We start from the raw sequence: 230,686 nt of genomic DNA on the forward strand, positions 1-230,686 counted from the left end.
TCGGCTACGCATCGTCGCCTTGGTGAGCCGTTACCTCACCAACTAGCTAATGCGCCGCAGGCCCATCTTCAAGCCACAGATTGCTCCGTGTTTTATGATTCTCTCATGCGAGAGTACCAGTTATCCGGTCTTAGCTATCGTTTCCGATAGTTATCCCAGTCTTAAAGGCAGGTTGCCTACGTGTTACTCACCCGTCCGCCGCTAGCTTATCCCGAAGGATAAACCCGCTCGACTTGCATGTATTAGGCACGCCGCCAGCGTTCGTCCTGAGCCAGGATCAAACTCTCCATAATAGAAAAGCTGACTTGCTCATTTTGATGCTAGCGAGATTAATAATCTCATTTATGGTTGATTGCTCAACCGATTTGCTTACTCACTCGTTGTTCAGTTTTCAAAGATCAATGTTTTCCCTACTAATCCTTCGCCCCTCAAAGGCGACTTGATCAATATACCACATCGGCCTATTCAAGTGCAAGAACTTTTTTTAATTTCTTTTGTTCTTTTGTTCGACCGCCGAAGCGACAAGGAGTAATATAACAAATACCCGGTAGGATTGCAAGCTTTATTTGCAATTAATTTTGGATTTACTAACTTGCATTTTCTTATGTAGTAAAAAGCCTCACTCTCAAGGAGAGTAAGGCTAACTATCTCATTTTAGATATGGCCGATTACATCTTGTATGAACAGATTCCTCTCAACAGTTAAGTTAACAATTGTACCATTGATATTAACCCACGGTCTTGTAGGATGTGAACGGTCAGAGAACACGATTTCGCCTACACGGTTATCGCTTAGTTTGACTAGCGTCCCGTTACTAATTTGTGTGGACTTGTTCATAAAGACTTGGACAAGTGTTGGATCAACTTTACCAAATGATTCGTTCAATAACTGCTCTAATACTACGTAAGGTGATAGCGCAGATTTGTAATAGCGTTCATTCGTCATCGCATTATAGATGTCAGCGATGGCAACAATTTTGGCGTAGATATGAATCTTGTCAGACTTTACGCCGAGTGGATAGCCTGAACCATCTTCTCTTTCATGATGCTGAAGGGCTGTTAGTTTCACGCCTTCATTGATGCCTGACATATTCTTAAGAATTTGATAACCAATCAATGTATGATGTCTTATCTCTTCCATTTCTGCAGCAGTTAAAGGACTCTTCTTCTCCAAAAGTGTGCGATCTACTTTGCTGGTACCAATATCGTGAAGTAGACCTGCCATAGCGATTTGAAGTAAATCCTTCTGCGGAAGACCTGCCCATCTTGCTAACGAATACGAGGCTAAGCTCACTAGAATACTTTTATGATAAATATACTCATGTAGATTCCGATTCTTAGGTGTGAATGTGAGAACTTTGTAAGCATCAATGTGCCGAATTAGCGTTTCGAGGCCTGTACGAATTTCTAAGATAGGAAGCTGCTGTCCGCCATTAGCAAGAAGGAATACTCGCTTAAGCAGTTTAACCATATTTTGATATTCAGAATAAAAAGGATGAACAGCCTCAACGTCATTCACTTTGGGTTCTTCACTCTCTTGTTCTAGTTCATTGCTATTCTTAGACTCAATGTTAACGGAAGGAATGAGAAATGCTTTCAGAATTTCAAGTTCTCTTTCCTGAATAACTCTTCCTTTATGAAAAAGTGTATTTCCCATCTTAGTTGTAACGTTATCGCCTAATCTTTCACCATATTTTATTTGTGAAACGGCTACTGTCGGCACGATCATTCACTCACCTTACTATTTCATATACTTCATATTGTAAAGTAAAAAGGATGGGTTTGTAAGCCCCCATCCCTACATTTTACTATAATCAATTTACACCGATAGCAGTTATTTATTCCTCTGACTCTGTCGCTTCTGCTGACTCTTCCCAGTCGCCGTCTTCCTCAGACTCGTTCTGTTCTTCACTCTTCTGAACGCGAGCCAACGTTCCTACTTCATCATCTTCACGTATGTTAATCAGACGGACACCTTGCGTATTGCGTCCCATGACAGAAATGCCGTCCATGCTTGTACGAATAACTGTACCGGATGCTGAAATAATCATCAGATCTTCATCTTCTTGCACCACTTTGAGACCAACAATCGGACCGTTCTTCTCCGTGACATTCAAAGTTTTGATACCTTTACCGCCACGTGTTTGAATGCGATACTCAGAAACAGGCGTCCGCTTACCGAAACCTTTGGACGTTACAATAAGTACACTATTATCTTCATGAACAACGTCCATATCGATGACAGCATCCTCATCATCCAGATGAATACCTTTTACTCCCGTAGCGGATCTGCCCATTGAACGCACATCGCTCTCTGGGAAGTGAATGGACATCCCTAGCTTGGTCCCCATGATAATCCCTTGGTTACCGTCCGTCAGCTTAACCCCAATGAGATCATCATCTTCCCGTAAGTTAATGGCGATTAGACCGCCCTTACGAATATTCGAATAATCATCAATTGGCGTTTTCTTCACAACCCCTTGTTTCGTTGCAAAGAAAAGATATTGTTCTGTTTCAAAGCTCTCCACAGGAATTACCGCATTAACGGTTTCTCCTTGTTCGATTTGAATCAGGTTAATAATTGGTGTCCCACGAGCTGTACGACTCAAATCTGGAATCTCGTAAGCTTTTAAGCGATAAACTTTCCCTTTATTCGTGAAGAACATCAGATAATGATGGGTATTCGTTACGAACAAATGTTCGACAAAGTCATTATCTTTCGTATCCATACCTACAACACCGCGACCGCCGCGCTTCTGGTTCCGATAGGTCGTAACCGGTAGGCGCTTAATGTAGCCCGTGTGTGTAATGGTAATAACGACATCTTCACGTGGAATTAAGTCTTCATCTTCAATGCTTTCTTCACCGACTGTAATCTCCGAACGTCGCTCGTCGCCGAACTTCTCTTTGATTTCATTCAGCTCTTCACTGATAATCGCCAAAATAAGCTTCTCATCGGCAAGTATGGCTTTCAGTTCAGCAATTCGCTTCATAAGTTCAGCATACTCAGCTTCTATTTTCTCACGTTCCAAACCAGTCAGACGCTGTAAGCGCATATCCAAAATCGCTTGCGCTTGATCTAGACTCAGACTGAATGTCGACATGAGTCCTTCTCTAGCTTCGTCGGTTGTTCTAGAAGCACGAATGAGAGCGATGACTTGATCCAGATGATCTAGTGCAATGCGCAAACCTTCTAAGATATGTGCTCTAGCTTCCGCTTTGCGTAAGTCATACTCAGTTCTACGGCGAATGACTTCTTGTTGATGCTTGAGGTAGTAATGCAGCATCTCACGCAGATTCAGAACTCTTGGTTCTCCGTTCACGAGTGCGAGCATAATAATACCGAAATTCGATTGCATCGCTGTTTGTTTGAACAAGTTGTTCAACACAACGTTCGGGTTCACATCGCGTCGAAGTTCAATTACTACGCGCATACCGTTACGGTCGGATTCATCTCGCAGATCGGTAATTCCATCAATTTTTTTCTCACGTACAAGCTCAGCAATCTTCTCTACTAATCTTGCTTTATTTACTTGATACGGGAGCTCATTCACGATAATTCTAGCTTTATTGTTGTTTTCTTCAATAACCGTTCTTGCACGCATCGTAACGGAGCCTCTACCTGTGGAGTAGGCTTGTCTGATTCCTTCACGTCCAAGAATAAATCCAGCGGTTGGGAAATCCGGCCCTTTAATGGCTGTCATTAACTCCATTGGTGTAACGTCCGGATTCTCGATCATCATCTGAATTCCCTCGATAACCTCTCTCAGGTTATGTGGTGGAATATTTGTTGCCATACCAACGGCAATCCCTGAACTTCCGTTAACGAGCAAGTTAGGAAAACGAGACGGAAGAACAACAGGCTCTTGTTCTTCTCCGTCGTAGTTTGGCGCATAATCAATGGTCTCTTTATTGATATCACGAAGAAGTTCCATCGCGATCTTGGACAAACGTGCTTCCGTATAACGCATAGCTGCTGCCATGTCACCATCGATGGATCCGAAGTTACCATGACCATCAACAAGCATATAACGAAGCGAGAAATCCTGTGCCATCCGAACCATCGTTTCGTACACGGCCGTATCACCATGCGGATGATACTTACCGATAACTTCACCAACGATTCTCGCTGATTTCTTATATGGCTTATCTGGGGACATACCCAGCTCAGACATCGCAAACAAGATACGACGATGAACCGGCTTTAGACCGTCTCTAACATCTGGCAGTGCGCGACTGACAATGATACTCATCGCATAGTCTAAGAAGGATGTACGCATTTCGGTCGAAATGTCAATTTCTTTGACTTGCGAATGTAATTCTTCGCTCATGAATGTTCCTCCTGAAAGCTTACATCGTTGGCAACGTCAAGAACTGACGTTAGATATCTAAATTTTTCACGTATTTTGCATGTTCTTCGATAAAATCACGTCTAGGCTCTACATTATCGCCCATCAATGAATCAAAAAGTGTATCTGCTTCAATCGCATCTTCGATTGTCACCTGCAAGAATGTCCGGCTTTCTGGATCCATGGTTGTTTCCCATAATTGCTCCGGGTTCATCTCCCCTAGTCCTTTATACCTTTGGACGTTGACTTTGACGCCTTCGCCAAACTCTTGCATAATGGCTTCCCGTTGCTTCTCGTTATAGGCATAACGAACGGTTTTATTGCGTTCTAGCTTAAAGAGCGGTGGCTGTGCGATATAAACATAGCCAGACTCGATGAGCTTTTTCATGTATCGGTAGAAGAAGGTGAGCAGCAATGTCCGAATATGCGCACCATCCACGTCGGCATCGGTCATAATAATGATTTTGTGATAACGCGCTTTAGCAATATCGAAATCATCGCTGATTCCTGTACCGAAAGCCGTAATCATCGCACGAATTTCCGTATTGGATAAAATGCGGTCTAAGCGCGCTTTTTCAACATTTAGAATTTTACCACGCAGAGGCAGAATCGCTTGGAAGTGTCGGTCACGACCTTGCTTAGCTGAACCACCTGCAGAGTCACCTTCTACAATGTAAATCTCACTGATCGAAGCGTCTTTGGAAGAGCAATCTGCTAGTTTACCTGGCAGGGCACTGACTTCAAGGGCACTCTTACGGCGAGTCAATTCTCTAGCTTTACGCGCAGCTTCTCTTGCTCTAGCTGCTTGGATACCTTTTTCAAGGATCTTACGAGCAACAGCTGGGTTCTCCTCTAGGAATTCTTGCAATTTCTCTGCGAAAAGTGATTCCACAATACCGCGAACTTCACTGTTACCTAGTTTCGTCTTCGTTTGACCCTCGAACTGCGGCTCTGGAATTTTCACAGAAATAATCGCAGCGAGACCCTCGCGCACATCATCCCCAGAAAGATTCGAATCGCTTTCTTTGATCGAATTATTTTTACGAGCATAGTCATTCAGGATCCGCGTCAGCGCGCTTTTGAAGCCTGATTCGTGCGTTCCACCCTCGTGTGTATTGATATTATTAGCAAAGGAGTAAATGTTCTCGGTATAGCTATCGTTATACTGGAGAGCAATTTCGATCGAAATGTTATCCTTAGCGCCTTCTACATAGATCGGAACTTCATTGACAACTTCACGATTGCGATTTAAATGCTGCACAAAGGACATAATACCGCCTTCGTACCTATGGGTTGCTACCGTATCTGTACGCTCATCAATTAGATTAATCTCGATGCCTTTATTCAAGAAAGCAAGCTCTCGTATTCTAGATTGAAGTGTATCAAAATCGTATTCAACCGTTTCTTTAAAAATCTCAGGATCCGGTTGGAACGTAACCGTGGTGCCCGTTTCTTCGGTTTCACCTACGACCTTAACATCATATTGCGGCGTTCCGCGGCGGTATTCTTGTTGATGAATTTGGCCTTTATTCTTTACTTGCACCGTTAAGTGCTCAGACAGTGCATTAACTACGGAAATACCTACACCGTGCAAACCACCTGATACTTTGTAACCGGAATCCTCGCCACCGAATTTACCACCTGCGTGGAGCACGGTAAGTACAACTTCAAGTGTCGGTCTTTTCAGCTTGGCATTTTCTCCAACTGGAATACCACGCCCATTATCAATAACAGTAACACTATTATTTTTATGGACAATAACGTCAATTTTTGTACAAAATCCGGCCAAAGCTTCGTCGATACTATTATCTACAACTTCCCAAACGAGATGGTGCAGTCCTCGGGCACTAGTAGAACCAATATACATACCCGGTCTTTTGCGAACGGCTTCTAAACCTTCCAGAACCTGAATCTGACTGTCATCGTACGCATTTTGATTCACAGACATGCTACTCTTCACCTGCTTTTTTATATTAAAAGAAGTTAATTCGTCAATAACTGGTTGGCTCTTTTCTTGAGCGTGGTTGAGGAAATGGGGGAATAGTAGACTTTACTTTTGGTAACGACTAGCGATTTGCAATCTTCCTCACCAATTTGCTCTGTTCTTTTATCCTTTACTGCTTGCCCAATGAACTGCTTTGATATTTTGGATGATTTCTCAATCGAAATATCAAATATAGCAATTAATTCAGACGCTCTAATAATTTTCTCTCCACCCAAATGAATAAACATGCTCCTCAGCTCCTGCCGCTTACATTTCCTTTCAAAACATGAAACACGGAAGCATGATCCAGTTGATCCAAATGAACACTCTCTAGACCTGTTGTCGTAATAAACGTTTGGACTTTCTGCTGAAACGTGCGTATTAACTGTGTCTGTCTATATTCATCCAGCTCCGATAGGACATCATCTAGCAATAGCAGCGGATATTCGCCTACTTCCTCATGAATGAGCTCAATTTCTGCTAGCTTGAGTGATAGCGCGGTTGTACGCTGCTGCCCTTGGGAACCGTACGTTTGGACTTCTTTATCGTTTATGTAAAAGAGAAGATCGTCACGATGAGGGCCTACTAAAGTTACGCCTCTTCGGAATTCCTGATCTTTCACCAAAGATAACTTTATCATAAATTGGTTTAATAAAACAGATTCATCTTCAAATGGCTCCATGTCAAAAGAAGGGGAGTAACGGATGACTAACGATTCACTATCGTTGGTTATTCCTCTGTGGATGTTCTCCGCCCATTTTTGAAGCTTCTTTATGAAGTTTTGACGCTTTTTCATAATTTTAACACCATACTGTGCTAATTGTTCATTCCAAATGTCCAACATGGCGTCAGGCGTGCTTTTTCCAGGGTAATTCTGCTTTAAATAATTGTTCCGTTGCACCAATATTTTCTGATACTGGGATAAGTCATGAATATAGGATGGCTGAACTTGACCGATTTCCATATCAAGAAAACGTCGTCTTATACCAGGCGTCCCTTTGACGATCTCTAAATCCTCAGGCGCAAACATAACAACGTTCAGTGCTCCAATAAAATTACTAAGTTTTTTTTGCTCAAGACCATTAATCTTCGCTTTTTTCCCCTTGGAAGAGATGGAGAGATCCAGTTTACAACTTCCGTACAATTTCTGAATCTCAGCATGCAGCAGCGTTTGTTCACCATTCCAACCAATCAGCTCTTTATCCTGGTGTGTTCGATGCGATTTGGTCATGGCCATCACATAGATAGATTCCAATAAATTCGTTTTACCTTGCGCATTGGGCCCGACGAAAATATTCACGTTATTCGATGTTGTCAATTCAACATGATCGTAATTTCTATAGTGACTGAGTATGAGTTTATTCAGAAACATGGCCGATCATCCCCCTGTGTTCCGATCAGGAGCCTATGACCTCGAATTGTCCAAAACCTTCTACCTTAACGATATCCTGCGGCACAAGTTTCCGACCTCTGCGATTTTCAGCTTGCCCGTTCACTTCAATTTTGGTTTCCACAACGAAAAATTTTGCTTGTCCACCTGTGGATATGCAGTCTGACAATTTCAGAAACTGCCCCAGCGTGATATATGCAGTGTTGATAACTATTTGTTTCATCGGAGCGCTCCCTTAATTCGTTGTTCGGTATGGCAATATTAACTGTAAAATACTCGTAGAATCTTGCGGTTTCATAATGATCGGCTGCATAGCTCCCGTGAATCCAATTTGGATAAACTCGGAGTCGAGTACTTTAAGTGCATCCAACATATATTTGGAGTTAAACGAAATCTTAAGTAAATCACCTACGATATGCTGCAGGGCTATTTGTTCGGTTACTTTGCCAAGTTCGGAGGAGCTGGATGAGATTTCGATGGTTTTATCTTCTAGCATCATCATCTTAACAATATTGGTTTTGTCCTCTTTGGAAAGAAGGTACGCACGATCGATCGCTTCGGCCAATTCCTTCGTTGGAACAACCATTTCGGTTTGGAACGATTGTGGAATGAGCTTAGACGTATCGGGGTAAGTGCCATCTAAAATACGCGAATAAAATAAAATCGATTGAATTTTGAATAAAACTTGGTTGTCCGCAATAACTATATCTATAAGGGTGTTTTGATCAGGTAAAATTTTGCTTAATTCATTCAGCGTACGTCCTGAAATCACGATATTAGGCAGGTTTTGTGCTTGCTCATTATCAACAGTGACTTCTCTACTTGCCAGGCGATGTCGATCGCATGCGATAAATTTCAATTTATCACCCGAAATGTTCCAAAGAACCCCTGTAAGAATAGGTGTTGATTCATTCGTTGAAACCGCATACGACGTTTGTTTAATCATGGTTTTAAGCAAGTCGCTTGGAAGGCGAAGCATTTTGCTTTCTTCGATTTCAGGAAGCAGCGGATACTCGTCTGGATCTAATCCCATGATTTGAATCTCGGAAGAACCTGAACGAATGATCGTTTGGAAGTTTGCTTTTACCTCGATCTCAATAAGTTGTGCTGGCAGCTTACGGATAATTTCAACGAAAAATTTAGCGGGAAGTACAACACTCCCAGCTTGAATAAGTTCAATAATTTTAATTGTGCTGTTTTCACTTGCTGTAAAGCTTTGAATCGAAATGTCGGTATCACTAGCCGTCAGTGTAACACCGCTTAAGGTTGCATCTATTTTGATCCCTGTAAGAATGGGTATCGTCGTTCGAGAGGATATGGCTTTGGAAACGTGACCAATGGATTCAATTAAATGGTCTTTAAGGATAGTTAATTTCATGACTTCACTCCTGCAGTTCTTTTTTTACGATGCGTTAGCATAATCATTATATAATAACATTCTTTATTAGTAATAGCAGTAGGGGCACTGGATATGTGGATATGTGGATGAACCTTAGATAGAGCAAGCCTATCCACATGTGAATAGTTTGTGCATAGGCTTATGAAAAAAGCGATGTTATTAAGAGGGGTTTTTGATACGTTCCGTTAAGTTATGGACAATCTTATATAATTCTTGATCGACCTTGAGCTGTTGTACGATTTTCTCATGCGCATGTATGACGGTCGTATGATCGCGACCCCCAAAATTATCTCCGATTTTCGGCAATGAGAAGTCTGTGAGCTCCCTTGCAAGGTACATCGCTACCTGCCTCGGGAAAGCCACGGCTTTGGTGCGTTTACGCGCTTTGAAATCCTCGAGCTTTAAACCATAGAATTCTCCAACTCGCTGCTGAATATCCTGTATCGTAATGACTCTTGGTCGATTCGAAGGGATAATGTCTTTCAGCGCTTCAGCTGTTAAATGGACGCTAATATCTTGATTAATAAGGGAGGAGTAGGCGACTACACGTATTAATGCACCTTCTAACTCTCGAATGTTCGTATCAATCTGGTTTGCGATATAGATCATAGCTTCATTCGGAATCTCGAGATTCTCGGCTTTAGCCTTTTTGCGTAGAATCGCGATACGTGTTTCTAAATCTGGCGGTTGAATATCCGTAATAAGTCCCCATTCGAATCGTGACCGTAAGCGATCTTCCAGGGTTGGAATTTCTTTTGGCGGACGATCACTTGAGATAATAATTTGTTTTCCTTCTTCATGAAGCGCGTTAAATGTGTGGAAAAACTCTTCCTGCGTTCCTTCTTTCCCCGCAAGAAATTGAATATCATCGATGAGCAATACATCAATGGTTCGGTATTTGTTACGAAATCCTTCCCCGCGATTATCACGGACGGCATTGATAAATTCATTCGTAAACTTTTCGGAAGATATATATAGAACCCGAGAACCTGGGTTATGTTCGAGTACATAGTGTCCGATCGCGTGCATGAGATGAGTTTTACCTAGTCCAACGCCCCCATATAAGAAAAGGGGATTATACGCTTTTGCCGGCGCTTCAGCTACTGCAAGGGATGCAGCGTGAGCAAATCGGTTACCAGATCCGATGACGAAAGTATCAAATGTGTACCTGGCGTTCATCATACTTGTAAAGTTTTCTTCACCAGCAACAATCGCTGGACCTTTGGGGGGAATGACAACCGGTTGAACAGCTTGCAACGATTGCGATTTCTGTTCTTCGGTCTCGATGACGAATTTAACGGATACATGCTTTCCCGTAAAATCATAGATCGTTCCTTCGATTAGCTTCGTGTATCTACTCTCTAGCCACTCCTGCGCAAAATTATTAGGTGCACAAATAATGACTGTCGAATCGTTGAATACAGTGGCCTTCGTCGATTTGAGCCAAGTGTCGAAACTTGGTTTACTGAGTTTGGTTTGAATAATCGTTAAGATTTGTTGCCAAAGGTCCGTAGAATGGCCTTCCACAGTACTTCACTCCTTTTGAATCAAACATGTGGCATAGGCCAAGGAATACATGGTTATGATTTATGGATAAAACGTGAAAGAAACAATTCACGTAGGGATCTCGAAGAATTGGTAGTTAGCATATAGTGTACCCAAATATCGTCTAAAAGAATCTAGCGTCGGAGGGGTCAGAAAAGGATGACTTTTGTCGGTTTTATCCACATTACTAAGGATCCGATGAAATGACTTATTCTTGTAGAGGGAAGTTTGTGCACATTGTTATCCACAGGTTGTTGATAACTTAGAGGATTAGTGCTGTATATCCACAGCAGAAACATTACTATCTTAACAAAAGATACCTTGTTAATCAACGGATTGTTTCGCATTATCCACAATAACAACAAGTTGTGGGTAGAAATTGTTCACAACACAAGATATTGTTGATATTATGTTGATTTTCGACAAAGTTAGTTCTTTCTCGTCAAAACTTTATACACAGCTTATTCTTTTGACCGTTGCTGAGGTGATCCGCACTCCAAATACTGCACACTTGGGTAGGTTGACTTTCTTCTGTGAAAATGATTTAATGAGTAGTAGAAATTTTGTAGGATGGATATCCTCAGCCAGGTAGGGAGGTGCTATAGATGGGTCCAACATTTAACCCGAATACGAGAAAGCGTAAGAAGAACCATGGTTTCCGTAAAAGAATGAGCACGAAGAACGGTCGTAAAGTTCTACAAGCTCGTCGTCTTAAAGGAAGAAAAGTTCTTAGCGCGTAAGAAGAGGCTCCGAAAGGGGCTTTTTTTTTTGCATATTGCTGTACGGTTTACATTGAACTGGTTTTGTTAAAACTAGATTAGATATGTAGTGTTCTTTCAACTAATGAATGTGATCTGTCTGGAGTGTACATGGCTGTGGAGAAACAATATCGGTTAGCAAAAAGAGAAGACTTTAGTAAGGTGTATCGCTATGGGAAATCGATGGCCAATCAGCAGTTTGTTCTATATTATTTGGCGCAGCCTAAAGCAGAAGATTTTCGGTTCGGGGTTTCCGTTTCCAAAAAGATTGGGAATGCGGTTGTACGTAATCGTTTGAGGCGAATGATGAAGGAAATTATTCGTTTGAAAAAAGAACATATGACACCTCAGTACGACTATATTTTGCTGGCTAGAAAACCGGTTGTTGATATGGCTTATGCGGACATGGAGAAGAGTATCTGGCATGTCATTCGTAAAGCTTCTTTATATAAAAAAAATGACGCTATGAAAAAGTAATGCAATATTTCCTTGCGGACTGAAGATGTGTTATAGTTTATCTTGGAAAAGACATTTAGGAGGATCTCATTTTGACTCGTCGAATTTATATGCTAGTAGCACTTTCTTCGGTGATTTTACTTTTGTCCGGATGTAGCCCGTCAAACGCAGCATCTGCGCCAATCGATCTAAACACGGCTAATTTTTTTACGAAGTACTTTACGTACCCGCTTTCACAAACGCTTGACTGGTTCGCCGATCATCTATGGGGTCAATATGGATTATCCATTTTGGTTGTTACATTGATTATTCGATTGATTATTTTGCCGCTTACGCTTAAGCAATACAAAAGCTCCAAACGGATGCAGGATCTGCAGCCTGAAATGAAGAAGCTTAAAGAGAAATATAAAGATGATGCAAAAAAACAACAAGAAGAGACGATGAAGCTATTTCAACAGAATGGTGTTAATCCGTTAGCTGGTTGTTTTCCAATCATCGTGCAAATGCCAATTCTAATTGCTCTTTACCAAGCGATTATGCGTAACCAAGAGATCCATGAGCACACGTTCCTATGGTTGAATCTCGGTAAACCGGATCACTTATATATCCTACCTTTGATTGCCGCGGCTACGACGTTCATTCAACAAATGTTTATGTCTTCCCAAATGAATCAACAAATGAAGAGCTTAATGTACATTTTCCCGGTCATGATTTTCGTTATGTCCATGAATTTTGCATCGGCACTTCCGTTATACTGGATTTACGGTAACATTTTCACAATCGTTCAGTCTTATTTCATCTATGGTGCTCCTGGTTCACAAAAAAAGCCTGGATCTCAAAATAATAAGGGTGGCCTGTCGAAATGAAGAAAATCGTGGTGACTGGAAAGACAATTGAGCTAGCAGTTAAGTCTGGTCTAGATCAATGGCAAGTTTCGGAGGATCGTGTACATATTCATATTTTGGAACAGCCCTCACGAGGGTTGTTCGGGTTTATTGGATCCAGAGTTGCGAAGGTTGAGCTCGAATTGATACCCGATCCACTTGAGGAAGCGATAGCTTTCTTACAAGATATGTTCGAAGCGATGCAAATTTCCATCACCATAGATACACATAAAGATCGTGAAGGCTATATCTTGAACATGAGTGGCTCGGAATTAGGTATTTTGATCGGAAAAAGAGGACAAACACTCGATGCGCTTCAGTATTTAGTTAATATTGTTGGTAATCGTTATGCGAATTCTCATTTCCGCATCATCTTAGATGCGGAGAATTTCCGTGATCGACGGAAGAAGACGTTGGAAGAGCTGGCGTTAAGGCTGGCTAATCGCGTGATCAAGTCGAAAAAAGAAGTTATTTTGGAGCCGATGAATTCGCAGGAACGTAAGATTATTCATGCTGAATTACAAGGGCATCCCGTTATCAAAACATACAGTAAAGGCGAGGAACCGAATCGTCGGGTTGTCATCGCTGTTAAATAACACAGATCGCAATGACTTGGTTCATATGTCATTGCTTTTTCTTTAGAATGAGGTAAATTCGAGGTGCAAATACTATGTTAAATGATACGATTGCTGCTATTTCTACACCGCTGGGTGAGGGTGGGATAGCGGTTATTCGTGTGAGCGGCGAGGAATCAGTCACATACGTTGAACGTATTTTCCGCTCCAAAACGAAATTATCTGTTGCTGACACGCATACGGTACATTATGGATTCATTATAGAACCTGCTTCCGCCGAAAAGGTAGAGGAGGTTCTAGTTACGTTAATGAAAGCCCCACGATCCTTCACCATGGAGGATGTTGTTGAAATTAGTTGTCACGGAGGCATTGTCTCCGTTAAGAAAGTACTTGATTTACTGCTAGTACAAGGGGTTCGCTTAGCAGAACCCGGTGAGTTTACTAAGCGCGCTTTCTTGAATGGTCGTATTGACTTAACACAAGCAGAAGCGGTTATTGACTTAATTCGAGCAAAATCGGATCGAGCTTTTAAGGTAGCTTTGAAGCAGGTGGAAGGCAATTTATCCAAACAGATAAAGCATTTGCGTTATATTTTGGTGGAGTTGATGGCTCATGTTGAGGTCAATATTGACTACCCTGAACATGATGTAGAGGAAATGACGAATGCTTTCATTAAGACGAAGTGTGATACGGTCATGTTGGAGATTGATCGTTTATTGGTGACCGCAGAACAAGGTAAGATATTGCGTGAAGGCATTGAGACGGCAATTGTCGGCAAACCTAATGTTGGGAAGTCTTCCTTGTTAAATGAATTAGCTCAAGAGAATCGAGCCATTGTTACGGATATCCCAGGTACAACACGAGATGTTATCGAGGAGTTTGTTAATATTGGTGGCATTCCGTTGAAGCTGCTGGATACAGCGGGAATTCGTGAAACTTCGGATATTGTCGAACAAATTGGTGTGGAACGTTCAAAGACTGCGTTAGCAGAAGCCGATCTCATTCTACTGGTGTTGAATAGTAACGATGAGCTGCAGCTCGACGAGATTGCATTAATGAAGCAGTTGGCTGATAAGCAAACCATCGTTATTCTGAATAAGATTGATTTGGAACGCAAACTAGATGTAGAACAGGTGCTTAGCTATTTCGCGCAAGAACGTATTGTGGAACTTTCCCTGGTTGAGAATAAAGGAATTGAGGATTTGGAAAAAGCGATCGCAGCGATTTTCTTTGAAGGAAAGCTCGAATCCAGTGATTTAACCTATGTGAGTAATGTTCGCCATATTTCTTTGTTGAAGCAAGCCAAGCGTTCTTTGCAGGATGCCTTGGATGCGAATGAGCAATATGTGCCGATTGATATGATTCAAATTGATATCCGAGCTGCTTGGGAGCAGTTGGGGGAGATTATCGGTGATTCTGTAGGTGAATCCCTAATCGATCAAATTTTTACACAATTCTGCTTAGGAAAATGAAAATCGACAGCATTTTCATTTTCATAAAAGAGGGAGGGACGTTTCTATGGGATATCACGCAGGAGATTATGACGTTATCGTTATCGGTGCAGGCCATGCAGGTTGTGAGGCCGCGTTAGCTTCGGCTCGCATGGGTTGTAATACGTTGCTACTAACGATCAATTTAGATATGGTTGCTTTCATGCCTTGTAACCCATCCATCGGTGGTCCAGCGAAAGGACACGTTGTTCGGGAGATTGATGCGCTTGGTGGTGAGATGGGCCGCAACATTGATAAAACATACATTCAACTTCGTATGTTGAATACAGGCAAGGGTGCTGCTGTTCATGCACTGCGCGCGCAGGCCGATAAATTTTCGTATCAGCACAAAATGAAAGAAACAATCGAAGCAACACCTAATTTGACTTTACGTCAAGGGATGGCTGAAGAGTTGATCGTTGAGAATGGTGTTTGTAAAGGGCTTATCACCAAGACAGGTGCTGAGTATTATGCAAAGTCAGTTGTACTGACAACGGGTACGTATTTGCGGGGGAAAGTCATCATGGGCGAACTGATGTACGAGAGTGGGCCTAATAATCAACAACCATCCGTTAAATTATCCGAGTGTTTACGGAAGTTAGGGTTCGAACTTGTTCGGTTCAAAACAGGTACGCCTCCTCGTGTTCATAAAGATACGATTGATTTTAGTAAAACGGAAATTCAACCTGGTGACGAGCAACCGAAGTTCTTCTCTTTCGAAACGAAGTACGGTTCCAATCATAATGAGCAGCTTCCATGCTGGTTGACTTATACATCTGCCGAAACTCATCAGATTATTAATGACAATTTGCATCGTGCTCCGATGTTCTCTGGTGCGATTGAAGGGACGGGTCCTAGATATTGTCCTTCGATTGAAGATAAAATTGTACGTTTCAGCGATAAGCCGAAGCATCAAATTTTCTTAGAACCAGAAGGTCACAGTACGTCAGAGTATTATGTCCAAGGTCTATCTACGAGTATGCCGGAAGATGTACAGCTGGGCATTCTTCGTTCTATTCCTGGGTTGGAGAAAGTAGAAATGATGCGGACGGGCTATGCGATCGAGTATGACGCGGTAGTACCAACGCAATTGAAACCATCATTGGAAACGAAGCTTGTTAGTGGATTATTTACAGCTGGGCAAATTAATGGAACTTCTGGATATGAAGAGGCAGCCGGTCAAGGTGTAATGGCTGGTATTAATGCAGCGCGTAAAGTCCAAGAGAAGGAAGCCATTGTATTAGATCGTTCGGAAGGCTACATTGGCGTTCTTATCGATGATCTTGTAACGAAAGGTACGAGTGAGCCCTATCGCTTGCTTACTTCTCGCGCAGAGTATCGCTTGTTGCTTCGTCATGATAATGCTGATCTTCGTTTGACGCCTATTGGCCATGAAATTGGATTGATTTCTGAAGAGCGCTACGCAAGGTTTTTAAATAAAAAATCTTTAATCGAGCAAGAAATCGAACGTCTATCTGAAGTGAAGGTGAGGCCAGAGCCTCATGTTCAAGAATTACTACAAAGCTTGGAAAGTGTGGAGTTAACAAACTCAGTACCCGCGATTTCCTTATTGCGCCGTCCTGAGATTGAGTACAAACATATTGAACAGATGACTGTGTCTCCTTTTGACTTGGATGAAGATATGAAGGAACAAGTTGGCATTCAAGTTAAATATGCCGGATATATTGAAAAGCAAAGCAATCAGGTTGAGCGTCTACGCAAAATGGAAAAGAAAAAAATCCCGGATGATATTGAGTACAGTGAGATTCATGGGATTGCAACCGAAGCGAAACAAAAACTAGCCAAAATTCGCCCGATCTCAATTGGTCAAGCGTCACGAATCAGCGGGGTTACACCATCGGATATTTCGATCTTGCTTGTTTATCTCGAACATTACAATAGAGTCATAGCGGCTAGAGGTTAAAGATATGGATGCTATTCAGCAACAATTCATAGCGTTATTATCTCAAGAGAACATTACACTTTCTACGAGACAGCTAGAGCAGTTTGAACAGTACTACAAGACGCTCGTAGAGTGGAACGAAAAAATGAATTTAACTGGTATCACAGAGAGAGATCAAGTTTATCTGAAACATTTCTATGATTCTCTTTCTGTGGCGTTCAATTTCGATATGGGGAAGGTTAATACACTTGCTGATATCGGATCCGGAGCAGGATTTCCTAGCATACCTCTTAAAATTGCCTTTCCTCATCTTCAGGTTACTATTGTTGATTCATTGAATAAACGTATTTTATTCTTAAAAGAAATTGTTTCTCAACTCGGCTTAAGTGAGATGGATTGTGTTCACGGTAGAGCAGAGGATATTGCTAGATTACCTCGGTATCGTGACAGGTTTGATCTTGTAACAGCTAGAGCTGTTGCGAAACTGCAAGTACTTAATGAGTTCTGTCTTCCATTTGCTAAAAGTGGAGGTACTTTCATCGCGATGAAAGGTTCTGAAGTGGATGATGAGATTAAAGACTCATCTTTCAGTCTAGTAGAGCTACGGGGTAAAGTAACGAAGGTTTATCGGATGATTTTGCCTATTGAAGAATCGGTAAGACACTTTGTAGAAATTCAGAAAACAGCTGCTACGCCAGCGAAATATCCTAGAAAAGCGGGACTACCTTTAAAGGAACCTCTCTTCAAATAACACAAATGTTTCACGTGAAACATCTGGCAGCTTTCCTGTTATTAGAAGGAATTTGGCCTTCGATGGAGAATACTTATATAAGGTGAAAGCCATTCATTTACTGGCTTCGCCTTACCTTTTATTTGTGATGTTGTTGGATATGCGCAATTGATAGATTAAATTTACTAGAATCAGACAGCATGAATGACATCGTCTCGGAATGGCGAAAAGATCTTTTTACCTTGTACAGACGTTGTGTCCGTTTATTGTAACTGTACTGATCGCTTAAACTACGGGAAGAGTTGGTGGTAAGTTTTCCTATGAAAGAACAAATATCGAAGCTATTTGGCCTTGCAGATCGTTCGACGACGGATGAGGTCAAAAACATACCCGTAAATAGTATTATTCCAAGTCCCTATCAGCCAAGAACTTTATTCGATGATGATCGAATTGATGAACTATGTCAAACCATTCGAACGCATGGTATCATTCAACCCATTGTTGTTCGAGTCAAAAATAATACATTTGAATTGATCGCAGGCGAAAGACGTTTACGTGCTGTGAAAAAGCTAGGGCTTGATACAATACCAGCTATTGTTCGGGACTTTAATGATTCACAAGCGGCATCGATTGCCCTTATTGAAAATCTGCAGCGTGAAGGACTTACTGCGATTGAAGAGGCTGCAGCTTACCATCAATTGATAGAGATGCACGACCTTACCCAAGAGAGTCTTGCACAGCGTTTGGGAAAAAGTCAGTCTACCATTGCGAATAAGATCCGTTTATTGCAATTGTCCGAACCTGTTAAACTAGCTCTTATGGAACGCAAAATTACGGAACGTCATGCACGCGCTTTACTAGCTCTTGATCAAGAAGAGCAACAAGTAAAGTTACTAGAAGAGATCATTACGAAAGAATTAAACGTAAAGCAAACGGAAATTAAAATTAGCTTCTTGAAAGAAGCTGCTAAGCTGAAGAAGACGCGTCGTGTATCTTTTACCAAAGATGTAAGGCTTGCTTTGAATACGATCAGACAATCAGTAGAAATGGTCACGAGTTCGGGATTAAATATTGATAAGTCCGAACAAGATCATGAAGATCATTATGAAATTATAATTAAGATACCTAAGCGATAATTTAGGCATTCCTCTTACCTAAAAACGGCGCAAGCCGTTTTTTTTGCATGTAATGGCACGAATCTATCAAATATTCATAAGGTAACTGGTTGATAGATATGGTAAGATAGTACTACTGCTTGTTAAATAGCATTATGGAACATAAGCGATAGAGGTGAAATGGTTTTGTCTAAAATTATTGCAATAACGAATCAGAAGGGTGGCGTCGGCAAGACGACGACTTCTGTGAATCTAGGCGCTTCATTAGCTTCGCTTGGAAAACGCGTTCTTTTGGTTGATATTGACCCCCAAGGGAACACAACAAGTGGTATTGGTGTTAATAAAGCTGATGTTACAAATTGCATCTACGATGTCTTGATTAATGATGTGCATCCCAAAGATGCGACGTTTGATACGAATGTACCGAATCTCAAAATTGTTCCAGCGACGATTCAATTGGCTGGTGCAGAAATTGAATTGGTTCCAACCATTTCAAGAGAAGTTCGATTAAAGAAATCACTTCAACTTGTCAAACACTTATATGATTATATTTTGATAGATTGCCCTCCATCACTTGGCCTTTTAACGATCAACTCTTTAACTGCCGCGGATTCCGTCATCATTCCCATTCAATGTGAATACTACGCATTAGAAGGTTTAAGCCAACTTCTGAACACGGTGCGTTTGGTGCAAAAGCATTTAAATACAGGGCTTCAAATTGAAGGCGTACTATTGACGATGTTTGATGCAAGGACGAATCTTGGTATTCAGGTTATTGAAGAAGTTAAAAAGTATTTCCAAACAAAGGTCTATCAAACGATCATTCCTCGGAATGTACGTTTGAGTGAAGCGCCGAGTCATGGGCAATCCATTATCACGTATGATCCTAGATCAAAAGGCGCAGAAGTTTATTTAGAACTCGCTAAGGAAGTGATCTCGGTATGACCAAAGGCCTCTCTAAAGGTTTAGGTAAAGGATTAGACGCATTAATCACATCCTTGCATATTGATGAGAGCGATAAAGTCATTCAGATTCCACTGGCACAATTGAGAGCCAATCCCTATCAGCCTAGAAAGCATTTTAATGAAGATAGTATCAAGGAACTTTCAGAGTCGATCAAGGAGCATGGCGTTATTCAACCCATCATTGTTCGGAAAGTTCTTAAAGGCTACGAGATCATTGCAGGTGAGCGTCGTTTCCGTGCTTCGCAAGTTGCAGGAACGCCAACCATCCCTGCGGTTGAACGCATTCTTTCTGATCAGCAAGTGATGGAAATTGCATTGATTGAAAATGTGCAACGTGAGGATCTTAATGCACTTGAGATCGCTTTTGCATACCAAGGTATCATTGATCAGTTCTCTCTGACACAAGAAGAGCTTTCAGCGAAAGTTGGTAAGAGTAGATCGCATATCGCCAATTTCCTAAGATTGCTTACTCTTCCTGAATCGATTAAACAATATGTTTCACGTGGAACATTATCCATGGGACATGCGAGAGCAATTGTTGGTGTGAAGGACGATAAGGTTAAGAAAGAACTTGCAGAATCAACGATCTCTAAACAGTGGAGTGTAAGAGAGCTTGAAGAAGCAATTAAGATGCTTGAGGAGCCACCTGGTCCTGAGAAGGAAAAGGCAAAACAAAAAGAAAAGAATAGAGATCCGTATATTAATCAAGCAGAAGAGCAATTGCGAGACATTTATCGGACATCCGTGAAAATTAAGAGTCAGCAGGATAAAGGCAAGATCGAGTTGCTCTATTATTCAAAAGACGATCTCAACCGCCTGCTGGAATTGTTGCAAGGTAAAATCTCTTAGAAATTGCTAGCGTACCTATGGAGGCTGTCTGTTCATTAATTGTGAACGGACTGTCTCCTATGTTTTTATTTTGAACAGAAGGAACAAACTAAGATATGCTATCTTTTGACCAATATAATTGATAGAAAGTTTTCAAAGTGATAGCGAGTAGGGATCTCTCGAAAGGGGCTGGAGATTTGAAAGACGTTATGTATTTCGACCAAGCAGCATCCTCGTGGCCCAAGCCACCAGCGGTGATGGATGCAATGATGCAATGTATGCAGGAATATGCAGCTAATCCGGGCAGAGGCAGCCATCAGATGGCTGTGAAGGCAAGCCGTACGTTGTTCGAGGCAAGGAAGAATCTAGCTAAGTTATTCGGTGTGAAAAACCCAAATGATATTTCATTTGCACTCAATACAACACATGCACTAAACCAAGCGATCAAAGGGTTTGTTAAGCCTGGTGATCATGTGATTTGTACCCATGTTGAACACAACTCAGTGAGAAGACCGCTAGAATATTTAAAAGCCTCTGCAGGTGTTGAGCTAACATATTTGACACACGATGAGCAGGGGAATGTGCAATTAAATGAGTTGAAAGAAGCGTTCCGTTCCAATACGACACTCGTTGTAGTGACTCACAGCTCTAACCTACTTGGCACGATTATGCCAATTGGCGAGATTGGGGAGCTCTGCAGAAGCCATGGTGCGAAGCTGCTTGTAGACGCGGCTCAGAGCGCCGGTGTGCTGCCAATTCATGTCGCAGATATGAACATCGACATGCTTGCCTTCCCAGGCCACAAGGGGCTCCTGGGGCCTCAAGGAACGGGTGGACTATACATCCATCCGGATATTGATTTGGAACCATTGCTGCATGGTGGTACAGGCAGTCAATCAGAAGCCATTCACCAGCCGACGGTTCGGCCTGATCGCTATGAAGCAGGGACGCAGAACACGCCAGGCATCGCTGGGTTGAATGAAGGTGTGAAGTTCGTCCTGACGGAAACCGTGGACAAGATTCATGCGAAAGAATGGGCGCATACGCAGCAATTAATGGAAGGGCTACTGGGAATTGAAGGAGTTACGATTCTAGGGCCAAAGCTTGGACAAAATAAAACAGGAATCGTTTCCTTTAATATTCGAGATGTGGATTCATCGGAAGTTGCTTTTATCCTTGATCAGTCATTCCAAATTGCCGTACGTTCGGGTTATCATTGTACACCACTTGCACATGAAGTTGCCGGCAGTTTGGCCAAGGGAGCTGTGCGGTCGAGTATCGGATATTTTACGACGGACGAAGAGATAGCAGCACTCATTGAAGCTGTCAAAGAGATTCAAGCGCAATATGCGAAGTAGAAAGAGGGTTAAGGCATGGGGGAACTGTTTGGCTTGAATGCAGAATACGTAATGTTAGTTTGTTTTGCATTCATTCTAGTGTTGTTGATTCTGGTTATCATTATTTCAATTCGATTATCATCCTTGCGGAAACGATACACACGGATGATAAATGGCTCAAGTGTGGAGAACATGGAGCAGTTGCTCATGGACATGCAGAATGCGCTAAACGAGCAAAAGGCCGAATCCGTAAAGGCTTCGACCGAAATAACGACTATTCATCAGTCCATGAAGAAGATGACATCGAATATAAAAGTTCGTCGCTACAACGCCTTCAATGAAGGCGGTAGTGATCTCAGTTTCTCGTTGGCGATGCTAAACGAAGAGCAAGATGGTGTGATCATTACAGGCATACATAGTCGAGAGCAAATGTATGTATATGCAAAGCCAATCGCAAAGGGGCAATCTAGCTATACGCTAAGTCCAGAAGAGAAGGAAACACTTACTCAAACTTTAAAGCAGTCGTAGCACTTGGGGCAAAGGATTGAGTTCGTCTTATCGAAGCGTAGAGGGCATCGCCAATGACAGTCGCCATATTCATGACGAGGCTAAGCCGCGTATTTTGCAAGACGAAATATTCCATGAAGCCGCCAACGTTAACAATCCCAGTAACATGAATATCACCAACAGGAGGCAAATCTTTATTGACACCGGCGCCTGGTTTGAGTGGCCCATGAGCGACTTGAATGCAGCCGACACTGGCAACTTGCCCTAAGCAGGCATCGACAGCAACGATAAAGGGGTTCTGAAATTGCTTATGAATGTTATCAACGGTTTCGGCTAAATTCATAGCATGAACAGGCTCATCCAAGGTGCCGAACAAATGAAGATTGCGAAGTGTGGTCGTACGATTTAAATGAGAGCCAACGAGAGGTCCGAGCGCATCACCTGTTGAACGATCTGTTCCTACGCAAATGACGACGATAGGTTGATAGGTTGGTAGTTTACTGAAAATGGATTGCAAATGCTTGGCGAGAAGATGAGGCGTGTTGGAATCGGTATGTTGAATTTTCAAAGGTTCTTGTACTGGGGTTTTATCGCCGTCAAATCCAAAGTTGAATTTCATGATATCCCTCCAAAGTAGTCCATCTTTTTTTACTAGTATATGGAGAGAGAGGCACATTTATACGTAGAGAGGAGAGGTTTCTCTGGAATTTTCTATCATGTTGCTAGCTTTCGATTCTACTCAACAAGCACTACGAGCTGAGATGTTGTTAGAATACGCAGATATTGAGATCGATATCAGGCCTACGCCGAAAGAAATTACAGCAGGATGCGCGCTTTCTATTGAATTCCCAGGAGCAGATATTATGCGAGTTCAAGAGATTATAGAGAGCGAGAACGTTGAGATCAGAGGCATTTATTTTAAAAAAGAAGATGGATATGGTACCATAGTAGAAAAGTAAGGAGGCTTACTAGTGGCTTTTGAAACACATTATTTCGAAGATTTGATGCATTGGATTCAGGAGCATGTGAGTAAACCTGAGATTATTGCCTCGATATTTTGGATCGCTATTAAAATTGTACTTATCTATGTCATTGCTAGAGTTGTCATCAAGGTTGCTGACAAAACCATCGATCATATGGTCATTGCGAGAGAGAAGTCACCGCTCAAAATTGATAGACGAAGATCGAATACGATTTCTATCCTAATACATAATCTTATCGCTTATACAGTAAATCTAGTTGCTATCATGTTGATTTTGGGTCAAGTAGGATTGAATCTAGGCCCATTACTCGCGGGAGCAGGTGTTCTTGGGCTAGCTATAGGTTTCGGAGCACAGAGTTTGGTGAAGGATGTAATTACAGGATTCTTTATTATCTTTGAAGATCAATTCGGTGTTGGCGATGTGATTCAGATAGATCAATTCAAAGGAACTGTTGAGGAAATAGGCATTCGTGTGACTCGGATCAAGAGCTGGACCGGTGAGGTTCACATCATCCCTAACGGAAACATTAAACAAGTGACCAACTTCTCCACGTATAATTCGATTGCGATCGTTGATGTATCTATCGCTTATGACGCTGATATTGATCGTGCGATAGTCTTATTAAATGAAGTTGTCGCTGAAGTGTATGAGCGCACAGAGAATATCGTTAAAGTCCCACAAGTGCTTGGTGTGCAGATGGTTGGTACTACCGATTTGAAGATACGGGTGATTGCGGAATGTACGCCGAACAAACAAGGTGAAGTCGGGCGAATTCTAAATGCAGAAATTAAGAAGTATCTAGATACCCATGGCATCAAACAAGAAAAGGTGGAGGGGAACTAAGATGGATAAGAAGGAATACCAACTTGGCGATGTTGTACAAATGAAAAAGCCCCATCCATGCGGTACAAATGAAATGGAAATTATTCGAATGGGGATGGATATTCGGATTAAATGTGTAGGCTGTAAGCACAGTGTCTTAGTGCCAAGAACGAAGTTCGAGAGCAAGCTCAAAAAAATATTGCGCAGCAATGCGGTGACAGAAGAAGAGTCGAGCTAACTTTTCATAAAAAATAGGAAAGTACTTGCGAGAGACAGACTTTTTTGATACAATAAGTCCTGTTCTCATTTCTTGGAAAGGTACCCAAGTGGTCCAAGGGGGCTGACTCGAAATCAGTTAGGCGTCGCGAGGCGTGCGTGGGTTCGACTCCCACTCTTTCCGTACATTTTTAAAAGCCCGTTGCATTGACGTTTTCAGTGCGATAGTGTGACGTAAGCAGCACGTTTAACGTTAGCTGATTCGCTCACACCTAACTAATCAAAAACCTCCTCCGTTAAATTAAACGTAGGAGGTTTTTTGTTTATGTGGATAGGTGATCGTAATGACGAAAGCGAGGGATTAAAGCAGGTGTTCGATTGCCAGCCGTTAACTGACGTTTATCTGGCAAGTTACACGCTGCGGGAAGTAGTGGATTACATAATGAGGATTAAACGCCCACATAACTATAAGGAACGTACTCTTCGTGGATATATAGAGATTATGGACCATTTCATCGAATAGGTTACCGCGGAGTACGGAGAAATATCAGTACAAGACGATACCGCGATAATATTGCGCTATTATGTTCCTTGTGCGCAAAAGAAAAAGGTTATTAATAGGGGCAACTGTTTAAATCCGAATTCAGTAAAGATGAGGTAGGGTTAGCTGCGTTCTCCGTAAACGTCCGCATTTGCGTTCTAAGGACATTCTCTACTCAGTGGTGGTTATGGAGCATAATCGGGCCGTAAATCTATCTCCAATGCGCCAGGACATTGATACGGTGTTTAACTACTAAGAGCAGACGAGCTAAAACGGCTGTTAAGAGCTCCGGACTAGAAGAAGGCTGAGGGAATGCCTGCTGAGTAAATTTAAGAAAATAGTACAAGATTCAGATTTCTATATAGCGATTTTATATCCTAGTTATTTCCAAAATAGTACTATTTAACTATTTTTTATAATGTAAAATAATGGTATATTATTTTAGGGTTAACTGGCCAGTTCCCAGGACGTATACACTGGAGGGAATTATAAATGCTTAAAATTAAAAAGTTAATCTCTGCAAGCATAATAGCTGTTAGTATTTTTACGACATCCCAAGCTGCTTTTGCAACAGATTATCAAGCCGACACAATGGACACTGCTATGCCTCTAATCCCATACGCATACTCTTACCATACTATATATGATAGCTCAGACGTTGATTGGTTTGTATGGACAAATACCACAGGCCAAACATTTAGTCGTGTTGACATCGAGTTAGAATCTCCATCGGGATTAAACTATGATTTATATACTAGATTTCAATTTAGTTCTGGCTTTTCTTATGGGACGAATGTAGGTGATCAAGGAGCCGGACAAATTGATACAAATGGCTATGCTCCGGTTAATCCAGGTGATAAGGTGTATTTAATGGTCTTCCCACATAGTTCCGCTGATTACTCACCGTCAACTCAGTTTAAGGTTAGAGTCATTCCATCTTAATATTTTTATAAATGAATAAAATTCATAAAAAGTAGCGTCACCGACGTAAACGTAACAGCCAGCTATCGTAATAAAAATTGTGAGTACTTATTGCGCGATTGAAAAGAGCGTCATCTTATTGCTTAATCGCAGTGGGGTGACGCTATTTTTGTGTTTATATGAACTATGACCGGCCCATTCAATAGTATAATATTGGAAATTTGCGATAAAGTGAGATTGTAGTAAGTGCGTATTATTGCAGAGTCTCTGCGCTATTCCCTGGCGCTAAACGAAGAACCACATAACGACGGAATTTTCACGTTAATACATGCTACCGCATGAATATTCACACGTATCCTTTTAAGTTGTACCACGTAGGGAGATCTCGGCTACATTTCCATATGAAAACACATTGATATGATTAAGTTAGGTACGTAAGTCAAATATGTGATCGTAAGCAAATTGTTGAATAATAGGGAGTTAGTTCCACGTGAAACAAACGGAAAAATGTGACTCGAAATCAGTTAGGCGTCGCGAGGCGTGCGTGGGTTCGACTCCCACTCTTTCCGTACCAGAACATACAAGATGAAAGCCGTTTATATCCTTCGGGGATATGGGCGGCTTTTTTATTTAACTGTTTCGACATCGCATTTATGGTTTATATAAAAGGGGAGGGATAGAAAGTAAAGAATCGAAGCAACCTAACAGTTAGATTATGGCTAATAGCTATGTAGGAGGACGAGATAAATGAAAAAATGGATGTTAGCCCTGGCAGTGATTGCTGTGATGGCCTCAGGCTGCGCTAAGAAGGACGATACGTCGACAGTTAGCCCAACAGTTAGTCCAACAGTAAGCGAGACGGCACAGCCCTCAGCAGGGGCTTCAGCGACGCCTAGTGGGACGAGTGGGGGAGGAGCTGTGACAGCAGCACCTACATCTACGCCAAAGGGAACTACAGGTGGCGGCGTGGCAGAGTCACCTTCGCCAATAACGAAGGAACAAATTGAGAAGATCACCTTGACGTCCACTTATGATGAAGTGGTAAAACAGACAGGAACGAAAGGTGTGTTAGTTAAGGACGAGAACGGGAAGAAGACGTACCAGTATGTTATTACGAATCAGCCGGGGTATTACGCGGAGATTGTATTCTTTAGCGATGGAAAAATCTCGGAGAAGCGTGTATTTCAGAAATAAGCGACTGGTCGATGGCGGTAAAAGTAGAAAAGCAGTGGGCTATAAAATAGCCTGCTGCTTTTTTTATGGGAATGTTTTGGAACGAAAAATATGTAAAAGTAGTTCGAAAGAAACGTCAACTTCACCTTGTAAGAAATTGCTATAATTGTGGCAATTACAGGTGGAGGAGCGTTCTAATTGACGTTAAGTAGTGGACACCCACCCTACCTGGCAACAGACCATATCCAGATGAACCGGTTATCTAATACGGCTATTCTGGTTGAAGGAAGGGAGTCTAGCTAATGAAATTCGCAGCGTTTAGCGGTGTGTTAATGGACCATAGTATGCAAGAGGCAATGAGGTTAACGAAGCAATTGGGCTTAGACGGGATTGAGATTGCGGCCCGCGATCATCATCTGTCACCGACGACGAGCAGAAGCCGACTGAAGGAACTGCGCGCATTATCCGAAGAATTGCAGCTTGCTATTCCCGCTATAGCCAGCTATACAGGCAGATTCTCGACGATTAGCGATCAGGAAGCTTCCGCGACTTTCGATGACTTCCGGCGCTTGCTAGAGGCAGCTGACCAATTGGGAGCTTCCATGATGCGCGTATTGACGGGAGGACCGAATGCATTCCTAGCACAAGAGTACCATTACGCAAAGGCCGCCTATTGGCTGGAGCGTTGCGCCGAAGAAGCGAAGGCATATAATATGGACGTGCTGGTGGAATTGCATAACGAATCCCTCGTCGAGACGGCAGACGATGCGCTGAAGCTTCTTCAGCTCGTGAAGACGGATAGAATCGGCTTTATCCATGATGCAGGGAACATGTACATTACAGATACCGATTATGGGTATGAATCGGTGAAGAAGCTGGGCAAGCATTTGAAGCACGTGCATGTCAAAGACGAACGCAGAACCTCGGATGGCAGCGAGCCGGGCGCTTTCACGAACAGAACTCACAGAGGCATCGAAAGTTTCGTGCCTTGTCTATTGGGTAAGGGCGAAGCGGATCATAGCGCATTGTTTGAATCGCTGCGTGAAATCGGTTATAAGAACTGGGTGACGTTGGAGTGCCATACGCAGGGATCTGGATTCGAACGTCTACAGCATGATTTTCAAATTGCTCAGAAGCTCGCTAGTGGCCAATTGTAAGATGAAGTAATGATCAATAGTGCCATACCTTTGTAGGAGATAATAAATTCGAAGAGGCCGACCCTCCGTCAGTTACGACTGTTGGGACGGCCTTTCAAACGTTTAAATAGAAGAAGCTACATCCGCTTGCCGCCTTTTTTATGCCATTTGCGATTATGATTGCTTGTTGCCGGAAAAGTGTCACCTTTTCTCAATGTAACTGTCTTGGGATTGTTAATCCCCATATGGAAGGCATTCTCGCCAATTTCCATATATTCACCATCGTTAGGAACATGATCGCCTTCATTAAAATGTGTCCATTCACCCATGACTGAATCACCTCTTGATTAGAATAACAATCATAGTTAGATTGCCCTTAATTCGTCCGAGCATGTCATTCATTTCTTACCAGCTTCCTCTTTCAAAAAACGTAATATCGAAACTTGTAATTTATCGCGCGATTTGCTATAGTATTCAGGTGCGAGTTTTGAAAAAGAATCCTCGCTCCTTGCTCCTTCACTTGCCTAGCAAGTTTGAATAGGAGCCGCTTAGTCCAAAAGGAGGTGAAATACATGCGCAAATATGAATTGATGTACATCATTCGTACTGACGTTGAGCAAGAAGTTGTTCAATCTACGGTTGAAAAGTTTCAAGGCATCATCTCGAACGGTGGGGGAGAAATCTCCAAACATGACCTGATGGGTAAACGCCGTCTTGCGTATGAGATCAATAAGTTCCGTGACGGGCACTACGTGCTTGTACACTTCAACGCAGAACCTGCTGTTGTAACTGAACTTGATCGCGTACTTAAGATTTCGGACGAAGTTATTCGTCACTTAATCGTAAACGACGTAGCTTAATCAATGCCAGTATTTTCGTCAGGAGGGTTATTCCATGTTGAACCGTGTCATTCTTATCGGTCGATTGACCAGAGATCCAGAGCTTCGTTATACACCAGCTGGGGTAGCAGTTACCCAATTCACACTTGCTGTAGACCGTCCTTTCACGAGCGGTGGCTCGAAAGAACGTGAAGCGGACTTTATCAATATCGTCACGTGGAGGCAGCTTGCCGAAACATGCGCGAATTACTTGCGTAAAGGTCGTTTGACAGCAGTTGAAGGGCGCATTCAAGTGCGTAACTACGACAACAATGAAGGAAAGCGTGTTTACGTGACCGAAGTTATTGCCGATAATGTTCGTTTCCTTGAATCAAGCGGCGGCGGGAATCGCGAAGAAGGCGGATCCTCTAATGCAAATGCAGGCGGCTATAGCGGCGGCGGAAGCAGCAATCGTGGCGGTGGATCGCGCGAGCAGCAGGATCCTTTCATAGATGACGGAAAACCGATCGATATTTCCGATGATGATTTGCCATTTTAAACGTAGAAAGGACTGAAGAGACACAATGGCTTTCCAAAAAAGAGACAACAATGGTGATGATCGTGCTGATCGCAAATTTGCTCCTCGTGGCAAAGGCGGTAAAGGCAAGCGCCGTAAAGTTTGTTACTTCACAGTAAACAAAATCAAGCACATTGATTATAAAGATATCGAGACTCTTAAAAAGTTCATCAGTGAGCGCGGGAAGATTCTTCCTAGACGTGTAACTGGAACTTCCGCTAAGTACCAACGTGCTTTGACGATCGCTATCAAGCGTTCCCGTACAATCGCGTTGCTTCCTTACACAACGGAATAGGTTTCGGATTAAAGAGCAATCGGGCGACCGGTTGCTCTTTTTATTAGGAACGAGAAGCGAGCCCCTATGGGCTCGCTTTTTTGCGTTCGCTTTCTTTTGCCACCACCATACCCAAGACACCTAGATTAATAATAACTACAAATCACGCTAATATTCTGCTTACATACAACCTGCATACTGAGGATAAGAACAAGCTTTCACCAATAGAAGGGAGATAGGAACCATGCCAACTGTACAGCTCGATGAAAAGAAGAACGTAACCATCTTTGAGGATCAGCTAGTAGCCACAGAGAAACGCCCTTGGTTTGGGAGCATGCCTAGTCAACTGGGAGAAGACTTCTCGTTCGTTGTGATGGGGGACCGCTGTGGAATGGCGACAGAGGGAGTATTTGAGAAGGCGCTGGACATGGTGAAGGATTTGAAGCCTGACTTTGTCTTGGCGGTCGGTGATTTGATCGAAGGCTATTGGAACAACGCCGCGGACACGCATCAAGAATGGGATGAGATTGACGGTAAAATAGCCGCGATGGGACTACCTTTCTTCCCCGTCATCGGCAATCACGACTATGGCAATGCGATGATGGCAGAGGTATGGCGCGAGCGTAAAGGCTTGGACTACTACGCGTTTCGTGTAGGGGATGCGCTGTTCCTTTCCTTAAATACAGAGAAAACACCTGATGAGTTCTCAGATGCTTTCATCGACATCATCAAGCGCGTAACAGCGGATGTAAAGCGCGAGCCTGAACGCGCTAATGAATATATGAGTGCTTTTGTTAATGAATTAAAGGAGGGACTTTCGCCTGAGGAGTTACAGAGCTTCGGCAAGATCAAGCTGAGTCTTGGTGAGGAGCAACTGGGTTACTTTAGACGCGTATTGGCAAACAATGCAGATGTTAAATGGACCTTCGTTAACATGCATAAACCAGGTTGGAAATCAGAAAGCGATGAATATCAAGAGCTCATTCAGATGCTAGGGAATCGCGCTTACACTATTTTTGCTGGGCACCTGCATGCGATGGAGTATTCTCGAGTAGGCCATACCGAGTTCATACAGCTGGGTAGAACAGGTGGTCTTGCACATGGGGACGGGTCAAATCCGGGGGATGAGAATGTCGTACTATGGGTAACCATGCGTGGAGGCGTTCCTACATACCGAGTTATTCATCTTGATGGTGTCAATGAACTAACATCTTATCAGCCACATCAACACGTACACGGGGAGAGTGTCTAACAATGACAATAGTGACTACAATGGAACCGATTTTCTTCATTCATTTAACGGATATTCACATTAGCGTACCTGGAAAGAAACCATTATTCGGCATCGAAATGTCGGATAAATTGCGCGCTGCTTGTGCCGAAATTCGCACATTGGAGACGAAACCATCCTTCGTGGTCATTAGCGGAGATCTGACGCATGACGGAGATTTGGAAGATTATCGTTTCCTTAAAAAACTAATAGATGAAGAAGCGGCGCTTCTCGGTATTCCCATTCATGTCGCATTGGGTAACCATGATTTCCGTGAGCCCTTCCGTGAGGGTTACTTAGAGGAGGAGCCTTCGAACGAGTCCTATTATTATAGCTTCATGTCCAACGGTCTTCGCATCGTGATGTTAAATACGCAAGTGCCAGGTACCCATGGGGGGAGGCTTGATGAAGTGCAACTTGCTTGGCTTAAGGGCTTGCTGGCAGAACCTGCACCATCGGGCACGATTATTGTCCACCACCATCCAGTCGTGAAGACACCTACGGATATCATGGATGATCACTTGCTAGAAAATCCGCAGGATTTGGCAAACGTCATCGAAGGCAGCGATGTAATTGGTTTACTGTCCGGGCACATTCATTATCATAATGTCGGGACGTTACGTGGTATTTTGTGTGCGGCTGCAGATGGTTTGGCTTTCGGTCTCGATCCGTCAGCTTCGAGCAACATGCGCTTCATCAATAGATCAGGCTACAACTTGATTACAGTGAAGAATGCGCAAATGAGCGTACAACCCATGACCCTTCCTGGTGAGCAGCGCTTGCTCTATGAACTGAATGTAACCAAGATTCATGCTGAGGCCTAATCCTACCTATAGAACACTAATAAGAAGGAGCTGTGACATGTCACGAGCCAAAACAAAGATCATGATGTTGCTTTCATTAACTGTACTGGTAACTGCAGCATGTGGAAATGGCAAGGAGAGTGCCTCAACCGGTCCGGTTACGATTTCTTTCTATAGCTACAACTTAGCGATTGCTAGCCAAAAGGAAGGCACGCAGCAACTGATTACGGAATTCGAAGCTGCCCATCCGAACATTAAGATTGATGCGATTCCGGTATCTTCTACGGAAATTAATACGAAGGTACAGGCGGATATCGCGGCTGGTTCACGACCTGACGTAGCACAGCTCGTATTCGATGGCTTGGATTATGCCGTTCAGAACTACAATGCGAAGGCATTGGAGGATATCGTGCCTGCTGAAGAGCTGAAGAAAAACTTCGAAGGCTTCTCGCCGAATGGACTGAAATTAGGCCAATTGAAGGGCAAAACCTACGGACTTCCTTTTACATTCAGTACACCGGTCTTATTCTATAACGCGAAGCTATTCAAGGATGCGGGTCTTGACCCGGAACACCCTCCCAAAACATGGGAGGAAGTGAAGACTTATGCGCTGCAGATCGCGGCCAAAACGAAAGCATCGGGTGTGCATGTAGGCGGTGCTGCCGGAGCGGACTGGATCGTTCAGGCTTTGATCGGCAGCAACGGCGGCAAGGTCCTATCGGATGATCGCAAGACGATCCAGTTCGGTGAACCCGCAGCGATCGGTGCGATCAAGATGTGGCAGGATCTCGTCCAAAGCGGCGCAAGCGACAAGATGAACGACACCGAAGTGATTCAAGCGTTCAGCGAATCGAAAGTCGGCATGTTGCTGTATACGAGCGCGTTACAGAGCGCATTGCTCAGCGCTTCCAAAGCGGGAGGCTGGGACCTGAAAGCTGTACAGATGCCTTCTTTCGGAAGTAAACCTACAACACCTGTAAACTCAGGAAGCGCATTGTTCGTGTTGTCGGATGATAAAGTGAAACAGCAAGCAGCGTGGGAGTTCCTTAAGTTTGTTACGAGTGAGCGAGGGTACACGATCATTACGTCCAAAATCGGTTACCTGCCACTTCGTCCAGCTATTGTTGAAGATCCGAAGTATTTGAAAGATTGGGTCGCAGCCAATCCGTTAGTGAAGCCAAACCTAGACCAGCTTACTCGCTTACAGCCGTGGGTATCCTATCCAGGTTCGAAATGGAGTCAAATTGAGACGATCTTACTCGAAGGCGTGCAGAAATCAATTCAAAGTTCGGGAGATGCCACGTCCATCATGCAGGATGCTCAGAAACGTGCGCAATCTCTAATGCCATAATTGGTGTGAAGACAGGAGGTGGTCATATCCTTCTGTCTTCTCCCACATTCAGGAGGGATACCATGAATAGCAATGCAATCACGAGGACGGTTTCCAAGGCACGTCCGAAGTCGGTGCAGCGGGTAAAAAGACCGTTTCCCTATAAAAAGTTGATCCCCTATTTATATTTGTTGCCGGTCATGGTTTCGATTGGATTCTGGATCTATCGTCCTTTAATCGAGACCTTTCAACTCAGCTTCTACGAGTGGAACATGCTGCCTACATCACCGAAGGAATTTATGGGGCTGGATAACTTCGAGAAGCTAGTTACACTGCCCGAGATGAGTAGAGCCTTATTGAACACGTTATTTTACACGGTGGGCGTTATGCCATTTTCACTTATTTTACCGCTGCTGATTGCGATCTCGACAGACAACATTGGGCAGCGTACCCGTAATATGTACCGCGCATTAATTTTCGTACCGATGATCATGGCACCTGTTGCGGTATCGGCTGTGTGGAACTGGATTATGAACCCGATGGGCGGTATTCTGAATAAAACGTTGCAGGCTGTCCTGCACATTCAAGAACCGATACGATTCTTCACCGACGAGCGGTGGGCAATCTGGTCAATCACGTTCATCACGGGTTGGAAGCTGCTCAGCTTCAGTACATTGATCTTCTCAGCGGCGATGACCGGGATCAATAAGGATTACATAGAAGCCGCTAGAATCGATCGGGCGAATCGTTGGCAAATTATTTGGCATGTGCTGTTACCGCTATTGTCACCTACGATTATGTTTATGGCGATGCTTAGCACGTTGTTTGCTGCAGAATGGAGTTTCTCTTATGTCAATGTCTTGACGCAGGGAGGACCTTTAAATTCAACAACAAACATTTATTACTTGCTATGGACGTACGGGTTCAAAACGTTCTCCGTAGGTTGGAGCTCGGCAGCTGCTGTATGCGTGTTTATTGGTTCGGGGCTTATTTCATTAGGGTTCATGAAACTATCGAAAAAGCTCTCGTTTTACGACAATTAAAGGAGGAGCTCCATGAAGAATTCGCGATTGAATGGATCCCGCAGCGCAACTGTTGGCAAACATACCGTCCTGATATTGCTTAGCTTTCTTGCCATTTTCCCATTCTATTGGATGTTGAACACATCCTTTAAACCTGCGGGTGAAGTGTACTCCACGTCACTGCTTCCTACACACTGGACGTTCGATAACTACATACAGGCATGGCACGCTATTCCGATGGCTCATATGATGACGAACTCCATTATCGTGGCTATTAGTCAAACAGCAGCTCAATTACTGACGAGTATACTGGCAGCATATGCGTTCACGCGCTGGGATTTCCGCGGCAAGGGCTTCTTCTACGGCTTAATTTCATTGACATGGCTGGTTCCGTTTCAGGTCATCATGATTCCTAATTATGTGGTTATTAGCGGCTGGGGGCTGCGTAACTCCTTAATGGGGTTAATCATCCCTAACGTCGTGTCCGCATTCGCGGTACTCCAGCTGTACAACACGTTCAAATCGTTCCCGCGAACATTGATTGAAGCTGCTCATCTGGACGGAGCTTCCGACTGGAGCGTGCTGTGGCGTACGATCTTCCCGAATTTACGTGCATCGATTGCTTCTATAGGCGTGCTATTGTTCATTTCCTCATGGAATGACTATTTCTGGCCGTTGTTGGTCACGAACAAACCGGAGCACGCCACGCTCCAAATCGGGTTACAGTCGTTCATGTCCACAGACGCTAATCTGTGGGGACCGATGATGGCAGCGACAACGATGGCAAGCTTGCCCATTCTTCTGCTTTATTTTATTCTGCAGCGTCAAATTATTGATTCGTTCGTCAAAGGCGGTTTGCGTTAATGAGTTCATTATTTACACATCCAGGGCATCTTCTTCCTACGAAAAGCGTGGCTAAACCATCACTAGAAAAGAAAGCTTACCAAGAAATTCGGAATCAGATTATCCATGCGAATTATTTGCCTGGTACCCTTTTGTCAGAGAATGAATTGGCAGATCAGTTGAACATGAGTCGGACACCGATTCGGGCGGCTATTTCCTTATTGGAGCAAGAAGGATTCGTGGAGTCGGTCCGGGGCCGAGGCGTTTTTGTTAAAAATATTTCGTTCAAAGAGTTTTGCGACATGTTTGAAGTGTTGGTTTCGATGCAGATTTATGTATGCGATGTTGCCGAAAAGCGAGGGCTTACCTTTGACTTGGCATCATTGCGAGGCCATCTGGATCGTCAAATTCAAGCGGCAGACAACGGTGACCACTGGCTCTATTACGAAAGTTCCTTGTTATTTATAGAGACGATTCTAACTACCGTTAACAATCAGAACATGATGCAGATCCTAGAGCAGATTAAAGGCAAATATATGTGCAAAGTCGTTTCTTATCGGACGATGAATCCGCAGTCTCTATCTAACCCGAGACAGGGGAGAAGGATCAACACCCGCATTTATGAAGCGCTGCTGCAAGGGAACATTCAGGATGCGAGAGAAGCGATCTATGAAGTGAATGAGATTTTGCATGGGCAATTGAGACAATTCGATATTTGATCGACATAAAATAGGCATGAAGGCGGAGGAATAAGGATGACGACACATATGGCTAATGAGCAGCGCGTTCTACAGGTTGAAGGCGCATATAACCTGCGTGATTTAGGCGGGTACAAGACTAAGGACGGGCGAATGACGCGTTGGGGCGTATTCTTTCGAGCGGATGGGTTGCACAAACTGAGCACAGTCAGCCAACAAGAACTAGTGGACAGAGGGGTAAGGACGATTATTGATTTGCGAAATGCGCATGAGCTTGAGGAAAAAAGGAACGTGTTCGCAGATTCCCAGCAAGTGAGCTATCACAATGTAAGCTTGATCAACCCAGCCACATCGGGTCTTACACAGATTCGCAATCTAGGTGATTTATACATTAGCTTGCTTGAAACTTCACAAGCCCAGTTGTTGCGAGTTTTCACATTGCTTGCAGAGGGGAGTATAGACGGAAGCCTCTTTCATTGCGCAGCAGGTAAAGACCGGACAGGTGTTGTTTCGGCCTTATTATTGGACCTCGGAAATGTTCCACATGAAACAATTTTAGAAGATTATGTGCTTACGAATGCTTGTATATCGCCGATTATGGAGGAATTGCGTAAGGGGAAACCAGCCAATGTGCCTGATGATATGTACGAGAGCTTCTTAGGTTGTGACCCTGCTTACATGGTGAGTTTGTTGTCTCATTTGGAGCTTCAGTACGGCAACGCAGAGAACTACTTACGAACGATAGGGTTATCTGAAGAGCAAATTCTAGCGTTGAAAGAACAATTACTTATCAATTGAGGGAGGGCGTAATTCCAATCTCCACCTCTAATTTCGTTCCATTTTTTCTAAAAACATACAATTCACCAACCAGGCAGCTGTCAAGATCAGCTGTCTTTTTCTATGGCTACAGGGTGCTGGATTAGAGGCTTTCTTTTCTAGTACCTTTTTGTGGTATAATTGATCAATATCGTTTCTGCTGAGATGAGGAGTGATGACGGTTGCTGAATAGGGATAAAGAAGTTGACCTAGCCAGACGGGCCAAAGTCATTGAGTGGCTCAAAACAGAAGTCGTAGATCATGTTGCTCACTTGCTCAAAGGCATGTGGGAAGGTAGTCATGTTAAGATGGTCGATGGGTTAGCCAGTTTGATTTCGAGCGGATATATTTTAGGCCGGAGACTGGGGATTTCTTATCGCAGTTTGGACGAAGCTATTGTTGAGAAAATGAAGAAACACCGCCAAGAGGGCCATCAACTTGAGGACTGGTATGGCGACATTTCATCGCTCGAAGAACATTTACGTAAGAGGTGAGCCCGGTTGGGGAATCGAAGTTGGCAGAGTGTCATTTGGAGCGTTGTTATGATTATTTCATTGCTATCGCTGATGACACCATTTATTATTTTTACATGTAGTTTTCTGTTGGTACCCGTTCTTATGTTATATGTCAAAACAAGTACGAAACGTTTCATCCTAAGTTATGTACTCAGTCTGCTCGTTGTCTACGTACTTACCCAGTGGATAGGTCTCTATTTAATAACGATTGCGTTATTCATACTACCTCCTGTGTTAGTGATGGGGAACCTATACAAACGTAAAGCGCCAGCCAGATCCGTATTAACTGCGGGTATTGTTACCGTCTTGGCGGAGTCGTTGTTAAGCTTGCTGCTAGGATTTGCTTTAGGTCTTGACCCGGTTGCGAAGTTCAAGCAATTCATGATAGATAGTATTGCAACGATGCCGAGTAGCATTCAGGATATTTTACCTAAGGATCAGGACTGGTACGTTGGATTCATCGTGCAAGTTATTCCGTTGTATTTGATTTTCGTAGCGCTGTTCATTACGTTTGTGACGCATGGCGTAACGCGGTGGTTCTTGAACAAAACGGGAGAAGGTATCCCTGGTTTGCGCCCAATGAGAGAATGGAAGCTGCAAAGATCACTTGTTTGGATTTATTTAGTGGCCTTTGTCCTAGATTTATTCTCAAAGCCCGATGCAAGCTCGCTCATTTCAACACTGCTGATGAATGCGATGCCGCTATTAATGCTCGTGTTCGCGGTTCAAGCGATAGGCTTTTTGTTCTTTGTGGCTCATGCGAATAAATGGAAACCGATCTTGCCTATTGTGGCTATTATCATTCTAATCTTTATGCCTCCACTATTTCTCGTTTACAGCTTATTAGGGGTATTTGATGTTGCGTTTCCAATCCGTGAACGGTTTAAGAAAAATTTATAGGATTAGGGGCTAGTTCGAATGCCGAAGTTCCTTTTGAAGCGGTGGCACGGTCAGCATATTGTGTGGATGTTTGTTCTACTCATTGTCTTGACAGCCATTATCTATATGTTCAAATGGTGGTTGGGCCTAACGGCTTTCTTACTCTGTGGAGCAATGGCGTATTTTACGCTGCAAGCGGAGACCGCTTTCCGCAAAGATTTGAATACGTACGTCGGGACGATAAGCCATCGGGTGAAAAAAGCTGGCAATGAAGTCATGAGCGGGCTGCCGATCGGCATTATTTTATACAATGAAGAGAAACGCATAGAGTGGCACAATCCTTTTGTAGCGAAAATGTTAGGGCAAGACTCGGTGATTGGTGAGTCACTCTTGGATTATTTCCCCGATCTCAAGAATAAGAAAGACAAAGCCGAAACATTAGAGCTTAAAGTTGGCCAATTTATTTATCAAGTGTTATCCAAACCCGAAGAGAGACTCCTCTATCTGCGTGAAATTACTGAGCAAGCCCTGTTGGCGAAGAAATACGAAGATAGCAAAACGGCGATTGGTATCGTGATGATGGATAATTTGGAGGAAGCGACACAAGGGCTGGATGATCAGACACGCAGCCTTCTGTTGGCCAAGGTCACGGGTGAAATTACCGAATGGGCTCAGAAGAATCAACTGTATTTACGCCGGACTTCATCGGATCGCTTCCTGATCCTGATGGATCAGAAGGCGTTGCGACAGTTAGAACAAACCCGGTTTGAACTACTCGACGATGTCCGCGATCTGACGATCGAGAATAAGCTGCCGCTCACGCTTAGTATTGGGATTGCATCAGGGGCTGAACAGCTCACTGAACTTGGTCAGATGGCACAAATGGGGCTGGACATGTCGCTCGGCCGCGGTGGTGACCAGGTGACGGTGAAGGTCGGGCAGCGATTGTCCTTTTACGGTGGGAGAACGAACGCGGTCGAGAAACGTACGCGAGTTAGAGCGCGGGTGATCTCACATGCACTGCGCGATCTAATGAAAGATAGTGACAAAGTCATCATCATGGGTCATCGATTTGCAGATATGGATTCCATCGGCGCGGCGATTGGTGTACTCAAGGCGGTTCAAGTCGTCGGCAAAGAAGGCTATATCGTGCTAGAGGGTGTGAACCCGGCCATTCAGAAGGTAATGGAGACGATTTCGGCCGATGAACGGCTGCATCGTTGGTTCATTACACCGGAACAGGGCATGGCGATTACGACACAGCGTTCTCTTGCGGTTGTCGTGGATACGCACAAGGCTTCCATGGTCGCAGAGCCTAAGCTGCTACAGCTGACACACAGGGTCGTGGTGGTCGATCATCATCGTAGGAGTGAAGAGTTCATCCATGACGCTACACTCGTCTATATGGAGCCGTACGCGTCCTCTACGTGCGAACTAGTGACCGAGCTGCTGCAATATATTAACGAGAAGCTATCGATGGAGGTTCTAGAGGCCACGATGCTGCTCGCGGGGATTGTTGTAGATACGAAGAGCTTCAGTCTCCGGACAGGTGCTAGAACATTCGAAGCCGCGTCATATCTGCGACGCAATGGGGCAGATTCGGCTCTTATTCAGAAGTTATTGAAGGAAGATTTGGATTCTTATATTGAGCGTTCCGAGATTATTAAGCATACCGAGACCATCTATGAACACGTAGCTTTGGCAGTTGCTGAGCCATCACGCAAATATTCTCAGTTGATGATCGCGCAAGTTGCTGATACATTGTTAAATATGACGAATATTATGGCTTCCTTCGTAATTGCCGAACGGCCGGATGGTTTAATTGGAATCAGCGCAAGATCGCTAGGCCAAATGAACGTTCAAGTTGTGATGGAGCGACTAGGTGGCGGCGGGCATTTAACCAATGCAGCGACGCAAACAGATTGCTCATTAGAAGAAGCAACGAAACGATTAAAACAAGTACTAGCCGATATACAGGAAGAGGAGGGACTTTTCGAATGAAAGTAATTTTACTCAAAGACGTTAAAGGCCAAGGTAAGAAGGGCGAAGTGAAGGAAGTATCCGAAGGGTACGCGCAGAATTTCCTAATCGCACAAGGACTTGCAGCTCCAGCTACTCAGGGGACAGTCAAAGTGTTAGATAATCAGAAGAAAGCCGAGCAGCGCCGCAAGGATCAAGAGAAGGCAGACGCTCAGGCATTAGGCGAGAAGCTTAGTGAGATGACTGTTCAAATTAAAGCGAAGTCTGGCGAAGGCGGACGTTTGTTCGGTGCCATTCCTAGTAAACAGATTGCAGAAGTACTTGAGAAGCAGTATAAAATCGTGATCGATAAGCGTAAAATTGTTCTAGAAGAACCGATTCGTACGTTAGGCGTAACGAAAGTTCCAATTAAGCTGCATGCGGAAGTAACATCTAGTGTGAATGTTCAAGTAACGGAAGAGAAGTAAGAAACGAATAGGAAAAGTAGAGAACAAGAGTCCCAGTCTGGGGCTCTTCTCTCTTGTAGACATAAACTAGCTCCACTATGAAATGTGAAAATGAAAGGCGGGCACAGTAGCATGAGCAACGGAGATAATATGTTTATGGATCGTGTTCCGCCTCAAAATATAGAAGCTGAGCAAGCCGTCTTAGGTGCGATCTTAATTAACGCAGATGCATTGATTACCGCGATGGAGCGGATATCTAGCGATGATTTCTATCGCGGCGCTCATCAGCGTATATTCGAGGCGATTGTTGAGCTCGCGGAAGATCAAGAACCAGTCGATCTTATTACACTTACGGCGCTGCTTCAAAACAAGCAGCAGCTTGAAGAGATCGGCGGCGTAACGTACTTGTCGGAGCTGGCGAACGCGGTACCAACCGCTGCCAATATCGACTATTACGCGGCAATCGTCGAAGAGAAGTCGATGCTTCGCCGCTTGATTCGGACCGCGACCCAGATCGTCACCAATGGCTATGCCAATGAGGACGATGTCGGGGCGATGCTCAGCGAGGCGGAATCGAAGATCCTTGAGATTTCGCAGCGGCGCAGTTCCAGTGGTTTCGTCGTCATTCGCGACGTACTCATGGAAGTATTCGAGAAGGTCGAGCAGCTCTACTCGAATAAGGGCGGGTCAACGGGAATCCCGTCAGGATTCATTGACCTCGACAAGATGACGTCTGGCTTCCAGCGCTCAGACTTAATTATTCTTGCGGCGCGTCCTTCCGTAGGGAAGACCGCGTTCGCACTGAACGTGGCGCAGAATGTCGGCGTCCGGGCCAAAGAGACCGTCGCCATCTTCTCGCTCGAGATGGGCGCCGCGCAGCTCGTACAGCGTATGGTCTGCGCCGAGGCGAACGTCGATGCGAACCGGATGCGTACGGGTAATCTAGAGGGAGACGATTGGGAGAAGCTGACGATGGCGATCGGCGCCTTATCCGAGGCGAATGTTTTCATCGACGATACCCCGACGATTACGGTAGCGGATATCCGGGCGAAGTGCCGCCGGCTGCAGCAGGAGAAGGGTCTCGGTATGATCCTTATCGACTACTTGCAGCTGATTGCCGGCCGTGGCGGCAAAGGCGGCGACAACCGTCAGCAGGAGGTCTCTGAGATCTCCCGTACACTGAAGCAAATTGCCCGTGAGCTGAATGTACCGGTCATCGCGCTCTCGCAGCTGAGCCGTGGCGTTGAGCAGCGGCAGGACAAGCGTCCGATGATGTCTGACCTTCGGGAATCGGGATCGATTGAGCAAGATGCCGACATCGTAGCGTTCCTGTACCGGGACGATTACTACGATAAGGAATCCGAGAAGAAGAACATCATCGAGATTATTATTGCCAAACAGCGGAATGGTCCGGTAGGTACCGTCGAGCTGGCCTTCCTGAAACAATTCAACAAATTCGTGAATATGGATCGCAGTCATCAAGAAGCAGCAGCCGCGCAGTATTGACGGCTGCTTTTTTGTTGTCTCGCTGGGGAGTCCCGGTGGAATGTAGGCATAGAGCAAACGTGGGGCATCGATGACAGGGAAAAAGTAGCTAGTTGAGTGTAGATGTTGGAGTGAGGATGATGTGGATTGTGTGTCGAGCGGTGACATGGAAGCAGCAGCTTGTTGTGTGCAGATGGTGGGTATGTTGGAGTAATTATACGCACTCTCCAGTCTCTCAAAAATGCAATAATACAACCTTTTTTGCTGTTTCGTGGGTGAAATTGGGAAATACGTGCAAATAGGCAACCTTTTTAAGGAATTTCTTGATAATTTCCTGAAATCAGTCCAAATTGATGCCTTTATGCATCAATTTCTGATAACGAAGGGAGAAACCCATTCGAAAAGTGCTCTTTTGCACTTTTGAAGGGATGGGAAGAGTCGAGTGGGGGCGTTGTAAGCGCGTGTACACCGAAAGCATCTGCCTTTTTCAATAAATAGACATAAAAATTCCCCGTAAGAGGAATCTTATGGGGAACAGAATCCATATGGAATGGGCAAAGACAGAGGTTTTCCTGCATTTAGTGGCAGCATCGAATTAGTTTGCCTAATATCCGAACAATTATACAGACACCCCTATAATCGTTCGTTTTTCATTGACTTTGGCATGGGGGACTGCTACACTAAAGACGGTGAAAAAACCTTGATCGACAAGCCGGCCTCAGGCAGGTAACTCGAAATAAGGTCGTTTTTTCATGCCGAAGGGTAGGTTTCCTTCCTGCAGATCACTGCCGAAGAGACCAGATCTTCCTTTGCGGTGAGTAAGTGAGAGTTAGCTCTCTTGTCTGTTGCCGCGTGTAGCAGTGAATAGAGGTAGTTGCATCACCAGAATCGCCAGAGGGAAAGTGTATTGGACGCTGAACGCTTTAGCGCTTTAATGAAGTCCAACTTTCCGCTGTGGTCTTATAGCCATAACGGCTCATTATGGGTGACTTGTCACCGTACGGAGGTAAGTGCATATGTCAACGGTTGTTGTTGTCGGTACGCAATGGGGAGATGAAGGTAAAGGTAAAATCACGGATTTCCTAGCGGAATCTGCTGAGGTTGTAGCGCGTTATCAAGGTGGTAACAATGCGGGCCACACCATCATTATTAGCGGGAAAAAGTACAAGCTGACGATGATTCCTTCCGGTATTTTTTACAAAGATAAAGCTTGTGTAATCGGGAATGGGATGGTTATTAATCCGGCTGCACTCATTGAAGAAATTAATTACATTCATGATAATGGTTTTACAACAACGAACTTGAACATCAGTGACCGCGCGCATGTCATTATGCCGTATCACTTAGTGCTTGACGGTCTGGAAGAGGATCGTAAAGGCGATAGCAAAATTGGTACGACACGTAAAGGGATCGGCCCTGCATATATGGATAAAGCTGCTCGTAACGGTATTCGTATCGCAGATTTGATGGATGCGGAAGAGTTCGAATTGAAGCTTCGTCGTATCGTTGCCGAGAAGAACGTATTGATCGAGCAAGTCTACGGTTCAACAGGTCTTGATGTGGAACCAATCCTTAGAGAGTACCTGGCGTACGCTGAAATCATTCGTCCATATGTGAAGGATACGTCTGTGATCCTGAACGAATATATCGACCAAGGTCGCCGCGTATTGTTTGAAGGCGCGCAAGGCGTAATGTTGGATATCGACCAAGGAACATACCCGTATGTAACTTCCTCCAACCCAACAGCTGGCGGCGTGTGTATCGGATCTGGCGTAGGCCCAACGAAGATTCACAATATCATCGGTGTGGCAAAAGCTTATACGACACGTGTCGGCGACGGTCCGTTCCCAACGGAATTGGACAATGAAATTGGCGCTTGGATTCGTGAAAAAGGTTTCGAGTACGGTACGGTAACGGGTCGTCCTCGTCGTGTTGGCTGGTTCGACAGTGTTGTCGTGCGTCACGCAAGACGCGTGAGCGGCATCACGGGCTTGTCCTTGAACTCCATCGACGTTCTAACAGGTCTAGAAACGGTTAAAATTTGCACAGGCTACATGTACCGCGGTGAGTTGATTGAGCACTACCCAGCGAGCTTGAAAGCTATCTCCGAGTGCGAAGCGGTGTATGAAGAGCTTCCAGGTTGGACAGAAGACGTTTCCGAAGCGCGTACGCTTAGCGATCTTCCTGAGAATGCAAGACACTACGTAGAGCGTGTATCTCAGCTGACAGGTATCCCAATCGCAATCTTCTCCGTAGGTCGTAACCGTGAGCAAACGAATCTGGTTCGTCCTATCTACGCTTAATTCATAGATAACATAAATAATCCTCTAGGCTGCTTATGCGGCTTAGGGGATTTTTCTTTTGCCTATAGGGATATAATGGCAGGTTTTTCGTCCATACTGGGAAGAGAAGCTTATCTAGTGTGTGAGCAATGTTAGGAGTGATACAAGCATATGAAACTATTAACTTGGTTAAGTAAAATCGTCATAAGTACCGTCCTTATTACATCTATTACGATGTTTACAACATGGTATGTCGTAAACATGTACGTGGAGGATATATTTCGACAGTATCAGCTACCCACGATGGGTAAAAAGATTCAATTTGGTGAATTTGCGTCAAGATTGGCGGAAGATCTGAATATAGTTAAGGGGAAGGACGGGGGGAAGAAGGCAGCAGTAGGGGAAACCCCTACAACGAAGCCATCGCCAACTCCTAATCCCAACCCGTCAGGGGCGTTTCCAAGCCCGAGTTCAAGTCCAAATCCGAATGATCAACAACCAGTAGACGGTATTAGTTCGTCAAGCAGTGTAGGTGCATCTACAACGAATCAGGACGAGGCGATAGCCGTGATGGGAAGCGCTCGAACGGAGGAGAGCGAGAAGAAGGAGCTTGTGATATCCACAGAGGATTTTGCGAAGAAGAAAGAAGCCCTCTCCAGCGATGATAAAATGAAAATATTTTCACTTGTAGTCGCTAAGCTGCCACAGACAGAGGTGCAAACACTCTCCGGAATTCTGGAAAATGGGATTACGACGGAAGAGCTTGATGAAGTAAATGCGACACTTAAGAAATATTTGAACGACAAGGAGCTAGCGCAATTAACAGATATTTTAAACAAGTACTAGGTTAAAGGGGAGTTGCTGACCCATGGATTGCTTCCGTAGCTTCCCTACTAAGTTTCATGCCTATTCGTCATTTCTCATAACTAGCAGGTAAATTAGTTGGGATTTCGAACAAAAATATAGACTTTTAGCGACTTCTTTTGGTGGTGGACACGAATCTATCACATGGTTATCGAGTATTTTGTTGAAATAGGCACGGAAAGTGTGTTAAATTTAACAAAAGAAAGACAACATAATGGATATTATGTCTAATCAAGGTTTATTTATGTATCTACGAGTTTGTACTCTAGGGATGCAGGACCGTTCAAAGGGAGAAGATCATGACAGGTTTCAGGGGAATGCGTTTTGTCATGGATCTCGTTAAGAGATTCACGCCTAAGCGAGAAAGCTTGACCGGAAATGAATCATTATCAGACAAGCAGCTAGAGGAAGTTCAGCCAGTCGATGCAACGACATCCACGACACTATCGGTAATCAAGCGACATAAATGGTCTCTCGGACTTGGCGTAGGAGTTATAGCACTTACGGGTGCGATTACGCTCACCGGACATCAGTATGTAGAAGCGGGCATGGAAGATGTGTATCATGTGATGCTGAACAATCAAGAAGTGGGTATCGTAAGCGATATTAAGATAATTGATGAATATAAGAAGAACAGACCATTAGATATTCAGAAGGATTTTCCAGATGTTCATGTCGTGCTCAAAACAGACGGTATCACCTACACGTCTGAAAGGGCTTACAATATGAAAACGGACGATTCTGCTGTTATTTCCTCCTTGAATCAATTGCTCCTACCGCAACCTGTGGGTGTGGCACTGAAAGTGGATGGCAAGACAGTTGCAATCGTGAAGGATCAGGCGACAGCCGATCAGATTCTGAATCAGGTTAGCGAGCCATTTACACCCAAAGGGAAAAATAGTGAAAAAGTAGCTGCCTTATCTACCGGTCTAGGTGAGGATATCTCAACAGCACCATCCGAGCTTGAAAAAGTGGAATTCGTTCAAAAGATTGATAAAGAGGAAGTTCCTATCGATCCAACGGAGTTAGCGAAGCCAGAAGATGTCGTGAAAACTTTGCAAACTGGCGATGTTGCACCAGCGAAGTACACGGTTGTTGAAGGTGACTGTGTTTCTTGTATCGCGAAGAAATTAGGTATCACCAAGCAATTTATTTATGATAATAATCCAGGCATTCAAGATGATAAGCTTAAAATTGGGAATCAATTGGACGTTACTGTGTTGAAACCGACCCTTTCTGTGAAAACAACGGAGAAAATCGTTAAGAACCAAGAGATTCAATACGATACCGAGTATGTGAAAGACGATTCGATGCGCTTAGGCGTGGTCCAACCGATTTCACCAGGAAAGAATGGCCTTAAGAAAGTAACCATTCAAGTGACGAAGGTCGATGGTCTTATGACCGAAGAGCAAGTCGTGAATGAAGAAATTATTGATCAACCCGTCACGGCCAAAGTGAAAAAAGGGACGAAAGTCATCAAAGGTGAAGGTACAGGGAAGTTCGCATGGCCTGTTATTTCGCCTAGTATCTCAAGCACATTCGGTTATCGTTGGGGCAAGTTACATAAGGGCATCGACATCACAGGTAACAAGAATATTATGGCAGCCGATAATGGTAAAGTCATTGAAACGGGATACAAATCAGATTATGGCAATTATATTATTATTAACCATCTCAACGGATATGAAACACTTTATGGACATTTAAGTCAAATTACTACGAAATCAGGCGCCATCGTTGAGAAGGGCGAGAAAATTGGCATTATGGGGAGCACAGGCGACTCGACTGGTGTGCATTTGCATTTTGAAGTTCACAGCAGCGGCAACTTGGAAAATCCTTTGAAATATTTGAATCGCTAGTTAGAAAAATAGAGGCAAGGTCGAACCGGACAACTCGGGGGCCTTGTCTCTTTTTAGTTAAATATATGTTAAAATGAGGGAGAGTTATGTAGGAAATAACGGGCTGATCCCTGGATCTAACTCTGGCAGTTGCACGTAAGTAGGCGTGACAGTGTCAGTTACTTTTATAGTAGGCGGTGGACGTATGTTTGGGAAAATTCTCGTGGTGGATGATGAACAACCAATTGCAGATATTTTGAAGTTCAACCTGGAGAAAGAGGGCTATCAGGTCATCTGTGCCTACGATGGTGGAAGCGCTGTAGAGCTTGCGTTCTCCGAACAGCCGGATCTGATCCTGCTTGATCTCATGCTGCCTGTCAAGGATGGCATGGATGTATGCCGTGAGGTGCGCTCTAAGCTCAATACGCCGATTATTATGCTGACAGCGAAGGATACGGAGCTGGACAAGGTATTGGGCTTAGAGATGGGCGCAGACGACTATGTGACGAAGCCATTCGGCACCAGGGAGCTGCTCGCCCGTGTGAAGGCGCATCTGCGCAGACAGACGAAGGTGCAAACGGCACCGAACGAGCCGGAGGCGCAGCGCAATGGGATGCGTATTCATGCGCTTTTTATCGATAACGACATGTACATGGTGTACAAGGATGGAACCCCCCTTGATCTGACACATCGGGAGTTCGAGCTCATTCAATATTTGGCCAAAAACTCAGGCAAAGTGATGACCCGCGAGCACCTGCTGCAAGCGGTGTGGGGCTTTGAATATTTCGGCGACGTGCGAACCGTCGATGTGACGATTCGCCGCCTGCGCGAGAAGCTGGAGACAGATCCAAGTCGTCCAGAGTATATCATGACACGCAGGGGCCTCGGCTACTTAATGCGCAGTCCTAAAGCCGGAGGCTTCTAAGCATGAAGGGCATCCGCTTCTTTCAATCGATTCAAGCGAAGCTAATTATTATTTATGTCCTGCTGATTCTGATCGCGATGCAGCTCATTGGGGTGTATTTCTATAAGACGGTAGAAACATATTTCAAGAATGACTTCCTAGCATCCCGCAATAGTCAGGTTACGCTGCTTGCTGGCTTCGTTGAATCGTATTTGACGGGGGATCAGGACAGCAAGAATGCGGCCGAGGGTAAGAAAACCTACGCGGATTTGAATGAATTCGTGAGCAATCTTTTTTCCATTAATAATGCGGAAATTCAAATCATTGATGCGAATGGTAATGTGATCTCCACATCGGTTGCGAGCCATTTGAAGCAAAAAAATACACAGCCCGAAGTTATCCGAGCCTTGCAAGGGATTAAGGATAATCAGCGGATTTTTACAGATGAGGATGGGTATCGGAAGGTTATTATCGCGAAGCCAGTCGGCAGCGGGGCTCGTGTCTTAGGAGCCGTATATATCATCGCCTCCATGGAGGATGTGTACAAGACCATTCGTTCGATTAACCGAATTCTCATTTCGGCGACGTTGATCGCTCTAGGGTTGACTGCCTTATTAGGCGTTCTCTTAACGAGCACGATTACGAATCCGATCAAAGAGATTACGAAACAAGCGACAGCTGTAGCTGAGGGTAATTTCGATCAACAAGTGGTGATTCAGGGGACCGATGAGATCGGTCAGCTGGGGCAAACCTTTAATTTTATGATGAACCGACTGAAAGAGGCACTCTCCCTCAATGAAGAAGAGAAGGAGAAGCTGGCTTCTATTCTGACCAATATGAATGACGGCGTTATCGCTACAGATGATAGAGGGCAAGTGATTGTTTTGAATCGCCGGGCGAAGCAGATTCTGCAAGTGGAAGAGGAGACGACGCTGGGCTTGGATATCTCGGAAGTCATCGGGATCCCCATAGACACGATTCGCGGCTTGGTCACGGGACAAGTGAATACGACGCTGCTTGATATTCAGCTGCCCGACGATGAAGATGAACAACTGTCGGTTCGTATTACGTTCACGCCGATCCATAAGCGGGGAGAGGGTCAGCACGGGATCATTGCAGTGCTGCAGGACGTAACGGATCAAGAGAAGCTGGAGCAAGCCAGACGAGAGTTCGTGGCGAACGTCTCTCATGAGCTGCGCACGCCGCTGACGACGATCAAGAGCTACCTCGAGGCGCTCGATGACGGAGCGATCGAGGAGCCACAGCTCGCGTCTCGCTTCATCAGCGTGACGCGCAGCGAGACCGAGCGGATGATCCGCTTGGTAACGGATCTGTTGCATCTGTCGCGACTGGATTCGAAGCAGTCGATGATGAGCAAGTCCTCGACGCTCGTCAGCGAGATGCTGGAGGAGGTCGCGGACCGGTTTTCTTTTCAGCTGCAACAACGGAAAATTCAAATCATGTTACACGTGGAACATGGCGTAACAAGTCTCTTGCTGGATCGCGACAAAATTGATCAGGTGCTCGATAATTTGGTATCCAATGCGATTAAATATACCGGCGATGAAGGTACGATTCGCTTGGAGGCTCGCAAGATTGACAAAGAAATACTGGAAATATCGGTGCAAGATAACGGGATGGGGATTCCGAAGAAGGACCTTTCCCGGATTTTCGACCGTTTCTATCGGGTTGATAAAGCACGCTCTCGTAATATGGGGGGAACAGGCTTGGGTCTGTCCATTGCCCGGGAAATAGTGAAGGCGCATGGTGGCACGATTGCCCTAGAGTCGGAGTTGGGTCAAGGAACGCGCGTCGTATTTACGTTGCCGATCAGGCAGGAAGAGGAGGGTGAAGTATGATAGAGAGCCTGAAATCGGTCCTGCTCGTTCTATTGATTGGAACAAGCTTGTATCAGAGCTTCATCCTAGCCTCGTACAGCCCTCCGAAGATTGAGCCGATTAGGCAAAGCAACTACGTACAGACGGAGACGCTTGGCAAGCAATCGGAGCTATCTGACATGTTATTTCCCGATCAACTGATCATTCACTTGGGCAATCAGCAGCATTCCGTCTTGTATCCAAGCAATTACTACTACACCCGATTGCTCGATAATATTAAGCAGCGTAGTTTCAAAGGATTTCGCAAAACGTCGATGTACCTCGTTAATGTGAACTGGGAAGAAGTTCGGACGAAGCAGCTCGGTGTGGAGATTCGATTCAGAGAAGGCATTCCGTTCTCTATTCTGCAACAGTTGTTCCGAATTGAAGGGGAAGTCCCCATTGAGAACGATAAAATTACGAAAATTTGGATTTACTCCAAAGGGACGAATGATGAGGTTCGCGCGTTCTTTTTCACAGATTCGCCAGGAGTGGGGTATGAAGTCATCGGGGCGGATTTCACGAGCAAAGACGTTGAGAATTTCGTCGCTTATGGGGAGCCAACGAATTTATTCAAAGCCATGAATGGCGGCGATTATTATCTACCGTTAAAGGCGTTGCATGTACCTAGTTATACGTTCCCGTATACGCAGCTTACGGCAGATCAATTGAAGCAAAGCTTGTTTGTAGATCCGGGTATTACTCGCTATTTGAAAGAACGGGATGGCTCAGAGATCTACACAGATAGTAAGCGTGGTTTCCAATTGAATCGAGATCAGCGGTGGGTAACCTATTTCGATCCTGTAGCACCAGCAGCTAGCAAAACCGAGGTGTTGGAAGATTTGATGGCTGGGATCAAATTTATTAATCAGCATATTGGTTGGGATGGCAAATACATGGTAGCTCGCACACCAGAGAAACTGTTGGACAACCAGACGTTCATATTCCGTCAATACTATGAATCTCTTCCGATTGTAACTCAACTGCCAGAAGGCTTTGGAACATTGAATATGCAAGTACAGAAAGGTGTTATCTCAGGATTCGAACGCTCGATGGTGATTCCTGATCTGAAATCAGGTCAGCGCAAAGAAAATGAATTGATGTCAGTCGAGGCGATAGAGCAACGCTTGCAGTATTATCAACGCCGATCTAGCATCGTTTCGATTTTTCCAGCATATCGTCCGGCTGTTCTGGAGAAAACCTTAACCTTAACGAGTATATGGGCAATCGAATTGCGCGATGGAACGTATGATTTTATTGAATAGACAAGATGACTGGGAAGGGTTGGTGAGATTGTGAATTGGAGTAGGGCCAAGACGATTTTGATCGCGTCATTTCTACTGTTGAATATGATTCTCGGCTTCCAGCTGTGGTCCACCAATCGTTCCAACCAGACGGGCGTATCTTCGGATCCATCTAGTACGGTGGAGGATTTGAACCGTGCGCTTCGCAACAAAAATATTCGACTTACGGACGAGCTTCCTACGGATCCGCCTAAGTTGAAAGTCATCACGGTGAAATATGACGATAGTATCAAGCCGGGTGAGGAGAAAACGCTCAAAACCCCCATTTACATGAGTACGCTGCTAGGGAAAGGCGCTAGTAAAGAAGTTCAGTCACTGTCGGAGATTCCTAACTTCACCATGTATCAGCTAGATTCAGCGATTAGTCGAGAAGGTATCTACGTATTCTCGCAATTGTATGCGAAGAATCCAATTTTTGATGTGATGGTTGAGTTGAATGAGAAAAATGGAGAAATTACCAGTTACCGTCAAGCTTTCGTTGAAGTAGAATCAGAGGTAGAACAGACGGAGCAGAAGATGATTTCGGCTCAATTAGCGGTCCGCAGCTTGGTGGACAATTATTTAAGCGATGGTTCCATTATTACCGAGGTGCGATTAGGGTATCATGGACAACCTTATAACTCGCAAACACAGCCTATGTATCCGCATTGGCGGGTAACGATTGATAACGGGGATATTTATTATTTGCAAGCGTTCAATGGCGCGGTGGAAAAGGGAGCCGGGCTTACTCCATTCGGTCTGAAAGGCGATGGAGATACATCAGCTGCTTCATCAGCCTCAGGTGCAAAGAACACGCCGAAGAAGTAATTGTAGTACGGAATAATGAACTGGTACACAGGTAGGTATAGTGGTAAAGAGGAGTAGGGAAGATGGGAATTCGATTTACAGTGTTATCAAGTGGTTCAACAGGAAATGCAACCGTAGTCGATAACGGTGAGGTTAAGCTGTTAGTTGACGTAGGCTTCAGTGCGAAGAAGATGGAGCTGTTAATGAAGGAGCGGGAGCTCGCTGCGAGTAGTATTGACGGTATTCTTGTTACGCACGAGCATTCGGATCATATCAAGGGTCTCGGTGCGTTCGCTCGGAAATATGATGTGCCGATATACGCTAACGAGAAGACTTGGGTGGAGCTAGACCGCCAAATTGGCGTGATCGCCGAAGGCAATAAGCGTGTGATGGACACAGGCTGCCTAGAGGAGTTCGGCTCCATGAAGGTGGAATCCTTCGGGATTTCGCATGATGCCGCGGAGCCGGTGGGTTATGTTTTTTATGAAGGTGAACAGAAGTTAAGTGTTGTGACGGATCTGGGGTATATGAGCGAAAAGGTGAAGGAAAAGATCTCGGATTCAGATGCCTTGGTTCTGGAAACCAATCATGATGTGGACATGCTGCGCGTGGGGCATTACCCATGGAGCATTAAGCGACGCATTCTCGGAGACAAGGGACATTTATCCAACGAAGCCGCAGGGGAAGCACTCTGTGATATCATGACGAATAAGACGAAATCTGTCTATATGGCGCACCTTAGCCGTGATCATAACTTAATGGATTTGGCCAGGCTAACCGTGAATAATATACTACAAGAGCGGGCGCCAGAATCGAAACAGCTGCGGCTGATGGATACGTATTTTGACCGTTCTACGAAATGGGATGTATTGGATTCGGAGTAAGTGCAGCGTCGAGTTCTTGAGACTTGAGCTGAATTTCTTGTGCGGTAATAAGCCCCTTATCAATCAAAACCTGAATGAGAGATGAGAGGACAAGCGACTGGTGATAGTGGCTTTCCTTCAGGTCAGCAAGCTTACCGATCATATTAATTTCGTCAAAATGGGATGGAATCCGGTTCATGGCAGCATTCTCCTTTTAATAAGGTTATGTGGAAAAGTTTCATAACACTCTAGTAATTCGGTGAGAGATTTGGTTTACTATTATTGTAGGCAAGAAGTGAGCGAAACATTCCTATTATTTGCAAAAAACAAGCGCATGATGATCTGTATGATGTGTTGTAACCCATCCATGGGTTGAAATAAAGCAAGGCGAATGAGCTTCAAACCCCGTCAGCGAGGAGGGACCTGTTATGAGTTTGTTTGATGATGATTTTTATTCGACCAAAAGGTCCAGAAGGCGCGATCCGGTCTGGCGTCCCAAAGGGACAGGAAATTTCACGAGTTTCACAAGCTTCGCTGGTCGTAGACGGTATGTAGCCCTCATCGCAGGAGTCATTGGAGCAGTAGGTATGCTCATCGTAGTAGGGATTGTTCAGGCTATCGGTGGTGGGGATGCGTCGAGAAGCGCAGTTGCGATTCCCGTCGTGGCCAAAGCGGATGTGCATCCGATGAATAGCAATGACTCGGTTGTTGCAGCAACGGACAAAATAAAACCTGCAGTGGTCAGTGTCATCTCTTCGAAGAAGGACGATGCCGGGCAAGAAACGGGCATTGGTATCGGATCTGGTGTCATGTTCGCACGAAGTGGGGATAAAATTCGTATTGTGACGAACAGTCATGTCGTGGAGAACGGGAACCAGTTCGAAATCGTGAACTTCGAAGGTGAACATCGTAAAGCAACGTTGGTTGGGCGGGATCGGATAACCGATTTGGCGGTACTCGAGGCGGATGGTAAAGATGTGAAAGTACTTGCTGAGTTTGGCGACTCCGACAAGCTGCGAGCAGGCGAAATGGCCATTGCCGTGGGCAATCCGTTAGGCCTGGGCTTCTCACCAACGGTGACGCAAGGCATCGTTTCTTCACCGAAGCGGACGATACCTGTTTCACTTTCACGTGAAGGCACCGACTACGATTGGGAAATGGACGTCATCCAAACGGATGCCGCGATTAACCAAGGAAACAGCGGCGGGCCGCTGGTCAATATCGAGGGCAAAGTGATCGGCATCAATTCGATGAAGATTTCGGATACAGGTGTTGAAGGGTTAGGTTTTGCCATTCCAATTAATAGTGTGACACCGATTATTGATAGTCTTATCAAGGACCACAAGGTGAAACGGCCATTGATTGGTGTGTCGACGCAGGAGCTGCAAGCTTTCAAGGGGACGGATGTATTAAAGTTGCCTGCAGATGTCAAAACTGGAGTTATCGTCTTCGACGTCTCTGGGCCTGCAAAGGAAGCGGGACTGAAAGCGCAGGATGTCATCGTGCAGCTCGATGATCGCAAGATTGAAAGCACGATTGGGCTGAGGAAATACCTTTACAATGAGAAGAAAATCGGCGATAAGATTAACGTTGTCTACTATCGCGGCGGGAAGAAGCTGACGACGGTATTGACGTTGGTTGAGGCGACGGATAAGTAGTGGTTTGTAGAGTACAGGGATTAGGATGAAATAGACAGAATCGCTCGCGGATGAGAGGTATTAAACCATGCATGTCGTTTGTAAAGATCATGTGGAAATAGCCATAGATGAATTTGTTGATGAGTATGAGGAAGCGCCAGACGTGGTGGATTTGCAGAAAACCCACTTCGCCCACTGGGCGCCACCTGAGCATTGCGAGCATTGCCAGTCATTATCACGTTTTCTAATTGTATGAGGGAGGGGCCTAAGGGCCTCTTTTTTCTATGTATAAACATGTAGTTGTTTGGGATTTGGACTTTCCCACTCGAATAAATGGAAAACATACAGTTAATTCTCGCAAATTTCTTCAAATTTCATGATTTGATGGAATTTATGTAGTTAAATCATCAGATTTCATGGGAGAGGGGAAAATGTTATTGGGTTTCTTGCATAAGCGCGATAAAATGCTGGGCAGCTTTGGATACATGGCGATCCTTCAACCATATTAATCCAGTTGCTAGTTTGAGCTGACTGTCTGCGATTTCATTAGCTTGGAATGCGTATTCGCGATGCCATTTCACAATGGACTCTGGCACAATCGTTGTTGCATCCCCAGACGATACCCATTCAAGTAGCGTGACCATATCGGAGCATTCGCCGATTACGTTAGGCTGCAAGCCGCGTTCCGTGAATTGATCGATGATACTATGATACAACCCAAGACCCTCTGTACTTGGCAAAATGAGTGGATAACGTTGAATATCAGCGAAAGTGAATGCCTGAGAATCCGACGCGAAGGACTTCGCTGTAACGAAATAAAAAGGTTCAGGTTGCAGCTGGATGACTTCGAAATCGCTTAATTCCATCGGGAGCCGGATGATGGCAAGCTCGATGGCATGTTCCCGAATAAGCCGGAGCAGTTGCGCGGATTCATTCTGTTGTATTTTATACGTAACCTCTGGGTAGCGGGTTTTGAAAATACGCAGCAGTTGCGGCAGTTGAGCCGAGGACAGGGTATTAACGCCTATTCGTAACTTGCCGCGCGTTCCCTTGCCGATCTCTTTGACATCATTCTCCGCTTCCTCCATAAGCTTCGTCAAATGTAGGGCATGCTTATATAAGGCCTGCCCGGCCTCGGTCAGTTCGATGACTTTACCTGTTCGTAGAATAAGCTCGACCCCGAGCTCTTGCTCCATGAGCTTCAACTGTTGTCCTAGCGGAGGCTGCGTCATGTGCAATCTTTGGGCGGCTGCCGTAATTTGCTTCTCTTCAGCAATTGCGATGAAATAGCGAAGTTGGCGAATATCCATGGTAGAGACGTTCCTTTCCAAACGATAAAAGTATGAAAACCAAAGGATATAGATATTATTCGTATGCTTATCGATATGATACCATAGAAGCCGACAGAAGGGGGGAGCCTTTATGCTTCGACAGTATCATTCCAATTCTTATTTACATGTACTACAATGGTTTATTTTTATGATCGCTAGTTCCGTGGCACTTCCTATCGTAATTGGTGGTCTGTTTCATTTGTCTCAGGACGAAATTGCCTCATTGATGCAGCGTACATTTTTCGTAGTCGGACTCAGTTCCATGCTGCAAGCAGTACTTGGGCATCGGTTTCCGATCGTGGATGGTCCAGCGGGTTCATGGGTAAGCGTGTTTGTCATGATGGCCGGTATCTCCGCGAACCAAGGTCACACGGCCAAAGAAGCGCTGCAGGTTCTAGAAGGCGGGCTGTTAATGGCTGGTGTGCTGTTGTTTTTACTGGGCATAACAGGTCTCTTCTATAAACTCCTCAATCTATTTACACCACTTGTGACGAATTTATTCTTGTTCATCTTGTCTTTGCAGCTTAGCGGTGTGTTTCTGAAAGGCATGTTCGGCTTGAAAGCAGGGCAAGGGGCCGTAGATTATGGAACGATTCTGATCTCGTTAGCGGTATTTGGTGGCGTAGTGTTTCTGAATGTAAAAGGGAAAGGATGGACGCGTAACTATGCCGTACTACTAGGGATTATCGGCGGTTGGGTGCTACAAGCATTGGCCGTCGGAGGGATTTCTAGTGGGGGTTCGGCCTCCGGTGCATGGATCAAACTTCCCGATATATGGGCATGGGGATCCCCACAGTTGAATCCAGGCATGGCTTTGACGGCCGCGCTGTTTACGTTGATCCTTGTTTCAAATCTTGTTGCTGCCATTACAGCGGCCCAGCAGGCCGTCCCGAGGAAGGAACTCCCTGGTAAGAATGTCTACAACCGAGGCAGCCTAATTGCAGGCGTATCTCATGGACTTTCGGCTTTATTTTCCGCTGTCGGTGTCGTTTCGCTTCCGGTTACGGCGAGTTTTATCAGAATGACGGGACAAACGAGAAGAATGCCATTCATCATCGCTTGCTTGGCGCTCTCGGCAATTGCTCTTGTCCCTTCGATCGTTCATTTCCTTGCTCAGCTGCCTACGTCCGTAGCTAGTGCGGTCTCGTTAGCGACTTTCGTGCAAATGACCAGTAACTCATTCTCTTCCTTATCGCGCGTCGTTCAAACACAGCGCCAGTTGACGATTCTGGGAATCGGAATTCTTGTCGGTGCCGGATTCACCCTCATAGCAGCTTCACCTTTGCCTGAGCTTCCTGTAGTCATGCAGTATGCGTTTGGTAACGGGCTGTTAGTTGCCACTGTAGTGGTTATGGCCCTTGAGCGTTTCTGGCAGACGGAACCGAAATTAATCGTTTCGAACTAAAAGAAAGAGCCAAGTTCCTCTATGGAGGAAACTGGCTCTTTTGTTCTGTTTATCGAGCTTTCAGATAATCAATCAGAATGTTCTTGAGAATAGTCAACTGCTGCTCGTTGTCCAGATCGGACTCCAGTAGGAGAATGTTTTTCTGCAGTGACAGTTTTTTGGAAAAGAGACCGAAGGTGTTAATGATAGTAGTCAAGGTCTCCTTAACCGGAAGGTCGGATCGAATTGAGCCGTCCTCGATGCCATTTTGAATAATCCTGCCATACTCACGTGAAATCTTACGGTTCAAGGCATTGAAGTCGAGAATACCTTCCAATGGCTCCAGCGAGTGGGATGCGTAGCTTTCAAAATCCACCATGAATTTGATGCTCGAATCGTTCTGATCTTCGATAAAGGAATCGAATAAACGTTCAAGCTTTTCAAGACAAGACAGGGGCTGGTCAGCGACATATTGAAAACGATGAAGCATCGGTTCAAGCAATTTGGTAGCTACGGCAACGATCAGTTTTTCTTTTTTGGGAAAATACCGAAATAAGGTTGCGATGCCGATATTCGCGTCACTGGCGATATCCTGCATGGTGGTTTTTTCGATTCCCTTCAGCGTAAATACACGCTCAGCTGCGTCGAGAATGAGATATAGTCTTTGCTGCTTGCCGTCAAACCGTTCTTTCTCGTATCTTGCTTTCGGATCCATGAGGGTTATTAACCTTTCAACTTAGGTATTTCAATACAAGTATTATATCGACTGGGTATTCTTTCAGCAAGTGGAAGTTGAGTTCATAATACCATGGTGATATAATAAATATTGTAGTGATAGTAATACTATCATTTACGTAATAATTTAAAAATTCTATCATAAAAGGAGAGATCGCAATGACTCGTCTTACTAATAAAGTTACCATCATTACCGGAGCAGGCAGTGGTATGGGGCGTGAAGAAGCACTTTTATTTGCCAAAGAAGGGGCAATGGTAGTAGCAACGGACATTAACGAAGCCGCAGTACAGGCTGTTGTGAAGGAAATTGAAGCTACCGGAGGTCAAGCCACAGCTTATGCTCATAATGTTGTTTCTGAAGAAGAATGGATCAAAGTAGTCGAGGGAGCTGTAGCAACTTACGGCAAAGTGGACGTCTTGGTCAATAATGCGGGTATTTCCCTTGCAGTTGGATTGCTGGATACGACGATTGAACAATGGAATAAAGTCATGAGCATTAACCTGACGAGCACTTTCCTTGGCATGAAGCACGTTATCCCACATATGCAAGCGAATAAAGGGGGATCCATCGTTAATATTTCCTCTATCGCGGGACTAACTGGCAGCAGCGGAGCAGGTGCATACACGGCTTCCAAAGGTGGTGTCCGCATGTTAAGCAAGGCGGCTGCTGTGGATTTCGGCAAGGATCACATCCGTGTCAATTCGGTTCATCCTGGCTTTATCGAAACGCCGATGAGCTCTGAATTTGTCAATAATAAGCAGATGCTGCAATGGTTCTTGTCTCAGACTGCACTGCCAAGAGTCGGGCGCGCGTCTGAGGTAGCCGAAGCCGTATTATTCCTGGCTTCTGATGAGTCAGCATATATTACAGGTGTTGAACTGCCTGTCGATGGCGGCGTCACAGCCAAATAAAGATTCGTATGCAATCATAATCAATTAAATGAGCATGAGTAGGGAGCCTGGAGTTGGTATAACTCTGGGCTTTTTGGCTTGAACAGGTGCTATTGGTGCGTATATAGAACGAATGGTATGATGGGAGGAATGGATGGTTATATGAGAGAAGAATGAAAGATGATATGAGAAAAGAATGAACGATAAATGAGATAAAATGAATGGATAAAAGATTGAGATAAGAGAAGGGGTACATTATGCATATACAGATACTGACCGTTGGGAAATTAAAAGAGCGCTATCTCGTGGACGGGATCGCGGAGTACGTGAAGCGTCTTGGCCCGTATGCCAAGATGCAAATGATTGAGGTGCCGGATGAGAAGGCACCTGAGAACATGAGCCCTGCTGAGGAACAGCAGGTACGTGATCGTGAGGGCGCGCGGCTGCTAGCTGCACTGCGCCCAGATGTGTACGTCGTGGCGCTGGCCATCGACGGCGAGATGTGGACGAGCGAGCAGCTGGCGAGCTCGCTCGATAAGTTGGCCACCTATGGGCGGAGCCAGGTGGCTTTTGTTATTGGGGGCTCGCTCGGGCTGTCGAGCGAGCTGCTGCGCCGTGCGGATACGCGGCTGAGTTTTGGCCGCATGACGCTGCCGCACCAACTCATGCGGCTGGTGCTGGTGGAGCAGATTTATCGCGCGATGCGGATAAATCGGGCGGAACCGTACCACAAGTGACGGCGAATTTTCAGAGAAAACCTAATTTGGAAACAGCCAGAAATATTCCGACAATAAAGGGGTATGATTAGTGATGCATCGGAAAGTTAAGGTAGCCCTCAATTCTTTACTGATCGTTCTCAATATGCTATATTGATGACGGGGGGAATGAAATGGCCAGAAGCAAGGAGTTTGAAGAGAGTGCGGTATTGGATAAAGCGATGAGACTCTTCTGGCAGCAGGGCTACGAGAAGACGTCCATGACTGATCTGGTCGAGCACATGGGAATCCATCGAAGAAGTTTGTATGACACATTTGGCGATAAACATCAGCTGTTTCTAAAAGCGATGGATCGCTTCGACAATAAAATTAGCGCCTCTCTTGAAGGAGGAGTTAAGCGCTCCAAGACTGCAGTGGAAGCTCTTCAGTTTATTTTCGAACTCATGATTGAGGGAGAAGAGGACTCGCCTCCCGGATGCTTAATGGTGAATTCGGCCGTGGAGCTGGCAGCACGAGATGCCGATGTGGATACAAAGTCCACTGAAGCGTTCGCTACAGCAGAGCAGCTTCTCAAAGACATTATTGCTTGGGGGCAACGGGACGGTCAGTTCACCACTGATTATGAGGCCGGTGAATTGGCGGAATATCTGCATAATGCATGGGTGGGGTTAAGGGTAATGGCAAGAACATCGGTTACTAAAGAGAAACTTCACCGTATTGCTCAAGTATCGATAAAATTTCTAGAAAAATAACAGATTCATTTCTTCCCCATATAGAAAACAATTTTTTTTTGCCATTATTAGAACGATCGTTCCCAAATTTGAACCGAAAATGGAGGTGACATGATGCAAGCCATGGTAATTGAAAAATACGGCAAATACCCGCTTAAGTTGGCTGACATTCCAATGCCTGCAGTAGGAGATCATGATGTGTTGGCGGAAATCCATGCGGCAAGTATTAACCCTCTCGATCTCTTAGTGCGGGATGGCAAATTACGCGTACTGTTGAAATACGATATGCCGCATGTTCTAGGATATGATTTCTCAGGCATTGTCATTCAAGTGGGGAGGAAGGTTACAAAATTCAACATAGGCGATGAAATATACGGACGGCCAAGTAAGGGCGGAGCCTTTGCTGAATATATTTCCGTACATGAAAACGATATCGCCCTAAAACCCAAAAACCTATCCTTTGCGGAAGCAGCGTCAATCCCATTGGTCGGGCTTACGTCTTATCAAGTATTGCATGAACGATTGAAGCTATCGGCCGGACAGAAGGTATTGATTCAAGCTGGATCGGGCGGCGTCGGTACGTTTGCGATCCAACTTGCCAAAGCGATGGGACTTTATGTCGCAACAACGACAAGCGAAGCTGGAGCCAAATTGGTCGAATCGCTTGGAGCCGATCGAATCATCAATTACAAAACAGAACAATTCGATACGCTGTTACAAGGTTATGATGCCGTTCTCGATACCAAAGGCGGAGAGACTCTAGAGAAGGCCTTTAAAATTGTCAGAAAGCAAGGTCAAATCGTATCCGTCGTAGGGCCGCCGAATGCACGGTTCGGAGAAGCGGAGAGGCTTGGCTTCATTAAAACGAATATTTTTCGATTGATTGCCCGTAAGATCACAAAATTAGAGAAAAAACACAATGTCAAATACAGCTTCTTGTTCATGAAGCCGAACGGCAGGCAACTGGAGATCCTTTCCGAATGGATTGAATCCGAAAAAATAAAGCCTGTCATCGATAGAATTTATCCTTTTGAAGAAGCTCAAAAGGCGATGGAGTACTCAGAATCGGGCAGAGCAAAAGGGAAGTTAATATTAAAGATAAAGTGAGGAGCATCTTATAATGAAAATTTCTGAACAAATTGCATTTGTCACTGGCGCGAACCGCGGCCTTGGTCGTCATCTTGCCCTCGAACTTCTATCCAGAGGGGCTAAAGTGTATGCTGGGGCAAGAAATCCGGAATCCATTGATATTCCAGGTGTAATACCTGTAAAGCTTGATATTACCAACCCGCAAGAGGTAGCTGCAGCTGCTATGACCGCGAAGGACGTTACGCTTCTGATCAACAATGCAGGCTCGTCTACAGGCGCTTCTTTACTTGACGGAGATCTCGATAAAATTCACTTGGAATTCAATACGCACTTCTTTGGCACACTGTCCATGGTTCGTGCTTTTGCACCTGTTATTTCAAATAATGGTGGGGGGTCCATTCTGAATATTCTTTCCGCATTATCTTGGTTCAGTATGGGAAGCGCAGGCGCCTATACGGCTGCAAAGGCGGCAGAGTGGGCTCTGACGAACGAGTTGCGCTTAAATCTGTATCCACAAAAGGTGAGAGTAGCCGGTTTGCATGTGGGCTTTATGGAAACCGATATGACGGCAGGTATTGAAGCTCCTAAGGTCGACCCTGCGGGAGTTGCAAAAAAGGCTATCGATGGAATAGAGTCCGACAGCTTTGAGATTCTTGCCGATGAAGCAAGCCGTAATCTCCAACGAGGTCTAGCCGGCGGTGTTGCTGCGTTGTACCCACAGCTGGCGTGATGAGCAAAACGGTACTCATCACCGGCGCGTCGGGCGGGATAGGTAAAGAGCTGGCGGATCGATTCGCCAAAGATGGATAGGACCTGGTGCTGGTAGCACGTAGTGAGGCCAAACTCCTTGATCTCGCGAAGGAATATCGGGAAAGATACCGCGTCCAAGCGACCGTCGTCGCCAAAGATGTCGCGTTGGCTTTCCTTCCGCGGTTACTGCCACGCAAGCTGATGACCCATTGGGTCGGATCCGCAACAGTGCAAAGTAGAACAGTAACCCAATATATACAAAAGAGGAGTGCATGAAAATGGAAAAACTATGGAGCAAAACGAAAATTGGAAATCTGGAATTATCTAATCGGTTGGCGATGGCACCAATGACACGAAGCAGAGCGCAAGAGGATGGTACACCTGGAGAACTAACTCCCCTTTATTATGCTCAAAGAGCATCTATGGGTTTAATTATAACGGAAGGTACACAACCTTCTGACGATGGTCAAGGCTACTTAAGATCACCTGGCATCTATACGGAAAAGCATATTGAAGGTTGGAAAAAGGTTACGGATGCGGTGCATGAAGCAGGCGGATATCTGTTTATCCAATTAATGCATGTCGGTCGGATATCGCATCCCGACAATACTCCGCATCATCGTCAAGCAGTTGCGCCATCTGCGATCGCACCTGGCGAACCAATATTTACGGCTAAAGGGATGCTGGAAGTACCTGTTCCAAGAGAGTTAAGTGAAGAAGATATTCAAACGACAATTGCGGACTTTCGAAAAGCGGCAGCGGCAGCTATTGCAGCAGGAGCTGACGGCGTTGAAATTCATGGAGCCAACGGATATCTGATTAATCAGTTTATCAGCGAAAATGCGAATAAACGAGTGGATAAATACGGTGGATCGATAGAGAATCGTGCTCGATTTGCACTTGAAGTAACGAGAGCAATCGTTGAAGAAATCGGAGCAGAGAAAACAGGCTTCCGTATTTCCCCGGGAACACCTCTTAACGGGATTGAAGAAGGCGAACAAGGACCTGAGGTTTATCTCTACCTTGTAAAAGAATTAACTAAATACAATTTAGCATACCTCCATGTTATGCATTTAGGGAACGAAACACTGCTCCATGAGATTCGCAACATCTGGTCAAATCCATTATTAGTAAATCGAGCTGGACGGGCTCTAGAAGATCTTAGTGTAGATGTTGATAATGGCCTTGCCGATGTGGCGCCAGTCGGGGTATGGTCGTTAGCTAATCCGGATTTGGTGGAGCGTCTTAAAGAAGGTTTCCCTTTGAATGAAGCAGACCGTACAACATTGTACTCTGGTAACGGGAGCGAGGGCTATACGGATTATCCAACGATGAAAGAATTAAAGTCTCAGAAGGGGTAAGTATAGCTTGAATGGTAAAAAATAAGTTTCCTAAAAAGTTCGGAGCAAGGTGATGACGGTACTCAACCGGCGTCACCTTGTTCCATTTTCCATTATGCTTCTTCAAGACTGTCATGCAACTGTTGGGTGCCTCAAAAATTCGCCGTTAGAGTGATACGGAGAACCGTACCACAAATAGTGGTAAAGCAAAAATCGAGCCTAATAATAAATAAGGAATTTATGAGCAAACTATAAGAAGGGTCACATTGTTACATTTACCTTACTGGAATTGATTTTTTGTAACGTATGAGTTACAATTGAGGCATAAAAAAGAAGGTGAGAGGTGTAAAACATGGCTCTTACGTATGAGAAGATTGGCGAGAGATTAAAGGAAGCCAGGAAGTCAGCGGGATTTACTCAAGATCAGGTAGCGGAATATTTAAATATTAAACGTGAGATTATCTCATATTTTGAGACAGGGAAAAGACAGATTGATACCCTAACACTTAACGGTATGGCAGAACTATATGGCTTCTCGCTTAATTACTTTCTAAGTCACGATGAAGAAGTGACACATACTGACACAGATGGAGTATTAACTGCATTCCGAGCATCGGGAATAAATCAAGAAGACTTAGAAGTGGTAATGTGGGCTAGAAAGTTTGCTCAAAACTTAAACAGCCTAAATAAACTGTTAGGTGATAATTAATGACAGACAATTTGTATGAGAAATCTAGACAACTGGCCACTGAAATTAGATTTAAGTTTGGCTTTAATAGTATTGAACCGGTCAAGATTGAAAACATCTATAAGATGAATAAGATATCCCTGATTAGAAAGCCCCTGCAAAGTGATATTTCAGGTATTTTTTTACGTCAGGGGAAAACCGAAGTGGTACTTGTAAATACGAGTAAAACCATAGGCCATCAAAATTTTACTACGGCTCATGAATTGTATCATGCTCTGTTTGATTTACATTTAGAAAGCAGAGTTTGTAAAGTTGGTGTCTATGATTCAAAAAATGAATCAGAACTAACGGCAGACTTTTTTGCAACTAATTTACTTATGCCTGAAGAAGGTATTCATTTTTACCTAAATAAACGAAAAGGAACCCAGAGAGACATAGAATTATCAGATATACTTTATTTGGAGGAAATTTTTCAGGTTAGCCATCTTGCAATGTTGATTAGGCTGAGTAATTTGAAAATCATTACTGATGCACAAAAAAATGCTTTTTGGCCAAATGTAAGAAAAAATGCAATTAGACTTGGGTTTGATGATGCTTTATATACTCCAACCGAAGATAATGCTATTCAGTCTGAGTTTTTGGAGCGTTTAAATGAAGCGTTTGAAAGAGAGTTGATTACGTATTCTCGGTATGAAGAACTTTTATTGGACGCAGATTTATTAAACGTAGATGTAGAGGAGGGTTACGAAGACTATGTCGACTAGTCCTCCTAAACTTTTTGATACAGATGTTCTATCTTGTTTTGCATGGGTTGATCGTATGGATATATTAGAAACGCTTTATCCTGAGAATCTTTTAGTTCTGCCTGAGGTTATTTATGAGATAAGCAGGGTCCAGCATCTTAAAAATAAAATTGAGGACTGTGTGAATAAAAAGGCTCTATCCATTGTTAATTTAGATCCATTGGGGAACGATGGGCAGGAGTTCGCAAAACTTCGTGGCGAAAATAAGTATGGTTATGGAGAAGCGGCTTCTATGGCTTACGCAAGATATAAGAATGTAATAGTAAGCAGTAATAACTTAAAGGACGTACTTTCATATTGCACAACGCATTCAATAGCACTAATAAGTACAAGAAGAATTATGTATGAGTTTTATAAAAATGGTGGCGTAAGCATGGATGATTGTGAGAATCTATGGGCTGAAATGATCAAAAGGAAAAGAAAACTTCCATGTTCCACCTTTAAAGAGGCATTTGAGTTTTATGAAAATGGTAATGGCAAGGATTTAAAGTTACATAAGTACTAGGAATTTATTATTTCATATATTTTAAACTATTCAATGTAGAAACTCCGACAGAAGTATATTCGGAGTTTTTATTTTCTCTGAAATATGGATAATCAAATACATGCTGTGTCAAAGTGGAAGGGAACATTTGGTTAATTAAAGATAAGAAGAACGAAATTGGGGTATTTAGCATTGAATACTATGACATGTTGCACATATACTACCCACGCTCTCACTATTTTAATAATTCGAAACAATCAAGGCTACCGATTAATTCGATAATATTGAGGTGGTTTGTTCTCCCCAATAAGTCGATTCACATGATAGTCAATCATAAAGCAATTCCCTGTTGGATAATGCATTTCACCTTTACTGTTGCCGCTGAATCATAATGCCCTAAAGCTGACGGATTTGCCTGTCCAGGGATTGACGAATGACCGTATCACAATAAAGGAAAAGGATGCCCCCATAAACGTGTACCTGTTCGAGCAGGTTCACTGGAGACATCCTCACACAAAAAATCAACATGGTCATTGTATCAAATTATGAGCTGGTTGAGAAGATCACCGGCGTTTTTTGTTAGGTGTGCGGAAGTGGTTCCCTGCCCCTGTTGTGGGGAAGAACTCAAAGTTATGGGTAGTCGGAAACGTATCTGTAGGAATGCTTCGGGAGAAGTCAGAGTGCTATCACTTCGAAGATTACGCTGTACGGGTTGTTGTAGGATCCATCACGAACTACCAGACTGTTTGGTTCCTTACAAGCGTTACGAATCTACTTGTGTGGAAGACGCAGTTTCAGAGGATGCTACCAAAGTTATTGTTGCAGCAGATGACTCTACGTTGTACCGCTGGCGAAGTTGGTACAACGTACTAGCAATCTACTGGTGCGGTGCTCTTTCCTCGATCGCAGTTCGCTTTCATCAACAACCCTTGGAGGTTTCGTCCACCCCTTCAGGGTCTACACACCAGAAAATAGGACTCATCGTTGGTGATGCTCCCAGATGGCTGGCTAGAGTTGTCCGTCCCATTGCCAATGTGAATTTATGGCTACATACCCGTTCTGCATTCTTGTCCACGGATGCTTTTGGTAGACTCAGTTCATAGTCTAGCAAAAGGAGATGAGCATGGATGAAAGATAAGCAGAAAGCGGAAGAGATTGCCGCACAGCGAGTGCAACTGTTATCACCACTGCTGGCAGAAGGACTGGATCCCGCCAAGGCAAAAGAACTAAAAGCACGAATTTGTGAGCAAACCGGTCTATCCGAGAGGACATTGCGCCGCTATTTAGAACGCTATCGGCAAGAGGGCTTCAGTGGGCTAAAACCCCTGAGTAAGGGAAGGCAGCCATCTGAAGCCGTTATTGCAGCGCCGCTTATGGAGCAAGCTATCCTACTGCGTCGTGAAGTGCCCAGCCGAAGTGTTGCTCAAATCATTCAGATTTTGGAATGGGAAGGCCGCATTACACCTGGTGAAATTAAGCGCAGTACACTGCAGGAAAAACTCACGCAGCGTGCCACCTGCATACTTACCTGATTTTGCTGTGACTAGGCGGCCAGAGCGAGTTCTTTCATTGATCAAGTTCCGCTCAAATTCTGCAAAACTGCCAAGCATCTGTAACGTCAACATTCCATTGGGCGTTGAGGTGTCGAAGTTTTCAGACACGCTAATAAATGCAATGCCATGTGGCTGTAAATCTTCTTCAATCATAATCAATAGATTCTTCAAGTGGCGATGAATCTATCTGACTTGAAAACGACGATTGCATCAATTTGATTACTTTTATCTTGAGCAAAATCAAGCATTTCAGCATATGCAATTCTTTCGTCAATTTTAGAGCCAGACTTTGTTTTATCGACAAAAATTTCTTTTAATTTCCAATCCTGACTGGTACAATATGCCTGTATTCTCTTTTTCTGTTCTGCTACTGAAGTATTATCTTTTTGTGAATTAGAGCTTATTCGGACATAGCCAACAACGGACTTAATTGCTTGTTTTATATCCCAGCCTCCTGTAAGTAATCATCAAATAAATCATATGGAGATTGTACTTAGCAGGAGTTTTCTTGTACACATAAATTGCTATTTGGTCATATATAGAACTCCAATTGTTAAAAATCAAAACGAAATTGCCAAGCAAAATTAGCTTGCAGTTTGTCAGCAGATAAAGAGCTTACTACATAGTACTTACGGTGTAGAGCTTGAATTAATTATCAACGAGGAGTTCCAGCAATGCTTGAATGAATTAAAGGAATACGCAAAAAGTAAAACGAAGTTAAGTTGGGGGATAATTAAAAATGAACAAAATGGTTAGTTTTCTTTTGGCATGTATAATGGTTATGACATTAGTGGGATGTGGCGGCAATTCGAACAAACATGAAGGTGAAGCAAAAACTCCATCAGGTTCAAGTGCTCAAAAAGGTAGAGATTATAATAAGGTAGTTGATGACCTTAAATCAAAAGGATTCAAGAACATCAAAACAGAAAAGATTGAAGATTTAATTACAGGTTGGATAACAAAAGATGGAGAGGTTAAAGAAGTATCTATTGGAGGCGATGTGAATTATTCTCCAGATAAATGGATATCTGCTGATACAGAAGTCATTATTAAGTATCATACATTCAAAAAAGAAGATACTGCGAGTGCAGCAAAATCTGGGGCAAAGGATAATTCAAGTGCAGAACAACCGAAAGTAGAAATCCTAACAATAGAAAACAACAAAGAATTGGCAACAATACTTAGCACAAAAGATGAGACTAGTCCTCTTTTTAAAGAATTTGCTAAGAAGTATGATGGTAGAACTATTGAGTTTGATGGGAATACCGCTTATGTGAGTCCATACAAAGATTATAAAACAAGATTTGATTATTTAATTTTTGCTGGTGACTACAGTACAACTACTTTCTCGGGACCTGAATTCCAAATTAAAAATGTTAATTACTCTGATTTACATCTTACAGGTAATAATATTCCTGACTCTTTTGGTAAAGGTCATAATATTCGTATCACTGCTACAATTGTGGGATTCAATGAAGACCCTAGACTTATTCTACTTAAGCCAGTTTCTATCAAAATGAGATAAATATCTTTAACACATTCCTTAATAGGTTAATATGCTACCCTATGTTAAAAGAAATGTAGCATATGAGAAGTTAGGATTAGGCGGTTGTGGTCGTTGGGATTTCATTATCAAACAAGGAGATAATTAGAAATGATGAGATTCTTAGGGCTTATGTTGATTTGTGGGTTTTTATTTTTTTTCTTGGGACCGTTGCCGTTTATTGTAGTTATATTGGCCTACCTGGTCAAATGGGTAGTTCGTCGTTAACACTCACGATCGCAAGAAAACACAGCCTATTAAAAGGATTACAAATAATTAGAATATCGATGACAAGAGCAAGCAGTTACAGGGTTTTATAGATCATTGTTGTATGAAAATTGAGTCTACGCATCCTCAAGTATTCGTGAATCATATTAGAAAGGGAAGAACAGACGCAACTAAGAAAGTCGAGCTACTACAAAAAAGTGTTCACTATTATGATGTAACTATCTCGAATGATGATATACAAGTAATGTTTTCAAATCTGCAAATATACTTAAAGTACGTGTTTGAAGATTTAATTAGAGAACAGTATCAAAAGGCGGCAAAGTAACCACACAACAAAGAGCCATAAAGAGTCATGCTGTAAGTCATGACTTTTTATGGCTCTATTTTTAGATGACAAATCGCACTTCAATCTTCTCTAAAATGTTATACCGAGACGCAATACGGTGAACCGTACCATAAGTAAAGGCGAAATTTATGCAGTTATGGTATTGAAGTAAACTGTATCATCGTCGCATTTACCTGCACTATCCAAAAGATTCGAGCAGACCATGCTTGAACTTTTCTTAATGATTTTTAAATTCACACTTGATGGAAAACACTTGAACTAGTGTAACGATCAGCGTCTTTTCTAACCGGTTTGTAAATATTGCTTATACAATGGGTTAACATAAGGGCTTTTTCGATTGTTAGGGAGTGTAATATTGGGCTAGTTGAAATATTAGGTCCAGTAGTGACAGCGAAAAATCTGGTTATGGTGGAGGAGCTTAGTAGATTGACTGATTAGTGAAAAAAATGATTAACTCCCAATAATTAAGAGGGTTTACGTGATAAATTCACAATATTTCACATTTTTTGTTGCGTCCATTGGGTGGGGGAGAAGGGCTACATTTAAGGATAATTAGAGTACTTCGTAAATAAGGTGTTAATCGAAATTAACCGGAGGTAAACAGGTTGAAAATATTAAAATATACAAAAGAGATTATTTTTCTGATATTTGCCCTATCAGTTGCAATCAAATTTATTTTTATGGATTTTACAGACTGGTCTCTCCCCGATAATTTAACCAATTTATTAGCGTTAACATTGGCTCTCTTATCTATGGGGTTGTCTGCTCTTTTTTATTTCAAAGCAAATGACACAAGTAATAAATTCTATAACAACACATACCAGTTTACAAAAGAGATATCTGAGAAAATAGGTAGAATAGAAGAAAGATTTGGTAAAGACTTAAGCAGTATTGAAAAGAGTTATTCAAGAATTCTTGATCGTATGGACAAACCTCACTTTTTTGAGTCAATAGAACAAGAAATTCAAACAAAGACCCTGAATCAAACAGTACTATCAAAAGAGAAAGAAGAAATACTAAATCTTCTTATTGAGAAAGCAAACATTAGTGAGGAAGAAAAGATTCAAATTAGTGAGAAACTTCAGTCAAAGGAACTTGAGCTCGCAGACGTTAAAAATAGATTATTTGAATTACAGAATGAACTAGATGCATTTCGTAGTAAATTTGAATTACCCCCTCACACTAAAAACCTCATTGAATATGTAGTAAAAGGGATTATTAATCGAGGTGAGATGCCCGGGGGATTTAGAGAATTCCTAAAACTGGCTGAAAAGAACATGTTGCTAATGGATGAAAAACAACTAAATATATTAATGATTGAGGGAATATTAACCCCAGAATATAACCTATCTAGAATAGGGAGAAAATTAATTATTCAGACTTTCAAAGATGTCAGTTAACGTCGGCTACACCATATTCATGCATAGCTGCCGATTCTTGGTATAAGGATGCCGTATACGCGGCTAGTGCCGCGAATATCATAAGAGGTACAAGCGACAGCGCCTTCGATCCAGAAGCAAACGTTACACATGATCAACTGGCGGTGACGATCGTCAATGCTTACTTTTATGCTATCTGTAAAAAATTGAGCGATCTGCAATACAATCTACGGTTAATTATGAAGATGAAAGCAGCATTAGCGATTGGGCCAAGCCATATGTAGCGGCGAGCACAGGTAGCTTTGGTTGTCGTGCGGATGCTGAATAAAATAAAATAAATTTTTCCAAATAATGAAGCTATCCCAATAGTGGCCAAAGCTACTTGAGGCGACGGCTTCTTTTTTAATCCAAAAACTATATAATTGCTATATATATCCTATAGCAGCACTAACCGGAGGACGGCATGCAATTTCAACCAATGTATGAGAATGGGGAATTATTTCTACCGAAAATCGAATTCAGTATGACAACGAACCGATGTATCGGCATCATAACGGATTTGAAGCGAAAGCAGCTCTTAATGAATCAAGTAGGGAATCGTTCTAGCTATTATGTATTTCAAGTTCAACAAAGCGAGTATATGCGTTTAACGGTGGAGGAGCTCATCACTTTTCTCATCCAAGTAACGGAGAGGAATGAGCGTGTAGCTTTGTTGCTGGACTATTTTGCTCTAAGGGAAGTACGGAAGGTAAAAATTAAGGATTTGAGCTCATCGAAAAGGATGTATGTGACATTGTTGCGCGTCTTTTTCGCACATCAGCCTATACTTGTACTGGAGGAACCTTATTTTTACTTAGAAGAGCAAGACCGTCGTCAATTTAAACGGATTCTTGATGACCTTTTGAAAGAAAAGCAAGTATTAATTTTAACTTCAAATTTAGAGGATGCCATTATTTCCTGTGATGCTATCTATCGATTGAATGAGTTGGGATTTCATCAATTGGATATTCGGGACTCAGAAGAAGATAAGCATGAAGTGCAGAAACAAGATGAGACGAATATAACGTTGCAGAAGATATCTACCAAACGAAATGATAAAGTGATCTTATTTGACCCGCCTGAAGTCGATTACATAGAAAGTATTGAGGGTTCGATCCTCGTTCATGTGGGGGGAGAAAATTATGTCTGCGCACTGACGCTAACCGAGCTCGAGATGAGATTGTTGAACTTCGGATTTTTCAGGTGTCATCGATCCTACATCGTTAATCTGCAAAAAGTAAGAGAGATTATTACTTGGACGAAGAATAGCTATAGCTTGCGATTACATACAGGTAAAGATGCCGTGGTTCCGTTATCTCGTACAAAATTGCATGAATTAAAAGCGCTTCTGAATATTTAATTTCCGGGGAAATGTCGAACCAATCACGTGTTTCATGGTACCATTCAGGCGATAACAGCTACATTTCGGCGGTTTTTGATGGCTGCATGCGGACAATTTTCATATGCTTAGGTCATCAAAGCTAAGGAAGTGGTGCTTGTGGATGTTATCCAAGTTGAACGTATTCGAAAGAGATTTGGAAATAAAGATGCGTTATCCGACGTATCCTTTTCCATTCCGAAAGGGGAAATCTTTGGTTTCCTCGGTCCGAGCGGTGCGGGAAAAACGACATTGATTAAGATTTTAACGGGGCAATTAAATTCAACAGGTGGACAGGCAAATGTATTTAACCAGCCATCAAAGATGATGCATCTCTCTGCACAGAAGATGAGGTTTGGCATTCTGACGGATAACAGCGGTCTATATGAGAGGTTAACGATCGAGGACAATCTGAATCTGTATCGTCAATTATATGATCTTCCTAAATCTTCGATCGATAGGGTGCTGCAGTTTGTTAATTTAAACGGAGAGCGCAACAAGAAAGTCAATCGCTTATCAAAAGGGATGCGTCAGCGTGTCATGTTGGCATGCGCGATTATCCATGAGCCGGAACTGTTATTTTTAGATGAACCTACCTCGGCTTTAGATCCTGTAAACTCCGCCCATATTTATAAAGGCTTGCGCTACCTAAATGAGAAAGGGACAACGATTTTTTTAACTACGCATGATATGGCTGAGGCAGAATTGCTGTGTAACCGCGTAGCGATTTTGTATAAGGGACAAATCCAAGCCATCGGTTCTCCCAAGGAACTGAAAAGGCAGCATCGAGAAAACGTAGTCTGCGTTGATTTAATCAATGGGGAAGCCTGCGAGCTGCCGATTAATGAGAGGACAGCCGATCAAATTGCGGATTGGATGAAACGAGGTTTAATTGATCGATTGGAAACGAAAGAGCCAAGCTTAGGTGATATCTTCATTAAAATGACAGGAAGTGAGTTACTATGAGTATCTCATTGAAACGTGTTCAAGCGATATTTGTGAAAGATTATAAAGAGTTTTCACGCAATTATGCGATATCTATTGTTTTGACGTTTCCCATTCTCTTTGCCTTTCTTTTTCGCAGTGCAGTCCCCTCTTTGTCTGAAGCCATTGGTTTTCTTCTAAATACTTCGTTTGTGATACTCACGTGTTTAGCACAAGCATGCTTGATTGCAGAAGAAAAGGAGCGTAACACGTTACGTTCATTAATGATGACCCCGGCTACGATCATGGATGTTTTAATCGGAAAAAGCGCTTTAGTCTTTGTTATGTCGGCTATCGTTCTGGCTATAGCTACGTATATATTGGGCTATGAGCCAAATCGTATGTGGGCCTTTGTGGCAGCCATCGTTTTATCAATTATTCTATATACTGCAGTAGGGACGATATGCGGTTTATTCTCTAAGACGGTACTCGAAGCATCATTATCTATCATGCCTGTGGCGTTTGTATTCACTGGGGCGCCGTGGGGGGTGCAATTAGCGGATGATTTTCCCATCTTTCAAGTGCTGACGTATACCCCAAGCGTTCAACTTGTGCATTTCCTAAATGCAACGACGGGAAATTTATTAAAACCTCTCCTTATTATTTTGGCATGGACAGTTGTCCTAACTATCATTTCGGTTGTGTTGTATCAACGACGGTTAAAGGATGAGTAGGGGAAATCAGCCGAGACGAGACCTTAATCAGAATAGTTCTCCATCATTTTAGATAAATAATTTCGAAAGTCTTCAACGTAGGTTTTAGGTTCTACAACTTTTAGATGGATGCCGAAGCTTGCTAGAAGTTGAAATCCCATATAATTTTGAGGGACATACATGGTTGCTAACAAAAGTCCAGAACCATGGTCTTCAATACTTTTTCTACCATACCTTTCGATGATTTGATCTTTTATGCTGGGCGATATCCATGCCTTAATCGTGACGAATTGCGGAAGATAACTTGCTTTGTGTCCTTGCTCAGACCAATCTTCTCTAGGATGAAATGCGCGTTCATTCATAGTAATATGATCGATCCGGGATAACTTGAATGTTCGAGATCCCTGTCGATGTAAACAGAATCCTTTCAAGTACCAACTCGATTCGCTAAAATGCAGCTCATAGGGCTCAACGATTCTATCCGTTACAGCCCCGTCTTTATCTGTATAACTAAACGAAACCAGCCTTTTCTTGGATATGGATTCTTGACATGTTTTTACGGTTTCAAGAATCTCGGACCGACCTTCCCAATTATAAAATGACAGTTGAATGGAACGATTTAGAGACAATGGACTAACCATTGCCTCTATTTTTTTTATCGTTCTTTCCACATCTTCAGTAAAGAGGAGTTGTTCCAATCCGCCGAGCGCAGCTAATATATTCTGTAAATCGGAGCTGCTTAGAAGGCGTTTATCAACCTTATATTCGTCCATTATGCCGTAGCCGCCGTTGACTCCATTGACAGAGTAGATCGGGATGTTCGCTAAGTTCAATGTTTCCATATCGCGTAGGATCGTTCTTTTGGAGACATTGAATAGTTGTGAGAATTTCGTTGTAGAAACAATTTCTTTCCTCAGCAATACCATGATAATCGAAATGAGTCTCTCTACTTTGTTCATAATTGCCCTCTTATTGTACCTAATTTCAGAAAGGTGACAGCTAGATGTCACCTTTTATTCAGTATACTACATGTATCACAAGAAGGAGGTTTTAATTTAATGTTTAATCCAACCGGTTTTCCCAAGCCCACCCTTATTTCAGTTAACGGCATAGAACTTGAAGTGTTTGAAGCAGGCCGAGAAAACGTAGGCAAACCTATTGTACTCTGCCACGGCTGGCCAGAGCATGCCTTTTCTTGGCGCCATCAGATGAATGCACTTGCTGCAGCGGGCTACCATGTCATCGTTCCCAACCAGCGGGGTTACGGTAACTCATCCCGTCCGACCGAAGTAACAGACTATGACATTGAACACTTGTCGGGTGATCTCATTGCGCTTCTCGATCACTATGGATACGAGGACGCTACCTTTGTGGGTCATGACTGGGGTGCATTCGTCGTTTGGGGACTGACCTTGTTGCATCCCAACCGCGTCAATAAAGTGATAAATCTGTGCTTGCCTTACCAAGAGCGCGGGGAAAAACCCTGGATTGAGTTCATGGAAGAAATACTTGGCGGCGATTTCTATTTCGTCCATTTTAATCGACAGCCAGGCGTCGCGGACGCCGTATTCGAAGACAATACATACAGGTTTCTTCGTAACCTATACCGGAAGAATGAACCTCTCAGAGCACCTGAGCCAGGTATGGCGTTGATCAACCTTGCCAGAGCAGAAACACCTCTCGGTGAGCCCGTAATGAGCGAAAGCGAGCTGGCCGTTTACGTCTCCGCTTTTGAAACATCAGGGTTCACAGGTAGCATAAATTGGTACAGGAATCTTGACCGCAACTGGCGCTTACTGGCGAAAGCGGACCCAATCATCCGACAGCCGACCCTCATGATCTACGGCGACCGAGATGTGATTGCGAAGTCCGAAAACCTTACAAAGTTCGTGCCCAATGTGGAAGTGGTCAATCTGGATTGCGGTCATTGGATCCAGGAAGAAAAGCCGCAGGAAACAAATCAAACGATTTTGAGATGGCTGGAACAGAAGGATGCCACCTAGTCGGTTATGTTATGGGGGTCCTAGTTGAAGTTTTGTTAATAGAATCGGGAAAGTGAAAAGGCACTCGAGCGAGAGTGTCTTTTCGCCGTAGGATAGCTTAAGCTGAACTGTACCATAAGCAACGGCGAATATCTGGTTTTTGGGGGTTGGGTTACATTATAACGGAACAGCGTAGGCAACAACGGGTTGGTCAATACCCTTCAAGTTATAAGTTTGGGGTTCCAAATGTGGGTAATCGGCTTTGATACAGTGATAGGCATCGTCTGATATCAAGATTTCCCCGTTTTGGGCTGCGCCTTGAATTCGGGAAGCTTTATTGACAACAGACCCAATAATCGTGAAATCCTTATAAGCTGTGCCAAATTCGCCTATAGAGGCCGTACCTGTATGGATGCCAATTCCGATCTTGACCGGGGCGTCCACGCCTGATACAGCTGAAAATTCGGACTGCATGTCTCTACATTTCCTTTGGATCTCTATGCCGGCCATGACAGCCTGATGGACGTGATCGTGCTGCTCCAAGGGGAAATTAAATATAGAAAGCACCGCGTCACCGATCATTTTATTAATAATGCCATCTCTCTTCCAAATCGCCGGCGCACATTCATCATAAAATTTCTCTAACAACCGTGCAATGTCAGCTGGATCGGCATGTTCCGATAGACGGGTATACCCCCTCAAGTCGGCAAACATGACGGTGGCTGGGATTTCGATCTGTTTGTTTTTCTTAACCCTTGTAAACATAGATTCACAAATTGTGCATAGGTTTGGATGCATTCGGCTGGGCTTTATTCCTACTAGGCGAAAAGGAAAAGATATCGGGCTGCGAATAAAGATCGGCACTTTCATTTGTTGCCAGCATCCTTTGCAGTACACGCTTTTGAAATCACCCATATGTGCAACCTCTTCCAAAGAAGCATTCAAGCTTCTTAAATTGTTTACTTTAAATATACAATATTTTCTAGATATACGCGATGGGTATGAAGCATCACCCGCTCTACATGCTGATCACATGGAATCACCAAACAAGGTGCCTTCCGTATTTACACTAGCCCAACGATCATATAGACTTTAAGTACTTTTTAACTATTTTGAGAGAAAAGAAAACATACGATTGAACCAACGGGGATCAAACCTGCAGCATCTATAATATATAGAAGGAAATGAGGGGCGTTTTGTGCATAACAAGATGAGGACCTGGATCATTATCATCGTTTTCTTAAGTGCCATTACGTCTATAAGGCTGTTTGTTTACCATGTTCAAAAGCCAATCGAGCAACCTCATGGGGTAGCAGGGATCCGAACAGACCCCGACCATGGGACAACCGTTTCTTTTCAAATACCGAAATAAAATAGTACTATTATTTATAATAGAATTGTTTTTACAAGGAGAGTGGTTTAAATGAATGAGTCACTTCAGATGGGAGCAAATACAACGTTAAGTGCCACAAAAGGCAGCGTAACGGTTAGCCATGAAATGTCTACTTCGTTAGATATTTCTTTAACAGCATTCCTTCTAACTGATGCGAACAAGGTGCAAGGAGATAGTGGAATCATATTTTATAATCAACCAGAAAGCTCCTCCGGTGTAGCTACCCTAGTTCCATCTGAAATAGTAGGGAATACTAAGGTACATAGAATTAATTTTGACATGAGTAAAGTTCCCGAAGGTATTACTCAAATCGCTATAACTCTTACAGAGGATAATAGCACGGGATTTTCAAATGTGAAGAATTTAAAGGCAGAAATCTCTACCGATCATACGAGTATCCAGTTGACCCCATCCAGTTTCACTAACGAAAATGGAATCGTAGTATTAGAATTATATCTAAGGAATGGTCAGACAAAGGCAAGATCAATCTGGCGTGGATTCGATTCCGGACTTGAAGGGTTATGTAAAAATTACGGTGTTGAGGTTGAATCTGATGACCAAGACAAGCTTACAGAACCTAAGACTATTCAAGAAAATATATCAAAAGGACCTGATACGACTGCAATTATTACTGAAAGTAAAAGTAGTCAAAATCCGTTGTCACTGATAAACCTTGAAAAGGTAAAGGGGAAGATAAGTCTCGATAAAGGGCAGAAGCCTGTTCTCATTGATAAAACACCAGAGATTACGGCTACTGTATCTTGGGAGACGGGGACTGATTATGATATCTATGCACTAGTCTATACAAGGGATGGCAAGCAGATTGATGTAGCTATGTTTGGGGCGGAAGGAACACCCCCTCTTAGGAGTTATGGCAAAGGATCAGTCGAACATTTGGGGGATGTTGGAAGAAATAGTAAATCCACTAAAACAGAAGTTATAAAATTAAGGTTAAACGATAATATTCTCGCAGTTGTTCCTGTGGTATATTCGGCCCAGTCCAATGGAACGGGTTCATTCTACAGATACAAGGTGTCCATGAGTATAGATAATCATAATGGAACATCTGTAACGATATCGTCCAAGAATGCAAATAATAATGATGCAGTTTATACCTGTGTGCCCGGAATACTTCATAATAGGCCAGATGGAGTGAGTATAAGTCCATTGGAGCTTTACAGTACACCGAACTCCGAGTATAGACCTAAACTTAGGATGGGGTCCTCAAATACGGTAGAAGTTTTAATGGATGAAGGACCCTTAAATGATTATAAGTAACTTAAGAGCATACAGAGCTCAAGCGCCACAAGGTGCTTGGGCTTTTTTTTATTGCAACGAAGTGACGAGTTTGTATAAAGCGGGTCGTAGAGAATGTGCATTGAGCATGCAATCCAATATGGGGTACAATCTACTCAAGCGAAATGATAATGATTATCATTATAAATGAACGAGTTGTTTTGCTAACAAAACGTATAGGGGAGAGAATGTCATGATGACAAGATCAAAATTTACGAAAATAGGATGGATATCGCTTATAACCGCAGCAATGGTGACGGTGAGTGGTTGCGGCTCGTCAGGCGAACCAGCTGTGGCCACGGTGACTACCGAACAGCCTGTCAAAGCAGCGCCAAGCGAAGCTCCGCCTCAGGCGAAAACGCGGGTCGTAACCGATAGCTTCGGAGAGGTAAAAATTCCGACAAATCCGAAGCGAATCTCGGCTTTATATCGTGAAGATTATTTGGTTGCGCTTGGGGTAAAGCCTATTGTGCAATATTATAACCCAATGTGGGGCAAGCAAGATTATTTGAAGCTGGAAGTTCCGTTATTCGACGTGACTGGCAGTATCGAGGCTTTGCTTGTGTCTGAACCAGACTTGATCATTGGCGCCGGAGAGGTCGATAAAGCAAAATATGAGATCTATTCCAAGGTTGCGCCGACGTTCCGCTTGCCGGATGACGTACTTGCGGATTCGCGCAAAACATTGACCTTAATCGCAGAATTACTTGGTCTTAGCGACAAAGGAAAGCAGGTTCTTGCCGATTACGAAGCGCGTATTGTCGATGTGAAGGCGAAGCTGAAAGCGGCGATCGGGGATGAGAAGATTGTTGTTCTGCGGATGAACATTGTAGACAAATCAATTAATATTTTTGGCACGCATAACACGTTTGTCGGACAAATCTTGTATGAGGATCTTGGGCTAAAGGCGCCAAGGTACGCCGAGACGATGACGGAGGGCAATATCGTCTTGTCGAAGGAGGTCATTCCGGATCTTGATGCGGACCATATTATTTTGCTTCCGTCCAACGGGACGTGGGAGGACGAGGGCAACAAAAAAGCGCTCGAGGAAATGAAAGCAGATCCGTTATGGAAAACTGCTCCTGCATTTAAGAGCGGCCATGTATATCCTGTAGAGAGATCTTATTGGCAGACGGGAGCCATTACGGCGAACGGGTTGAAGATGGATGATTTACTTCGATTGCTGGCCCCTAGCAAGAAATAAGAGTGATTGAGATCCTTGGTGAGATCACTTGCCATAAATTGGAAAATGGCCGTTTTTCAACGAAGGTTGAAGGGCGGCTTATTTTGATTTACACTATATTCATTGAGAATGAATATCAATTGGGAAGGCGGTTGATAGTAACGATGGGTATTGAACGGCTCAAACAAGCTGGAACTGCTCCTTTAGTCCAATATGTGCTGCAATCGATCCGCTTAATCGTTGCGGGCGAGCCAGCAGAAATGAGTGAATTGGACGGAAGCGACAGAAACGATAAGGAAAGCTTTGAATTGCTCATTATACGGAGCGGGACGGGACAAGGAAAATGTTATTTGCAGGGGCCCGGAAGATCTTTATCTGTTGAACAAGAGGTTATGAGTTGCAGTCATTACCGAGTGTGCTTCGTAGCGAGCGGCTCCGATGCAGCTTCGAGCCTGCTGCCGGATAAGCATGAACTTGCCTGCGCACCCTTCGCGAAGACGATAGAGCTTCTTGATGAGTTATATGGGCTCCGAGGTGCGAGCGAGGATCTCGAGCTGTTTCAACGATTTGTGAGATTTCAAGAGCTGCTGCTCTTTCTATTCCGCCAAAATACACCTCAAGCCGAGGATAAGGGAACGGATATCGAGCGGAATGGGGTAGAGCTTAGCATACGGCATATTCACCAGTACTACCGCGATCTTCTGACCGTGGAGGAGCTGGCCTCCCTCGCAGGCATTGAGCGCTGGAAGTATACCCGTCTGTTCAAAGAGGCGACGGGGCAAGTACCGCTCCAGTACTTGAATGAAGTACGGATTAATCAAGCTAAGAAGTGGCTGGCAAGCGTCGATGACAGGCTGCTCGATATTGCGCTGAATGCAGGCTTTAACAATGAACATTATTTCAATCGTCGTTTCAAGCAAACGGTAGGCATATCACCCGGACAATACCGTAACAGCCGCAAGGGACAGCTTAAAGTAGTAGCACCATATTTAGAGGATTTCATAGTTGCGTTGGATATGCAGCCTATCGCCCAGTATTCGCATACGAAATGGGGAAAACAAGACTATCTAGGTTTAAACCATATTCCAACGTTCGATGAGAACATCGGCAACTTTGAAGCACTTTCCGGTTATAAGCCAGATTTGATATTGCTTATGGATCGTTACGAGCAGCAGCAGTATTCTCAGTGCCGACGCATATCCAACACATGTATTCTGCTTGAGCAGACGAATAATTGGCGTATGCTTCTGCGTACTTTTGCCGATTATTTCGGTCGGACGGAGTTGGCCGACGATGCTATCGCAAAGTATGATTTCAAAGCACGGAGCGCGAGTCATACGCTGAGTCAGGTTATGAAAGGTGAAACGGTCGCATTTTTGCGTATCTCGGCGGACCACATCATCCAATATACGGAAGAGGGGCAAGGCTTCGTTTCGACTGTTCTCTATGGCGATGTTGGCTTGCGCTCCCACTCCGCAGTAGGTGTAGCTTCAAAAGCAAATAGGCCCGGTATGTTCAATCTCTCTGTAGAGGATTTGCGTTTGTTAACCGCGGATCATCTGTTCATTACTTTCGATAAGTGGCACAGTCAGGCAGAAGGAAAGGAGAGGGAACTGCTGGAGCAACCAGAGTGGCGCGAGCTGCCCGCTGTACGAAACAACCGCGTTTACGAGGTTGATTTTCTAACTTGGATGAATAATGGAATTATTTCCAATGGCAAGAAAATCGATGATATCCTGCGATCATTAGCTTGATTTGGCTTTGCTTGCACGGAAAGGTCCGCTTCTTCCATTTTGTATAAAAGCAACCGTCGACTTTGTGCATTGTTATTCTCACGTTACCGAAGCTACAATTATGTTGATAATGATTATCATAACATGAATGTTGCATGAGCCAACTGGAGGAGGACATCGATTGACTGAGCAGCTTGAATTATACGATGTGACGATTATCGGCGGTGGTCCTGCGGGAATGTATGCTGCTTTTTATAGTGGAATGCGCGATTTAAAGACGAAGCTAATAGAAGCGAAAGATGAACTGGGCGGGCGGATGCTTATTTATCCCGAGAAAATGATTTGGGATGTTGGAGGGGCTACGCCGATCCTATGTGAGAAGTTAATCGCCCAAATGTCGGAGCAGGCGAAGACATTCGACCCGACAATTGTATTCGGCCAGCACATTATCGGATTGGAGAAACAAGCCGATTCGACGTACATGCTGGAGGCGGCAACAGGGGAGAAGCACTGGACACGCACGATCATTCTGGCTATCGGCCGCGGCATTCTACGAATGGCAAAGCTGGAGCTGGAAGGGGCTGAGCGCTATGAGGTGTCCAATCTGCACTATACGGTGCAGGAGCTGGAGCCTTTTAGAGGGAAGCGGGTACTTATTTCGGGTGGCGGAAACTCCGCTGTCGATTGGGCAAACGAGCTGCTTCCCATCGCTGCTCAGGTCACAGTCGTGCATAGGCGCGACCGCTTCGGCGGACATGAGAAGAACATTGCTCGAATGAAAGAATCTTCTGCCGATGTGCTTACGCCATATGAAGTCACGAAGTTATACAGCGGCAATGGAAAAACGATTGAACGGGTGACGATTACCCATATCGAATCAGGGGACTCGCGCGAGCTGGAAATAGACGAAGTTATCGTTAACCACGGGCTGAAGTCCGATTTTACAGGTATCAAGGATTGGGGCCTAGATATGGACGAGTGGAATATATTCGTCAGCCCGAAACTTGAGACGAACTTGCCGGGTATCTTCGGGGCTGGCGACTTCGCCAATTACGAAAGCAAGCTCAACCTCATTGCGGGAGCGTTCACGGATGCAGCCTTAGCGCTTAACAGCGCCAAACGGTACATGGATCCCGAGGCGCCGAGAATGGCTTATGTATCATCGCATAACGAGAGATTTAAAGAACGGAACAAAGCGCTTGGCGTATCCGATGAATAGCAGACGTTTGGCGGCCATTGGGCCGCCATTTGTTTTTTCGCCGATAGCCCCGTTAAGCTGACTACTTACGCGTCCATTTCCTTCAACACTTCCTCAAGCCTGTCGTAGGTTTGCTGCATCCCTTCCTCCATGCCGCTATGGAGCATACCGTCTCGGTCCGCAACACTAAAAAAAGTTGAGGTTACCAGAAGCTTCGTCGTTCCATTGCCCGCATCCGTAAGTTCCAGTTTCTCCATGGCTACGTGTCCGCGTTCGCCAAGGCCATCGAATTCAAAGGTTTGTATTGTCATTTCTGGAGAAACCATATGATACGATCCGTGAAAGCTGAACTCGTGGCCGTTTTCATTCGTTTGGACGAAGTGCCAGGACCCACCATCGCGCACGTCAAGGTGCACGATGCGATTGGTGTAGCCGGGGCCAGTCCACCAGCGCTCTAACTTGTCCTTTTGCGTCATAGCAGCGAATACTTTATCGCGGCTTGCGTTAAACATACGTTCGATCTGGATGATCGATGTACCGGTTTCGGCAGTAACTTTGGCTCTATTCATGGTTATCTTCCTCCTGTAAAATGGTGTCCAATGCATGAAAACGGTAGTCCCATAACGATTCGAAGCGGGTCAAAAACTGAGAGGCATCTCTTAACGCCTCGGATGAAACACTTACGAGCTGCTCCTTTCCGTGGCGTCGTTTGACTATTAGTTTTGCTTTTTCCAATACGGTGAGATGCTTGGCGACGGCGGCAAACGAGACTTCGTAATTTTGAGCCAATTGAGTGATGGTATGCTGCCCCTGAATAAGACGCAGCAAAATGTCCCTTCGAATCGGATCAGCTAACGAACTAAACAATCCATCTAGATATTTATTATATTCAACCATATGGTTGAATATAATCGAAGCAGATCGAGATGTCAAATCAAATTGTTAGTTTAAAAGGGAAAACTATGGCTGGGGCAGCTGAAATGAACGATACTAGACAGCACAAATAGAAGACGGGTAAAATAGGATGGTAGATTGTGTAAGCAATCGATGTATGTGGAGTATGGAGCTGTGCAATTGGGGACGATAGAGAGAGTACTCTATTTTTGTTCATTATGACGGTATGATGCCGCCAGTTCAGCTTAATTAGCTTACGTTTCTACCGCTACATAAGTCGAATGTCGTGAAGACAGACACAATAAGGAGGAAATTATTCACAATGGAAAGTTCTAATCAAGCTACAATGAGTGCAGAAGGGCCGGATTTGAGCAAAATCAAACGCACCCCGATTGTCGTCGCGCTTATCATCGGCGCATTCGTTGCAATTTTGAACGAAACGTTGCTCGGGAATGCTTTTCCAGATTTGATCACGGCGTTAAATGTAACCCCTTCTACAATTCAATGGCTATCTACTGCCTATATGTTGGTTGTTGGTGTGCTCGTACCGGTTACAGCCATTCTGCAAGAATGGTTTACGACCCGACAAATGTTCATCGGTGCAATGACATTATTTTTAATAGGTACGCTTATTGCGGCGTTTGCTCCAGGTTTTGAAGTGCTGTTGGTAGGGCGAGTTGTACAGGCGCTAGGTACTGGCTTGATGCTGCCGGTAATGATGAATACGATTCTTGCGATATACCCACCTGAGAAGCGAGGCGGAGCGATGGGACTGATCGGTCTAGTCATCATGGTCGCACCGGCCATTGGACCGACGGTTTCAGGTCTCATTCTTGATCAGCTTGAATGGCGTTGGTTGTTTTACTTGGTCACGCCACTTGCGGTATTCTCGATTGTTTTTGCGTTTATCTATATGAAAAACGTATCTAGGATTACGAAGCCGAAGGTTGATATACTGTCGATTATTCTCTCGACGATTGGTTTTGGTGGTGTCGTGTATGGATTTAGTAAATCGGGCGACCTTGGTTGGGGCGATCCTTTGGTCTATTGGATGGTTGCGGTAGGTGTCCTCGGTATTGTAATTTTTGCATGGCGTCAATTGATGCTTAAGAGTCCAGTTATGGACATGCGCGCGTTTAAGTTTCCCATGTTCTCGCTTGTTACGGTACTTATGCTCGTGATGATGATGACGTTGTTCTCCACGCTGACATTGCTGCCTTTATACTTGCAAGGTCCGCTTATGTTGACGGCGTTCTCTTCAGGTCTTATTATGCTGCCAGGTGGTATTGTCAACGGAATGATGGCACCTGTAGCAGGCGTTTTGTTTGACAAACTCGGTCCACGTGTACTCGTTATCCCAGGGCTTGCTATTGTTCTTGTCGCGATCTACATGTTTACTAGTGTTGATATGGAGACGACGAAGGGCTATCTCATCACAGTACACATTATTATGATGATCGGTATTTCACTTGTGATGATGCCTGCCCAGACGACGGCGTTGAACCAGTTGCCGCGTGCGTTGTATCCTCATGGTACGGCGATAATGAACACGCTACAGCAAGTTGCTGGTGCAATTGGCGTGGCGCTGTTCATCAGCATCATGTCTAACGGTACGAAAGATTATCTCACAAAGTCGAGCAATCCAGCAGATCCGATTGAAGCGCTAAAAGGCATGGTTGAGGGCTTGCATAGTGCTTTCTGGGTAGGTTTTTACTTAGGGGTTCTTGCGCTCGTAATCGGTCTGTTCATTCGTCGTACGAGCCCTCCTGAAGGTGAAGAACCTCGCCAAGGCATGGGACATTAAGTTGTTGCCGATTAAGATAAATTAATTACATTATAATTTTCGTAACAGATCTCGTCACGCAGACCTCAGAAGGTTTTGCCATGACGAGATTTTTTTATGGAAAAAAGCGATCGCCGCTCTCAGAACCATTATGGTCTGTTTCAAGCCCCCTAAGGCACCAGTTTTAGGGGGCTTTCTGTTGAGAAAAATCGGCATCATGACGGCCATTTATAAACCAACCCAGTACCAATACAAGGATGGAGAGAATAAATGCGATCCCAAAAACGGTTTGCAAACCGGCAACGATGCTTTGTGTTGTATCTTCAAACGCAACGGGATCGAGCGAATGGTGAAGATAACGGTTGGCTCTGGACGACATGATGCCAACGAACAAAGCGATGCCAATTCCCCCAGCAATCTGCTGGAGCGTATTGTATATGGCTGTACCATGGGGGACCAGGTGAGGCGGGAGTTGATTCATGCCTGCCGTTTGAGCAGGCATGACGACAAACGAAATGCCTATGAACAAGAGGATATGATTGAACAGAATCGAGCCTCGGGTTGTATCGCTGTCTATACCGGCAAATAGCCACAGTGATAAAGCGATCATGAGGAGTCCAGGCATTATGACGAATCTCGGGCCGAATTTATCGAATAATTTTCCCGTTACGGGCATCATCATCGCGTTTAGCATACAGCCTGGCATCAGAAGTAAACCTGTCGCGAATGCTGTCAATTGCATCACATCCTGCATATAAATGGGCAGCAATGTCGTGGTGGCGAATAAAACCATCATCAGCACGACGATCAATACCGCAACCAAAGCAAAAGTGGAATACCGGAATACGGAAAGATCAATCAAAGGTTCTTTAATCTTGAGCTGCCGCCAAGCAAGCAAGAGTAAGAAGAAACCGCCTATGGCAATCAGGCTGTAACTCCCAAGCGTCCAGACACCAGTCTGACTGAAACCGTAGGTGACACAACCAAACCCGAGGGTTGACATAACAATGGATAAAAGATCGATCCTTGGCTTGGTTATTTCGGTAACATTCTTTACGTACTTGAAGGCATAAATAATCGAAAACAATGCGGCAGGAATCACCATGTAGAACAGCCATCGCCAGTGCAAGGTATCGATAACCAATCCCGACAAAGCTGGCCCGATGACAGGTGCGATCATGATGACAAGCCCCATCAGACCCATGGCAGCCCCTCTGCGTTCCGGCGGATAGAGAGCTAGAATCGTATTCATCATCAATGGAATTAATAATCCTGTCCCGCAAGCTTGAACAATCCTGCCTATCAGCAAGACTTCGAATCCAGGGGATACGGCACACAAGCAGGTACCTGCTAGAAATAACGCCATCGCGGACATAAACATCCGGCGAGTCGTGAACCATTGCTGTAGCAATGCGGTTACTGGCACCAGTATGCCGATCATCAGCATATAACCGGTCGATAACCATTGTATGGTCGAAGCAGCAACGTTGAACTCACGCATTAATCCAGGAAATGAATTCGTAAGTAAATTTTCATTAAGAAATGCAATAAATGTCCCGAGGAGCAGGGCAGTTAACATCGCCCCTCTCTTTATTCCACTTGCCTCTTGAACCTGTCCGTTCATCCTACACCATCACTTTCTAACAAGGAGTAAAAGTTATCGCGGTCTTCATCATCGAATCGGCCAAGCGCCCGTACCCTGACAAATTCATGTCCACCGAACATGTCGATTTCCTCGCCGAAATGATTGTAGAGCGCGATCATATGGCCATCTTGATTCAGCTCTAGATATCCGTAATAAGTTGTCTCTAAGGCTTTGCCGTAAAGGACCAAAAATTTGATTTTATCCACGCTGTTCATGCAGATCTCCTTCCTTGTTCTTCATCAATCTGAAGAATATTTTACGTGACACCGGATGAATTGGAAAAAGCGATATGGCCCTGCATACTCGGAAATTGATTCCTATGTTGAAAACATAAGGGGTGATCCCCCGCTATATCGCTCTTTTGCACATTATCTCTTGACGGGATGCGATTTGGGGATTATGATAACGTGCCGGTTAACCCAACAAGTGAAATCAACGAAAAAGCTCACTCCACAGCTCTATTTATTTAGCAACCCTGAATAGAAATCAGATATAATGAAGAATAGAATGTAACAGCTAAATTCGAGGTGCCGACCCATGATTCTGAGTACCAAACTTCATATCCCACAAACGCGGCGCGATGACCTTGTTGAGCGATCAGCGATCACAGAGCTATTAAATAAAGGATTAAAGAGCAAACTTACATCTGTAACGGCTCCTGGGGGATACGGCAAAACCACTGCTTTGAGTCAATGGCTGCAACAGTCCGCCATACCTGCCGTATGGATTTCTTTGGGCCCTCAAGATAATGATTTGATTGCGTTTTGGAGTTATACGATCGCTGCAGTCACTAGTAAGAACCCGCAATTTGCGGAAGCGGTCTCCCCGTATGTGCCATCCTTAAAGTCGGGAGCGTTTGAGTCATTCATCTCAGCCATGATTCGCGAGCTTGACACCTATTCCGATGAATTGGTCATCATTTGGGACGATTATCACGCGATTGATCTTGCCCCTATTCAAGCATCGGTCGCCTATTTTCTAGCGTATTTACCCCCTCACATTCACCTTTATATAACAAGTCGGGCTGAAATGCCCTTTCCTACGGCAAGGCTGCAGACGACTGGACAAATGGTAAAAATTACGATTTCGGATCTGCGATTTCAACTTAAGGAGGGAATTCGTTACTTTCAGGATTGTATGGGACTTTCACTATCGGGAGAAAAGATAGCTGTGTTGGTCGACCGCACGGAAGGTTGGATTAGCGGCCTGTATCTTGCTGCCATTTCACTGCAAAGAAGCGGCAATTATTCGGATTTTATCCGCGCCTTTAGCGGGGAACACCGCAACATATCCGATTATTTGTTTCAGGAGGTTTTTAGTCTCCAGCCGAGGGAGATTCAGTCCTTTCTATTGGTAACTTCAATCGTGGACAGGATAAACGGCCCGTTGTGCGAGGCAGTTACTGGACAAGCGAATTGTCAGGAACTGCTGGAACTGCTGGAACAGCATAACTTGTTCATTGTTTCATTGGATAACCAGCGCGAATGGTATCGCTATCATCACTTGTTTTCCGATTTTTTACGGAGGCTTTTCCGGCAGAGGTATGCGGGACAATCGAAGGAGCTGCATGTTAAGGCAGCCCATTGGCTGGAGGAGCACGGATTCTTGGAAGAAGCGGTAGAGCAGCTGTTTATGGACGGGCATCATCTCGAAGCAAGCGCTTTGATTGAAAAGCATCAGCAAAACCTTCAGGCGAAGAGGGGAGTACTCCATCGCTGGTTGCGGGGGCTACCGGAGTATTGCTTCACTGGAAAGCTAAGAACTCAGTTTCTTTATGTCAAAATCATGGTGGAAACCAATGAAATGGAGTTGGCACAAGCTAGACTTCGTCTAATGGAGGAGAAGCTATCCGATCCGGAATGGAAACCTTACGCAGGCAATGTTCATTTTTTGTCCGCGGCTGTTTCTTTTTACCGAAGAGACTTTGTTCGGGCTAATGAATATTTTGAGGTTTTTGATCGGCATACACCAGAGGGCAGCTATATCCAAATGATTGAAGCGAACTCGTTTTCGATGTATTTCGATACGTTATTGAGCTTTTTCAACGATTTGCATGATGCGGAGAGATTCTTCAATAAGTGGATCAAAGTATGGGAAGATAGAGACAATTATCCCTATGTCGGATTCTTTTACAATACATACAGTTTGTTGTTATATGAATGGAACCGCTTGGAAGAGGCAGAAATGTATGCGGAGAGGGTACTGAGATCAACGTGCATGCAGCCTTATGCGCTTATCCTATTAAGCGCTACTGTCAATGCTGTGCGGATCTGTCAGGCTAGGGGAGATTCGGCTAAAGCGTTTGATTTGCTTGAGGGAATCAAATCTAAGATACATTCCGTGGACAAAAATATGTTTATGCGGAGGATTGAGGCGGAGAAGGCCTATTTGTCGCTTGCGAACGGTTCATTCGATGAGAGGTGGCTGGAAACTTGCGGCATCCAATATACGGATACGATCCCGCTCGGTCCGATCAAAGAATATCTTATTTTGGCAAGTGCGCTTATGGAATGCGGGGAAGTTGATGAAGCCCTGCAATTGCTAGAACAATTGTATGCGCTTGTCGATAAGGAGAATCGGACCTGGGATAAGGTTAAGGTGACGATCTTGCAAAGCATGGCTTTTTATCGAAAAGATGATAGGACGAACGCTGTAATGAAACTGGAGGCAGCGCTTCAATTAGCGGAACCAGGGAAATACATCCGCAGTTTCATGGATGAAGGGGCCAAGATGGCTGAGCTGTTACATGAATACATCCGACAAAGGCAGATCAGCGCTAACCGTAAGTCCGCGAGCATGCGCTATGCCAGGGAATTGCTGTTGCTGATGTCAGATCATAGGAAAGAGACTGCCAGTTCAGGAGCACTTATCACGAAACAAGAGTTAAAAATATTACGAATGGTTGATATGGGGCTGTCGAATAAACAGATCGCCGAACAACTTCAGATCACAGCGGAGACAGTCAAGAGCCATCTGAAAAGTATATACAGAAAGCTTGATGTGAACAGCAGAGAACAGGCATTAAAGCAAGGGAAGGAATTCCAATGGCTGTAGCGAACTAGTTAGCGCAATCTAACAAAATTATCATCATACAATACATATTAGCATCATGCATATCCCCCATATTCATAACGTCCATCCCCCATTAATGGGGGATTTTTTTATTAGGACGAAAGTCATAGAATGAGGACAAAAGTGTCAATAATCGACAAAAATGGCGTGGAGGTGCCGGAGAAGATGAATAGCGTAATTACCAAAAAGAGAGTAGCAGCCATGCTGATGAGTTTCGTCATGCTGGTTCTTCCAGTAATGCAAATTATTCTGGGAGGTGGTGATGCTTATGCCGCAACAGAATCCAAGGTGTGGACTGACATCACGAAATCAGGGGGATTTTGGAGTCCGTATGGTGTGACCATAGGTAGTGACGGCACATTGTATGTAACAGATAGGGATAGTAATAAAATTAGGAAATTGCCGAGCGGAGGCAGCGCTTGGGTGGATATCACCAATTCAGGAGGATTCAACTATCCGAATGGCATAGCGGTAGCCAGTGATAGCACGTTGTATGTAGCGGATGGCAGGAATAATAAAATCAAAAAACTGCTGAGCGGAAACAGCTCTTGGCAGGACATTCCCAATGAAGAACAATACGAATTCAACAATCCAACGGGTATAGCAGTGGACAGTAACGGCACGTTGTATGTGGCGGATCCTGGCTATAACCAAATTAAAAAACGGACGAGCGGAGGCAGTGCCTGGGAGTATGTCGACTATTCAGGGAGTCCGGTAGGCATAGCCATAGGCAGTGACGGCTCCATGTATGTGACAGATCGCTATTATCAACAAGTTAAAAAACTGCCGAGTGGAAGCAGCACTTGGGAGGATGTCACCCATTCGGGAGGATTCAACAATCCTGATGGTATAGCAGTTGGCAGCGACGGCACGCTGTATGTAACGGATGGTACGTCTATGCAAATTAAAAAACTGCCAAGTGGGGGAAGCGTCTGGGAGAACATTACAGGTTCGGGGACATTTAACACGCCAGGTGGTATAGCAGCAAGCAGTGACGGCACCGTGTATGTGGCGGATATGTATAATAGCAAAATTAAAAAATGGTCCACCGGCTACCAAGTGAGCTTTGATAGCAGGGGAGGGACAAACATTAATACCCAGTCCATAGCCAAAGACGGCTATGCAACTGAGCCGGCTACGAGCAAGGCATACAGCACATTGGAAGGGTGGTATAGTGACAGCGCGCTGACGCAACCCTTTAACTTTGCAACAACAGCAATTACAGCGAACCTAACGCTATACGCGAAGTGGGATACAAGAGTGTGGTCAGATATTACCAAATCGGAGTCATTTATTTATCCAAGTGGTGTGGCGGTAAGCAGGGATGACACGGTATATGTGACGGACAGAAATAATCACAAAATCAAAAAATTATTGAGCAATAGCAATACTTGGGTGGATATCACGGGTGTACAAATTTTTTACTCGCCAAGCGCTATAGCTATCGGCAATGACGGTACGGTATATGTAGCGGATGCTGGAATTGGTCAAATTAAAAAACTGCCCCGCGATGAGAGCGCCTGGGAAGACATCACCCTTTCAGAGAATTTCAGTTTCCCAGGGGGGATAACAGTCGATAGGTATAACACAGTGTATGTGGCGGATACGGGCCATAATCAAATTAAAAGACTGTTAAGTGGCGGGAGTACTTGGGAGAATATCACGTATTCAGGAGGATTCAACAATCCTAATAGTATTGCAGTAGGCAGTGATGGCACCTTGTATGTGACGGATACACGCAATGACTTAATTAAAAAACAACTGGTTGGAGGGAACACCTGGGAAAGTATTACGCAATCTGGGGGAATTTCCTATCCGATGGGCATAGCCGTAGACAGTAATGGCTCGTTGTACATTTTGAATTCTGAAGATACTCACCAAATTAAAAGGCTTTCGGCTGGAGGAAGCGCCTGGAAGGACATAGCCGATTCAGGAGGATTCAACAATCCTAATGGGATAACCGTAGGCAGTGACGGCATGTTGTATGTGGCGGATACGTATAATCATCTGGTTAAAAAGCAATCGCATGCGTACATGGTAAACTTCGTTACCAATGATGAGTTATGGACAACGGCGAATCAAATTGTAATCCACAATAATCTGGCAACAGAGCCAATTGTACCAACGAGAACGGGTTATTCGTTCGAGGGGTGGTACACCTCAAGTCAATTTAGTGGAACCCCATTTGACATTGCGACAACTGCCATTACTTCGGATTATTTGTTATATGCGAAGTGGGTAGTAACATCAGCAGCTGTAACCATTGATGCGCCAGTGGTGGATGCAACTCCGCAGGATACAGCAGCAATTGAAGAAGCAACAGCCAATGCTAATTACACAGTTACACATGTAGCCTGGAATGAACCTTTGACAGCAGGCGGCAAATTTAAGGGAGGCCAAAGCTATACAGCAACGGTTGAACTAACATCCAAGAATTCAAAGGAATTCCAGGCAGGAGCATTCACCCCGACAGTAGAGGATGCATCCGAGGTTGGAACTACAACGACAACGGGTTCAGGTGTAGGCAACACCGTGACGTTTACGGTAACTTTCCCAGCAACGGAAGTACCAATAGGTACAGCTGCAATAGCTGGAGTAACGCCGCCAGTCAGAGGAGCAACGCCGGTATCTGCCATAACAGCGGCAAGTGAATACACAGCAACGGTAGCATGGTCGCCGTCTGACGCTATATTTGCTCCGAGTACAATTTACACAGCTATAATTACAATTACACCTAATGAGGGGTATACCTTAACAGGTATTGGTGAAAACTTCTTTACCGTAGCGGGAGCCACCTCTGTAACTACGGATGCTGAAACGGGCGTCGTAACCGCCGTTTTCCCGGCAACTGAACCATTAAACAATAACGCGTTGCTCTCTAACATAACCGTTGATCAAGGCACACTGACATTTTTATCATCGCAAGGTACGTATTCAGTGAATGTTCCGAACGCGATAACAAGTCTCAATGTGGCAGTAACCAAAGCAGAAGCGAGTCAAACGCTTGGAGTTACGGGTGCTGTGTACACTACGGCAACGGGTAATGTTTATAATTACAATGCATCGAACCTTGCGGTAGGGGCAAATACGATTAATATCGTAGTGACTGCCGAGGATCAAACACAAAATGCGTATAACGTAACGGTTAACCGTTTAAATAACAACGCGGACTTAAGCGGATTGACCCTGTCGGGCGTTACGCTAACCCCGTCATTCGTCTCCGGGACCACAGCATATTCAGCTAATGTGGCGAATGTTGTTTCCAGTACGACCGTTACGCCAACCGTATCCGAGAGCCATGCAAGCGTAACTATAAACGGAACTGCCGTTGCAAGTGGTCGGGCAAGTGATGTAATTCCTTTGAATGTTGGAAACAATGCTATCACCACGGTTGTGACAGCGCAGGATGGTACACTAAATACCTACACAGTTACGATAACTCGTGCACTTGCACCATCCAATGACGGAGGCAGTGTGCCAACGGCACCAACAGGACCAACAGGACCAACAGGACCAACGTCCCCAGCTACTTCTACGGACGGTAACCTCACGCTCCCAACGGGCAGTATCGGCGAGGTTAGTTTGAATAAAGAGGTGACCGTCTCCATTCCAGCAGGGGCTACGGATCGAGAATTAAAAATAACGATTAATAAAGTATTAGAAACGCAGGCACTACTAACCAACCAGAAGTCTCTAGCCAGCCCAGTGTTTGAGATTTTGAAGAACTTCTTAGAGAACTTTAGTAAACCAGTCACACTGACCTTTGCTTTTGATAAGTCCAAATTGAGCGGCGACCAAACCGTATCCGTATTTTACTTTGACGAAGCAAAAAAGGAATGGGTGAAGGTCCCCGGGGGTAAAATTAACGAAAGTAAGATTACCGTAGAGGTCGATCATTTTACGAAATATGCCGTATTTGTTGAAGGTAAAGTTGCAACGCCGCCAACAACTAACTTTAGCGATATCGCGGGGCACTGGTCCGAAGCGTATATCAAGAAAGCGATTGGCCTGGGTATCGTTGGCGGCTTCCCAGACGGTACGTTCAAACCTAACAAAACCGTAACGCGCGCGGAATTTGCAGTGATGCTGATGAATGCACTCAAAGCGCAAGGACAAGGAGCCGCGCTGGCGTTCACGGATAAGGCGGAGATTGGCGAGTGGGCGCAGAAAGCTGTCGCGCAAGCGGTACAAGCAGGCATTATTCATGGATATGAGGACGGCAGTTTCCGTCCTGATTATGTTATTACACGCGCTGAGATGGCAGCAATGATCGCATCAGCTCTAGGTAAGTCTAGCCAAGTGGATGCCGCAACTACCTTCTCAGACGACAAGGAAATACCAGCGTGGGCGAAAGCGAACGTGGCGTTCGTCAAACAAGCGGGCATTATGCAAGGCAAAGGCGATAACCAATTTGCACCTAAAGACAATGCAATCAGAGCAGAAGCTGTAACGGTGTTGCTCAATATGCTGGAGCAGAAGTGAATTTGTATAGAAAAACGCAGCCCAAGCGAGTATAGGGCTGCGTTTTTATTTTTCCGAACATTTTCTGTGTTTTTCTAAGAATTTTCAATAGCTTTGTGTTGTACATTATTTTCAAATGCCGCAGTAAGACGTGGTAAAGGTATACCTAACTTTTTGGCTTCTCTCACAACTTCAAGTACCGCAAAACCTGCTTTACTATTGTTGTATTCGATGAAAAGTCGTGGTAAGCTGCCCTTTGCAAAAATAATTTTGTTAAAAAGCATACCGAGAATTGCTGGTGGAATCTTAGTTAACAGTAGAGAAATCGTATCAATCTTTGCACCTCTTTCTTTAAGTACAGGGACAATTTCCCTCATATTCTTACCAACATTTGCGAATGAGTCACTATGATTCATGAGTGCTGGGAAACTTCCCATTTTTAACACCTCGGTCTCCATAGCCGCATTCATGGCAAAGTGATTCCATAGCCAGTTTTGCATATCCTTTATCCAACTAATTCTAAAATGGGCACTTTCAAATAGTTCTTTGACCTTGTTGTTAATATATTCAGTGCCTACCCGTGGTTTTTCCAGAAATAGCATTTTTAAAAAGCCGCCTCTAAGCCTATTATCTGCGATGCCGCCGCCTCCTCCTGGGAACCCAAAGACAACATTGTTCATAGACAATGGTGAAATCGATGATTTCAAATCTTGCCAAACGTTATTGAATATTAGAATAGGGGTGTCTCCAGCGGAAGTCGATAGTAATTGTGCTGCTTCTGGAAGTTGTTCCGTGTTGACACTCACAATAATGAGATCATAATTTGGGCTCAACTCCTCATGCAGGTTGACGTTCCAGCTTTCTTTTATTAGCTGTTTCCCTCTTCGTGCGTCCCACATTTCAAGCGCTATGTTGCTTCCGAAGGTTTTTTTTCTCCCTTTTCTAACGAAAAACTCAACTGTATGTCCTGCCTTTTCAAAAGCCCAAGCATATTGGGTCGATATTACACCTCTACCGAAGAGTAAAATTCTCATATTGCCTCCTAAATATATATATTAATCCTTGTCGATTATCAAACAACGTGTTGTATAATGTTATTGTATAGATACACTATGCGGTCATCAACCATCAGATTTTTAATATCTGTCGTATAATCGATTGAACAGAAAATGGAGGCAAATAATGAATAAGCAGCCTGAAATTACGGATAAAACAAGGCAAACATTTATAAATGTATTCTGTGATTTATATAGCCAAAAACCAATTGAAAAAATATCCATTCAAGAGATTGCTAACCAATCAGGATATAATCGCAGTACATTTTATCAATACTTTACGGATATCTATGAGTTGTTGGACTGTGTTGAAAAGCGCGTCTTGAAATCCATTAACGAGGAAATGGCAGGCAGAGAGTTTTCTACACATACTTTCCAAGATGCACTGCAATGCTTGGAAGATGCAGAGGAAATTTCAGTTCTTAAAGCCCTCTTGGGCGATTATGGTTCTGTTCATTTTATTGAACGCCTGAAAAGAGAGATTCCCTTCGAGAGATTAATTGTGGACTTTCCAACAAATGATGCCTTAGCACCATACATAATTGAGTTTTACATATCAACATTAATGTCTATGTTTCGCCTTTGGATACGCAACGGCAAAGATCTATCGTCGGAAGAATTGGTTAAGTTGGTAGATAGCCTATTTGCAAATGGGATAACACCGTATCATATCTTTGGTACGGTCAATCCACGGCGACTTGATTCGAATTGGTAGAAGTTAGCCTACCGTTTTTCGATTCTAGGAAACCATGGTAGGAATCGATTCGTTTCTCTTTTATATTGCTGGTAAGCCAGGTTATGCGCGTAACGCCGATCAAGGAACGGTACGCCGGAAACCTTGATTAGTAGAAGGTTAATCAACAGGGAACTGATTAACGCACCCCAACCACCGGGCATAGGGAGGACGATGAGTGCGATTCCCCACCACATAACAGCTTCGCCAAAGTAATTGGGATGGCGAGTATAGCGCCATAATCCGCTTGCCAGTACTTCTTCTTGGTTTCGGCGGTTCTTCTTAAATTGCCGAAGTTGCCAGTCGCCGACGGTTTGGAACATGAACCCGACAATCCATACAGCCAAACCGAGGTAGCAAGCTAAATCAAAGACGCCGAGCTGTTCCGAATGAACGCGAATGATGGGATAAGCGAGCAGCAGCATAATGAATCCTTGCATCATGAAGACCCGGAAAAAGGCGATGAGCACTGCTCGGCTGCCCCATTGTTTACGGAAGTTGGCATAGCGGTAATCTTCCCCACGACCAATAGAACGAATGAATAGATAGACCGCTAACCGAATTCCCCATATGCACACCAAGATCGTGATCAGTAATTGTCTACCGTCAAAACCTTGTTGATAGCCGAACGTCGTCAGTGCGATGATGACGAATCCTAAGCCCCAGCCGATATCTACGATCGAGTTGTCTTTCTTGACTTGCGCTACTAAGAATAATAAGGCCATAAAAATAAAGACAGCAAATCCACTGATTCCATACAATACCCACATTTACGTATTCCTCCTTGTATTTTCACCGCTAAGCATCATGGCCACGCTCACCGCTCCCTTGCCTGCATGCAGCCCGATGACAGGTGCTACTCCAGTGATGTACAGCGGGTTTTGTCCAGTCATCTGGACCATTTCTTCTACGTAACGTGCGCTGTCCGCCTCAGCTCCAGCATGAAGGATAACATAACGTTGGATTGGATTGCGGCGATGGATGAAGGAAATCATTTTCAGCATTTCGCCTAGATTGGATTGTTTATAAAAGGTTTTCCCGTAGAGGATCGATTGGCCTTCTTGATTGACAGATACAATGGGCTTCATATCGAGCCATCTTGCGATTTTCCCTTGAAGCGGGCTTACTCGTCCGCCTCTAATCATGTGCTTCAACGTCGGCACGCTCACGAGAATTTCCGTACGAGGAATGGACGATGCTAGCAAATCAAGCACATCCTCAATCGGTTTCCCTGCTTTAACTGCTTCAGCGGTTTCATGAACGATAAGACCGTAAGCGCCGGACAAAGTTCTCGAGTCTACCACATGTATTCTGTCCGAATCCATGCGTTCGGCTGCTTGTCGACATGCATCGTAGGTGCCGCTTAACGCCTTAGATAGGTGAATAGAAATAATATGGTCATAATGAGTCAATAACTGTTCATAAAGCAATGTAATGGTTTCTTGAGCAGGCTGGGAGGTAGTTGGTTGCTCGGTCATCCTCTCAAGCTTGTCATAGAAAGTATCTAATTCAAGGGTTACTTTATCTAGATAGGTGGAACGACCGAGCTGGAGATGTAGAGGAATCCTATGAATCTGGTAGTCATCCAGCCACGGTTCTGGCATATCGCAGGCGGAGTCGATCACAAGGGCAATAGATGCTTGGCGGTTGTAAATCATATCTTTCTGCCGCTTCATATCTTCAACCTTCTGATAGACGATCCAGCCGTTATTTTGAATCACTTCGGCGACCCGTGCAGGATCGTTAGTATGAATATGGATTTTGCCCTGAATACCGTCACCAACGGCTACCATCGAGTTACCCAAAGTCGCGACTTGCCCTTTGACTTCTTCTAAATTCGTCCTGATGTCGAACATAAATTCGGCACAATAACGAAACGCAAGGGAATCGGAGAGATTATGGGATGGGTTGTAAATAATGTCGTCAGAGGAAGCGAACGGTACCGGTTTCTCAAAGATCTGCTCGGCAACCGGGGATGTATCATCCAATGATGCGATAAATCCCTGCAAGAAATGGATAAAGCCTCTCGCTCCCGCATCGACGACATTATGCTTTCGAAGCACCTCCAGCTGGTGCTTGGTATTCTCCAACGAAATGCACGCCTCAGCGTAAGAGCGATGCAGCATGTCTGCAAGCCCCTCCGAAGGAGCGAGCGCTGTTTGAAGAACGTTGACCCAGTCATCCATGACTGACAACACGGTTCCTTCCTGCGGCTCTTGCACGGAACGTCGGGACATTGCGACGGATTGCTCGCACATTTCAATAAACTGTGCTATCTTCAGCTCTGGGCGTGCGGTCATATAGCTGCACATAGCAAGGATAAACTGCGAGAATATCATGCCTGAGTTGCCGCGCGAGCCTCTCAAGCAAGCTCGTTTCATACTTTCGAGCATCTCGGAGGAGGTATCGCTCCATTTCGTCTCCCGCACGAGCATTCGCATTAAGTGCGCAAGGTTGCTTCCCGTATCCCCATCAGGAACGGGGAAAACGTTGATAGCATTCAACTCTTTTTCCCTTGATATAATTTCGTTAGCTCCGGCCAAGATCATGCGGAATAACGTAGGATGATTTAGAACTTGCAAGTCTGGACCTCCTGTTGAGGGTTCGGGGGAAGGCTAGGTTTTCCGAATAAGTAGCCTTGAAATAGCCCATACCCTCGTTGTTTTAACCATTCGAAATCTTCTCTGGATTCGATCCCTTCCGCTAGCGGTACTGACCCGATGCGTAAAGCTGTTTCGAGGAAAAGTTCCGCAGTCCGCTGCATCGCCGAATTTCGTGAGACGCCATGTACATAGGAGCGATCCAATTTCATATAATGAGGCTTAAGCTCCGACAGCATTTCTATCGTACTGAAACCTTCCCCGACATCATCAAGGGCGTATTTAAACCCTTTTTCCTTGTAAAACGCCAATATACGCTTCAGATGCGCCAAGTCTTCGGTCTTCTCAGTTTCAACAACTTCGAAAACAAATAGCGAAGGGTCAATGTTCAATTTTGTGGCTAAATCGATGGTGGACTTTAAACAAAATTCGGGAGAATAAATGGACGTTGGTATAAAATTAATAAACATCTTGGCGCGAAGAGGCGCAGCTTCTTCAACTGCTTTCATCCTGCATAGTCGGTCTAAAGCGTATAGCCGACCACGTTTCTTGGCAGCCGGGAAAACAATGTTCGGATATAGCAAGGAACCGTCTTCGTCCATGAATCTCGCCAATGCTTCATAGGCATAAATCCGTTCTTCGCTGTCAACAATAGGTTGGAAATACATGAAAACTCGACGCTCAGATATTAACTTGTCGATCCACTTCGTTTCAGCAATCACCGGAAGCTCCGACATGGGCCTCCAGTCCTCTCCCGGCAGCCGAATTCTCATTTTCTCTTGATCCAGGTGATCGTTGCAAAAGTCCGCAAGCTCACGAGCTCCGAACTCTTTAATTGTTAAAGTATCTTCATTCTCAAGGTGCAGGGCGTTTCTAATATGCATAAGATTAGACACATCATGCAACAAATTCCGGTTATGGGCCCCCTCGACTTTAATTTCGATGAGCAACTCATTCAGTCCGCAACCTTGGCAGCTCATTAGCATTTCCTCCCGTGAAATCGGATTTGTCGTTAATTCAGGATCAATTTGATTTCGTTCGCTTTCCCATCTAGCTTAGTGGTGGCTTTCCCGATGTCCTGGAACTCTCCTATAGCTTGCTGGATTCGTCTCTGGCTCTCGGAAGCGTAGATCCGCGAGCGTTTCGTGCTTTCCCCGACTTCCCGGACATGGGCCTCGATTTCTTCAACGTATTTGCTTGCTTCCTTAGTCGCTTGTTCGACTTGAGCTGCGAGCTTGCGCACCTCGCTAGCGACTACAGCGAAACCTCGCCCGTGCTCCTTTGCGTGAGCAGCTTCGATCGCCGCGTTAAGGGCAAGAAGATTTGTTTGTGAGGCAACGTCTTTGATGGATCGTACGATTTTGCGAATGGAATGGGACTGGTGTTCCAATTGAAGTAGAACAGCCATATTCTCCTCGGAGCCCGAAACGACGCTGCTAACCGCTTCTTCGATTTCCTTGCTGCGAGCTATGCCTTCCTTGGCCCGATGCAGCAGATCCTCCGACATCTGTAAAAGATCCCCGGTCAATCGGGCAGCCGCTTGTTCCCGCTCATCGATGTTAGTCGCGATCTTCAACACGCCGAACGGTAGTCCATCTTCACCGAGAATCGGCATATAAGTAGCTTCAAGCCAAATAAGACGCCCGTCTTTTCGCACTCTATGGATTTTGTTCTGAAACGCCTTTCCTTGCCTTAATCCTTCCCAGAGCTTAGGATAGTGAGCACTGTTTCGAAATTCAGGCGTACAGAAAGTCGTATGTCGCATACCGCGCATTTCCGATGATTGATAGCCCATGGAGTTCGCGAAGTTATCGTTGGCATAAAGCACATTGCCTTCCATGTCGAATTCAATCATGGCAAGGGAGCTTTCAATGGCCGTCATCAATGCAAGAAGTTTCGTATCGCCATGTGTCTCTATTAAAGCCGTTGCTTGATTTCTGTTCATGGGAATGAGCTCCTCGGTTATGTATAGATTTTATAATCATAATTGTACAAAATCTATACAAAATTATCAATAAATTTTGAGAATTAATGAAAAGTTCATAAAATTGATGAAATTTTTGACAAAGCTCTCCTCATTTTGTATTGATTATGTATAATTAAGTGGGAGGAGGGGACGAAATCATGTATAGCATGAAAAAGGCGTCCGAGCTGCTTGGTATCCCAGTCGTAACGATTCGTGCCTGGGAGAACCGATACGGGGTTATAACTCCGAGCCGAAGCGGTGGCGGACATCGCCTGCTAAGCGAAGAAGATTTATCAAAGCTTCGCTTCCTTAAAAACCAAATCGAACAAAACGGCTTGAAGATTAGCGAAGCAGTGGCGAAATTGCTACAGCAGAACAAGCCTATCCCTCCAGTACAAGAAGCAGAACAAGCGGCGAGCATTCGAACCTACGACATTTTAGTCGAAAAGCTATACATGGATTTGATTCATTTCAGATCCGTCCAAGCGGACGAGACGATAGATCTGGCGTTTGCCTTGTATGACTTCGAAGAGGCGTTCCGACGCATCATTGTTCCTGTTCTATATAGGGCTGGATCGGATTGGGAGGCAGGAAAAATCGTCGTCGCACAGGAGCATTTCGCTTCAGAAACGATTATGCGAAGAATATCCGCCTTGTTCAGAATTTTTCCGGTGAATCCCAGCATGCCTGTTGTATTGGCTTTTTGCCCCGAGGGAGAACGGCATCACCTCGGGCTCATGTCGTTTAGCCTATTCTTGCGTAAACGCGGAGCCGAGGTATTATATTTAGGACCCGATACGCCTTTGAAGGATCTGGATAGCATCATTGCAAGTCAAAATGTATCTTTTATCGCCGCTTCCGTGACGGACCGACGCCATGTGGACAAGCTCTTGGAGTGGATTGAATTAGCCATACGGAACCATCCTCGATTGAGGTTTCTTCTCGGGGGGGCCGCATTCGAATTAGAGGAATGCCGCCCTGTGAAAGCTAATGTTCGTTATATGTCTGTCGAAGAATGGGAAGATTGGCACAACGCTTAAGAATGATGGGGTCAGCAGGATCGACATTTATAAGCGTGGGGGAGTAGTGACGTTCTAAAATCTGAAAGGCACCCGAATAGGGTGCCTTTCGATTATGTTGAATAGAGGTTGCGAAGCGCCAAAGTTGCTTGAAAAATGGGAAATCCAACTCAGGTTAAACGGATTCCTTCAAATGCATTTTTAACTAAATGATCAACATAGAGTTCATCCAAGGTTTCGCCTGTCACAAGTAAACGATAGAATATCGGTCCATAAATGAGATCAATGCAAATGCCAATGTCGAGATTATTTTTCAATTCCCCGCGTTGAATGCCCTTTTCCAAAAGACCTCTTGCCTCGAGTCGGCGGGGTTGGAAAAAACGGGATCGATAAGCCTCTGCCAATCCTGAATCAAACTGCCCTTCACCCAATAACTGCGTAATGATGGTCCCCTCGGGGCTTGTTAAAAATCTGGTTAAATTCGTAGCGTGAATTAGAACGTCTTTATAGGTTGTACCCGTATCCGGGACAGGTAATCTGTCCGTGGCAGCATGCATGAAACCATCCATCACCACAGCAGCTTTGTTAGGCCACCATTTATATATCGTGGCTTTGCTAACTTGGGCACGATCGGCAATTTTATCGACGGTGACGGCTTGAAAGCCATTTTCCAGCAACAATTCGTAAGAAGCGGAAAGGATCGACTTGTGAGATTCTATATTCCGCGGTCTGCCTCTTTTTCCATTCATCGTTAGTATCCTCTTTCATCCATACAAATTTGAATCCATAAAATAAACTATACGTTCAGTATACCAATTATAAGGGAAAAATAAAGTTGCCTATTTACAAAACTATACGTTCAGTATATGATTCAGTTAACCATTTAATGAACTATACGTTCAGTATTTAAAATATGGGGAGAAAGCAGGACGGAATCGTATCTGTCGTAAAGCCCATGAATGTATTGGATTTATAGAACACATTATATCTCTATATAAGGAGTTGCCTAAAATGACTGCTAACAAAAAACAAGCTATCGAGAAAAATATCCCAACGTGGTTAACTGTCCTTCTGGCTGCCGCATGCGGTGTCATTGTAGCTAATCTTTACTATGCACAGCCTTTGATTGGGGTCATTAGCTCTTCCATCGGGCTATCCGCAAGCAGTTCTGGCTTGATCGTGACGTTAACACAGATAGGCTATGTAGTCGGATTATTATTCATTGTACCGTTGGGAGATATCGTTGAAAATCGAAGGTTGGTTGTCGCATCTTTAGTTCTTACAGGTGTTGCTCTTGCCGTTACGGCAGTGTCGAAGCAAGCTGCGCCATTCTTGTTGGCTTCGTTTGTCATCGGTATAGGTTCAGTCGCCGCGCAGGTACTCGTGCCGTTTGCGTCATACCTTGCATCCGATTCTTCACGCGGCCGCGTTGTCGGCAATGTCATGAGCGGTCTGTTACTCGGCATTATGCTCTCGCGTCCGTTGTCTAGCGTCGTGGCCGACTTTCTGAGCTGGCATGCCGTATTTGCTTTGTCTGCCGCAGCGATTATTATTTTGGCGATCGTATTGTCGAAGGTGCTGCCAGAAAGAAAACCGACAAATGACACACGATATACCGCTCTGCTCGGTTCGATGTGGGGCTTGCTGCGCACGACCCCGATTTTGCGCCGCCGAGCTGCGTATCATGCATTTGTGTTTGCGACCTTCAGCTTATTCTGGACAACGGTTCCGTTACTGTTATCTGGCCCTGTGTTTCATTTTTCACAGATACACATTGCGTTGTTCGCGCTTGTCGGAGTCGCGGGTGCAGTAGCCGCGCCTGTAGCTGGAAGGCTAGCTGACCGCGGTTGGACGAAATCAGCAACAGGGATTGCACTCGTTACTGTCGTCATTTCAATGTTGCTGCCGCTTATCTTCCATACGGGTTCAATCACCGGAATTATTATTCTCGTCGTTGCAGCTATTCTATTGGATGCCGGCGTATCCGCAAATCTTGTGCTTGGCCAACGGGCACTGTTCTCGCTTAGTCCAGAAATTCGCAGTCGGCTAAATGGGCTTTTTATGGCCATCTTCTTTTTTGGCGGTGCTATCGGATCTGCAATTGGTGGATGGACATATGCGACAGGAGGGTGGAGTTCCGTATTATGGATTGGAATGGCTTTTCCCATCGCGGCTATTCTTTATTTTGCGACAGAGAAGAAGTAATGCCAGTGAGGAAAATTCCAATAGTGCGTGCTGTGGCGATCTTCAATCCAAAAGTAAGTATGGATTGCAACATCATGATAACAAAGAGCCATCCGGTTACGGATGGCTCTAAAACTTATGCCAACAAGAGATACTAACTCATAGGGTCTTGCTCCTTGGTTAAGAGGCGTTCGCTCATTTGGGTTAGAAAGGTTGACCACCTAGCTTGAAAGTCGGGATTGGTCGAATCGTATCCAGTAAGGAACTTGGTGATATTGTTGAATATAATCGGATAAATAGTTAAAGAGGTTAATGCCAATGTCAAAAGTTCAGGATCGATCTCTGGCGGAACTTGCCCATTTTCCTTTTGGACCTTCCAGTAGTCGGCATAGGATTGAAGGGCAAGTTCTCCTCCTTTATTCCAAGAGGTGGGCTCTGCCCATGATTCAAGAGCTTCCCAAGCAGCGAACCGAATAAAGTCTGCTCTTGCCTGGCTATTGACCTTGTATCGATGCTCGGCAATATGAACTGGGTTATCTGGAATTTGCGAGACCCACTCTGGTTCGCTAGTGGCAGAGTTGGCCAGAACAGCTTCAAGCAATTCTGCTTTTCCTTTGAAGTAGTGATAGATCAACTGCTTCTTTACCCCAGCGTTTTCTGCGATTGACTCGATCCTCGCCCCTTTAAAGCCCTTGTCGAAAAACTCTCTTTGTGCAGCTTCGAGAATATTCTTTTGCGTGCGTTCCGCATTGCGCACTTCTCCCATATATTGAACCTCCACACCTGTTCTAATAAGGTCATTTTAGTCCGTTACTGAAAAGGTGTCAAGTTATAACTTTACAAATATAAAGTTATAACTTGACATAAGGTAAATTATAACTTACCATTTGTTCAGTAGATATTAAAGGGAGGTAATTCGAATGACCATATTTTCAATCGTGTTTCAGAGCTTGTTGATTTTGTACTATATTTTTTCGGGTTCTGCTAAGATTGCTGGGGCCAAATACTGGGTTGATATATTCAACAATCTGAGGATTCCCCAATGGTTCCGCGTTGTAACGGGAATTGTTCAGTTGGTCGGAGCTGCGGCACTTGTTTGGGGTTATTGGACTTCGGATGTAATCGCTTGGGGTGCTATTTGGCTTGGAATTACGATGGTGGGGGCACTTCTCGCGCACTTAAGGGTTAGGGATTCAGTTGGCAAAACGATGCCTCCGCTTGTGTTTCTTCTGTTGATCATCGTTTTAACCATGATTAATGCGGGTGGGCTATCGGTGTAAATGTTTATATTCAGTTTATAAGCCTATTCTATTCTGTAATCACACCATTAAACATGGAATGGATTACAGGGGGGTACGAATATGAAAAAGAATGTCTTAGTGAGTGGAGCGAGTTTCGCTGGGATCTCAACTGCGTATTGGATGAAACAGTTGGGATTCAATGTGACCGTTGTTGAGATTGCCCAAGGTCTCAAAAAAGGCGGAACACCTGTAAATATTCGTGAAAATACGGTCGACATTGTGAAACGTATGGGGCTGCTCGATCAAATTAAGTCAAATAAAATAAATATGGAATTAACCGAGTTCAAAAACTCAGATGATATCACCGAAAAAGTGGAATTACGCGTAGACCTCGCCGAAGACGAATATGAAATTGAGCGAGATGTTTTGCTCAATCTCATGTTCGATGCTGTCAAAGATGATGTGGAATTTATTTTCGGCGAGAGCATCGTTTCATTGAAGGAAGCAAGTAACGGCGTCAACGTAGCCTTCAAAGGGGGACAGAAGCGCTCGTATGACCTGGTATTCGGCTGTGATGGTATTCATTCGACTGTCAGGAAATTATGCTTCGGCGAGGAAGTTGAATACTCGCATTTTCTTAACACGTATTTCTCTATCACGATTGTGAATAAGTTGTTGATTCGGGAGAATACCACACAGATGTACAATGAGCCGGGCAAAGCGGTCATGCTCAATACCTACAACAATAAAACTGATATCGTCCTCTGCTTCTCTTCGGAGAAGGAAATCCCTTATGACTACCGAGACGAAGAAGGGCAGCGGACTATCATTATGAATCAGTTTTCGGGACTCGGTTGGCGAACGCCGGAATTGCTGGAAGAAGTGAAGAACTCGCAAACTTTTTACTTTGATAAGCTATGCCAAATGAAAATGCCATCGTGGACAAAAGGCAGGGTAGCACTTGTCGGTGATGCGGGGTACTGCGCCTCTCCGGCTGCGGGCATGGGTGGATCACTTGCCATAGATGGTGCAGCCGCGTTGGCGGCTGCTTTTCAGAAATGCGATGGTGATTATGAACGTGCGTTCCAAGCTTACAACAAGAGTTTCCGTCCTTTCATTGAGGAAGTGCAAGCAAACGCGGCACAATTCGTAGATTTCCTTGTTCCACGAACGGAGGAAGCCATTCGCCAAAGAAATTCGCAAGAAGGGTACGATTTGTAAAAAGATTTGGTATTGTTCATGAAATGAGGAAAGTCGGGCCGGTTACCGGTCCGACTTTCTCTGTTCAATAGGCAATGTAGATTGATATTACCGCCAAAAGGTAATTCGCTCACTAGGCAAACGCACAGATTCATGACCCTCTTCTTTGGCCTTCCCGATGGAGAGGATCATGACCGGTACATACCGTTCATCATCCAGATCAAATGTACGAATAACTTTATCGCGTTCAAAGCCTGCCATTGGATTGGTGTCATACCCATGTGCACGGGCTACTAGCATCAGTTGCATGGCAAATAAACTTGCATCGATTTTGGCAATTTCGATCTTTAAATCCTTAGGTATATGAGGAAACATGCTCATAATTTGTGTCACCTGCTTGTCGCGTACATCTTTAGGCATTTTTCCTTGTTCAACAGCCGTATTATAAATTTCTTCTACATATTGTTCACTCTGCGTATCGCCCATAACAATGAGCATCGCGGCTGATGTATCATTTTGTTGCGTATTGAATTGCACAAGAGGCCGAAGTTTGCCTTTCCCTTCAGGAGAGTGAACGACGATGACACGCCAAGGCTGTATATTTGCAGATGAAGGCGCTAAACTCGCTTCTTGAATGATCGCTTGCAATTCTTCTTTTGGAATGGGAATGTTCTCATCATAAAGTCGAACGGAACGACGGCCTGTAATAATGTTGATGAAATCGTTATTTTGAATGTGTTCCAGCATGTAATCTCTCCTTTGGATGTCACCAATTGTTTTGACAGTTGTGATGTCATTGGTTATCATGTTGTTAGTATGAACTATGAACCTTGGTTCATAGCAAGCATGAATTATTTGTAAGAATAAGAAGGGGAATAGTGATGAAAGCGAATGAAGTTTCTAAGCTGACAGGGCTGCCCATATCCACCTTGCGATTCTATGAACGCAAACAATTGATTCCGGAACAGTTTCTTTCCAGGGATGAAAATAATTATCGCGTATACGATGAAGAGGTGGTTGAATATTTGCAGGATGTAAGAATGCTGCTCACGTTAGGTTTTACCATTCAGGAATTAATTGTACTCATCCATGAGAGTTCAGATACCGAGAAGAAAGCGTTGGTTACGGAGAAAATTACATATATCCAGGAGCTAGAGGCAAAATTGGAAGCATCCAAAACATTCTTAACGAATGTGTTAGAAGGTAAGGCAAAGTTTCAGACCCGATGCAACTATGAGCATTAACCGTGGCATGAAATGTTTTTGTTACTTATTTTCACAATAAGAGAGGATCTGATTCCTAGCCATGAACCAATTAATCGATCAATATAGCGATGAGATTGTCCAGATCTTCGGGGAGGCCTCGGCTCAATTGCAGACGCTGCCGGGGGATTTAAAGGAGCAAGCTTTGGCGCTTCTGGGCAAGTGCCATCCTTTGAATAGAAAGGACAACGAGGGGCCTAATATGATCAGCTACCTGCTCCCGTATTGGGTTGGAGAGACTTTGGGGAGTCCGATCGAGCTGTGTCGCGAATTAGCGGTAGGGAATTTATACGGGATGGTGTCCTTCTTTCTCTTGGACGATGTCATGGATGAGCAGAGGGAGGTTCGGCGTTCCCTGGCCCTCAGCACGCTACTAAATCAACGGTTCTTGGAGGCTTATCAGCGGTGTTTCTCAGGAGACTCTCACCTGTGGTCTTGTTATAATCGCTATTTGGCGGAATGGGCAGATGCTATGTATCGTGAGGCGGACGAGCCTATGGACCCTCGGGATCCTGGCCGATTAGCCCGCAAGGCTGCTCCGGTGAAGCTGTGCGCTGCAGCACTGTTGCTCCAAGCCGGACGGGGCCAAGAGATTGGGGCTATGGAGACGGCTATCGATTTGGCTCTTGCAGTACTCCAGCTCGCCGATGACTGGACAGATTGGCTGGAGGATTTACCGACGGCCTCTTGTAATGCTTTCCTAGTGTTGTTGCAAGAGAATCTTCAGCTAGAGGCAGGCGAAGTTTTGGATGAGAGTATGGTGAAGCGCAGCATTTATCGTGAGATGGCCTTAGGAGAGTTTGGGACCCTTGCAAGCGGTTATGCGGATCAGTTGAGCGGCATGAAGGATGCTCCCGCATCTCTCCAGATCTTCGCATCTACCATCGCACAAAGCTTGCAGTTTAAAGCAAATGAGATCAAAGATCGCTATGATAGGTTGTTAAATGATGGCGGGTTTTCAATTTATTTAGCAGCAAATGGTTAAAAATGGTACAAGCTATCTAGTTCTATGGTAATATGAAGATGCAATTACATCCTAATATTTGGAAGGTAGTGTTGTCATGTCCATCGATACGTTGAAAGTGAATATCATCAAGAAAGCTTGGGAAGATGAGGATTTCAAGGCGCGATTGCTTGCGGATCCTCGTAGCGCGCTGCAGCAGGAATTCGGACATGAAATTCCTGAAGGTATTGAGCTGCAAGTGATGGCGGTAACACCTACTAAGTATGCGCTGATTATTCCTCCGAAACCGGAGGATTTGGATGGATTGACAGTTACTGAGGGACAACCGCAGATGGTTACTTGGAGCTAATGTTGGAAACGAGGGGGAACCGGACGATGGCTTCGGTTCTTTTTTTACTATGGAATTCCAGAGTGCTCTCTCTCTAAATTTCCCTTTCGGCATCGCTCTGAGCTTGCAGCACAAGGGTTTAGGATCAAAAAGCAATTTATTTAATTAAATGGATAATGTTGGTACAAGGGATCTAGTTCTATGGTAATATAAAGATGCAATAACATTCTAATATTTGGAAGGTAGTGTCACCATGTCCATCGATACGTTGAAAGTGAATATCATCAAAAAAGCTTGGGAGGATGAGGATTTCAAGGCACGATTGCTGGCAGATCCTCGTAGTGCATTACAGCAGGAATTCGGACATAAAATTCCTGAAGGTATTGAGCTGCAAGTGATGGCGGTAACACCAAATAAGTATGCGCTAATTATTCCACCGAAACCAGAAGAATTGGATGGTTTGACACCTACTGAAGTACAACCGCAAATGGCTTCTTGGAATTAGGGTTGGAAAACAAGAGGGAATCGAAGGATGGCTTCGGTTCCTTTTCTTTTTCCACTAATTCCAGAGTACATACCCGCCATCCCTCTTAGCATTGAACTGTTGAATGATGGCGGATTTAAAATTTATTTGTCGACTTATGGTTAATAATGGTACAAAAGATCTAGTTCCGTGGTATTATGAGGATGCAGATATCCTAATATTTTGAAGGGTTGTGTTGTCATGTCCATGGATACATTGAAAGTGAAGATCATTAAGAAAGCTTGGGAAGACGCAGATTTCAAAGCACGCTTGTTGTCAGATCCCCGTAGTGCGTTGAAACAGGACTTCGGAATTGAAGTTCCTGAAGATATTGAGTTGAGTGTGCTGGCAGAAACACCAGCTCATTATGCCTTGGTCATTCCACCGCAACCGGAGGAAGTGGATCAATCGAAATCTAATAATGTGCAGTTTTCTTGGTCCTAGGATTGGAAATGAGAGGGAACCGAACGATGGCTTCGGTTCCTTTTCCTTTTTCACTATGGAATTCCAAACTACCCTCCATCACTTCAATGATACGGAAAGTAACCATCAGGCCGAGGCCAGTTCCTTTGGTTTTCGTTGAGTAGTACGGCTCTCCTAGTTTCGCTACCTGCTCTGGATTCATGCCTTCGCCGTTATCTGCAATGCGGATCACTACGTTTCCTCCCTCAGCCAAGGCGGTGACAGTAATGTGGCCTTCTTCATGAAGGGACTCAATGCTATTCTTGATGATGTTAATGAATGCCTGCTTGAACTTAGATGAGTTGCCTAGAATGATTTGAGGTTCAGGCACGTGGACCTCCAGCTCCCCATTGTTCATCAAGACCAGCGGCGTCATCATGGTTTCGATCTGTGCGAGTTCATGCTGTAAATTCAGCTCTACCAGGGTGTCTAGCTCTGGTTTCGCAAAGGTCAGAAAGTCGGATATAATGCCTGACGCCCGATCCAGCTCCTGAATGGCTAAGGTAAAATAGGACTTGTTATGCTCTACTGATTTCCCCGAGAGCAACTGCAAAAAGCCTCTTGTGACCTGAAGGGGGTTGCGTACCTCATGGGCAATGGATGCGGCCAGCTCGCTGATAATTTGCATTTTCTCTGTCCGCTGTAGTTGGTGATTGTAAAGCTCCAATTCCTTGGAATAGGACAGGAGCCGGGCATAGTCTGATGCAATGCGGCGGTTCAGGATCATCACCAGGGAAGCGATCAGAATAATGATGCCAAGCTTCCATAAATTGAATACATAAGATGTATCAATCGCGTACAAAAGTAAGATATCCGTCAAACCGGAAAGGGCAAGGATTAGAATTCCCAAGGAGAGGATAAGGGAATTGGGGTTCTGCATGGCGTTCCGAAAGGCGAGGATACTAATAAGAATTAGTTGTCCGATAATGAGCGGTGCACCCAGCCAGAAAGTTAAAAGCCCGTAAAAAAAATACAAGGGAGCTCCAATAATCTTATAACATACCATAACGGAGAAGCTAATTAAATAATAGACGACAAGCCAGTGGAACACCCGCTTGATCCATGGATACCGGCCTTCGAATATGTGGGTGACGAAGTACAACAGGGCAGGAAATAAAATATAAATAGACATATCAAATGTAAATACGAAAAAGTGCCCAAGTTCAGGGAAATAGTAGTAAGGCATAGCTGAATAGGTCATAATCAGTATGCCGCTGCACATGACGAATAGGGTAAGCGCCAGAGCGGTGCTGCGTAGGGCCCGGTTCAGGTACCAAGAGCAGAGGAGCATCAGAAGCGACAGGAAAATGAAGCCTCCTCCTAGCAACAGGTTAGGCAGTTCCTTACGGACGGCATGCCGGGAATTTTGGGGAAGCTCGCCAAGTTGGATATCACTGGTGATACCTGCCCGTTCCTTCGCCGTGAGCCGTAGATAGAGATCGCTGGCTATCTCAGTATGGTCGAGCGGCAGTTGGAGAAAGGTGCGCTCGAAGTCAAAGCTGCGATTAACCTGATAGACAGGCTTACCGTTCTCATATATCATTACGTTCATGGCGTAAAGGCGTTCAATATACAGACCAGGTTTGGACAAGTTGGACGTCGGTGGGACAGTTAGGTGAATCCACGCTCCGACCTTCTCTTTGGGAATGGTAACAAATGGTTCTCCAACCGTAGCAGACAGCCACTCCCCATCTACGTCTGGAGAGGTGCTTTCTGGAGATCCAACAGGAATCCATTGCACTTTCCAAGTGGTTATTGGAGTACTGGCGGAATCCTCTGATGAACTTAAATGGGGATACAAGAGCAATGCCAAAAAGGCAGCGCCGCCCAATGTGAGTAGTAACAAAATCAAGTGAAAACGCTTCATTTGCGCACCTCGTGGGGAACAACCCAGAATTTTCATGTCTGCCTATGAATTCGACAAAATTGTATAGTAACCCTTTCGTTGCCGACAAAATTTTACAAATCCATCGATACGCCAAAAGACCCACTTCACAACCGTATACGAACGGATAGAAGAGGGTCTCTATTTGGGTTACAGCATTACATTTTATCGGCCAGCCAGAATGGCATCAGCCAAGATATCGATTTGATTCTCGACGGCAATCGGATCATCGTTATACAAGTAATTATAGTTAACTAAGTGGACGTTTCCGTTCTTGACCGCTTTTAGGTTTTTCCAGAGAGGGCTGCTCTCCAGCTCTTTAAGAACAGTCGAAGTGCCATCAGGGTCATAGGTCGTCAAGATAATGTGATCGCCTGCAAATTCCGGCAGCACTTCGTAAGAGATCTCACGATACCACTCTTTGGCATTGCGGAATTCTTTCTCTACATTGGGAGCAGGAGTTACTTGAAGACCATCATACAACGCGTAGCCGCCCATATTCACAAACCCATATACGCGAAGTTTATTTTTCCAAATGTTGAAGATGGTGAATGTTTCATCCTTGCTAATTTTACTGGAAACTTTCTTACGAGCTGTTTCTACTTTTGCATCAAATTGCGTAATCCATTGCTCCGCTTCTGCTTTCCGCCCTAGAATATCTCCAAAGATGCGTACAGAATCCTTAGGTCCACCACTTAGTTCCAACGGAACGGTTGGAGCGATCTTGGAGTAATTATCGTATTTCGAAGCTCCCCAGGAAATAATGAGATCGGGCTGCAACTCAACGATCTTCTCCAGCGATTGCCCAATGCTCTCCGTGCCGTCCTTCTTAATGAACGGATGATTCTTGAGTACGAAATCATCTGTACCCACAGGCTTAAGCCCAATGGCAACGAGTTGGCCATAATACCAGTCCGTGACTACACGTTCTGGTTTGACAGGAATTTCGGAGGTACCTGACATATGTTTATAGGATCGAGTTTTCGCCTCTGTACTTGGCTTACTCGTTTCCTTCGTAGCGTCTGCTGCTTGATTAGTGGCCGTTGGTGTTCCCGCGGCACTGCCGGATTCTTTCGCATTACTGCAAGCGACAGTTCCCCCAACCATCATGATGACGATGAAACAAATGAACATGATTCTCTTTCTACCCATTACCTAGCGCCCTCCCATATATAATGATTCTCATTCTCATTTACAATGATAACAAGATCATTCCTCCATGTACATGTCAGATTATTCTCTGTTTCTTTGGATAATTGGGCAGAAGGTAATGGATGACATCATTTAGTTGGGCATCTAGGGCGGCGGGCCCATATCCGTACCATTTGGTCATCTCCACGGGATAGACACATTGTTGCTTCCCAGCGGTTAAGGCAAGCCACTCGGGGCTTCTCATCATGGTCACTGCACGTTGCTTAGCTGCTTGATTATTCTCAATGGATACAAAGTAATGATCGGCATCGAAACGAGTTAATTCCGGGATAGAAAACTCAGGATGCTCTAACCCTTGCGCGTACATAGAAGCAACAACGCGAGGGCGGGTCAGCTGCAAAATGTCATAGAGTAAGTCAGCTCCCATGTACCCGTACGCATAGATTAGTGAGCGATTGCTGCGCACATTGATGATGGCAACTGTCGCGTGCGGACCTAGTAGTCGACACAAAGCTTCCCGTACTTCTCCTGCTCGATGATCGAAGGAGTCCAACCAGTCGCGTGCGTGCTGCTCCGTACCCGTGATCTGGGCAACATTCATAAAATGCTGTTTCCAAGTCACACCGCGCCACGGTATCTGTATAACCAGCCCAGATTGGTGATAGTGTTCCATTTGTTCGTATTCATCGCCTTCTATTAGAGGCAGCAAAATGATATCAGGCTTGACGTTCTGAAGTACCTGCAGCCGTCTCGCATGCTCGGTTTCCCAATAGAGCGGTTGAAACGAACGTGAGCCTTGCAATTGCTGAAACTGATCATTCACCCAAGTATCTGTAATGGCTGCTGTAGGCTTAACGCCAAGTGAGAGCAAGTCCAAGGTAAAGGCATGGTCTAGGGATGCAATCGTATGCGGTTTACGTAAATAGATGGTAGGGGACACCCCTGTGACTTGCTTGAATTTACGGCTTAAATAGAACTCATCGGCATAACCCACTTCACGGGCAACTTCGTTTAACGATTGTGGGGTTTGCAATAAAATAGTCTTAACCCTATCGATGCGTATACGATTCAGATATTCGGTAAAGGTAGTGCCGGTGCGCTGCTTAAAGCTTAACGTGAATTGCCGCAGGCTTAAACCGGATAGGCGTACCACATCTTCTCGTTTGATTTTCCGCTCATAGTGCGTATGCAAATAAGAAATGACCTGACTAATACCGTCCAGCGGTTGCGTAAAAGAAAGGGAATCGGGCTGTTCAAGTGCCCAGCATGCATCAGCGAATAGGGAAAGGAATTGAGCCTGTAGAGGGAGACGCTGTGATAGGCTGTTATACAGTCGATTTTCGTAGGAATCGTATAGAGAGGACACTTGATCTAGCAGAACGGAATGGCTCAGTTTCGCCAGCATCGGCATGAACGAAGCGTCTGTGGATGAATCCTCGCAGATCCATTCGTAGTTGCAGGCATAGAAACGAAGCTGCTCGGTGGATGATGGAAGGTCCTCTATCAGATCTTCACTTTGTATATGAATAGACGTACGAGGTGGTAGGTTTACACAACCGATCCCCTCAAGCCTATGTGTTTGGTTGTTAATCGTAAGTATAACGGAACGTGCATGTATAAATAATAAACTATAAGCATCCCGATGATAGTGAAAGCCCTCGGTATGCCCAGCTTCTGTGTACAGTGACATGTTTTTGAGAACAGGAAGCCCTGAATGCTCCATAACGAGTGCCAGCTCCTTCTATGATGCGTCTTCTTCATTATTAGTATAAATGATGGATGGGTTGACGCAAAGAGCATCCAAAGAGATCATTTTATTTATTCTCTATAAAGGACAACCGCCCCTGTAAACCTTCAACAACCTCTTTCGGCATTTCTCTGATCTTCATATCTCCACCTAAGAAAAGCAGCCAATTTATGATTTCACTCAATTCATCGGAATGATGTGTATGGATGAACGTTTTTAAAATAGCGGTACTCTGATAAGGATTCGTATATGAAATTGACATATCTAACGGATGATACTTTTTGTACTGAGCTATCGCCTTTGGACCTAGTTCAAGGACAAGATTAATGGCTTTTTCCTGCTTGCTTAATAGTTCTATAATCTTCTTCTTGCTGATTCTTTTCTTCTCAGAGTACGGTGTAACATCAGTGAGATTGTCGACAGGGATAATCCGCCGCTTCTCTTCCTCCAGGTCAAAGCCTTCAATTTGCCAAGAGCTTTTCTCCCGATATAAGTGCAATACATAAATGGAATAAGTCCTTATTACGCTGCCTTCTTCGACGGAAACGACTAAGTAGCTCTCCGATAGAATGAGTTGGATGAGCTGTTCTAACATAGGAAGAGGGATATCTGACAGATCGAGCAAGTCGGGATTATGAGGGTTGGTTCCTTCAAATAGCAGGATTTGATTTAACAACACAAGATCATCTTGTTGATTGGTCGAGATCAGTCCGAGTAGTTTCTCAGCTAACGATTGACGACTCTTGAGATAGGGGAGCTGTAGATTTCTTGTGGCCATGAAGGCGATAAAAAGAGCTTTAATCTCATTATCGGTAAAGCGGACAGTCGGAAGAACGGAATTTTTCATAACAAAATAGCCCCCGTCCCTCCCAACTTCAGCGACAAGCGGCATTCCCATGGTCTCAATTTCTCTGATATCGCGGATAGCCGTAGAACGAGAGATATGAAATTCCTGCATGATTTCAGAAATGGTAAAATGGGCGCGGTTGTTGATGTACCGCATGATGATATTAATGCGTTCGACTTTTCGCATCGGGCCCCCTAAACAGTATCATATTTTGACATGATTAATAGTTATTATAAACGTATGAAGTGAAAACACCAACAAACAATCAATAGAAAAGGAGCTTAGACGATGACAACGTATACGCTTGAGGAAAAAGAAAGCTTTATCGTTCTTGGAATTGGAACAGAGTTGAAGAGTGATTACACGGACTATGTGGGCATGAATAAGGAGAAAGAAAATTTCTGGCTGGAAGTCGAGCAGGACGGAAGGCTAGACGCTTTAAAGGCAGTTGCGACGAACCCTTATATCTTTGCTGTGAACGAGGCGGTAAATCAAAAGCGGATGTATTATGCGGGCGTTATGACAGGAGCATCGACATCGGAAGAGCACAGGATGATTCAATTCCCTAAGGGACAATACCTTGTAATTTCAGGTGAAGGGAAGACGGCGAATGAATTGAGCAGTATGCTTACGGGCATTGCTTTTGGTCAAGTGTTGCCAGCAGCGGACGATTTTGCCTATGTTGGCGGTCCTAATGCAACGGTGGAGATGGGGCATCATAACGGCTTTGTATCTGGGGAAATGTGGATTCCTGTTATTAAGAAGTAAGAAGAATAGAGGAGGAATGAATATGAGTACGATCCTAGGTAATGAGAAAATGGCGAAAGTAGCATCCCGCTCTATTGGAAGGATAACCGCTTATTGGACCGTCACCATCATCCTTGCATTCTCGATTGCATTAAGTGGTGTCGGGCAACTAATGCGCTATGGGGGAAATGTTGATTTAGTGACCGATATTGGATTCCCGTTGTATATCACGAATATTCTCGGAGCTTGGAAATTACTTGGCGTCATTGCGATCGTAATGCCAGGTTTCCCGCGGTTGAAGGAATGGGCGTATAGCGGTATCTTTTTTCTAATGACGGGTGCAGCTTTATCTCATGCGTTCGCTAACGATTACGGGGATTACGGATTTCATATGATTCTTCCGCTTTTCTATGCTGCTCTTGGCATCGCTTCTTGGGCACTTCGCCCGAATAGCCGCAAACTTTAATGCGTGTAGGATCTAGTGTAAAATAAAGGTAAAATTCATGTATATAAAGGAGAATTAATCATGGCAACGTATACCCTTGAGGAAAAAGACAGCTTTATCGTTCTAGGTATTGGCACGGAGTTGAAGAGCAATTACACGGATTATGCTGGTATAAATAAGGAGAAGGAAAGTTTTTGGCGGGAAGTAGAGCAGGATGGAAGACTTGATGCATTGAAGGCTATTGCCACGAATGATTACATTTTTGCCGTGAACGAAGCGGTCAACTATAAGATGATGTATTACGCTGGGGTTATGACAGGAGCAACGGTTCCGGAAGAACACAGAGTTATTCAATTCCCTAAGGGGGAGTACCTCATCGTTAAAGGCGAAGGAAAGACTGCGGATGAGTTAGGGAATAAGCTAACTGGCATTGCATTTGGTCAAGTCTTGCCGACAGCGGACGATTTTGCCTATGTTGGCGGGCCTAATGCAACAGTTGAGATGGGACAGCGAGACGGCCTCGTCTATGGCGAAGTATGGATTCCTGTTGTTCGGAAATAAGCGAGATTCTAGGAGGGATTAGCGTGTCTCAGATCGTTGATTTTAAAAATGTGTCTACAGCTGGTTTAGAATCTTCCCCAGTTGCGGAGTCGCTTGCAGGTCTACGAGCTAATGAAGCCCGTTACTTTATGAATAAATATAAGCATGAATTTACGGTTGTACCCGCTGGCGAAAGCCAGGAGGCCCTTGCGTATGCGAACCGAGTTCTGAAAGAAGAACGCGGTATTGAGTTTGCAGCCAAACCGTTAGAAACGGCGCGTTTTCAAGTAGAAAATATCCAATTCACCTACGTCTTCTACGAGGATGGCCTTGGGATCAATGTTATGTATACGGTTGATGATCCTAAGAAGCGGGCCGTTGGTTTTAAGCTTTCGGAGGGGATGGAAGTGCCTAAAGAGTTGGAAGAGAAGAAGTTTAAATTTGCTAGACAGAAGTCCAAACTTGCTGGGACGATTCGAGGTTCGTTCTTCGTGATTAAAGGGCAGTATTAAGACGTCTTATTGGGCGCGGGCTGGGCATTTGTACAAGGGGCTACATCGCAAGGAAGAAGCTCAGTCAGCGTATAGCCGTGCGATTGGCTTAAGCGCAGATGAATCAGTTCGGCGGTTCTTGAGTCGTCAGGCCGAGGAGATGTAGAACGGATCAGGTTTTATGTAGGGGCACCCACGTAGGGTGCTCTTTATTTTACTCTGCAGCCGAGCTAGGAGGGCTTGTCATCCTATGTTCTTTTAAATACGTCATGGGCAAATTATGGTAATATGTTTAAGAGAGTATCATTCCTATTATAATCGATGGAGGCGCTTACTTATGAATCAACAGTTGCAGCAAGAGGGATACTTTGGAGAGTTTGGCGGGAGCTTCGTTCCACCAGAATTGCAGGAAGTGTTGAATTATTTGAGTGAGCAGTTCAATAAGTTTAAAGACGACCCAGAGTTTAAGGAAGAGCTTCGCTATTACTTGAGCGAGTATGTCGGTCGCGAGAATCCGCTGACCTATGCAGAGCGCTTGACCAAAGCTTGGGGAGGACCGAAAATTTACTTAAAGCGCGAGGATTTGAATCATACCGGAGCGCATAAGATCAACAATGCCATTGGCCAAATTCTGCTTGCTAAGCGAATGGGTGCTAAGCGGATCATTGCCGAGACGGGTGCGGGTCAGCATGGTGTGGCTACAGCAACAGCGTGCGCAATGTTTGAAATGGACTGTGTCATCTACATGGGAGCTGAAGATACGCGCCGGCAACCGCTAAATGTGTTCCGCATGGAGTTGCTTGGGGCAACGGTCGTACCGGTTCATAATGGCCAAGGCAGATTGAAGGATGCCGTAGATGCGGCGCTGGACGATCTAGTTCGCAATTATGCAAATACATTTTATTTGCTCGGTTCGGCAGTGGGTCCACATCCGTTTCCGACGATGGTCAAGCACTTCCAGGCTATTATTAGTGAAGAATCGAAGCGTCAGATTGTGGAAAAAGAAGGCCGTTTACCAGATGCGGTTGTCGCTTGCGCAGGTGGCGGTAGCAATGCAATTGGCGCATTCGCTCACTACATAGATGAACCGACTGTTCGCCTGATCGGTGTTGAGCCGGATCAAGCACCATCCTTAACGCAAGGTGTCCCGAGTATCATTCACGGCTTTAAATGTCTAGTGTTGCTAGACGAAGAAGGTCAACCGAAGAAAACGTATTCGATCGCTGCGGGACTTGATTACCCAGGTATTGGGCCGGAGCATAGCCATCTGAAGGTGACGGGCCGCGGAGAATACGCAACGGTCACCAACGAGGAAGTGTTGGAAGCCTTCCAAGAGCTGTCCCGCACGGAGGGAATTATCCCAGCACTAGAAAGTGCACATGCGGTTGCATACGCGAAGAAGCTGGCACCGACAATGAGTCAAGATCAGATTATTATCGTTAATCTGTCTGGTCGTGGGGATAAGGATGTTGAGCAAGTGTATCAAATGCTGAAATAATGTAACGGATGCATCAGTTAGTACAATACACGTACGCAGACTTGCATGAAGGAAAGGACGTCCAACGGGACGTCCTTTTCTCGTTTCTCGGGTGCTTCGCATTTTTATCGATTATGACGAATTGTTTGGCTGGATTAAGATTTCATCATCATCGCAAAACGAAGCCATTTTGAAATAAGCCCCTTCCCGATAAGATGAAAATAACGACGGAGAAGGGAGGGGAATGCAGCGGCTGACGACCGAGTTGAGCGAAACGAGTATAACTAGCGCAGGTGCAACCAAGTAAGTGATTTGCCAATAGGAGAGGAGACGATTGACAATGAGAAACCCTTTTTCAATCCGAATGTCCAAGCTTACGGCAACAATAATGACAGCCATTCTGCTTTCCGCCTGCTTCAATTTTTCTTCAGCCGTACAGGCAACTTCCACCTACGACACGGCAGTACTGGCTGATAACCCCGTTGGTTATTGGCCATTATCCTCTGCGGTAACAGCGGATCAATCCGGTAACGGTATGAATGGTACGTTCACCGGAAGCCCGACTGACACGACGCTGCCCAATGGGGATGCAGCTCCGGTATTCAACGGAACGAATCAATATTTTACAATTCCGGATAACGATTATCTGGAGGTTACGCGGACAGGAATCTTGACCATCGAAGCCTGGATGCGGCCGGATACGTTGCAATTTACTAACTATGAGAGCAGCGGGTATGTGCATTGGATGGGGAAAGGGACGTCTGGCCAGCATTCTTGGGTGGCGAGGATGTACAATCAGACTAACACGGAAAACCGTCCAAACCGCATCAGCGGGTATTCGTTTAATTTGAGCGGCGGCTTAGGCGCAGGATCCTATTTCCAGGATACCGTGACCGCCGGTCAATGGATTCACTACACGTTGGTGATTAATACCGTAAATACGAACGCCACATACACAACAGGTTACACCAAGCTGTTCAAGAACGGTGTCCTACGTGATCAAGACAAGCTGTCTGACTACAGTATCATACCTGGCAACGGCACGGCTCCAATGCGGATCGCCACGCGGGATCTCGCATCGTACTTTCAAGGGGCAATCGGCAAAGTTGCCGTGTACGATTATGAGCTGACGCCTACCCAGCTGGCAGCACATTACAGCGCGATGACCAATTAGCGATAGCTGCGCACAAGACAGCTTAACAGTCCAAAGGACGATCCTCCGAAGCGATTCGGTTGGGATCGTCCTTTTTTAGTGGAACCGAGCTCGCCTGAACTCGCTCGGCGTAAGGCCAGTATGCTTTTTGAACATGCGGTTGAAGGAGGCAATCGTGTAATAGCCGACAAGCGTAGAGACGTCCTGAATTTTGAGATCCGTCTTCTCCAGCAACTCCATGGCTTTATTCATGCGCACCGTATTGACGTAATCGCTGAAGTTGATTTCTGTCTTTTCTTTAAAATATGTCGACAAATAAGCGCCTGTAATGTTGAGTTTATCTGCTAATAAGTCCAGCGATAGATCGCTGCCGAAATGCTCATTGACGTAGTTCGTTACGAAACTGGTAATGTGGTCGGTCGCTTCTTTCTTCTGACGAATATCGGAGGCTGACTGTATCAGGATTTCCTTAAAAAACTGCTGGAATTGTTCAAGTGTGCGGCAATTCTTGAGAATATCCGCCGGGCTCCTCTTATCTAGCAAGGAGATCGGATTATGGCTGGAATAGAGCGTTTTAATAATCAAGTTGACGATTTCTTTCGCAAGATCAAGAATTTGCGCGTAGGAAGCGCCCCGTTTGACTGCGAGATCTAACGTTTTTGAAACGATAGGAATAGTGATTGTAGGGTTACCGGAAGTCAAATTTGCCGTAAATTCTTTCATATTAGCTGATGAGAACCAGAGATCTGGGGGGAGAATCTCTTTTTCCCGAATGATTTGGACACCTTCCCCCAGCTTCCTTTGTTTGGCTAACAGCAGTGTGTTTTCAAAAGCTTCGTTGAAAATAAACGCATTGTCATGGACAGGACTCACGGCAATGGTGACGGAACAATAGGAAGCATCCAGCTCAAATATTTTTTTAATATCAAGCAGTAGATTGTCTAATATGGAAAGCTCGGAATCATTCGTAAAAATAATCGTCAGAATTTGATCCTTCTCAATTTGGAAGGTCAAGGCATCCTTATAGGCCTGAATAAACTGCGATTGAACGAATTCCTTGATGTAATACGAGGCGCGATTAGGATCCATGTCCATGGCGGCTAACTGGTTGTCAATGTACATGAGCTGGTATAGGACGATGACATAGGGTTTATCGGAATCAATGGATATTTTGGCGTCCTCAATATCGGTGTGAATCATTTTTACCTTATTTAAGTAAGCGTAATGCTTGAGCAGGGAATTTTTACTTAGTAAGTCCCGGTTAATCGTTTCATTGGTCAGAAATAAATCATGCAGCTTCTGGCTAATGACATTGAACTCGCGAATTGGACTTACAAAAGGAGCACTTTGGTGACGATCCATCTGTTGAATGGAACTGATGATGGTGGTGAGCGGGTTGTTAAACCGTTTGGCAAAGAGAATTGAAATAGCAACACCGATGATAATGGAGAGCAATATCAGCCCAACCATAAACACATTCAACTTGAAGAATTGTTCGGAAATCGTAGCGAAAGGGACGATCAGCACGTAGGTGTTCCCGGTCACTGTCCCTTGCTTGTAGAAGTAATAGTTAGTACCTTCCAAATAATAACCGGAACTGCCCGTATGCGGCTTTAATTGCAGTGGATCCTTCCGACTGGATACGGCGTACGTTGTGCTCCCGGCGTCATCCAGAATGTAGAAGCCGGAATCTGCTTGAATGTGGCTGAAGTCCTCAAACATTTGATCACTGTCGAGCAAGGCTATGATAGCGAAGCCGTCTGTTGCGGCGCTTTTAAACAGAACGGGATTAAATTTCCCAAAACTTCTAGTAGAGAAGCTTGTACGTTCTTGAAATTCCGCAGAAGGGTACATCCGGAAGGAGAGCGAAGATTTTCCCGTTTCCGTTGACCAGAATTGTCCTGGATACGCGGTGGACGTATAAAATTTGCTGAACATCATTTGTGCATCTCGGGATCCATCTTTATCGATAACAAAGTCACGGTTCGGAAAGTAATAGATGATGTTATATAAAGAAAGTTGATTATTCGCTAACACATTTTGCAACTCGCGCTGAACCTGGCTTGAAATAATAAAGTCGAGCTTCTCCGGATTATTTTTGAGCGCTTCGGTATGGGTGTTGAAGTATAAGCTGACCATCAGGCTTTTAATTAACGAAATGTTCTTTTCATAGCTGGCCACGGTCGTCTCGAGATTCATGGAGCTGTTCTTAATAATCTCATCGCGAATGCTGCTTCGAAAGAAGGTAAAGGAGGCCACATTAAAGGATACGAGCAGCAAGATGATGATAATGAAACTGATCAATAGTCGGTAGAACAAGGAACTGCTGTATCTTTTTCTAGGGACATAGGTGGTTTGCATGGTCATCTCCTTTCGCTGGCCTGTAGTATGTGGAAATTATAGCATGGTGAAATTCAGGGTGTGAGAAAAAAATTTACAATTCCTTATATGAATTTTTATGATTCTTATTATTATTCTCGATTTTGAGAAATTTGCGAATGAGTCGATGAGGAAGTGGATAGTCGGCATGGGGTTTTTCCGATACGATGGGCATGTCGATACAGAGCCTTGATAACTGAGGGGCAACCCACATTGAGAAAAAGGAGAGATGACTATTGCGTACGAACCCATCGGCCGCCACGACACAGACGTCTGTTTCGCAAGCGAATCTCCGGTCGAAAAGAAGTACCTATCTGAAGCAGTGGAAACGAGGGAAATACTTATTTCTTCTCTTCCTGCCTACCTTGCTGTTTTATTTACTCTTTAAGTACGTTCCTATGTTCGGCCTAGTCATTTCTTTAAAAAATTACAATTTATTCAAGGGTGTCTGGGCAAGTGAATGGGTCGGATTCAAGTATTATAAGCTGTTCTGGGAAAATCCCGACTTCTTTAAGCTCATCTACAACACGTTTATGCTCGGGATCTACAGGCTAATCTTTGGCTTTCTTGCACCGATTCTACTGGCGCTGCTCCTGAATGAAGCGAGGCACGCGTTCTTCAAACGATTTGTACAGACGGTCAGTTATTTGCCACATTTTATCTCTAATGTTGTGGCGGCGAGCATGGTGCTCATGTTTCTTTCGCCTTCCAGTGGGATCGTCAACCACCTGATTCAAGTTTTCGGCTTTGAGCCGATTAACTTCATGGTGATGCCCGGGATGTTCCGTTCGGTGTATGTGATTTCGGAAATCTGGCAGCATGTCGGCTGGGAGACCATCATCTATCTAGCAGCCTTGACATCGATTGATCCACAGCTGTATGAGGCGGCGGAAATGGATGGCGCGAGTAGGTGGAGGAAAATAGCGAATGTCACACTCCCGGGCATTGCGCCGGCTATCGTCATCGTCTTTATTCTGAATGTTGGGCACGTCCTCGACATCGGTTTCGAAAAAGTGTTTCTTCTTTATAATCCCGCCATCTATGAGACCGCTGATATTATCAGCACGTATGTGTACCGGACAGGGATCGGTCAGGGCAATTACAGCTATGCGACAGCCATTGATTTCTTTACAGGGATTGTCAGTTTAGTGTTTATATACTCGGCCAACTGGATTAGCCGTAGAGTCGGCGAGACCAGCTTGTGGTAGAAAGGAGGTAGGCTTGATGAAAACGAAATTTGGCGTGGCTGACCTACTGATCATCCTTATACTGTTTGGGGTCGTTGCTGCAACGCTGTACCCCTTTGTTTATATGATGGCCGTCTCGTTCAGCGATAGTACGCACATTTTGAAAGGCGAGATTACGCTGTGGCCAAAAGGATTCAACGTGGAAATGTATAAAATTGTATTGAACGATCCGCGTATTTCCTCCGCCTATATCAATACCATTCGATATGTACTTGTCGGGACCTTAGTCTCGCTAATTATGACAGCCATGGGTGCGTTCGCGATCTCCAAGAAGGAGCTGCCGCATCACAAGCTGTTTACACTGCTAATCGTATTTACGATGTTTTTCAGCGGTGGTATGATTCCGACCTTCTTGGTCGTCAAAAGCTACGGTTTGGTAGACAGCCTATGGTCCATGGTATTGCCAACGGCCGTCAGTACGTGGAACCTCATCGTGATGCGAACTTTTTTCTCCGCAATGCCCAAAGAGTTGGAGGAATCGGGTAAAATGGACGGATTGACCGATATCGGCATTTTCTTTCGGCTCGTGCTGCCGCTTTCCAAAGCGGTGCTTGCCACCATCGGACTTTTCTATGCTGTTGGTATTTGGAATAACTTTTACTCGGCATTACTCTACCTGCGCAATCAGGATATGTTCCCCCTGCAAGTTGTTCTACGCAATATCGTCTTGCAGGGGCAGATCAACTCAGCTAATGTATCCAGCGTAGGCGGCGATAATTTGGTCGTTGATGATGCCTTGAAATTTACAACGATCCTTGTTTCCACCGTACCGATCCTCCTTGTGTATCCGTTTCTGCAAAAATACTTCGTCAAGGGGGTGATGATCGGTTCGGTGAAAGGTTAGTTCATATTCAGTAATAACAAGGCTGTGGGTCTAAACAAATGAAAAGGGAGATGGGTTCTATGAATAAAACAGTAAAAGGGTTGTCAATATGTTTAGCTTTGGGACTATCTATGACGGCAATCGCCGGGTGTTCGACGAGCACGAACGAGACATCGACGGCAGCGCCTTCTGCCAGTACAGGGACAACAGCTTCAGCTCCTGCGCAAGTGGTCAAACAAACCTTTAACGTGCTCAATTATTCGAATCCAAGCTGGCCGTACAATAAAGATAATATTTCCTGGAAATTAATCGAAGAGAAAACAGGCGTCTCCCTGAATGTGCAGCTGCCGTCTGGGAAGCTGGATGACGCGCTAAGTGTGACGATTGCCTCCGGCAATTTGCCGGATATGATGATGACGCAGGATAAAAAGCTAGCGGACAAGTATGGACAGCAAGGTGCCCTGGTCAATATTTTGGACTATGTGAACGAGATGCCGAACTTGAAGAAGTGGATGGAGAAGTACCCCGTTGATACACAAAATACGATTTCGTCAGATGGCAAAATGTATATGTTCCCGAATGCGGGAATCGGTGAAACGAATCGCATGATCTGGATGTATCGGGAAGATGTTTTTAAAAAGCTGGGGATTTCTGAGCCAAAAACATGGGATGAATTGTACGAGGCTCTCAAGAAAGTAAAAGAGGCTTATCCGAAGAGCTATCCGCTTTCTTTCCGAAACGGCTTGCAGCGTCTCTTGAATTTTGCTCCAGCCTTCGGTACCGGGTCGGATGTTTATTATGATTTTGATAAGAAAGAATGGCGCTACGGTCCACTGGAAGACAACTACAAGAAAATGATTACATATTTGAATAAATTTTATAAAGAAGGCCTGATACCGCCTGATTTCTTGTCGGCAGATACGAAGCTGTGGCAGGACCTCATGTCTACGGAGCGAGGGTTCGTCACCATTGATTACATCGGGCGAATTGACTTCTTCAATTCGGCATTGCGCAAGGATAAACCAGAATTCAATCTGGCTTTCATGGGAGCGCCGACTGGATTTGCAGGTGCGCCTGCCAAAAATGCGTTTACGCAATATTTGGATGAAGGCTTTATGATCGCAACATCTTCGAAAAAAATCAAAGAGATTATGAAGTTCATGGATTTCTTCTATAGCGAGGAAGGTAAAACGCTGGCCAGCTGGGGGAAAGAAGGCGTCACTTACAAAACGGAAAATGGCAAGAAGCAGTTTATTGAGAAATATGCGGATGTAGCGGACATGAGAAAGAAGACCGGTATTTCTACGGACGGTACCTATGCGTGGTTCGATTATGATGCTCATCTTTCTCTGTCTTCGCCTGAGCTCCAGAAGGCTTATCAAGAAGCGCCGAAATATGATAGTCTGCAGCAGCCGCGTCCGGCGTTTACAAGCACGGAGATGGAAACCCTCTCCCTCTCTGGGGATACAATTATGAAGAAACGCGATGAGAATATTTCTAAATTCATCGTTGGTGAACGCAGTCTGGATGAATGGCCGAAATATGTGAGTGACATGAAAGCACTAGGCGTTGATAAAATGGTGGACATTTACAAGAAGGCGTATGATCGTGCTTTGAAAAAATAAAAGGTAGAGGATCAACATTTACCCATAAATGAGAAACGCCGTTCCCCCTCAGAACGGCGTTTCTTGCTGTATTCAGATTGTTTATCTAAAATACTTCACCAACGCCTCAAGCTGCGGGAGCGGTACGCCGAGCTTACGAGTCTTAGCCAGAACATCGTTAGGGAAGTGTGCGAACGAAAGTGGACAAATCCTCCCAAACATTATTGAATAGGAGGATGGTTGCCTTACCTACGTGAGGGCTAATCACTTTCGCAACCTCTTCAAACTGATTATGATTGACACTGAGCACGATGAGATCATAATTATGATCACGGGTAAGCTCTTCGCGCATCTGAATGGGCCATCGTTCTTTCACTGCTACGCCCCCGCTTTTTCAAAGGCCCATCCATACTGTGCAGAAATGACGCCGCGGCCAAATATTAATATTTTCATAGGTAGGCTCCTCTGATTAGAGGGGATTGGATTCAAAGAGAAGTTGATGCAAGCTGTGGCGCTTTGTGCTCAGATGCCGAATAAATTGATGGAGGACTATTTCTCTACAGAAGCGATAGACGATCAGGTATTTGTTGAATTATTTAGCAAAAGCACGGGTGAGATTCGGATGGATATTCTAGGTGCATTCATTGAAAGCGGTAGGGAGGAAGGGGCAATTGATGCTTCCATTTCTACAGAGACGATACTGGTGTTTCTACAAGCTGTGGGCAGCATGCAGAGCCAATGGGGGACTGCTTCCGAATATAAGTCGAAGGCCGGTGAATTGTATAAGCTTGTACTATATGGGCTGATCGGACGTTGACGATAGGGATGGGTAATCTTGTTCTAGCATATTGCTTCATATTTTTGTATAATACCACAAAATAACAGTTTGGGGTGACATGGCGTGCAGAAGCGCTGGATTGAAATCATTGAAGCAGAATTGCTTCCGAATTTGCAGATTGCCAGTGAGCGGCCTTATGACCCGATCGTTGTATATAGTGTCCCTAAGCCGTGGCAGCTTGTCGGAGCAGGTAATTATGCGGCTGTGCTGATGCATCCAAGTTATCCCGATATGGTGGTAAAAGTGTACGCGCCAGGGCGGCCGGGCATAGAGGATGAGAAGGAAATTTATCGACGGCTGGGCAAGCACCCAGCTTATTCCGAGTGCCTGCATGCGGGGGATACTTATCTTGTGCTGCGCCGTTTAACGGGCGTCACGTTATATCAAAGTTTGCTACGCGGCATCCCGATCAAGCGTCAGGTGCTGAACGATATCGATGAAGCGCTGAAGTACGCGGTTAGCCGAGGACTGACGCCGCATGATGTACATGGCAAGAATGTGATGCAGCACAAAGGTCGGGGCTTAGTCGTTGACGTATCGGACTTCTTGAAAGAAGACAATTGCTCGATGTGGGACGATTTGAAGCGTGCGTATGATCGTTTCTATTTCCCATGGCTGCGTAGACTACCCGTTCCGGAATTCTTGCTGCACTTAGTTCGGCGAGGCTACCGGAAATACCGCAGATGGGCGCGACCTTCGGGTGAGTTGCACAAGAAGGGTATGTAGAATTGAGGTGAGGAGTTTTTATGAGCTATTTTTCATTTAGCGTGTCATTTAAAGATGAGCAGAATATTGATATCCATGATATAAATAAGTTTGAAAATACTCAGATTGATGAAATTAGTAATATTGCTAGAGAGTGGACACAAACGAGTTTAAGAGCTCAAAAGTATGGATTTGATCTACATACAATAGAGTCAGTTCATAAAGATGAAGTTCTACTGCTTAAGAATAAGATTGTTTTATCAATTCCATCAGTTGATTTGTATAAACAGAAAATTGTGAAGATCTCTTTTCATTCTGTTGAAAGAGTTCTACAAAGAATGGGCTCTAATGAGGATTCCTCATACATAAAAATAATTGAGAAGATTAAATCCACGGACTCAGTTTTAAAAGCACAATGGAAAGGTTACCCACAATTGTCTTACACATTCTTTGAAATTAAAGATCCGGAAGACTATAAATTTTCGCTTTCATTTATTTATAGGGGAAAAGGTAAGCAACAGGTAAAGCTAATAACGGTGATAAATGATGATGAAGATAGAGCTCCTGAACCAATGGAATGCAGATTATACGATAATTCAAGGTATTCTGATGTGTTTGCAAAGATGGAGGAACTATTTAAAAATGGTTGAATATATATAGGTAAGGGTTTATTATTGGTGATAATAGGTGAAAACTATATGTGGAAAGGGATGAAGAAAGAATGAGTATGATTCTCGGGAGGGCATCAGATATGGCTGAAGAAATTTCACTAAAGAGATTGGTCAAATGGGAAAATGCTGGTACCGAATACAAAATTCTTAATGTCCCTTATGAACTAATAGTTGCGGATGGGGAAGAATTTGTTGATTTAGATGTAGCGATTAAATTGGAAATGATTAAAGAATTAATGACGTTAGAGCGTATCCCACACATTGTGGATTTTGATCTAGTGGCTGATTTACTAATTAATATTTAGAATGAAAGATAGAACCTCTGATTTGTCGTCAGAGGTTTTTTTGTGTGTAATAAAACTGTCTGATATTAACAATAGAGAGAGTCATCTAAAGATTGGATAGGAGAGATCATATGGGAAATACAGATAAATTTGACATGATAGCGAATGTATATGACACGCCGGAAAGAATTGAAATTGCTAAGGTATCATCGGATGCGATTCGTGAGTATGTCGTTGATGCTAAGGGGAAGCATGCAATCGATTTCGGGTGCGGAACCGGTCTTGTTGGCATGAATTTGTTAAACGAGTTTAAGTCGATGCTTTTTCTAGATACTTCACCGAACATGATGAATCAGCTCCAGCAGAAAATTGCCCATCTCGATATTCAGCATGCAGATACGTTATGTTTTGATTTTGAAAAAGAAGGTCTATCTGATCCGCATGTGGATTATATATTCATGGCTCAGGTTCTCCTCCATATCCCGGATGTCGAATTGGTTTTATCCAGATTATTTGATGTTCTCAATGAAGGAGGACATGTGATCATCGTGGATTTTGATAGGAATGAAAAAGTAGTTTCCGAATGGGTTCATAACGGGTTTGATCAACAAGAGCTAACTAACATGATGGCGAAAATAGGTTTCAGGCATATCCAATCGAAAACGTTCTATCAGGGGAGCCAAATTTTCATGGGGCAAGATGCCTCTATGTTTATTCTTGATTCTCAGAAGTAAAAGTTGTTAAGCACACAAAGATGACTCAGTCCCAGTCGGGATTGAGTTTATTTGTATTCAATGGGTACAAATACCTATTAAATTGTCAAATTTTAAGATATTATAATAAAATATAAGTATAAAGAACTATATAAGCATGTATTTTAAAAGATACATAAGATGGCGGGGATAATTATGGGGAAGTGGACGGGCGAAACAATAATCCTTATTCCATCGCTTGAACCGGATGAGAGGCTGTTAGTCTATGTGCGGCAATTACAATCCTACGGATTTATGCATATTGTTATCGTGGATGATGGCTCTGGCGAAGAATATCAGTCTATCTTTCGAGAACTCGACGAGCAAGGCTGTGTTGTACTCCGACATATAAATAACTGTGGGAAAGGTGCTGCGCTTAAGACAGGTTTCCAGCATATAGAAAGGCGATTTGCAGAGGTTGCCAGTGTGATAACAGCGGATTCGGATGGGCAGCACGCTGCAGAGGACGTATTTCGGCTTGCAGAAGAAGCACAACGCCATCCTGAGGCACTGGTTCTCGGCGTTAGAAACTTTAGCGGGGGAGGAATCCCACCAAAGTCTTTGTTCGGGAACCGGATGACATCCATTATGTTCTCGATGCTGTACGGCAAGCGTTTATCGGATACACAGACGGGGCTTCGTGCCTTTGGACCGCAATTGCTTGCGTTCATGCAGAGGGTGAAGGGCTCGCGTTTCGAGTATGAATTGCAGATGCTCATCTCCTCTATGCGATCAGGCATACCGATCGTTACCGTACCTATCCAGACCATCTATGAGAATGGGAATGCTGGGACTCATTTTAAGGCAATTCGGGATAGTATCAGGGTGATGTCGGTTATGTTATCGAACTTCCTTCAATTTATTTTCTCTTCGATTGCCAGCTCCGTGGTCGATTTAGGGATCGCTTGGCTATTGCTTGATGTATTGAGGCCTCTGCTCTCGCAACAGGATTTTATAAGAATTGTCATTGCGACGGTTACAGCTAGGATCGTTTCCATTATGGTTAACTATCTACTGAATAGGCACGTCGTATTCCGTAAGGAGAATAGCGGAGGCAGCTTATGGCGCTATTTAACGCTGTGCGCAGCTGTAATCGTGCTTTCGAGCACCGGTGTTTATGTTTTCCATACGACATTCTATATGAGTGAGAAAATAGCGAAACTCATCTGTGATGCCTTGCTGTTCCTGCTGAGTTATCAGGTGCAACGGCGGTGGGTATTCGTAGCGGGGAGGTAGCAGCTTCGTGCAAAACGAGAAACAGCAACAAGTTATATTCATCATTACGATGATCTTAATGAGCATCTATTTGTTATGGCGGATGATATTTACATTGCCATGGGATCAAGGTTTGGTAAGCATCATATTCGGCATACTTCTGTTTGTGGCGGAGACTGTAACCGTGCTCACCACCTTTGAATTATTTCTTCAGAAAATGCAGAAGAAACGTATGGAGCTGGAACTTCCTACTGTTCCACCGGAAGAATTTCCGCATGTAGACGTGTTCATTGCCACACACAATGAGCCTGTTGATTTGTTATATAAAACCGTCAATGCCTGTACGTTTATGGATTATCCGGACAAAACGAAAGTGCACATTTACTTGTGCGACGACGGAGGTCGGGCCGAGGTTGAGGAGTTGGCCAGGCAATTTGACGTGGGGTATCTGGGCTTTCCGGGGAACAAGGATGCTAAGTCAGGTAACTTGAATAATGCGCTAAGTAAGACGTCTTCGCCACTTATTGCAACTTTTGACGCTGACATGATCCCTCAGCATACGTTTCTAATGAAGACGGTACCGTATTTCCACCTTCCCGAGTTTACTGACGATGGGACGCTCAGCAGAAGTAGAAAAAAACTGGGTCTAGTGCAAACGCCACAGAGCTTTTACAACCCGGATTTATTCCAATTTAATCTCTTTGCGGAACAGCAGATTCCTAACGAACAAGATTTCTTCTCGAGAGAGGTCAACATACTGCGCAATAGCTCCAACGCGGTGGCGTATACCGGGAGCAACACAATTATTTCCCGCAAAGCGATGGAAGAGATCGGTGGTTTCCCTCTGAATACGATCACGGAGGATTTCGAGACGAGTATTCGCTTGCAACAAGCGGGCTATATCACCTATGCAACCCAGGAAGTTCAGGCCGCAGGGTTAACGACGACGACCGTCCCGAGCATGATTAAGCAGCGTATTCGTTGGGCAAGAGGCATTATCCAAAGCTTGCAGAATACCCGCGCTATCTTTTCCGAGAAGCTAGGCTTCTGGACAAGAATTACTTATTTGAGCACATTTCTATACTGGTGGTCCTTCTTCAACCGGCTAATCTTCCTACTAGCCCCTATTTTATTCGCACTGTTCGGTTTCCAAATCGTCAACTCCGATTTTTGGCAAGTGCTGGTGTTCTGGTTGCCATCGTATTTCTTCTACAGCATGGCTATGCGATATTTATCGGGAAATATTCGGAATCAGCGTTGGAGTCAGATTATTGATACGATCTTCATGCCTTACTTAATCGTGCCAGTTATACTTGAGACTTTGTATATTCACGAAAAGAAGTTCAAAGTTACGAACAAAAAGAAAGGCGCTGCTCGAGGATGGCTAACCTCCTTGTTGTACGCGCTACCGCATATCGTCCTATTTGTACTTTCGGTGGCGGCGATCTTCCGATTCGTCTATGGGAAATACGGCCTGGCGCTCTTCTACGGGAGTATTATTGTATTCTGGCTCATTCACAATTTAATTGCGATTGGCTACGCTATTTTTTTCATGATCGGCCGCAGTGTGTATCGAGAATCCGAGCGTATTCGGGCGCAAGAGCAAGTAATCATTCACGACAAAGCTAGCAACATGCAGTACCAGGCTCAGACCGTTGACGTGTCCGAACAGGGGATAGCCCTGTATATGGTTCATCCTGTGTATTTGCCTCCACAGACAACGATCTCTATGGTAGTAAAGACGGAGCGCTACGAGGCGAATCTTGATGCCGTCATCGTCTATGTGAAAAAGGATGGAGAGGGCTGGCGTTACGCGGCATCGGTCAAGCCAGTCAGCGAGACGGACAAGCGGCTCTACATGCAAATCATTTATGACCGCAAGCATTCCTTGCCCGAGCAGATGAATCTGTGGGATACGGCTTATGATGATATGGTTCGCAATGTGCAGCGACGCGTTGTGGGGCCGTCGGCGGACAAGCGGAAAATGCCGAGGATTCCACTCGACAGAGACATTAGGTTTACCAACGGGGTTGCGTGTACGCTGCGCAGCTTTAATTACTTATTCTTTTCTGCAAAAGACTTCCGGGGGGAAATTTCGGCAGGGGATGTCCTTACCTTTTATACGGAGAGCAATCTGGAAGTCGTGTTGTTGTATACGGGGAAGATGACGGCCAATCAGCAAGACATGCTTCTCAAGGTCGAGAATATCGAAGATATTACGCGGCGTGGTTTTGTCGACAAGATGTTAGTCGATTTAAGATCCATGCCTGCCGAAAGTTCCGCTTAGTGCATTAGGAGAGATAGAGATGTCGGTGTTGATACAACTTGTGACGGGGATACTTTTGATCATCTCTTGTCTGGGATATATGTTAGGGGTTCGCAAAACGCTTTCACTACAATGGGAGTTCGTCCCGTTATTCACGTTCTCGTCGATCGCCTGCCTTGTCTTCTTTGGCGGTTTGGCAGGTCAACTCTTTGCGGTTAGCCTTGCCGTTCTAATAATAGGGCATCTAGCGTTTATATGGATTGTTATGCTATGGCTGCGTCAAGAGGTTTCGTTTCGCTTATCATTTTCGATGTTTCAGGCTTCTTTTATAGCCGTAACAATCATTTTCTTGCTCCTGCTGTTCAGGAATCCCTTGACGCATTATGATAATTTCTCCCATTGGGCTATCGTTCTGAAGGTGATGTTAAGCACGGATGCTTTTCCAACAGCGGCTTCCACACTCATTGATTTTAAGAATTATCCGCTGGGTACTTCTTCTTTTCTGTATTATGTCTGTCGTTTTGCAGGACATTCCCAACCGATTATGTTATTTGCGCAAGGATTGCTTATCTTTTCCTGCTTTTACGCTATGTTCGGGATCGTTACGGAGAAAAGGCGCTTTATGCTATACGCATTTCTTGGAGCGGGACTTTCCATGTTGTCTTTCTTTAATATAACCATCCGTATTACCAATCTATTGGTGGACTTTTTACTTCCGATTTATACGCTAGCCATCTTTGCGGTTCTCTATCGGTATCGGCACGATTTGAAGAATGCATGTATGGTTATTCTCCCGATTGCAGGACTGTTGACGATCGTGAAGAGCACGGGTATCCTCTTTGCCGCGATTGGATTCATGTATCTCATTTATGTAACCGTGACGTATAGGAGCAAGCTTGGCTGGACGTATTCACTTCTCGTTGCCGGAACGATCTGCGGTGCACTGCTGCCCTATTTCGGCTGGAGCTTGCGCATGGCGACGGTCTTCCAGGGAGTAACGAACAAATTTGCTTCTTCTGGACTTCAAGGTGCAAGTGGCGGCAAAACACCGGAACAAATGCAAGAGATTATTTCATTGTTCCTGAGGTCGAGTATAGATCTGGCAACACGGCCGGCGATGGGAATTGTCGTCTTCCAACTCGCAGCCATGCTGGCCTGCCTCTTTGCAGCAGTGGTGCTCAAGAAGAAATGGAACTTGTGGAAAGTGCTTATTGCCCTGGATATTGTGCTGTTGTTGTACTATGCAGGAATTCTAGGGTTGTACGTCTACTCGATGCCACTCGATGAGGCCATTTGGCTAGCTGGGTTTGAGCGTTACGCATCGAGTATTGTGGTCCTCTTCGTTGGCGGTCTTGTTCTATGTACGGCAGTTGATATAGAACGTTCGTTTCATTATAAAATAGGTGAGATGTCGGACTCTCGCGCGTTCAAGAGTATAAGAACCAAAGGGTTTTATCAGAATGGTATTTGGGCTTGCACGGTTTTTGCCGTCATCTTGTTGTTATCGGAATATAACGGTATCTTAACGATTGCTAGCAGCTACCAAACGGCGCTTCCATACAAAGTCGAGAAGGTTACTGGCGATCAGTGGTATGCCAATGGCCAGGTGGATACGAGCAAGTATCTGCTCTATGCTTCGGACACGAATGAGCAAGTGACCAACTATTACATGCAATATATCGGGAAGTATTACTTGTATGCCTCGAACGTGGATGGGATCTGTCTCTTCTATGAGGACAATATGGATAACCTATTGAGCGGTTACGATTATTTGGTTGTGATAGAAGGCGATGCCGACGGTCAACGATTGTTGCGAAAACATTATGGCGTTGACATGCAGGCGGGCACTTATCGCATTACTCGATCTGGGGAACAAGTTGTTCTGACGTTGATGTGAGTGAATGATTCCCTAACGTAAACGTTTATATTGAATTCATTTTTGGTATAATAATAGGAAATAGGGATAGAAAACGAGGGATACACATGTCGTATATCGTTGATTTCAAAAATGTATCTACGGTAGGCTTAGAATCTTCACCTGTCGTAGACGCGCTTGCTGGTTTACGTGCGAATGAAGCCCGTTATTTTATGAACAAATACAATCATCAATTTACGGTTGTACCTGCTAGCGAAAGCCAGGAAAATCTTGATTATGTGAACCTTATCTTGAAAGAACGTGATCTTGCTTTTGCAGCCAAACCGTTAGAAACGTCGCGCTTTCAGGTAGAAAACATCCAGTTTACCTATGTCTTCTATGAGGATGGTCTTAGCGTTAATGTGATGTATACGGTGGACGATCCGAAGAAGCGGGCCGTTGGATTCAAGCTTTCGGAGGGAATGGAGATTCCGAAGGAATTAGAACCGAAGTTCAAGTTTGCTAGGCAGAAATCGAAATTAGCTGGAACGATTCGAGGTTCGTTTTTTGTAATTAAAGGACAATATTAGATCTTCATAAAGTGTGCCAAAAGGTAGATATCTCACATGGACTGTGATATAGCTGCCTTTTTTTAAAATTGAAAAATGCAGGAAACTAGTCGAAAAGCATAGAATGTTAATAATTGGTAGATTTAGTAAGCAGGGGGAACGCATCTATGATAAATAAGTTTTTGAAAGTACTGCTCGGTCTCTTAATCGTAGTTTCAGGGTTGTTTATCGCACAGCCACAAGTGGAAGCAGCGTCTTATTCTTCTTATTGGTATCCACAAGGAAAAGTAGGACTGATGAAACCAACGATTGTATTTGAATTTGTCAACAGCGATATTACACCCGAGTTCAAAAGTTATACGATGAAAATCGACCAAGTCAAAGTAGATGCGCAGTGGGACATCGGTAGAATGGTCCTGTCGTATACGCCAACGGCCGATTTGAAAGCGGGAGAGCATACCGTTCATATTGTAATGGAGCTAAAAGAGGGTGGTTACATGCCGATTGAGAAGAGTTGGACATTTCGCGTTGACGACAAAGCCATCTCTGATCTTCCAGCAACACCTACAGCTCAGCAAGTAGAAGGCATTAAGGCGATTAACGATTACAGGGTTATGCATGGGCTCAATCCCCTTACTTTCAATAAGAACCTGACGTACGCGGCCAAGCTGCATGCGCAATATCTAGAAATGAATAAGGTCAGTGAATCTGGGGTATCCATGCACGAAGAAAATAGTAAGCTCCCCGGCTATATCGGAAGTAAGCTGTATGACCGGGGGATGTATGCGTCGTATGCAGGAAATTTCTCAGAAGACGTATCGTACAATGGGAATTCACAAACCACGATTACACAAGCTATTGACGGACTTTTCGATGCTCCCTATCACCGTACGCCGTTCTTAACCCTCGATGCCGTCGAAATAGGTCTTGATAAGCAAGGTGATTATACGGTGATTGAATTCGGATTAACGAATGAATGGAACTCACGCTTAGTCGTGTCTCCGGCTCCTGGCGATCCCTATGTTCCAATAGATTTCGATGGTCATGAGACGCCTGACCCGATACGGAACCACACCGGTACGAAATACCCTGTGGGCTATCCCATCATGGCACAGCTATCAGGAAGATTTGTTAGAGATGTCAAGTTAGTAGAATCCAAGCTGACGGATAGTACAGGTAAAGAGATTGACCTATTGGTGAATACACCCAAAGATGATGATCATTTGCAGACCGAGGTGATGTTGATTCCAACCAAGCCACTCTCCCCGGATACAGTCTACACAGCATACGTTAAATTGTCCGTTATTGAAGATAATCAACCGAAGGTGTATGAGAAGAAGTGGAGTTTTCGGACGGAGCCTATTGCTTCTGTAGGGAAAAGTATATTACATAGCGATTCTACGGCGTATTTGAAGAAAATGAGCGAGACTGGCAAGTTACAACATGTGGTTTCTTTTGGACTATCCGATAATACATTCATCTTGGATGACGTTAAGGTACCTATGAAGCAAAGGCCTATCATTAAAGAAGGCAGCTCGTACCTTTGGATAAGAGATTTGGCAGGAGCACTCGGGGCATCCGTCGAATGGGACGATAAACAGAAGGCAGCGATATACACGAAACAAGGCAGAACGATCACCCTCTTTACGACCAAAAGTGCCTATGCGCTAAATGGTGTGGAAGTCGCGACGGATTCGCCAGCTATTCTAGACAATGATTCTACGATTATCCCAGTGAGACTGCTTTCTGAAGTGCTAGGCGCTAAGGTGGACTATGAAGACCAAACACGAACGGTTAGAATTAGTTATTAGTTTAACCTCTCGTTATAAGTGAAACCAACCCGACCCGCATCAGTTGATGCGGGTTTTTGCGCAGCCATTTAAGTTCCATTAAAGGTTTGGGGTCTACGATATAGACATGAATTAGTTACACCATTGCTACTGTATCTCTAAACTAAGAATGAAAGGCGATGAGACTTATGTTGAAGAAAGCAAAATTTATTATAATTATTGCGTTAACCATAATCGTTACTTCCATGCTGACGGGCTGCGCGATCCCTATGTCAAAAGAATCGCAAGCGACAACCCTTGGATATGTGACGGAGGTTGATAAGAGTAAAATCATGACATTCGGGATTTCTGTAGATGAAACGAAATGGCAGGAGATGTTGGATAACGCGGCAGAGGAAGAATATATTCCAGCAGATATTACGATTAATGGAACGACGATCTCAAATGTCGGAATTCGTCCGAAAGGGAATTCCAGTCTCTCTTCCATTGTGCGAGATGAGACGACAGATCGTTACAGTTTCAAGATTAAGTTCGATGAGTATGTGAAGGGGCAAACTTGGCAGGGTCTTGATAAAATCGTGCTTAACAATAATTTCTCCGATGCAACGAGTCTAAAGGAATATCTATCGTATGACATTATGTCTGCTATTGGTGTCGATGCACCACTATTTGCTTTCGCTGATATTTCGCTTAATGGCCAGACTTGGGGCTTTTATCTGGCTGTTGAGGATATTGATAGTAGTTATCTTGAACGTGTTTATGATGATGCTGGCGAGCTGTATAAGCCTGAATCCGAAATGGGTGGCGGTGCTATGGGCGGAGGACAGCCGCCGAATGGTGCAAATGGGGAGCAAGGTAGCGCGCCTCCTGTTTCAAATGAAAGTGAATCCGCGGCTCCAACGATGCCAGATATGAATAATCCTGGGCAAGCCATGCCTGACCGACAAAATGGCGGAGGGATGAAGGGCATGGCTAATAACGGTGTCTCCCTGCAGTATACAGATGATCAGATTAGTAGTTATTCTGCTATCTTTGACAATGCGAAAACGAAAACAGATGAGGCCGATCAGCAGCGTCTGATTACAGCATTGAAAAATGTCAGCCAAGGCAAAGATCTTGAAGCGAGTGTTGACGTCGATGCCGTACTCAAGTATTTCGCTGCTCATACCGCCGTCGTTAATCTAGACAGCTATGTCTCCAATATGGGACACAACTACTACCTCTACGAGAATGAAGGACAAATCAGCATCCTGCCTTGGGATTACAATCTTGCGTTTGGCGGCTTTCAGTCAGGCAGTGCGTCAGCTGTCGTAAACTTCCCAATCGACACTCCTGTTTCAGGCGTGAGCATGGAAGAGCGTCCGTTGCTGGCGAAGCTGCTTGAAGTACCTGAGTATCTTGATAAGTATCATGCGTATATGCAAGAAATTATCACGAATTATTTTGCCGATGGTAAATTCGAGCAGAAGGTTGATCAGTTAAGTGCGATGATTTCGGAGTATGTGAAGAACGATCCCACAGCATTTTACGATTATGAGGAATTTGAAGCAGGAATTACCGAATTGAAAGAGCTGGGAGCCCTTCGTGCAGAGAGCATGCAAGGTCAGCTTGACGGGACAATACCTGCAACGACGGAAGGTCAGAAGGAGGATTCAAGTGCACTTATTGACGCATCGGCTGTAAATCTCCAGGCGCTCGGTTCTCAAGGTGGCGGAGGTGACCGCGGGAATATGCAAGGTGGTCAACGCCCGACGGGCAGGAAGTAATCTGTAATAAATTGCCGCAAGAGATCGTCGCTAGCCGACGGTCTCTTTTCTTTTTATGTAGCTCCTGGCGGACTGGAGTGACCAATGGCATAAAGAATGCTTGGACCTTAGAAGCAGGTAGATCGAAATGATAGGAGAGTTGACTCAAACGACGCACACCACTAGATGGTTCCAGCCTAATAAAAAGGCAATTTATTTACCAAAAAACTGATAAATATGGGTCAAGTGTCATGCTTTTGCGCTATGGAACTGTTCGTAGAGGTTCTTGGATGATCCTAGCAAGAGGAGAAAATGACTTAGGTCTTTGGAAACTGGCTAAACACATTGCGACTGGTTAAGATTGGAAACTATAATCCTATTACAAAATGCGAGGAGAATCGACATGGTCAACACGCAACAATTCGTATGGAGGAAACTACTCGTAGATTCCCGCTCATGTAAGCTGGCTGTTTTACTTGGATTCCTAGTAGTAGGGCTGGCCATTACATTGGGCTTCTCAGGCAAGGCTTCAGCTCATGGCTACATGGAATCACCAGCTAGTCGGTCACTGTTGTGCCAACAAGGGGCAAACAAATCCTGCGGCGCTATTCAATATGAACCGCAAAGCGTCGAAGGCAAAGGCGGATTCCCGGCATCAGGGCCAGCTGACGGTCAGATTGCGGGAGCGGGCAGCTATGGGGAACTGGATGCCCAATCGGCGGATCGCTGGAAGAAAGTTGAGATGAAGGGTGGCCAAAACTCATTCACTTGGAAGTTCACAGCGAATCATGTGACGAAGGAATGGAAGTATTACATAACGAAGATTGGCTGGGATTCGAATAAGCCGCTTACCCGTAGTCAATTAGAATCGAAGCCTTTCTGTACAGTGGATGGCGGCAATAGGAAACCCGATATGACAGTAACGCATACATGCCAAGTGCCGACAGACCGGACTGGTTATTATATCATTCTAGGTGTGTGGGAGATCGGTGACACGGGCAATGCCTTTTACCAGGCGATTGATGTGGATTTAACACAAGGTGGCGGCACGACGACACCTGATCCAGAGCCAGAGCCACCATTTGTGCTGCCGAACTTCCCAGCAAGTGCTTGGTGCTCTACACATACGGAGAGCAGCATAACGATGCAATGGACGGCATCAACGGGTTCCGCGGGGATTAAGCAGTATGAAATTAGCCGGAACGGCAGCGTAATCGGTACTACAGCGCAAACCGAATACACAGACAAAGGTTTGCCAGCCAACACTACGTTTACGTATACATTGGTAGCGGTGGACAACAAGGGCAATCGTTCCGGTTCTAGCGCACCTGTATCTGCCAGCACGCTGCCTGCGGTCGTCCCAGTACCGGATACGGAGGCGCCAACGCGACCGTCGGGATTAGCTGCCAGCGGCGTTACAGAGACAGCAGCTATACTAAATTGGTCAGCAGCAAGTGACAATATCGGAGTGACCAAATACGAGGTTTACCGCGATGGAAAGCTGGTTAGTACAACGACTTCAAGAACGTATGCAGATAGTGGCTTGAAGGCCTCTACCGCGTACGTGTACACGGTTATTGCCGTGGATGCAGCGAATAATCGCTCCACAGCAAGCACTGCGCTGACAGTCACGACGAAGTCTTCTGTAGTGATACCTGGGCCGGGAGAAGCTGCGGCTTGGGATAAGACGAAGATTTATTTGGCTGGTGACAAAGTCACTTATGGTGGCCTCGAATATACAGCAGGCTGGTGGACGAAAGGTGAACAACCAGATACCTCCGATGTCTGGAAGGTCGTTACCAAAGACGCCGCGCCGACGTGGAACAACGTGAAAGCATACAATGGCGGCGATAAAGTCGTCTATGCAGGGCTTACCTACCAAGCGAAATGGTGGACCAAAGGAGAGATCCCTGGCAAGGCTGGGGTGTGGACACTTATCAGCAACTAATTGAAGATAGAAAAGAGGCAGTTTCAAAAGTCTATGTAGACTTATTGAACCAGCCTCTTTTTTCGTCATTGATCCATACATAGTAAAGCGACTTCCCGTAATTTAACTGGATTTTTATACGAAAATAAGAACATATTTTCATTCTTGGGGGTGACGTCGGTAGTCGTCATGGGCGTTTCTCCATCTATTTGAAACGAATTTAGCGAATTCGGAGGATTAACTGTATTTCATGTAGTTAAATTCCTTCAATTGCATCGATTTTTCAAATACTATGGAATTTACCTGTATGTTTTCCATCTAATCACGAAAATACCTCAAATTCGAGCACATTAGCTGTAGTTTTTACATTTAATGTGATGCGGCGGTGGGACAGCCCTTTCTATATATGTCTGCGTGATCAAAACCGACAGATTGCAATAAACGCAGCTAACACGAAAAAAACAACGTTCACGCCAATTTCCCGATATTCCTTGCGTGAAACATGAAACAAGGCGCCCAGAAGAACGATTAGCGCAAGTCCAGTTGCCGCAATTGGTGTCAGGATCGGTGCCATATTCGTCGCCTGAGGCAGAATAAGTCCAATGGCCCCTATGAGTTCAACGATCCCAATCCCGACAACGAACGCTTTTGAGACATCTTTTACCCAACCCCAAGAAGACTTCGCCTGTTCATATTGAAATGCCTTCAACCAGCCGGAATAGACAAAACCTAATGCTGCAAGACCTTGAATGATCCATAGTGCGATATTCATGAATGGTGTAGCCTCCTTATTACTTTTCGACAACTCTACAGGTATAATAAACGCAAGTATTCATTTAAGGAAGTAGGCACTAATTCTAAACAGAGTAAATAAAAAGTTACCTAACAAAGGGAAGTGTAATTTTATATGAAAGAGTATTGTAAATTTGAATCTGCGCTAGATATTTTAGTAGGAAAATGGAAACCCGTCATTCTGCTTCAGCTCATTTCAAACGGCACGATGAGGTTCAGTGAGCTTCAAAAAGCGATACCGGATATTAATAAAAAGATGCTTACCCAACAGTTAAGAGAACTCGCGTATAACGATATCGTGCATCGTGAAGTGTATAATCAAGTCCCTCCGAAAGTAGAATATTCAATTTCCGATTACGGTAAGGGCTTAAGTAAAGTTCTTCAACCTTTGAATGATTGGGGTGCGGCTCATATCGAGCATATGAATAAATTATACGGAGAGGATCGTCCGAAGTAATGTAGCTTAATCAAATCTATAGGAATAAAGACCTATTCGCCCACATGCCCTCGTGTTATAATTTGGATAAACTTGAGGCGGGAAGCATGGTGAATACGTTGAAGACATATCTAGGGCAAGTCATTCTAGTTGCATGCTTAGTAGTTGGTTTACTGCTTAAGCTGCCACACAGTTCCAATGCGATTGTCGTACCGCAGATTATAGCGGTGGCATCAGCAACACCAGATGGTGCCTATAAAGCTGGCACTACGATTATAATTTCAGTGAAGTTTAACGGGGCAGTAACTGTCGAAGGTTCCCCATCAATTGCGCTGAATAGCGGAGGAACAGCTCCATATTCCTCAGGCAGCGGAACGGATACACTCCTCTTTACTTACACACCGCAATTAGGCGAGAATTCACCCAATTTGGACTGGTCAGCCGAAAATGCTCTCGCGTTAAATGGCGGCAGCATCACGGACTCTTCCAATGCCACACCTGCCATTCTAACAACTACCCTACCCGCACTGGGCGCTATTAAGAACATAGTGATCGACACCATAGCTCCCGAGAAGCCCGTTATTACGTTATCGACGACACTACCAACGCATGAAGTAACTGTGAGTATTAACTATCCGCCAGATACGGTGACAACAGAATATCAGCTATGGGGAGATAATCGTTCGACATACGCTGGCCCTTTCAGTTTGACCTCTAATCGAACGATTTCGGCGTATGCCATGGACACGGCAGGCAACACATCCGAGACGGTGGTAGGGATTGTAAATATAGATACAACACCACCAAATGTGCAGGCTAAAATTAAAGGGAATGTACAAGCAACCTATTCAAATGTGGTTAAGCTAGAAATGACGAGCCAATCTACGGACGTCAGTGAGATGCAATTCTCAGATGGAAGTGACATTTGGTCCGAATGGGAACCCTATGATTCGTTCAAAGTTTATACGTTGCCGTCAGGCACAGGACTGAAGACCCTCAATGTTAGGGTCAAAGATGCTGCGGGCAACCTCAGCGAAGCATATCCGGTATCGATTACCTTATTACCCTCGAGTGAAGGGATCAATCTAGCTTTATATTCGAGTATGACGGGTTATCCGCAGGTGACTGCGTCGTATACATGTTGCGGACATGGTGAAGATGATGGACAGCGAACGGTCAATGGTGTGTTCGATTATTCAGATGGCGCGCACGATAGATGGACGAACTACGGTGGCAATGCAGTGGATTCGTTGTTTTATGATTTAGGTGAGTCCAAACTATTTAATCAAATCAACTTGTATCTCTTTGACGACGGGGGAGGTGTGCAGCTCCCATCTAGTTATGATGTGTACTATTGGAAGAATAACGAGTGGGTCAGTCTGCCGAATCAAGTTAAAGATCCTGTAAATCCCACTGGTACGAGTAATAAGGCGGGGGCTGCCAAGGAAAACACCTTGAATACAGTCAAATTTAATCCCATCTCAACCAACCAAATCAAGGTAACTATGCATAATGGAAGTGCCTTTACGGGTTTTGTTGAGTTAGAAATTTATTACCATGTCACAGCGGCGGATCAAACTGCAGCGGCACCCGTTATAGCAGCTATCGATAACTTACCTCATCCGGACGCTGTAAGACTATCAGACAGTGTAGCTATTCAAGCAGCACGTGCTGCATTCGAGGCGCTTACAGAGAGTCAGAAAGCTTTGGTGACTGGAATAGATCATTTAATCCAAGCAGAAATTGCTCTGCATGAGCAAGAAGGGATGTTAACAGATCTATCCGTGGAATCAGCTTTTAGCAATAGAGCGGGAAATGAAGTTACGTTGAAAGTGGCATCCCCGTTGGATATGGAATATGCATTGGCAGCAGATCTCTTTCACATCCATGCAAATGGTGAAGAAATAATAGTTGCAGAAGCTTGGTTTGATTACAGTGATTCGAGTTATCGAACCATTAAACTCATGCTCTCCACACCTATACAAGCTGATGCAACGACAGTTGCTGTAGATATAGGCCGTGGAGCGTTACGGACTCATCTACCTACATTAAATAACCTGATTCCTGATAGACAGATCATTACGTTTAAATCAGTGGATGTTATAGCGGATGATCAGATTACTATCGAAGATATAGCTGCAATCGCTAGTCGTTCAGAATGGCATAGGGATGTTAATCGAGACGGCGTCTTTAATCGTGATGATGTGAAAATTCTGCTAAGTCAAATTCAGGGTCTAGCTGAACCTAATTACTATACGGATTAGTTCTGTTCTGAGAAATGAGGAAAACCCACTCCCGTTCGTATATTGACGAGAGTGGGTTTATTTTTTTGTTAAGTAATCAAGCTGGATTCACATGATATCGTCCCTTAGGTATGACCAAGGGGGAACCCGAAACGGGGTCTGCGATTACCGCGCTATCCAGTCCGAAAATATCTTTGACCAATGTGCTGGTAATGACTTCTGAGGGTGCTCCCTCAGAGACAAGCTTACCTTGATACAGTGCGAAAATATGATCTGCATACCTCGCCGACAAATTAATATCATGAAGGACCATGACGATGGTAGTCCCATGTTTCCGATTAAGATCGGTGAGGAGGTCAAGGATCTCAACCTGATAAGTAATATCTAGAAAGGTTGTTGGCTCATCTAGAAATAAAATGTCGGTTTGTTGCGCCAGAGCCATCGCGATCCAGACGCGCTGTCTTTGCCCTCCGGATAGCTCATCAATATTAGCGTTGGCAAGCTCAGTAATCTTCATGATTTCCATGGCTTCGGCTACTGCTTCATAATCTTTCTTCGTCCAGCCACTGAATAACGCTTGATGCGGGAATCGGCCTCGTCCCACTAGATCGGCAACGGATATACCTTCCGGTACAATAGGAGATTGCGGCAGTAGTCCTAGAACACGAGCTAATTGTTTAGGCGGAATTTTATCAATTTGTTTTCCATCAAGGGTAATATTTCCCGATTCCGGCTTAATAAGTCTGGATAATGTCTTAAGAAGCGTAGACTTCCCACAGGCATTTGCGCCAATAATCACGCTTATTTTATTACTAGGGATAACTAGACTGACGCCTTGGATGATCGTTTTGTTATCATAGCCCGAAACAGTTTGATCGGCTTGAAAATGGTGTGTCGGCTTCATTATAAATCTCCCTTTCGATTCATTCGGATTAGCAAGAAGATCAGATACGGTGCTCCGAGAATTCCGGTAATGATGCCTACGGGGAATCTGGTTTCGAAAGCGAATTGCCCGATGAGGTCTGATGCTAAAACTAAACAAACGCCTACTAGACCCGCCGGAATGACGTTGGAGAAACCAACCCCGACTAATCTTTTTGCGATCGGTCCCGAAAGGAAAGCAACAAAGGCGATTGGACCCGTTGTAGCCGTAGCAAGAGCAACCAGAAAGACGGCACTTAGAATAAGTGCAATTCTTGTCATGTCTGTGTTTACACCGAGTGTAGTGGCCGATTGTTCACCAAGTTCCAGGAGACTCAGATGTTTGCCGAGCACGACAAGGAGAGGCAAGAAGATCAGCACCGTAATAATCAGAGGCGGGAGCTCATACAGTTGGATACCGTTGAGACTGCCGGTCAGCCATCTGAACGCAGCGGGAATATCTTGCTGTGCGCCCACTAGTAGCAGATAGGATATAACAGAGTCCAGCATGGCTTGGATGCCGATGCCGATTAGAATTAATCGGCCAATCGAGAATATTTTTCCACGGGACAATAAATAAATGATCAGAACAGTAGCCAGTCCCGCAATAACGGAAGCAACGGAAACAAAGGTGCTGTTCGCATGAAGGATGAGTATGCAGAACACGGCTGCCGCACTCGAGCCAGCGGTAATGCCGATGACATTCGGGTTGGCTAGCGGGTTGCGCAACATGGTCTGAAAGGTGTTCCCTGCGATGCCGAAAGCAAACCCGGCAAAAAGACCGGCTAACATCCTCGGTAAACGTACGGTATTAATCGCAAAGGATACGCCTTGAAGCTCTTCTCCCATCAGCACAAGTAGGACATCTTTCACTGGATAAAAAGTAGTTCCTAGTAAAAGCATGGCACAACAAAGTGCCAAGGAGAGCAGGGCAAGTATGCTAGTAACAAGGATCCACCGACGGCGTCTTTGGCGTCTTCCCGCCATAATAAATGCAATAGATGTATTTGTCATAATGAACGCACTTTCGATTTCATCGCTAGAATGATTAGTATAGGAGCTCCAATAAACGCAGTGACGACACCGACTTCAAGCTCTCCAGGGCTGCCTACTAGCCGGCCGATCACATCGGATATAGTCAGGATGATGGCCCCTGAAAGGGCTGACATCGGAATAACGAAGCGCAAATCGGGACCAAGGATCAGGCGAATGACATGAGTCGAGATCAGCCCGATAAAGCCAATGGGCCCAGCGAGAGCAGTCGTTGCACCGCATAATATAACCCCTGCGAAGGCTGCAATAAAGCGTAATGTACCTGTCCGGATGCCTAACCCGGTCGCTAATTCATCTCCCAACGCTAACGCATTGAGTGCGGGGCCTGAGATTATACTGACCAATATGCCGATGATCAGAAATGGGGTAAAGGTAGCAACAGCGTCCCAAGTAGCTGATCCTACGCTGCCAACTGACCAGAATCGGAATTGATCCATGACATAAGAGCGTGGCACCATGATCGCACTGACCAATGAAGAAAGGGCAGCGCTTGTGGCAGCCCCGGCCAGGAGAAGCTTAATGGGCGTGGCGCCGCCACGCCCCATGGAGCCAATACCAAATACGAAAATTGCAGTAATTGCCGCCCCCGCTAGAGCCAACCATATATATTGATTTGCCGTTGATATGTTTAAGAAGGCAATGCCACAAACGACAAATAAGGATGCGCCTGTGTTAACCCCAAGTATACTCGGATCGGCAATCGGGTTACGCGTGACTGCTTGCATAAGCGCGCCAGAAACACCGAGTGCTGCCCCACAAAACAAACCAAAAACGGTTCGTGAGAACCGTTTTTGAACTATGCTTGCCCCGTAGGAGTCGACATTTGGGTGAAATATACCATCAAGTACATCTTGTAATTTTACCACTCGAGAACCAAAGGCCAGGGATGAAATGACGCAAACGACAAGCAAGATTAGACAGATTAGTAGTACTAATACAAAATGCTTTGGCATATGCGAGTTTAGTTGTGTGCTGTCTGAAACCGATGAACGATTCATGGGTTTATTTAACTGCTGCTGCAATCAATTTCAAGTATTCATCAATCGTATAAGAAATCGAAAGTGGGTTAGGGTTACCAGAAGCTGCAAGAGGTGTACCGTTACCGATCAGCACAACAGCACCTTTTTGAACCGCAGGAATTTTGCCAAGAATAGGATCTGCTTTAACAGCTTGCAGCAAAGCGTCGTCTCCATATCCGATCAAGATATCCGCATCGTTAAGTGCATCCGCATTTTCAGAACTTAATTTTAAGTTGTAAGCGGTAGGGTCCGTAATTTTTTTCGTAACGCCTTCCGAGTAAACCATGCCAAGCTCGATTAAGAAAGCACCGCGAGGGTCAGCAGCTGTATAGATATTAATTTTGGATAAATCCTTAGCTGAGAAGTTCGTAAATGCAACTTTTTTACCTTTCAACTGCGGGTATTCACTTGCTTTTTTCTTAATTAACTCTTCGGTGTCTTTAATCAGTTTCTCGCCTTCGGCTTTCATCCCCATGCCTGTAGCATTGAACAGGACTTGCTCGCGCCATGTCGTTACCCAAGGGCTCTTCTCATAAGCGACAACTGGAGCGATTTTACTAAGGGTTTCATAGTCTTTTTGTGTAATACCGGAGTAAGCAGCAAGAATAACATCAGGTTTGGATGCCGAAATCGCTTCGAAATTAAGTCCATCAGTATCTTGGAAAACGTTAGGTTTATCTACGTTAAGTTCCTTAAGTTTTTTAGCTGTCCAAGGCAGAAGTCCGCTCTTATCTTGAACGCCGTAATTTGCTGCTGAGAAACCTACAGGTACAACGCCTAGCGCAAGTACAACATCATGGTTAGCCCATTGAATAGTTGCAACCCGTTTAGGTTTGCTTGGAATTGTTGTCTCGCCAAAAGCATGCTTGATCACGATCGGGTATTTCGTAGCATCTGGCGTAGTACTTGCAGCAGCGGTTGCAGCAGCAGTCGCAGCGGCACTCACAGCCGTGGTTGGTGCAGGTGTTGAACTGGATTTCTCCGATGCACAACCAACTAGCGGAATCATAATTGCGGCCGAAATAAGTAATGTTTTAAAAGAAATTTTTTGTTTTGTCTTCATGTTGTAGCCCCACCCTTATTATAAAATATATTTTTGGTAGTGCTGATGAGCAGCACTGAGTAAACTTATTTACTATTATGATAATGATTATCAGTATCAAATATAAAGCTCATTCATTGGGTTGTCAATGTTAAATCTGATTAAAGTGATAGCAGAAATAAAGTTTAAAGTTTAAATCTTGAACTTTAAAGTTCAAATGTTAAACTCTAAAAGCTAAATTTCATTTCCTCTCCACGTTAAAATTGTTAAAAATTCCTAATAACCGTCTTAAATCCGCTCTATCAACCGAATCTATTTATAGTATTTCAATTAGGTTGGGAGAGGAAATAGACATGGCAAAACATGATATTCTTACCACAACTATTCATTTATCCATTGATAACGGCAGCAGTCATATTAAAGGCATCTATGACGATTTGAACAACAGTTTTATTTTCCCTAATGTTGTGGCACAGCCTTTTGGGGAGCGATTTCTATTGATGGAGCAAGGAGATCCCTTGGATTTCTTAGATGTGCAAATTACATCGCCGGCGATTGATACGGAGCAATACCGTCATGTCTACGTTGGAAATTTGGCTATCGGCGACGAAGGAATTGTCCATGAAATTGTGGGAGATAAAGCGGTACAAAAGAAGGCCCAGCGGCCTGAAACTATGGTTACGCTCCTAACAGCTACGGCATACGCCATAGCTACGAAGCATGAGGATGCCATTAAACGCGGTAAGAATCGCATTAAAGCGACGGTCCAGTTAGGAACCGGATTGCCCATAAGAGAAATTACGAAATTTAGCGAAGAGTTTGCACAGAAGATAACAGGAGGCGTTCATTCCATTACGTTTGTGACGACACCGATATTTAAAGGCGTAACAGTGGAAATGGAGTTTATGCTGCCATCGGGAATTAGCATTGACGACGTATCAGGTGTTTATGATATGGAGGCTACAACGAAGTCACAGCTTTCACATAAAGGCTTTGGGATAGCAGATGTTGGCGGAGTCGATATGGATATTGCTTTCTTCAGACCAGGGCTTGATCTGGATCAACGGCATTCAACGGGAGCTAAAATCTACTTAAACGATGCGCTAGAAAGCATACGGAATGAAATCAATGCCCAAGGCGAAGAGTTAGTCTCAAGCACTGCGGAATTGACCATCATGTTAGTTAACAAGGAATATGAAATTTATGCTGAGGGTAAAGTGGCTTTTGACATGACGAACCTCGTAAACCGTCACATGCGAATCTTAGCCGAAAAGGTGCTGAAATACGCCCGCAACTCTTGGAAACACGTTCGCTATGCCAACGAGTTCTGGTTTATCGGAGGCGGGGCAATCGTTCTTCAACCGTGGATCGAGAAACTAAATGCCGAGTTAGGCTTGCCGATCCGATTTGATAAGTCAGAATACAGCCAATTCCGTAATGTGCGCGGCACTTTCTTTTTGCTGGAACATGCCCTGAAACAATCGAATTATGAAGCAGCGGCAAGCATGGAATCCCAGACGGAGTCTGGGGCTGGGAGCGGAGCGGATTGAAGAAACGGAGATCGACTGTTATGGTGAGCCCGGGTAAAGACGTCACGTTATACATCCCGACAGAAACACCGCCAGAGGTCATTGCGTACATGAATCAGTTGAAAGCCGAAGGCATGTTCAGTCATGGTATTATGGACATTTTGACAAAACATATCCTTCGTGAACAATCGCTAGCTAAGTTGGTAACCGAAGGGGAGCCACATCAGAATATGCAGTCGTTCGTCGAGGACGATATCTTGTTTACCGCACCCATAGAACACCAGGAATCTATAGATACCCCGGTTTCTAACAGTCAGAAAAACTTCAGTTTAGAAGATATATTTCGGCAAGCTGGCCGTAATGCTGGCAAGCTTATGTAGGATGTAACTGGGTGGGGTGAACTCCAATCATAATGAGAAGGAGGACATCGATATGTCTAACGGAGAAACAAACGAAGGTACACGGAGTTTTGCGCTATCGGATGATATTTTTCGCCAACCAGGGTTGGATCTTCATTCTCAAATGGTCTATATTATTTTGAAAAGTTTTGGCTCCGAGTCTAATTTCCCCGCACTATCAGAGATTGCGATTCTTGCGAGAATGACAGACAAGCAGATGATGAAGGCGTTACAAGACCTTGTAGATCTAAAAATCCTTCCGCACAAACTGTTCCGCCGGATGGTTGGCGATTTCCAAGATGACCGACTCTCATGGGCAGCTAAGGGATTACTTATTTTTTGCAAAGAGAATCCACATATTCATTTACATGACTTGCTTGAATTAACGAGCCAATCTGGCGAGGACGAGCTTAGCATTCGCAATTCCTTACAAGAGTTAAGTCAGCACGGTTACTTGGATGAGTACCCCCAGTGGCAGCAAATCGCGAACTGAGCGGATCGAGGATGATTGGGAGCCAAATGAGACACACTAAAGCGTATGCCAAGGCTAATTGCGTTTGGCAACTAACCATAAACGCCAAGGAGTGATCATGTGAGCGGAAGAAACAATAAGCCAGATAATGACGGCCCAGCAGGGCATCCAGGCAGACTTGACCAGTATGGTGACAAGCTGGGATCGAGCAATGAGGCGGAGTTTGAAGCGGCAGCCAACCAGGCATGCGATGTTTCCCCTACAGAGGATTTGAGCGATCTGGGGCAAACGCACTAGCACGAATAAAGGGCTTCGATAAGCAGAGAGCGCTATCCATTCGGGTGGCGCTTTTGTTTATTTCTTGTTACACTAAGTTTATGATTGATTAATCACTCATTACCTATGAGGGGAGCTTTTCACATGGCAAAAGACGACAACATTTCGGTTAATCGCCGAACTGATATTATATCGGCTGCAATTGCGGTTTTTGCTGAAACAGGCTATTATCGTACGACAACAGCGCAGGTAGCGCAGCGAGCAGGCATTTCACAGCCGTATGTGTTCCGCTTTTTTTCAACTAAAGAAGCATTGATGCTCGCGGCACTGGAAGCCTCTTGGGCAAGAATTGCAGAATCCTTCTGCAAAGTCATCGCCACTGCTTCACCGAGTGGATTGGAGCAGGAGCTAATCACTGCCTATGAGGAAATCCTGACTGCCCACAAGCAGGAGATGTTGCTTCAGATGCAGGCTCAAACCATGCAGGAGGAACCGATTCGCGAGGCGATGCAGGCTGGTTTTCGAGAGATTCGAGGCATTGTGCTCGAAGCCTTTCAGAAGAATGCGATCCCGGATTCGGAAGAGAGGACGCTGCTTTTTCTTGCACGGGGCATGCTTTGTAATATTTCTATGGCATTGGGCCTACCAGAGCTTATGAAGAGTTAAAAGGCTGCAAAGCCGAAAAATTTAGTTATTGATCAATCACTAACTATTTGGTATAGTAACAACATTAAGTTAGTGATTGATCAATCACAAACAAGTTAAGGAGATGCTGTAATGAAAAAAGCGATTGTTATTGGAGCAACTGGCGGAACCGGTGCTGCTGTCACGGAGGAATTAGTGAATAGGGGAATTCCCGTCATTGCATTTGGGCGTTCGCTTGCGAAGTTAGAGCAGTTCGCTGCTCGGTTGGGACATCCTGCAAATCTGACGCTTGCCATAGGGGATGCTTTCTTGGCAGATGATGTGGCAGCCGCGGTGGGAGATGCCGATGTGCTGTTTCATTGCGCAAACGTTCCTTATCATGAGATGGCTAAGCGGCTGCTTCCGCTGGGAGAGGCTATTATGCAGGCAGCTGATCGATTAGGTCTCAAAGTGGTCGCAGTCGATGGTATCTATCCCTATGGAAGAAGACAAATGGATGTAGTTACTGAGAATCACCCCAAACAGCCACACACACGTAAAGGGCAAATTAGGCTGCAATTTGAACAGATGGTCTTCGACAAGCGATGGAAGCAAGCACGCCCGTTGATCGCCCGTCTGCCCGATTATTATGGTCCAACAGCCAATCAGGCCTCGTATCTAGGTTTTACTTTAGAAGCCATCGCAGCTGGCAAGATGAGTTTCTTCATCGGGAACATGCATGTGCCACGTGAGTACGTGTATTTACCAGATGCTGCTAAAATGCTTGTGGAACTTGCGATGAATGAGCATGCCTTTGGTCAAGAATGGAACATTCCTGGTGGGGGAACGATTTCTGGCCATGATATTGTCCGCATCGCTCGCCGTGCTAGCGGCACTTCCAAACCTGTGCTCTCCCTAGGGAGGATTGGCCTTTCTTTGATGGGATTATTCATTCCCGTCATGAAAGAAGTCGTCGAGATGCTGTATTTAACGACAGAGCCGCTCCGCCTTAGTGCCGAGAAGTACGAACGTTGGATAGGGCATGTCCCAGCCATCAGTTTCGAGGAGGGCATTACGGTTACGATCCATCAGTTGAAGAGGTAAGCAGGGATATTCACCCATCCGTGCCGGTGTGTTGGGCATTTCTTAGAACAATACAAATCGTTTGCAAGGCTTTTCTTTTATTTTTTAGTCGTATCAAATTCAGCGGACTGCTCATAATAAACTCGCACTACCTTAAATCTATATTTCAAGGAGCGTGAGCAGCATGTCAGGTCACAAACAGCAAGGGCAATCCAGAAAAAATACAACCACACGTACACAGGACCAAAGCAGCAACAAGGGCGGCAAATAAAGGCTGCCTCATCACGCAAGAACATAACCCTAAATAAAGAAAAAGGTCCTTACCTCTTCAGAGGTGTGGACCTTTTTTAAGTTAACCCTTTGTCATCCGATTGAGATCGGATGTAAGCTTATCGAGCTGAAGGAAGCTCTCCATAATGTCGCGGATGCGGCGATCCTGTGTCGTCATGCTTGCGGACATTTCTTGGATGGAAGCCATGTTTTCTTCTGTGATACCAGCAATGGTAACGATCTGGTCTGTGATGCGCGTGTATTGTTGGTGGAGATGATCGGCAGATTGTTCCACATGAGTAGACTGGCTTTCCAGGTGGCCCGCATCGGTCGCCAGCGCATGCATGGCTTGTACGACTTTCTGTGCGGCGTCGCTGCCATTCGCGACAGATTGCTGCCCGTGTAGGACTTGCGCGGCGGCTTGCGTTGTCTTCGAGCGAATATCCTCGAGAATCTGCTCGATCTGTTCAGTCGATTGCTGTGAAGTCTCGGCCAATTTGCGAATCTCGTGTGAAACAACGCCGAATCCTCTGCCATGCTCGCCTGCACGTGCGGCTTCAATGGCTGCGTTCAATGCGAGCAAATTCGTCTGCGTCGAGATATGCTTAATCGTTGCAACAATATCGCTAATCCGCGAGTTCTGGCTGTCGAGATCGTTCATTAGCTGAACGGAAGAATCCATCGTTTCGTGAGCACTTTTCATTTGAATTTCTAAAGACTCGGCTTCCTCACTACCCACCTTGGTCAGCTGGGCAGAGCTTACGGAGAGACCTCTCATTTCGGCTGATCGGTCTGCCAAGGATGTGACGGATTGTTCAATATGGCGAATGGATTCACTGATATCACTAATGCTAATGGTTTGCGTTTCGGTGCTTGAGGTAATTTCCCCGAAGGCTAAGGTTACATCTCTAGAAATAGAACCCGTAGCTGTTGCATTCTCCCTCAGATCCGAGCTGAACTGCGTTAGTGAAACTAATGAGGTAGAGAGAAGGTTAACCAATTCGACGGATTTGTTTTTCTCTAAGACAGCTTGCTCGCGCTCAGAGAAGATATCCTTTTGCAATCGCTCGCTGAATTTCGTAGAAACGAATAAAGGAACAGCGATCAACGCAAGGTACATGTACATATTGACTATATCGTTATCTCCGAAAAGTTCTGTTTTGTAAGAGCTTATGTAGAAGTAGGCTGTCAGAATAGCACCCATGAAGCTAGAGAATGCAATCGCACGTGAACTGCCATACAACGTCATAATTGCTAAATTGACATAGACAAGAAGATAGGTTGTGAAGATAGGTCCGGTGGTAATCAGCAACCATGTCAGTAGTGTGATAATGGCGGATATAATATACATGATGTAGTTGGTAAGCCAGCGTTTGTAAGTAAGAACAGTTGCCAATCCGCTAGTCAATGTGCCGACAACGAGAAGGACCATAATCGAATCCATTCCTGCAGCAGTCAGGAAATCGACAGCTATGCCAAGGGCCAGCATTCCCCAAATAATATTCACAAGCAGTTTGTTGCGGCGGTGCAATGTCTCGATATTATTCATCATCCGTCCACCTTTTCCATATAGTGTTACGTTAAGATGATAACATGAACCGACAAATTTTTACATAATTTTAAGGAGCTAATCCAATGCACTTCTCCACTGGTTTAGCAGTTTTTCATGCAGCTGAGCAGCTAGATCGAAGCGATACGTAGCAAGGAGATTCTCCAGCTTCACTGGCGCAAGAAGCGGATTCACAGGAATATTAGGTGCCACCGGAAAGGAAAACGCCGTATTCATATAGTCCGTTTGAACCTCTTTGGACAACATGAAGTCAACAAGCTGTTTGGCTGCGGCTGGATTGTTGCCTCCCTTCAGGATGGAAACAGCTCCGATCTCCCAGCCTGCTTGGGGTGGAATGAACGAGCTTATATGATAGCCTGAGTTTTTGAAGCGCAGCTGGTCGCTTAAGAAGGAGACGGCCGCCGCCACTTCACCCTCCGCTAAATGCTGTGCGCTCGTGTTGCCGGCAAACGTCATGGAGGCGCTTTGCTTCTTCAGCGCTTGCATGAGATCAATGGCCGCGCTATCCCCGCGCTGCTGGGCAACAGATGCGAGCAGCGTGTAGCCTGTCCCCGACGTTTCGGGGTCGGGAATCTCGATCTTGCCCTTGAGCTCAGGGCGCAGCAGATCCTCGTAACGCTGTGGCAGCGGAAGACCTGCCAGTTGGGGATCTTGCTGCCAGACGGTTTGATTGACGCCAATGGCCAGTGCCCCCATGTAAATACCAGTCCAATAGCCATCCGGATCTTTATACTTGCTCGGGATGTTGCTTGCGAAGGCAGAGGAGTAACGAAGCGATTTACTCTTATTTTTGAGCTGCTCGTGTAGATCAGCTGGACCACCGAGCACGACGTCAATACCCGTTTTGCCTAGCGTCAGCAGGTGGTAGCTCGCTTCACCACTGGACATCCGGATAATATCATACGGTTGACCTGTTTGTTCCTTGAACGTCTCAAGCAGAATTTTCCCTGCATCCTCCTGGAAGATGACGTACACTTTAAGAGGCTGGTTACTTTTCTTCTCCCCCAAGACGAGATACCCAAGATACACACCGACACCAATTATGAGTATGAGTAATCCTTTTTTCCACATGGCGAAACTCCCTTCTGAACAGCCAAAAAAGGAAACCAAAGTTTCCCTTTTCAACCCGCTGCTATTTCTTATGTTCAACTACCTTAGTTTAATCAAATGAATTTTATCATCGGCTGCACTAATCGTGACATTCCCTTGGTATCTTGTCAAACCGATATCATACGCATCGACGATCCATTCTTTCATATCATCATCGAGAATGAAGTAACGTTCCTTCTCGCCAAGGAACATGGACGATTTCACGAAGCCGCTCACTGTAAATTCGCCGGCATTCGTTGCCTGAATCCGCATGGATTCTGGTCGAATACTGAGCAGCACCTTTTCACCTGCTGTCACAGTTTCATCGACCGTTACGCTTGCGGTACGTTTACTCGTACCGTACTCGACAGTGGCTTTGCCATTGGCATAGTCGCGCACAACAGCATCAACGAAATTCGTTGTCCCGATAAAATCGGCGACGTAAGGCGTGCGAGGTTTGTAATAAATATCATGCGGCGTGCCGTATTGATCAATCGCTCCTTTGTTGAAGACAACGATATGATCGGACATCGATAAGGCTTCGAGTTGGTCATGGGTGACGTAGATAACCGTTAAACCAAGCTCTTGTTGAATGGTGCGCAGCTCGACACGGACTTCTTCGCGGAGCTTCGCGTCCAAATTGCTTAGCGGCTCGTCGAGCAGAATGATCGGCGAGTTCATGACGAGGGCACGAGCCATCGCGACCCGCTGTTGTTGTCCTCCGGACATTTCGTGCGGATACCGCTCCTCAAGTCCCGTCAGTTTCACTTTGGCCATCGCAGACTTCACGCGCTCCTGAATTTCCGCCTCAGGGCGCTTCTGAATATCAAGCCCGTAAGCGACATTATCGAATACGGTCATGTGCGGGAATAGCGCATATTCTTGGAATACCATCGGTGTTCCGCGTTTATAGGGAGGCAGATCGTTGACGAGCTGGCCATCAATCCGAATTTCACCCTCATCAACCGAATAAAAGCCTGCAATCGAGCGCAACAGCGTCGTTTTCCCACATCCACTGGGACCGAGAAATGTAATGAACTTCCCGCGTTCAATCTGCAAATTAATCTGTTTGAGAACGTGATTGCTGCCAAACACCTTACTTACATCTTTTAAATCTAACAATATGTGTGAACTCATGATTCTCACTCCTTAGGACGTCAGTGTTACGCAGTTACGTATAGTTAGAAATCGAATATTTTGACCTTCGAACGGAAAATGAGCTTCATCACACCAAGCGTAGCCAGTGTTGTTCCCATTAAGCCAACGGCAACAGCTGCTGCCCAGTAATACGTGCCAGTTTCGGCATAATTGAAGATGGATACGGCGGCGACCACCCATTTGGGCGTAATAAGAAAGACGATGGTGCTTAAGGTGTTCATATTTTTCATAAAAGCATAGACGAAGTTCGCAACAATGGTCTTTTGTAGCATTGGGAATACGATGGTTGTTAATGTGCGGCGGCTGTCTGCACCAAGATTCGTCGCGGCTTCCTCAATTGATTTATCTACCTGCTTGAAGGAAGCGGTGAGTCCGCGATAGCCAACTGGCATCTGCTTGAGCAGCATGGCGACGATAATGAGAATGGCTGATCCTTGCAGCATGATCGGTCCATTGCTGAAAGCGACGATCAAGGCAAGACCAACGAACGTTCCAGGCAGCGCAATTGGCAATACGGCAGTGAAGTCCAGCAGTTTTTTGCCCGGAAACGGCTTGCGTACAACGACATAGGCCAACACAAGGGCGAAGCCAACAGCCAGAATGGAACTAATGAGCGATAAGACTAAGCTGTTCATGACAGCAGGACTGGAGGGGTTAAACACAATTTTGAACATATGGTCCAGCGTAAAGGTGTTGTCACGTCCGAAGTTTTTGGTAAACGCGAACAGGATGGTAATGGCGAACATAGATAAAATGAAGAGTGCCATGATGCTGTTGAATATGAAAAGCAAGATATCTGTCTTGCGGGAAGTTTTCACCCGGTTAAGTCCAGAAACAGGCTTTCCAGTAATGGTTGAGTAAGAGCCTTTGGCCAGCAGTCTGCCTTGAATCACGAAGACCAAGAGGGCAGGAATGACGAGAATGAGACCCATGACGGAAGCGAGCCCAGGCTCGTTATTAATGATTTCACCGTAAATTTCAACAGCTAAGAGGGAATAATTGCCCCCAATTAGCTTGGGATTCCCAAAGTCGGCAAAGCAATTGATAGCGACGAGTAGAAAGGCATTGATAACGCCGGGAAGCGCTAATTTAAATGTAATGGTACGGAAAAGTTTGAAGCCGCGTGCGCCTAAGTTCTGGGCAGCAATTTCTAGATTCGGCGAAATGGAGCGAAGGACGCCAGTTATGGTCATGTAGGCAAGCGGGAAATACGAAATCGTTTGTACGATCCAGAGGCCAGGCAGCCCGTATAAGTCCAACTCGACGTTAAACCAGGCTTTCATGGTTTGGGAGACCATACCACCTCTGCCGAATAGCAGCAGGAAGGCAAGGCCGGTCATGACAGAAGGCGCGAGAATCGGGAGGAAGGCGATAAAGCGGAAAAATTTTTTCCCCACGATATTACTGTAATGAATCGAATACGCATAAATAAAGCCGCAGACCGTTGCAGTTAGAGCGGATAGGGAGGAGCTGACAACGGTATTAAGCAGAGCCTTCGCATACCGGCTTTTGCTAAAGAAAGTTGTCCAATCCGTCGCTCCTGGAAGCGCAATCACATAAATGAGTGGATAAATAACGAAGAGACAGAGAACAGCGAAACTGATGAGAACAAGGATCAGCGATGATGGATCTTTCATCAGTCTGCCGATCGACGAACCCATACCCTTTTTTTCTATGATCATAAGGGGTTCACGACCACCTTCCAAATTCATTGTATAGGAGGGCATTGATTAGCATAAGAAGCATGCCTCATGACTTCAATGCCCTGTACATAGGCTTTTCTATTATTTAAGATCTTTCAGTGCATCTTGCAGCTCTTTGCGCTGTTCGGCAGCTTTCCACAAGCTGTAAGTCGTGTTATATTTCGTTGCTTTGATATCGATGCCGCCTTTAGGAATCGGCACAGTCGGTTTTACGGAACTTGCAAAAGCAGACTCGGTGTACAGTAGTCCAGGTTCGTTGGTTAACATGAAATCCATTAGTTTCTTAGCGCCTTCTGTGTTAGCGCCGCCTTTCACGATAGCCAATCCACCAACCTCATAGCCTGCGGATTCTGGAACGATACTAACAATCGGGTTGCCTTGATTCTTCATCTTCAACTGGTCGCCAAGGAAAGTAATGCCGATCGTGTACTCGCCTTTGGCTGCCTTCTGAATCGGCTCAATGCCGGATTTCGGTCTTTCCTTTAGGTTCGGAAGCAGCTTCGCCACATAGTCCAGCATCTTCTCTTTTCCCCATACTTGCGCAAGAGATGCAACAGCCGTGTAGGCTGTACCTGAGGTTGCTGGGTCGGACATGCCGATTTCACCTTTGAATTTCGGGTCAAGCAGCTCTGCGAAGGTCTGCGGGTAAGGAGCTGCAGCATATTTCTCTTTCCAACGTTGTTCGTTGATACCAATGGCGATAGGATTTAGATAAAATCCGGTCCAGAAGCCTTCTTTATCTTTCATGTTGTCTGGAATATCTTTGGCATTCGGCGAAATGTACGCTTCAAGCGCACCGGCTTTTTTCAGTACCTCATGCGAATCAGCAGGTCCACCCATCAGGAAGTCGGCTTGTGGTTTGCCCATTTCATTTTGTACTCGGGTCACAGCCTCACCGCTTGGCAGACGAAGGACGTCGTAGTCGATCCCCGTTTCTGCTTTAAATTTATCTAGGATCTTACGGGCTTCTTCTTCTTGGAAAATGGAGTACACCGTAATCTTACCTTTCGATGTCCCGCCAAAAACACCGGATTTGTACAGGAAGAATCCTGCTATGAGTACGACAACAATGACCGACACGATCATAATGGAACTATTACTTTTCTTTCTAGCCATTTCATCAACCATCCCCTCGGGTATGTTAGGAGGTATCACTTAACTTGAAATAGGCTTTATGGTTGGTTTCATCTAACAAATCGAATACGATGAAGTAAGCGTTATCATATCGGTCAAGATGCAGCCAATGCTTTCCGTTCACCGCTTCGTCGGTTAATTGCACGACATAGTGGCTGCTAGGCTGTTCAGCCATGAAGTCGAAATGACTGAAATCGATCAGCCTCGCTGCGGATCGCATCTGTGTCGTTAGTGCAGCCCGTTCCGCCTCAGAAATCGTTGTAAGGAGGCCGTCCTGCAAACGGAAGACTTGATGATCTTGATTTGCAATAACGCCGCCTACCGTTTCTGCTGTGAGCGTCTTATCGATGAGCATATTCTGCAACTTCCGAATTTCAGCGCTAATTTCCAGTGAGTTGACCGAGTCTGTTCCGAAGCGAAAGCCGCTGGTCCCAATTTGGAAAGGGATGTCCTCCTGATCCAAGTAGGCAATGGAGCCCGTTAGCAGCAAACGTGAAGCGTTTGCACGCGTCTGCGGCTTTCCCCCGTCAAGTATGCGGGTAAATGATGCTTTCCACGCAATCAGCTCTTTCGGGTCATCAATGGAAATCGTACCAACGCCAGGATACGTCACGTTCATGCGCATAGGGACACCATCGAACATGTCACGGCTATTGGCTTCCTTAGGGACGATACGCACTTCGTCCACGCCGATACGGAACATATAGGCAAAAATGCCGATCAACGTACAACCAATCACGATTTGTAGTAAGATGAGACGCAACCATGAAAGCCCTTTCTTCTCCTCTTGCATGTAGATTACTCTCCTTTTATCTCAGAAAAATCATCGATTTGTATCAATTTTGTAACAAGCCTTGCGTGAGGGTAGGTTCGGTTTGGAATACCAGAATCACTTCAGTGCCCATTTTCTCTCGGCTATGTACCGTGATGTTGCCGCCTTGCAACTCCATTAACTGCTTGCAGAGAAGTAAACCAAGCCCATGGGAATGCGGCGAAATGGGACGATTCTGATTGAGTTCCGAAGAGGCTAGAAACAATGCGGCTGCTTCTTGCTCGCTTAATCCCTTGCCGTTATCCGAGATACGGATATGGCATTGGTATTCCAGCTGCTCTAATCGAATCGTGAGATGTGTACATTCACTGTGCTTAATCGCATTTTCAATGACATTAAATAGAACCTGCTGCGTGCGCTTGGGATCAACGTAGACCTCGCACGGCTCAGCCTGCAGAGTAGTTGTGATGGATGATTTGTGCAAGGTCGGTTCAAGAATGCGCAGACTATCGGTTAGGATTGCCGCCAGATCTGTGCGCTCAAGCTGTACGCGCCAAGCTTCGTCGCCTTTGAGCGATGTTTGCAGCAGCTCCTCAACCATCTGTAACAGTCGCGTGCTTTCCTTGCGGATGTAGACATTGCATGTTCGAATATCTTCGACGCGCTCCATTTTGTCTATCAAATCGGAGAATCCAATGATGGAGGTTAGCGGTGTTTTGAGCTCATGGGTGACATTATCATAAAATTTCTTCTGTTTACTTTGTTCGTATTGAAGGAGCTCGATATGCTCTTGGAGTGCTTCTGACATCTGATTGAAGTCATCGGCAAGTTCCCGCACTTCGTCTTGGCTGGTGACCACAATTTTACGGCTGAAATCACCAACGGTCACTTGCTTCAGTGCCTGTTGAAGGGCGTGCAGCGGTTTCATGATGAAGAACGAGAAGGAATAACTCGCCAGCAATGCGATGAGCAAGCAGCCGAGTGCTACGCCAATAAACCAAGAACGCATCTCCGATAGTGTTTCTTCATGCTTATTCAGATCCAGCAGATAGCGGAATCCGCCTACGATTTTGCCCTCATAGGTGAAAGGAGAAGCATAAATAAGAATTTTATTGTTCTCGCCTTCGGTAATGACGGTTGCCGATTGTCCAGCCAATGCAGCGTCAATATCGCTTCGTTTCATCAAATCTTCTTTGTTGCCGCTATCCCCGATAATGGTACCCTCTGGATCGAATAGCTGTACCTGGAAGTTGCTGTTCGCTGCAAGGTGTGAGGCAATCAGTGGCGCATAAGTCCCAGAAAAGAGCTGTTCAATACTAATTTTCTTATCATTGACGATTTTCAAAGCTTCAATGCGGTGCAGACCGTAATACTGGTCCAAGGTTTGGGTATCCCGCTCAATCATGCTTTTGCTCAGGGTATAATTCACAACCACATACATCGAGGCAAGCAGCATGATGATCGTTATCGAGTGCTGGATGAACAGCTTGTTGCGCAGCTTCATGGCTTAAACCTCCAGTTTATAGCCCGTACCATGAACTGTGGCGAGCACGTGATCGTGGGGTTTGATTTTCTCCCGTAGACGATTCACCATCATATCGACAGACCGTGTCTGTCCGTAATATTCGAATCCCCATACTTGGTCTAGGATGTGCTCACGCGTAAAAACTTTCTTCGGATTCTTGCACAGCAGCCAGAGGAAATCGAATTCCTTGCTCGTTGTCTTAATAGGCTTGCCAGCCAATTTGAAGGAGCGCTCATTTCGGTCAATTTCGATGATGCCAATTTGAAGGACGTCAGCCCCTTGTGCAGGCGTATCTGATGTGACACGGCGCATGACAGCGCGAATGCGCATAATAAGCTCTCGTGTTTCAAAGGGCTTGGTTAAATAATCGTCGGCTCCGAGCTGGAAGCCTAGTATTTTGTCATTCATCTCATTCTTAGCTGTGAGCAGAATCACGGGGATTTCTTTATGGATGTGTTGGAGTGTCTTCAGCAGCTCGAACCCAGACTGATCGGGCAACATGAGATCCAGCAGAATGAAATCAACAGGCTCTGAGGCGAGTACATCAAGACTGGATGCGACTGTGCCTGCTACGATAGGATGAAAGCCCTCCACTTCAAGGCTTAATTTGAGCAGCATTTGAATACTGGAGTCATCTTCGATAATTAAAATATTCATAGGAAAAGCTCCTTCCTTTCCGGTCGCATTGTGCTTACCTCATTCGCCACATATGAAGTGTGTTCCTTGTGTATCCATTCTACACAAGGATGACGACATGTAAATACGTGAATGGAATGTGGCTCTCTGAAAAGGGTACCCCGCGTGCCGCGGTTGCGGCGGGGTAGAGGCAGGAATAGCGCCCGAAAAGGGCGCTATCGTAGTGGTCGGGGCCAAAAGCCGAAGGATAAGGCCCTTTTTGGGTGTTACAGCCCCGCGTCGGGGCTGCGGCGGGGTGGAAGCAGAGATAGCGCCCGAAAAGGGCGCTATCGTAGTGGTCGGGGCCAAAAGCCGAAGGATAAGGCCCTTTTTGGGTGTTACAGCCCCGGGTGCCGGGGCGGCGGCGGGGTGGAGGCAGGAATAGCGCCCAACAAGGGCGCTATTGTAGTGGTCAGGGCCAAATGGCCGAAGGATAAGGCCCTTTTTGGGTCTTACAGCCCCGCGTGCCGCGGTTGCGGCGGGGTAGAGGCAGGAATAGCGCCCAAAAGGGGCGCTATCGTAGTGGTCGGGGCCAAATGGCCGAAGGATAAGGCCCTTTTTGGGTGTTACAGCCCCGGGTGCCGGGGCAGCGGCGGGGATTGCCGAGCTACTCTCACAGCGTGTGCTATGAATTCTAACGCTGCTTCCATCCGATAAGCTGCTTAGCTCCCAAATAATTATCTAGGAAGGCAGCTGTACATAGAATGACGTCAGCTCATGCTGCACGCTTTTGGCATGAATTTTCCCCTTATGCTGCTCAACGATGGACTTCGCTATGGCTAATCCAAGCCCGTAGCCGCCGTGCTTGCGTGAACGCGAGGGATCCGCGCGGTAGAAGCGATCGAAAATCCGCTCCACATGCTCAGGCGGGATACCCTCCCCCGTATTCGTTATGGTCAGGAGCGTGTCACTATGATGCTTCTTAAACGAGAGCGTGATAGCGCCCTTCGAGGGCGTGTATTTGACCGCATTATCCATAAGAATCATGACGACTTGCTTGATTTGCTCGCTGTTGCCGTGAAGGGTTAGGTCTGGCTGAATCTCGTAATCCAGTGTAATATCCTTCTCGAACACGACGGCTTCCATGGTAAGAAGCACGCTTTCCACAGACTCACTCACGTTGAATTCGCTATACAAGATTCCTGCTCTGGAATCATCCATTTCTGTAAGGTAGAGGAGATCGTTGGTGAGCGTCTTCATCCGTTCCGTCTCGGATTTGATCCGATGCAGCCATTTCGACTGACTCTCGATGGTATCCTCACTATTCGCTAAGAGAACATCCGCATTGGTTTGGATAACCGCTAGCGGTGTCTTCAATTCGTGGGAAGCATCTGCAATGAATTGCTTTTGTTTCTGGAAAGCTTCGCGGACTGGCGCGATCGAACGATTCGCGAAAAAACGGCTCGTAAAGAAAATGACGATCAGCATCACCAAGCCGACGAGCGTGAAGGTATACACCAGATTCGTCAGAATGGTCTTCTGTGCCGTAATGTCGAGATAGACGACGCTATACCCAGAGGCAGTCTTTTGCACAATATACGCCCATTGGTTGTCATCCAGCGTAAACTGGCCGATATCCGACTTGTTGGAGGAGACTTCCTGAACGGCCTCTTCGTAGAACGTGGTGTCCATGTCAAAACGGGAATTCGTTGCTGTAATGTTCCACTGGGCATCCGTCTGTAACATGAAGGAAATCGATCGTTCCGGTGGGGAGTCGTTGTACCCCTGAGGTTCTTGCTGGTGATACCCGCCCCCGCCATCAGGTCCGGGCTTCATATTCCCCTTTTTCCCGTCAGGTTTGAGATTGAAATTGGCTACACCATGCAGCTCCATATCGATGTCGGCTTTCACATTCTGATAGGTGATAAAATAGATCGTCGCGAAAGATAGGAGCATGATGCAGGAAATGATGACTAGGTTCACGATGAGAAATCGGTTGCGAAGCTTGCTGAACATCAGGAAGTCACCTCTTCCAGCACATATCCGACGCCTCTAAGGGTTGAAATGCGGACCGCCGCGTGTAGGAAAGTTAGTTTTTTGCGTAAAAAAGAGATATACACTTCCACGTTATTATGCTCAACTTCAGAATCGAACCCCCACAGCTTCTCAATAATCTGTTCCTTGGAGGTGACGGCTTGCTTTCTCGTCATTAATAGCTCCAAGAGCTCGCTTTCTTTTAAAATCAACTTCAATTCCTTCCCCTTGCAGGTCAGCTTCAGATTTCCGGTATGCAATTCGATGTCCCCGAACTTAAGCGCATCCTCAGGTACCACTTCACCCTTTCGCCTTAACGCCGCACGTATCCGAGCTAACAGCTCCTCTGTTGAGAACGGTTTGGCCACATAATCGTCGGCACCGTAATCCAATCCCGCAATTTTATCTGAAATTTCACCCTTAGCTGTAAGCAGAATGACAGGTGTTGAAATTCCCTTGGCCCGCAGCGTTTTGAGGATCGAGATTCCGTCCATTTCAGGCAGCATGATGTCGAGCAATAGAAGATCATATATACCGCTTAATGCATTATCCAGTCCGGATTGCCCATCGTGAACAACGTCAACGGAGTAATGGTGTTTTTTTAAAATTTGAGTTAACGCTTCTGCTAAATGTACTTCATCTTCCACGATTAGAATTCTCATGGTCGTCTCCCCCTTAGTGCCTCAAGGTGCTTTCGAGTGGCATGGCTTCATTATAGGCATGCGAACCTTTAGTGAACCTTAATAGTAGCACTACCTGTGCGGATTTACGAAAAAAACATAATTCATTTCACATTTAAGTTTCACTAAAGGTTGGAGGGCTAAGATACAGTCATGGAAGCGGAGAACAACACGCAGCATGAATAAGAAGGAGGCGCATCACAATGGCGATTGAAGTATTTAATCGGTATGAAAACAAGTATCTGATGGATACGAAAGCCTTTTACACAATTTATAATCGACTGCTCGAATATATGGAAATGGACGCGTACAACAAGAATGAACAATTCTATTCGATCAGTAACATCTACTTTGATACGGAACATGATTCATTAATAAGAAATTCGTTGGCGAAGCCGAAATACCGTGAAAAACTGCGAATAAGGGCGTACGGAGTTCCGGCTGGGGATGCGAAAGTATATTTGGAACTGAAGAAGAAAGTATTCGGTCTCGTGAATAAAAGAAGAACAGCACTGAAGCTGAATGAGTCGTATGATTTTGTACGAACAGGGCTAGAGCCGGAATTGCAGCCATACATGAACAAGCAAGTGATCCAAGAGATTAAATATTTCTTAGGCCGATATGATCTGGAGCCGAAGGTATATCTGGCGTATGACCGGATTGCGATGTTTTGCAAAAATAATCGAGATTTGCGGATCACATTCGACACGAATATCCGTTCCAGACGATATGATCTTAAGCTCGAAAGTGGCGATCATGGGGAACAGTTGATGGGCCGCGGGCAATGGCTCATGGAAGTGAAGGCGGAAAAAACGATTCCGCTCTGGCTATCAAGGATGCTGTCGGAGCACGAGATGTTTCGAACAAGCTTTTCGAAATATGGCAACGAGTATAAGAAAATGCGAAATGAACAACTAGCGGGGGAGAGGATTCAATTATGATCGATTCCATTTTTGCACAAGTCACAGCAGGTACAGAACTAACATTAATGAATGCTTTATTAACCATCATAACGGCCATTGTACTAGGCGCGATAATCAGCGTTACGTATATGAAAACACAAACGAATTACACTCAAAGCTTCACGTTAACCATGATTGTTCTGCCCGTCATCGTAGCCATTATTATTCTATTAATCGGCAGCAACATTGCTAGAGCATTCAGTCTTGCAGGAGCATTCTCGATCATCCGATTCCGAAGCGCTCCGGGAGATCCGAAGGACATTGCGTTCGTCTTGTTCACGATGGCGGCAGGTCTTGCCTGCGGCGTGGGATCATTTGGTTATGCAGTGCTTTTCACAATTATCCTATGCGTATTGATGTTTGTTCTGAAAGCGACGAATTTCGGAGCTAAGAAGGCTGCACAGAAGCTATTGAAAGTAACGATTCCTGAGAGTCTGGGATATGAAGAAGCGTTTGATGAAGTTTTCAAAATGTTCGACATTACCTATGAATTGAAAAAGGTAAGAACGACCGAATTAGGCAGCTTGTATGAGCTAGTTTACGTTGTGACGATTGATCATTTGACGAGTCAAAAAGAGTTCTTAGACGCCATTAGATGCAGAAATGGCAACTTAGATATCACCTTAACGATGAGCCCTACAGCGGCTGAATTTTAAAATCAGGCAAGTGAGAAAGGAAGAGATTTCTATGAAAAAACCTTTGAAAATGAAGGGTGCAGGTGCCTTATTATTATGCACGGTTGTATTGGCAGCATGCAATGAAACGACAGATATAACTTCAACGACTACGGAGGCTACACCGGCAATAGCAACGACTGCAGCAACGAAGGGAGCGACAGCTTCAACAGCTGCAAGCGGGACAGCAGTGACCACGGATATCATCCAGAAGGTTGAGTATGCGGCTGATGATGCTTACACGGATTGGGCTTCTGCGAATCCGACGAAGATTGCCTTGACGGGTGCGAGTGCAACGATTGAGGGGAAAGGTGCAGAGGCGAAAGACGGGAAGATTGCGATTACAGCAGCAGGAACGTATGTTGTGAGTGGTGAATTGACAGATGGTCAAATAACAGTCAACGTGAAGGATAAAGGCGTTGTTCGTCTAGTGTTAAATGGCGTGGACATTTCCAATAGCACGTCTTCCGCCATCTTCGTCGAAGAAGCGGGCAAGGCGATCATCTCTTTGCAAGAAGGAACCGAGAACATCGTTTCTGATGGAACGAAGTATGTGTATCCGGATGCTGCGACGGATGAGCCGAATTCGGCGATCTTCAGCAAAGACGATCTGACGATTAATGGATCTGGAAAGTTGGTCGTGAAAGGGAACTACAACAACGGGATTACCAGCAAGGATAAGTTGAAAATCACGGGGGGCACGCTGGATGTTAAAGCTGTTGATGATGGCGTGATGGGCCGCGATTTGGTTGCTGTCCAAGCAGGTACCTTGACGGTGGATGCAGGTGGGCACGGCATCAAAACGACGAACGATAACGAGGGTAAGGAAGGTTATATCAGCCTTGCTGGCGGAACCTTCACGATCAAATCCGGCGAGGATGCGCTGCATAGCAGCGGCGGGCTTGATGTGAGCGGTGGAGATCTTCACATTAACGCTGGCGATGATGGCATACACGCCGAGGTATCTCTTGCTATCGCCGGGGGTACCATCGATATCACGCAAAGCAATGAAGGGATCGAGGCGCCTGCGGTGCTGATCTCGGGTGGTACAACCAATGTCGTCTCTACGGACGACGGTGTGAACATCTCCAGCGGCAACGCTGAGTCCGCTGAGGGTGGCGGCGCTCCGGGCGCGGCGACTGGCGGAGCAGGCGCAGGCCAAGCTGGCGCAGGAGCGAGTGGTCAGGCAGGTGCTGCGCCTGCTGGTAGAGGGCCTGGCGGCGGCGGTGGAGCGCCGGGCGCATCTGGCGCGAATTCCAGCAATATGTTGACGATTACCGGCGGCTTCCTATCCGTCGACTCGAAGGGCGACGGGTTGGACTCGAACGGATCCATCACGATGAGTGGTGGGACGGTCGTAGTCAATGGGCCGATCGAGAACAACAACGGCTCTCTCGACTATGACGGTACGTTCGTTATGACAGGTGGCTTCCTTGTTGCCGCGGGAAGCTCCGGCATGGTGCAAGCCACGTCCGACAAGTCCACGCAAGCCGGCGTCCTAATGACGTACACGAAGACCCAGCAAGCGGGCGCGCTAGTTCATCTTGAAGATAGCGCAGGCAATTCGCTAATCACCTTTGCGCCAGCGAAGAACTATCAGTCGGTGTTCGTTAGTTCACCGAACTTGAAGCAGGACACTTCGTATACGCTTAGCTCGGGAGGCACTTCAACAGGCACAGCTACAAAAGGCCTTTTCGAAGGCGGCACGTACCAAGGCGGAACGAAAGTTGTCGACTTCAAGACATCAACCATGATTACATGGTTGAATGAAACAGGCGTAACCACCGCTAGAAGCGGGATGATGGGTGGCCCTGGCGGACAAGGCGGAGGTGGAGGCGGCATGCCACCACAAGGTGGTGGGCAACGTCCACAACGCGCAGCACAGTAGAATGAGCCAATGATTATGTTAAAGAGCTATCTTCACTAGGTCAACTATGTGAGGATAGCTTTTTGTTTATCGTGTATTTTACAGGAAAGGACTGCTGTAATACTTAAAGGTGAGGTGAAGGTAGAAGTACAGGTGGAAAACCGGCACAGGCGAAGGTAGAAGTAAAGTTAATGATAGAAGTGGAAGTGGAATTGTAGAAGCAGTAGTAGAGTATGATTTGCTAAGTAATTGAGTGAGTGGTTTAAAGGTTCGTAAATCTACTAGCTCAACGCAAATAGATGGATTTTATGTAGTTAAATTCCCGAATTTTCATATCAAATGAAGATTAGATGGAAAACCTACTGTTAATTTTGCATAGTTTGGCTAATTTCATACAAATAGGTAATTTTAACTACATATTTTACAGTTAAATCTCTTTTGGAGCGAATTCCCTGAAAATAACTGTATATTTTCCAGTTATTACAAACTTGAAGTGTTATGCCGTTCATCCCCGTGTCCCCACCACTCGCAACGTCCCCGTCTCGCCCCCGTCCATCCACGCCTCCAAAAAAGTCATTGACAATTCACAACGATACAAATATTCTTATAGTGCACTAGTTCAATAGTGCACTGGTTTGCGGTGTAGAGGAGGGTAGGACGGTGCAACTTAATTTTAATAGCCCAAAACCGATTTATTTGCAGATGGTCGACGAGGTCAAGAAAGCATTGGCGAGGGGCGAGCTATCCCCAGGTGAAAAAATTCCGTCGCACAAGGAACGGGCGCAAATATCACAAGTGAATCCCAATACGGTGATGAGAGCTTACCAAGAGATGGAGCGGGTGGGTTTGACGGAAACGTTACGAGGACAAGGTACTTTTATCAAGAATGATCCAGCAATGCTGCTATCCATTCGTTCCGAAATGGCGCAGGCTGCGGTTCATCAGTTCATTGAAGAAATGCGCGGATTAGGCATTGAGCCGGACGAAATGGCGTACATGCTCCGCAACACTTTACATATAGAACGCAAGGAGGGATAGACCGTGTCGAGTGAAGAGAATCCGTATATGATCGAGCTCAATGGCATTCATAAGAAGTATTTGTTGAAGAAAGCGATAAGCGGCATCGATCTTCAGGTCAAGAAGGGTACGATTGTTGGTTTGCTTGGGCCTAACGGGAGTGGGAAATCGACATTGCTCAAGATGATGGCCGGTCTCATTTATCCAACTTCGGGTACGATTCTCGTAGGCGGCAGGAAGCCGGATGTGCATAACAAGCAGCATGTCGCGTACTTGCCTGAGATTGATAATCTGTATGGGTGGATGACGGTGAAGGAAACGCTGCAATTTATATCGGGGTTCTACAAGGATTGGCAGGCAGAGAGAGCGGCGGATATGCTTGTCAAAATGGAGCTGAATGAGAACCAGAAGGTTCGGAATCTGTCCAAAGGGATGCGAGCACGATTGAAATTGATTGCCGCTTTGTCGCGGAAGGTGCCGCTGATCTTACTGGACGAGCCGTTCTCTGGTATCGACCCTTCGTCTCGAGCGAAGATTATCCGCTCCATCATCAGCGAGTTCCAATCGGAGGAGCAGACGATTGTGCTTTCAACCCACTCGGTGAATGAATCTGAGCCCATGTTCGATGATGTTATTTTTCTGCAGAATGGGCAGGTTACAATATTCGATTCCACGGAAAATTTGCGCGAGACGTACGGCTGCTCGTTAGAGAACATTTGGGAGAAGGTGTACGGGTAGATGGCACTCTGGAACCTATTCAGGAAAGAAATGAAAAGTATTTTCCCACTATTCGGCTTTTTCGCAGTGGGTGTTGTTGCGCTGCACATCATCGTTTTGTACAAAAGCGCTGAATTCGAAATGGATGCGACCATGGTGCTGGTGCTCATTATCCCTTACTTGTTTTTGGTCGCCTTGGCGATAGGGACAGGTTACTATCAACTCCATGTGGAGTGGAGAACAAACTCGATTTACCTTCTGCTTTCCTTGCCTATTCGCGGGTGGAAAGTTCTAACGGCGAAGCTAGCGGCAGTGCTATCCCTTCTGATTGCAACGTCCATCGTGATTGCAGCAAGCTTTGCGAGCTTGTTACTCCGTGTGATGTGGGAGGAAGTAAGCACAAGCCAAGATTGGTCTGAGCTAGGGCCCAGCCTTATAAGTCTAGTGCTCAATTCTTACTGGATCTGCCTTTTCATCATGTTGTTCTTGTTAATCGTCGTGCAATTCACGTTCCTATGCGGGCAGCTTGTGGCTAAGTTCAAATGGGTTGTGATGGTCAGCGCGTTTTTTGGCATCATTTGGCTAGTTCTTCGAATCAGCCCGTTGTTATCCGACTTACTGGTATGGACACCAGAGATCGTGATTGGACATCAGGATTCAGATATGGCTTTCTTGCATTCGGGCCCCTTTATAGTGCTCGGCTTACTCTGCGTAGGACTAATTACGCTAAATGGTTTCATTTTCGAGAAAGAAGTGGAGGTGTGAGGATGTTTTTTCGGCAAAAAAGAAGTATTCTTCTCATCTCCGTAGTGATGCTATTCCTGCTCTCGATTCTGGATGTTTCCATTCGTAAGGAAGATACCCTTCAAGCTTTCAGTGAGCAATTCGTGAATAACGAGAAGGCAGATGCTTATATGGGCGAGAGGCGAGCTGTAACGGCAACCGCGCAGCATCTAACAGAAATCAATAAGCCAGAGATAAAAGAAGTGCTGCTAACAAGCCAGCGGGGAAAAATATCCGTGCAACGTTCAGAGACGTCCACGATTCAGTTAAAGTATACGGTAACTGTTTCAGCCGCGAATACAGAGATAGCTAATCGCAGGAGAGAAGCTGTGAAGGTTGAACAAGAACTTCAGAATGGACAACTAACGTTCGTAACGACTGCCAACGGCAAGTCGATTGATCCTGACTATGTATCCATCGATTATGTACTGGCTATCCCCGATGGGATGACATCGACGATTCAGAATGAAGACGGCGCTGTGAGAATGAACGGGATTAACGGAAACGTTACAGCAACTTCTACAAGTGGTCTAATGGAAATCGTCAATGTACAGGGAGATCTCAAGGTAGAATCCTCCTATGGAAGCCTATATCTGGCCGATATTAAGGGGAGTGTTGATCTCGTCAACCGATCTAGTACTGTCAATGTGGATCATACGCAAGGGGATTTGCTCCTCGATCATCAATCGGGCCATACCGATCTAGCTGATATGACAGGCAAAGTTACAGGAAATACGATACGGGGATCCGTGTTCTTTCGTGAAATGAAGGGCTCTATATCTGTTGTAGGACAGGGTGCTGATATGAAATTCGATCGTATTCAGGGTGACATCCAAGTTGTATCGAACAACGGCGGCAATACGACATTCATTATGTCCAAAGATGAGGGGTATACATTGGATGCTGCGGTGAGTGCGGGACGTATTCTATCCCTACTTCCTTTACCTATTCAGAAGGTAACCAACGACGAATATGGAACCCGCATGAACGGTGTCTTGGGTAAAGGGACACAAAAGATCGTAGCAAAGATGAAGTCCGGCGACATGATTTTTCAAGTTAACTAAATCGAGAAGGAGGCTTATCCATGAGCAGTGAACCTATTGTAAGTCTGCGCGGGGTTACGAAGCGTATCGGGCGAGCAACCATTATAGATAATCTAACGTTTGATGTGCCGCAAGGTGAAATCTTCGGATTCCTCGGGCCCAATGGTGCAGGGAAGACGACAACGATTCGGATGATGGTCGGATTAATGGCCATCACGCAGGGCGAGATTATAATTAAAGGGAAGAACATTAAGCATGACTTCGAGCAAGCAATCCGTCATGTGGGCGCGATTGTTGAGAACCCGGAAATGTATAAGTATTTAAGCGGCTATCATAACCTCATACACTATGCACGGATGGTACCTGGAGTGACGAAGGAACGCATTGATGAAGTGGTCAAACTGGTGAAGTTGGAGACGCGGATACATGATAAGGTGAAAAAGTATTCGCTGGGCATGCGTCAGCGACTTGGTGTCGCCCAGGCGCTGTTGCACAGGCCGTCACTGCTCATTCTGGATGAGCCCACGAATGGCTTAGATCCTGCCGGGATACGTGAGTTGCGTGATTACTTGCGTCATCTGACGCGTTCCGAAGGGATCACCGTCATCGTCTCCAGCCACTTGTTGAGCGAGATGGAATTGATGTGTGATCGCGTTGCTATTCTTCAGCAAGGCAAGCTCGTTGATGTGAAGACGATTCAAGATTTCATGGCAGACTCGCAGGATGGGACGCAAACGTACTTGATTGAAGCTACACCTGCGGAGCTGGTGCACGCTGCTATTGTCGGTAGGACCGGCGTGAAAGATGTGAAACTAGTTCCCCAAGGCGTAGAGGTTGTGACAGAGAGAGACTGCATTCCTGACATCTTGGCAGATCTCATGCGTAGAGATATCCGGATCTACGGTGTTCAGGTGCTGCGACAATCACTAGAAGATCGGTTTTTGGAAATGACGGGTGGTGAGCAAGTTGGTTAATTTGTTTCTGAACGAAAATATGAAGCTCTACCGTCGTGTACGTACATGGATTATGGTCGCCATCATGATTGGCGCCGTTTTCTTAGGCAGTTTCATGGATTGGTATTATGATGACAAATCGGGAGAGGTCGATGCGTGGCGGGATCACGTAATTGAGCAGAAGCAAGAGCTCGCAGATGCGCTGAAGGAGCCGAAACGGAGTGCGGAGAGCAAAGCCAGCATCGAAAAACAGATTGCCAGGTACGACTACCATCTCGAGCATAATATTCACCCGGAAGGGGGGACCATGTGGAGCGGGATTAACGATTCAGCGCATATGATTATCCTAATCACATTGTTCACTGTTATTGTGGCAGGGGACAGCTTGGCTGGCGAATTCACGACAGGAACCATTAAGCTGCTGTTGATCCGACCCGCGAATCGCACGAAAATTCTAGTGTCTAAATATATCTCCATGATTGCGTTCGGTTTGTTCCTGTTAGTGATTTTGTTCGTTGTGTCTATTCTAGTAAACGGGATTCTATATAAATTCGGGTTGATTGATCTGCCCCTAGTGACCGTGGATGCAGCAGGCCAGATTGTGGAGAAGAGCATGATTGCTAACCTGTGGAAAACATATCTGCTGAATGGCGTGTCTACGATTATTTTCGTCACGATGGCTTTCATGATTTCTTCTGCTTTCCGCAGCAGTATCATGGCGATTGGATTCTCCATTTTTGCTCTATTTGCTGGGACGATCTTCTTGGAGCTTTTACAACGTTACGAGTGGAGTAAATACCTGTTGTTCTCTAATATTGATCTGTCTCAGTACTTGAGTGGCCGCCCGTATCAGCCAGGAATGACACTTGAATTCTCGATTATCGTGTTGAGTATCTATTTCATCCTGTTTAATCTAACCGCGTGGCTTGTATTTACGAAGAGAGATGTGGCTGCGTAAAAAGTTGATAATGAATGAAGAGGCACCCGCTGGGTGCCTCTTTAACGTAATCAGCCTAAATGATAGCGGCGTCACGATCTTAATAATAGTCTTTTATAAAGGTTACAAGCTTCCCGATTAATTGTCCTTTGAAAGCTTCTGGAATAGATTGACCTGTTGGGTTTGAATAATGGTAATTTGCCATCTCTACATGATAAGAAAAACCTAGTGCGACTAAGAAGTCATGAAGTTCGGGGGGAAACTGATAGAATCCTATTGTGTTCTTATAATAATCGGTAGCGCTGATAGTTACCTCAATATCGCCTTTTCCAGTCGTGAGACTTAAGATATCCGTAGGGTCTTGTAAAATCCATTGACCTTTCGAAAAAATGGATAACCTAGGATTATCCAAAGTAGCGAGTGCTGTTAGATTAACACCGAAAATATCATTGACTAGAGTTCGAATCTCCGCTCCTGTTATCGCAGGTCCATAGGATAACAGATATCTGTCCATAGCTTCTACCTTCGTCATAGACATGATTTCAGAATCGTGATCCGTAGAGGCAAGGTCTATTCCAAGTGATTGCCTCATATGCTTCATGATTTCGAGCGGGTATAAGGCTAGGATACTGCCTTCACCTTTAGCGGAGATGTCATCTAAGCTAATGCGATAAACGATTTCGATAATTTCTCTAATCTTATGACCTGTTAGAATTTCGCGATGGGAGGCCAAGTGGCTGTCCATGACCGCTATCTTCGACATCGTACTATCCTCTTTTCTTCACTTCGTAAGTTTAATCCAAACTAAGTAATCTAGTAAGAATAGGCGGAATTTCTAGCGGATCAACCATTACCTCGATGACCGTAGCTGTATTGGACTGCAAAGCTAACTGAACTGCGTTCTTAACGTCAGCTTCATTCTCACAGCGGAACGCCACTGCTCCCATAGATTGGGCAAATAAGCTAACATCCAGCGGCCGCTCATAGATAGCGCCAACGGATCGTCCCGTGTTATAAGACATACCCTTTTCTACCATATCTAACCGACCGTTATTCAAAACAAAGAAAATAACCGGAATCCCATGGTTAACTGCTGTGGATATTTCTGTGCCGTGCATCATCATGCAGCCGTCGCCGGTTACACAGACGACAGGGCGTTCGGGCATGCCAATTTTCGCGCCGATCGAAAAGCCGATCGCTGCCCCCATGGTTATGAACATTTCAGCTAAATAGAATGTCCCAGGCTCGATGATTTCGAAATTTTGTACAGCATGGAAAGAATGACTCCCAGCATCCCCGAAGATAACCGCCTCTTTCGGAAGCACAGACCGCAAACTTCTGAACGCTGCCCCCGCTGACAATGCGGATTCCGTTGGAGCGGTCGTTGCTGCCACTTGTGCGCGAGCTGTTAGCACTTCATGCTCTTGGAGGGATGCTCCGCTTTGCAAAATGAGTTGATTCAGGTTGTATTCGATATCGCCTAGGATGACTTGCGTCGGTGCTTGAATGGTTTTACCTGCGAACGTAATGTCATATTCAAATTGCAATACCTTCTCTGGCTCCATGTCAGCTGTAAATCCAGACAAGGACATGTCGCACAATTTGCTGCCAACAACGATCATCAAGTCAATGCCGGATTCCATATATTCTGTCGCATATTTGGAACCGCCGAGGCCATATCCGCCCAAGTATAAGGGATGGTTAGTGGAAAATGCCCCTTTCCCACCCGTTGAAGTTACGACAGGAATCCCCCAATGTTCGGCAATAATCCGCACTTGGCTGTATGTTTCAGCCGCGACGGCGCCTTTGCCCAGAAAGAGGACAGGTCTCTTAGCTTCATTGATTAGGGAGATGGCTTTATCGATATCAGGGGATACAAGTGGTGAAATGTGGTCTGGCAAAGGTAAGTAGAAGGAATCCACTTCCTCCATCAGCACATCAAATGGAATACAAAGATGAACTGGACCTTTTTCACCTGTGTAGGCTTTTTCCAAGGCATGTTTAAGGTATAGGTGAAGAAGATCAGCTCGCTCGACGCGAGCACTAAATAAGGTTACAGGTTCGAACATTTTAACCAAATCTACTGAAAACTGGCTTGAATCCTGACTTAAAGCACGTCCAGTCTCTTGCATTGAAGGCTGTCCCGTGATAAATAATACAGGTAACTGGAACTCTTTGGCATGCCCCGCACCTGGAATTAGATTCGTTCCTCCAGGTCCGGAAGTGCCAATCGCGATTCCCATCGTTTTTTTCGCCAGAGCATACCCAGATGCTTCAAACCCGCAGCCAGCTTCGTGGCGCCCTAGCACATACTCGATCCCATAATTTTCGAGTTCCAGCATCAGCGGAGATATGGACTTCCCCGGAATGCCGAATACGTGAGAAATACCCCAATTTTTAAAATGCTCGACTAATAATGTATATACTCTCTTTTTCATCATATCACCTTTACAATTTGGTATCGATTTCCATTGTCTTCATCAACAACTGCTCAATTTGTTCTACAGGTAGAGGTGGATGATAATAAAAACCTTGTACTTCATGGCAGTTCTGACTACGCAGAAAATCCAATTGTTCCTTCGTTTCTACACCTTCTGCGATCACATCAATGCCAAGGTTATGAGCCATAGCAATTATTGTAGCTACAATATCTGCGTCATTCGAATCCGTCATAATATCCCTGACAAAGGATTGATCAATCTTTAACCGATCAATGGAGAACAATTTTAAATAGTAGAGATTGCTGTAGCCTGTCCCAAAGTCGTCGATGCAAATTTGTATACCTAATTCCTTCAGTTTTCCGAGTACCTCAATCGCGACTTCAACATTCATCGTCATCGACTCTGTAATTTCGAGCTCTAGGTATTGGGGATCTATATTGGTTTCGAGTAAAATCTCAGTAATGGTCTTTACCAAATTCTGCTTCGAGAATTGGCGGGAAGAAAGATTGACCGATACGCTCATAGGAGCATATCCTTTTTCTTTCCATATTTGATGTTGAATGCAAGCGGTTCTAAGCACCCATTCCCCAAGGGGGACAATGAGTCCTGTTTCTTCGGCGATCGGGATGAACTTAGCTGGAGGGACCAAGCCGAGAGTTGGATGATTCCAGCGAACGAGAGCCTCGGTACCAATAATTCGCCCTGTCAGAATATCGATTTGGGGCTGGTAATATAACACGAATTCCTCTAAGCGCAATGCCTTGCGGATCGAATTCTCCAATGTAAGCCGTTCAATACCGCTGCTGTTCGGGCTAGGTTCGAAGATGGTATAACTGTTCTTTCCGTCTTCTTTCATACGGTAAAGAGCGATGTCAGCGTTCTTCATCAGCATCTCGCCATCCTTGCCATCTTGCGGATAGAAGGCAATACCGATACTAGCTGTTATATAGAACTCATAGCCGTCCACTGCAAATGGTTTCTCGAACGCTTTAATAATCACTTCCGCAACATGAATGGCTTCCATATGATCCGTTATCTCTTGCATGAGGATTGTGAATTCGTCCCCACCCATTCTTGATACCAATTGATTAGGAGCATGGCAGCAAGTTTTGAGACGCTCGGCAACTAGCTTCAACAATGCGTCACCGTTGTTATGACCCAGCGTGTCATTAATCTTCTTGAAGCTGTCCAAATCGAGAAACATGACGGCAAAGATACTTTGTTCTTCTACCCCGCTTTTCAGCAATTCATCAATATGCCGGGTGAAAAATCTTCGATTCGGTAAACCAGTTAAATCATCATGATAGGCCAAATAATTGATCTGTTTTTGCGTATGATAACGTTCTGTGATATCCCTAAACTGCGCAAATGCACCCATGATCTGCATATTTTCATCCCGGATAGGAAAGGCGTCGAACAGGCAAACCAGCTCGTCTTGCCCCTTCTGAGGGGGAAGAATCAATTCCATATCTTCGTATTGTTTTCCTGTTTGTAGGACCTCTTTAATGAAATCATTTGTTTTGGCATCGGGAATAGGTTTATTAATGACATCCTGCTTTTTGGAACCGGTTAAAATTTCCGCAAACTTATTAAATTCGGTAATGATTCCATCCCGATCAGTAATAATAATGCCGTTTCTTGTTGTTTCGATAACCACCTGATTCAAAATGTGCAGTCGGCTATTTTGCTTTTTCAGCATTAATTCTCTTTCGATCGAATCTACGACTGTGCACAGCATCGCCAATAGAAATGGATTATGCTGATCAATCGCTGTCATGATCGATATCGTCCCGAGCAAGTTGTTGACATCTGTATATTTGAAGGGTACGGTATAACAGGCAGAAGCTCCCAAAAATTCGTAATAGTGCTCGTTCCCAATTAGTTGAATGGGTTGACGATGTTCCAAAACTAAATTAACGCAGTTCGTTCCCGCTTCATGTTCGTTGAAGACGAGACCAACTTTGATGCCCGATTGCTCAATCACACTCTTAATCGCTTCATCGCCGGCCATTTCCAGAATGCAGCCATTCTCATCAGTGATTAAGATCAGGACGGGTATCCCTTTCATGAGCTCTAACATCTTATGAACAAAAAAATTAATAACGGATAATATTTCTTCGTATTCAGCCCGCTTTAGATTCAAATCGACTTGTGATAAAAAGTTAGAAAAGGTGGGAGTCCCCCGTGGATTAATCCCTAGCTTTTCACATCTCTTTTTAGACTCCGAGATTAAAGATACGTTGGTCAAAGCAATCCCCCTTCACTACTATGAAATTGCAACAAATTATAGTTGAAAAATCTAGAGTAACCCCATTATAAAACGTTTCTATTTCATTATGTCTATTGATCTCGTTTTTTGTCAATTTTTTTCTAGTTGTTTTAAGGAAACAAAAGTAAAACAAAAGTATATACAAAGATAAGGCACAATTCCGCTAAGAAGCTATGATTTTATTGGTTTCTTTACTATTAAAATTCGATAGTTTTCTATAGAATCCTACTACGAATGAAATATAGTACTTATTACCTAGTCTTTTAACTTTGGAGTTATTTCTATTTTGCTGGACGATTCGCTTTCCTTACGCTTCTTTTTCAATTTAAATGTTGAAATTAACCCTAAAAACCAACAAAATTCATGGGAAGTTTGATAACATAGGAAACGAGGAATGAAAGAAGATTCCTGAGTGGGGGCTAGAGCAATGAGTTATAATGCGTATTTATCCGTTCTCCTAATTGCTGCGACCTGCTGCTCATTGGTCATTGCCTATCTTTGTTGGAAAAGAAGAGAGCTTCCCATTGCCATCAGCTATGGTTTGGGCGTGTTATCGGGGGCGTTTTATACTTTCGGCTACGCCTTCGAAGTCGTTAGTACATCGATAGAGCAAATCCAGTTCTGGCTGCGTATTGAATATATAGGGATTCCATTTGGCACCATCCTGTGGTTTGTACTCGTTTTACAGTACACTGGCCGACAAAAATTTGTCAGCAAATGGGTTGTTTCTCTCCTTATGATCGTACCTATGATCACATTTGTTTCCCATAATACGAATGAGTGGCATCATTTATTTTATTCAAGCATGACATTAGATTACTCCGAAGGCTTCCCTCTCGTTACATTGGAAAAAGGACCTCTATACAAACTGCATGTTGCGTACTCCTATTCATTTTTTGTAGTTGGCATGGGCATGTTGATCCAAATGTTCCGTAAATCTACACCTCGAATGAAGAAACAAATCGCGTTTATGATTATTGGTTCATGGGGTCCGTATGGCTTTACTCTGATTTACTTAAGCGGCATTATTTACATGCCAATTGATATTTCACCGTTCGGATTTATTTTCTCGGGTGTTTTCTTCCTATGGGGTATTTATCAATTCAATATGCTAAGAATAGCTCCCCTAGCGTTGCAGAAGGTATTCGCATCGATGCAGGATGCGGTTATGGTTTTGGATATGGATAACATCTTGACGAGCTTCAACCAATCCACTAAGCGTGTTATTGCAGGTATTGATCCGAGTTGGATCGGGCAGTCTGCTGTTCAGGTCTTCGCCCAATATCCCATCTTGTTAGAGAGAGTAAGAGTGGGACCATCTATAGATAGTAAAATTCAAATTTCGAGTAAGGCTGATCAGCGATTTTATAATATCCACATGTCTTATATTCATGATCATGCGCAAAAACCTGCCGGCAAGATGCTCCTGTTAACCGATGTGACAGAAATGGTGCGCTCAGAAGAGATTCTGCGCAATAATGCCAGGCAATTAAGTGAACTCAATACCTTCAAGGACAAAATGTTTAACGTTGTGGCGCATGATATTCGCGACCCATTGGCTGTCCTAATCAATTTAGTAGAAATTATGGAAGACGATTTGCAGAATGCCGAGGGGGATTATGAAGAGATTGTATTAGAAATGAGCCAACAGATTCAGAATACGTTTACGTTGGTAGAGAGTTTACTGGACTGGTTTCGGAGTCAGGGGGGTGGCATGATTTTCAATCCCGTCGAACGAGACTTAGCTCACACCGTACAGATAAACCTGCGCATGATGCAGGTACGCAGTGAGAGTAAACAGCTAGAGATGATTAACGAAATCCCTATGGGTACGTTCGTGTATGCAGATAAAGAAATGCTCGATCTCATTATCCGCAATCTGTTATCGAACGCAATTAAATTTACAGGAATCGGTGGCACGATCCGGTTGCAAGTAGCCTATGAATCAGATGCCGTCATTGTATCGGTGAGCGATACAGGGGCAGGCATGACATCCGATCAGGCGAGTACGTTGTTGAAAGAGGCCTATCCAGCTTCGTCAATGGGAACCGCTGGAGAACGAGGTGTCGGATTTGGGTTAACCCTATGCAAGGAGTTCGTGCACTTAAACGGTGGGAAGATCTGGTTTGAGAGTGTACCCTTGCAAGGAACTACGTTTTATTTCACCATGCCAACACGGCCTGAGGCGACAACAAGACTAGCAACTCATGAGGGAGAGCGAGAGAGATGAAAGTCATCATGATTGACGACGAGAAGGCCATGCACCTCATCATGAAGCGGATGCTCGCCAAAATGTCAGACATCGAAGTTGTGGGTTGTTTCTCAGCGGCGAAAGAAGCTTATGAGTACTTGATCACGCACGAAGTGGATATGGTTTTCGTCGATATTAGTATGCCGAGGGAAAATGGTTTGGAGTTTGCTGAGCGTGTGAGGGAAAAAGGGAGAGATACCAAAATCGTGTTCATTACCTCTCACAAGGAATACGCCTTATCTGCCTTCGATGTATATGCCTTCGACTACATCGTGAAGCCTGTTGTGCAGGAGAGATTATATAGAACGGTGGAGAGGGCTCGTGCGGATATCGTTCCTAACGTAGTTAAAGGGCGGACCCCGTCAGAGGCTCTAATCGATCCTCTGACGAATCGGGAATTAGATATTGCATTAGCCATCGTAGATGGGTTGTCTAATATGGAAATTGCCAAACGCTTCGGACTAACGGAAGGCACGGTAAAAGGACACATTAATCGCTTATATGGAAAGTTAGGCATTAAGCGACGCGTACAAACCGTTGCTAGAATGAAAGAGTTAAGAATGCTGCCTTAATAGGTCCAGCCTCATAGGAATAAAACGCCCATACATGTCATGAGTATGGGTTTTTCGACATTTATTTTAAAAACTATAACTTTAGTTACATTTCATTTATAGGTCCAAAGTCTATAATTGCCAGTAGAAATAGAGTTTATGACAAAATCGATAGGAATGAGGTTGTTCCATGTTAAAGAGGAATCAGGGGTTTAGGAAGCTAGTGTGGGGAAGATTATTATCTTTTCTGCTCGTTTTAGCGGTGGTTATTTCGCCGTTTAGTGCGAGTTTTTCGGGGAAGGCTTATGCGGATACCGAGACAGAACTTGCCTTGGTGAGCGCTATTGCTAGTGATGACAATTCGCAGGTAGTGCTAACATTCGACAGAGATATATCGTCCGAAGGCGGTTGGTCAGACAAGATCGAGTTAAAAGGAACGTATGATGGTTACTTCTATGATGATTTTTGTTATGCAACAATGAATGAGAATACGGTAACGTTAAACTTGGACTCAAGTTTGGTTGGAGATAAAAACCAAATTCGCATCAAGGCAGGTGCTTTTGAAGGACAGAACTCCGATATCATCAGTGACGTGTTTGGTGTTCATGATCTGAGTACACCAGAAGTTATTAGCTCGGTGATCAGCAGTGATCTGCATAACGTTACGTTGACATTTAACGGGGATGTTCAATCTGTGACGCAGTATGTATATGAATCTATTGAAGTGAAGCCTAGAAGAGGGAGCTACACGCCGCTAACTGCAGTTAATAATGTTACCCTTACAGGAAACACAATGAGCATTTACTTCCCTGACGTGATCAGTGGAACGCCAACCATTAAGATTGCAGAAGGTGCTTTGCATTTTGTTGGTGGTAATCAGAAAAATAATGCGACACTTTGCATCCGATTGAATGCAAATCCGATCGAATTTGATGGTTATGAGCTAAACGATGGAGATACAATAGCGAACTCAGAACTAAACGTATATCTTTCTCAAGATGTTATTAGTACAGGTAATGCAGATGCCTTGAAAGCAGCCGTAACGATAGCGAAATATGATGCTATCACGAGTGCATTTGGTGCGTATACCGCATTAGCTCTGAATGATACCGTTTCTTTAGATACTAACGGCAGCAATTATATCTATACTCATTTCTTTGAATCGTTGACGCCAGGCAGCTACAAAGTGAAAATCGCGGCTAATGCCTTGAAAAATAGTAGTGGTCTCATTACTGCTAATGAAATTACCTCCGATGAGATTGTTGTTAGTGATCGTAATGCACCTGTTTATCAAGGTGTTGAGGTAAGTGGGGATCGTAATGTCGTGACGTTAACATTTGATGAGCCGATTAGTTTAAATGAGAATGAACAAAGCTGTGGTTGGCATCCATTTCCAAACTGGACCTGCGTAACAAAACAGTTAGCTGAGTCTGTTTATTTTAAAACAGGTGACAATGGTTTTCAGCTACTAACAACAGATTACGGGACTGTGCAGATAGCAGGTAATCAATTAATTATCACCTTAAATTCAGCACTATCAGGAGCTACAAGCAAAATCTTCATTTCCGAGAGAGCACTTAGGGATGAAGCAGGCAACGTTCTAAACACAGGGGTCACAACAAACTATATTGATGTCACGGGCATTGGTGCTCCGCAGTATGTTCGTTCAACTATTGACAACTTGAATCACGATTGGAACTTATATTTTGACAAAAATATAAAAATTAATTCTGCATTTGTAGGCGATCTTAAAGCAGCGATTACCCTTTCTAAGGATGGTCAAGCTCTCACACCGATAAATACCGTCACATCCATTACGTATAGCGAGAATAAAGTAGTAATGCATTTTGCAAACGCGTTTGTTGATAGCAATATTCAGGTTAATGTACCAGCTGGTGCGTTTGTTTCTGAAAATAATGTAGTTCTGACAGATGCAATTACAACGGAACCAATTTCGCCAAATAGTTATTACGAGCCTCAAATGTACTATCAATTCTTGGTATCTCAGCATTCAGTTAAAATATATTATTCAACTCGGCAAGGACATCTGGTTGACAATACAATCAATGGAACGGGTTCTCATCTCAAGGATTATATAACGTACTCAACGGATAAAGGTGTGACGTTCTTACCTCTTCAGTCGGAGGATAGCGTTATCCTAGATGAAAGTAGCATTAATGTCTATTTTGCACATGTCATCGAAGGCAATTTGCAAATTAAAGTTGCCGCACAGGCACTTAAAGATTCAACTGGCGTAGTATTGACTTCAGATACAGTTACGGAAGATCTGAATACAACGAATTATCCTCCTTATTTAACGGGATCGTTCTTCAGCAATGTTGGTAGTGTTCTAACGTTTGAAGATAACGCAACTTGGAGAAATAAAATTCAACGTGTTGTATTAGCAGAGAGTGCCTATAACTGGTCGGAACGAACGTTATCGCCAAGTGAGTATACGATTAGTGCGGGGAAACTAATCATCAAGCAAGGAGTCTTAGAGAAAGATTCGTATTACCAGATCAGAATTTACTCAGACGGGTTTAACACAAGCTATTCAGATGGTATAGATGTTATTAAAAGTCAAGATTCCTACTATATAACGCCAGTGAGAATAGATACGACTAGTGGAATAACGGCTAAAGTGAAGATTGCAGAAAATCGGTCTAATCGACATTTGCATGTCATCTTCCAATTGATGAATGATCAAACACCGGTAAGCATTGTTGCTGCAGAATCTGATTATTTCAGAGCAGGAACATTCACAGCCAACTTTAATGTAGCTGATGCAGCAACAAACGCAAAGTATACGGTGAGAGCTTTCATAGTAAGTGAATATAGCAATAGCCCGTTGAGTGTAGGCGCCAACCTAGCCACACAAATTTCCGATGCGGAATATGATTTGATAAGCAACCGAAATGAACCATAGTAACTAAATAAAATCACATTGAAACTGCCCACGCGGGCAGTTTCAACAGTTAAAGAAAGTGAGGAATGAACACGGTGAAACCTTTAAAGCTTATTCTGAGCTCATCCATAGCTCTATCTATAGCACTGGCTAGTACAGCCATAGCGCCTTTAGCCGCACTAGCAAATTCAGTGCCACAAGTTAGTGTCGCAGCAATTCCAGCGGTAACACTAGGCGGAACGGTAACAATTTCGGGTACTTCCCTGAATGGGGAAATCATCTTGAAGGTAATTGGTCCGACGGGTAGTGTCTTCTTCTTCGATGTTGTCAAAGCCACGAACGGCGCATTCTCCGATACTTTCATCGTGGGCGCCAACGAGCTAACGGGCACATATAAAGTTGTTGCTGGTTATGGGGATACGGTAGATACGGAAGACTTTATTGTTAAAGCATTACCAACTGGAGGAACTGGTGGTACTGGAGGAACTGGTGGAACTGGAGGAACTGGGGGAACTGGTGGTACTGGAGGAACCGGAGGTACCGGAGGTACTGGTGGTACTGGAGGAACTGGAGGAACTGGTGGTACTGGAGGAACTGGTGGTACTGGAGGAACCGGAGGTACTGGTGGTACTAATGGTACAGACAGTTCCACAACGCCAACCAACATCGTAACAACCAACAATGTACAAATCAATCCTGACGCCATCAAATCGAATAAAGTGACTGTACCTGACGGGAAATCGACCACAACCGTGACGATTGATAATAAATTTTTAACCGATGCATTTGTTCAGCTTAAAGATCAAGGGAAGACGGAAGAAAAGCAAATTATCGCGATCAAAATCGGTGCGGTTGAAACTAATGGCAAAACAACGATTGATATTCCAGCTTCTGTGCTTGTAGAAGGCATGAAGAGTGCGCCTGATGCGCTAATTCGTATTTATTCTGGTAAGGAATCTTACTTACTTCCACTATCCGTGTTGGATCTTTCGAATATTGCCAAGTCTTTAGGTACGGATAGTTCAGGTGTGATGTTGCATCTTAACATTTCGGTTATGGGAACGGACATTGAGAAACAAATTCAAGAGAGCGCGGGGGAAAAAGGCGCTACCTCGTTAGGCCACTCGGTCGATTTCAGCATTACTGCTGAAAGTAACGGAAGAAAAGAAGATGTGAACGACTTCGGTAACGTCTACGTGGAGCGACAAATCGTGTATTCAGGATCGATTAAGTCTGAGAATGCAACGGGAGTTCTGTATGATCCAATTACGGGAGAAATTTCTTTCGTACCAACTGTGTTCACGGTGAATTCGGATGGAACGACAGATGCGAATATCAAACGAAATGGAAACAGTATTTATTCCGTGATCACATCGTTCAAATCCTTTGATGATATCAAAGGACATTGGGCAAAGTCGGACATCGAATTGCTAGCTTCCAAGCTGGTCGTTAGTGGTGCAACCGATACAGGCTTTGCGCCAGAAGCGAATATCACTCGCGCTGAATTTGCAACGTTGCTCGTACGTGCGTTGGCGTTGACGTCGAATGCAGGAGCAGCCTCATTCCATGATGTGGATGCCACGGATTGGTTCGCAGGAGCCGTTGGTGCTGCTGTGAAGGCCAACCTAGTGAGTGGCTTCGAAGATGGTACTTTCCAGCCGAACGCGCCGATCACGCGTGAGCAAATGGCGGTTATGGTTGCGAAGGCATTGAGCGCAGCTGGCAAATCGGTTGAAGGACAAGCGGAATTGTTGAGCAAGTTTAACGACAACTCGGAAATTAGCAGTTGGGCTAAGACTTCTGTTTCACAATCTGTGAAAGCGGGAATTATCTCCGGTATGACAGATAGCACATTCGTTCCAACAGCTAATGCTAGCCGCGCACAAGCGGTGGTCATGTTGAAGCGATTGCTGCAATATGCGCAATTCATTAACTAATCAGACATAGTAAAAAAGGTCATCTTCACAGATGACCTTTTTGTCGTTTCTATTTTGAGGGACGATTTGCTTTCCTTACGCTTCTTTCTCAACAACAGGCTCCTCGGTCGGTGAAGTCTTTTTGATGAAGAAGGCCAGCACCAGCGCGGCGAGCGTCATCCATGTTGCAATTTCGAAGGAATAGTTAATTCCAAACACCGTAGCATGATGCGTAACATCGGCCATAGCTGCCGCGTCCTTCGGATCGATTTTGCCTGCGATGACAAGGTCTTTCGCGTGTGAAGTCGCTGCATTAGTCATAATTGTAACCAGAAGCGCAGCCCCTAGAGCCCCTGCGACATTTCGCAGCGTCTGAGACATCGCCGAACCGTGAGCATTCAAGCGTCTAGGCAGTTGATTCAAGCCTGCCGTTTGAATCGGCATCATAAGCATGGACATCCCGAACATCCGAAGGGTGTAGACCAGCATGAGATGAGCATACGTAGAATCGACGGTAAGCTTACTAAATTCGTACGTCGTAATTGTTGTAATCGCTAAACCGATGACAGACAACCACCGAGCCCCGATTTTGTCGAAAATGATTCCTGTCACAGGTGACATAATCCCCATTAGAATGGCACCAGGTAGGAGCAACAAGCCTGAATCCAATGGTGAGAATCCGCGGATGGTTTGCAAGAATATCGGCAATAGAATCATACCTGAGTACATGGCCATGGTGATAATGATATTAATAACAGTGGTTAGAGAGAACATGCTGTATTTGAAAACACGAAGCTCGAGAAGCGGTTTCTCCGCTGTAAGCTCACGCCATACGAAGAGAGCCAAGGAAATCGCACCGACGATCAAGCAAGTCACAACGGTTGTACTGCCCCAACCATCGGTACCAGCGTCACTTAATCCGTATAACAAGCCACCAAAGCCGAGGGTGGAGAAGATTACACCAGGGACATCGAATTTAGGTATCGATGTCTTAATGACATTTTTCATGGAGAAAGCGCCGAAAATGAAAGCAATTAATGATAATGGCAAGATGATATAAAACAGAACACGCCAAGAATGATGCTCAACAACCCAGCCTGATAGCGTAGGGCCGATCGCAGGCGCAAGGATCATGGCAAGACCCATGAGTCCCATCGCTTTACCACGTTCAGCAACAGGGAATATGGTCAGGAAGACAATAGACATGAGCGGCATGAGAATACCAGCCCCCACAGCTTGAACGAGACGGCCCACGAGCAGAAGCTCGAAGCCAGGAGCGAAGGCACAAATAATCGTACCCACTGCGAAAAATCCGGATGCAATCAAAAATAGGTTTCGGGTCGTAAAGCGCGTGATTAAATAAGCGCTGACAGGAACGAGCACGCCGTTCACGAGCATGTAGCCATTAATTAACCATTGAATGGTATTTTCGGTGACATTCAAATCTTTCATCATGCTCGGCAAGGCGACATTCAATAAGGTTTGAGCTAATAGGGCAACAAAAGCCGCAATCAGCAAGGATGCGACAATCGGGCCTCTCCGTAGGGTGTTCGAAACTGCATTACTCATACGTAGAATCTTCCTCCAGTTCTTGGTGCAGGATGCGCACAATTTTTTGATGAATACGAAGCAAACTGTCGATTTCATCATCGGACATTTGTAAGAGCGGAGACATGCGCTCCACTTGGTTTTCTCGCACGCGTTGAAGCAACTGCTCGCCCTTGTCTAGCAGCTTAAGAGTAACTGACCGGCGATCTGTGCTGGACTGTTCACGAGACACCAGTTGATCTCTAACCATGCGATCAATAATGCCGCTTGTCGTGCTTTTGCCCAACTGAATGCATTCGGCTAGCTCCGATAGCGTGATGCCAGGTTTCTCGCTCAGCTTGCGAAGTACGAATGATTGAATCGGCGTGATATTCAAATGCTGGTAAGCACGACTCATCACTTGATGAAAGGCTTGTTTGACCTCTCGTGCGGACTGAATAATCTCGAGTGTACGTTGTTGCTGCTGATCATTCATGTTCATTCATTCCTTCAATTAAATTTCGCACGCGAATAATTCGTATACGAACTATTATAGGAGCAATGGCAAACTACTGTCAAACTGATAAATATGGTGGTTTGTCCTAGTTTGTGCAGATCTCTCAGCACCATGCAGTGCATATTTAGTAGTTAATTCCTTGTCGTAAGAGCAGATTGGACATGAATTGGCATCGAATAACTTATTTATTGTAAGTTAGTAACTTTGTTTTAATAATTTATCTAGATATTTAGATAAAGAATATTGTATAGTTATAAAGAACTACTATTCGACAAAAAAATTAATTATATGGGGAAATAATAGGTCTATGGATCTATTTAACATAAATTGGAATTGAAGATGAGAGGGGCGTTCATAAGGGTGTTAAAAGATGGAAGTCAAAATTATAAGAAGTTGGGAATACTATTTGTTTTGCTCATTTTTCTGGCAGGGATGTTCATCCCTGCTGCAGAGGCAGCAGTAACCACCAATGTGGTCGACATTAATAGTAATGCAATGAATTTTGGCACACCAACTAAGATATCAGGCACAGATGGTGCACAAGGAGCCGTATATCAGTACACGAATGTTATTACAGTGGGTAGCATTCAGGTGGACGCGAAAGTAACGATCGCTGAAAAAAATGGAGCCACATTAGCTAGTAACGTTTTGGATAGTCCAGATACAGGTGTGTTAAATAATCGCTTGAATCCTAACGTTACGACAAGTAATGGAACTGGAAGTTTGACCCTGAAGTTCGATTTTTATGATCATAGTACAGGAAATGCAATTCAGCTCAAGAATTTTTTTGTAACCGTAATTGATATTGATGGTAATAGCGCTACGCAAAAGGAATTTGTAGAACTAAGTGGTTTTGCCAGCTACACGGTTAATAATCCAACAGGGTTAACAGTGAGTGCTAGTACGGATGGCAGAACGAGATTTACGGGGCTTAGTACTTCTTTGGATGGTAGAGAATTTGAGAATACCGCGTCAGTTATTCTGAATTATACCGCACCCATTAGTACAATGAATGTTGTTATAGGTAATATTGGAACGGTATCAAGCAGACAGTTCTCCATTAATTTCGGTTCAAAGGGCGGAACGTTTACAACGGAAAAAACGACGATTAATAGCTCCGCCCCTACAATTAGCGTAGATATTGATGATGGCGGAGATGGCAAATTATCGCCTAGCGAAATATCAGCTGTACAAGTATCTGGCTCTACAACAGCAGGAAACGGTAGGACTGTTACACTTACAGTGAAAGATTCATCAAATAAAGTAGGTTATTACACAACAGTTACTAACAATGGTACTTATACGTTGTCTTTGGACTTATCTACATACGCCTACGGTACAATTACCGTCAATGCGGATATAACGGATAGCTATGGCAATCCTGCAACGACGGCAACGGACTCGACGATCCGATCCAACACGAAACCGGTGGCTTCGGGCAGCAACAATGCAACGCAAGTAGACACCGCGGTCACCGGTACAGTTACTGCAACGGATGCTGAGAGTCAAGCATTAACGTATTCGGTTGCTACCCAACCTGCCCATGGTTCTGTCGTAATGCAAACCAATGGAGGCTACACCTATACACCGACAGCAGGTTATACAGGTTCAGACAGCTTCACATTTAAAGCAAATGATGGAATTCTCGATTCCGACCCTGCGACCGTGACGCTTACCGTAACATTAGGTAACACGGTTCCAACGGCAACGAGCGCAACGTATTCCGTTGAAGCTAATCATGTGCTGACAGGAACGTTGGGAGGCTATGATGGAGATGGCGATTCTTTAACTTATAGTGTCGTTACTCAACCAACCCATGGAACGCTAACGCTTGATGGGAACGGTTATACTTATACACCGACAGCAGGATATAGCGGTCCGGATAGTTTTAGTTATAAAGTGAATGATGGTCAAGTAGATTCTGCACCAGCAACGGTGACACTTACGGTGACACGAGCTAACACGGTCCCAACGGCAACGAGTGCAACGTATTCTGTTGAAGCTAATCATGTGCTGACAGGAACGCTTGGAGGGTATGATGCGGATGGCGACCCATTAACGTATAGTGTCGTTACCCAGCCAGCCCATGGAACACTAACGCTCGAGGGAAATGGTTATACTTATACACCAACAGCAGGATATAGCGGTCCAGATAGTTTTAGTTATAAGGTAAATGATGGTCGTGTGGAATCTGCACCAGCAACCGTGACATTGACGGTAACCCCAGAGAACACGGTCCCAACGGCAACGAGCGCAACCTATTCCGTTGAAGCTGGTACCGCGCTGACCGGAACGCTTGGAGGATCTGATGCGGATGGCGACTCGTTAACGTATAGTGTCGTTACCCAGCCAGCCCATGGAACACTAACGCTCGATGGGAACGGTTATACCTACACACCGACAGCAGGATACAGCGGTCCAGATAGTTTTAGTTATAAAGTGAATGATGGTCGTGTGGACTCTGCACCAGCAACGGTGACACTTACCGTAACTCCAGCTAACAATGCCCCAACGGCAACAAGTGCAACTTATTCCGTTGAAGCTGGTACGGCGCTGACCAGAACGCTGGGAGGGTATGATGCGGATAGTAATCCGTTAACGTATAGTATCGTTACTCAGCCAGCCCATGGAACGCTAACACTTGATGGGAATGGTTTTACCTATACACCGGCAGCGGGGTATAACGGTCCCGATAGTTTTAGTTATAAAGTGAATGATGGACGTGTGGATTCTGAGCCTGCAACCGTGACACTGAATGTCACATTGCTCGAAGGCTGGGTAGGTGGGCGAACCCTCTTAGGATCTTCAGCGAAATGGGTCGTGGCACCAGATAGTCCATTAAAGTTGTCTGCCATTACAGCTTTAGAAGCCACTTCGGTGGAAGCTGCATTTGATTTTGCGCTCAATGAAAAAGTAACGCTCGTACTAGCGAATCCGACGAGCTTCAATACGGATGGTTATAAGTTGTGGGAAGCAGTCACATATCGTTTACCTTCAACGGTAACTTCAGGCTCCCATAACGCAATCTTTGTTTCCAAGAAGAATGGTCTTGATTTACCGGCAGAGCCGGAAGCGAAACTGGCGAACAACCAGTTTGAAGTTGTGAGTGCAGTAACGATCGCTGGGACAGTCACAGACCGCGATACGCACACGCCTATCGTAGGTGGTAAAGTTTCACTCTATGACCCTACGGGCACACATCTAGTGAAAGGTCCGATTGACACCGATGGGAACGGGCACTATCAGTTTACGGATGTACCGACCGCACACTATCGCGTTGTCGTAGAGAAGGATGGTTATGCAGCACGGAACCGAATTATTGATGCGCTTCCGACAGTTGCAGGTCAAACGACAGTTACAGCAGATTTTGAACTTGTAAAATATATTCTTAAACTAAAAGCAAACCCTAGCTCCATTGTTGGAGATGGTCATACGAAATCAACGCTTTCAGCGGTTCTGACAGATAAGGATGGCAATCCGCTCCAAGGCGTCGAGGTGACGTTCACGGCAGGGTTTGGCACATTTATTGGCTCGCCAACTGTGCTCACAGATGTCGATGGCAAAGCAACAATCCAATACCAATCAGTGAAAATTGAAGGGATTCTTTCGCAGAATATTCCAGTTACAGCAACTGCGAACGATGTAGCCCGCGAAATTTATGCGCAGGAGCAAATTATCGTTACTTTTGAACCTGCTTCCATATCTGGTATTATTGCCACAACGAAAGATGGCGTGCGGTCTATTGTCCCTGGTACACGTGTAAAAGTGACAAAGGATTTTAACGGTGACGGCACGATCGATTTCGCTGCAGAAGCTGTTACAGATGAGAACGGCAGCTACAGCATCGCTGTTCCTAGAGGTGACGTACAGTACGACATCGAAGTTATTAAGTCCGTTCAAATAGGGAATGAGACTAAGGATTTCTCCTTTAAGCAAAAAGTTGATGTTGGTGCTGTAACGGGTAATGGTAGTGAGGTGTTTGAATCCAATAAAACACTAACGGGTATCCTTGTGACGCAACAAACAAATGGACAGAAGAAAACGTTAGATGAGAACAACGTCAATGATCAAAACTATGCAAATCAGATCCGTATTAAGCTAAAAGATCCAGTTACGAATACTTACGTTACGGTAGACGGTCATAGCTCATTCCCTTTAACGAATGAGGGTGTCTTTAACGTCCCGGGTCTGACCAGAGACAAGGTGTACGAACTTGCCATTGTTTATATGATGCCAGATGAAGAAAATCATGGTGCTGACAAGGAAATTATTATTAATGTGCTTGATAATACGGGCACATTGCCTACAGTGAAGGTTTCCTCTGATGGTGAATTGAACATTCTGGATGAGTTAATTGATCCTTACGGAGACATTACTAATGCGGAAACGCATGCCTTGATTGATGGTGCTCATGTTATTCTCTACTATGCGAATACACCGAGAAACGTGACCAATCATATCGTACCGAATACACAGGTTGTTCTTCCAGCGATTCCAGGCTTCGCTCCGAATGATAATGCGAATCCTCAAACAAGTAAGGATGGCGGACAGTATGCCTACATGGTATACCCGACAAGCGATTATTATCTGGTTGTAACAGCACCTGGTTATCTGACTTACACAAGTCCGACGATATCGGTTGAGTATACAATCGTACGTCATGATATTGCGATGACCCCAATTCCAGCGGATACATCCTCTGGCAGTGTTTATGTGAAACCTGAGTCAGGCAAGCCGAATGTGATTGTGAATGCATCCATAACGCAGAGCAGACAGGAAGAGAACAGTACAGGTTTTGTCAAAGTAGAATACAAGAACGATGGTACTTCACAAGCGAATAACGCCACGGTTACGTTAACACTCCCAGAGGGTACAGTCGTTACAAATGCAGCCGGCGGGGTAGTAAATGGCAACATTGTGGTGTGGAATGTTGGAGATTTAAAGGTTGGGGATCAAGGCGTATTTAATGTTCAAGTGAAATACCCAGCGATTAAAGAGTCCGAAGTATTGGTGAAAATTAAAGTTGCAGGAAAGTCAGCAGATAAAGATCTGCTTGATCCTGACACAGCGCAAACATCCCTACAATTATTGCTATTCTCCAATCGTGGAGAGCACTTAGATCACACGAGATTTATTCTTGGCTTCCCTGATGGACAGTTCAAACCTAGCAAAACGTTATCGCGTGCAGAACTTGCAGCTATTATTGCGCGATTAGTTAATGGTGGAGAAACGAATCAGAAGTCGCAAGCGAAGGATGTTCCAACAAGCCATTGGGCAAGTGGTTATATTCAAATTGTAACCACACAAGGCATTTTTACTGGGTATGATGATGGCACATTCCGCCCAGATATAGCCGTATCACGTGAAGAACTCGCAGTTGTGATGACGCGATTCTTGAAGCTGGAAGTTTCACGTCCGATTACACCGCATTTTGCGGATGCACAAGGACGCTGGTCTACTGCAGCCATTGAAGGATTATTCCGTAATGCGCTAGTGAACGGTTATGAGGATGGCAGTTTCAAACCGAGTAGTCCGATTGTTCGACTTGAAGCAGTCACATTGATCAACCAACTGCTTTTCCGTGGAACACTGGATAATGCGACGCCATCTTTCCCAGATGTGACCAAGCAGTCATGGGGCTTCGGGCAAGTAGAGGAAGCGACACATTCTCACATATCTACACGTAAAGCAGATGGTAGCGAAAGCTATGTAGAAGCTAAAGCAGATCACATTAACTAATAACGAATAGAAGGCTGGGCCGCACGTAGATCATTCTACAGCGGCCCAGCCTTTTGATTTTTGCAGGAATCGTGCGACAATGCTCTACAACTGACTCCTGCGCACACCCGCGTAGGCCATAAGAACCCCGATCGTGAAGCATACCAGGGCTGCCAGCATAAAGACACCATAACCATCTTCGACAGAGAGGTTATTGACGATCACCATCGAAGCGTTAGCGAGAACGAATGCGCTCACGATTAGAGCGGGCATCGTCTTCCGAAACATGCCGAAGTATAGCGGGATTAAGGACACACTTGCACAGGTGAAGGCGAAGATGAGCATGCGAATCACCTCTGCGATCATCCGATCATGTGTCAGCGTGTCGGTCATGTAATGATAATAAGAGTTCGTAATCAGGAGTGAGATCACCACGAATATATTGTTGAGCAACTCTGTGGCGAAGGCCCAAGACCCGATAATAATCAATTTGGCCAAAAAAATCATATTTCGAGGCACGGGGTAAGCGAAGAGCAGCGTAATCGTTTTGTTCCGATACTCATCAATGACCATGCGGGACATAAGGACGGAAGCGAAAATGATGAAGGTAATACCGGAATAGTTCATAATACTTTGGAAAACGCGGTCATAGGTTCTGACTTCATTATTAGGAACATCACTGCCAATGACCCAGAGTGCTACTAGGAGATTAGTGATCACGGCGCCAAGCAATAGCCCACGCCATTTTGTTTTCTTCAATTCGAGCTTAATGAGCTTCCAAAGCATCACGGTTGCCTCCTTCGATGACCCCGAGGAAATAGTCTTCGAGCGAGCGGGTCTTCTTATTCAGCGCCTCGACGCCAATCTCATGCTGCACGAGTAAGCGATTCAGCTCTACAGGTGCAAGGCGGGCATCATAGATTCGTATGGTGTTGTGGTCCATAATTTTATAGTTAACGATAGCGAGCTTATCCTCCAGAACAAGCACAGCCCGCGGCACATCCGTCACGACAATCTCTGTATATTCGTTATGCTTTCCACGAACCTGTTCCATGGATACCTCTTCGAGCAGCTTGCCATGGTTGATGACACCGATCGTATCGGCCAATTGCTCAATTTCTTGTAAAATATGACTGGAAATAAGCAAGGTCATGCCAAATTCCCTGCTCAACATGCGAAACAGATCGCGGATTTCACGAATCCCCGAGGGATCCATGCCATTCACAGGCTCATCGAGGATGAGCAGTTCAGGCTTCGTACAGATGGCCCTGCCAATGCCTAGACGCTGCTTCATACCCAGCGAGAAATCCTTCACCGGCTTATTACCAATGTCGGGTAGTCCAACGAGATCTAGTGTTTCGCGGATAGCATTTTTATCATAGTAGCCCATATATTCGCAGTGCAGCTCCAGATTCGCGCGTGCCGTCAGATGGTCATAGAAGATCGGATATTCAATAATGCTGCCCATCCGTTTCATCGTTTCGTAAGAGTGGGGGGTAAGTGGGGCCCCGAACAATTCGATCTCTCCACTAGTCGGCGCGATGAGATTCGTAATCATCCGCATGACCGTTGTCTTGCCCGCACCATTGGGACCGAGGAAACCATAGATCTCGCCACGGCGGACGCGCATGTTGACACCGGAAACAACTTCGGTCTTTTTGTACCGCTTAGACAATTGTTTCGTTTGTAGAATAAAACTCATCACATAAGGTTCCTTTCAAAAGCGGATTGTGGGAAAACGGACCGTAAACACGGTCTTCACATTGGGAATGCTATGCAGGGAAATGCTCCCCTCCATGAGTTCAACTAACCGCTTCGTAATCGTCAGACCTAGGCCGCTGCCTTGATAGGTCTGGTTCCTGGAATCCTCTAGCGTGTACAGCCGCTCAAAAACATTCAGGCGATCTCGCTCGTTGATGCCCTTCCCTTGATCCCACACGTCGATATAGACGCCGTCTGCTTCTTGTCGCAGTGTGATGCCAATCCTGCCGCCATCGTATCCATAACGTATCGCGTTGGACAGCAGATTTTGCAGCACACGCCCGAGCGCTTCTATGTTGCCGTAGGCATAAATCGGCTCCTCCGGAATCGCCACATCAACCTCGAGACCTTGTGACTCAATTAATTCGTAGTAGAATAGAATGCCGTTGCGGCAAGCCTCACTCAGATTGATTTTAGATAAAGGGATAGGGCGATCACCTGATTCTAGACGCGCTAGATCGAAAAACTGGTTCGTCAGATTAAGGATATCGAGCGTTCTTTCGTGAACTTTGCGGGAGAGTCGCGTCCGTTCCTCGTCGCTGGCAGTATGATCATGTGCAAGGGTCTCTGTCAGGCCAAGCACTACGGTAAGTGGTGTTTTCAAGTCATGCGACATGTTGGAAACCATTTTCTTGATCGCATTTTCCTTACGGGTATAGTCGGCTTCGACTTTGCGATTCGCATCGAGGAGTCGGTTTATGACAATGAGTAAGCGTTGGAGCTGGGTGGAATCGGTATGGAGATGAACTTTCTCGGAAGTTTCCTGATCGAGAATATCGGTTAGTTTCGTTTGCAGATAGCGGAGATGACGTGATTGGTTAATTCTGAACTTCCATTGAAGGCAGATAACGATCCCGAATAGGATACACAAGCAGGGCCACGCAACGTGCATATTAGAAATCCCCCATTTTGTAACCAATCCCCCATACGGTCTTGATATACCGCGGGTGCGCAGGATCGTCTTCAATCTTCTCCCGCAGCCGGGAAATATGGACTTGAATCGCATTTACATCGTCATAATAAGCGTCATTCCAGACTGAACGATAGATTTGCTCCTTAGAGAAGGCGCGTTTGGGATGGGACATCAGCAGTTTTAAAATAAGGAGCTCCTTCGCGGTGAGGTTGAGTGGCGTATCGTTTTTGGTCACGAGATGCTCATCAGGATGAAGCGTAAGCTCATGAATGCGCAAGAGGGCTTGCTCAGCCTGTACAGCAGAAGGACTGGCGTATTGGGAGACCCGTCGCAAAATCGCTTTGACACGTGCCGACAACTCAATAAGGGAGAATGGCTTCGCCAAGTAGTCATCTGCTCCAAAGCCGAGACCTAATGCTTTCTCAACATCACTATCCTTCGCGGACAAAATGAGAATAGGCACCGTACTTCCGCTCCGTATTCTACGCAGTACCTCCATACCATCGACTCCAGGCAGCATCAGATCCAGCAGTATCATATCAAAAGCTTCCTCGGCAAAGAGCCGCAGCGCTGCCTCCCCATCAGGGGCATGCCTAACGGTGAGACTCTCTTTGGTTAAATGGTTATGGACCATTTCAGCAATAGCCGGGTCATCTTCTACAAGCAAAATGCGATTAGGCATGTCATTTCCACCTTTATGTCATATGCTTCCAGTATACTGCTTTGTCCGCTCATAATGAAACGGCCCCTTATATCGAAACATCACGCTTTGCGAACACATACCAAGCTAGAGCGAGGAATAACAGCTGGTAACCCGCCAATATAAGCAACGAAAAAGATAAAGACATACTGGTCATAAGCGGCCTGCCATCTATATAACTCAACAAATTCGTATTGGCGAAAATCAGAAATTTGGACCACTCAAACTGTTTAAGCACGTAGGCTAACTGCCCGCTGGTCAATAAGAAGAACAAGGAAATCCCGATGGCCATGGAGCTTGCACGAAACACAGAGGAGAACATGAAAGCAAGTGTGACCATGACGATCAATTCAATGCCGCTGTAACCGATAGCTTTCCAGGAGTAAGCAGCATTCGAGAAGGCAGCTCCAGCATGAAGCTCGGAAGCGCCATCCCATCCGAAGAACATGCCACCTGTAAGCATCGTGGTTACTAACAGCAATAGTGTAAGGCCTAACCCGAATAAGAGGACGGTCGTAAACTTGGATAGTAAGATCGTGGAGCGGCTGAAGGGGCGAATCAGCAGTAATTTGACCGTTCCGCCAGAGAATTCGGAAGCTACAATGCCCGCGGCCACAATAATCGTAAACAAGGTGACAATATCCATGAGATTAGGGATCGCAGAAAGGCACAGATCTAAGAACTCCCACACATTGTTCACGGCAAGTTCCTCTTCGTTCGCATACTTACAGAGAAGGGCGACTGCGATAACTAGAATCGGAACGAAGGCAATCATCACCCAGGTTCCGAGTTTGGTGAGGATCTTAATGCCTTCATTTTGCACGAGTTTGGTGAAATTAAGCATAGCTGGCAACCTCCGTTAACCTGATATATTTCTCTTCGAGTGTCAGTGTATCCGTCTGGGACTGTAGATCTGCAAGCGAGAATGTCGTGCGCAGCCGGCCGTCTATGACGACGCCGAAGCGGTCGCACAGGAGCTCCATCTCGGCGAGCAGATGGGAGGACACCATCACCGCGAGGCCTTCTTCCGCGGCTAGCTGGCGGACGAGCTGGCGCATTTCGCGAATGCCTGCGGGATCAAGCCCGTTGGTCGGCTCATCGAGGATGAGCACGGAGGGCTTATGGAGCAGAGCCTGGGCGATGCCTAGCCGCTGGCGCATGCCGAGCGAGTAGGTCTTGACCTTATCGTGAATGCGGGCAGACAGCCCGACGAGTTGCACGATTTGGTCGATACGGCTCTGCGGTACATCTCCCACCATGCGAGCGAATTGTTTCAGATTTTGCATCCCGGTGAGATGCTTGTAGAGCTCGGGATTCTCGATAATCGCGCCGACGTGCCGAATCGCTTCGCGGAAGCTTGTGCGAATGCTGTGGCCGTTAATCGCGACATCCCCGTCGCTCATGCCGATGAGGCCGACCATCATGCGGATGGTTGTCGTTTTGCCGGCGCCATTGGGACCGAGGAAGCCGAATACCTCCCCAGGGAAAAGTTCAAAGCTAATCTGATCCACGATATTCCTATGTCGAATCCGCTTCGTCAGATTACGTACTTCGACTACGGGTTGTATGTTCAACTTGTTCATATTGCTCATATGCGCTACCTCCGATTACTTTGATACACTTATCTTACTAGAGACATCATGCAGGACTCTTTCCTAAATCTTACGAAAGTCTTTCGATGCGTTGGCAGGGCGGTGGGGGCGGGTTCTAAGGATGCTGAGGCTTCTAAGGAGTCTGTGAATATTGAGTATAGCTGGGGATTTAAGGCTTCTAAGGAAACTGTGAGTTCTGAGTTATATGCTTAGGATTCTTACTACTCGCTGAGAGTCTCCGCACCCCACCCGTCGCATCTTAATGGAAAAACTACAGTTATTTCCGCTGATTTCAGCCGATTTCGGCGTTTAATTGGAAAACCTACAGTTAAATCGATGCCATTTGCGCTAACGTGCCGAATATGGAGGAATTACCTGTATACAATCCATCTAATCATCCATTCGAGGTTCTACCGCCGAAAATAGATGGAGGTTTTCCAGTTATTCACCTTCAGCAACTTGCTACTCACCGCCAAAACCATGCTCCGACATTTACAAATCGGCCCTTATCGCTCGCATCTACGTGGAAAACCTTGCATGTGCATCTCCCACGGGGCTCATACTAACGGGAAAGCGTTCCTCCTAGCGGGAGAATGCACTCTGTTTAGGAGGTGAAGCTATGCGCCAAAGAAGCTGGACGCTCGGTTTGTTGGGCTTAATTCTTGTTTTTTGCTATGTGATGCTGCAATTTCTCATAGCCACCGTGCACATGGGCAGACTCGTTGGGCAGATGGAGCCGCCTAGCGAGGCAGAGGAGCCGTTCAAACACGTTGTGCTCATCGCGCAAGAGCTGGACAACCCATTCTGGCGAATGGTGGAGAGGGGCGCGAGCGAAGCTTCAACGAGCCTTGGTATGAAGATTGATTATCTGGGTCCAATTCGTATCAACCCAGATGAACAAACAAACCTGTTGGAGAGGTCAATTGCAGCTAAGCCAGATGCTCTTCTTGTGCAAGGGATCAAGGAGCCGCAGTATGACATGTTGATCAGTAAAGCGATGGATCAGGGCATTCCCGTGATTACGTTAGATGCGGATGAGCCAGGAAGCCGCAGATTGACCTATGTGGGTACGGATAATCGGGAAGCGGGCAGGCGGATGGGAGAGCTGGTGGCTGGGGCCGCAATCGGCAAGGGGCGAATCGGCGTTATTATGGGAAGTGAGCAGGCGGAGAATCAGCAGCAGCGTTTAGAGGGATTCCGCGCTGCTATTGCGAACAGGCCAGACTATGCAATTATAGATATCCGCGCATCGAATATATCCCGCATTCAGGCCGCGAAGCATACGGAGGCCATGCTGAGGGAACATCCCGCTATAGAGGCCATGGTGGGGTTCAGCTCCTTGGATGCCGCAGGCATCGTGGAAGGGGCGAAAGCAGCGCATCGGGATGGTCTGCTTGTGTTCGGCTTCGATGATATCGCAGCGACGAGGCAGGGGATTAGCCAAGGGACCATCAAGGCTTCTATCGTGCAACAACCCCATGAAATCGGGTCGGTAGCTGTACAGCTGCTAGCTTCTCATTTTCGAGGCAACACGTTGCCACAACAACATGTTACAGGCACCTACATCCTGGATACGACGACGCTAACTTCCGTGAGTGGGAGTTCCCCGTGAACATACGTCGCATGCTGTTTATTGTGCTGCCAGCGTTGTTTATTTTGAATAATGCCGTGGCTTATTTTATCTTTCATAGTGGCAGATCCGTACAAGGGAGCTACAATGTTATGCTGGCTCGGGTATTGTTATACAAGCAAATCGCAGAGCAGACGCAGGGCAATCTCCGTGCTATGAACGGCTACTTAGTGGACCGAAGCGAAGACGGCCGAGTGGCCTTCTTACGGCAGAAGGAGGGGCTTCAGACACTTCAGCAGAAATTAGCTTCGCAGCTGACCCTCCCAACGACTGAACTTACTTTCCGCAGCTTCGCCCATATGATCGACACCTTCATGATGCAAGAAGCAGGTGTGATCCAAGCAGCTATCAACACAGATACGCTAGCGTATACAGCCTTTTATGAAGAGGCAGAGCGGACAGCGGCATTCATACAAGAGGAAGGCTATCAGTTGATTGATTTGGAGCTGAGCTACTATCAGCCACTCTATCGGCAGATTCTGATTCAGACGGAGGGAATGAACCAGTGGGGTGTTGTTATTTTCATCCTCACGACCCTGATCAGTATTGTGCTAGCCTTTCGCATTTCATGGGGCATCTCCAGACCGATTGGGCAGCTGGCTCAGGTGGCGCAGCACATGTCGAATGGTGATCTGCATGCTCCCATCCCTTCATTGCCGGCAGAGCATGAGTTTGGCGTGTTAGCGCGAGCTTTTGGACATATGCAGGAGAACCTCAAAGCGCTGATTGTGAAGGAAACGGAAGGGTTGGAGAAGGATAGGCAGTTGAAAGAAATGGAGCTCGAGGTGTTGCAAAATCAAATGAATCCGCACTTCCTCTTTAATTCCTTGAATGTGCTGTCCAAGCTTGCCCTGTTAGAGGGCGCTGAGCAAACGAGTGATTTGACGGTCACCATGTCGAATTTGCTCCGCTATCATTTGCGAAAGCTGGATCGGCCTGTGCGGCTTAGGGATGAGGTGGAGCATGCCAAACAATATTTTACCATTCAGCAAGCAAGGTTCCGCAATCGCATTCAGTTTGTAACGGAGATTGATGAGGGCGGACTGGACGTTCCTGTACCGGTGCTGACATTGCAGCCTATCCTCGAAAATGTGTTCGTGCACGGTATAGAGGGGATGGAGGCAGGAGCTGTCATACAGCTCACGATTACACAAGGGGACGACGAAACGCTTGTCGAGATATCGGATAATGGGGTTGGGATGAGCGAGGAGATACGTACAGCGTTGCTTGATGTAGACGGGGAAACTCAGATTTCCCGCGAGGACGGCCAGTCCACAGGATTAGGAACACGGAATGTGTTCAAGCGTTTAGCTTTATTTTACGGGCAAAAGGATCTCGTCCACATTCAAAGTGAACCTGGCCGAGGGACGAAGGTTGCGCTGCGGCTGCCTGCCACAGGAAAGGAAGTTGGAGATGTATCGCCTACTGATCGCCGATGATGAAGCGTTAGAGAGAGAAGGCATAGAATGGATCGTCGGACGGATGATGCCAGATACATTCGAAGTCATTCATGCAGAGAATGGCCGCACTGCGATTCAAAAGGCGGACGAGCACCGTCCCCACATCATCCTGATGGATATCCGTATGCCGGGTATTCAGGGCTTGGAAGCACTCAGAGAAATCAAGGCGGGACATCCTCAGACGAAAATGGTGCTAGTAACCGCCTACGAGCAATTCGAGTATGCCAGAGAGGCTCTTTCCTTAGGAGTTAAGGATTATCTCGTCAAACCAGCCAAAAGGGATGAGATCGTTGAGCTCCTACAGCGCTTAGTTGCCGAAATTGAGCAAGAAGGACAGAAGCGGGATGGGGAACTCGCGATGCGAGATAAGTATTTCCAGCTGCTACCATTGGCCGAAACGGAAATGGCTCTGGTCATTATGTCCGATCCTGTAAATGAAACGGACGCTGGGTATTTAGCGGATATTCTTGAGTTATCTATTGAACAGGGGTGCGGGCTAGTCCTTGCGCTGCCTGAGCTTGGGTATACCACCGACCAAGAAATAAGCACTGCTAAGAAGAAAATCTACGAAACCGTGAAAACCTTCACGAAAGCGTATCTCAAGAATCGCGTCGGTTGTGTGGTCAGCTCGATGGTGCATTGGCATATGGCTATTTTTCTAGTGGATCGTGCGCAGCTGGATAGCGAAGTGTTGCGGGAAGAAGCTGCTTCCCTGGGTGCGAAGCTCTTAGAACATCTGCGGCAGGTACGCGGCATTGACGTGAATATCGGCTTAGGTTCGATTCGGCACGAGATAGAGGGGATTCGAACGTCCTACTTTGAAGCGGTATTTGCTGCGACGTATGATAAAAGGTGGGGCAACCTGCGGTCCTTCGAGGAGTTGAAAGGACGCCCAGCGGAAGGGCAGCGAGGCTTGGCGGATCCGCGTACCACCGATAATGCGTCGGATCGTACCTACGTGGAGCTCGCCATTCGGCGCATCCGCGAGGAGCGTGAACACCAGACGTGGACGGTGCTGGATCGGGCGCTTAGCTACATTCATGAGAAACTTCAGGAGGATATCTCACTTGAGGATGTTGCGGAGCTTGTCCACCTGAATCCCCATTACTTCAGTAAGGTGTTCAAACAGCAAACCGGCGAAACGTTCATCGACTATGTGACACGACTGCGCATTGAGAAGGCCAAGGAGCTCATTAGCGAGGGTCAGTTTAGCCTGAAGGAAGTCTGCTATTTAGTCGGTTATAAGGATCCCAATTATTTCAGCCGCGTGTTCAAAAAGGTGACAGGTGTGACCCCAACGGAATACCGCACGGGGCTTTAAGGCCGAAATAGCTCCTGCTGGTGCAAGGACTATTTTGCTATTTCCAGACAAGAATGTGCTAGTCAGAGGTTAGGTAGAGGCGTGAAAGCGGCGTGAGCCTGAGGAGAATTATTTTAATGCTGGTATACCACAAATAAGTGCAGGGAAAGGTTCCCCAGCTGTCTGATTGCCCATGCTATAATGAGTCTCGCTTCACACGAAATGTAAGATGAAAGACTCGCATATAGTTGCGGCAGACGTCAGAAGGGAGCATCATTGTGGGTGTACAAATAGATCATTCAAGTCAGCAGGCAAACATGAAATTCGTCACGCTAGTCTCTATCGTTGCTGCGCTCGGGGGGCTTCTATTCGGCTTCGATACAGCCGTCGTATCAGGTGCTGTTGGTTTCATGAAAGAGCGCTTTACGCTTAGTGAAGTGGAGGTAGGTTGGGCGGTTTCCAGTTTAATTATTGGGTGCATCGTAGGTGCGGCGGCATCTGGTGTCCTAAGTGATCGATTCGGTCGGAAAAGGGTGCTCATTGCAGCTGCGCTGCTGTTTATCATTGGCTCTATCGGCTCTGCAATCCCGGATACATTCACGGGGTATATTATTGCACGTATCATTGGCGGACTCGGCATCGGGATCACCTCTACGCTTTGTCCGCTGTATAACGCGGAAATTGCACCCGCCAAATATCGCGGCCGCTTGGTCGCATTGAACCAATTTGCTACAGTGACGGGAATTTTTCTCGTGTATTTCATCAATACCAGCATTGCGAATCATTCCGATGAGGTCTGGAATGTTACGACAGGCTGGCGTTGGATGTTCGGCTTCGGGGCTTTTCCTGGCCTAGTATTCTTAATTCTACTTTTCTTCGTACCCGAGAGCCCGAGATGGTTGATCAAGCAAGGACGTGCAGCGGAGTCACTTCCGATTCTGCTTCGCATTCATGGGGAAGAACTGGCTAGAAAAGAAGTGATGGAGATCAAGGAATCTTTTAAACAAGACAATGGCTCCATTCGCCAACTGTTCAGCCCAGCGCTGCGACTTGCCTTAATTGTCGGCGTCGGCTTGGCTGTTCTGCAGCAAGTAACAGGTATCAATGCGGTGATGTACTATGCGCCTGAGATTTTCAAACAAACCGGCACAGGCACGAATGCTGCGCTGACACAGACAATTTTGGTCGGACTCATTAATTTCCTCTTCACCATTCTTGCCATCTGGCTCATTGATAAAGTGGGTCGGAAAATGCTGTTGCTAGTGGGTTCCGCTTCTATGACAATCTGCTTAGCGGTGATCGGTATTGCGTTCCACACAGGGCACACATCAGGCAATCTAGTACTTGTCTTTATCTTACTTTATGTAGCTTCCTTCGCGGTCTCCTTAGGGCCTGTTGTTTGGGTGGTCATGTCCGAAATTTTCCCGAATCGTATTCGCGGCAAGGCAACAGCCATCGCTTCGATGGCACTGTGGATCGCTGATTATGTGGTCTCACAGACGTTCCCGCCACTACTTAGCTCTGCAGGTCCAGCGATAACCTTCTGGATCTTCGGCATCCTCTCCTTAGTGACGTTCGTCTTCACGATGCGAGTTGTGCCAGAAACGAAGGGCAGATCACTGGAAGAAATCGAGTCCCTATGGTCCGTGAAAAAAGCATAAGAGCATGAACAGAATGGCCGGGGCCCTAACCTCGGCTTTTTTGCTATTTCTTGATTTGAACCCGCCTATACAGGTAAGATGAAGCTAGGACACTCGGTTGTACTTTAATAGGACAAAGTAGAGGAGGCATCATATGATAGCTGATCTTCAATCTGCCCAAGGGGGATATTTGGCTCGTTATGAACGTCATTGGCAGCATGATGTGAAAGAAGTCTGGTCATGGTTGACGGAAAATGACAAGATAACCCAGTGGTTTCCCGAGTTAGAGGTGGGCGAGCTTCGAGAAGGCGGTGTGATGAAGTTTAACATGCCTGACGGGACAGTCATTCCCATGGACATTCTTGCGTGTAGCCAAGATGAGGTGTTGGCTTTTACATGGGATAAGGATCATGTTCGTTTCGAGCTTCATAAGGAGCTAGACGGTGGATGTCGTCTCGTGTTCAGTGAGTATTTACATCAAATCACGGAGCACACGCCAAGAGATTTGGCTGGGTGGCACGTGTGCCTAGATGTGATTGAGGCGTTGCTGGCAGGTAGAACGATTGCCTCTCGTAAGGATATGTGGAACGGCTGGTATGTGAAGTATAAGGGGCTGACAGATACCGTTCTGACGAATCAGACGTAATACATATAGGAATATGGGGATAACGGAGGCGAAATCATGAAGGCACTATTTATTGGCGGCACGGGCACCATTAGCTCGGCGATTACGAAACAATTGCTAGAAGCGGGCTGTGAGCTATATTTGTTGAATCGCGGTACGCGCAATGCGGATTTGCCAGCAGGAGCGCACATCCTGCAAGCGGACATTAACGATGAGGAGCGCGTGGCTAATCTGATCGCGGAATTATCGTTCGATGTTGTTGCGGATTTTATCGCTTTCGAGCCGTCCCAGCTGGAGCGGGATTATCGACTTTTTCAAGCTAAAACAAAGCAATTCATCTTCATCAGCTCGGCTTCCGCCTATCAGACACCATTATCGGATTACCGGATCACGGAAGGCACGCCATTATCCAACCCCTTATGGGCTTACTCCAGAAATAAAATCGCCTGTGAAGAGTACTTAATGAAACAATACCGGGAGCAAGGCTTCCCGATCACAATTATTCGGCCGAGCCATACGTATGATGAGCGTTCTATCCCGCTTGGTGTGCATGGTACGAAGGGGAGCTGGCAGGTAGCGAAGCGCCTGTTGGCGAATAAACCCGTCATTATTCACGGCGACGGAACGTCTTTGTGGACGATGACGCACAACAGCGATTTTGCCAAAGGATTCATCGGCCTCATGGGCAATCTTCATGCGATTGGGGAATCCGTTCATATCACATCGGATGAGACATTGACGTGGAATCAGATTTACGAAGCGATCGCAGATGCGCTAGGTGTAAAGCTTCACGCGGTGCATGTCGCGTCTGATTTCCTAGACGCTTGCAGCGCACAGGACTACCGTGGCGGCTTGCTTGGGGATAAGGCGAATTCGGTTGTTTTTGACAACGCGAAGTTGAAGCGGCTTGTGCCCGATTTCGTGGCTACAACACGATTCGATCAAGGGATGAAGCGGACAGTCGCCAATATCCTGGCCAATCCTGAATTGCAACGGGAAGATCCAGAATTCGACGTGTGGTGCGACAAGGTTATTGGAGCACTGGAGTCTGCGAAGAAAGCGATCCTCGCTTAAATCGACCATATCGAGAAGGAAAATATCCGATCCTAGATATCCCATCCCGATTAAATGGAAAATCTACAGTTAATTCCCTCGAATTCTTCCGAAATCGACGATTAGATGGAAAATATGTAGTTAAATCACTGATTTTCACAAATATCCTCTGAAATCCTTCAAATTAGATGGAGAATTTCCAGTTAATTCACTATTACACGAACTAGAGGCGCAAATAACTGTATAAAATACAGGTATTCTTGTTTTGTCTTGAATTGTATTGGCACAAGCTGCTCGCCTCATAAGAATGCCAAATAATCGGCTGCAGTTGGCTGCATAACAAAAGGGACGTACTTGTTAAAGTACAGTCCCTTTTCTCATGTACGGGTCTATATCCGAATATCCAACGTACCGTTAGGATTCGTGTTGATTTCCTTGCTTGCAGCGTTGCTCGGCCCGTTAGGTTTGTTAGGGTCCATAGCGCCGGCGTCTTGCTGGCTAGAACTGCTGTTAGATTTCGAGCGCGCCTGCGCGATCTGCTGATCAATCTGTTGGATCTGTTGCTGAATGAGCTGCACTTTGCGCTCTTTTGTTTTCTGATCCTCTTTGCTCTGCTGTTCCTTCGTTAGTTCAATTTGCAGCTTGGCCTTTTGCTTTTCGAGGGCGGCTGTGTCCGTTGAGCTAGTAGGGGAGGAATAGGAGCTAGTGCTTGATGAGGATGTCACACTGGATATATTCATGCGGGTCTCAGCCTCCTTTCTAGCTTCAATTTGTCAGTATGCGGAAGCCCACAGGTGATTATGTCATGCCAAATTGAGGAAATGCTGAAGGCGCACTGAGGATTTGCTTAAAATGAGAGATGGGGGAAGGCTAGCGGTAATTTACTCGCCAATCTCCAAGTGGAATCCGTATAATGGAAATAAACGAACACGGATTTGAAAGGCGGATAACGATGTCGAATTTCATTAGAATCGGACTCTTTTCCAAAATCGCACAGGTAACCATACGCACTCTGCGCCATTACGATGAGCGGGGCCTACTCAAGCCTGCTTATATCGACAACGCGACTAGCTATCGGTATTACACATATGAACAGCTCACTCGGATTCATCATATCGTGGTGCTGAAGGAGACTGGTTTCTCGTTAGATGAGATCGCGACGATGATCGATCAAGCACTCACCATGGACGATATGAAGCAGATGATGTACAAGAAGAAAGCAGAGTTAGCGAATCAGATCGAGGAAGCGGCACAACAAATGGCTCGCATAGAGTCAAGATTGCATCAACTTGAACGAATGGGTGAGAAGCCTGCTTATGAGGTTGGGATCAAGCAAGTACCAGCGCTCTACATGGCCGGGCTTCGCCGAATCGTACCACGCGTACTAGATATGCCCGTCTACCGCTGTCAAATGTTCGAAGAGCTCGAGGCGGGACTGGGAAGCGGTGTACTAGATAGTCATATGCAGCAAGAGTACATGCTGTATCATATGACGGAATTTATTGAGGAGAATTTCGATATTGAAGCGGGGGTTAGCTTGGATTCATTAGCTCATCTACGTCCAACGGGCCCAATCACGCTATATGAAATTCCAGCAGAGCCAATGGTGGCAAGTCTGGTTTACAAAGGGCCTTTCATGGGCGTTGGGGAGGGGATTCTGGCGCTTTTTACATGGCTCGGGGCTAATGGATTTGCACAAACAGGTCCTGTTCGCGAGCTGCACCTATTCGGTAGAGAAAATCATGTTCAGGATTACAATAATGTAGTCGTGGAGCTTCAAGTACCGATATCTCCATAGGTCAACTAATTTCTGAATGTCTCTTGACTCTCTCGTTACGGTAGACAATATCGTTAAGGTATTGAAGCTGAGGGGGCATGAGGAATGAGTAAACACGTGCATGTGATTGTTGGAACGGGGCCACTAGGGATGGCGGTTATGAGGGAATTAAAACGGCGCGGGGTCGAGCACATACGCATGGTGAATCGCAGCGGCAGAGTGTCCGAGGCGACAGGGGTAGAAGTGGCCAAAGGGGACGTTTCCCAACTTACTGAGGCAATTGCGCTGTGCAAGGATGCGGCAGTGGTCTATCACTGTGCGCATCCCGGATATACGAACTGGCCGACGCAATTTCCCGGTCTTACTCGAGGCCTTATGGCTGGTGCAGCTGCTGCGGGTGCGAAGCTTATTTATGGCGACAATCTGTATATGTATGGTCAAGCAAACCAACCCATGACGGAGAAGTTACCGCACCTCGCTACTGGCAAAAAAGGACGTACACGCGCCCAGATGGCGGAGGAATTGCTGCTTGCGCATCAATCGGGGAAGGTCCGTGTCGCGATTGGCCGCGCCTCGGACTTCTATGGCCCAGGCGTGAAACAATCCTCCCTGGGAGAACGAGTCTTTGGCTTCGCCTTGAGCGGCAAGCCGGTAAGTCTGCTGGGTAATCTGGATATCCCGCATACCTTTACGTATATTGATGACTTCGCTAGAGGACTCGTGACCCTTGGTCACGAGGATCGTGCGCTAGGTGAAGTCTGGCATATACCAAGTGCGAAGACGCACACGACCCGGGAGATGCTTGAGCTGATTTTTGATGAGCTAGGCGCCACCAGCAAAATTAGCACATTATCCCGTGGCATGGTGACGATGATTAGTCTTTTTCATCCGATGCTGAGGGAGCTCAAAGAGGTTCTCTACGAGTTTGAACATCCCTTCATCCTGGATCACAGCAAATTTGAGGCTGCATTTGGCCCGCAAACGACGACCCCGCATGAGGAAGCGATCAGGCAAACGGTGCGGTGGTATAAGGAAATGATGGGGGAACAGCGGGCCCAATAGCAGGAGCTATGCCACTGCATGTACAAGGGCTGCTTGTATGTGCTGAGAGGGATTGGAGCGCAGTTAGTGATGAAAAACATCACTAACATACCTCACAGCGAACTGCACCACCTCGCGCTCCCATAATAGAGAAAGGCACCCATCCAGGGTGCCTTCCGCAATTCAATACCCGTCCGACCGCTGCCCAGCGGTCTCGGCTAACTCAGCCCCCGCCTGCGCGGCGGCTGAACCCAAGTGCTCCAGCTCAATCTTCGCTTGAGCGAGCCCCTCAGCCACACGCCGTCCGTAATCCGGATCGGCCTGCTCGAAATAACGGATCATGTTCGCCTGTATCACAGGCTTACAGATCTTCAAAGCATCGACCAAATTCGCGATCAACTCATCGCGCTCCCAATCCTCGAACTTGCGGTACGTATCGCCCGCTTGCCCAAAATCATTCGTGCGGCTGATCTTCTCCCTCACCAAACGATCCGTGTACATCGGCTGATGCTCTTTGCCCGAAGGTGCCGCTTCCTGCAATCCGCCGAGCGACGAGGGCTCGTAATTGACATGCGGGTTCTGCCCAGGAGCTTTGTCCACCATCAGCGTCATCTGCCCATCCCGCTGGTTCGTCGCGACAGGCGATTTCGGCGCATTGATCGGCAGTTGAAGGTAGTTCGTCCCTACACGATACCGCTGGGTATCCGAGTAGGAGAAGGTTCGACCTTGCAGCAGCTTATCGTCCGAGAAATCGAGGCCATCGACGAGAACGCCAGTTCCGAAAGCGGCCTGCTCCACCTCCGCAAAATAATTTTCCGGATTGCGATCCAGCACCATTTTGCCTACTTTGCGAAAAGGAATCTTCTCATGATCCCACAACTTCGTCGGATCCAAGGGATCAAAATCGAGCTCAGGGTGTTCATCGTCACTGAGAATTTGAACGCACAGTTCCCACTCCGGATAATCCCCACGCGCTATGGCTTCGTATAGATCCTGCGTGGCATGGCTAATATTTTTACCTTGAATCGCCTCGGCTTCAGATTGTTTCAGGTTCTTCATCCCTTGCTTCAGCGGCTCCCAATGGTATTTCACAAGCACCGCGTCGCCGTTCTGGTTCACCCATTTGTACGTATTGACGCCCGACCCCTGCATTTGCCGATAGTTGGCTGGAATGCCCCATGGCGAGAAGAGGAAGGTGATCATATGCGTCGCTTCTGGCGAATTGGAAACGAAATCGAACATTTTCTCCGGGTTCTGGAGGTTCGTGACAGGGTCTGGCTTGAATGCATGCACCATATCGGGAAATTTTAACGGATCGCGGATGAAAAAGATTTTCAAATTATTGCCGACTAAGTCCCAGTTGCCATCTTCCGTATAAAATTTCGTTGCGAAGCCGCGCGGATCCCGTAACGTTTCTGGTGAGTACGTGCCGTGGACCACGGTCGAAAACCGCACAAAAACAGGGGTGCGCTTCCCCTTCTCCTGAAAAAGCTTAGCCCGCGTATACGTTGAGACCGGCTCGTCACCGACCGTACCATACGCTTCGAAATACCCGTGAGCCCCCGCACCGCGCGCATGCACGACACGCTCTGGAATCCGCTCCCGGTCAAAATGGGAGATCTTCTCGATGTAATGGTAATTCTCAAGTGTCGAAGGGCCGCGATTGCCAATCGTGCGGATGTTCTGGTTATCCGTGATCGGATGGCCTTGGCGGTTCGTTAAGGTCATATTCGTTTGTTCGTTCTTTCCATTTGGTTCATGGCTCATATCGCTGAAGTTCCTCCCAACCGTAATTAGAAGTAATATTTGCCATTGAAAAGGGAATTATTCCTAGCAAAAAGCCCTTCCCTCTTTCCGAAGAAAGGAGGCAGGGCTTTGGTTTCATCACCATGTTGGGTTAAAAATCAAAATTATCCGGATCTGGACCAACACGCAGATTCTGATTCATCGCATGGATCGCTGCCATGTCTTCGCTTGTAAGTTCGAAATCGAATAGAGAGCCATTTTCGAGAATGCGGTGCTCTTTCGTGGACTTCGGAATGGTGACGATGCCACGCTCCAAATCCCAGCGCAGAATGACTTGGGCAATGGATTTGCCATGACGTTCAGCGATCCCCTTCAACGTAGGGTTATCCAGAAGCTGACCCTGCATGAGCGGGGACCAGGCTTCTAACTGGATGCCATGCGTTTTGCAGAAATCATGTAAATCTGTCTGAGCGAGAAGGGGGTGAAGCTCCACTTGGTTAACCATTGGTTTAATCGACGAGGTACCCATCACATCCTCCAAATGATGAATTTGGAAGTTGCTCACACCAATCGCTTTGACACGGCCCTCTTGATAGAGTGTCTCAAGTGCTCGCCAAGCCTCTACATATTTGCCTTGAACAGGCCAATGAATAAGGTAAAGATCGAGATAATCTAAGCCTAGCTTCTCCAAGCTTGCTTCGTAGGCTGCAATCGTAGACTCATAGCCTAGATCGGCATTCCACACTTTTGATGTGACGAACAGTTGATCTCTCGTTAAACCCTGCTCCGCCATCCCTTCGCGAATCCCTTGGCCTACGCTGCTTTCATTGCCATAGATAGCCGCGGTATCGATGCTGCGATAGCCGATGTGCAGGGCTGCTTTCACGGCTTGCACGACCTCGGGGCCATCCTCTACTTTAAATACGCCTAGACCGAGATAAGGCATAGTTACGCCATTGTGAAGTGTAGTTGTGGTTTGTAAGTTGTGATTCATTGTGTTATTCCTCCTAAAATAGTTGGTTGCAATCGTTCCGTTTGATCTGATTTTTCAAGCTTGCGGCTCCAGAGGGTGAGGAGAACAGCTCCGAAAACCATCGCTCCGCCTACCCAAGTGGTATGAATGAGGCCGATGGAATCGGTAATGATACCACCGAGGAATGCTCCACCGGCAATGCCCGCGTTAAAAGCTGCAATGTTGAAGGCAGATGCAACATCTTTAGCCTCTGGGGCGAATCGTTCAGCGAGCTGTACGACATAAATTTGCAAGCCAGGTACGTTCATGAATGCGAGTAATCCCATGAAAAAGATGGTGATTAAGCCTGCGGCTTTGTAAGGCGCTGTCCACATAAAGAGAAACAACACGAGCGCTTGTAAAAGAAACATGATCAGCAAAGCTTTGCTTGCGTTGCGGTTCGCGGCGCGGCCTCCGATGATATTGCCAATCGCAATAGCAACCCCATACAGGAGTAATATCAACGCTACTGTATGTTCTGCAAATCCTGTAATCTCATGTAACAGTGGAGATAAATAAGTGAATACCACGAATGTGCCGCCGTAGCCCAAAGCCGTAATGGAGAAAGCGAGCAGCAGTCGCCCATTGGTGACCAGCTTCAGCTGTGTACCCAGCGGTGTCCGAGTCCCTTTACGCAAATTGGAGGACACCAAAATCAAGTTCGCGATGAGTGCCACCACGCCAACCGCGACAATGGCGAAGAACGCCGCCCGCCAGCCCAGCTGCTGGCCGAGGTACGTACCGATCGGCACACCGGTTACGGTGGCGACGGTTAGGCCCGAGAACATAAGCGCAATCGCGCTGGCTCTGCGGTTCTCGGGAACGAGATCAGCGGCGATGGTCGAGCCGATCGACATGAAGATCCCGTGCGCTAGTGAAGAGATGACGCGAGCGATCAGTAGAATGACGATGCCACTTGCCGTGGCAGCCAGTAGATTGCCTGCGATAAACACGAGCATGATCCAGAGCAGCAGTGTTTTGCGCGAGACGGTTGAGGTCAGGGAAGTTAAGATGGGTGCTCCTAAAGTAACCCCGAGTGCATATAAAGTAACGGTTAAACCTGCGCCCGTGATGGATATATGAAGGTCTTCAGCAATGAGCGGAAGGAGTCCGACACTGATAAACTCGGTTGTGCCAATGGCGAAGGCGCTAACTGCAAGGGCAAGCAGCGCAAGTGTATTTCCTTTGGTTTCTTGTTTCATAGCTATCACTCCAAACTTGTATGTCCCGGCCGGTAAGTGCTATTATCAGACATAATAGTCGGATTGACCAGTACGTACTTTTAAGTACGGTAGGTACTTTTTAGTGCCTATAGCAGGGAATGGAGGTAAATCATCAGATGGCGAAAAAGCTATACAACATCTCGGTAGAAGCCACGCTAGAAGTGATCGGGGGGAAGTGGAAATGCGTCATTCTCTGTCATTTGACCCATGGTAAACGGAGAACGAGTGACCTCAAGCGACTGATGCCTAGAATCACTCAGAAAATGCTGACACAACAACTCAGAGAGCTCGAAGACGATGGGATCGTGGAGCGAATCGTGTACAATCAAGTGCCGCCAAAAGTGGAATATGCGCTAAGCGAGTATGGGGCAAGCCTGAAACCGATTTTGGATTCTCTCTGCAATTGGGGAGAAACGCATATCATCAAAGAATATGGAGATAAATTCGTTGTTCTTGAGGAAAATGTGTTAAATAAAAGGGACGAAGAGGTCCTCGTCGACGAACTTAGGGAGAAAGAGGTAGAACTGATATGAATACATCGATTAATCAGAGGGGCGATTCTCAGGTAGCGATCGTCAAGAGCACGGACATTCTCATCAGCAGCGAGCAAGATGCACTAGACTTAATGGCTTCCGTGAATTACCTGACGGGTTGCAACAAGTTTATTATTAACCAATGGAATGTGACAGAGGATTTCTTTGAGCTCAAAACGAAGCTAGCCGGGGATGTTCTCCAGAAATACACGAACTACCAGATAAAGATGGCCGTTATCGGTGAATTCGAGCAATACAACAGCAAAAGCCTCCGCGATTTCATCTACGAATGCAATCATGGCAAGCAATTCTTTTTTGTTGCAGATGAGCGGGCGGCTTTGGATGCTTTGCATGGCGTGAAGTAAGGGCAGCACAAACACAACCTATCGATAAACCGTAACCCGAAACATCAACAAATCTAGCTACTCAAGTGATCGGATGCGGGGCAGACTTAACCAGCACCAGCACCAGCACCAGCACCAGCACCAGCACCAGCACCAGCACCAGCACCAACGCTAGCCTAGCCCCCGCGCCCCCGCGGCTATAAAATAACTGGAAAACCTACAGCTAATCTGGCCGTTTCAGCACCAAAATACGATTTAACTGGAAATTATGTAGGTAAATTCATGTTTTCAAGCTAGATGCGCGCAAATTGTTGAAATTAACTACAGGAAATCCAGTTAAACGTATTTTCGTCGCGAAATCCACTGATTTAGCTGTACTTTTTACATCTATTTTAGCAGTGGCACGTGCATGGAATCTCCCAGCACCACTTTATTATTTCCCGAACTGGCCGGGCCGCACTTTCTTTACTTCAAACATACTTACATTCGATGAAATAACGTATTCAGGACGTTCCTGTCCCTTGCTATTGCGGTGGCCTGCAAGATGCTCAGGGCTTTTCTCCCAGTTTTTCCACGCTTGCTCGGACTCCCAACGGATGAAAACGACGACCTCTTCGTTCTCTTTACTCCGTTTGTTGACCATAACGGTCACATCGATAAGCCCTTCCATGCCGTCCAACGGCCCTTCCTTGCTAAAACGTTCCACAACTTTGTCGCTATTACCAGGTTGTACAATAATGGTTCTCTGTTGAATAAGCACGAAGATCAGCTCCTTTTTAACCATGAATGAATATGAGAATCATTATCATCCAAATCGGAGGAGACGTCAACACGTGCTTATTCTGTTTATCCAATGTTCGATCCCGAAGCCTCTGGTCGTCGGAATGATTCACTTACCTGATCAACTCGGTCTACCCGTATTATTTTTTGCCTACCGAGTCACTACCCTCGATTGCCTCCAGCAACATTTGCAGCGACATTTCCTCCAAACTCCCGACCATGCGCGGCTCCCCGTCAAAAGCAAGGAACTTCGTAACCGTGTTCGGTACGACGATGTAGTGCATACCCGCGGCTGCCGCAGCGCGAGCACCGTTGGGTGAATCCTCGATGGCAATCGCCTCAGCGGGCTGCACACCAAGATCTTTCAACGCGAGCTCATATAGCTCGGGATGAGGCTTTACTAAAGCGACATCTTCAGCGGTGCGAATCGTTTCGAAATAGTCACGGATCCCCAGCTGTGACAGATACGTATCGATCCAAGCTCTTTTCGAGCTGGAGGCTAGCCCAATGCGCAGGCCTAAGGCTTTGGCCCCAGCCAAGTAATCAAGAATCCCAGGACGGATACCTTCCTGGGCCATCCTATTCGTATGTCTCGTGTGGACATGCTTCCCAAGCGTTTCACGATCCAGAGGTAGCCTTTTATCCGTAATCAGATAGTCATAGGGATCAAATACATGCAGGGAAGTGCCGATGCATTGCCCGTACATGTCGATAGTCAGTTCAATATCGTGCTCGAGAGCAATCTCTCGAAACGCCTCATACCAAGCTGTCTCCGTATCTAGAATCGTGCCGTCAAAGTCAAAAATAAGCGCTCGAATCGCTGACATACTTCTACAACTCCTTTTTCCTGCAATCTCACGATCGCCTCAATCAAAACAAATTCTAAATAAAAGTGGGAAGGGTTTCTAAGAACTTTGTCGAAATCTAGAAGACTAGCCTACAAGACCTATATGTACTAAACCGCTGTGCTGTAAAACTCTGGAGGTGCTTTTGTCAATCATGTCACAAGCTAATACACAAGGCAAGCAAACATCTGTAAGGTTTTTTCGATCCCTTTCATTCAAAATTTCAGCTTGGACTGCCGCCTGCTATATTGTACTTTGCGTGTTGCTAACCTTCGTTTCCTATCAACAGCATAGGCAGCAAATGTCGGATAACTTGATCGCACTTGAAGGGATTTTCCACGCGCCCCTCGTGCAGAAAATAGATTACATTGAGAAATCGAAGGAAGAATTAAAGAAAAATAAAGAAGCTTACAAGTACGAGCCTGCCGTTATGAACGTACAAGAGGATATGGACCGAGTCTCTCAAGGGGATTTGGTCGAAAATGCCTACTTATTTTACCCCGAATGGACGACATTGGATGGAGAGCCAGCTCTTCTGAATTTGTTATCCAATTCGGAGCTATACGTTGATGAGAAACCCGCAGATCCTTATGCACCCGTTCCTGAGTTGCTCACAGCGCTGAAGCAAGCAGAGAAAACAGGTTTCGGTATCACGGGAGTCTACCAAGATACATTAGGAACTTGGGTGAGTGCGGTGAGCACGATTCGAGATAAAGATGACAAACTTGTTGCTTTCGTGGGATTAGATTTCGATTATGGCGTTCTACAGACGCAGATGAATACCTATACGCTTCAATCGATATGGACGGGATTAATCGCTATTGTGATCGGAACTCTTTTCATCGTCTTCATTGTACGACTGTATCTGCGTCAGATTAACCCATTATTAAAGCTGGCACAGTCGGCAGCTGCAGGGGATTTATCGGATGCATCGCTAGTCAAAAGTAAAAGTAGTGATGAATTAGGTGTTCTGGGCAACCACTTGAAAGATATGGTCGGGAATCTTCGCGGCTTAATCGTTCAGATCGCACAAGCAGCGCAGCAGGTTTCGGCAGCATCGGAATCGCTGCAGACGGGTGCTCAGCAGACTAGCGAATCTACAGCTTCTGTCTCGGAGATGATGGGCCAGCTTGCTTCACATTCGGAGCAACAACGTCAAGGCACAGAGGAAAGCAGTCATGCCATGAACGAGATGGCTGTCGGGATTCAACGCGTAGCGGAGTCAGCAGGTCATGCAACGGATATTTCAGGTCACGCACGCGCTCATACGAGCGAAGGCAATGCCCGGATGGGGCAGAACATGTTGCAGATTACAGAGGCGCTGCGCTCCGTCCAGGAGGCTGTACAAGCGATTCAGAGCTTGAAGTCGATGTCCGAGGAAATCGGGGAAATCACAGTCCTTATCACGCATGTGACTAGGCAAACGAATTTGCTTGCACTGAATGCCTCCATTGAGGCGGCGAGAGCAGGCGAGCACGGCAAAGGCTTCGTAGTTGTTTCCACGGAAATCCGCAAGCTTGCGGATCAATCTCGACTGGCGACAGAGCGAATTGCTGAGCTCGTAGAGCGCGTCCAACACGAGACGGGAACTGCTGTTATCGCGATGGATCGTGGTCTTGGAGAAGTAGAGGCCATGCAGGCTGTTGCGCAACAAACGGACAGTACGTTCAAGGATCTCTCGGGTACGGTTCAAGAGGTCGTCGATCAGATGACCGATGTATCTGCCGTTTCGGAGCAAATGTCAGCAAGCTCAGAGGAAGTATTAGCGGGAATCGTGGAAATTGCAGCGTTAACTCGCATGACAACGGAGCTTACTCAGGCTGTCGCGGCAGCAGCGGAGCACCAACTAGCGACGATTTCGGAGGTGGCCAGAACAGCGAACGAACTCAACGGAATGTCGCATGAGCTGCAGTTGGCTGTGGCTCGGTTTAAAGTATAAGCATCATAATAGTTGGAAGAAGTAGGATGCCCTAGGCATCCTATTTTTGTACGAAAAACCTTGACATTTTTATTGATAATGATTATCATTTTTAGTTAATGGGTATAAATTAATCAATCATTCAACTTTATATACATATTGATAAAAAGGGGATGTCCCTCATGGCAATAGCGACGAGAATATATACCGAACAGCTGCATGTTTCTTATGATAAATTGAAAATCATCAATGATTTGAGCATTGAGATTCCAACAGGCAAGATCACCGCATTAGTCGGTGCGAATGGTTCGGGGAAATCAACGATTTTGAAGGCAATGTCGCGATTATTAAAACCTACGGAAGGCACCGTATTCTTAGACGGTCATTCCATTCATCATCAATCAACGAAGGAAATTGCAAAGAAATTAGCGATTCTACCGCAATCCCCATCCGCTCCAGAAGGCATTACTGCCGAAGAACTAGTCGGATATGGCCGCTTCCCGCATCAGCGCGGTTTTCAGAAGATGTCCAGCGCCGATCGCGATATCATCAACTGGGCGTTCGAAGTGACAGGGATGACTGCGTTCAAGGATCGTCCGATCGATCACCTATCAGGCGGTCAACGTCAACGAGTATGGATTGCCATGGCACTGGCGCAGCAGACGGATATGCTGTTCTTGGATGAGCCGACGACATATTTGGATATGGCGCATCAGCTTGAGGTTCTCTGTTTGTTGAAAGAAATTAACGAGCGTCACAATACGACTATCGTCATGGTTGTGCATGATTTGAATCATGCGACGCGTTATGCTGACCATTTGATCGCGATTAAATCAGGGAATGTCGTCTATGAAGGCGCACCGATGGATATTGTAACTCCGCAGATGCTACTCGACGTGTTCGCTATTCATGCGGATGTTATCGTGGATAAACGTGCTGGCGTGCCACTCTGTATCCCATATGGCTTGGTATCGGACGATGAAGTTCCGGCAGTTGAAGAACGTAAGGTAGCAGTAACGAGTGCTTAATTAGCGTAAATGAGTCAGTATAAGAGGTGCCCCCGGATTGGGAGGTGCCTTTTCTTTGTGGAAATGATAGGCTTCCCTTGTGTTCAGGGAGGATTTTTGGCACAATATGAACTATATGGTACGCTTCGGCTGCTTAGAAGAACTGGACTGCATGTGATAGTCTTGAAAAGAGGATAACGGAATGAAACTTTCGTCCATTTATGGATTAACTTTTGATCAACTGGTCGCTTGGCTAGCCGAAAAAGGCTACAAAAAGTCGCGCGCCCTGCAAGTATGGGACTGGCTGTATCGCAAGCGGGTTGCTTCGTTCGCGGAAATGACGGACGTGAAAGAGGATTGCTTGGCCACATTAAGTGAGCACTATGCGATTCATACTTTGAATGAGCATACGCGGCAGGAGTCAGCGGACGGCACGATGAAATTCCTGTTCAAGCTCTCGGACGGCAATTTGATCGAAACGGTCCTGATGCGGCATAAATTCGGCTTGTCCGTCTGTGTGACGACGCAAGTAGGCTGCAACATTGGCTGCAGCTTCTGTGCGAGTGGCTTATTGGCTAAGAGCCGCGATTTGTCCGCCGCGGAAATCGTGGAACAAATTATGAAAGTCCAATTTCATTTGGACGCTATGGGCAAAGCGGAGCGCGTTAGCCATATCGTGGTGATGGGGATTGGCGAGCCGTTCGATAACTTCGTGAATATGGTTGATTTTATCCGCGTTGTGAAGGATCAGAAGGGTCTGGATATTGCGGCACGCCATATTACCGTATCGACTAGCGGTCTCGCTGGTAAAATCAAGGAGTTCGCGGACTCCGACTTGAAAGTGAATCTAGCGATTTCCTTGCATGCGCCAACGAACGAACTTCGTACACGCATCATGAAGATCAACAAAGCGATTCCAATCGAGACGTTAATGGAAGCGATTGAGTACTATTTGGAGAAAACGAATCGTCGTATTACGCTGGAGTATATTTTGCTCAAAGACGTGAACGATGGCAGAGAACATGCCCTTCAACTAGCTGAACTGATTGGGCATATCCGCCAGCTGGCGAATGTGAACTTGATTCCGTACAATCCGGTGGATGAGCACAGCCAATATCAGCGGAGTGAGCGCGAATCGGTGCGTGCCTTCTACGACACGCTCAAGAAGCAAGGCATCTCTTGCAGCGTGCGATTGGAGCACGGGACGGACATTGATGCCGCATGTGGACAGCTGCGAAGCAAACAAATCAAGAAGTCCACAGGGGATAGCGTTGTGGCGGGATAATAGAGGGACCTGTGAATGAGGAGCATTCACAGGTCTTTTTGTATGCCGAGTGATTGGCCACGGCCGCGGCGCAAATAACTGGATTTCCTGCAGCTAATTCAAGCGAAATCGCGGCTTTTTCTGAAATAACTGGATTTCCTCCAGCTATTTTCGGCCAACCTCGCGAAAAGGGACATATCCGGCGGAATTAGATGTAGAAAATCCAGGTAAACTCCCCGAAGGCTTGTTTTGCTCGAAAATAGATGCAGAAAATCCAGCTAATGCTCAAAACTCTAGAGCTGGGAAGCCAAAGGAACCCAGCAGAAAGGAGGAACGAGCACTTCCATGAGACGTTGGGGGTGCTTTTTGCTTACATTTTGATGCTGAGGTGGACAATCGTGGCATACACTGACTATATACGATCCATAATGTCATCCTGCTCTGTACAACTTCTTGAAAGTGACTAGAAGGGAGTGGTGAATTTGAACAAATGGTTGCTCGCTATAACCTGTTGCGTGGCATTATTCACTGCGACGGCTGTCTTCGCATCCGATACTATTCAGATAGGCAGGCAAGTGAAGGTCAATGGCAAAGTGCTCGACACTCAAGTCGAAGTTACCAGTGACGGGACCACGTTAAGCTCAACTCGGGCGATCGCGGAAGCGCTTGGTGCCAAGGTGTCTTGGAACGAATCAAGGAACACGGTTGACATTCATCGCGCGGATAGTACGATGACGTTCGATGATAACCAAGGGACGTACGCCAATTATGTATCCTTGCTGCTTCAAGGTAGATACAGTTTGAGAGTTGAAATGATTGGAAAGAACCTCGGGGCTCGTTCAGATACGATGGTCGTATTTGCAGATGGGTATGTGGATGTACCGGAAAATACGGATTATCAGAAATTGTTCCTCTTACTGCTAGCGGATCAATTAGGGGATCTACCATTAGGCAACAAGCAAGTCGAGTTCTGGTCGAATAAAGAACTTGCCCAAACTTATGTAGCTGGGAAGTATAAGAATGATCGATTAGAAGGATGGTCGGGGATGGATGCTAGGTTTGGTCTGTTAACGAAGGAGGGAGGCAACCTATCGCTTTCCCATATTCTGAGTGTTCATGAGCGTGACAGCGTCTCGATTGGCAAATATAAGCCCCAATAACACCAAAAGCCGTCCTTGCAGGGAACCTGCGGACGGCTTTCTCATTGCGATTAGTTGCGGCTGCGTACGATCATCATAAGGCCGCCTACGACGATCAGCCCAATGGCGATGATGGAATTGTTATGGAAGAGCGTCCCGAAGATGGAACTGATGGAGAAGATCGCGAAGAACAGCAGCGACATCACGGTTAGGATGTTAATCGGAATAAGCAAAAACTTATTACGACCGCCGAACCAGTACAGTTCGAACAGGCCGACAGCCACAGCGAGCATGAAACCTGGCCACATCAAGTGCCAAATGTCAAAAAGCGCGGAGATTTGGCACACGATACCTGCCGTTAGTAGAATACCGCCTGGAACTAGCACGCCTACGCCGCGTCGTTGCATGATGAAGAAGTACAACCAGTGGAAGAACACCCCGACGGGAATAACGAAAAGTGTCGGCCAGAAGTATTCGAAGATAGTGCCTGAGCTGAACGATACATCCCCTTTTAGAAACATAAAAACACCTAGCAGAATCAGGATCGGGCCTAGAAAGGCGCTTCGATTCATATTCATAGTCAATTTGTTCACTCCTATTATTTGGATTCATTACTCTAAGAATACCATGATAGGGTACAAGTGTCTTCCGACTATAGGGAAGGTCGAAGATCGGTCTGAGGACTGATTTAACTGGAAAAAGTACAGCTAAACTTGCCGCTTTCCTCGCTTTCGGAACCTTAACTGTATTTCCTGTAGTTAATTGGACCGTATCTAGCTGCCTAGGCACGAATATGGCGATTTTAACTGTAGGTTTTCCATCTAATCGTCCAGCTGGAGTGAAAATCGCGGAAATAGCTGGAGGTTTTCCAGTTAATCCTGCTGGTCGACTACAAAGTTGCTGCTAGGAGGAGGAGGAGATGGCCATTGAGGGGATCCCCGCCACCAAAAAAGCCCTCCTTCCACGGCGTGGAGGAAAGGCTTCTAAACAAGGGGCAGAAGCCCCCATATACGCTTACTAGAAGAACTTCACGAGCTCATCCTTGATCTCGTCGTTCGAACCGCCAACCACCTTCTGGAACTGTGGTTTGTCGAACAGCGCTTGGATTTGCTCCGGATACGTCTGAGCAATTCCGCGCAAGCGGATCGACTCATCGAACTTTGCCGGATGCGCCGTGGACAAGGACACCGTTACCTCGCCAGCGACGGCGAGCTTATCGGCAGCTGCGACACCGCACGCGGTGTGCGGATCAAGCAGGTACTCGTACTTCGCGTGGTAGTCGCTGATCGTGTCGAGACACTCGTCGTTCTTCACGCCGTACGCAGCGAAATCAGCCTGTACAGTCTTCAGCTTGTCGGCTGGGATGACGACGCGGCCTTCGGCCTTGAACTGCTCCATGATCGCGTTAACAGCTGCAGCGTCTTCGCCGTAAAGATAGAACAAGTAGCGCTCGAAGTTACTCGCGACTTGGATGTCCATGGACGGGCTATACGTACCGCGGAACTCGCCTGGTTGATACACGCCTTCTTGTACGAATTTCTCAAGAATATTGTTTTCATTCGTAGCAAGAATAAGCTTGTTGATGGGAAGCCCCATTTTCTGAGCTAAGTAGCCAGCGAAGATATCGCCAAAGTTCCCCGTCGGCACGCTGAAATTCACCTTAGCAGCCTGCCCCTCTTGTGGCAGTTGGAAATAAGCGTAGAAATAATACACCGTTTGTGCCAAAATGCGGGCAATGTTGATCGAGTTAATCGCACGCAAATGGTAGCGATGCTTGAACTCAACGTCTGCGAAAAGCTCCTTGATAATGCGTTGGCAATCATCGAAGGTACCTTCAACGGAAAGATTCAATACATTCTCGTCATTGACGGTTGTCATTTGAAGTTCTTGTACCTTGCTGACCTTTTGGTGCGGATGCAGGATACAAATGCGGATGCCTTCTTTACCGCGAACTCCCTCGATGGCCGAAGCCCCTGTATCACCGGAAGTGGCTCCGAGGATGTGGATGATGGAATTCGTTTTGCGTGAAACGTACGAATATAGGTTACCAAGGAATTGCAACGCAATATCCTTGAACGCAAATGTAGGTCCGTGGAACAATTCTAGCACGTACGTGTCATCGCTTAGGCGCTTGACGGGTGTAACCGCTTCGTCACGGAACGTTGCATAGCTTTCATCAACGAGCTTCTTTAGCTCATCGCGTGGAATTTCGTTGTTCACAAACAGTGAGAAAATTTCGAGCGCTAGCTCTGAGTAGGAGAGCTTTGACCAGCTTTGAAGTGTGTCAGCAGATAGCTGCGGGATGTGTTTCGGTACGAGTAGACCGCCGTCATTGGCCAATCCCATCAGGATCGCATCGATGAAGCCGATAGGTTCTACTTTGCCGCGAGTGCTAATGTATTCCATAGGAGTCCCCTTATACGATTGAATTTTCAGTTATTGTACCAAAAAACGGAACATTTGGACAGTGTACATCCATCACATAGGCGTCCCCTTCCAAACAAAAACAGGCTGCCCCACAAGGACGGCCCGAAATTTTTACATATAAGTGTGTTCGAATTCTACTCTTCTGTAGCAGCTACAACGATTTTCCAAGCGTTGCTAATCGGCGGCAAGCTTTTGGTCATCATAGGCCCATAAAATCCGATAACGTTCGCGCCTTTAACCAACGCGGATTTGTCAATGGGGATACCCTTACCGTCTACGATGGCTGTGTCTGCACCCACTGTAAGAACAACCTCATCTGGCGCATCTTCCGTAAGTCCCTCACCTTTGACAAGAAGGCTGCCATTTTCACGTACAACTTCTATGACGCCAGACGTACCTAAAGCACCCTTATGAGCTGCCGTATCAAGCACTGTGATGTTGGAAGCAGATGTCTGGGGTGGCAAGCTCAACGTCATTGCTAAGGAATGATCCGCAGTAATCGTTAATCCAAAGTGAAGGTCAGCAAATGTCAGCTTCGTGCCGTTAAGCATTTGGTAGGTGGTATCAGGGCCGACATTGAGAACAATTCCATCTACTCCTGTACCCTGTATGTGAATTTGTGCGGTATCTCCCGTTGTGCGAATGGAGGTAATGACACCGGTCGAGTGCATTTGCTTAATGGCTTCTTTCATTGCGCTCCCGCTAAGGTCTCCTACGGCTGTATTGGGCTCCATTGCTTCTGTAGTACCTGCATAAGTTGCTCCTATTGTCAGCATGCTGGATAGGGTGAGGATCGCTAGTGTTTTTTTCATCAATTTCATCGTTGTTCTCTTCCTTTCTATATGCGAATATGGTAAGATTCTGTTCTCATGATGTTCGTATCTGTGAGGAGGTTGCAGACGAGCCAGAAAGTTTCTTTTTAACAAAGGTCGGGTGTGGACTTCACTTCGCTTAAACTATAGAATCAATGAGTGTGCCAAGAAATTGTAAAGAGGTGGTAATGTTGTCTTTTGTTATGAAGCTTCGTTGGTTTTTCAAAGAGAGATGGAAGTATTATGTGCTCGCAGTCTCCCTCTTAATCGGTGTTAATATCTTAGCGACGATTCCGCCAAAAATGATCGGGAATATCATTGACCATATTCGTGTGGGGAATTTAACAGCTTCCGGGCTTCATTATACGGTTTACCTGCTGATTGGGCTTTCGCTGCTTCTGTATGTCATGACCTATTTGTGGATCACGAACTTATTCGGCAACTCCGCTTTGGTGGAGAAGCTGCTTCGTGGGCGCTTATTAACGCATTTGTCCAAAATGTCGCCGCCCTTCTTCCAACGCAACACGACGGGACAGCTGATGGCGCTGGCGACGAATGATATCCTAGCCATTGGTCAAACCTCCGGGTACGGGGTGATGACGCTCGTCTCTACCATCGTGGGGGCGTCCGTTGTCATCATTACGATGGTGTCGCTAATCTCTTTCAAATTAATGCTTGCGGCGTTAATACCGTTGCCATTTCTAGCTGTCATGATTAATTTGTTAGGCAAAAAGGTACGTGCGCGCTTCCTGGCGGCTCAAGCTTCCTTCGGTGCCATGAATGATCATGCGCTGGAATCGATCTCCGGTATTCGAGTGATTCGTTCTTATGTGCAAGAAGCGCACGATTTAAAAGCCTTTGATGAAGTCACATCGGATGTGATGCACAAAAACCGCCGTGTCTCCATGCTCAATGCACTGTTCCAACCCTTAACCTCGTTGATCGTTGGACTCAGTTATTCAATCGGCATCGGGTACGGGTCGTATCTCATGTTCCAAGGTGAAATCACGCTCGGACAGCTGATTTCCTTCAATATTTACCTCGGTATGCTCATCTGGCCGATGATTTCCTTCGGCGAGTTTATTAACGTTCTGCAACGCGGCAGCGCCTCGGCAGATCGTCTCGATAAGGCACTGACGCAGCAAGCGGATATTGTGGACGCTGAGCAGGTTGTCCATGTCGCTGTGCCTGAGCGCATCGAGATGAACGATCTGACGTTCACCTATCCAACTGCGAATCATCCGAGTCTTGTTCATGTTTCCTTCGAGTTGACGCGGGGGCAGACGCTTGGGATCGTAGGCAGGACGGGAAGCGGGAAGTCTACACTTCTGAAGCAACTGCTTCGCCAATATCCGATTGAGCCAGGAAAGTTAACTATCTCAGGTGTACCCATTGAGCAAATCGCCATCGATCAAATCAAACGTTGGGTCGCTTACGTGCCACAGGAACATCTACTGCTGTCCAAATCCATACGCGACAATGTCGCATTAGGCAAACATACGGCTTCGCCAGAAGAGATTGCGCGCGCCGTGGAGATGGCTTCTTTTACCCAAGATATTGCCCAAATGCCAGATGGTTTAGCCACCATTGTAGGTGAGAATGGCGTGATGCTATCCGGCGGACAGAAGCAACGTCTAGCGATTGCGCGTGCGCTGTTGATTGATTCGGAGATTTTGCTGCTCGATGACTCGCTTTCTGCGGTAGATGCACGTACGGAAAGTCGCATTCTCCAGCATATCCGCAAGGAACGTGCAGGGCGTACGACGCTCATTTCCACACACCGACTCTCTGCGGTGAGCCATGCGAACTGGATTCTCGTTCTTGATGAGGGCAGAGTCATTGAAGAGGGCACCCATGAGGAGCTCATGCAGTTCGGTGGCTGGTACCGTGAACAGTGGGATCGTCAACAGATGGAAGCCAGTCTCGAGGAATGAGAAAGGAGGACGATTATCATGTCTAAACCGACCACGGCCAGACGACTTATGTCTTACGCACTCGTCTACAAGTTCAGAATTCTCGGAGCGCTGCTCATTCTTTGCTGTTCAGTAGCTGCCGAGCTGGGCGGGCCTTATATAACGAAAACGATTATTGATAAGTATCTCTCCACCGGTGTGCATGAAATGGCGCCAGTGCTTAAGCTGCTCGGCCTCTATATGGGCCTTTTGGTAACAGCTGGACTATGTAATTACTCTCAAGCGTATATCCTGCAATCTACGGCTTTGCAAATCATTAAGAACATGCGGATGGACCTAATGGGCCACATTCAGCGTATATCGCTGCGTTATTTCGATAACACGCCGATCGGGCAAGTCGTATCTCGTATCGCCAACGATACAGAAGCTGTTCGTGATCTGTTCATGAGTTTCATGGCCACATTCGTTGTCAGTATGCTGCAACTGATCGGGATTTATGTTGCGCTTTTCCTGCTGGATTGGCGTCTAGCTATGTTCTGCTTGGTATTGCCGCCGATTTTTGTGGTGATTATGTATGTTCATCTTAAATATTCGAAGATTTTCATCACCATCATGCGTGCTAGACTTAGCGATATGAACGCGATGATCAACGAATCGATCGTTGTGATGCCGATTATTCAAGCTTTTCGCCGCGAGAAAGTCACGCTGGATGAATTCGAAGTACTGAACATGGATCGTTATGTGAACCAACGGAAGCAATTTCAAATTTACGGCCTTTCCACACGGAATGTGGTTGGGACGATCGGCAGCTTGGTGACGGCGATGGTGATTTGGTACTTTGGCGGAAAATCCTTAGAGGCCGCTATTTCATTCGGGGTGTTTTATGCGTTCATCGATTACTTAGGTCGGGTTTTTCAGCCGATCATTGGGATTTTCGATCAGTTGACGAATGCGCAGCGGGCTTTTGTATCCGCGGAAAAGGTGTTCACGATTCTTGACATGGAAGGTCAAGATGTAGAGAAGGTTGGCCACGTACAGCGCCCTGAGGGCATCGTGAAGTTCGACCATGTCACCTTTGCTTATAAGGAAGGGGAGAACGTCTTGAAGGACATCTCCTTTGAGGCGCGAAAAGGGGAAACGATCGCTCTTGTCGGGCATACCGGCTCTGGCAAAAGCTCGATTCTGAACCTGCTCCTGGGCTTCTACGAGCCCGCTGAAGGCGCGATTACGATTGATGGCCACGACATCAAGGGGATGTCTAAGCAAGCGCTGCGCAAGCATATGGGGATCGTGCTGCAGGATCCGTTCCTGTTCGCAGGGGACATCAAGTTCAACGTCAGCTTGTACAACCAGGATATCTCGTTCGATAGAGTGAAAGCTGCGCTGCACGATGTTGGCGCTGCTGGCTTCATCGAGCAGCTGCCGAACGGCTACGACGAGCAAGTCGTCGAGCGGGGGAGCACGCTGTCCTCCGGCCAGCGGCAGTTGATCTCGTTCGCGCGCGCGCTGGCGTTCGATCCGTCGATTCTGATCCTCGATGAGGCGACAGCCTCCATCGACAGTGAGACGGAAGGACTCATCCAGCGTGCACTGAAGGTTGTAAGCGAAGGGCGGACGACACTCGTCATCGCGCATCGGTTGTCCACGATCCGCGATGCGGATCAAATTCTTGTGCTGCACCGCGGCGAGATCGCCGAGCGGGGCAATCACGAGACGCTCATGGCGCTAGGCGGGCGCTATGCGAAAATGTACCAACTGCAGAAGGGTTCATCTGCAGTTGTAGGGTAAGGAAAGGCGCTTCCTCGGTTGCTGAGGAAGCGCCTTTTGGTATGTGGCGTGCCGCGGGAGCTTAGGCTAGCCTATCTCACGCAGGATGCGCTATACTCCTGAGCACCCCAATTCCGCCTGAGGATGATCATCTCCGAATGAGGGTGACCTGGCCTCACACCGTAATCCGTGACAAATTGGATTAACTGGAAAACCTCCATCTATTTTCACGATTTTTGCTCCAATTGAACGATTAGATGGAATACCTCCAGTTAAAGTTGCAGGTTTCGAGCTACACAGCTAGATACGGTCAAATTAACTACAGAAAATACAGTTAAGTTATAGAAAGCGAGGTAAATGGCGAAATTAGCTGTACTTTTTACAGTTAACATGTGGGGAGTGGCAGAGTCAAGGTAGGGAGGTAGGGGAAGTAGTAAAAGTAAATGATGAGTAGAAGTAGAAGTAGAAGTAGAAGTAGAAGTAGAAGCTGAAGTAACAGTACCAATGGAGATGCTTCTAGCTGAATGGAGCGAAACAGTCTTAATGCTAATTTGTTTAAAACACGTATCTCAACAGAGCTCTAACCCACCAATTTACGATATCCAGTCGAAACATGGTAACCCACTATATACACCAGCATCATGATCAATTCCGCTAACATCCGGCAACCATCTTCTCCACGTCTACCAGTATCACAATCCTATAACACCCTGCTATATCACAACCCGACTATACAATCCTGTACCTCTCTGCTGCATCACACCGCCACACAAGCCTGCTCTTACTATTTTCGCATAATTATTCCCCTTAATTACAACGCAAACCTGGTTCAAAGTTGTTTTCAGATACCGTCCTTAACCGTCGATTGCGCAGAAAGGATGTAATATTTTACAATTTTTGTTTGACATGCAACTAAATTGTTGCATATAATAGGCGCATGGACAAACTGTTTAAAGCACTTGCAGACGGAACGCGCAGAGAATTATTAGACATCTTGTTCGTGAGTAACGGACTATCCTTAACAGAGCTCTGTCAGCAAATGACGATGAGTCGCCAAGCGGTTACGAAGCACCTTTTGCTGCTGGAGGAGGCAAATCTGGTTACAGTCACCTGGCATGGCCGCGAGAAACTTCATTATCTGAACCCGGTACCGATCGGGGAGATCTATCATCGCTGGATCGGAAAGTTTGATCAACGTCGCATTGAGGCGTTAACCAATTTGAAGCTAGCCTTAGAGGAGGATTCGAATCATGAATAAGAAGTCTTTCGTTTATGTGACATACATTGCAACAACGCCAGAGAAGCTATGGGCAGCCTTAACGAGCAGTGAGTTTACAAAGCAGTATTTTTTTGGTCGTGAAATCATTTCAGATTGGCAAGTAGGTTCGAGCTTCCACTTAATGAATAAAGACAAGACGGAACATTACGGTGAAGTTCTTGTCTATGAGCCTTATAGCTTGCTCGCGATTACGTGGAGCGTCAAGGATGCGGACGGCGATCGGATGTCCAATGTGACATATGAATTAACACCATTGAACGGTACGATCAAGCTAACACTCCGCCATGAGGAGCTGTTAGAACAGGATATTCGTAAGGATGAGGGTAAAATCGAAGGATTTAACAACGGCTGGCCTGTCATTCTCAGCAATTTGAAGAGTCTACTCGAAACAGGCAAAACGCTGCCAGCGTTCTAAAGGAGGACAAGAGATGAGCATAAATCAACTGAATTACTCGGTTAGTAACGCAGGTGCATTTTCTGAATTTGCAAGTGTAACGAAAGGCAGCTTAAAGGGTAAAGTCTTTCTAAAAGATGCCCTACAACTGACGAGTATGGAAGTTTCACTTAATCACTTACCCCCGAAGGGGGAAGTCCCCTTTTATCACAAGCACCAACAGAATGAAGAGCTCTACATTTTTCTTCAAGGACAGGGCCAAGTACAAGTGGACGGAAACGAAATAGATGTGCGCGAAGGCACGTCCGTTCGCATCGCACCTGATGGTGTGAGAGGGTTGCGGAATACGTCGGGGACAGAAGGTCTGCATTTTATTGTCATTCAAGCCAAGGAGAACAGTCTCACACAGTGGGTGGAGGCAGATGGAATCATTCTGGATCAGCCCGTCGAATGGGATAACAAGCGTTAGTTGTTTACAATAAAAAATCAGCGGCAAGCTAAGACTATATGATCTAGTCCTAGCTTGCCGCTGATTCATTACTACACCTTGTGGTCCCGCAGGTAAGCCCACAGCATCAACACAAAACCCGCCCCGGTCAATCCAGCACCGATCCAAGGCAACGAAGACAAACCGATGTGCGTAATCGCCCAACCGCCGAGGAAAGCACCGCCCGCATTACCGAGATTCAACGCAGAATGCGTTGAGGTGGCTGCCAGCTCTGGTGCGTCTTTGGCCAGATTCATGATACGGATCTGCAGCCCTGGCAAAATCCCGAACGCGGCGATGCCCCATATGAATATGGTGATAATCG

209 protein-coding genes, 1 tRNA gene, 1 rRNA gene and 3 pseudogenes (1 of these 214 cut by a window edge) are annotated in these 230,686 nt (G+C 45.5%); 143 read left to right on the top strand and 71 right to left on the bottom strand.

The genetic code is table 11. The features are described 5' to 3' along the window. The 9 genes from AC58PV_RS13730 to dnaA all read right to left on the bottom strand — a co-directional run. Positions 1-293, bottom strand: a 16S ribosomal RNA gene (locus AC58PV_RS13730); the annotation flags it as partial. 361 nt (positions 294-654) lie between these two features. Then, positions 655-1,722: an HD-GYP domain-containing protein gene (locus AC58PV_RS13735; protein ID WP_497433101.1), complete on the bottom strand. Its 1,068-nt coding sequence runs from the start codon at positions 1,720-1,722 to the stop codon at positions 655-657. Positions 1,723-1,837: 115 nt separating this feature from the next. Then, the gene (gene gyrA, locus AC58PV_RS13740) at positions 1,838-4,330 is read right to left on the bottom strand and encodes a DNA gyrase subunit A (RefSeq protein ID WP_497432808.1); all 2,493 of its coding nucleotides are present in this window, start codon (positions 4,328-4,330) and stop codon (positions 1,838-1,840) included. Between the two features lie 49 nt (positions 4,331-4,379). Next, complete coding sequence (gyrB, locus tag AC58PV_RS13745) at positions 4,380-6,296, bottom strand: DNA topoisomerase (ATP-hydrolyzing) subunit B (protein ID WP_497432809.1); 1,917 nt, start codon at positions 6,294-6,296, stop codon at positions 4,380-4,382. Positions 6,297-6,331: 35 nt separating this feature from the next. Further along, positions 6,332-6,580, bottom strand: a complete 249-nt coding sequence (remB, locus tag AC58PV_RS13750) for an extracellular matrix regulator RemB (RefSeq protein WP_056622698.1) — start codon at positions 6,578-6,580, stop codon at positions 6,332-6,334. 5 nt (positions 6,581-6,585) lie between these two features. Continuing rightward, complete coding sequence (gene recF, locus AC58PV_RS13755; protein ID WP_497432810.1) at positions 6,586-7,704, bottom strand: DNA replication/repair protein RecF; 1,119 nt, start codon at positions 7,702-7,704, stop codon at positions 6,586-6,588. 25 nt (positions 7,705-7,729) lie between these two features. Then, a complete protein-coding gene (yaaA, locus tag AC58PV_RS13760; protein ID WP_057314181.1) occupies positions 7,730-7,945 on the bottom strand; it encodes a S4 domain-containing protein YaaA in 216 nt (71 codons plus the stop codon). Between the two features lie 12 nt (positions 7,946-7,957). Further along, on the bottom strand, positions 7,958-9,100 hold the full coding sequence (dnaN, locus tag AC58PV_RS13765) for a DNA polymerase III subunit beta (protein ID WP_068667032.1): 1,143 nt from the start codon (positions 9,098-9,100) through the stop codon (positions 7,958-7,960). Positions 9,101-9,280: 180 nt separating this feature from the next. Next, positions 9,281-10,648, bottom strand: a complete 1,368-nt coding sequence (dnaA, locus tag AC58PV_RS13770) for a chromosomal replication initiator protein DnaA (protein WP_497432811.1) — start codon at positions 10,646-10,648, stop codon at positions 9,281-9,283. 623 nt (positions 10,649-11,271) lie between these two features. On the opposite strand from dnaA, the gene rpmH reads away from it, so the two are divergent. From rpmH to AC58PV_RS13830, 12 genes are all read left to right on the top strand, one after another. Continuing rightward, positions 11,272-11,406: a 50S ribosomal protein L34 gene (rpmH, locus tag AC58PV_RS13775; RefSeq protein WP_028557239.1), complete on the top strand. Its 135-nt coding sequence runs from the start codon at positions 11,272-11,274 to the stop codon at positions 11,404-11,406. A 135-nt stretch (positions 11,407-11,541) separates the two neighbouring features. Then, positions 11,542-11,901, top strand: coding sequence for a ribonuclease P protein component (gene rnpA / locus AC58PV_RS13780; RefSeq protein WP_497433102.1), 360 nt, complete (start codon positions 11,542-11,544; stop codon positions 11,899-11,901). Positions 11,902-11,972: 71 nt separating this feature from the next. Further along, a complete protein-coding gene (gene yidC, locus AC58PV_RS13785; RefSeq protein WP_068667027.1) occupies positions 11,973-12,746 on the top strand; it encodes a membrane protein insertase YidC in 774 nt (257 codons plus the stop codon). Further along, complete coding sequence (gene jag / locus AC58PV_RS13790) at positions 12,743-13,360, top strand: RNA-binding cell elongation regulator Jag/EloR (protein ID WP_057314190.1); 618 nt, start codon at positions 12,743-12,745, stop codon at positions 13,358-13,360. The genes yidC and jag overlap by 4 nt, the downstream gene beginning before the upstream one ends. 74 nt (positions 13,361-13,434) lie before the next feature. Then, positions 13,435-14,811, top strand: a complete 1,377-nt coding sequence (gene mnmE, locus AC58PV_RS13795) for a tRNA uridine-5-carboxymethylaminomethyl(34) synthesis GTPase MnmE (RefSeq protein ID WP_497432812.1) — start codon at positions 13,435-13,437, stop codon at positions 14,809-14,811. 46 nt (positions 14,812-14,857) lie between these two features. Continuing rightward, positions 14,858-16,753, top strand: coding sequence for a tRNA uridine-5-carboxymethylaminomethyl(34) synthesis enzyme MnmG (gene mnmG, locus AC58PV_RS13800; protein WP_497432813.1), 1,896 nt, complete (start codon positions 14,858-14,860; stop codon positions 16,751-16,753). Between the two features lie 4 nt (positions 16,754-16,757). Then, positions 16,758-17,483, top strand: a complete 726-nt coding sequence (rsmG, locus tag AC58PV_RS13805) for a 16S rRNA (guanine(527)-N(7))-methyltransferase RsmG (RefSeq protein WP_497432814.1) — start codon at positions 16,758-16,760, stop codon at positions 17,481-17,483. 299 nt (positions 17,484-17,782) lie between these two features. After that, positions 17,783-18,598, top strand: coding sequence for a nucleoid occlusion protein (noc, locus tag AC58PV_RS13810; RefSeq protein ID WP_497432815.1), 816 nt, complete (start codon positions 17,783-17,785; stop codon positions 18,596-18,598). Positions 18,599-18,763: 165 nt separating this feature from the next. After that, entirely contained in the window at positions 18,764-19,522 is a 759-nt protein-coding gene (locus tag AC58PV_RS13815; RefSeq protein WP_497432816.1) for a ParA family protein, read from the top strand. After that, positions 19,519-20,391, top strand: a complete 873-nt coding sequence (locus AC58PV_RS13820) for a ParB/RepB/Spo0J family partition protein (RefSeq protein ID WP_497432817.1) — start codon at positions 19,519-19,521, stop codon at positions 20,389-20,391. Before AC58PV_RS13815 ends, AC58PV_RS13820 begins: the two co-directional genes overlap by 4 nt. A gap of 188 nt (positions 20,392-20,579) precedes the next feature. Next, complete coding sequence (locus tag AC58PV_RS13825; protein WP_497433103.1) at positions 20,580-21,728, top strand: aminotransferase class V-fold PLP-dependent enzyme; 1,149 nt, start codon at positions 20,580-20,582, stop codon at positions 21,726-21,728. A 15-nt stretch (positions 21,729-21,743) separates the two neighbouring features. Beyond that, the gene (locus AC58PV_RS13830; protein ID WP_497432818.1) at positions 21,744-22,235 is read left to right on the top strand and encodes a DUF4446 family protein; all 492 of its coding nucleotides are present in this window, start codon (positions 21,744-21,746) and stop codon (positions 22,233-22,235) included. Here the strand turns inward: AC58PV_RS13830 and yyaC are convergent. Beyond that, positions 22,210-22,833, bottom strand: a complete 624-nt coding sequence (gene yyaC, locus AC58PV_RS13835) for a spore protease YyaC (RefSeq protein WP_497432819.1) — start codon at positions 22,831-22,833, stop codon at positions 22,210-22,212. The genes AC58PV_RS13830 and yyaC overlap by 26 nt on opposite strands. Positions 22,834-22,930: 97 nt before the next feature. Here yyaC and AC58PV_RS13840 point away from each other — a divergent pair, with 97 nt between their 5' ends. The 7 genes from AC58PV_RS13840 (at position 22,931) to AC58PV_RS13870 (ending at position 28,027) form a co-directional block, all read left to right on the top strand. Further along, positions 22,931-23,173 (top strand): putative Se/S carrier protein, encoded by a 243-nt coding sequence (locus AC58PV_RS13840; RefSeq protein WP_497432820.1) that lies wholly within the window; start codon positions 22,931-22,933, stop codon positions 23,171-23,173. Positions 23,174-23,185: 12 nt separating this feature from the next. Next, complete coding sequence (locus AC58PV_RS13845) at positions 23,186-24,040, top strand: mechanosensitive ion channel family protein (protein ID WP_497432821.1); 855 nt, start codon at positions 23,186-23,188, stop codon at positions 24,038-24,040. A gap of 1 nt (position 24,041) precedes the next feature. Then, positions 24,042-24,257, top strand: a complete 216-nt coding sequence (locus AC58PV_RS13850; RefSeq protein WP_497432822.1) for a DUF951 domain-containing protein — start codon at positions 24,042-24,044, stop codon at positions 24,255-24,257. A gap of 74 nt (positions 24,258-24,331) precedes the next feature. Then, positions 24,332-24,419: transfer RNA gene (locus tag AC58PV_RS13855), tRNA-Ser, on the top strand. 849 nt (positions 24,420-25,268) lie between these two features. Further along, positions 25,269-25,718: a hypothetical protein gene (locus tag AC58PV_RS13860; RefSeq protein ID WP_497432823.1), complete on the top strand. Its 450-nt coding sequence runs from the start codon at positions 25,269-25,271 to the stop codon at positions 25,716-25,718. Between the two features lie 726 nt (positions 25,719-26,444). Then, positions 26,445-26,891, top strand: coding sequence for a hypothetical protein (locus tag AC58PV_RS13865; protein WP_497432824.1), 447 nt, complete (start codon positions 26,445-26,447; stop codon positions 26,889-26,891). Positions 26,892-27,172: 281 nt separating this feature from the next. Beyond that, positions 27,173-28,027, top strand: coding sequence for a sugar phosphate isomerase/epimerase family protein (locus AC58PV_RS13870; protein WP_497432825.1), 855 nt, complete (start codon positions 27,173-27,175; stop codon positions 28,025-28,027). A gap of 116 nt (positions 28,028-28,143) precedes the next feature. On the opposite strand, the gene AC58PV_RS13875 is transcribed toward AC58PV_RS13870, so the two are convergent. Beyond that, positions 28,144-28,335: a YjzC family protein gene (locus AC58PV_RS13875; RefSeq protein WP_028557224.1), complete on the bottom strand. Its 192-nt coding sequence runs from the start codon at positions 28,333-28,335 to the stop codon at positions 28,144-28,146. 243 nt (positions 28,336-28,578) lie between these two features. Here AC58PV_RS13875 and rpsF point away from each other — a divergent pair, with 243 nt between their 5' ends. From rpsF to AC58PV_RS13990, 23 genes are all read left to right on the top strand, one after another. Further along, entirely contained in the window at positions 28,579-28,866 is a 288-nt protein-coding gene (rpsF, locus tag AC58PV_RS13880; protein ID WP_057314906.1) for a 30S ribosomal protein S6, read from the top strand. A 34-nt stretch (positions 28,867-28,900) separates the two neighbouring features. Beyond that, a complete protein-coding gene (gene ssb, locus AC58PV_RS13885; protein WP_057314905.1) occupies positions 28,901-29,383 on the top strand; it encodes a single-stranded DNA-binding protein in 483 nt (160 codons plus the stop codon). Positions 29,384-29,408: 25 nt separating this feature from the next. Further along, the gene (gene rpsR, locus AC58PV_RS13890) at positions 29,409-29,696 is read left to right on the top strand and encodes a 30S ribosomal protein S18 (protein ID WP_028557221.1); all 288 of its coding nucleotides are present in this window, start codon (positions 29,409-29,411) and stop codon (positions 29,694-29,696) included. Between the two features lie 223 nt (positions 29,697-29,919). Next, complete coding sequence (locus tag AC58PV_RS13895; protein WP_497432826.1) at positions 29,920-30,927, top strand: metallophosphoesterase family protein; 1,008 nt, start codon at positions 29,920-29,922, stop codon at positions 30,925-30,927. Positions 30,928-30,929: 2 nt separating this feature from the next. Next, positions 30,930-31,769, top strand: coding sequence for a metallophosphoesterase family protein (locus tag AC58PV_RS13900; RefSeq protein ID WP_497432827.1), 840 nt, complete (start codon positions 30,930-30,932; stop codon positions 31,767-31,769). Between the two features lie 37 nt (positions 31,770-31,806). Continuing rightward, positions 31,807-33,099 carry an ABC transporter substrate-binding protein gene (locus AC58PV_RS13905; RefSeq protein ID WP_497432828.1) on the top strand — a complete coding sequence of 431 codons (1,293 nt, stop codon included), beginning with the start codon at positions 31,807-31,809 and terminating at the stop codon, positions 33,097-33,099. Between the two features lie 62 nt (positions 33,100-33,161). After that, positions 33,162-34,121, top strand: coding sequence for a carbohydrate ABC transporter permease (locus AC58PV_RS13910; RefSeq protein ID WP_497432829.1), 960 nt, complete (start codon positions 33,162-33,164; stop codon positions 34,119-34,121). 12 nt (positions 34,122-34,133) lie between these two features. After that, positions 34,134-34,964 (top strand): carbohydrate ABC transporter permease, encoded by an 831-nt coding sequence (locus AC58PV_RS13915; protein ID WP_497432830.1) that lies wholly within the window; start codon positions 34,134-34,136, stop codon positions 34,962-34,964. Beyond that, complete coding sequence (locus AC58PV_RS13920; RefSeq protein WP_497432831.1) at positions 34,964-35,662, top strand: GntR family transcriptional regulator; 699 nt, start codon at positions 34,964-34,966, stop codon at positions 35,660-35,662. The genes AC58PV_RS13915 and AC58PV_RS13920 overlap by 1 nt, the downstream gene beginning before the upstream one ends. 36 nt (positions 35,663-35,698) lie before the next feature. Continuing rightward, positions 35,699-36,439, top strand: a complete 741-nt coding sequence (locus AC58PV_RS13925) for a tyrosine-protein phosphatase (RefSeq protein WP_497432832.1) — start codon at positions 35,699-35,701, stop codon at positions 36,437-36,439. 200 nt (positions 36,440-36,639) lie between these two features. Further along, positions 36,640-36,951, top strand: a complete 312-nt coding sequence (locus AC58PV_RS13930; protein ID WP_056622632.1) for a MazG-like family protein — start codon at positions 36,640-36,642, stop codon at positions 36,949-36,951. 6 nt (positions 36,952-36,957) lie between these two features. Next, positions 36,958-37,872 carry a DUF2232 domain-containing protein gene (locus tag AC58PV_RS13935; protein WP_497432833.1) on the top strand — a complete coding sequence of 305 codons (915 nt, stop codon included), beginning with the start codon at positions 36,958-36,960 and terminating at the stop codon, positions 37,870-37,872. Positions 37,873-37,890: 18 nt separating this feature from the next. Next, positions 37,891-39,852 (top strand): DHH family phosphoesterase, encoded by a 1,962-nt coding sequence (locus tag AC58PV_RS13940; RefSeq protein WP_497432834.1) that lies wholly within the window; start codon positions 37,891-37,893, stop codon positions 39,850-39,852. After that, a complete protein-coding gene (gene rplI / locus AC58PV_RS13945) occupies positions 39,849-40,298 on the top strand; it encodes a 50S ribosomal protein L9 (protein WP_068666984.1) in 450 nt (149 codons plus the stop codon). The genes AC58PV_RS13940 and rplI overlap by 4 nt, the downstream gene beginning before the upstream one ends. A gap of 111 nt (positions 40,299-40,409) precedes the next feature. Then, complete coding sequence (dnaB, locus tag AC58PV_RS13950; protein WP_497432835.1) at positions 40,410-41,783, top strand: replicative DNA helicase; 1,374 nt, start codon at positions 40,410-40,412, stop codon at positions 41,781-41,783. Positions 41,784-42,778: 995 nt separating this feature from the next. Further along, complete coding sequence (locus tag AC58PV_RS13955) at positions 42,779-44,065, top strand: adenylosuccinate synthase (protein ID WP_497432836.1); 1,287 nt, start codon at positions 42,779-42,781, stop codon at positions 44,063-44,065. Positions 44,066-44,215: 150 nt separating this feature from the next. Then, positions 44,216-44,890 carry a hypothetical protein gene (locus AC58PV_RS13960; protein WP_497432837.1) on the top strand — a complete coding sequence of 225 codons (675 nt, stop codon included), beginning with the start codon at positions 44,216-44,218 and terminating at the stop codon, positions 44,888-44,890. 317 nt (positions 44,891-45,207) lie between these two features. Next, complete coding sequence (locus AC58PV_RS13965) at positions 45,208-46,767, top strand: peptidoglycan DD-metalloendopeptidase family protein (RefSeq protein ID WP_497432838.1); 1,560 nt, start codon at positions 45,208-45,210, stop codon at positions 46,765-46,767. Positions 46,768-46,951: 184 nt separating this feature from the next. Next, the gene (yycF, locus tag AC58PV_RS13970; RefSeq protein ID WP_056622616.1) at positions 46,952-47,671 is read left to right on the top strand and encodes a response regulator YycF; all 720 of its coding nucleotides are present in this window, start codon (positions 46,952-46,954) and stop codon (positions 47,669-47,671) included. 2 nt (positions 47,672-47,673) lie between these two features. Then, entirely contained in the window at positions 47,674-49,509 is a 1,836-nt protein-coding gene (gene walK / locus AC58PV_RS13975; protein WP_497432839.1) for a cell wall metabolism sensor histidine kinase WalK, read from the top strand. Then, positions 49,506-50,792: a YycH family regulatory protein gene (locus tag AC58PV_RS13980; protein ID WP_497432840.1), complete on the top strand. Its 1,287-nt coding sequence runs from the start codon at positions 49,506-49,508 to the stop codon at positions 50,790-50,792. Before walK ends, AC58PV_RS13980 begins: the two co-directional genes overlap by 4 nt. 30 nt (positions 50,793-50,822) lie before the next feature. After that, positions 50,823-51,638, top strand: a complete 816-nt coding sequence (yycI, locus tag AC58PV_RS13985; RefSeq protein WP_497432841.1) for a two-component system regulatory protein YycI — start codon at positions 50,823-50,825, stop codon at positions 51,636-51,638. Positions 51,639-51,700: 62 nt separating this feature from the next. Beyond that, positions 51,701-52,501 (top strand): MBL fold metallo-hydrolase, encoded by an 801-nt coding sequence (locus tag AC58PV_RS13990; protein ID WP_497432842.1) that lies wholly within the window; start codon positions 51,701-51,703, stop codon positions 52,499-52,501. Here the strand turns inward: AC58PV_RS13990 and AC58PV_RS13995 are convergent. Then, positions 52,470-52,679 (bottom strand): hypothetical protein, encoded by a 210-nt coding sequence (locus tag AC58PV_RS13995; RefSeq protein WP_028557203.1) that lies wholly within the window; start codon positions 52,677-52,679, stop codon positions 52,470-52,472. The two genes, AC58PV_RS13990 and AC58PV_RS13995, sit on opposite strands and share 32 nt — an antisense overlap. A 229-nt stretch (positions 52,680-52,908) precedes the next feature. Between AC58PV_RS13995 and AC58PV_RS14000 the strand changes: the two genes are divergently transcribed. Together AC58PV_RS14000 and AC58PV_RS14005 are read left to right on the top strand one after the other, a co-directional pair. Next, entirely contained in the window at positions 52,909-54,138 is a 1,230-nt protein-coding gene (locus AC58PV_RS14000) for a S1C family serine protease (RefSeq protein WP_497432843.1), read from the top strand. Between the two features lie 67 nt (positions 54,139-54,205). Continuing rightward, a complete protein-coding gene (locus tag AC58PV_RS14005) occupies positions 54,206-54,373 on the top strand; it encodes a CxxH/CxxC protein (RefSeq protein ID WP_063795715.1) in 168 nt (55 codons plus the stop codon). A 178-nt stretch (positions 54,374-54,551) separates the two neighbouring features. Here the strand turns inward: AC58PV_RS14005 and AC58PV_RS14010 are convergent, their stop codons facing one another. Then, complete coding sequence (locus AC58PV_RS14010; protein ID WP_497432844.1) at positions 54,552-55,427, bottom strand: LysR family transcriptional regulator; 876 nt, start codon at positions 55,425-55,427, stop codon at positions 54,552-54,554. A 112-nt stretch (positions 55,428-55,539) separates the two neighbouring features. Here AC58PV_RS14010 and AC58PV_RS14015 point away from each other — a divergent pair, with 112 nt between their 5' ends. Beyond that, positions 55,540-56,853 (top strand): purine/pyrimidine permease, encoded by a 1,314-nt coding sequence (locus AC58PV_RS14015; RefSeq protein ID WP_497432845.1) that lies wholly within the window; start codon positions 55,540-55,542, stop codon positions 56,851-56,853. 49 nt (positions 56,854-56,902) lie between these two features. On the opposite strand, the gene AC58PV_RS14020 is transcribed toward AC58PV_RS14015, so the two are convergent. After that, complete coding sequence (locus AC58PV_RS14020) at positions 56,903-57,547, bottom strand: TetR/AcrR family transcriptional regulator (RefSeq protein WP_173116967.1); 645 nt, start codon at positions 57,545-57,547, stop codon at positions 56,903-56,905. 179 nt (positions 57,548-57,726) lie between these two features. On the opposite strand from AC58PV_RS14020, the gene AC58PV_RS14025 reads away from it, so the two are divergent. From AC58PV_RS14025 to AC58PV_RS14080, 12 genes and pseudogenes are all read left to right on the top strand, one after another. After that, complete coding sequence (locus AC58PV_RS14025) at positions 57,727-58,479, top strand: SDR family NAD(P)-dependent oxidoreductase (RefSeq protein ID WP_497432846.1); 753 nt, start codon at positions 57,727-57,729, stop codon at positions 58,477-58,479. Between the two features lie 236 nt (positions 58,480-58,715). Next, positions 58,716-59,195 (top strand): 23S rRNA (pseudouridine(1915)-N(3))-methyltransferase RlmH, encoded by a 480-nt coding sequence (rlmH, locus tag AC58PV_RS14030; RefSeq protein WP_497432847.1) that lies wholly within the window; start codon positions 58,716-58,718, stop codon positions 59,193-59,195. A 152-nt stretch (positions 59,196-59,347) separates the two neighbouring features. Continuing rightward, positions 59,348-59,926: a TetR/AcrR family transcriptional regulator gene (locus AC58PV_RS14035; RefSeq protein WP_497432848.1), complete on the top strand. Its 579-nt coding sequence runs from the start codon at positions 59,348-59,350 to the stop codon at positions 59,924-59,926. A 93-nt stretch (positions 59,927-60,019) separates the two neighbouring features. Beyond that, entirely contained in the window at positions 60,020-61,012 is a 993-nt protein-coding gene (locus tag AC58PV_RS14040; protein WP_497433104.1) for an NADP-dependent oxidoreductase, read from the top strand. Positions 61,013-61,025: 13 nt separating this feature from the next. Continuing rightward, positions 61,026-61,724 (top strand): SDR family oxidoreductase, encoded by a 699-nt coding sequence (locus AC58PV_RS14045; protein WP_497432849.1) that lies wholly within the window; start codon positions 61,026-61,028, stop codon positions 61,722-61,724. An 86-nt stretch (positions 61,725-61,810) separates the two neighbouring features. Then, a complete protein-coding gene (locus AC58PV_RS14050) occupies positions 61,811-62,020 on the top strand; it encodes a hypothetical protein (protein ID WP_497432850.1) in 210 nt (69 codons plus the stop codon). Positions 62,021-62,022: 2 nt separating this feature from the next. Then, positions 62,023-63,105: an alkene reductase gene (locus tag AC58PV_RS14055; RefSeq protein WP_497432851.1), complete on the top strand. Its 1,083-nt coding sequence runs from the start codon at positions 62,023-62,025 to the stop codon at positions 63,103-63,105. A gap of 331 nt (positions 63,106-63,436) precedes the next feature. Next, the gene (locus AC58PV_RS14060; RefSeq protein WP_497432852.1) at positions 63,437-63,793 is read left to right on the top strand and encodes a helix-turn-helix domain-containing protein; all 357 of its coding nucleotides are present in this window, start codon (positions 63,437-63,439) and stop codon (positions 63,791-63,793) included. After that, on the top strand, positions 63,793-64,536 hold the full coding sequence (locus AC58PV_RS14065; RefSeq protein WP_497432853.1) for an ImmA/IrrE family metallo-endopeptidase: 744 nt from the start codon (positions 63,793-63,795) through the stop codon (positions 64,534-64,536). The genes AC58PV_RS14060 and AC58PV_RS14065 overlap by 1 nt, the downstream gene beginning before the upstream one ends. After that, positions 64,526-65,080 carry a hypothetical protein gene (locus AC58PV_RS14070; RefSeq protein WP_497432854.1) on the top strand — a complete coding sequence of 185 codons (555 nt, stop codon included), beginning with the start codon at positions 64,526-64,528 and terminating at the stop codon, positions 65,078-65,080. Before AC58PV_RS14065 ends, AC58PV_RS14070 begins: the two co-directional genes overlap by 11 nt. Positions 65,081-65,604: 524 nt before the next feature. Next, a complete protein-coding gene (locus AC58PV_RS14075; protein ID WP_497432855.1) occupies positions 65,605-66,162 on the top strand; it encodes a DUF6431 domain-containing protein in 558 nt (185 codons plus the stop codon). 24 nt (positions 66,163-66,186) lie between these two features. After that, positions 66,187-66,570 (top strand): annotated as a pseudogene (locus tag AC58PV_RS14080) (helix-turn-helix domain-containing protein); the annotation flags it as partial. A 69-nt stretch (positions 66,571-66,639) separates the two neighbouring features. Here AC58PV_RS14080 and AC58PV_RS14085 read toward each other — a convergent pair. Continuing rightward, a pseudogene (locus tag AC58PV_RS14085) lies at positions 66,640-67,055 on the bottom strand (recombinase family protein); the annotation flags it as partial. A gap of 296 nt (positions 67,056-67,351) precedes the next feature. Between AC58PV_RS14085 and AC58PV_RS14090 the strand changes: the two are divergent. From AC58PV_RS14090 to AC58PV_RS14115, 6 genes are all read left to right on the top strand, one after another. Beyond that, complete coding sequence (locus AC58PV_RS14090) at positions 67,352-68,137, top strand: DUF4839 domain-containing protein (RefSeq protein ID WP_497432856.1); 786 nt, start codon at positions 67,352-67,354, stop codon at positions 68,135-68,137. 1,197 nt (positions 68,138-69,334) lie between these two features. Next, a complete protein-coding gene (locus AC58PV_RS14095; RefSeq protein ID WP_497432857.1) occupies positions 69,335-70,129 on the top strand; it encodes a hypothetical protein in 795 nt (264 codons plus the stop codon). 23 nt (positions 70,130-70,152) lie between these two features. Beyond that, a complete protein-coding gene (locus AC58PV_RS14100; protein WP_497433105.1) occupies positions 70,153-70,392 on the top strand; it encodes an S-layer homology domain-containing protein in 240 nt (79 codons plus the stop codon). A 179-nt stretch (positions 70,393-70,571) separates the two neighbouring features. Then, the gene (locus AC58PV_RS14105; RefSeq protein ID WP_497432858.1) at positions 70,572-71,507 is read left to right on the top strand and encodes a LytTR family transcriptional regulator DNA-binding domain-containing protein; all 936 of its coding nucleotides are present in this window, start codon (positions 70,572-70,574) and stop codon (positions 71,505-71,507) included. Positions 71,508-71,645: 138 nt separating this feature from the next. Then, positions 71,646-72,491 (top strand): ABC transporter ATP-binding protein, encoded by an 846-nt coding sequence (locus tag AC58PV_RS14110; protein WP_497432859.1) that lies wholly within the window; start codon positions 71,646-71,648, stop codon positions 72,489-72,491. Next, positions 72,488-73,183 carry an ABC transporter permease gene (locus AC58PV_RS14115; protein ID WP_497432860.1) on the top strand — a complete coding sequence of 232 codons (696 nt, stop codon included), beginning with the start codon at positions 72,488-72,490 and terminating at the stop codon, positions 73,181-73,183. Before AC58PV_RS14110 ends, AC58PV_RS14115 begins: the two co-directional genes overlap by 4 nt. Before the next feature lie 23 nt (positions 73,184-73,206). Here the strand turns inward: AC58PV_RS14115 and AC58PV_RS14120 are convergent, their stop codons facing one another. After that, positions 73,207-74,121: a helix-turn-helix transcriptional regulator gene (locus AC58PV_RS14120; protein WP_497432861.1), complete on the bottom strand. Its 915-nt coding sequence runs from the start codon at positions 74,119-74,121 to the stop codon at positions 73,207-73,209. A gap of 99 nt (positions 74,122-74,220) precedes the next feature. Between AC58PV_RS14120 and AC58PV_RS14125 the strand changes: the two genes are divergently transcribed. Further along, positions 74,221-75,165, top strand: coding sequence for an alpha/beta fold hydrolase (locus tag AC58PV_RS14125; RefSeq protein WP_497432862.1), 945 nt, complete (start codon positions 74,221-74,223; stop codon positions 75,163-75,165). 156 nt (positions 75,166-75,321) lie between these two features. Here the strand turns inward: AC58PV_RS14125 and AC58PV_RS14130 are convergent, their stop codons facing one another. Continuing rightward, on the bottom strand, positions 75,322-76,059 hold the full coding sequence (locus tag AC58PV_RS14130) for an adenylate/guanylate cyclase domain-containing protein (protein WP_497432863.1): 738 nt from the start codon (positions 76,057-76,059) through the stop codon (positions 75,322-75,324). A gap of 508 nt (positions 76,060-76,567) precedes the next feature. Between AC58PV_RS14130 and AC58PV_RS14135 the strand changes: the two genes are divergently transcribed. The 4 genes from AC58PV_RS14135 to AC58PV_RS14150 all read left to right on the top strand — a co-directional run bounded on the left by AC58PV_RS14135 (position 76,568) and on the right by AC58PV_RS14150 (position 81,968). Next, entirely contained in the window at positions 76,568-77,815 is a 1,248-nt protein-coding gene (locus tag AC58PV_RS14135) for a TerD family protein (protein ID WP_497432864.1), read from the top strand. 214 nt (positions 77,816-78,029) lie between these two features. Continuing rightward, entirely contained in the window at positions 78,030-79,037 is a 1,008-nt protein-coding gene (locus AC58PV_RS14140) for an ABC transporter substrate-binding protein (RefSeq protein WP_497433106.1), read from the top strand. Between the two features lie 143 nt (positions 79,038-79,180). After that, on the top strand, positions 79,181-80,770 hold the full coding sequence (locus AC58PV_RS14145; protein WP_497432865.1) for a helix-turn-helix domain-containing protein: 1,590 nt from the start codon (positions 79,181-79,183) through the stop codon (positions 80,768-80,770). A gap of 160 nt (positions 80,771-80,930) precedes the next feature. Next, on the top strand, positions 80,931-81,968 hold the full coding sequence (locus AC58PV_RS14150; RefSeq protein WP_497432866.1) for an NAD(P)/FAD-dependent oxidoreductase: 1,038 nt from the start codon (positions 80,931-80,933) through the stop codon (positions 81,966-81,968). Between the two features lie 65 nt (positions 81,969-82,033). Here the strand turns inward: AC58PV_RS14150 and AC58PV_RS14155 are convergent, their stop codons facing one another. Together AC58PV_RS14155 and AC58PV_RS14160 are read right to left on the bottom strand one after the other, a co-directional pair. After that, positions 82,034-82,516: an SRPBCC family protein gene (locus AC58PV_RS14155; protein ID WP_497432867.1), complete on the bottom strand. Its 483-nt coding sequence runs from the start codon at positions 82,514-82,516 to the stop codon at positions 82,034-82,036. Further along, positions 82,509-82,844 carry an ArsR/SmtB family transcription factor gene (locus AC58PV_RS14160; RefSeq protein ID WP_497432868.1) on the bottom strand — a complete coding sequence of 112 codons (336 nt, stop codon included), beginning with the start codon at positions 82,842-82,844 and terminating at the stop codon, positions 82,509-82,511. Before AC58PV_RS14160 ends, AC58PV_RS14155 begins: the two co-directional genes overlap by 8 nt. A gap of 343 nt (positions 82,845-83,187) precedes the next feature. On the opposite strand from AC58PV_RS14160, the gene AC58PV_RS14165 reads away from it, so the two are divergent. Continuing rightward, on the top strand, positions 83,188-84,645 hold the full coding sequence (locus AC58PV_RS14165; RefSeq protein WP_497433107.1) for an MDR family MFS transporter: 1,458 nt from the start codon (positions 83,188-83,190) through the stop codon (positions 84,643-84,645). Between the two features lie 163 nt (positions 84,646-84,808). Here AC58PV_RS14165 and AC58PV_RS14170 read toward each other — a convergent pair whose 3' ends face one another. Next, positions 84,809-86,248 carry an MDR family MFS transporter gene (locus AC58PV_RS14170; RefSeq protein ID WP_497432869.1) on the bottom strand — a complete coding sequence of 480 codons (1,440 nt, stop codon included), beginning with the start codon at positions 86,246-86,248 and terminating at the stop codon, positions 84,809-84,811. Beyond that, on the bottom strand, positions 86,245-86,484 hold the full coding sequence (locus AC58PV_RS14175) for a hypothetical protein (RefSeq protein WP_497432870.1): 240 nt from the start codon (positions 86,482-86,484) through the stop codon (positions 86,245-86,247). Before AC58PV_RS14175 ends, AC58PV_RS14170 begins: the two co-directional genes overlap by 4 nt. A gap of 322 nt (positions 86,485-86,806) precedes the next feature. Here AC58PV_RS14175 and AC58PV_RS14180 point away from each other — a divergent pair, with 322 nt between their 5' ends. Both AC58PV_RS14180 and AC58PV_RS14185 read left to right on the top strand, forming a co-directional pair. Continuing rightward, on the top strand, positions 86,807-89,323 hold the full coding sequence (locus AC58PV_RS14180; RefSeq protein ID WP_497432871.1) for a winged helix-turn-helix domain-containing protein: 2,517 nt from the start codon (positions 86,807-86,809) through the stop codon (positions 89,321-89,323). Between the two features lie 183 nt (positions 89,324-89,506). Continuing rightward, positions 89,507-93,823: an S-layer homology domain-containing protein gene (locus AC58PV_RS14185; RefSeq protein ID WP_497432872.1), complete on the top strand. Its 4,317-nt coding sequence runs from the start codon at positions 89,507-89,509 to the stop codon at positions 93,821-93,823. A 74-nt stretch (positions 93,824-93,897) separates the two neighbouring features. Here the strand turns inward: AC58PV_RS14185 and AC58PV_RS14190 are convergent, their stop codons facing one another. Beyond that, complete coding sequence (locus AC58PV_RS14190; RefSeq protein WP_497432873.1) at positions 93,898-94,836, bottom strand: ketopantoate reductase family protein; 939 nt, start codon at positions 94,834-94,836, stop codon at positions 93,898-93,900. Positions 94,837-94,984: 148 nt separating this feature from the next. Here AC58PV_RS14190 and AC58PV_RS14195 point away from each other — a divergent pair, with 148 nt between their 5' ends. Next, positions 94,985-95,572 (top strand): TetR/AcrR family transcriptional regulator, encoded by a 588-nt coding sequence (locus tag AC58PV_RS14195; protein ID WP_497432874.1) that lies wholly within the window; start codon positions 94,985-94,987, stop codon positions 95,570-95,572. An 8-nt stretch (positions 95,573-95,580) separates the two neighbouring features. On the opposite strand, the gene AC58PV_RS14200 is transcribed toward AC58PV_RS14195, so the two are convergent. From AC58PV_RS14200 to AC58PV_RS14215, 4 genes are read right to left on the bottom strand one after another with little or no spacing between them, the layout of a single operon-like run. Then, on the bottom strand, positions 95,581-96,360 hold the full coding sequence (locus tag AC58PV_RS14200) for a DUF1295 domain-containing protein (RefSeq protein WP_497432875.1): 780 nt from the start codon (positions 96,358-96,360) through the stop codon (positions 95,581-95,583). Further along, on the bottom strand, positions 96,361-98,172 hold the full coding sequence (locus AC58PV_RS14205; protein WP_497432876.1) for a DegV family protein: 1,812 nt from the start codon (positions 98,170-98,172) through the stop codon (positions 96,361-96,363). It lies immediately after the preceding gene. Next, on the bottom strand, positions 98,160-99,170 hold the full coding sequence (locus AC58PV_RS14210; RefSeq protein ID WP_497432877.1) for an EAL domain-containing protein: 1,011 nt from the start codon (positions 99,168-99,170) through the stop codon (positions 98,160-98,162). The genes AC58PV_RS14205 and AC58PV_RS14210 overlap by 13 nt, the downstream gene beginning before the upstream one ends. A gap of 32 nt (positions 99,171-99,202) precedes the next feature. After that, positions 99,203-100,135: a methyl-accepting chemotaxis protein gene (locus tag AC58PV_RS14215; RefSeq protein ID WP_497432878.1), complete on the bottom strand. Its 933-nt coding sequence runs from the start codon at positions 100,133-100,135 to the stop codon at positions 99,203-99,205. 179 nt (positions 100,136-100,314) lie between these two features. On the opposite strand from AC58PV_RS14215, the gene AC58PV_RS14220 reads away from it, so the two are divergent. After that, a complete protein-coding gene (locus tag AC58PV_RS14220; RefSeq protein ID WP_497432879.1) occupies positions 100,315-101,196 on the top strand; it encodes a MerR family transcriptional regulator in 882 nt (293 codons plus the stop codon). Between the two features lie 149 nt (positions 101,197-101,345). On the opposite strand, the gene AC58PV_RS14225 is transcribed toward AC58PV_RS14220, so the two are convergent. Continuing rightward, positions 101,346-101,924, bottom strand: a complete 579-nt coding sequence (locus AC58PV_RS14225) for a TetR/AcrR family transcriptional regulator (protein WP_497432880.1) — start codon at positions 101,922-101,924, stop codon at positions 101,346-101,348. A 232-nt stretch (positions 101,925-102,156) separates the two neighbouring features. On the opposite strand from AC58PV_RS14225, the gene AC58PV_RS14230 reads away from it, so the two are divergent. Further along, positions 102,157-103,380: an MFS transporter gene (locus AC58PV_RS14230; protein WP_497433108.1), complete on the top strand. Its 1,224-nt coding sequence runs from the start codon at positions 102,157-102,159 to the stop codon at positions 103,378-103,380. 133 nt (positions 103,381-103,513) lie between these two features. Here the strand turns inward: AC58PV_RS14230 and AC58PV_RS14235 are convergent, their stop codons facing one another. Continuing rightward, a complete protein-coding gene (locus tag AC58PV_RS14235; protein WP_497432881.1) occupies positions 103,514-104,125 on the bottom strand; it encodes a TetR/AcrR family transcriptional regulator in 612 nt (203 codons plus the stop codon). A gap of 154 nt (positions 104,126-104,279) precedes the next feature. Here AC58PV_RS14235 and AC58PV_RS14240 point away from each other — a divergent pair, with 154 nt between their 5' ends. Together AC58PV_RS14240 and AC58PV_RS14245 are read left to right on the top strand one after the other, a co-directional pair. Beyond that, complete coding sequence (locus AC58PV_RS14240; RefSeq protein ID WP_497432882.1) at positions 104,280-104,639, top strand: DoxX family protein; 360 nt, start codon at positions 104,280-104,282, stop codon at positions 104,637-104,639. Between the two features lie 81 nt (positions 104,640-104,720). Beyond that, complete coding sequence (locus AC58PV_RS14245; RefSeq protein ID WP_497432883.1) at positions 104,721-105,821, top strand: FAD-dependent monooxygenase; 1,101 nt, start codon at positions 104,721-104,723, stop codon at positions 105,819-105,821. Positions 105,822-105,908: 87 nt separating this feature from the next. Here the strand turns inward: AC58PV_RS14245 and AC58PV_RS14250 are convergent, their stop codons facing one another. After that, positions 105,909-106,547, bottom strand: coding sequence for a nitroreductase family protein (locus AC58PV_RS14250; protein WP_497432884.1), 639 nt, complete (start codon positions 106,545-106,547; stop codon positions 105,909-105,911). A gap of 134 nt (positions 106,548-106,681) precedes the next feature. On the opposite strand from AC58PV_RS14250, the gene AC58PV_RS14255 reads away from it, so the two are divergent. The 5 genes from AC58PV_RS14255 to AC58PV_RS14275 all read left to right on the top strand — a co-directional run bounded on the left by AC58PV_RS14255 (position 106,682) and on the right by AC58PV_RS14275 (position 109,321). Next, positions 106,682-107,044 (top strand): helix-turn-helix domain-containing protein, encoded by a 363-nt coding sequence (locus tag AC58PV_RS14255; RefSeq protein WP_497432885.1) that lies wholly within the window; start codon positions 106,682-106,684, stop codon positions 107,042-107,044. 61 nt (positions 107,045-107,105) lie between these two features. Continuing rightward, the gene (locus AC58PV_RS14260) at positions 107,106-108,047 is read left to right on the top strand and encodes a hypothetical protein (RefSeq protein WP_497432886.1); all 942 of its coding nucleotides are present in this window, start codon (positions 107,106-107,108) and stop codon (positions 108,045-108,047) included. A gap of 76 nt (positions 108,048-108,123) precedes the next feature. Further along, positions 108,124-108,375, top strand: a complete 252-nt coding sequence (locus tag AC58PV_RS14265; protein WP_497432887.1) for an NHLP leader peptide family RiPP precursor — start codon at positions 108,124-108,126, stop codon at positions 108,373-108,375. A gap of 232 nt (positions 108,376-108,607) precedes the next feature. After that, entirely contained in the window at positions 108,608-108,859 is a 252-nt protein-coding gene (locus tag AC58PV_RS14270; protein ID WP_497432888.1) for an NHLP leader peptide family RiPP precursor, read from the top strand. 219 nt (positions 108,860-109,078) lie between these two features. Then, positions 109,079-109,321 (top strand): NHLP leader peptide family RiPP precursor, encoded by a 243-nt coding sequence (locus AC58PV_RS14275; protein ID WP_497432889.1) that lies wholly within the window; start codon positions 109,079-109,081, stop codon positions 109,319-109,321. Here the strand turns inward: AC58PV_RS14275 and AC58PV_RS14280 are convergent. The 4 genes from AC58PV_RS14280 to AC58PV_RS14295 form a co-directional block, all read right to left on the bottom strand. Further along, positions 109,293-111,206: an ATP-binding protein gene (locus AC58PV_RS14280; protein WP_497432890.1), complete on the bottom strand. Its 1,914-nt coding sequence runs from the start codon at positions 111,204-111,206 to the stop codon at positions 109,293-109,295. The genes AC58PV_RS14275 and AC58PV_RS14280 overlap by 29 nt on opposite strands. 183 nt (positions 111,207-111,389) lie before the next feature. After that, complete coding sequence (locus AC58PV_RS14285; RefSeq protein ID WP_497432891.1) at positions 111,390-112,376, bottom strand: ABC transporter substrate-binding protein; 987 nt, start codon at positions 112,374-112,376, stop codon at positions 111,390-111,392. A gap of 76 nt (positions 112,377-112,452) precedes the next feature. Next, positions 112,453-114,099: a helix-turn-helix domain-containing protein gene (locus tag AC58PV_RS14290; RefSeq protein WP_497432892.1), complete on the bottom strand. Its 1,647-nt coding sequence runs from the start codon at positions 114,097-114,099 to the stop codon at positions 112,453-112,455. Positions 114,100-114,190: 91 nt separating this feature from the next. Next, positions 114,191-115,156 carry a helix-turn-helix transcriptional regulator gene (locus tag AC58PV_RS14295; RefSeq protein WP_497432893.1) on the bottom strand — a complete coding sequence of 322 codons (966 nt, stop codon included), beginning with the start codon at positions 115,154-115,156 and terminating at the stop codon, positions 114,191-114,193. A 102-nt stretch (positions 115,157-115,258) separates the two neighbouring features. Here AC58PV_RS14295 and AC58PV_RS14300 point away from each other — a divergent pair, with 102 nt between their 5' ends. The 6 genes from AC58PV_RS14300 to AC58PV_RS14325 all read left to right on the top strand — a co-directional run bounded on the left by AC58PV_RS14300 (position 115,259) and on the right by AC58PV_RS14325 (position 119,844). Further along, positions 115,259-115,738, top strand: a complete 480-nt coding sequence (locus AC58PV_RS14300) for a GyrI-like domain-containing protein (protein WP_497432894.1) — start codon at positions 115,259-115,261, stop codon at positions 115,736-115,738. Between the two features lie 22 nt (positions 115,739-115,760). Beyond that, positions 115,761-116,183, top strand: coding sequence for a DoxX family protein (locus AC58PV_RS14305; protein WP_497432895.1), 423 nt, complete (start codon positions 115,761-115,763; stop codon positions 116,181-116,183). Between the two features lie 60 nt (positions 116,184-116,243). Continuing rightward, positions 116,244-116,723 carry a GyrI-like domain-containing protein gene (locus AC58PV_RS14310; RefSeq protein WP_497432896.1) on the top strand — a complete coding sequence of 160 codons (480 nt, stop codon included), beginning with the start codon at positions 116,244-116,246 and terminating at the stop codon, positions 116,721-116,723. A gap of 23 nt (positions 116,724-116,746) precedes the next feature. Further along, entirely contained in the window at positions 116,747-117,214 is a 468-nt protein-coding gene (locus tag AC58PV_RS14315; RefSeq protein WP_068666872.1) for a DUF8821 family protein, read from the top strand. A gap of 316 nt (positions 117,215-117,530) precedes the next feature. Beyond that, on the top strand, positions 117,531-118,691 hold the full coding sequence (gene trpB, locus AC58PV_RS14320) for a tryptophan synthase subunit beta (protein ID WP_497432897.1): 1,161 nt from the start codon (positions 117,531-117,533) through the stop codon (positions 118,689-118,691). Positions 118,692-119,010: 319 nt separating this feature from the next. Further along, positions 119,011-119,844, top strand: coding sequence for a LamG-like jellyroll fold domain-containing protein (locus AC58PV_RS14325; RefSeq protein WP_497432898.1), 834 nt, complete (start codon positions 119,011-119,013; stop codon positions 119,842-119,844). 75 nt (positions 119,845-119,919) lie between these two features. Here the strand turns inward: AC58PV_RS14325 and AC58PV_RS14330 are convergent, their stop codons facing one another. Beyond that, entirely contained in the window at positions 119,920-122,184 is a 2,265-nt protein-coding gene (locus AC58PV_RS14330; RefSeq protein WP_497432899.1) for a helix-turn-helix domain-containing protein, read from the bottom strand. Between the two features lie 332 nt (positions 122,185-122,516). Here AC58PV_RS14330 and AC58PV_RS14335 point away from each other — a divergent pair, with 332 nt between their 5' ends. Genes AC58PV_RS14335 through AC58PV_RS14345 form a run of 3 tightly spaced genes read left to right on the top strand, consistent with a single transcriptional unit; the run spans position 122,517 to position 125,897 of the window. Beyond that, positions 122,517-123,410: an ABC transporter permease gene (locus AC58PV_RS14335; RefSeq protein WP_068667049.1), complete on the top strand. Its 894-nt coding sequence runs from the start codon at positions 122,517-122,519 to the stop codon at positions 123,408-123,410. 16 nt (positions 123,411-123,426) lie between these two features. After that, positions 123,427-124,293 carry a carbohydrate ABC transporter permease gene (locus AC58PV_RS14340; protein WP_497432900.1) on the top strand — a complete coding sequence of 289 codons (867 nt, stop codon included), beginning with the start codon at positions 123,427-123,429 and terminating at the stop codon, positions 124,291-124,293. Positions 124,294-124,352: 59 nt separating this feature from the next. After that, a complete protein-coding gene (locus AC58PV_RS14345; RefSeq protein ID WP_497432901.1) occupies positions 124,353-125,897 on the top strand; it encodes an extracellular solute-binding protein in 1,545 nt (514 codons plus the stop codon). Positions 125,898-126,054: 157 nt separating this feature from the next. Here the strand turns inward: AC58PV_RS14345 and AC58PV_RS14350 are convergent, their stop codons facing one another. Next, on the bottom strand, positions 126,055-126,252 hold the full coding sequence (locus tag AC58PV_RS14350; protein ID WP_497432902.1) for a hypothetical protein: 198 nt from the start codon (positions 126,250-126,252) through the stop codon (positions 126,055-126,057). Between the two features lie 123 nt (positions 126,253-126,375). On the opposite strand from AC58PV_RS14350, the gene AC58PV_RS14355 reads away from it, so the two are divergent. From AC58PV_RS14355 to AC58PV_RS14410, 12 genes are all read left to right on the top strand, one after another. After that, on the top strand, positions 126,376-126,693 hold the full coding sequence (locus tag AC58PV_RS14355; protein WP_497432903.1) for a hypothetical protein: 318 nt from the start codon (positions 126,376-126,378) through the stop codon (positions 126,691-126,693). A gap of 84 nt (positions 126,694-126,777) precedes the next feature. Continuing rightward, complete coding sequence (locus AC58PV_RS14360; RefSeq protein ID WP_497432904.1) at positions 126,778-127,440, top strand: serine/threonine protein kinase; 663 nt, start codon at positions 126,778-126,780, stop codon at positions 127,438-127,440. Between the two features lie 20 nt (positions 127,441-127,460). After that, on the top strand, positions 127,461-128,069 hold the full coding sequence (locus tag AC58PV_RS14365) for a hypothetical protein (protein WP_497432905.1): 609 nt from the start codon (positions 127,461-127,463) through the stop codon (positions 128,067-128,069). 101 nt (positions 128,070-128,170) lie between these two features. Beyond that, positions 128,171-128,395 (top strand): hypothetical protein, encoded by a 225-nt coding sequence (locus tag AC58PV_RS14370; RefSeq protein ID WP_497432906.1) that lies wholly within the window; start codon positions 128,171-128,173, stop codon positions 128,393-128,395. A gap of 110 nt (positions 128,396-128,505) precedes the next feature. Further along, a complete protein-coding gene (locus AC58PV_RS14375; protein ID WP_497432907.1) occupies positions 128,506-129,108 on the top strand; it encodes a class I SAM-dependent methyltransferase in 603 nt (200 codons plus the stop codon). A gap of 174 nt (positions 129,109-129,282) precedes the next feature. Then, complete coding sequence (locus AC58PV_RS14380) at positions 129,283-130,362, top strand: GtrA family protein (protein ID WP_497432908.1); 1,080 nt, start codon at positions 129,283-129,285, stop codon at positions 130,360-130,362. A gap of 7 nt (positions 130,363-130,369) precedes the next feature. Beyond that, positions 130,370-132,628 carry a glycosyltransferase family 2 protein gene (locus AC58PV_RS14385; protein ID WP_497432909.1) on the top strand — a complete coding sequence of 753 codons (2,259 nt, stop codon included), beginning with the start codon at positions 130,370-130,372 and terminating at the stop codon, positions 132,626-132,628. A 19-nt stretch (positions 132,629-132,647) separates the two neighbouring features. Continuing rightward, positions 132,648-134,504, top strand: a complete 1,857-nt coding sequence (locus tag AC58PV_RS14390) for a hypothetical protein (RefSeq protein WP_497432910.1) — start codon at positions 132,648-132,650, stop codon at positions 134,502-134,504. 86 nt (positions 134,505-134,590) lie between these two features. After that, positions 134,591-135,052: a DUF8821 family protein gene (locus tag AC58PV_RS14395; RefSeq protein ID WP_497432911.1), complete on the top strand. Its 462-nt coding sequence runs from the start codon at positions 134,591-134,593 to the stop codon at positions 135,050-135,052. Between the two features lie 146 nt (positions 135,053-135,198). Next, entirely contained in the window at positions 135,199-136,842 is a 1,644-nt protein-coding gene (locus AC58PV_RS14400) for a stalk domain-containing protein (RefSeq protein WP_497432912.1), read from the top strand. Between the two features lie 167 nt (positions 136,843-137,009). Continuing rightward, positions 137,010-138,587 carry a CotH kinase family protein gene (locus AC58PV_RS14405; protein WP_497432913.1) on the top strand — a complete coding sequence of 526 codons (1,578 nt, stop codon included), beginning with the start codon at positions 137,010-137,012 and terminating at the stop codon, positions 138,585-138,587. Positions 138,588-138,969: 382 nt separating this feature from the next. Next, positions 138,970-140,514, top strand: coding sequence for a lytic polysaccharide monooxygenase (locus AC58PV_RS14410; RefSeq protein WP_497432914.1), 1,545 nt, complete (start codon positions 138,970-138,972; stop codon positions 140,512-140,514). Positions 140,515-140,911: 397 nt separating this feature from the next. On the opposite strand, the gene AC58PV_RS14415 is transcribed toward AC58PV_RS14410, so the two are convergent. Continuing rightward, complete coding sequence (locus AC58PV_RS14415) at positions 140,912-141,265, bottom strand: DoxX family protein (protein ID WP_497432915.1); 354 nt, start codon at positions 141,263-141,265, stop codon at positions 140,912-140,914. A gap of 135 nt (positions 141,266-141,400) precedes the next feature. On the opposite strand from AC58PV_RS14415, the gene AC58PV_RS14420 reads away from it, so the two are divergent. Both AC58PV_RS14420 and AC58PV_RS14425 read left to right on the top strand, forming a co-directional pair. After that, a complete protein-coding gene (locus AC58PV_RS14420; protein WP_497432916.1) occupies positions 141,401-141,742 on the top strand; it encodes a winged helix-turn-helix transcriptional regulator in 342 nt (113 codons plus the stop codon). Between the two features lie 86 nt (positions 141,743-141,828). Next, on the top strand, positions 141,829-143,985 hold the full coding sequence (locus AC58PV_RS14425) for a discoidin domain-containing protein (RefSeq protein ID WP_497432917.1): 2,157 nt from the start codon (positions 141,829-141,831) through the stop codon (positions 143,983-143,985). A gap of 76 nt (positions 143,986-144,061) precedes the next feature. Here AC58PV_RS14425 and AC58PV_RS14430 read toward each other — a convergent pair whose 3' ends face one another. Genes AC58PV_RS14430 through AC58PV_RS14445 form a run of 4 tightly spaced genes read right to left on the bottom strand, consistent with a single transcriptional unit; the run spans position 144,062 to position 148,020 of the window. Beyond that, positions 144,062-144,868 carry an ABC transporter ATP-binding protein gene (locus AC58PV_RS14430; RefSeq protein ID WP_497432918.1) on the bottom strand — a complete coding sequence of 269 codons (807 nt, stop codon included), beginning with the start codon at positions 144,866-144,868 and terminating at the stop codon, positions 144,062-144,064. Further along, entirely contained in the window at positions 144,868-145,899 is a 1,032-nt protein-coding gene (locus AC58PV_RS14435; protein ID WP_497432919.1) for a FecCD family ABC transporter permease, read from the bottom strand. Before AC58PV_RS14435 ends, AC58PV_RS14430 begins: the two co-directional genes overlap by 1 nt. Next, entirely contained in the window at positions 145,896-146,936 is a 1,041-nt protein-coding gene (locus tag AC58PV_RS14440; RefSeq protein ID WP_497432920.1) for a FecCD family ABC transporter permease, read from the bottom strand. Before AC58PV_RS14440 ends, AC58PV_RS14435 begins: the two co-directional genes overlap by 4 nt. 4 nt (positions 146,937-146,940) lie before the next feature. Then, on the bottom strand, positions 146,941-148,020 hold the full coding sequence (locus AC58PV_RS14445) for an iron-siderophore ABC transporter substrate-binding protein (protein ID WP_497432921.1): 1,080 nt from the start codon (positions 148,018-148,020) through the stop codon (positions 146,941-146,943). Between the two features lie 332 nt (positions 148,021-148,352). Between AC58PV_RS14445 and AC58PV_RS14450 the strand changes: the two genes are divergently transcribed. The 6 genes from AC58PV_RS14450 (at position 148,353) to AC58PV_RS14475 (ending at position 152,402) form a co-directional block, all read left to right on the top strand. Then, entirely contained in the window at positions 148,353-149,549 is a 1,197-nt protein-coding gene (locus AC58PV_RS14450) for an Alp7A family actin-like protein (protein ID WP_497432922.1), read from the top strand. Then, positions 149,546-149,908 carry a hypothetical protein gene (locus AC58PV_RS14455; RefSeq protein WP_497432923.1) on the top strand — a complete coding sequence of 121 codons (363 nt, stop codon included), beginning with the start codon at positions 149,546-149,548 and terminating at the stop codon, positions 149,906-149,908. Before AC58PV_RS14450 ends, AC58PV_RS14455 begins: the two co-directional genes overlap by 4 nt. A gap of 52 nt (positions 149,909-149,960) precedes the next feature. Further along, complete coding sequence (locus tag AC58PV_RS14460) at positions 149,961-150,419, top strand: hypothetical protein (RefSeq protein WP_497432924.1); 459 nt, start codon at positions 149,961-149,963, stop codon at positions 150,417-150,419. Positions 150,420-150,518: 99 nt separating this feature from the next. Next, the gene (locus AC58PV_RS14465; protein WP_497432925.1) at positions 150,519-150,695 is read left to right on the top strand and encodes a hypothetical protein; all 177 of its coding nucleotides are present in this window, start codon (positions 150,519-150,521) and stop codon (positions 150,693-150,695) included. Positions 150,696-150,818: 123 nt separating this feature from the next. Further along, entirely contained in the window at positions 150,819-151,340 is a 522-nt protein-coding gene (locus AC58PV_RS14470) for a TetR/AcrR family transcriptional regulator (RefSeq protein WP_497432926.1), read from the top strand. A gap of 111 nt (positions 151,341-151,451) precedes the next feature. Then, on the top strand, positions 151,452-152,402 hold the full coding sequence (locus AC58PV_RS14475; RefSeq protein WP_497432927.1) for an NAD(P)H-binding protein: 951 nt from the start codon (positions 151,452-151,454) through the stop codon (positions 152,400-152,402). A 331-nt stretch (positions 152,403-152,733) separates the two neighbouring features. Here the strand turns inward: AC58PV_RS14475 and AC58PV_RS14480 are convergent, their stop codons facing one another. From AC58PV_RS14480 to AC58PV_RS14525, 10 genes are all read right to left on the bottom strand, one after another. Continuing rightward, the gene (locus AC58PV_RS14480; RefSeq protein WP_497432928.1) at positions 152,734-154,203 is read right to left on the bottom strand and encodes a methyl-accepting chemotaxis protein; all 1,470 of its coding nucleotides are present in this window, start codon (positions 154,201-154,203) and stop codon (positions 152,734-152,736) included. Between the two features lie 75 nt (positions 154,204-154,278). Then, on the bottom strand, positions 154,279-155,292 hold the full coding sequence (locus AC58PV_RS14485) for an extracellular solute-binding protein (protein WP_497432929.1): 1,014 nt from the start codon (positions 155,290-155,292) through the stop codon (positions 154,279-154,281). A gap of 78 nt (positions 155,293-155,370) precedes the next feature. Further along, positions 155,371-156,447 (bottom strand): ABC transporter ATP-binding protein, encoded by a 1,077-nt coding sequence (locus tag AC58PV_RS14490; RefSeq protein ID WP_497432930.1) that lies wholly within the window; start codon positions 156,445-156,447, stop codon positions 155,371-155,373. A 44-nt stretch (positions 156,448-156,491) separates the two neighbouring features. Further along, positions 156,492-158,150: an ABC transporter permease gene (locus tag AC58PV_RS14495; protein ID WP_056622522.1), complete on the bottom strand. Its 1,659-nt coding sequence runs from the start codon at positions 158,148-158,150 to the stop codon at positions 156,492-156,494. Positions 158,151-158,252: 102 nt separating this feature from the next. Beyond that, positions 158,253-159,287: an ABC transporter substrate-binding protein gene (locus AC58PV_RS14500; RefSeq protein WP_497432931.1), complete on the bottom strand. Its 1,035-nt coding sequence runs from the start codon at positions 159,285-159,287 to the stop codon at positions 158,253-158,255. Positions 159,288-159,312: 25 nt separating this feature from the next. After that, positions 159,313-160,098 (bottom strand): DUF3919 family protein, encoded by a 786-nt coding sequence (locus AC58PV_RS14505; RefSeq protein WP_497432932.1) that lies wholly within the window; start codon positions 160,096-160,098, stop codon positions 159,313-159,315. Between the two features lie 43 nt (positions 160,099-160,141). Next, entirely contained in the window at positions 160,142-161,581 is a 1,440-nt protein-coding gene (locus AC58PV_RS14510) for a sensor histidine kinase (RefSeq protein ID WP_497432933.1), read from the bottom strand. 3 nt (positions 161,582-161,584) lie between these two features. Then, positions 161,585-162,259 (bottom strand): response regulator transcription factor, encoded by a 675-nt coding sequence (locus tag AC58PV_RS14515; RefSeq protein WP_497432934.1) that lies wholly within the window; start codon positions 162,257-162,259, stop codon positions 161,585-161,587. A 699-nt stretch (positions 162,260-162,958) separates the two neighbouring features. Further along, positions 162,959-164,233, bottom strand: coding sequence for a sensor histidine kinase (locus tag AC58PV_RS14520; RefSeq protein WP_497432935.1), 1,275 nt, complete (start codon positions 164,231-164,233; stop codon positions 162,959-162,961). After that, the gene (locus tag AC58PV_RS14525) at positions 164,233-164,913 is read right to left on the bottom strand and encodes a response regulator transcription factor (protein WP_497432936.1); all 681 of its coding nucleotides are present in this window, start codon (positions 164,911-164,913) and stop codon (positions 164,233-164,235) included. The genes AC58PV_RS14520 and AC58PV_RS14525 overlap by 1 nt, the downstream gene beginning before the upstream one ends. A gap of 221 nt (positions 164,914-165,134) precedes the next feature. Between AC58PV_RS14525 and AC58PV_RS14530 the strand changes: the two genes are divergently transcribed. From AC58PV_RS14530 to AC58PV_RS14570, 9 genes are all read left to right on the top strand, one after another. Then, on the top strand, positions 165,135-165,872 hold the full coding sequence (locus AC58PV_RS14530; RefSeq protein ID WP_497432937.1) for a polyphosphate polymerase domain-containing protein: 738 nt from the start codon (positions 165,135-165,137) through the stop codon (positions 165,870-165,872). After that, complete coding sequence (locus AC58PV_RS14535) at positions 165,869-166,549, top strand: DUF4956 domain-containing protein (protein ID WP_497432938.1); 681 nt, start codon at positions 165,869-165,871, stop codon at positions 166,547-166,549. Before AC58PV_RS14530 ends, AC58PV_RS14535 begins: the two co-directional genes overlap by 4 nt. 31 nt (positions 166,550-166,580) lie before the next feature. Continuing rightward, positions 166,581-168,455, top strand: a complete 1,875-nt coding sequence (locus AC58PV_RS14540; RefSeq protein ID WP_497432939.1) for a carbohydrate-binding domain-containing protein — start codon at positions 166,581-166,583, stop codon at positions 168,453-168,455. 639 nt (positions 168,456-169,094) lie between these two features. Continuing rightward, positions 169,095-169,472, top strand: a complete 378-nt coding sequence (locus AC58PV_RS14545; RefSeq protein WP_497432940.1) for a GntR family transcriptional regulator — start codon at positions 169,095-169,097, stop codon at positions 169,470-169,472. Positions 169,473-169,475: 3 nt separating this feature from the next. Further along, positions 169,476-170,189: an ABC transporter ATP-binding protein gene (locus tag AC58PV_RS14550; RefSeq protein WP_497432941.1), complete on the top strand. Its 714-nt coding sequence runs from the start codon at positions 169,476-169,478 to the stop codon at positions 170,187-170,189. Then, complete coding sequence (locus AC58PV_RS14555) at positions 170,190-170,933, top strand: hypothetical protein (protein WP_497432942.1); 744 nt, start codon at positions 170,190-170,192, stop codon at positions 170,931-170,933. 2 nt (positions 170,934-170,935) lie between these two features. Then, complete coding sequence (locus tag AC58PV_RS14560) at positions 170,936-172,015, top strand: DUF4097 family beta strand repeat-containing protein (RefSeq protein WP_497432943.1); 1,080 nt, start codon at positions 170,936-170,938, stop codon at positions 172,013-172,015. 20 nt (positions 172,016-172,035) lie between these two features. Beyond that, entirely contained in the window at positions 172,036-172,968 is a 933-nt protein-coding gene (locus AC58PV_RS14565) for an ABC transporter ATP-binding protein (protein ID WP_497432944.1), read from the top strand. Next, positions 172,961-173,905, top strand: a complete 945-nt coding sequence (locus AC58PV_RS14570) for an ABC transporter permease (RefSeq protein WP_497432945.1) — start codon at positions 172,961-172,963, stop codon at positions 173,903-173,905. The genes AC58PV_RS14565 and AC58PV_RS14570 overlap by 8 nt, the downstream gene beginning before the upstream one ends. Before the next feature lie 79 nt (positions 173,906-173,984). Here AC58PV_RS14570 and AC58PV_RS14575 read toward each other — a convergent pair whose 3' ends face one another. Genes AC58PV_RS14575 through AC58PV_RS14585 form a run of 3 tightly spaced genes read right to left on the bottom strand, consistent with a single transcriptional unit; the run spans position 173,985 to position 178,573 of the window. Then, positions 173,985-174,647 carry a hypothetical protein gene (locus AC58PV_RS14575; protein ID WP_497432946.1) on the bottom strand — a complete coding sequence of 221 codons (663 nt, stop codon included), beginning with the start codon at positions 174,645-174,647 and terminating at the stop codon, positions 173,985-173,987. A 31-nt stretch (positions 174,648-174,678) separates the two neighbouring features. Beyond that, positions 174,679-176,325, bottom strand: a complete 1,647-nt coding sequence (locus AC58PV_RS14580; protein WP_497432947.1) for a thiamine pyrophosphate-binding protein — start codon at positions 176,323-176,325, stop codon at positions 174,679-174,681. Between the two features lie 7 nt (positions 176,326-176,332). Continuing rightward, positions 176,333-178,573, bottom strand: coding sequence for an EAL domain-containing protein (locus AC58PV_RS14585; protein ID WP_497432948.1), 2,241 nt, complete (start codon positions 178,571-178,573; stop codon positions 176,333-176,335). 448 nt (positions 178,574-179,021) lie between these two features. On the opposite strand from AC58PV_RS14585, the gene AC58PV_RS14590 reads away from it, so the two are divergent. The 4 genes from AC58PV_RS14590 to AC58PV_RS14605 all read left to right on the top strand — a co-directional run bounded on the left by AC58PV_RS14590 (position 179,022) and on the right by AC58PV_RS14605 (position 186,238). Then, on the top strand, positions 179,022-180,824 hold the full coding sequence (locus AC58PV_RS14590) for a sensor histidine kinase (protein ID WP_497432949.1): 1,803 nt from the start codon (positions 179,022-179,024) through the stop codon (positions 180,822-180,824). Continuing rightward, entirely contained in the window at positions 180,821-181,417 is a 597-nt protein-coding gene (locus tag AC58PV_RS14595; RefSeq protein ID WP_497432950.1) for a response regulator, read from the top strand. The genes AC58PV_RS14590 and AC58PV_RS14595 overlap by 4 nt, the downstream gene beginning before the upstream one ends. Positions 181,418-181,586: 169 nt before the next feature. Beyond that, positions 181,587-184,322 carry a hemoblobin-interacting domain-containing protein gene (locus tag AC58PV_RS14600; RefSeq protein WP_497432951.1) on the top strand — a complete coding sequence of 912 codons (2,736 nt, stop codon included), beginning with the start codon at positions 181,587-181,589 and terminating at the stop codon, positions 184,320-184,322. A gap of 74 nt (positions 184,323-184,396) precedes the next feature. After that, positions 184,397-186,238: an S-layer homology domain-containing protein gene (locus AC58PV_RS14605; protein ID WP_497432952.1), complete on the top strand. Its 1,842-nt coding sequence runs from the start codon at positions 184,397-184,399 to the stop codon at positions 186,236-186,238. Between the two features lie 75 nt (positions 186,239-186,313). Here the strand turns inward: AC58PV_RS14605 and AC58PV_RS14610 are convergent, their stop codons facing one another. Both AC58PV_RS14610 and AC58PV_RS14615 read right to left on the bottom strand, forming a co-directional pair. Continuing rightward, positions 186,314-187,786, bottom strand: coding sequence for a DHA2 family efflux MFS transporter permease subunit (locus AC58PV_RS14610; RefSeq protein ID WP_497432953.1), 1,473 nt, complete (start codon positions 187,784-187,786; stop codon positions 186,314-186,316). Continuing rightward, positions 187,779-188,240: a MarR family winged helix-turn-helix transcriptional regulator gene (locus tag AC58PV_RS14615; protein ID WP_497432954.1), complete on the bottom strand. Its 462-nt coding sequence runs from the start codon at positions 188,238-188,240 to the stop codon at positions 187,779-187,781. The genes AC58PV_RS14610 and AC58PV_RS14615 overlap by 8 nt, the downstream gene beginning before the upstream one ends. Positions 188,241-188,621: 381 nt before the next feature. Between AC58PV_RS14615 and AC58PV_RS14620 the strand changes: the two genes are divergently transcribed. After that, entirely contained in the window at positions 188,622-194,000 is a 5,379-nt protein-coding gene (locus AC58PV_RS14620; RefSeq protein ID WP_497432955.1) for an Ig-like domain-containing protein, read from the top strand. An 84-nt stretch (positions 194,001-194,084) separates the two neighbouring features. Here the strand turns inward: AC58PV_RS14620 and AC58PV_RS14625 are convergent, their stop codons facing one another. From AC58PV_RS14625 to AC58PV_RS14650, 6 genes and pseudogenes are all read right to left on the bottom strand, one after another. Beyond that, a complete protein-coding gene (locus tag AC58PV_RS14625; protein ID WP_497432956.1) occupies positions 194,085-194,765 on the bottom strand; it encodes an ABC transporter permease in 681 nt (226 codons plus the stop codon). Then, positions 194,746-195,681 (bottom strand): ABC transporter ATP-binding protein, encoded by a 936-nt coding sequence (locus AC58PV_RS14630; protein ID WP_497432957.1) that lies wholly within the window; start codon positions 195,679-195,681, stop codon positions 194,746-194,748. The genes AC58PV_RS14625 and AC58PV_RS14630 overlap by 20 nt, the downstream gene beginning before the upstream one ends. Before the next feature lie 15 nt (positions 195,682-195,696). Further along, positions 195,697-196,632: a sensor histidine kinase gene (locus AC58PV_RS14635; protein WP_497432958.1), complete on the bottom strand. Its 936-nt coding sequence runs from the start codon at positions 196,630-196,632 to the stop codon at positions 195,697-195,699. A gap of 1 nt (position 196,633) precedes the next feature. After that, positions 196,634-197,335: a response regulator transcription factor gene (locus AC58PV_RS14640; RefSeq protein WP_497432959.1), complete on the bottom strand. Its 702-nt coding sequence runs from the start codon at positions 197,333-197,335 to the stop codon at positions 196,634-196,636. Between the two features lie 67 nt (positions 197,336-197,402). Next, a complete protein-coding gene (locus AC58PV_RS14645) occupies positions 197,403-198,197 on the bottom strand; it encodes a DUF2705 family protein (protein ID WP_497432960.1) in 795 nt (264 codons plus the stop codon). Between the two features lie 43 nt (positions 198,198-198,240). Then, positions 198,241-198,921 (bottom strand): annotated as a pseudogene (locus AC58PV_RS14650) (ABC transporter ATP-binding protein); the annotation flags it as partial. 643 nt (positions 198,922-199,564) lie between these two features. Here AC58PV_RS14650 and AC58PV_RS14655 point away from each other — a divergent pair. The 6 genes from AC58PV_RS14655 to AC58PV_RS14680 all read left to right on the top strand — a co-directional run bounded on the left by AC58PV_RS14655 (position 199,565) and on the right by AC58PV_RS14680 (position 206,674). Beyond that, a complete protein-coding gene (locus tag AC58PV_RS14655) occupies positions 199,565-200,557 on the top strand; it encodes a substrate-binding domain-containing protein (RefSeq protein ID WP_497432961.1) in 993 nt (330 codons plus the stop codon). Continuing rightward, entirely contained in the window at positions 200,554-202,014 is a 1,461-nt protein-coding gene (locus AC58PV_RS14660) for a sensor histidine kinase (protein WP_497432962.1), read from the top strand. Before AC58PV_RS14655 ends, AC58PV_RS14660 begins: the two co-directional genes overlap by 4 nt. After that, the gene (locus AC58PV_RS14665) at positions 201,989-203,356 is read left to right on the top strand and encodes a response regulator transcription factor (RefSeq protein ID WP_497432963.1); all 1,368 of its coding nucleotides are present in this window, start codon (positions 201,989-201,991) and stop codon (positions 203,354-203,356) included. Before AC58PV_RS14660 ends, AC58PV_RS14665 begins: the two co-directional genes overlap by 26 nt. A 296-nt stretch (positions 203,357-203,652) precedes the next feature. Further along, positions 203,653-204,996 (top strand): sugar porter family MFS transporter, encoded by a 1,344-nt coding sequence (locus AC58PV_RS14670; protein WP_497433109.1) that lies wholly within the window; start codon positions 203,653-203,655, stop codon positions 204,994-204,996. A gap of 133 nt (positions 204,997-205,129) precedes the next feature. Further along, positions 205,130-205,621: an SRPBCC family protein gene (locus tag AC58PV_RS14675; RefSeq protein ID WP_497432964.1), complete on the top strand. Its 492-nt coding sequence runs from the start codon at positions 205,130-205,132 to the stop codon at positions 205,619-205,621. 36 nt (positions 205,622-205,657) lie between these two features. Further along, positions 205,658-206,674 carry an SDR family oxidoreductase gene (locus AC58PV_RS14680; RefSeq protein WP_497432965.1) on the top strand — a complete coding sequence of 339 codons (1,017 nt, stop codon included), beginning with the start codon at positions 205,658-205,660 and terminating at the stop codon, positions 206,672-206,674. Positions 206,675-207,042: 368 nt separating this feature from the next. On the opposite strand, the gene AC58PV_RS14685 is transcribed toward AC58PV_RS14680, so the two are convergent. Further along, entirely contained in the window at positions 207,043-207,393 is a 351-nt protein-coding gene (locus tag AC58PV_RS14685; protein WP_497432966.1) for a FlxA-like family protein, read from the bottom strand. Positions 207,394-207,605: 212 nt separating this feature from the next. On the opposite strand from AC58PV_RS14685, the gene AC58PV_RS14690 reads away from it, so the two are divergent. Further along, positions 207,606-208,451, top strand: a complete 846-nt coding sequence (locus AC58PV_RS14690) for a MerR family transcriptional regulator (RefSeq protein WP_497432967.1) — start codon at positions 207,606-207,608, stop codon at positions 208,449-208,451. An 84-nt stretch (positions 208,452-208,535) separates the two neighbouring features. Further along, the gene (locus AC58PV_RS14695) at positions 208,536-209,492 is read left to right on the top strand and encodes an NAD-dependent epimerase/dehydratase family protein (protein ID WP_497432968.1); all 957 of its coding nucleotides are present in this window, start codon (positions 208,536-208,538) and stop codon (positions 209,490-209,492) included. A gap of 162 nt (positions 209,493-209,654) precedes the next feature. Here the strand turns inward: AC58PV_RS14695 and AC58PV_RS14700 are convergent, their stop codons facing one another. The 3 genes from AC58PV_RS14700 to AC58PV_RS14710 form a co-directional block, all read right to left on the bottom strand. Then, positions 209,655-211,238 (bottom strand): catalase, encoded by a 1,584-nt coding sequence (locus tag AC58PV_RS14700; protein WP_497432969.1) that lies wholly within the window; start codon positions 211,236-211,238, stop codon positions 209,655-209,657. Between the two features lie 130 nt (positions 211,239-211,368). Further along, on the bottom strand, positions 211,369-212,211 hold the full coding sequence (locus AC58PV_RS14705; protein WP_497432970.1) for an aldo/keto reductase: 843 nt from the start codon (positions 212,209-212,211) through the stop codon (positions 211,369-211,371). Further along, positions 212,208-213,431 (bottom strand): MFS transporter, encoded by a 1,224-nt coding sequence (locus tag AC58PV_RS14710; protein ID WP_497432971.1) that lies wholly within the window; start codon positions 213,429-213,431, stop codon positions 212,208-212,210. Before AC58PV_RS14710 ends, AC58PV_RS14705 begins: the two co-directional genes overlap by 4 nt. Before the next feature lie 137 nt (positions 213,432-213,568). On the opposite strand from AC58PV_RS14710, the gene AC58PV_RS14715 reads away from it, so the two are divergent. Then, positions 213,569-213,985 (top strand): winged helix-turn-helix transcriptional regulator, encoded by a 417-nt coding sequence (locus AC58PV_RS14715; RefSeq protein ID WP_497432972.1) that lies wholly within the window; start codon positions 213,569-213,571, stop codon positions 213,983-213,985. Continuing rightward, the gene (locus tag AC58PV_RS14720) at positions 213,982-214,350 is read left to right on the top strand and encodes a DUF4180 domain-containing protein (protein WP_497432973.1); all 369 of its coding nucleotides are present in this window, start codon (positions 213,982-213,984) and stop codon (positions 214,348-214,350) included. The genes AC58PV_RS14715 and AC58PV_RS14720 overlap by 4 nt, the downstream gene beginning before the upstream one ends. A 412-nt stretch (positions 214,351-214,762) precedes the next feature. Here the strand turns inward: AC58PV_RS14720 and AC58PV_RS14725 are convergent, their stop codons facing one another. Both AC58PV_RS14725 and AC58PV_RS14730 read right to left on the bottom strand, forming a co-directional pair. Continuing rightward, positions 214,763-215,089: an antibiotic biosynthesis monooxygenase gene (locus AC58PV_RS14725; protein ID WP_497432974.1), complete on the bottom strand. Its 327-nt coding sequence runs from the start codon at positions 215,087-215,089 to the stop codon at positions 214,763-214,765. A 160-nt stretch (positions 215,090-215,249) separates the two neighbouring features. Next, entirely contained in the window at positions 215,250-215,936 is a 687-nt protein-coding gene (locus AC58PV_RS14730) for an HAD family hydrolase (protein WP_497432975.1), read from the bottom strand. A 172-nt stretch (positions 215,937-216,108) separates the two neighbouring features. On the opposite strand from AC58PV_RS14730, the gene AC58PV_RS14735 reads away from it, so the two are divergent. The 4 genes from AC58PV_RS14735 to AC58PV_RS14750 all read left to right on the top strand — a co-directional run bounded on the left by AC58PV_RS14735 (position 216,109) and on the right by AC58PV_RS14750 (position 221,303). Then, the gene (locus AC58PV_RS14735; protein WP_497432976.1) at positions 216,109-217,893 is read left to right on the top strand and encodes a methyl-accepting chemotaxis protein; all 1,785 of its coding nucleotides are present in this window, start codon (positions 216,109-216,111) and stop codon (positions 217,891-217,893) included. Positions 217,894-218,054: 161 nt separating this feature from the next. Further along, positions 218,055-218,900 carry an ABC transporter ATP-binding protein gene (locus AC58PV_RS14740; protein ID WP_497432977.1) on the top strand — a complete coding sequence of 282 codons (846 nt, stop codon included), beginning with the start codon at positions 218,055-218,057 and terminating at the stop codon, positions 218,898-218,900. A 181-nt stretch (positions 218,901-219,081) separates the two neighbouring features. Next, positions 219,082-220,164, top strand: coding sequence for a dual-specificity RNA methyltransferase RlmN (rlmN, locus tag AC58PV_RS14745; RefSeq protein ID WP_068666745.1), 1,083 nt, complete (start codon positions 219,082-219,084; stop codon positions 220,162-220,164). 461 nt (positions 220,165-220,625) lie between these two features. Further along, a complete protein-coding gene (locus AC58PV_RS14750; protein ID WP_497432978.1) occupies positions 220,626-221,303 on the top strand; it encodes a stalk domain-containing protein in 678 nt (225 codons plus the stop codon). 50 nt (positions 221,304-221,353) lie between these two features. Here AC58PV_RS14750 and AC58PV_RS14755 read toward each other — a convergent pair whose 3' ends face one another. The 3 genes from AC58PV_RS14755 to AC58PV_RS14765 all read right to left on the bottom strand — a co-directional run bounded on the left by AC58PV_RS14755 (position 221,354) and on the right by AC58PV_RS14765 (position 224,530). Beyond that, the gene (locus AC58PV_RS14755; RefSeq protein ID WP_497433110.1) at positions 221,354-221,854 is read right to left on the bottom strand and encodes a hypothetical protein; all 501 of its coding nucleotides are present in this window, start codon (positions 221,852-221,854) and stop codon (positions 221,354-221,356) included. A gap of 445 nt (positions 221,855-222,299) precedes the next feature. Further along, on the bottom strand, positions 222,300-223,688 hold the full coding sequence (thrC, locus tag AC58PV_RS14760; RefSeq protein ID WP_497432979.1) for a threonine synthase: 1,389 nt from the start codon (positions 223,686-223,688) through the stop codon (positions 222,300-222,302). Positions 223,689-223,843: 155 nt separating this feature from the next. Next, positions 223,844-224,530 carry a hypothetical protein gene (locus AC58PV_RS14765; RefSeq protein ID WP_497432980.1) on the bottom strand — a complete coding sequence of 229 codons (687 nt, stop codon included), beginning with the start codon at positions 224,528-224,530 and terminating at the stop codon, positions 223,844-223,846. A gap of 179 nt (positions 224,531-224,709) precedes the next feature. On the opposite strand from AC58PV_RS14765, the gene AC58PV_RS14770 reads away from it, so the two are divergent. The 5 genes from AC58PV_RS14770 to AC58PV_RS14790 all read left to right on the top strand — a co-directional run bounded on the left by AC58PV_RS14770 (position 224,710) and on the right by AC58PV_RS14790 (position 230,343). Then, positions 224,710-226,455, top strand: coding sequence for an ABC transporter ATP-binding protein (locus tag AC58PV_RS14770; RefSeq protein WP_497432981.1), 1,746 nt, complete (start codon positions 224,710-224,712; stop codon positions 226,453-226,455). Positions 226,456-226,473: 18 nt separating this feature from the next. Continuing rightward, on the top strand, positions 226,474-228,222 hold the full coding sequence (locus AC58PV_RS14775; RefSeq protein ID WP_497432982.1) for an ABC transporter ATP-binding protein: 1,749 nt from the start codon (positions 226,474-226,476) through the stop codon (positions 228,220-228,222). Positions 228,223-229,138: 916 nt separating this feature from the next. Further along, positions 229,139-229,459: an ArsR/SmtB family transcription factor gene (locus AC58PV_RS14780; protein ID WP_497432983.1), complete on the top strand. Its 321-nt coding sequence runs from the start codon at positions 229,139-229,141 to the stop codon at positions 229,457-229,459. Further along, positions 229,452-229,895 (top strand): SRPBCC family protein, encoded by a 444-nt coding sequence (locus tag AC58PV_RS14785; RefSeq protein ID WP_497432984.1) that lies wholly within the window; start codon positions 229,452-229,454, stop codon positions 229,893-229,895. The genes AC58PV_RS14780 and AC58PV_RS14785 overlap by 8 nt, the downstream gene beginning before the upstream one ends. Before the next feature lie 13 nt (positions 229,896-229,908). Then, positions 229,909-230,343, top strand: a complete 435-nt coding sequence (locus AC58PV_RS14790) for a cupin domain-containing protein (RefSeq protein WP_497432985.1) — start codon at positions 229,909-229,911, stop codon at positions 230,341-230,343. A 71-nt stretch (positions 230,344-230,414) separates the two neighbouring features. Here AC58PV_RS14790 and AC58PV_RS14795 read toward each other — a convergent pair whose 3' ends face one another. Continuing rightward, positions 230,415-230,686, bottom strand: the end of a protein-coding gene (locus AC58PV_RS14795; protein ID WP_497432986.1) for an MFS transporter. Its footprint extends 919 nt past the window's final position; only the last 272 of its 1,191 coding nucleotides appear in the window; its start codon lies beyond the right edge, outside the window; its stop codon occupies positions 230,415-230,417.

It is taken from the genome of Paenibacillus sp. J22FR83 (assembly GCF_059691955.1).

What these genes read in the sequence shown, in the direction of transcription:
- gyrA (WP_497432808.1), bottom strand. Translation starts at nt 4,330, where the DNA reads ATGAGCGAAGAATTACATTCGCAAGTCAAAGAAATTGACATTTCGACC.
- gyrB (WP_497432809.1), bottom strand. Translation starts at nt 6,296, where the DNA reads ATGTCTGTGAATCAAAATGCGTACGATGACAGTCAGATTCAGGTTCTG.
- remB (WP_056622698.1), bottom strand. Translation starts at nt 6,580, where the DNA reads ATGTTTATTCATTTGGGTGGAGAGAAAATTATTAGAGCGTCTGAATTA.
- recF (WP_497432810.1), bottom strand. Translation starts at nt 7,704, where the DNA reads ATGTTTCTGAATAAACTCATACTCAGTCACTATAGAAATTACGATCAT.
- yaaA (WP_057314181.1), bottom strand. Translation starts at nt 7,945, where the DNA reads ATGAAACAAATAGTTATCAACACTGCATATATCACGCTGGGGCAGTTT.
- dnaN (WP_068667032.1), bottom strand. Translation starts at nt 9,100, where the DNA reads ATGAAATTAACTATCCTTAAAGACCATTTAATTGAATCCATTGGTCAC.
- rpmH (WP_028557239.1), top strand. Translation starts at nt 11,272, where the DNA reads ATGGGTCCAACATTTAACCCGAATACGAGAAAGCGTAAGAAGAACCAT.
- jag (WP_057314190.1), top strand. Translation starts at nt 12,743, where the DNA reads ATGAAGAAAATCGTGGTGACTGGAAAGACAATTGAGCTAGCAGTTAAG.
- mnmE (WP_497432812.1), top strand. Translation starts at nt 13,435, where the DNA reads ATGTTAAATGATACGATTGCTGCTATTTCTACACCGCTGGGTGAGGGT.
- mnmG (WP_497432813.1), top strand. Translation starts at nt 14,858, where the DNA reads ATGGGATATCACGCAGGAGATTATGACGTTATCGTTATCGGTGCAGGC.
- rsmG (WP_497432814.1), top strand. Translation starts at nt 16,758, where the DNA reads ATGGATGCTATTCAGCAACAATTCATAGCGTTATTATCTCAAGAGAAC.
- noc (WP_497432815.1), top strand. Translation starts at nt 17,783, where the DNA reads ATGAAAGAACAAATATCGAAGCTATTTGGCCTTGCAGATCGTTCGACG.
- AC58PV_RS13820 (WP_497432817.1), top strand. Translation starts at nt 19,519, where the DNA reads ATGACCAAAGGCCTCTCTAAAGGTTTAGGTAAAGGATTAGACGCATTA.
- AC58PV_RS13825 (WP_497433103.1), top strand. Translation starts at nt 20,580, where the DNA reads ATGTATTTCGACCAAGCAGCATCCTCGTGGCCCAAGCCACCAGCGGTG.
- AC58PV_RS13830 (WP_497432818.1), top strand. Translation starts at nt 21,744, where the DNA reads ATGGGGGAACTGTTTGGCTTGAATGCAGAATACGTAATGTTAGTTTGT.
- yyaC (WP_497432819.1), bottom strand. Translation starts at nt 22,833, where the DNA reads ATGAAATTCAACTTTGGATTTGACGGCGATAAAACCCCAGTACAAGAA.
- AC58PV_RS13840 (WP_497432820.1), top strand. Translation starts at nt 22,931, where the DNA reads ATGTTGCTAGCTTTCGATTCTACTCAACAAGCACTACGAGCTGAGATG.
- AC58PV_RS13850 (WP_497432822.1), top strand. Translation starts at nt 24,042, where the DNA reads ATGGATAAGAAGGAATACCAACTTGGCGATGTTGTACAAATGAAAAAG.
- AC58PV_RS13860 (WP_497432823.1), top strand. Translation starts at nt 25,269, where the DNA reads ATGCTTAAAATTAAAAAGTTAATCTCTGCAAGCATAATAGCTGTTAGT.
- AC58PV_RS13865 (WP_497432824.1), top strand. Translation starts at nt 26,445, where the DNA reads ATGAAAAAATGGATGTTAGCCCTGGCAGTGATTGCTGTGATGGCCTCA.
- AC58PV_RS13870 (WP_497432825.1), top strand. Translation starts at nt 27,173, where the DNA reads ATGAAATTCGCAGCGTTTAGCGGTGTGTTAATGGACCATAGTATGCAA.
- AC58PV_RS13875 (WP_028557224.1), bottom strand. Translation starts at nt 28,335, where the DNA reads ATGGGTGAATGGACACATTTTAATGAAGGCGATCATGTTCCTAACGAT.
- rpsF (WP_057314906.1), top strand. Translation starts at nt 28,579, where the DNA reads ATGCGCAAATATGAATTGATGTACATCATTCGTACTGACGTTGAGCAA.
- ssb (WP_057314905.1), top strand. Translation starts at nt 28,901, where the DNA reads ATGTTGAACCGTGTCATTCTTATCGGTCGATTGACCAGAGATCCAGAG.
- rpsR (WP_028557221.1), top strand. Translation starts at nt 29,409, where the DNA reads ATGGCTTTCCAAAAAAGAGACAACAATGGTGATGATCGTGCTGATCGC.
- AC58PV_RS13895 (WP_497432826.1), top strand. Translation starts at nt 29,920, where the DNA reads ATGCCAACTGTACAGCTCGATGAAAAGAAGAACGTAACCATCTTTGAG.
- AC58PV_RS13900 (WP_497432827.1), top strand. Translation starts at nt 30,930, where the DNA reads ATGACAATAGTGACTACAATGGAACCGATTTTCTTCATTCATTTAACG.
- AC58PV_RS13905 (WP_497432828.1), top strand. Translation starts at nt 31,807, where the DNA reads ATGTCACGAGCCAAAACAAAGATCATGATGTTGCTTTCATTAACTGTA.
- AC58PV_RS13910 (WP_497432829.1), top strand. Translation starts at nt 33,162, where the DNA reads ATGAATAGCAATGCAATCACGAGGACGGTTTCCAAGGCACGTCCGAAG.
- AC58PV_RS13915 (WP_497432830.1), top strand. Translation starts at nt 34,134, where the DNA reads ATGAAGAATTCGCGATTGAATGGATCCCGCAGCGCAACTGTTGGCAAA.
- AC58PV_RS13920 (WP_497432831.1), top strand. Translation starts at nt 34,964, where the DNA reads ATGAGTTCATTATTTACACATCCAGGGCATCTTCTTCCTACGAAAAGC.
- AC58PV_RS13925 (WP_497432832.1), top strand. Translation starts at nt 35,699, where the DNA reads ATGACGACACATATGGCTAATGAGCAGCGCGTTCTACAGGTTGAAGGC.
- AC58PV_RS13940 (WP_497432834.1), top strand. Translation starts at nt 37,891, where the DNA reads ATGCCGAAGTTCCTTTTGAAGCGGTGGCACGGTCAGCATATTGTGTGG.
- rplI (WP_068666984.1), top strand. Translation starts at nt 39,849, where the DNA reads ATGAAAGTAATTTTACTCAAAGACGTTAAAGGCCAAGGTAAGAAGGGC.
- dnaB (WP_497432835.1), top strand. Translation starts at nt 40,410, where the DNA reads ATGAGCAACGGAGATAATATGTTTATGGATCGTGTTCCGCCTCAAAAT.
- AC58PV_RS13955 (WP_497432836.1), top strand. Translation starts at nt 42,779, where the DNA reads ATGTCAACGGTTGTTGTTGTCGGTACGCAATGGGGAGATGAAGGTAAA.
- AC58PV_RS13960 (WP_497432837.1), top strand. Translation starts at nt 44,216, where the DNA reads ATGAAACTATTAACTTGGTTAAGTAAAATCGTCATAAGTACCGTCCTT.
- AC58PV_RS13965 (WP_497432838.1), top strand. Translation starts at nt 45,208, where the DNA reads ATGACAGGTTTCAGGGGAATGCGTTTTGTCATGGATCTCGTTAAGAGA.
- yycF (WP_056622616.1), top strand. Translation starts at nt 46,952, where the DNA reads ATGTTTGGGAAAATTCTCGTGGTGGATGATGAACAACCAATTGCAGAT.
- walK (WP_497432839.1), top strand. Translation starts at nt 47,674, where the DNA reads ATGAAGGGCATCCGCTTCTTTCAATCGATTCAAGCGAAGCTAATTATT.
- AC58PV_RS13980 (WP_497432840.1), top strand. Translation starts at nt 49,506, where the DNA reads ATGATAGAGAGCCTGAAATCGGTCCTGCTCGTTCTATTGATTGGAACA.
- AC58PV_RS13990 (WP_497432842.1), top strand. Translation starts at nt 51,701, where the DNA reads ATGGGAATTCGATTTACAGTGTTATCAAGTGGTTCAACAGGAAATGCA.
- AC58PV_RS13995 (WP_028557203.1), bottom strand. Translation starts at nt 52,679, where the DNA reads ATGAACCGGATTCCATCCCATTTTGACGAAATTAATATGATCGGTAAG.
- AC58PV_RS14000 (WP_497432843.1), top strand. Translation starts at nt 52,909, where the DNA reads ATGAGTTTGTTTGATGATGATTTTTATTCGACCAAAAGGTCCAGAAGG.
- AC58PV_RS14005 (WP_063795715.1), top strand. Translation starts at nt 54,206, where the DNA reads ATGCATGTCGTTTGTAAAGATCATGTGGAAATAGCCATAGATGAATTT.
- AC58PV_RS14010 (WP_497432844.1), bottom strand. Translation starts at nt 55,427, where the DNA reads ATGGATATTCGCCAACTTCGCTATTTCATCGCAATTGCTGAAGAGAAG.
- AC58PV_RS14015 (WP_497432845.1), top strand. Translation starts at nt 55,540, where the DNA reads ATGCTTCGACAGTATCATTCCAATTCTTATTTACATGTACTACAATGG.
- AC58PV_RS14020 (WP_173116967.1), bottom strand. Translation starts at nt 57,547, where the DNA reads ATGGATCCGAAAGCAAGATACGAGAAAGAACGGTTTGACGGCAAGCAG.
- AC58PV_RS14025 (WP_497432846.1), top strand. Translation starts at nt 57,727, where the DNA reads ATGACTCGTCTTACTAATAAAGTTACCATCATTACCGGAGCAGGCAGT.
- rlmH (WP_497432847.1), top strand. Translation starts at nt 58,716, where the DNA reads ATGCATATACAGATACTGACCGTTGGGAAATTAAAAGAGCGCTATCTC.
- AC58PV_RS14035 (WP_497432848.1), top strand. Translation starts at nt 59,348, where the DNA reads ATGGCCAGAAGCAAGGAGTTTGAAGAGAGTGCGGTATTGGATAAAGCG.
- AC58PV_RS14040 (WP_497433104.1), top strand. Translation starts at nt 60,020, where the DNA reads ATGCAAGCCATGGTAATTGAAAAATACGGCAAATACCCGCTTAAGTTG.
- AC58PV_RS14045 (WP_497432849.1), top strand. Translation starts at nt 61,026, where the DNA reads ATGAAAATTTCTGAACAAATTGCATTTGTCACTGGCGCGAACCGCGGC.
- AC58PV_RS14055 (WP_497432851.1), top strand. Translation starts at nt 62,023, where the DNA reads ATGGAAAAACTATGGAGCAAAACGAAAATTGGAAATCTGGAATTATCT.
- AC58PV_RS14060 (WP_497432852.1), top strand. Translation starts at nt 63,437, where the DNA reads ATGGCTCTTACGTATGAGAAGATTGGCGAGAGATTAAAGGAAGCCAGG.
- AC58PV_RS14065 (WP_497432853.1), top strand. Translation starts at nt 63,793, where the DNA reads ATGACAGACAATTTGTATGAGAAATCTAGACAACTGGCCACTGAAATT.
- AC58PV_RS14070 (WP_497432854.1), top strand. Translation starts at nt 64,526, where the DNA reads ATGTCGACTAGTCCTCCTAAACTTTTTGATACAGATGTTCTATCTTGT.
- AC58PV_RS14075 (WP_497432855.1), top strand. Translation starts at nt 65,605, where the DNA reads ATGAGCTGGTTGAGAAGATCACCGGCGTTTTTTGTTAGGTGTGCGGAA.
- AC58PV_RS14090 (WP_497432856.1), top strand. Translation starts at nt 67,352, where the DNA reads ATGAACAAAATGGTTAGTTTTCTTTTGGCATGTATAATGGTTATGACA.
- AC58PV_RS14105 (WP_497432858.1), top strand. Translation starts at nt 70,572, where the DNA reads ATGCAATTTCAACCAATGTATGAGAATGGGGAATTATTTCTACCGAAA.
- AC58PV_RS14115 (WP_497432860.1), top strand. Translation starts at nt 72,488, where the DNA reads ATGAGTATCTCATTGAAACGTGTTCAAGCGATATTTGTGAAAGATTAT.
- AC58PV_RS14120 (WP_497432861.1), bottom strand. Translation starts at nt 74,121, where the DNA reads ATGAACAAAGTAGAGAGACTCATTTCGATTATCATGGTATTGCTGAGG.
- AC58PV_RS14125 (WP_497432862.1), top strand. Translation starts at nt 74,221, where the DNA reads ATGTTTAATCCAACCGGTTTTCCCAAGCCCACCCTTATTTCAGTTAAC.
- AC58PV_RS14130 (WP_497432863.1), bottom strand. Translation starts at nt 76,059, where the DNA reads ATGGGTGATTTCAAAAGCGTGTACTGCAAAGGATGCTGGCAACAAATG.
- AC58PV_RS14135 (WP_497432864.1), top strand. Translation starts at nt 76,568, where the DNA reads ATGAATGAGTCACTTCAGATGGGAGCAAATACAACGTTAAGTGCCACA.
- AC58PV_RS14140 (WP_497433106.1), top strand. Translation starts at nt 78,030, where the DNA reads ATGACAAGATCAAAATTTACGAAAATAGGATGGATATCGCTTATAACC.
- AC58PV_RS14145 (WP_497432865.1), top strand. Translation starts at nt 79,181, where the DNA reads ATGGGTATTGAACGGCTCAAACAAGCTGGAACTGCTCCTTTAGTCCAA.
- AC58PV_RS14155 (WP_497432867.1), bottom strand. Translation starts at nt 82,516, where the DNA reads ATGAATAGAGCCAAAGTTACTGCCGAAACCGGTACATCGATCATCCAG.
- AC58PV_RS14160 (WP_497432868.1), bottom strand. Translation starts at nt 82,844, where the DNA reads ATGGTTGAATATAATAAATATCTAGATGGATTGTTTAGTTCGTTAGCT.
- AC58PV_RS14165 (WP_497433107.1), top strand. Translation starts at nt 83,188, where the DNA reads ATGAGTGCAGAAGGGCCGGATTTGAGCAAAATCAAACGCACCCCGATT.
- AC58PV_RS14170 (WP_497432869.1), bottom strand. Translation starts at nt 86,248, where the DNA reads ATGAACGGACAGGTTCAAGAGGCAAGTGGAATAAAGAGAGGGGCGATG.
- AC58PV_RS14175 (WP_497432870.1), bottom strand. Translation starts at nt 86,484, where the DNA reads ATGAACAGCGTGGATAAAATCAAATTTTTGGTCCTTTACGGCAAAGCC.
- AC58PV_RS14180 (WP_497432871.1), top strand. Translation starts at nt 86,807, where the DNA reads ATGATTCTGAGTACCAAACTTCATATCCCACAAACGCGGCGCGATGAC.
- AC58PV_RS14185 (WP_497432872.1), top strand. Translation starts at nt 89,507, where the DNA reads ATGAATAGCGTAATTACCAAAAAGAGAGTAGCAGCCATGCTGATGAGT.
- AC58PV_RS14190 (WP_497432873.1), bottom strand. Translation starts at nt 94,836, where the DNA reads ATGAGAATTTTACTCTTCGGTAGAGGTGTAATATCGACCCAATATGCT.
- AC58PV_RS14195 (WP_497432874.1), top strand. Translation starts at nt 94,985, where the DNA reads ATGAATAAGCAGCCTGAAATTACGGATAAAACAAGGCAAACATTTATA.
- AC58PV_RS14200 (WP_497432875.1), bottom strand. Translation starts at nt 96,360, where the DNA reads ATGTGGGTATTGTATGGAATCAGTGGATTTGCTGTCTTTATTTTTATG.
- AC58PV_RS14210 (WP_497432877.1), bottom strand. Translation starts at nt 99,170, where the DNA reads ATGAGCTGCCAAGGTTGCGGACTGAATGAGTTGCTCATCGAAATTAAA.
- AC58PV_RS14215 (WP_497432878.1), bottom strand. Translation starts at nt 100,135, where the DNA reads ATGAACAGAAATCAAGCAACGGCTTTAATAGAGACACATGGCGATACG.
- AC58PV_RS14220 (WP_497432879.1), top strand. Translation starts at nt 100,315, where the DNA reads ATGTATAGCATGAAAAAGGCGTCCGAGCTGCTTGGTATCCCAGTCGTA.
- AC58PV_RS14225 (WP_497432880.1), bottom strand. Translation starts at nt 101,924, where the DNA reads ATGAATGGAAAAAGAGGCAGACCGCGGAATATAGAATCTCACAAGTCG.
- AC58PV_RS14235 (WP_497432881.1), bottom strand. Translation starts at nt 104,125, where the DNA reads ATGGGAGAAGTGCGCAATGCGGAACGCACGCAAAAGAATATTCTCGAA.
- AC58PV_RS14240 (WP_497432882.1), top strand. Translation starts at nt 104,280, where the DNA reads ATGACCATATTTTCAATCGTGTTTCAGAGCTTGTTGATTTTGTACTAT.
- AC58PV_RS14245 (WP_497432883.1), top strand. Translation starts at nt 104,721, where the DNA reads ATGAAAAAGAATGTCTTAGTGAGTGGAGCGAGTTTCGCTGGGATCTCA.
- AC58PV_RS14250 (WP_497432884.1), bottom strand. Translation starts at nt 106,547, where the DNA reads ATGCTGGAACACATTCAAAATAACGATTTCATCAACATTATTACAGGC.
- AC58PV_RS14255 (WP_497432885.1), top strand. Translation starts at nt 106,682, where the DNA reads ATGAAAGCGAATGAAGTTTCTAAGCTGACAGGGCTGCCCATATCCACC.
- AC58PV_RS14260 (WP_497432886.1), top strand. Translation starts at nt 107,106, where the DNA reads ATGAACCAATTAATCGATCAATATAGCGATGAGATTGTCCAGATCTTC.
- AC58PV_RS14265 (WP_497432887.1), top strand. Translation starts at nt 108,124, where the DNA reads ATGTCCATCGATACGTTGAAAGTGAATATCATCAAGAAAGCTTGGGAA.
- AC58PV_RS14270 (WP_497432888.1), top strand. Translation starts at nt 108,608, where the DNA reads ATGTCCATCGATACGTTGAAAGTGAATATCATCAAAAAAGCTTGGGAG.
- AC58PV_RS14275 (WP_497432889.1), top strand. Translation starts at nt 109,079, where the DNA reads ATGTCCATGGATACATTGAAAGTGAAGATCATTAAGAAAGCTTGGGAA.
- AC58PV_RS14280 (WP_497432890.1), bottom strand. Translation starts at nt 111,206, where the DNA reads ATGAAGCGTTTTCACTTGATTTTGTTACTACTCACATTGGGCGGCGCT.
- AC58PV_RS14285 (WP_497432891.1), bottom strand. Translation starts at nt 112,376, where the DNA reads ATGGGTAGAAAGAGAATCATGTTCATTTGTTTCATCGTCATCATGATG.
- AC58PV_RS14290 (WP_497432892.1), bottom strand. Translation starts at nt 114,099, where the DNA reads ATGGAGCATTCAGGGCTTCCTGTTCTCAAAAACATGTCACTGTACACA.
- AC58PV_RS14295 (WP_497432893.1), bottom strand. Translation starts at nt 115,156, where the DNA reads ATGCGAAAAGTCGAACGCATTAATATCATCATGCGGTACATCAACAAC.
- AC58PV_RS14300 (WP_497432894.1), top strand. Translation starts at nt 115,259, where the DNA reads ATGACAACGTATACGCTTGAGGAAAAAGAAAGCTTTATCGTTCTTGGA.
- AC58PV_RS14305 (WP_497432895.1), top strand. Translation starts at nt 115,761, where the DNA reads ATGAGTACGATCCTAGGTAATGAGAAAATGGCGAAAGTAGCATCCCGC.
- AC58PV_RS14310 (WP_497432896.1), top strand. Translation starts at nt 116,244, where the DNA reads ATGGCAACGTATACCCTTGAGGAAAAAGACAGCTTTATCGTTCTAGGT.
- trpB (WP_497432897.1), top strand. Translation starts at nt 117,531, where the DNA reads ATGAATCAACAGTTGCAGCAAGAGGGATACTTTGGAGAGTTTGGCGGG.
- AC58PV_RS14325 (WP_497432898.1), top strand. Translation starts at nt 119,011, where the DNA reads ATGAGAAACCCTTTTTCAATCCGAATGTCCAAGCTTACGGCAACAATA.
- AC58PV_RS14330 (WP_497432899.1), bottom strand. Translation starts at nt 122,184, where the DNA reads ATGCAAACCACCTATGTCCCTAGAAAAAGATACAGCAGTTCCTTGTTC.
- AC58PV_RS14340 (WP_497432900.1), top strand. Translation starts at nt 123,427, where the DNA reads ATGAAAACGAAATTTGGCGTGGCTGACCTACTGATCATCCTTATACTG.
- AC58PV_RS14345 (WP_497432901.1), top strand. Translation starts at nt 124,353, where the DNA reads ATGAATAAAACAGTAAAAGGGTTGTCAATATGTTTAGCTTTGGGACTA.
- AC58PV_RS14355 (WP_497432903.1), top strand. Translation starts at nt 126,376, where the DNA reads ATGCAAGCTGTGGCGCTTTGTGCTCAGATGCCGAATAAATTGATGGAG.
- AC58PV_RS14365 (WP_497432905.1), top strand. Translation starts at nt 127,461, where the DNA reads ATGAGCTATTTTTCATTTAGCGTGTCATTTAAAGATGAGCAGAATATT.
- AC58PV_RS14370 (WP_497432906.1), top strand. Translation starts at nt 128,171, where the DNA reads ATGGCTGAAGAAATTTCACTAAAGAGATTGGTCAAATGGGAAAATGCT.
- AC58PV_RS14375 (WP_497432907.1), top strand. Translation starts at nt 128,506, where the DNA reads ATGGGAAATACAGATAAATTTGACATGATAGCGAATGTATATGACACG.
- AC58PV_RS14380 (WP_497432908.1), top strand. Translation starts at nt 129,283, where the DNA reads ATGGGGAAGTGGACGGGCGAAACAATAATCCTTATTCCATCGCTTGAA.
- AC58PV_RS14390 (WP_497432910.1), top strand. Translation starts at nt 132,648, where the DNA reads ATGTCGGTGTTGATACAACTTGTGACGGGGATACTTTTGATCATCTCT.
- AC58PV_RS14395 (WP_497432911.1), top strand. Translation starts at nt 134,591, where the DNA reads ATGTCGTATATCGTTGATTTCAAAAATGTATCTACGGTAGGCTTAGAA.
- AC58PV_RS14400 (WP_497432912.1), top strand. Translation starts at nt 135,199, where the DNA reads ATGATAAATAAGTTTTTGAAAGTACTGCTCGGTCTCTTAATCGTAGTT.
- AC58PV_RS14405 (WP_497432913.1), top strand. Translation starts at nt 137,010, where the DNA reads ATGTTGAAGAAAGCAAAATTTATTATAATTATTGCGTTAACCATAATC.
- AC58PV_RS14410 (WP_497432914.1), top strand. Translation starts at nt 138,970, where the DNA reads ATGGTCAACACGCAACAATTCGTATGGAGGAAACTACTCGTAGATTCC.
- AC58PV_RS14415 (WP_497432915.1), bottom strand. Translation starts at nt 141,265, where the DNA reads ATGAATATCGCACTATGGATCATTCAAGGTCTTGCAGCATTAGGTTTT.
- AC58PV_RS14420 (WP_497432916.1), top strand. Translation starts at nt 141,401, where the DNA reads ATGAAAGAGTATTGTAAATTTGAATCTGCGCTAGATATTTTAGTAGGA.
- AC58PV_RS14425 (WP_497432917.1), top strand. Translation starts at nt 141,829, where the DNA reads ATGGTGAATACGTTGAAGACATATCTAGGGCAAGTCATTCTAGTTGCA.
- AC58PV_RS14430 (WP_497432918.1), bottom strand. Translation starts at nt 144,868, where the DNA reads ATGAAGCCGACACACCATTTTCAAGCCGATCAAACTGTTTCGGGCTAT.
- AC58PV_RS14435 (WP_497432919.1), bottom strand. Translation starts at nt 145,899, where the DNA reads ATGACAAATACATCTATTGCATTTATTATGGCGGGAAGACGCCAAAGA.
- AC58PV_RS14440 (WP_497432920.1), bottom strand. Translation starts at nt 146,936, where the DNA reads ATGAATCGTTCATCGGTTTCAGACAGCACACAACTAAACTCGCATATG.
- AC58PV_RS14445 (WP_497432921.1), bottom strand. Translation starts at nt 148,020, where the DNA reads ATGAAGACAAAACAAAAAATTTCTTTTAAAACATTACTTATTTCGGCC.
- AC58PV_RS14450 (WP_497432922.1), top strand. Translation starts at nt 148,353, where the DNA reads ATGGCAAAACATGATATTCTTACCACAACTATTCATTTATCCATTGAT.
- AC58PV_RS14460 (WP_497432924.1), top strand. Translation starts at nt 149,961, where the DNA reads ATGTCTAACGGAGAAACAAACGAAGGTACACGGAGTTTTGCGCTATCG.
- AC58PV_RS14470 (WP_497432926.1), top strand. Translation starts at nt 150,819, where the DNA reads ATGGCAAAAGACGACAACATTTCGGTTAATCGCCGAACTGATATTATA.
- AC58PV_RS14475 (WP_497432927.1), top strand. Translation starts at nt 151,452, where the DNA reads ATGAAAAAAGCGATTGTTATTGGAGCAACTGGCGGAACCGGTGCTGCT.
- AC58PV_RS14480 (WP_497432928.1), bottom strand. Translation starts at nt 154,203, where the DNA reads ATGATGAATAATATCGAGACATTGCACCGCCGCAACAAACTGCTTGTG.
- AC58PV_RS14485 (WP_497432929.1), bottom strand. Translation starts at nt 155,292, where the DNA reads ATGTGGAAAAAAGGATTACTCATACTCATAATTGGTGTCGGTGTGTAT.
- AC58PV_RS14490 (WP_497432930.1), bottom strand. Translation starts at nt 156,447, where the DNA reads ATGAGTTCACACATATTGTTAGATTTAAAAGATGTAAGTAAGGTGTTT.
- AC58PV_RS14495 (WP_056622522.1), bottom strand. Translation starts at nt 158,150, where the DNA reads ATGATCATAGAAAAAAAGGGTATGGGTTCGTCGATCGGCAGACTGATG.
- AC58PV_RS14500 (WP_497432931.1), bottom strand. Translation starts at nt 159,287, where the DNA reads ATGGCTAGAAAGAAAAGTAATAGTTCCATTATGATCGTGTCGGTCATT.
- AC58PV_RS14505 (WP_497432932.1), bottom strand. Translation starts at nt 160,098, where the DNA reads ATGCAAGAGGAGAAGAAAGGGCTTTCATGGTTGCGTCTCATCTTACTA.
- AC58PV_RS14510 (WP_497432933.1), bottom strand. Translation starts at nt 161,581, where the DNA reads ATGAAGCTGCGCAACAAGCTGTTCATCCAGCACTCGATAACGATCATC.
- AC58PV_RS14515 (WP_497432934.1), bottom strand. Translation starts at nt 162,259, where the DNA reads ATGAATATTTTAATTATCGAAGATGACTCCAGTATTCAAATGCTGCTC.
- AC58PV_RS14520 (WP_497432935.1), bottom strand. Translation starts at nt 164,233, where the DNA reads ATGTTCAGCAAGCTTCGCAACCGATTTCTCATCGTGAACCTAGTCATC.
- AC58PV_RS14525 (WP_497432936.1), bottom strand. Translation starts at nt 164,913, where the DNA reads ATGAGAATTCTAATCGTGGAAGATGAAGTACATTTAGCAGAAGCGTTA.
- AC58PV_RS14530 (WP_497432937.1), top strand. Translation starts at nt 165,135, where the DNA reads ATGGCGATTGAAGTATTTAATCGGTATGAAAACAAGTATCTGATGGAT.
- AC58PV_RS14535 (WP_497432938.1), top strand. Translation starts at nt 165,869, where the DNA reads ATGATCGATTCCATTTTTGCACAAGTCACAGCAGGTACAGAACTAACA.
- AC58PV_RS14540 (WP_497432939.1), top strand. Translation starts at nt 166,581, where the DNA reads ATGAAAAAACCTTTGAAAATGAAGGGTGCAGGTGCCTTATTATTATGC.
- AC58PV_RS14555 (WP_497432942.1), top strand. Translation starts at nt 170,190, where the DNA reads ATGGCACTCTGGAACCTATTCAGGAAAGAAATGAAAAGTATTTTCCCA.
- AC58PV_RS14560 (WP_497432943.1), top strand. Translation starts at nt 170,936, where the DNA reads ATGTTTTTTCGGCAAAAAAGAAGTATTCTTCTCATCTCCGTAGTGATG.
- AC58PV_RS14565 (WP_497432944.1), top strand. Translation starts at nt 172,036, where the DNA reads ATGAGCAGTGAACCTATTGTAAGTCTGCGCGGGGTTACGAAGCGTATC.
- AC58PV_RS14575 (WP_497432946.1), bottom strand. Translation starts at nt 174,647, where the DNA reads ATGTCGAAGATAGCGGTCATGGACAGCCACTTGGCCTCCCATCGCGAA.
- AC58PV_RS14580 (WP_497432947.1), bottom strand. Translation starts at nt 176,325, where the DNA reads ATGATGAAAAAGAGAGTATATACATTATTAGTCGAGCATTTTAAAAAT.
- AC58PV_RS14590 (WP_497432949.1), top strand. Translation starts at nt 179,022, where the DNA reads ATGAGTTATAATGCGTATTTATCCGTTCTCCTAATTGCTGCGACCTGC.
- AC58PV_RS14595 (WP_497432950.1), top strand. Translation starts at nt 180,821, where the DNA reads ATGAAAGTCATCATGATTGACGACGAGAAGGCCATGCACCTCATCATG.
- AC58PV_RS14600 (WP_497432951.1), top strand. Translation starts at nt 181,587, where the DNA reads ATGTTAAAGAGGAATCAGGGGTTTAGGAAGCTAGTGTGGGGAAGATTA.
- AC58PV_RS14610 (WP_497432953.1), bottom strand. Translation starts at nt 187,786, where the DNA reads ATGAGTAATGCAGTTTCGAACACCCTACGGAGAGGCCCGATTGTCGCA.
- AC58PV_RS14615 (WP_497432954.1), bottom strand. Translation starts at nt 188,240, where the DNA reads ATGAATGATCAGCAGCAACAACGTACACTCGAGATTATTCAGTCCGCA.
- AC58PV_RS14625 (WP_497432956.1), bottom strand. Translation starts at nt 194,765, where the DNA reads ATGCTTTGGAAGCTCATTAAGCTCGAATTGAAGAAAACAAAATGGCGT.
- AC58PV_RS14630 (WP_497432957.1), bottom strand. Translation starts at nt 195,681, where the DNA reads ATGAGTTTTATTCTACAAACGAAACAATTGTCTAAGCGGTACAAAAAG.
- AC58PV_RS14635 (WP_497432958.1), bottom strand. Translation starts at nt 196,632, where the DNA reads ATGCACGTTGCGTGGCCCTGCTTGTGTATCCTATTCGGGATCGTTATC.
- AC58PV_RS14640 (WP_497432959.1), bottom strand. Translation starts at nt 197,335, where the DNA reads ATGCCTAATCGCATTTTGCTTGTAGAAGATGACCCGGCTATTGCTGAA.
- AC58PV_RS14645 (WP_497432960.1), bottom strand. Translation starts at nt 198,197, where the DNA reads ATGCTTAATTTCACCAAACTCGTGCAAAATGAAGGCATTAAGATCCTC.
- AC58PV_RS14655 (WP_497432961.1), top strand. Translation starts at nt 199,565, where the DNA reads ATGCGCCAAAGAAGCTGGACGCTCGGTTTGTTGGGCTTAATTCTTGTT.
- AC58PV_RS14665 (WP_497432963.1), top strand. Translation starts at nt 201,989, where the DNA reads ATGTATCGCCTACTGATCGCCGATGATGAAGCGTTAGAGAGAGAAGGC.
- AC58PV_RS14670 (WP_497433109.1), top strand. Translation starts at nt 203,653, where the DNA reads ATGAAATTCGTCACGCTAGTCTCTATCGTTGCTGCGCTCGGGGGGCTT.
- AC58PV_RS14675 (WP_497432964.1), top strand. Translation starts at nt 205,130, where the DNA reads ATGATAGCTGATCTTCAATCTGCCCAAGGGGGATATTTGGCTCGTTAT.
- AC58PV_RS14680 (WP_497432965.1), top strand. Translation starts at nt 205,658, where the DNA reads ATGAAGGCACTATTTATTGGCGGCACGGGCACCATTAGCTCGGCGATT.
- AC58PV_RS14685 (WP_497432966.1), bottom strand. Translation starts at nt 207,393, where the DNA reads ATGAATATATCCAGTGTGACATCCTCATCAAGCACTAGCTCCTATTCC.
- AC58PV_RS14690 (WP_497432967.1), top strand. Translation starts at nt 207,606, where the DNA reads ATGTCGAATTTCATTAGAATCGGACTCTTTTCCAAAATCGCACAGGTA.
- AC58PV_RS14695 (WP_497432968.1), top strand. Translation starts at nt 208,536, where the DNA reads ATGAGTAAACACGTGCATGTGATTGTTGGAACGGGGCCACTAGGGATG.
- AC58PV_RS14700 (WP_497432969.1), bottom strand. Translation starts at nt 211,238, where the DNA reads ATGAGCCATGAACCAAATGGAAAGAACGAACAAACGAATATGACCTTA.
- AC58PV_RS14705 (WP_497432970.1), bottom strand. Translation starts at nt 212,211, where the DNA reads ATGAATCACAACTTACAAACCACAACTACACTTCACAATGGCGTAACT.
- AC58PV_RS14710 (WP_497432971.1), bottom strand. Translation starts at nt 213,431, where the DNA reads ATGAAACAAGAAACCAAAGGAAATACACTTGCGCTGCTTGCCCTTGCA.
- AC58PV_RS14715 (WP_497432972.1), top strand. Translation starts at nt 213,569, where the DNA reads ATGGCGAAAAAGCTATACAACATCTCGGTAGAAGCCACGCTAGAAGTG.
- AC58PV_RS14720 (WP_497432973.1), top strand. Translation starts at nt 213,982, where the DNA reads ATGAATACATCGATTAATCAGAGGGGCGATTCTCAGGTAGCGATCGTC.
- AC58PV_RS14730 (WP_497432975.1), bottom strand. Translation starts at nt 215,936, where the DNA reads ATGTCAGCGATTCGAGCGCTTATTTTTGACTTTGACGGCACGATTCTA.
- AC58PV_RS14735 (WP_497432976.1), top strand. Translation starts at nt 216,109, where the DNA reads ATGTCACAAGCTAATACACAAGGCAAGCAAACATCTGTAAGGTTTTTT.
- AC58PV_RS14740 (WP_497432977.1), top strand. Translation starts at nt 218,055, where the DNA reads ATGGCAATAGCGACGAGAATATATACCGAACAGCTGCATGTTTCTTAT.
- rlmN (WP_068666745.1), top strand. Translation starts at nt 219,082, where the DNA reads ATGAAACTTTCGTCCATTTATGGATTAACTTTTGATCAACTGGTCGCT.
- AC58PV_RS14755 (WP_497433110.1), bottom strand. Translation starts at nt 221,854, where the DNA reads ATGAATCGAAGCGCCTTTCTAGGCCCGATCCTGATTCTGCTAGGTGTT.
- thrC (WP_497432979.1), bottom strand. Translation starts at nt 223,688, where the DNA reads ATGGAATACATTAGCACTCGCGGCAAAGTAGAACCTATCGGCTTCATC.
- AC58PV_RS14765 (WP_497432980.1), bottom strand. Translation starts at nt 224,530, where the DNA reads ATGAAATTGATGAAAAAAACACTAGCGATCCTCACCCTATCCAGCATG.
- AC58PV_RS14770 (WP_497432981.1), top strand. Translation starts at nt 224,710, where the DNA reads ATGTTGTCTTTTGTTATGAAGCTTCGTTGGTTTTTCAAAGAGAGATGG.
- AC58PV_RS14775 (WP_497432982.1), top strand. Translation starts at nt 226,474, where the DNA reads ATGTCTAAACCGACCACGGCCAGACGACTTATGTCTTACGCACTCGTC.
- AC58PV_RS14780 (WP_497432983.1), top strand. Translation starts at nt 229,139, where the DNA reads ATGGACAAACTGTTTAAAGCACTTGCAGACGGAACGCGCAGAGAATTA.
- AC58PV_RS14785 (WP_497432984.1), top strand. Translation starts at nt 229,452, where the DNA reads ATGAATAAGAAGTCTTTCGTTTATGTGACATACATTGCAACAACGCCA.
- AC58PV_RS14790 (WP_497432985.1), top strand. Translation starts at nt 229,909, where the DNA reads ATGAGCATAAATCAACTGAATTACTCGGTTAGTAACGCAGGTGCATTT.